Source organism: Microbacterium sp. NFH-22A-Y (assembly GCF_021401375.1).
In the GTDB taxonomy this organism is placed as follows: Bacteria; Actinomycetota; Actinomycetes; order Actinomycetales; family Microbacteriaceae; genus Microbacterium; species Microbacterium hominis.
This window is the reverse complement of record NZ_JACBGF010000003.1, coordinates 453,630-680,846: the sequence shown is the minus strand read 5'-3', so window position 1 is coordinate 680,846 and position 227,217 is coordinate 453,630. Positions and strand designations below refer to the sequence as shown.

General features: G+C 70.8%; 220 protein-coding genes and 2 tRNA genes (2 of these 222 running past the window's edge). 110 read left to right on the top strand and 112 right to left on the bottom strand.

All coding sequences use genetic code 11. The features are described from left to right. Positions 1-946, bottom strand: partial view of a LysM domain-containing protein gene (locus tag L0965_RS14295; protein ID WP_232783910.1) — the 5' portion only. 20 nt of this gene lie to the left of the window's left edge; only the first 946 of its 966 coding nucleotides appear in the window; it begins with the start codon at positions 944-946; its stop codon lies off the left edge, out of view. 142 nt (positions 947-1,088) lie between these two features. Here L0965_RS14295 and L0965_RS14290 point away from each other — a divergent pair, with 142 nt between their 5' ends. Continuing rightward, positions 1,089-1,436 (top strand): Rv2175c family DNA-binding protein, encoded by a 348-nt coding sequence (locus L0965_RS14290; protein ID WP_060958762.1) that lies wholly within the window; start codon positions 1,089-1,091, stop codon positions 1,434-1,436. Between the two features lie 37 nt (positions 1,437-1,473). Here L0965_RS14290 and L0965_RS14285 read toward each other — a convergent pair whose 3' ends face one another. Then, positions 1,474-2,562: a polyprenyl synthetase family protein gene (locus L0965_RS14285; RefSeq protein WP_101306488.1), complete on the bottom strand. Its 1,089-nt coding sequence runs from the start codon at positions 2,560-2,562 to the stop codon at positions 1,474-1,476. Between the two features lie 79 nt (positions 2,563-2,641). On the opposite strand from L0965_RS14285, the gene L0965_RS14280 reads away from it, so the two are divergent. The 10 genes from L0965_RS14280 to L0965_RS14235 all read left to right on the top strand — a co-directional run bounded on the left by L0965_RS14280 (position 2,642) and on the right by L0965_RS14235 (position 13,624). Beyond that, positions 2,642-3,022 carry a DUF3040 domain-containing protein gene (locus tag L0965_RS14280; protein WP_060958760.1) on the top strand — a complete coding sequence of 127 codons (381 nt, stop codon included), beginning with the start codon at positions 2,642-2,644 and terminating at the stop codon, positions 3,020-3,022. A 216-nt stretch (positions 3,023-3,238) separates the two neighbouring features. Next, on the top strand, positions 3,239-3,670 hold the full coding sequence (mraZ, locus tag L0965_RS14275) for a division/cell wall cluster transcriptional repressor MraZ (RefSeq protein WP_060958759.1): 432 nt from the start codon (positions 3,239-3,241) through the stop codon (positions 3,668-3,670). Between the two features lie 99 nt (positions 3,671-3,769). Next, positions 3,770-4,729: a 16S rRNA (cytosine(1402)-N(4))-methyltransferase RsmH gene (rsmH, locus tag L0965_RS14270; RefSeq protein WP_101306487.1), complete on the top strand. Its 960-nt coding sequence runs from the start codon at positions 3,770-3,772 to the stop codon at positions 4,727-4,729. Then, complete coding sequence (locus L0965_RS14265; protein ID WP_101306486.1) at positions 4,726-5,328, top strand: hypothetical protein; 603 nt, start codon at positions 4,726-4,728, stop codon at positions 5,326-5,328. The genes rsmH and L0965_RS14265 overlap by 4 nt, the downstream gene beginning before the upstream one ends. A 4-nt stretch (positions 5,329-5,332) precedes the next feature. Continuing rightward, on the top strand, positions 5,333-7,144 hold the full coding sequence (locus L0965_RS14260; RefSeq protein WP_060958756.1) for a penicillin-binding protein 2: 1,812 nt from the start codon (positions 5,333-5,335) through the stop codon (positions 7,142-7,144). A gap of 40 nt (positions 7,145-7,184) precedes the next feature. Continuing rightward, a complete protein-coding gene (gene murF, locus L0965_RS14255; protein ID WP_101306485.1) occupies positions 7,185-8,597 on the top strand; it encodes a UDP-N-acetylmuramoyl-tripeptide--D-alanyl-D-alanine ligase in 1,413 nt (470 codons plus the stop codon). Next, positions 8,594-9,703 carry a phospho-N-acetylmuramoyl-pentapeptide-transferase gene (gene mraY, locus L0965_RS14250; protein WP_101306484.1) on the top strand — a complete coding sequence of 370 codons (1,110 nt, stop codon included), beginning with the start codon at positions 8,594-8,596 and terminating at the stop codon, positions 9,701-9,703. The genes murF and mraY overlap by 4 nt, the downstream gene beginning before the upstream one ends. Next, the gene (murD, locus tag L0965_RS14245) at positions 9,685-11,289 is read left to right on the top strand and encodes a UDP-N-acetylmuramoyl-L-alanine--D-glutamate ligase (protein WP_101306483.1); all 1,605 of its coding nucleotides are present in this window, start codon (positions 9,685-9,687) and stop codon (positions 11,287-11,289) included. The genes mraY and murD overlap by 19 nt, the downstream gene beginning before the upstream one ends. Then, positions 11,252-12,502 (top strand): putative lipid II flippase FtsW, encoded by a 1,251-nt coding sequence (gene ftsW, locus L0965_RS14240; RefSeq protein ID WP_101306482.1) that lies wholly within the window; start codon positions 11,252-11,254, stop codon positions 12,500-12,502. The genes murD and ftsW overlap by 38 nt, the downstream gene beginning before the upstream one ends. Before the next feature lie 27 nt (positions 12,503-12,529). Further along, entirely contained in the window at positions 12,530-13,624 is a 1,095-nt protein-coding gene (locus L0965_RS14235) for a glycosyltransferase (protein WP_101306481.1), read from the top strand. 71 nt (positions 13,625-13,695) lie between these two features. Here the strand turns inward: L0965_RS14235 and L0965_RS14230 are convergent, their stop codons facing one another. Further along, positions 13,696-14,067, bottom strand: a complete 372-nt coding sequence (locus tag L0965_RS14230) for a GntR family transcriptional regulator (protein ID WP_101306480.1) — start codon at positions 14,065-14,067, stop codon at positions 13,696-13,698. Between the two features lie 104 nt (positions 14,068-14,171). On the opposite strand from L0965_RS14230, the gene murC reads away from it, so the two are divergent. From murC to L0965_RS14180, 10 genes are all read left to right on the top strand, one after another. Next, a complete protein-coding gene (gene murC / locus L0965_RS14225; RefSeq protein ID WP_060958749.1) occupies positions 14,172-15,578 on the top strand; it encodes a UDP-N-acetylmuramate--L-alanine ligase in 1,407 nt (468 codons plus the stop codon). 3 nt (positions 15,579-15,581) lie between these two features. Next, entirely contained in the window at positions 15,582-16,613 is a 1,032-nt protein-coding gene (locus L0965_RS14220; RefSeq protein ID WP_101306479.1) for an FtsQ-type POTRA domain-containing protein, read from the top strand. Positions 16,614-16,778: 165 nt separating this feature from the next. After that, positions 16,779-17,930: a cell division protein FtsZ gene (gene ftsZ, locus L0965_RS14215; protein ID WP_060958862.1), complete on the top strand. Its 1,152-nt coding sequence runs from the start codon at positions 16,779-16,781 to the stop codon at positions 17,928-17,930. Then, positions 17,927-18,619: a YggS family pyridoxal phosphate-dependent enzyme gene (locus L0965_RS14210; RefSeq protein ID WP_101306478.1), complete on the top strand. Its 693-nt coding sequence runs from the start codon at positions 17,927-17,929 to the stop codon at positions 18,617-18,619. The genes ftsZ and L0965_RS14210 overlap by 4 nt, the downstream gene beginning before the upstream one ends. A gap of 32 nt (positions 18,620-18,651) precedes the next feature. Beyond that, entirely contained in the window at positions 18,652-19,119 is a 468-nt protein-coding gene (locus tag L0965_RS14205; protein WP_060958746.1) for a cell division protein SepF, read from the top strand. Between the two features lie 2 nt (positions 19,120-19,121). Beyond that, entirely contained in the window at positions 19,122-19,424 is a 303-nt protein-coding gene (locus tag L0965_RS14200) for a YggT family protein (RefSeq protein ID WP_060958745.1), read from the top strand. A gap of 107 nt (positions 19,425-19,531) precedes the next feature. Further along, positions 19,532-20,128: a DivIVA domain-containing protein gene (locus L0965_RS14195; protein WP_060958744.1), complete on the top strand. Its 597-nt coding sequence runs from the start codon at positions 19,532-19,534 to the stop codon at positions 20,126-20,128. A 5-nt stretch (positions 20,129-20,133) separates the two neighbouring features. Beyond that, on the top strand, positions 20,134-20,739 hold the full coding sequence (locus L0965_RS14190; RefSeq protein WP_198553623.1) for a signal peptidase II: 606 nt from the start codon (positions 20,134-20,136) through the stop codon (positions 20,737-20,739). Continuing rightward, positions 20,739-21,656 (top strand): RluA family pseudouridine synthase, encoded by a 918-nt coding sequence (locus L0965_RS14185; RefSeq protein ID WP_061781712.1) that lies wholly within the window; start codon positions 20,739-20,741, stop codon positions 21,654-21,656. The genes L0965_RS14190 and L0965_RS14185 overlap by 1 nt, the downstream gene beginning before the upstream one ends. Positions 21,657-21,717: 61 nt before the next feature. Then, positions 21,718-23,415, top strand: coding sequence for a long-chain-fatty-acid--CoA ligase (locus L0965_RS14180; protein ID WP_101306476.1), 1,698 nt, complete (start codon positions 21,718-21,720; stop codon positions 23,413-23,415). A gap of 3 nt (positions 23,416-23,418) precedes the next feature. On the opposite strand, the gene L0965_RS14175 is transcribed toward L0965_RS14180, so the two are convergent. Further along, positions 23,419-23,892 (bottom strand): NUDIX domain-containing protein, encoded by a 474-nt coding sequence (locus L0965_RS14175; protein ID WP_060958740.1) that lies wholly within the window; start codon positions 23,890-23,892, stop codon positions 23,419-23,421. A 152-nt stretch (positions 23,893-24,044) separates the two neighbouring features. Here L0965_RS14175 and dnaE point away from each other — a divergent pair, with 152 nt between their 5' ends. The 5 genes from dnaE to L0965_RS14150 are packed head-to-tail and all read left to right on the top strand — an operon-like array spanning position 24,045 to position 31,566. Then, positions 24,045-27,515 carry a DNA polymerase III subunit alpha gene (gene dnaE / locus L0965_RS14170; RefSeq protein ID WP_231734929.1) on the top strand — a complete coding sequence of 1,157 codons (3,471 nt, stop codon included), beginning with the start codon at positions 24,045-24,047 and terminating at the stop codon, positions 27,513-27,515. A gap of 57 nt (positions 27,516-27,572) precedes the next feature. Further along, positions 27,573-28,688, top strand: coding sequence for a hypothetical protein (locus L0965_RS14165; RefSeq protein ID WP_101307244.1), 1,116 nt, complete (start codon positions 27,573-27,575; stop codon positions 28,686-28,688). A 9-nt stretch (positions 28,689-28,697) separates the two neighbouring features. Next, on the top strand, positions 28,698-30,014 hold the full coding sequence (gene hisD, locus L0965_RS14160) for a histidinol dehydrogenase (protein ID WP_060958738.1): 1,317 nt from the start codon (positions 28,698-28,700) through the stop codon (positions 30,012-30,014). A 3-nt stretch (positions 30,015-30,017) separates the two neighbouring features. Next, complete coding sequence (gene nrdR / locus L0965_RS14155; protein ID WP_101306475.1) at positions 30,018-30,482, top strand: transcriptional regulator NrdR; 465 nt, start codon at positions 30,018-30,020, stop codon at positions 30,480-30,482. A 52-nt stretch (positions 30,483-30,534) separates the two neighbouring features. After that, the gene (locus tag L0965_RS14150; RefSeq protein WP_101306474.1) at positions 30,535-31,566 is read left to right on the top strand and encodes a quinone-dependent dihydroorotate dehydrogenase; all 1,032 of its coding nucleotides are present in this window, start codon (positions 30,535-30,537) and stop codon (positions 31,564-31,566) included. Here L0965_RS14150 and L0965_RS14145 read toward each other — a convergent pair. Together L0965_RS14145 and L0965_RS14140 are read right to left on the bottom strand one after the other, a co-directional pair. Then, positions 31,532-32,557 (bottom strand): hypothetical protein, encoded by a 1,026-nt coding sequence (locus tag L0965_RS14145; protein WP_198553622.1) that lies wholly within the window; start codon positions 32,555-32,557, stop codon positions 31,532-31,534. The two genes, L0965_RS14150 and L0965_RS14145, sit on opposite strands and share 35 nt — an antisense overlap. A 1-nt stretch (position 32,558) precedes the next feature. Continuing rightward, positions 32,559-33,119, bottom strand: coding sequence for a DUF3043 domain-containing protein (locus L0965_RS14140; RefSeq protein ID WP_060958735.1), 561 nt, complete (start codon positions 33,117-33,119; stop codon positions 32,559-32,561). A 77-nt stretch (positions 33,120-33,196) separates the two neighbouring features. Between L0965_RS14140 and L0965_RS14135 the strand changes: the two genes are divergently transcribed. From L0965_RS14135 to L0965_RS14110, 6 genes are all read left to right on the top strand, one after another. Then, on the top strand, positions 33,197-34,600 hold the full coding sequence (locus L0965_RS14135; RefSeq protein ID WP_101306473.1) for a dipeptidase: 1,404 nt from the start codon (positions 33,197-33,199) through the stop codon (positions 34,598-34,600). Positions 34,601-34,693: 93 nt separating this feature from the next. Continuing rightward, positions 34,694-35,065, top strand: coding sequence for an iron-sulfur cluster insertion protein ErpA (erpA, locus tag L0965_RS14130; RefSeq protein ID WP_060958733.1), 372 nt, complete (start codon positions 34,694-34,696; stop codon positions 35,063-35,065). A gap of 136 nt (positions 35,066-35,201) precedes the next feature. Further along, on the top strand, positions 35,202-36,107 hold the full coding sequence (gene coxB, locus L0965_RS14125) for a cytochrome c oxidase subunit II (protein ID WP_060958732.1): 906 nt from the start codon (positions 35,202-35,204) through the stop codon (positions 36,105-36,107). Continuing rightward, positions 36,107-37,870 (top strand): cytochrome c oxidase subunit I, encoded by a 1,764-nt coding sequence (ctaD, locus tag L0965_RS14120; protein WP_060958731.1) that lies wholly within the window; start codon positions 36,107-36,109, stop codon positions 37,868-37,870. The genes coxB and ctaD overlap by 1 nt, the downstream gene beginning before the upstream one ends. Next, on the top strand, positions 37,871-38,305 hold the full coding sequence (locus tag L0965_RS14115) for a cytochrome c oxidase subunit 4 (RefSeq protein ID WP_060958730.1): 435 nt from the start codon (positions 37,871-37,873) through the stop codon (positions 38,303-38,305). A 20-nt stretch (positions 38,306-38,325) separates the two neighbouring features. Beyond that, positions 38,326-39,123 carry a PP2C family serine/threonine-protein phosphatase gene (locus L0965_RS14110; protein WP_101306472.1) on the top strand — a complete coding sequence of 266 codons (798 nt, stop codon included), beginning with the start codon at positions 38,326-38,328 and terminating at the stop codon, positions 39,121-39,123. 16 nt (positions 39,124-39,139) lie between these two features. On the opposite strand, the gene L0965_RS14105 is transcribed toward L0965_RS14110, so the two are convergent. The 5 genes from L0965_RS14105 to L0965_RS14085 all read right to left on the bottom strand — a co-directional run bounded on the left by L0965_RS14105 (position 39,140) and on the right by L0965_RS14085 (position 44,057). Next, positions 39,140-39,559 (bottom strand): rhodanese-like domain-containing protein, encoded by a 420-nt coding sequence (locus L0965_RS14105; RefSeq protein ID WP_060958728.1) that lies wholly within the window; start codon positions 39,557-39,559, stop codon positions 39,140-39,142. A gap of 86 nt (positions 39,560-39,645) precedes the next feature. After that, a complete protein-coding gene (locus L0965_RS14100) occupies positions 39,646-41,469 on the bottom strand; it encodes a ubiquinol-cytochrome c reductase cytochrome b subunit (protein ID WP_101306471.1) in 1,824 nt (607 codons plus the stop codon). Continuing rightward, positions 41,466-42,545: a ubiquinol-cytochrome c reductase iron-sulfur subunit gene (locus L0965_RS14095; protein WP_060958726.1), complete on the bottom strand. Its 1,080-nt coding sequence runs from the start codon at positions 42,543-42,545 to the stop codon at positions 41,466-41,468. The genes L0965_RS14100 and L0965_RS14095 overlap by 4 nt, the downstream gene beginning before the upstream one ends. Before the next feature lie 46 nt (positions 42,546-42,591). Continuing rightward, positions 42,592-43,392, bottom strand: a complete 801-nt coding sequence (locus L0965_RS14090) for a cytochrome c (protein WP_101306470.1) — start codon at positions 43,390-43,392, stop codon at positions 42,592-42,594. A gap of 20 nt (positions 43,393-43,412) precedes the next feature. Beyond that, positions 43,413-44,057, bottom strand: a complete 645-nt coding sequence (locus L0965_RS14085) for a heme-copper oxidase subunit III (protein WP_060958724.1) — start codon at positions 44,055-44,057, stop codon at positions 43,413-43,415. Positions 44,058-44,178: 121 nt separating this feature from the next. On the opposite strand from L0965_RS14085, the gene trpD reads away from it, so the two are divergent. From trpD to L0965_RS14070, 3 genes are all read left to right on the top strand, one after another. Continuing rightward, entirely contained in the window at positions 44,179-45,240 is a 1,062-nt protein-coding gene (gene trpD, locus L0965_RS14080) for an anthranilate phosphoribosyltransferase (protein ID WP_101306469.1), read from the top strand. Between the two features lie 95 nt (positions 45,241-45,335). Beyond that, entirely contained in the window at positions 45,336-45,827 is a 492-nt protein-coding gene (locus L0965_RS14075) for a hypothetical protein (RefSeq protein ID WP_060958722.1), read from the top strand. Positions 45,828-45,898: 71 nt separating this feature from the next. Further along, on the top strand, positions 45,899-46,885 hold the full coding sequence (locus L0965_RS14070) for a PHP domain-containing protein (protein ID WP_101306468.1): 987 nt from the start codon (positions 45,899-45,901) through the stop codon (positions 46,883-46,885). A gap of 470 nt (positions 46,886-47,355) precedes the next feature. Here L0965_RS14070 and L0965_RS14065 read toward each other — a convergent pair whose 3' ends face one another. The 3 genes from L0965_RS14065 to L0965_RS14055 form a co-directional block, all read right to left on the bottom strand. Then, positions 47,356-48,273, bottom strand: a complete 918-nt coding sequence (locus tag L0965_RS14065; protein WP_101306467.1) for a 5'-3' exonuclease — start codon at positions 48,271-48,273, stop codon at positions 47,356-47,358. 37 nt (positions 48,274-48,310) lie between these two features. Continuing rightward, positions 48,311-48,796 (bottom strand): hypothetical protein, encoded by a 486-nt coding sequence (locus L0965_RS14060; RefSeq protein ID WP_232783909.1) that lies wholly within the window; start codon positions 48,794-48,796, stop codon positions 48,311-48,313. Positions 48,797-49,047: 251 nt separating this feature from the next. Beyond that, positions 49,048-49,584 (bottom strand): hypothetical protein, encoded by a 537-nt coding sequence (locus tag L0965_RS14055; RefSeq protein ID WP_157831617.1) that lies wholly within the window; start codon positions 49,582-49,584, stop codon positions 49,048-49,050. 68 nt (positions 49,585-49,652) lie between these two features. On the opposite strand from L0965_RS14055, the gene L0965_RS14050 reads away from it, so the two are divergent. The 6 genes from L0965_RS14050 to coaE all read left to right on the top strand — a co-directional run bounded on the left by L0965_RS14050 (position 49,653) and on the right by coaE (position 56,349). Then, a complete protein-coding gene (locus tag L0965_RS14050) occupies positions 49,653-50,093 on the top strand; it encodes a YchJ family protein (protein ID WP_101306465.1) in 441 nt (146 codons plus the stop codon). A gap of 2 nt (positions 50,094-50,095) precedes the next feature. Next, positions 50,096-51,109, top strand: a complete 1,014-nt coding sequence (locus tag L0965_RS14045) for a cation diffusion facilitator family transporter (protein ID WP_060958719.1) — start codon at positions 50,096-50,098, stop codon at positions 51,107-51,109. A 194-nt stretch (positions 51,110-51,303) separates the two neighbouring features. Further along, positions 51,304-52,755, top strand: a complete 1,452-nt coding sequence (rpsA, locus tag L0965_RS14040; RefSeq protein WP_060958718.1) for a 30S ribosomal protein S1 — start codon at positions 51,304-51,306, stop codon at positions 52,753-52,755. Between the two features lie 104 nt (positions 52,756-52,859). Then, positions 52,860-54,545 carry a cell wall metabolism sensor histidine kinase WalK gene (locus L0965_RS14035; protein ID WP_101306464.1) on the top strand — a complete coding sequence of 562 codons (1,686 nt, stop codon included), beginning with the start codon at positions 52,860-52,862 and terminating at the stop codon, positions 54,543-54,545. Continuing rightward, the gene (locus tag L0965_RS14030) at positions 54,542-55,732 is read left to right on the top strand and encodes a diguanylate cyclase (protein ID WP_101306463.1); all 1,191 of its coding nucleotides are present in this window, start codon (positions 54,542-54,544) and stop codon (positions 55,730-55,732) included. Before L0965_RS14035 ends, L0965_RS14030 begins: the two co-directional genes overlap by 4 nt. A gap of 2 nt (positions 55,733-55,734) precedes the next feature. Further along, positions 55,735-56,349, top strand: coding sequence for a dephospho-CoA kinase (gene coaE / locus L0965_RS14025; RefSeq protein WP_101306462.1), 615 nt, complete (start codon positions 55,735-55,737; stop codon positions 56,347-56,349). Between the two features lie 10 nt (positions 56,350-56,359). Here coaE and L0965_RS14020 read toward each other — a convergent pair whose 3' ends face one another. Then, the gene (locus L0965_RS14020) at positions 56,360-56,974 is read right to left on the bottom strand and encodes a DUF4126 domain-containing protein (RefSeq protein WP_101306461.1); all 615 of its coding nucleotides are present in this window, start codon (positions 56,972-56,974) and stop codon (positions 56,360-56,362) included. A gap of 91 nt (positions 56,975-57,065) precedes the next feature. On the opposite strand from L0965_RS14020, the gene uvrB reads away from it, so the two are divergent. Then, the gene (gene uvrB / locus L0965_RS14015; RefSeq protein WP_060958714.1) at positions 57,066-59,135 is read left to right on the top strand and encodes an excinuclease ABC subunit UvrB; all 2,070 of its coding nucleotides are present in this window, start codon (positions 57,066-57,068) and stop codon (positions 59,133-59,135) included. Between the two features lie 67 nt (positions 59,136-59,202). Continuing rightward, positions 59,203-60,813 (top strand): UDP-N-acetylmuramoyl-L-alanyl-D-glutamate--2,6-diaminopimelate ligase, encoded by a 1,611-nt coding sequence (locus L0965_RS14010; protein WP_101306460.1) that lies wholly within the window; start codon positions 59,203-59,205, stop codon positions 60,811-60,813. Positions 60,814-60,847: 34 nt separating this feature from the next. On the opposite strand, the gene L0965_RS14005 is transcribed toward L0965_RS14010, so the two are convergent. Beyond that, the gene (locus L0965_RS14005) at positions 60,848-61,084 is read right to left on the bottom strand and encodes a hypothetical protein (RefSeq protein WP_060958713.1); all 237 of its coding nucleotides are present in this window, start codon (positions 61,082-61,084) and stop codon (positions 60,848-60,850) included. Positions 61,085-61,122: 38 nt separating this feature from the next. Here L0965_RS14005 and L0965_RS14000 point away from each other — a divergent pair, with 38 nt between their 5' ends. The 11 genes from L0965_RS14000 to L0965_RS13950 all read left to right on the top strand — a co-directional run bounded on the left by L0965_RS14000 (position 61,123) and on the right by L0965_RS13950 (position 73,108). Then, entirely contained in the window at positions 61,123-61,560 is a 438-nt protein-coding gene (locus L0965_RS14000) for a MarR family winged helix-turn-helix transcriptional regulator (RefSeq protein ID WP_101306459.1), read from the top strand. A 61-nt stretch (positions 61,561-61,621) separates the two neighbouring features. Continuing rightward, positions 61,622-64,540 carry an excinuclease ABC subunit UvrA gene (uvrA, locus tag L0965_RS13995; RefSeq protein WP_101306458.1) on the top strand — a complete coding sequence of 973 codons (2,919 nt, stop codon included), beginning with the start codon at positions 61,622-61,624 and terminating at the stop codon, positions 64,538-64,540. Position 64,541: 1 nt separating this feature from the next. Continuing rightward, positions 64,542-66,461: an excinuclease ABC subunit UvrC gene (uvrC, locus tag L0965_RS13990; RefSeq protein WP_060958710.1), complete on the top strand. Its 1,920-nt coding sequence runs from the start codon at positions 64,542-64,544 to the stop codon at positions 66,459-66,461. A gap of 46 nt (positions 66,462-66,507) precedes the next feature. After that, a complete protein-coding gene (gene rapZ, locus L0965_RS13985; protein WP_060958858.1) occupies positions 66,508-67,383 on the top strand; it encodes an RNase adapter RapZ in 876 nt (291 codons plus the stop codon). Between the two features lie 39 nt (positions 67,384-67,422). Further along, positions 67,423-68,400 (top strand): DNA-binding protein WhiA, encoded by a 978-nt coding sequence (gene whiA, locus L0965_RS13980; RefSeq protein ID WP_060958709.1) that lies wholly within the window; start codon positions 67,423-67,425, stop codon positions 68,398-68,400. A 144-nt stretch (positions 68,401-68,544) separates the two neighbouring features. Then, on the top strand, positions 68,545-69,174 hold the full coding sequence (locus L0965_RS13975) for a superoxide dismutase (protein ID WP_060958708.1): 630 nt from the start codon (positions 68,545-68,547) through the stop codon (positions 69,172-69,174). Positions 69,175-69,313: 139 nt separating this feature from the next. After that, the gene (gene gap / locus L0965_RS13970; protein WP_060958707.1) at positions 69,314-70,324 is read left to right on the top strand and encodes a type I glyceraldehyde-3-phosphate dehydrogenase; all 1,011 of its coding nucleotides are present in this window, start codon (positions 69,314-69,316) and stop codon (positions 70,322-70,324) included. A 9-nt stretch (positions 70,325-70,333) separates the two neighbouring features. Then, a complete protein-coding gene (pgk, locus tag L0965_RS13965; protein ID WP_101306457.1) occupies positions 70,334-71,551 on the top strand; it encodes a phosphoglycerate kinase in 1,218 nt (405 codons plus the stop codon). Continuing rightward, positions 71,551-72,333, top strand: a complete 783-nt coding sequence (tpiA, locus tag L0965_RS13960) for a triose-phosphate isomerase (RefSeq protein WP_232783908.1) — start codon at positions 71,551-71,553, stop codon at positions 72,331-72,333. Before pgk ends, tpiA begins: the two co-directional genes overlap by 1 nt. 170 nt (positions 72,334-72,503) lie before the next feature. Beyond that, positions 72,504-72,752, top strand: a complete 249-nt coding sequence (gene secG / locus L0965_RS13955) for a preprotein translocase subunit SecG (RefSeq protein WP_060958704.1) — start codon at positions 72,504-72,506, stop codon at positions 72,750-72,752. After that, positions 72,752-73,108: an RNA polymerase-binding protein RbpA gene (locus tag L0965_RS13950; RefSeq protein WP_060958703.1), complete on the top strand. Its 357-nt coding sequence runs from the start codon at positions 72,752-72,754 to the stop codon at positions 73,106-73,108. The genes secG and L0965_RS13950 overlap by 1 nt, the downstream gene beginning before the upstream one ends. A gap of 46 nt (positions 73,109-73,154) precedes the next feature. Here L0965_RS13950 and pgl read toward each other — a convergent pair whose 3' ends face one another. Genes pgl through tkt form a run of 6 tightly spaced genes read right to left on the bottom strand, consistent with a single transcriptional unit; the run spans position 73,155 to position 81,280 of the window. Beyond that, the gene (gene pgl, locus L0965_RS13945) at positions 73,155-73,934 is read right to left on the bottom strand and encodes a 6-phosphogluconolactonase (RefSeq protein ID WP_060958702.1); all 780 of its coding nucleotides are present in this window, start codon (positions 73,932-73,934) and stop codon (positions 73,155-73,157) included. 8 nt (positions 73,935-73,942) lie between these two features. Further along, positions 73,943-74,884: a glucose-6-phosphate dehydrogenase assembly protein OpcA gene (locus L0965_RS13940; protein WP_060958701.1), complete on the bottom strand. Its 942-nt coding sequence runs from the start codon at positions 74,882-74,884 to the stop codon at positions 73,943-73,945. Beyond that, entirely contained in the window at positions 74,881-76,431 is a 1,551-nt protein-coding gene (zwf, locus tag L0965_RS13935) for a glucose-6-phosphate dehydrogenase (RefSeq protein ID WP_060958700.1), read from the bottom strand. Before zwf ends, L0965_RS13940 begins: the two co-directional genes overlap by 4 nt. Positions 76,432-76,458: 27 nt before the next feature. Beyond that, on the bottom strand, positions 76,459-78,078 hold the full coding sequence (locus L0965_RS13930) for a hypothetical protein (protein WP_101306455.1): 1,620 nt from the start codon (positions 78,076-78,078) through the stop codon (positions 76,459-76,461). Next, positions 78,075-79,205 carry a transaldolase gene (gene tal / locus L0965_RS13925; RefSeq protein WP_101306454.1) on the bottom strand — a complete coding sequence of 377 codons (1,131 nt, stop codon included), beginning with the start codon at positions 79,203-79,205 and terminating at the stop codon, positions 78,075-78,077. The genes L0965_RS13930 and tal overlap by 4 nt, the downstream gene beginning before the upstream one ends. Beyond that, complete coding sequence (gene tkt, locus L0965_RS13920; RefSeq protein ID WP_101306453.1) at positions 79,202-81,280, bottom strand: transketolase; 2,079 nt, start codon at positions 81,278-81,280, stop codon at positions 79,202-79,204. Before tkt ends, tal begins: the two co-directional genes overlap by 4 nt. A gap of 261 nt (positions 81,281-81,541) precedes the next feature. Between tkt and L0965_RS13915 the strand changes: the two genes are divergently transcribed. Then, the gene (locus tag L0965_RS13915) at positions 81,542-82,468 is read left to right on the top strand and encodes a heme o synthase (protein ID WP_060958696.1); all 927 of its coding nucleotides are present in this window, start codon (positions 81,542-81,544) and stop codon (positions 82,466-82,468) included. Positions 82,469-82,571: 103 nt separating this feature from the next. Here L0965_RS13915 and L0965_RS13910 read toward each other — a convergent pair whose 3' ends face one another. Beyond that, positions 82,572-82,967, bottom strand: coding sequence for a dinucleotide-utilizing enzyme (locus L0965_RS13910; protein ID WP_101306452.1), 396 nt, complete (start codon positions 82,965-82,967; stop codon positions 82,572-82,574). Positions 82,968-83,051: 84 nt separating this feature from the next. Continuing rightward, positions 83,052-84,047, bottom strand: coding sequence for a heme A synthase (locus L0965_RS13905; protein WP_060958857.1), 996 nt, complete (start codon positions 84,045-84,047; stop codon positions 83,052-83,054). Positions 84,048-84,338: 291 nt separating this feature from the next. Here L0965_RS13905 and sufB point away from each other — a divergent pair, with 291 nt between their 5' ends. Genes sufB through L0965_RS13850 form a run of 11 tightly spaced genes read left to right on the top strand, consistent with a single transcriptional unit; the run spans position 84,339 to position 94,539 of the window. Then, complete coding sequence (gene sufB / locus L0965_RS13900) at positions 84,339-85,757, top strand: Fe-S cluster assembly protein SufB (protein ID WP_060958694.1); 1,419 nt, start codon at positions 84,339-84,341, stop codon at positions 85,755-85,757. Continuing rightward, on the top strand, positions 85,757-86,977 hold the full coding sequence (sufD, locus tag L0965_RS13895) for a Fe-S cluster assembly protein SufD (RefSeq protein WP_101306451.1): 1,221 nt from the start codon (positions 85,757-85,759) through the stop codon (positions 86,975-86,977). The genes sufB and sufD overlap by 1 nt, the downstream gene beginning before the upstream one ends. Next, a complete protein-coding gene (locus tag L0965_RS13890; RefSeq protein ID WP_060958692.1) occupies positions 86,974-87,303 on the top strand; it encodes a non-heme iron oxygenase ferredoxin subunit in 330 nt (109 codons plus the stop codon). The genes sufD and L0965_RS13890 overlap by 4 nt, the downstream gene beginning before the upstream one ends. Before the next feature lie 14 nt (positions 87,304-87,317). Further along, entirely contained in the window at positions 87,318-88,088 is a 771-nt protein-coding gene (gene sufC / locus L0965_RS13885; protein WP_101306450.1) for a Fe-S cluster assembly ATPase SufC, read from the top strand. Positions 88,089-88,098: 10 nt separating this feature from the next. Next, complete coding sequence (locus tag L0965_RS13880; protein WP_060958690.1) at positions 88,099-88,428, top strand: metal-sulfur cluster assembly factor; 330 nt, start codon at positions 88,099-88,101, stop codon at positions 88,426-88,428. 58 nt (positions 88,429-88,486) lie between these two features. After that, positions 88,487-89,647 (top strand): MalY/PatB family protein, encoded by a 1,161-nt coding sequence (locus L0965_RS13875; protein WP_101306449.1) that lies wholly within the window; start codon positions 88,487-88,489, stop codon positions 89,645-89,647. A 46-nt stretch (positions 89,648-89,693) separates the two neighbouring features. Beyond that, positions 89,694-90,635, top strand: a complete 942-nt coding sequence (locus L0965_RS16780; protein ID WP_101306448.1) for a siderophore-interacting protein — start codon at positions 89,694-89,696, stop codon at positions 90,633-90,635. Next, positions 90,632-91,645, top strand: coding sequence for an iron ABC transporter permease (locus L0965_RS13865; RefSeq protein ID WP_060958687.1), 1,014 nt, complete (start codon positions 90,632-90,634; stop codon positions 91,643-91,645). Before L0965_RS16780 ends, L0965_RS13865 begins: the two co-directional genes overlap by 4 nt. Then, entirely contained in the window at positions 91,642-92,658 is a 1,017-nt protein-coding gene (locus L0965_RS13860) for an iron chelate uptake ABC transporter family permease subunit (RefSeq protein ID WP_101306447.1), read from the top strand. The genes L0965_RS13865 and L0965_RS13860 overlap by 4 nt, the downstream gene beginning before the upstream one ends. Then, on the top strand, positions 92,655-93,500 hold the full coding sequence (locus L0965_RS13855) for an ABC transporter ATP-binding protein (protein ID WP_101306446.1): 846 nt from the start codon (positions 92,655-92,657) through the stop codon (positions 93,498-93,500). Before L0965_RS13860 ends, L0965_RS13855 begins: the two co-directional genes overlap by 4 nt. Positions 93,501-93,513: 13 nt before the next feature. Then, a complete protein-coding gene (locus tag L0965_RS13850; RefSeq protein ID WP_101306445.1) occupies positions 93,514-94,539 on the top strand; it encodes an ABC transporter substrate-binding protein in 1,026 nt (341 codons plus the stop codon). A gap of 67 nt (positions 94,540-94,606) precedes the next feature. On the opposite strand, the gene L0965_RS13845 is transcribed toward L0965_RS13850, so the two are convergent. Continuing rightward, positions 94,607-95,239: a biotin transporter BioY gene (locus L0965_RS13845; RefSeq protein WP_101306444.1), complete on the bottom strand. Its 633-nt coding sequence runs from the start codon at positions 95,237-95,239 to the stop codon at positions 94,607-94,609. 128 nt (positions 95,240-95,367) lie between these two features. Further along, on the bottom strand, positions 95,368-96,213 hold the full coding sequence (locus L0965_RS13840; protein WP_101306443.1) for a GNAT family N-acetyltransferase: 846 nt from the start codon (positions 96,211-96,213) through the stop codon (positions 95,368-95,370). A 140-nt stretch (positions 96,214-96,353) separates the two neighbouring features. Here L0965_RS13840 and L0965_RS13835 point away from each other — a divergent pair, with 140 nt between their 5' ends. Then, the gene (locus L0965_RS13835; protein WP_060958682.1) at positions 96,354-97,952 is read left to right on the top strand and encodes an ABC-F family ATP-binding cassette domain-containing protein; all 1,599 of its coding nucleotides are present in this window, start codon (positions 96,354-96,356) and stop codon (positions 97,950-97,952) included. Between the two features lie 22 nt (positions 97,953-97,974). Here L0965_RS13835 and L0965_RS13830 read toward each other — a convergent pair whose 3' ends face one another. The 4 genes from L0965_RS13830 to L0965_RS13815 are packed head-to-tail and all read right to left on the bottom strand — an operon-like array spanning position 97,975 to position 100,083. Next, positions 97,975-98,925, bottom strand: coding sequence for an SURF1 family protein (locus L0965_RS13830; protein ID WP_101306442.1), 951 nt, complete (start codon positions 98,923-98,925; stop codon positions 97,975-97,977). Next, positions 98,922-99,125 carry a hypothetical protein gene (locus L0965_RS13825; RefSeq protein WP_060958680.1) on the bottom strand — a complete coding sequence of 68 codons (204 nt, stop codon included), beginning with the start codon at positions 99,123-99,125 and terminating at the stop codon, positions 98,922-98,924. The genes L0965_RS13830 and L0965_RS13825 overlap by 4 nt, the downstream gene beginning before the upstream one ends. Next, a complete protein-coding gene (locus L0965_RS13820; protein ID WP_101306441.1) occupies positions 99,122-99,493 on the bottom strand; it encodes a DUF3099 domain-containing protein in 372 nt (123 codons plus the stop codon). The genes L0965_RS13825 and L0965_RS13820 overlap by 4 nt, the downstream gene beginning before the upstream one ends. Before the next feature lie 41 nt (positions 99,494-99,534). Continuing rightward, the gene (locus tag L0965_RS13815; protein WP_061781724.1) at positions 99,535-100,083 is read right to left on the bottom strand and encodes a DUF4190 domain-containing protein; all 549 of its coding nucleotides are present in this window, start codon (positions 100,081-100,083) and stop codon (positions 99,535-99,537) included. A 110-nt stretch (positions 100,084-100,193) separates the two neighbouring features. On the opposite strand from L0965_RS13815, the gene L0965_RS13810 reads away from it, so the two are divergent. Further along, positions 100,194-100,904, top strand: a complete 711-nt coding sequence (locus L0965_RS13810) for a beta-ketoacyl-ACP reductase (RefSeq protein ID WP_101306440.1) — start codon at positions 100,194-100,196, stop codon at positions 100,902-100,904. A gap of 55 nt (positions 100,905-100,959) precedes the next feature. Here L0965_RS13810 and L0965_RS13805 read toward each other — a convergent pair whose 3' ends face one another. Genes L0965_RS13805 through glgC form a run of 3 tightly spaced genes read right to left on the bottom strand, consistent with a single transcriptional unit; the run spans position 100,960 to position 103,615 of the window. Beyond that, entirely contained in the window at positions 100,960-101,655 is a 696-nt protein-coding gene (locus L0965_RS13805) for an alpha/beta fold hydrolase (RefSeq protein ID WP_061781725.1), read from the bottom strand. A gap of 59 nt (positions 101,656-101,714) precedes the next feature. Beyond that, positions 101,715-102,350 carry a phosphoserine phosphatase SerB gene (serB, locus tag L0965_RS13800; RefSeq protein ID WP_101306439.1) on the bottom strand — a complete coding sequence of 212 codons (636 nt, stop codon included), beginning with the start codon at positions 102,348-102,350 and terminating at the stop codon, positions 101,715-101,717. A gap of 20 nt (positions 102,351-102,370) precedes the next feature. After that, a complete protein-coding gene (gene glgC, locus L0965_RS13795) occupies positions 102,371-103,615 on the bottom strand; it encodes a glucose-1-phosphate adenylyltransferase (RefSeq protein WP_060958675.1) in 1,245 nt (414 codons plus the stop codon). 46 nt (positions 103,616-103,661) lie between these two features. Here glgC and glgA point away from each other — a divergent pair, with 46 nt between their 5' ends. From glgA to L0965_RS13780, 3 genes are all read left to right on the top strand, one after another. Further along, the gene (glgA, locus tag L0965_RS13790) at positions 103,662-104,855 is read left to right on the top strand and encodes a glycogen synthase (RefSeq protein WP_060958674.1); all 1,194 of its coding nucleotides are present in this window, start codon (positions 103,662-103,664) and stop codon (positions 104,853-104,855) included. A gap of 58 nt (positions 104,856-104,913) precedes the next feature. Continuing rightward, on the top strand, positions 104,914-105,705 hold the full coding sequence (locus L0965_RS13785) for an ABC transporter ATP-binding protein (protein WP_060958673.1): 792 nt from the start codon (positions 104,914-104,916) through the stop codon (positions 105,703-105,705). A gap of 112 nt (positions 105,706-105,817) precedes the next feature. Beyond that, positions 105,818-106,075 (top strand): type B 50S ribosomal protein L31, encoded by a 258-nt coding sequence (locus L0965_RS13780; RefSeq protein WP_060958672.1) that lies wholly within the window; start codon positions 105,818-105,820, stop codon positions 106,073-106,075. Positions 106,076-106,144: 69 nt separating this feature from the next. Here the strand turns inward: L0965_RS13780 and L0965_RS13775 are convergent, their stop codons facing one another. Continuing rightward, positions 106,145-106,900 carry an exonuclease domain-containing protein gene (locus L0965_RS13775; protein WP_198553621.1) on the bottom strand — a complete coding sequence of 252 codons (756 nt, stop codon included), beginning with the start codon at positions 106,898-106,900 and terminating at the stop codon, positions 106,145-106,147. Between the two features lie 99 nt (positions 106,901-106,999). Between L0965_RS13775 and L0965_RS13770 the strand changes: the two genes are divergently transcribed. Next, positions 107,000-107,899: an alpha/beta fold hydrolase gene (locus tag L0965_RS13770; protein ID WP_101306437.1), complete on the top strand. Its 900-nt coding sequence runs from the start codon at positions 107,000-107,002 to the stop codon at positions 107,897-107,899. On the opposite strand, the gene L0965_RS13765 is transcribed toward L0965_RS13770, so the two are convergent. Further along, the gene (locus tag L0965_RS13765) at positions 107,859-108,419 is read right to left on the bottom strand and encodes a CGNR zinc finger domain-containing protein (protein WP_101306436.1); all 561 of its coding nucleotides are present in this window, start codon (positions 108,417-108,419) and stop codon (positions 107,859-107,861) included. The two genes, L0965_RS13770 and L0965_RS13765, sit on opposite strands and share 41 nt — an antisense overlap. 90 nt (positions 108,420-108,509) lie before the next feature. Between L0965_RS13765 and L0965_RS13760 the strand changes: the two genes are divergently transcribed. After that, positions 108,510-109,601 carry a DMT family transporter gene (locus L0965_RS13760; RefSeq protein WP_060958668.1) on the top strand — a complete coding sequence of 364 codons (1,092 nt, stop codon included), beginning with the start codon at positions 108,510-108,512 and terminating at the stop codon, positions 109,599-109,601. Here L0965_RS13760 and L0965_RS13755 read toward each other — a convergent pair. After that, positions 109,543-110,022 carry an Lrp/AsnC family transcriptional regulator gene (locus L0965_RS13755; RefSeq protein ID WP_060958667.1) on the bottom strand — a complete coding sequence of 160 codons (480 nt, stop codon included), beginning with the start codon at positions 110,020-110,022 and terminating at the stop codon, positions 109,543-109,545. The genes L0965_RS13760 and L0965_RS13755 overlap by 59 nt on opposite strands. Before the next feature lie 177 nt (positions 110,023-110,199). Here L0965_RS13755 and pdhA point away from each other — a divergent pair, with 177 nt between their 5' ends. Genes pdhA through L0965_RS13740 form a run of 3 tightly spaced genes read left to right on the top strand, consistent with a single transcriptional unit; the run spans position 110,200 to position 113,761 of the window. After that, on the top strand, positions 110,200-111,324 hold the full coding sequence (gene pdhA / locus L0965_RS13750; protein WP_082734086.1) for a pyruvate dehydrogenase (acetyl-transferring) E1 component subunit alpha: 1,125 nt from the start codon (positions 110,200-110,202) through the stop codon (positions 111,322-111,324). Then, entirely contained in the window at positions 111,321-112,331 is a 1,011-nt protein-coding gene (locus tag L0965_RS13745) for an alpha-ketoacid dehydrogenase subunit beta (RefSeq protein WP_101306435.1), read from the top strand. Before pdhA ends, L0965_RS13745 begins: the two co-directional genes overlap by 4 nt. Next, positions 112,328-113,761 (top strand): dihydrolipoamide acetyltransferase family protein, encoded by a 1,434-nt coding sequence (locus L0965_RS13740; RefSeq protein ID WP_101306434.1) that lies wholly within the window; start codon positions 112,328-112,330, stop codon positions 113,759-113,761. The genes L0965_RS13745 and L0965_RS13740 overlap by 4 nt, the downstream gene beginning before the upstream one ends. Before the next feature lie 13 nt (positions 113,762-113,774). On the opposite strand, the gene L0965_RS13735 is transcribed toward L0965_RS13740, so the two are convergent. Further along, the gene (locus tag L0965_RS13735) at positions 113,775-114,398 is read right to left on the bottom strand and encodes a TetR/AcrR family transcriptional regulator (RefSeq protein ID WP_101306433.1); all 624 of its coding nucleotides are present in this window, start codon (positions 114,396-114,398) and stop codon (positions 113,775-113,777) included. A gap of 117 nt (positions 114,399-114,515) precedes the next feature. Here L0965_RS13735 and L0965_RS13730 point away from each other — a divergent pair, with 117 nt between their 5' ends. Together L0965_RS13730 and L0965_RS13725 are read left to right on the top strand one after the other, a co-directional pair. Beyond that, on the top strand, positions 114,516-115,715 hold the full coding sequence (locus L0965_RS13730; protein WP_198553620.1) for an acyl-CoA dehydrogenase family protein: 1,200 nt from the start codon (positions 114,516-114,518) through the stop codon (positions 115,713-115,715). Positions 115,716-115,719: 4 nt separating this feature from the next. Next, entirely contained in the window at positions 115,720-116,532 is an 813-nt protein-coding gene (locus L0965_RS13725) for a CoA ester lyase (RefSeq protein ID WP_061781729.1), read from the top strand. Between the two features lie 15 nt (positions 116,533-116,547). Here L0965_RS13725 and L0965_RS13720 read toward each other — a convergent pair whose 3' ends face one another. Both L0965_RS13720 and L0965_RS13715 read right to left on the bottom strand, forming a co-directional pair. Continuing rightward, positions 116,548-117,156: a histidine phosphatase family protein gene (locus tag L0965_RS13720; RefSeq protein WP_101306432.1), complete on the bottom strand. Its 609-nt coding sequence runs from the start codon at positions 117,154-117,156 to the stop codon at positions 116,548-116,550. 28 nt (positions 117,157-117,184) lie between these two features. After that, a complete protein-coding gene (locus tag L0965_RS13715) occupies positions 117,185-118,060 on the bottom strand; it encodes a Sir2 family NAD-dependent protein deacetylase (RefSeq protein WP_101306431.1) in 876 nt (291 codons plus the stop codon). 113 nt (positions 118,061-118,173) lie between these two features. On the opposite strand from L0965_RS13715, the gene L0965_RS13710 reads away from it, so the two are divergent. Then, positions 118,174-118,980, top strand: coding sequence for an RNA methyltransferase (locus L0965_RS13710; RefSeq protein ID WP_101306430.1), 807 nt, complete (start codon positions 118,174-118,176; stop codon positions 118,978-118,980). A 24-nt stretch (positions 118,981-119,004) separates the two neighbouring features. On the opposite strand, the gene L0965_RS13705 is transcribed toward L0965_RS13710, so the two are convergent. After that, the gene (locus L0965_RS13705) at positions 119,005-119,877 is read right to left on the bottom strand and encodes an SGNH/GDSL hydrolase family protein (RefSeq protein ID WP_061781732.1); all 873 of its coding nucleotides are present in this window, start codon (positions 119,875-119,877) and stop codon (positions 119,005-119,007) included. 95 nt (positions 119,878-119,972) lie between these two features. Here L0965_RS13705 and L0965_RS13700 point away from each other — a divergent pair, with 95 nt between their 5' ends. From L0965_RS13700 to L0965_RS13675, 6 genes are all read left to right on the top strand, one after another. Then, positions 119,973-121,814 (top strand): DEAD/DEAH box helicase, encoded by a 1,842-nt coding sequence (locus L0965_RS13700; RefSeq protein WP_060958659.1) that lies wholly within the window; start codon positions 119,973-119,975, stop codon positions 121,812-121,814. A gap of 41 nt (positions 121,815-121,855) precedes the next feature. Continuing rightward, complete coding sequence (locus L0965_RS13695) at positions 121,856-122,401, top strand: hypothetical protein (RefSeq protein WP_198553619.1); 546 nt, start codon at positions 121,856-121,858, stop codon at positions 122,399-122,401. Further along, positions 122,398-123,486: a VIT1/CCC1 transporter family protein gene (locus L0965_RS13690; protein WP_060958657.1), complete on the top strand. Its 1,089-nt coding sequence runs from the start codon at positions 122,398-122,400 to the stop codon at positions 123,484-123,486. Before L0965_RS13695 ends, L0965_RS13690 begins: the two co-directional genes overlap by 4 nt. A gap of 73 nt (positions 123,487-123,559) precedes the next feature. Beyond that, positions 123,560-123,644 (top strand) — tRNA-Leu (locus L0965_RS13685). 123 nt (positions 123,645-123,767) lie between these two features. Beyond that, entirely contained in the window at positions 123,768-125,078 is a 1,311-nt protein-coding gene (locus L0965_RS13680) for a M20/M25/M40 family metallo-hydrolase (protein ID WP_198553618.1), read from the top strand. A gap of 10 nt (positions 125,079-125,088) precedes the next feature. Then, on the top strand, positions 125,089-125,922 hold the full coding sequence (locus L0965_RS13675) for an undecaprenyl-diphosphate phosphatase (RefSeq protein WP_101306429.1): 834 nt from the start codon (positions 125,089-125,091) through the stop codon (positions 125,920-125,922). Here the strand turns inward: L0965_RS13675 and L0965_RS13670 are convergent, their stop codons facing one another. Beyond that, positions 125,923-126,795 carry a PAC2 family protein gene (locus tag L0965_RS13670; RefSeq protein WP_101306428.1) on the bottom strand — a complete coding sequence of 291 codons (873 nt, stop codon included), beginning with the start codon at positions 126,793-126,795 and terminating at the stop codon, positions 125,923-125,925. Between the two features lie 125 nt (positions 126,796-126,920). Here L0965_RS13670 and L0965_RS13665 point away from each other — a divergent pair, with 125 nt between their 5' ends. From L0965_RS13665 to lnt, 9 genes are all read left to right on the top strand, one after another. Next, positions 126,921-127,598: an HAD family phosphatase gene (locus tag L0965_RS13665; protein WP_101306427.1), complete on the top strand. Its 678-nt coding sequence runs from the start codon at positions 126,921-126,923 to the stop codon at positions 127,596-127,598. Beyond that, complete coding sequence (locus L0965_RS13660; RefSeq protein ID WP_060958654.1) at positions 127,595-128,659, top strand: tRNA (adenine-N1)-methyltransferase; 1,065 nt, start codon at positions 127,595-127,597, stop codon at positions 128,657-128,659. Before L0965_RS13665 ends, L0965_RS13660 begins: the two co-directional genes overlap by 4 nt. 4 nt (positions 128,660-128,663) lie before the next feature. Beyond that, positions 128,664-129,614: an FKBP-type peptidyl-prolyl cis-trans isomerase gene (locus L0965_RS13655; RefSeq protein ID WP_101306426.1), complete on the top strand. Its 951-nt coding sequence runs from the start codon at positions 128,664-128,666 to the stop codon at positions 129,612-129,614. A gap of 56 nt (positions 129,615-129,670) precedes the next feature. Beyond that, positions 129,671-130,690: a YafY family protein gene (locus tag L0965_RS13650; RefSeq protein WP_101306425.1), complete on the top strand. Its 1,020-nt coding sequence runs from the start codon at positions 129,671-129,673 to the stop codon at positions 130,688-130,690. Next, positions 130,687-131,655, top strand: a complete 969-nt coding sequence (locus L0965_RS13645; protein WP_061781735.1) for a YafY family protein — start codon at positions 130,687-130,689, stop codon at positions 131,653-131,655. The genes L0965_RS13650 and L0965_RS13645 overlap by 4 nt, the downstream gene beginning before the upstream one ends. Before the next feature lie 59 nt (positions 131,656-131,714). After that, complete coding sequence (locus tag L0965_RS13640; RefSeq protein ID WP_060958650.1) at positions 131,715-131,945, top strand: twin-arginine translocase TatA/TatE family subunit; 231 nt, start codon at positions 131,715-131,717, stop codon at positions 131,943-131,945. 65 nt (positions 131,946-132,010) lie between these two features. Beyond that, on the top strand, positions 132,011-132,763 hold the full coding sequence (gene tatC, locus L0965_RS13635; RefSeq protein ID WP_060958853.1) for a twin-arginine translocase subunit TatC: 753 nt from the start codon (positions 132,011-132,013) through the stop codon (positions 132,761-132,763). Beyond that, positions 132,760-135,270, top strand: coding sequence for an RNA helicase (locus L0965_RS13630; protein ID WP_101306424.1), 2,511 nt, complete (start codon positions 132,760-132,762; stop codon positions 135,268-135,270). The genes tatC and L0965_RS13630 overlap by 4 nt, the downstream gene beginning before the upstream one ends. 23 nt (positions 135,271-135,293) lie before the next feature. Continuing rightward, on the top strand, positions 135,294-136,886 hold the full coding sequence (gene lnt, locus L0965_RS13625) for an apolipoprotein N-acyltransferase (RefSeq protein ID WP_101306423.1): 1,593 nt from the start codon (positions 135,294-135,296) through the stop codon (positions 136,884-136,886). 3 nt (positions 136,887-136,889) lie between these two features. Here lnt and L0965_RS13620 read toward each other — a convergent pair whose 3' ends face one another. The 4 genes from L0965_RS13620 to L0965_RS13605 all read right to left on the bottom strand — a co-directional run bounded on the left by L0965_RS13620 (position 136,890) and on the right by L0965_RS13605 (position 139,631). Further along, positions 136,890-137,264 (bottom strand): RNA polymerase-binding protein RbpA, encoded by a 375-nt coding sequence (locus tag L0965_RS13620; protein ID WP_060958647.1) that lies wholly within the window; start codon positions 137,262-137,264, stop codon positions 136,890-136,892. 101 nt (positions 137,265-137,365) lie between these two features. Then, positions 137,366-138,139, bottom strand: a complete 774-nt coding sequence (locus tag L0965_RS13615) for a glycerophosphodiester phosphodiesterase family protein (RefSeq protein WP_101306422.1) — start codon at positions 138,137-138,139, stop codon at positions 137,366-137,368. Continuing rightward, positions 138,136-139,116 (bottom strand): SPFH domain-containing protein, encoded by a 981-nt coding sequence (locus L0965_RS13610; RefSeq protein ID WP_232783907.1) that lies wholly within the window; start codon positions 139,114-139,116, stop codon positions 138,136-138,138. The genes L0965_RS13615 and L0965_RS13610 overlap by 4 nt, the downstream gene beginning before the upstream one ends. Beyond that, positions 139,116-139,631, bottom strand: a complete 516-nt coding sequence (locus L0965_RS13605; protein ID WP_060958644.1) for an NfeD family protein — start codon at positions 139,629-139,631, stop codon at positions 139,116-139,118. The genes L0965_RS13610 and L0965_RS13605 overlap by 1 nt, the downstream gene beginning before the upstream one ends. A 149-nt stretch (positions 139,632-139,780) precedes the next feature. Here L0965_RS13605 and L0965_RS13600 point away from each other — a divergent pair, with 149 nt between their 5' ends. Both L0965_RS13600 and L0965_RS13595 read left to right on the top strand, forming a co-directional pair. Beyond that, on the top strand, positions 139,781-140,545 hold the full coding sequence (locus tag L0965_RS13600; RefSeq protein ID WP_060958643.1) for an SDR family oxidoreductase: 765 nt from the start codon (positions 139,781-139,783) through the stop codon (positions 140,543-140,545). Positions 140,546-140,547: 2 nt separating this feature from the next. After that, positions 140,548-142,536, top strand: coding sequence for a S9 family peptidase (locus L0965_RS13595; protein ID WP_101306421.1), 1,989 nt, complete (start codon positions 140,548-140,550; stop codon positions 142,534-142,536). A gap of 66 nt (positions 142,537-142,602) precedes the next feature. Here the strand turns inward: L0965_RS13595 and L0965_RS13590 are convergent, their stop codons facing one another. Both L0965_RS13590 and L0965_RS13585 read right to left on the bottom strand, forming a co-directional pair. Next, positions 142,603-143,154 carry an HdeD family acid-resistance protein gene (locus L0965_RS13590; RefSeq protein WP_060958641.1) on the bottom strand — a complete coding sequence of 184 codons (552 nt, stop codon included), beginning with the start codon at positions 143,152-143,154 and terminating at the stop codon, positions 142,603-142,605. A 122-nt stretch (positions 143,155-143,276) separates the two neighbouring features. After that, on the bottom strand, positions 143,277-143,474 hold the full coding sequence (locus L0965_RS13585) for a hypothetical protein (RefSeq protein WP_101306420.1): 198 nt from the start codon (positions 143,472-143,474) through the stop codon (positions 143,277-143,279). A 126-nt stretch (positions 143,475-143,600) separates the two neighbouring features. On the opposite strand from L0965_RS13585, the gene deoC reads away from it, so the two are divergent. The 3 genes from deoC to L0965_RS13570 all read left to right on the top strand — a co-directional run bounded on the left by deoC (position 143,601) and on the right by L0965_RS13570 (position 146,332). Continuing rightward, a complete protein-coding gene (gene deoC / locus L0965_RS13580) occupies positions 143,601-144,311 on the top strand; it encodes a deoxyribose-phosphate aldolase (RefSeq protein ID WP_101306419.1) in 711 nt (236 codons plus the stop codon). A gap of 188 nt (positions 144,312-144,499) precedes the next feature. Then, positions 144,500-144,982, top strand: coding sequence for a DUF2087 domain-containing protein (locus tag L0965_RS13575; RefSeq protein ID WP_101306418.1), 483 nt, complete (start codon positions 144,500-144,502; stop codon positions 144,980-144,982). A 9-nt stretch (positions 144,983-144,991) separates the two neighbouring features. Beyond that, complete coding sequence (locus L0965_RS13570) at positions 144,992-146,332, top strand: nitrate/nitrite transporter (protein WP_101306417.1); 1,341 nt, start codon at positions 144,992-144,994, stop codon at positions 146,330-146,332. A gap of 21 nt (positions 146,333-146,353) precedes the next feature. On the opposite strand, the gene L0965_RS13565 is transcribed toward L0965_RS13570, so the two are convergent. From L0965_RS13565 to polA, 6 genes are all read right to left on the bottom strand, one after another. Further along, complete coding sequence (locus tag L0965_RS13565; protein ID WP_060958637.1) at positions 146,354-146,611, bottom strand: DUF6458 family protein; 258 nt, start codon at positions 146,609-146,611, stop codon at positions 146,354-146,356. 103 nt (positions 146,612-146,714) lie between these two features. Then, positions 146,715-147,476: an SGNH/GDSL hydrolase family protein gene (locus tag L0965_RS13560; RefSeq protein WP_174524648.1), complete on the bottom strand. Its 762-nt coding sequence runs from the start codon at positions 147,474-147,476 to the stop codon at positions 146,715-146,717. A 112-nt stretch (positions 147,477-147,588) separates the two neighbouring features. Then, positions 147,589-148,953 (bottom strand): MFS transporter, encoded by a 1,365-nt coding sequence (locus L0965_RS13555; RefSeq protein ID WP_101306416.1) that lies wholly within the window; start codon positions 148,951-148,953, stop codon positions 147,589-147,591. Between the two features lie 13 nt (positions 148,954-148,966). Then, complete coding sequence (locus L0965_RS13550) at positions 148,967-150,001, bottom strand: LLM class flavin-dependent oxidoreductase (RefSeq protein WP_101306415.1); 1,035 nt, start codon at positions 149,999-150,001, stop codon at positions 148,967-148,969. Positions 150,002-150,039: 38 nt separating this feature from the next. Then, positions 150,040-151,716: a DUF885 domain-containing protein gene (locus L0965_RS13545; RefSeq protein ID WP_101306414.1), complete on the bottom strand. Its 1,677-nt coding sequence runs from the start codon at positions 151,714-151,716 to the stop codon at positions 150,040-150,042. Positions 151,717-151,801: 85 nt separating this feature from the next. Further along, complete coding sequence (gene polA / locus L0965_RS13540) at positions 151,802-154,474, bottom strand: DNA polymerase I (RefSeq protein ID WP_101306413.1); 2,673 nt, start codon at positions 154,472-154,474, stop codon at positions 151,802-151,804. 65 nt (positions 154,475-154,539) lie between these two features. Between polA and L0965_RS13535 the strand changes: the two genes are divergently transcribed. Continuing rightward, positions 154,540-154,974: a hotdog fold thioesterase gene (locus L0965_RS13535; protein ID WP_060958850.1), complete on the top strand. Its 435-nt coding sequence runs from the start codon at positions 154,540-154,542 to the stop codon at positions 154,972-154,974. Positions 154,975-155,017: 43 nt separating this feature from the next. On the opposite strand, the gene L0965_RS13530 is transcribed toward L0965_RS13535, so the two are convergent. Further along, a complete protein-coding gene (locus tag L0965_RS13530; protein ID WP_060958632.1) occupies positions 155,018-155,638 on the bottom strand; it encodes an ANTAR domain-containing response regulator in 621 nt (206 codons plus the stop codon). A gap of 56 nt (positions 155,639-155,694) precedes the next feature. Between L0965_RS13530 and L0965_RS13525 the strand changes: the two genes are divergently transcribed. Further along, positions 155,695-155,775 (top strand) — tRNA-Leu (locus L0965_RS13525). A gap of 72 nt (positions 155,776-155,847) precedes the next feature. Here L0965_RS13525 and pyk read toward each other — a convergent pair. From pyk to L0965_RS13385, 28 genes are all read right to left on the bottom strand, one after another. After that, the gene (pyk, locus tag L0965_RS13520; protein ID WP_060958631.1) at positions 155,848-157,296 is read right to left on the bottom strand and encodes a pyruvate kinase; all 1,449 of its coding nucleotides are present in this window, start codon (positions 157,294-157,296) and stop codon (positions 155,848-155,850) included. Positions 157,297-157,341: 45 nt separating this feature from the next. After that, positions 157,342-158,811 carry a glutamate synthase subunit beta gene (locus tag L0965_RS13515; protein WP_101306412.1) on the bottom strand — a complete coding sequence of 490 codons (1,470 nt, stop codon included), beginning with the start codon at positions 158,809-158,811 and terminating at the stop codon, positions 157,342-157,344. Beyond that, complete coding sequence (gene gltB, locus L0965_RS13510; RefSeq protein ID WP_061781741.1) at positions 158,804-163,405, bottom strand: glutamate synthase large subunit; 4,602 nt, start codon at positions 163,403-163,405, stop codon at positions 158,804-158,806. Before gltB ends, L0965_RS13515 begins: the two co-directional genes overlap by 8 nt. 119 nt (positions 163,406-163,524) lie before the next feature. Continuing rightward, the gene (gene lgt / locus L0965_RS13505) at positions 163,525-164,505 is read right to left on the bottom strand and encodes a prolipoprotein diacylglyceryl transferase (RefSeq protein WP_060958628.1); all 981 of its coding nucleotides are present in this window, start codon (positions 164,503-164,505) and stop codon (positions 163,525-163,527) included. A 51-nt stretch (positions 164,506-164,556) separates the two neighbouring features. Further along, positions 164,557-165,342 carry a tryptophan synthase subunit alpha gene (gene trpA / locus L0965_RS13500; protein ID WP_101306411.1) on the bottom strand — a complete coding sequence of 262 codons (786 nt, stop codon included), beginning with the start codon at positions 165,340-165,342 and terminating at the stop codon, positions 164,557-164,559. Beyond that, on the bottom strand, positions 165,339-166,547 hold the full coding sequence (gene trpB, locus L0965_RS13495) for a tryptophan synthase subunit beta (RefSeq protein ID WP_060958626.1): 1,209 nt from the start codon (positions 166,545-166,547) through the stop codon (positions 165,339-165,341). Before trpB ends, trpA begins: the two co-directional genes overlap by 4 nt. Further along, positions 166,544-167,320, bottom strand: coding sequence for an indole-3-glycerol phosphate synthase TrpC (gene trpC, locus L0965_RS13490; protein WP_101306410.1), 777 nt, complete (start codon positions 167,318-167,320; stop codon positions 166,544-166,546). The genes trpB and trpC overlap by 4 nt, the downstream gene beginning before the upstream one ends. Position 167,321: 1 nt before the next feature. Continuing rightward, entirely contained in the window at positions 167,322-167,552 is a 231-nt protein-coding gene (locus tag L0965_RS13485) for a DUF6704 family protein (protein ID WP_060958624.1), read from the bottom strand. Positions 167,553-167,589: 37 nt separating this feature from the next. Beyond that, positions 167,590-168,201 carry a Trp biosynthesis-associated membrane protein gene (locus tag L0965_RS13480; RefSeq protein ID WP_101306409.1) on the bottom strand — a complete coding sequence of 204 codons (612 nt, stop codon included), beginning with the start codon at positions 168,199-168,201 and terminating at the stop codon, positions 167,590-167,592. Continuing rightward, positions 168,198-168,581, bottom strand: coding sequence for a phosphoribosyl-AMP cyclohydrolase (hisI, locus tag L0965_RS13475; protein WP_060958622.1), 384 nt, complete (start codon positions 168,579-168,581; stop codon positions 168,198-168,200). The genes L0965_RS13480 and hisI overlap by 4 nt, the downstream gene beginning before the upstream one ends. Beyond that, positions 168,578-169,342 carry an imidazole glycerol phosphate synthase subunit HisF gene (gene hisF, locus L0965_RS13470; protein WP_060958621.1) on the bottom strand — a complete coding sequence of 255 codons (765 nt, stop codon included), beginning with the start codon at positions 169,340-169,342 and terminating at the stop codon, positions 168,578-168,580. The genes hisI and hisF overlap by 4 nt, the downstream gene beginning before the upstream one ends. A 1-nt stretch (position 169,343) precedes the next feature. Beyond that, positions 169,344-170,186: an ATP phosphoribosyltransferase gene (gene hisG / locus L0965_RS13465; RefSeq protein ID WP_061781743.1), complete on the bottom strand. Its 843-nt coding sequence runs from the start codon at positions 170,184-170,186 to the stop codon at positions 169,344-169,346. A gap of 46 nt (positions 170,187-170,232) precedes the next feature. Then, the gene (locus L0965_RS13460; protein ID WP_060958619.1) at positions 170,233-170,496 is read right to left on the bottom strand and encodes a phosphoribosyl-ATP diphosphatase; all 264 of its coding nucleotides are present in this window, start codon (positions 170,494-170,496) and stop codon (positions 170,233-170,235) included. A 59-nt stretch (positions 170,497-170,555) separates the two neighbouring features. Next, entirely contained in the window at positions 170,556-171,227 is a 672-nt protein-coding gene (gene rpe / locus L0965_RS13455; RefSeq protein WP_061781744.1) for a ribulose-phosphate 3-epimerase, read from the bottom strand. A gap of 40 nt (positions 171,228-171,267) precedes the next feature. Further along, positions 171,268-172,626 (bottom strand): RsmB/NOP family class I SAM-dependent RNA methyltransferase, encoded by a 1,359-nt coding sequence (locus L0965_RS13450; protein ID WP_101306408.1) that lies wholly within the window; start codon positions 172,624-172,626, stop codon positions 171,268-171,270. Beyond that, positions 172,623-173,567: a methionyl-tRNA formyltransferase gene (fmt, locus tag L0965_RS13445; protein ID WP_101306407.1), complete on the bottom strand. Its 945-nt coding sequence runs from the start codon at positions 173,565-173,567 to the stop codon at positions 172,623-172,625. Before fmt ends, L0965_RS13450 begins: the two co-directional genes overlap by 4 nt. 47 nt (positions 173,568-173,614) lie before the next feature. Next, complete coding sequence (locus L0965_RS13440; protein ID WP_101306406.1) at positions 173,615-175,606, bottom strand: hypothetical protein; 1,992 nt, start codon at positions 175,604-175,606, stop codon at positions 173,615-173,617. 8 nt (positions 175,607-175,614) lie between these two features. Continuing rightward, positions 175,615-176,808: a methionine adenosyltransferase gene (metK, locus tag L0965_RS13435; RefSeq protein ID WP_101306405.1), complete on the bottom strand. Its 1,194-nt coding sequence runs from the start codon at positions 176,806-176,808 to the stop codon at positions 175,615-175,617. Between the two features lie 119 nt (positions 176,809-176,927). Further along, on the bottom strand, positions 176,928-177,182 hold the full coding sequence (gene rpoZ, locus L0965_RS13430) for a DNA-directed RNA polymerase subunit omega (RefSeq protein WP_060958614.1): 255 nt from the start codon (positions 177,180-177,182) through the stop codon (positions 176,928-176,930). A gap of 189 nt (positions 177,183-177,371) precedes the next feature. Beyond that, positions 177,372-178,268: a guanylate kinase gene (gmk, locus tag L0965_RS13425; RefSeq protein WP_101306404.1), complete on the bottom strand. Its 897-nt coding sequence runs from the start codon at positions 178,266-178,268 to the stop codon at positions 177,372-177,374. Next, the gene (pyrF, locus tag L0965_RS13420) at positions 178,261-179,094 is read right to left on the bottom strand and encodes an orotidine-5'-phosphate decarboxylase (RefSeq protein WP_101306403.1); all 834 of its coding nucleotides are present in this window, start codon (positions 179,092-179,094) and stop codon (positions 178,261-178,263) included. The genes gmk and pyrF overlap by 8 nt, the downstream gene beginning before the upstream one ends. Further along, on the bottom strand, positions 179,091-182,405 hold the full coding sequence (gene carB, locus L0965_RS13415) for a carbamoyl-phosphate synthase large subunit (protein ID WP_060958611.1): 3,315 nt from the start codon (positions 182,403-182,405) through the stop codon (positions 179,091-179,093). The genes pyrF and carB overlap by 4 nt, the downstream gene beginning before the upstream one ends. After that, positions 182,405-183,556: a glutamine-hydrolyzing carbamoyl-phosphate synthase small subunit gene (gene carA / locus L0965_RS13410; RefSeq protein ID WP_101306402.1), complete on the bottom strand. Its 1,152-nt coding sequence runs from the start codon at positions 183,554-183,556 to the stop codon at positions 182,405-182,407. The genes carB and carA overlap by 1 nt, the downstream gene beginning before the upstream one ends. Further along, positions 183,553-184,107, bottom strand: coding sequence for a hypothetical protein (locus L0965_RS13405; protein WP_101306401.1), 555 nt, complete (start codon positions 184,105-184,107; stop codon positions 183,553-183,555). The genes carA and L0965_RS13405 overlap by 4 nt, the downstream gene beginning before the upstream one ends. After that, complete coding sequence (locus L0965_RS13400; protein ID WP_223848936.1) at positions 184,104-185,435, bottom strand: dihydroorotase; 1,332 nt, start codon at positions 185,433-185,435, stop codon at positions 184,104-184,106. Before L0965_RS13400 ends, L0965_RS13405 begins: the two co-directional genes overlap by 4 nt. Further along, the gene (locus tag L0965_RS13395; protein ID WP_060958608.1) at positions 185,432-186,412 is read right to left on the bottom strand and encodes an aspartate carbamoyltransferase catalytic subunit; all 981 of its coding nucleotides are present in this window, start codon (positions 186,410-186,412) and stop codon (positions 185,432-185,434) included. Before L0965_RS13395 ends, L0965_RS13400 begins: the two co-directional genes overlap by 4 nt. Beyond that, positions 186,409-186,948, bottom strand: a complete 540-nt coding sequence (gene pyrR / locus L0965_RS13390) for a bifunctional pyr operon transcriptional regulator/uracil phosphoribosyltransferase PyrR (RefSeq protein WP_101306400.1) — start codon at positions 186,946-186,948, stop codon at positions 186,409-186,411. Before pyrR ends, L0965_RS13395 begins: the two co-directional genes overlap by 4 nt. Positions 186,949-187,031: 83 nt before the next feature. Continuing rightward, complete coding sequence (locus L0965_RS13385; RefSeq protein WP_101306399.1) at positions 187,032-187,433, bottom strand: hypothetical protein; 402 nt, start codon at positions 187,431-187,433, stop codon at positions 187,032-187,034. A gap of 679 nt (positions 187,434-188,112) precedes the next feature. Between L0965_RS13385 and L0965_RS13380 the strand changes: the two genes are divergently transcribed. Next, entirely contained in the window at positions 188,113-189,000 is an 888-nt protein-coding gene (locus tag L0965_RS13380) for a DUF222 domain-containing protein (protein ID WP_308192940.1), read from the top strand. A 21-nt stretch (positions 189,001-189,021) separates the two neighbouring features. On the opposite strand, the gene L0965_RS13375 is transcribed toward L0965_RS13380, so the two are convergent. The 5 genes from L0965_RS13375 to L0965_RS13355 all read right to left on the bottom strand — a co-directional run bounded on the left by L0965_RS13375 (position 189,022) and on the right by L0965_RS13355 (position 194,209). After that, positions 189,022-190,587 carry a Rieske 2Fe-2S domain-containing protein gene (locus tag L0965_RS13375; protein ID WP_101306398.1) on the bottom strand — a complete coding sequence of 522 codons (1,566 nt, stop codon included), beginning with the start codon at positions 190,585-190,587 and terminating at the stop codon, positions 189,022-189,024. A gap of 233 nt (positions 190,588-190,820) precedes the next feature. After that, complete coding sequence (nusB, locus tag L0965_RS13370; RefSeq protein ID WP_101306397.1) at positions 190,821-191,231, bottom strand: transcription antitermination factor NusB; 411 nt, start codon at positions 191,229-191,231, stop codon at positions 190,821-190,823. 18 nt (positions 191,232-191,249) lie between these two features. Then, positions 191,250-191,810, bottom strand: a complete 561-nt coding sequence (gene efp, locus L0965_RS13365; RefSeq protein WP_060958603.1) for an elongation factor P — start codon at positions 191,808-191,810, stop codon at positions 191,250-191,252. Between the two features lie 96 nt (positions 191,811-191,906). Then, positions 191,907-192,365, bottom strand: coding sequence for a type II 3-dehydroquinate dehydratase (gene aroQ / locus L0965_RS13360; protein WP_060958602.1), 459 nt, complete (start codon positions 192,363-192,365; stop codon positions 191,907-191,909). Between the two features lie 26 nt (positions 192,366-192,391). After that, the gene (locus tag L0965_RS13355; protein ID WP_101306396.1) at positions 192,392-194,209 is read right to left on the bottom strand and encodes a sugar phosphate isomerase/epimerase and 4-hydroxyphenylpyruvate domain-containing protein; all 1,818 of its coding nucleotides are present in this window, start codon (positions 194,207-194,209) and stop codon (positions 192,392-192,394) included. Positions 194,210-194,291: 82 nt separating this feature from the next. Between L0965_RS13355 and L0965_RS13350 the strand changes: the two genes are divergently transcribed. The 3 genes from L0965_RS13350 (at position 194,292) to L0965_RS13340 (ending at position 197,294) form a co-directional block, all read left to right on the top strand. Next, on the top strand, positions 194,292-194,912 hold the full coding sequence (locus L0965_RS13350) for a TetR/AcrR family transcriptional regulator (protein ID WP_060958600.1): 621 nt from the start codon (positions 194,292-194,294) through the stop codon (positions 194,910-194,912). A gap of 114 nt (positions 194,913-195,026) precedes the next feature. Then, the gene (locus tag L0965_RS13345) at positions 195,027-195,923 is read left to right on the top strand and encodes a shikimate dehydrogenase (protein ID WP_101306395.1); all 897 of its coding nucleotides are present in this window, start codon (positions 195,027-195,029) and stop codon (positions 195,921-195,923) included. A 42-nt stretch (positions 195,924-195,965) separates the two neighbouring features. Further along, on the top strand, positions 195,966-197,294 hold the full coding sequence (locus tag L0965_RS13340; RefSeq protein WP_060958598.1) for an MFS transporter: 1,329 nt from the start codon (positions 195,966-195,968) through the stop codon (positions 197,292-197,294). A gap of 62 nt (positions 197,295-197,356) precedes the next feature. Here the strand turns inward: L0965_RS13340 and L0965_RS13335 are convergent, their stop codons facing one another. The 13 genes from L0965_RS13335 to L0965_RS13275 all read right to left on the bottom strand — a co-directional run bounded on the left by L0965_RS13335 (position 197,357) and on the right by L0965_RS13275 (position 211,137). Beyond that, positions 197,357-197,893, bottom strand: coding sequence for a GNAT family N-acetyltransferase (locus tag L0965_RS13335; protein ID WP_101306394.1), 537 nt, complete (start codon positions 197,891-197,893; stop codon positions 197,357-197,359). Beyond that, positions 197,890-198,969, bottom strand: a complete 1,080-nt coding sequence (gene aroB / locus L0965_RS13330) for a 3-dehydroquinate synthase (RefSeq protein WP_101306393.1) — start codon at positions 198,967-198,969, stop codon at positions 197,890-197,892. Before aroB ends, L0965_RS13335 begins: the two co-directional genes overlap by 4 nt. Then, complete coding sequence (locus tag L0965_RS13325) at positions 198,966-199,490, bottom strand: shikimate kinase (protein ID WP_060958595.1); 525 nt, start codon at positions 199,488-199,490, stop codon at positions 198,966-198,968. The genes aroB and L0965_RS13325 overlap by 4 nt, the downstream gene beginning before the upstream one ends. Beyond that, positions 199,487-200,704, bottom strand: a complete 1,218-nt coding sequence (gene aroC, locus L0965_RS13320; protein ID WP_060958594.1) for a chorismate synthase — start codon at positions 200,702-200,704, stop codon at positions 199,487-199,489. Before aroC ends, L0965_RS13325 begins: the two co-directional genes overlap by 4 nt. A gap of 4 nt (positions 200,705-200,708) precedes the next feature. Next, positions 200,709-201,581 (bottom strand): shikimate dehydrogenase, encoded by an 873-nt coding sequence (locus tag L0965_RS13315; RefSeq protein WP_232783905.1) that lies wholly within the window; start codon positions 201,579-201,581, stop codon positions 200,709-200,711. Continuing rightward, positions 201,568-203,106: an endolytic transglycosylase MltG gene (gene mltG / locus L0965_RS13310; protein WP_101306391.1), complete on the bottom strand. Its 1,539-nt coding sequence runs from the start codon at positions 203,104-203,106 to the stop codon at positions 201,568-201,570. Before mltG ends, L0965_RS13315 begins: the two co-directional genes overlap by 14 nt. Beyond that, a complete protein-coding gene (gene ruvX / locus L0965_RS13305) occupies positions 203,106-203,579 on the bottom strand; it encodes a Holliday junction resolvase RuvX (protein ID WP_234057992.1) in 474 nt (157 codons plus the stop codon). Before ruvX ends, mltG begins: the two co-directional genes overlap by 1 nt. Next, positions 203,576-206,239, bottom strand: coding sequence for an alanine--tRNA ligase (gene alaS / locus L0965_RS13300; protein ID WP_101306389.1), 2,664 nt, complete (start codon positions 206,237-206,239; stop codon positions 203,576-203,578). Before alaS ends, ruvX begins: the two co-directional genes overlap by 4 nt. 70 nt (positions 206,240-206,309) lie before the next feature. Continuing rightward, positions 206,310-206,591 carry an ATPase gene (locus L0965_RS13295; RefSeq protein ID WP_231735085.1) on the bottom strand — a complete coding sequence of 94 codons (282 nt, stop codon included), beginning with the start codon at positions 206,589-206,591 and terminating at the stop codon, positions 206,310-206,312. 123 nt (positions 206,592-206,714) lie between these two features. Then, entirely contained in the window at positions 206,715-207,344 is a 630-nt protein-coding gene (gene rpsD / locus L0965_RS13290) for a 30S ribosomal protein S4 (RefSeq protein ID WP_060959594.1), read from the bottom strand. A 153-nt stretch (positions 207,345-207,497) separates the two neighbouring features. Beyond that, positions 207,498-208,232, bottom strand: coding sequence for a DUF1361 domain-containing protein (locus tag L0965_RS13285; protein WP_101306388.1), 735 nt, complete (start codon positions 208,230-208,232; stop codon positions 207,498-207,500). 44 nt (positions 208,233-208,276) lie between these two features. Continuing rightward, positions 208,277-209,815 carry a tetratricopeptide repeat protein gene (locus L0965_RS13280; protein WP_101307239.1) on the bottom strand — a complete coding sequence of 513 codons (1,539 nt, stop codon included), beginning with the start codon at positions 209,813-209,815 and terminating at the stop codon, positions 208,277-208,279. A 29-nt stretch (positions 209,816-209,844) separates the two neighbouring features. Then, positions 209,845-211,137: a replication-associated recombination protein A gene (locus L0965_RS13275; RefSeq protein ID WP_061781829.1), complete on the bottom strand. Its 1,293-nt coding sequence runs from the start codon at positions 211,135-211,137 to the stop codon at positions 209,845-209,847. 192 nt (positions 211,138-211,329) lie between these two features. Here L0965_RS13275 and L0965_RS13270 point away from each other — a divergent pair, with 192 nt between their 5' ends. The 3 genes from L0965_RS13270 (at position 211,330) to L0965_RS13260 (ending at position 213,980) form a co-directional block, all read left to right on the top strand. Then, on the top strand, positions 211,330-211,623 hold the full coding sequence (locus L0965_RS13270; protein ID WP_101306387.1) for a dioxygenase: 294 nt from the start codon (positions 211,330-211,332) through the stop codon (positions 211,621-211,623). Positions 211,624-211,740: 117 nt separating this feature from the next. Beyond that, the gene (locus tag L0965_RS13265; RefSeq protein WP_101306386.1) at positions 211,741-213,258 is read left to right on the top strand and encodes a DUF349 domain-containing protein; all 1,518 of its coding nucleotides are present in this window, start codon (positions 211,741-211,743) and stop codon (positions 213,256-213,258) included. Between the two features lie 149 nt (positions 213,259-213,407). Further along, complete coding sequence (locus L0965_RS13260) at positions 213,408-213,980, top strand: SAM-dependent methyltransferase (RefSeq protein ID WP_101306385.1); 573 nt, start codon at positions 213,408-213,410, stop codon at positions 213,978-213,980. On the opposite strand, the gene L0965_RS13255 is transcribed toward L0965_RS13260, so the two are convergent. From L0965_RS13255 to pdxS, 12 genes are all read right to left on the bottom strand, one after another. Next, positions 213,959-216,238, bottom strand: coding sequence for a bifunctional (p)ppGpp synthetase/guanosine-3',5'-bis(diphosphate) 3'-pyrophosphohydrolase (locus tag L0965_RS13255; RefSeq protein ID WP_060959590.1), 2,280 nt, complete (start codon positions 216,236-216,238; stop codon positions 213,959-213,961). The two genes, L0965_RS13260 and L0965_RS13255, sit on opposite strands and share 22 nt — an antisense overlap. A 59-nt stretch (positions 216,239-216,297) precedes the next feature. Beyond that, positions 216,298-217,287 carry a protein translocase subunit SecF gene (gene secF, locus L0965_RS13250; RefSeq protein ID WP_060959589.1) on the bottom strand — a complete coding sequence of 330 codons (990 nt, stop codon included), beginning with the start codon at positions 217,285-217,287 and terminating at the stop codon, positions 216,298-216,300. Continuing rightward, positions 217,287-219,026 (bottom strand): protein translocase subunit SecD, encoded by a 1,740-nt coding sequence (secD, locus tag L0965_RS13245; protein WP_101306384.1) that lies wholly within the window; start codon positions 219,024-219,026, stop codon positions 217,287-217,289. The genes secF and secD overlap by 1 nt, the downstream gene beginning before the upstream one ends. 38 nt (positions 219,027-219,064) lie before the next feature. Continuing rightward, positions 219,065-219,505 (bottom strand): preprotein translocase subunit YajC, encoded by a 441-nt coding sequence (yajC, locus tag L0965_RS13240; protein ID WP_060959587.1) that lies wholly within the window; start codon positions 219,503-219,505, stop codon positions 219,065-219,067. A gap of 63 nt (positions 219,506-219,568) precedes the next feature. Next, a complete protein-coding gene (gene ruvB, locus L0965_RS13235) occupies positions 219,569-220,600 on the bottom strand; it encodes a Holliday junction branch migration DNA helicase RuvB (protein ID WP_101307238.1) in 1,032 nt (343 codons plus the stop codon). Continuing rightward, positions 220,593-221,216, bottom strand: coding sequence for a Holliday junction branch migration protein RuvA (ruvA, locus tag L0965_RS13230; RefSeq protein WP_101306383.1), 624 nt, complete (start codon positions 221,214-221,216; stop codon positions 220,593-220,595). Before ruvA ends, ruvB begins: the two co-directional genes overlap by 8 nt. A 58-nt stretch (positions 221,217-221,274) precedes the next feature. Further along, the gene (ruvC, locus tag L0965_RS13225) at positions 221,275-221,841 is read right to left on the bottom strand and encodes a crossover junction endodeoxyribonuclease RuvC (protein WP_060959585.1); all 567 of its coding nucleotides are present in this window, start codon (positions 221,839-221,841) and stop codon (positions 221,275-221,277) included. Positions 221,842-222,027: 186 nt separating this feature from the next. Further along, a complete protein-coding gene (locus L0965_RS13220) occupies positions 222,028-222,786 on the bottom strand; it encodes a YebC/PmpR family DNA-binding transcriptional regulator (protein WP_060959584.1) in 759 nt (252 codons plus the stop codon). A 34-nt stretch (positions 222,787-222,820) separates the two neighbouring features. Further along, complete coding sequence (locus L0965_RS13215; protein WP_101306382.1) at positions 222,821-223,354, bottom strand: DUF1697 domain-containing protein; 534 nt, start codon at positions 223,352-223,354, stop codon at positions 222,821-222,823. Between the two features lie 46 nt (positions 223,355-223,400). Then, positions 223,401-224,165: a hypothetical protein gene (locus tag L0965_RS13210; RefSeq protein ID WP_232783903.1), complete on the bottom strand. Its 765-nt coding sequence runs from the start codon at positions 224,163-224,165 to the stop codon at positions 223,401-223,403. An 86-nt stretch (positions 224,166-224,251) separates the two neighbouring features. Then, positions 224,252-224,854 carry a pyridoxal 5'-phosphate synthase glutaminase subunit PdxT gene (gene pdxT / locus L0965_RS13205; protein ID WP_101306381.1) on the bottom strand — a complete coding sequence of 201 codons (603 nt, stop codon included), beginning with the start codon at positions 224,852-224,854 and terminating at the stop codon, positions 224,252-224,254. Then, positions 224,848-225,738 (bottom strand): pyridoxal 5'-phosphate synthase lyase subunit PdxS, encoded by an 891-nt coding sequence (pdxS, locus tag L0965_RS13200; RefSeq protein ID WP_101306380.1) that lies wholly within the window; start codon positions 225,736-225,738, stop codon positions 224,848-224,850. Before pdxS ends, pdxT begins: the two co-directional genes overlap by 7 nt. Positions 225,739-225,821: 83 nt before the next feature. On the opposite strand from pdxS, the gene L0965_RS13195 reads away from it, so the two are divergent. Together L0965_RS13195 and pdxY are read left to right on the top strand one after the other, a co-directional pair. Further along, complete coding sequence (locus tag L0965_RS13195; RefSeq protein WP_101306379.1) at positions 225,822-227,180, top strand: aminotransferase class I/II-fold pyridoxal phosphate-dependent enzyme; 1,359 nt, start codon at positions 225,822-225,824, stop codon at positions 227,178-227,180. A gap of 7 nt (positions 227,181-227,187) precedes the next feature. After that, a protein-coding gene (gene pdxY, locus L0965_RS13190; RefSeq protein ID WP_101306378.1) for a pyridoxal kinase PdxY crosses the window boundary here: on the top strand, positions 227,188-227,217 show its start. Its footprint extends 822 nt past the window's final position; the window shows 30 of its 852 coding nt (coding positions 1-30); it begins with the start codon at positions 227,188-227,190; its stop codon lies beyond the right edge, outside the window.

Below are 227,217 nucleotides of genomic sequence, written 5' to 3'. Positions count from 1 at the left end.
AGGCGTAGGCGTCCTGCTCCCACGGGCCGTAGCGCTCGGGGTACGCCGACACCTGCACGGCCTGGGCGGCCGCGCCGAAGTCCATCGACTCCCATCCCGGGACGTCGAGGAGTCCGCGCGTCAGCATGCCGTCGGGGCCGGAGACCCCGGTGAAGAACGCCTCGGCGGAACGGTGCGGGTCGCGCACCTCGTCGGGAGTGCCCCAGCCCGTGCTCGGACGCTGCTGGAACAGGCCGAGCGAGTCGCGGTCGCCCCAGTCGAGATTGCGGATCCAGGACTCGACCATCGCGGTGGCCAGCGCGATCGCGATGCCGCGGTCGGGCACGCCGAGCGATCGGCCCACCTCGATGATGATGCGGGCGTTTTCGGTCTGCTCGGCATCGAGGCCGGTGACCGCCGACGTGGCCGGTGCGGGCGCCTCGACGGCGGCGAGCGTCGCGACCAGCTCAGCCGCCGGCAGCGAGAGCACCTGGCCCGGGTAGATGATGGCGTCGCGCGTGAGGCCGTTGGCGCCGAGGAGGGCGTCGAGCGTGAGTCCGTGCGCCTCGGCGATCGCCCAGAGGGTGTCGCCGGCGCCGACCTCGTACGCCGCGGCGGGCGCGGGCGCGGGTGCGGCGGGAGCCGCGGGGGCCGCGGTGGCGGACGCGGCGCCCTCGGAGGGCAGCACCAGCACGAGTCCCGCGTGGATCAGCGAGGAGTCCTGCAGCCCGTTCGCCGCGCGCAGGCTCCCGAGATCGACGCCGTGCGTGCGGGCGATGTCCCAGAGGGTGTCGCCGTCCTGCACGGTGTAGGTGTCGGGTGACGGCGCGGCGGTGCGTGCGCGGAGGTCGACGACGGGATGGCGCTCGGCGGCGGCGCGGTTCTCGGCCGCGGCCGCGGGCGTCGTGCTCAGTGCGAGCGCGAGCGTGCCGAGCGTGCCGAGGAAGCCGGCGGAAGCGGTGTGCACGTGTGTTCTCACCCACGTCACCGTGTCACGGAAGGCAAGTCGTGTCAACTGGTGCTATAAGGAGTGGCTGCTGTGACGTTTGTGACCAGTGTGATTCGCACAGGGGGCCGACGTCGGGCGCGGGGGATGCGATAGTGGAGGGGTGACCGACGACATCGTCCCCGCGTCCACCGGCTGGCTCACTCTCCCCGAACTCGTCGAGGTCCTCGGCGAACCGCTCGGTCGTGTTCGCCGCCTCCTCGACGAGAAGCACCTCGTCGGCTCTCGCCGCGGCGGTGCGTTCGCGGTGCCGGAGATCTTCATCGCCGAGGGCCGACCCCTCTCCGCCCTCCGCGGCACGATCATCGTGCTGCAGGATGCGGGGTTCAGCGACGACGAGGTGATCGACTGGCTGCTCGCCGAGGAGGAGTCGATCGGACAGGCTCCCATCTCCGCGCTTCGTCAGGGGCGCAAGAGCGAGGTGCGTCGGGTCGCTCAGACGCTCGCCTGACGCCGCCGTCGCCGCCCGGTGCGCCGGGCGACGCGCGTCACGAGGAACGGGCGATCGCCGCCTGGGCGAGATCGCGGAGCGCTCCGACCGCCGGCGTCGACAGGGGGGCGCCGCGCAGTGCACGGTCGGCCTCCGCCGCGTAGTGGGAGATCGCCGTCTCGACGCGATCGAGGGCGCCGGTGTCGATGATCGTCTGCTGCAACGATGCGATCTGCGCGGCGTCGAGCCCCGGATCGCCGATGAGCTCGTCGACGAGTCGCTTCGTCGGGCGGTCGAGCCGTTCGCGGGCGTAGGCGATCAGCAGCGTGCGCTTGCCCTCGCGCAGGTCGTCGCCCGACGGCTTGCCCGTGACGGCGCTGTCGCCGAACACGCCCAGCACGTCGTCGCGCAGTTGGAAGGCGAGACCGAGCGGGTGACCGAAGGCCGCGAGCGCCGCCGTCTGCGCCGCGTCGCCGCCGGCGAGCGCAGCCCCGAGCAGAAGCGGATGCTGGATGCTGTAGCGGGCCGACTTGAGCGAGGCGACCCGCAACGCCCGCTCGGCGTGCTCCGCATCGGGTGCGGTCGTGAAGGCGGCCTCCTCCGCGATGTCGAGGAACTGCCCGACGGTGACCTCGCGACGCATCAGGGCGTAGACCTCGCGAGCGGATGCCGCGTGTTCGGCCGCCCGCAGCCCCTGCTCGAGCAGGTCGTCGCTCCATGCCACGAGGAGGTCTCCGAGCAGGACGGCGGCCGAGCGGCCGAAGGCCGCGGCGTCGCCCGCCCAGCCCGCGCGGGCATGGGCGGCTTCCAGTCCGCGATGCGCCGCCGGCTGGCCGCGGCGCGTGTCGGAGTTGTCGATGATGTCGTCGTGGACGAGCGCGGCCGCATGGAAGATCTCCAGGGCGGCGGCGGCGTCGAGGACGCTGTCGGGGGCGGCGGCGACGGGACCCCTCGCCTCGGCGACGGCCTGCCATCCCGTCACGCAGAAGCGCGCGCGCAGCCGCTTGCCGCCCTCCAGAGTGCGGGCCGCGGCGTCCAGGAACAGCTGCGTCTCACGGCCCGCATCGGCCCATGACGACCGCTGCGCCTCGACGAACCTTCCCAGTCGCTGAGAAACCGGCTCTATCGGGTCGAGGGAAGCGTCCACGGGCCTAGCCTAGTTCTCGACTGCACGCGTACAATCGACCGCACACGATGCCGGTCCGAAACGGCGAGGAGGGGGCAGCATGCCGCTGTCAGAGCAGGAGCAGCGTCTGCTCGATGAGATGGAGCGCCATCTCATGAACAAGGACGCAGATGTGGTCAGCGCGTCTCGAGACGGCCGTTCCCTCAGCTATCGCAACATCGTCTACGGCACCGTCCTGGTGCTCGTCGGTCTCGGGGGGCTGATCGCCGGCGTCTCGTCCGGGATCATCGCCATCGGCGTCGTCGCCTTCCTCGTGATGGTCGCCGGCGTGGTCCTCGCGGCGACCCCGGCCAAGGGCATCGCCGCGGTGCGCCCGGCGGGAGAGCCCAAGGGTCAGCGCAAGACGTCCGGCGCAGCATCCTCGTCCTCCTTCATGGATCGCATGAACGATCGTTGGGACCGCCGCCAAGACGGCGCCTGACCCCTAGCTGACGTCGCTTCGGCGACGAGAAGAAAGCACCGGCCCATCGGGCCGGTGCTTTCTTGTTTTCGCGGCCCGCTGCGCGACGCTCCCCGCCGTCAGAGGACGCCGGGGAGCGCCGGGGGAGCGCTGCGCCCACGAAACCATAGTCAGGTGGAGGAAAGTGGAGTAAAGTGGTGCGCACCTGGATCGGGCCGGAGGAAGGGGGAGTGGTCGATGCTGTTGGGCACCTACACCCCCAAGCTGGACGAGAAGGGCCGCGTCATCCTGCCGGCCAAGTTCCGCACCGACCTGGGCGACGGTGTCGTGGTCACCCGCGGTCAGGAGCGCTGCCTCTACGTGTTCAGCACGAAGGAGTTCGAGCGGGTCTACGAGAAGATCCGCGAGGCACCGCTGACGAACAAGCAGTCGCGTGACTTCCAGCGCATGTTCCTCTCGGGCGCGAGCGACGAGAAGCCCGACAGCCAGAGCCGCATCACCATCCCGCCGCACCTGCGCGCCTACGCCAACCTCGGCCGCGAACTGATCGTCACCGGTGTGGGCGCCCACGCGGAGATCTGGGACGCGGAGGCGTGGAACGCCTACGCCGACAGCAACGAGGACAGCTACTCGGACATGGAGCAGGAGGTGATCCCGGGCCTCTTCTGAGCCGTGGCCGTGACTCCCAGCCGCACGCCCTGACGCACTTCCCCGGTGTCAGGTCAGGCGGATGGGGATCACGACTCCGGACCACCGACCCGAAGAATCATGAGCTACTCCGAGATCCACACCCCCGTCCTGCTCGAGCGCTGCGTCGAGCTGCTCGCCCCGGCGCTGCAGCGGCCCGATGCCGTGCTGGTCGACGCGACCGAGGGCATGGGCGGCCACTCCGAGGCCCTGCTGGAGCGCTTCCCCGACGTCCGACTGATCGGCCTCGACCGCGACACCGACGCCCTGCGCATCGCGGGGGAGCGGCTCGCGCGCTTCGGCGACCGTGTGACGCTCGTGCACACGGTGTACGACGGGATCGCCGCGGCGGTGCGCGGAGCCGGCGTCGACCGCGTCGACGGCATCCTCTTCGACCTCGGCGTCTCCTCGCTGCAGCTCGACGAGGCCGACCGCGGGTTCGCGTACTCCCAGGACGCCCCCCTCGACATGCGGATGGACCAGACCTCCGGGACGACCGCCGCCGACATCGTCGCGACCTACGGGGAGGGCGATCTCCGGCGCATCTTCGAGCGCTACGGGGAGGAGAAGCTCGCGGGCCGCTACGCGCGCGCGATCATCGCGGCGCGCGGCGTCGCTCCCATCGAGCGCTCCGGCCAGCTCGTCGACGTGCTCGTCGCCGCGACGCCGGTGGCGGTGCAGCGCGAGGGGCGCGGGCATCCCGCCAAGCGGGTCTTCCAGGCGCTTCGCATCGAGGTGAACGCCGAGCTGTCGGTGCTCGAGCGCGCCCTGCCGGCCGGTCTCGACCTCCTCCGCGTCGGGGGTCGCATCGTGGTCATGAGCTATCAGTCGCTCGAGGACCGGCTCGTCAAGCGCGTGTTCGCGGATGCCACGGCATCCACCGCGCCCGCCGGACTTCCCGTCGAGCTGCCCGAGCACGCCCCGCGCTTCCGACTGGTCGTGAAGGGAGCGGAGCTCGCCTCCGACGACGAAAGGGCGCGCAACCCGCGTGCCACCCCCGTGCGCCTGCGCGCGGCCGAACGCATCCGGGAGGCGGCATGAGCATGTCCGCAGAGAGCACACTCGACCCCTTCGCGGGGCTGCCCGCCCTGCCGTCCGCGCCGCGTCGCGAACCCGCGCGTCGGCTGCAGGCGCTGGAGCAGCCGCAGCCGCGCCGCCGTCCGCGTCTGGTCTACGGCATCATCGCGGTGACCGGCGCCCTGCTGATCGGAGGCGCCCAGATGGGCTTGTCGATCCTGACGACCCAGTCGTCGTACGAGCTGTCGACGCTGAGCGACCAGCAGCGCGACCTCGACTGGCAGAAGCAGATGCTGCAGGACAGCCTCGCGGGTCTCAGCTCGCCGCAGTACCTCGCCGCGAATGCGGAGGCCCTCGGCATGGTCACCGGCCAGGCACCGACCTATCTGCGTCTGAGTGACAACGCGATCATCGGCACCGCCGCCGGTCTCACCGGCGCCAGCGCCGTCAACGCCCTCAGCAAAGCGGCCGTGGGCAACGCCCTCGTCAGCGGTCAGCCGCTCGTGGGCGATCCGGCCGCCACCCTCGGCGGCGGCACGACCTCCGTCGTCGACAAGGCGATCGTCGATACACCGACACCCCCTGCCATCGCCGACGGTCTGCCGACCCCCGCCACACACTGATCTCATGACGACACGAGCCACCCGCAGTCCTCGTCGGCGCACCGTCGTCGCCCTCGCCGTCGTCCTGGCGGTGCTCTGCGCCTTCGTCGTGCGCCTCGTCGACATCCAGGTCGTCAACGCGCGCGAGCACATCGACGACTCGCAGGCGTACGCGACCGGAGCCAAGAGCACCCTCTACGGCGCGCGCGGCGAGATCGTCGACGACAACGGCGTCGTCCTCGCCAGCAGCACGACGCTGTACGACGTGCAGATCGATCCGCTCCTCGCCGCGCAGGGCGTCGCCACGGTCGACGCCGACGGCAGGACGATCAAGGACGACGACGGCAAGAACGTCATGACCCCGTGGAGCGAGGTGGCGCCCAAGATCGCGGCGATCACGGGCCAGTCCGCCGCCGACGTGGAGAAGATCGTCGCGGACGCGCTCGCTGCCGACGCGGGCTCCCGGTTCGCCTACGTGAAGCGGTACGTCTCCACCGAGGAGTACCGGGCGCTCGCCGAGCTGAAGCTGCCGTTCCTCACCTTCCCGCTCCACCCCGCCCGCACCTACCCCGACGGCGCCGTCGCCGGAAACCTCATCGGGTTCGTCGGCTCGGACGGCACCCCCCTGGAAGGGCTCGAGTCGTTGCAGGACTCGTGTCTGCAGGCCACCAACGGCACCCTCACGTATCAGCGCGGGGCCGACGGGGTCATCATCCCCGGCACCGAGGTCGAGGACCCCGCGGTCAACGGCGGCACGCTGAAGCTGACGATCGACAGCGACCTGCAGTGGTTCATGCAGCAGCTGATCTCCGAGGAGACGGCGCGCTACCAGGCCGACTGGGGCGGCATCATCGTCATGGAGGCCAAGACCGGCAAGATCCGCGCGCTCGCGGAGACCAACACCGTGGACCCCAACGACCCCGGCGCCTCCGACCCCGACAACCGCGGGTCGCGCCTGCTGCGCGTGTCGTACGAGCCCGGGTCGACGTTCAAGCCCGTCACGGCCGCGACCGCGATCGAGCAGGCCGGCCTGAGCCCGACATCCACCGTCGAGACGCCCGATCGGATCCGGTTCCCCAACGGTGCCGTGATCAACGACTCGGAGAGCCACCCGACGCAGAACCTCACGCTGACCGGCGGGCTGGTGGAGTCGTCCAACGTGGCGATGTCGCAGTTCGGCTCGCTCGTGAGCCCCGAGGTCCGCTACGACTACCTGAAGAAGTTCGGCGTCGGCGGCGGCACCGCGCTCGACTGGTCGGCGGAGCCGAGCGGCGAGATCCGCGACCCGTCGACGTGGGACAACCAGACCTATTACACGACGACGTTCGGTCAGGCCTTCACGGTCACCCCGACCCAGGTCACGAGCCTCTTCCAGACGATCGCGAACGGCGGCGTGCGGATGCCGGCCCAGCTCGTGGAGTCGTGCACCAAGCCCGACGGCACGGTCGTGACACCGGATCTGCCCGACCCCGTCCAGGTCATCAAGCCGGAGACCGCCGCCGAGGTCTCGCAGATGCTCGAGAACGTCTACGCACAGGGGACGCTCGCCGACGACATCCGCATCCCCGGCTACCGGCTCGCGGTCAAGACCGGTACCGCGCAGGTGCCCGACGGCAACGGCGGCTACAAGGACAACCTCTACATGACGTCCCTGGCCGGTTACGCCCCGGCGGACGATCCGCAGTACGTTGTCTTGACCCTGTTCAACGAGCCGAAGACCAACACCATGTCCTCGGCCAACCGCTCCGTCTTCAAGAAGGCCATGACGCAGGTGCTCACGCACTACCGCGTCATGCCCTCGGGCTCGGACACCCCTCTGCTGCCCGTGACACAATGACGAGACCGCGACGCGCCACCGCGCGTGAGGAACCAACCCTATGATCCGGATGACGCTGGCCGAGGTGGCCGCCGCCGTGACGGGAACTCTGCACCCGGCACACCACGACACTCCCGAGACGTTCGTCGACGGCGACGTCGACACCGACTCCCGCATGATCGGGGCGGGTGACATCTTCGTCGCGAAACCCGGCGAGGTCACCGACGGCCACCACTTCGTCGAGGCCGCCGTCGAGGCCGGTGCGGTGCTGGCGATCGTGGAGCGACGCGTCGACGCGCCCGTCAGCCAGATCGTCGTCCCGGATGCCGTCGCGGCCCTCTCCGACCTCGCGAGGGTGGTCGTGGCCTCCGTCCGCGCGGGCGGGGAGCTGCGGATCGTCGGCATCACCGGCTCGAACGGCAAGACCACCACCAAGAACATGCTGGCGCGCATCCTGCAGGACGAGGGCGACACCGTCGCGCCGCGCGGCTCGTTCAACAACGAGGTCGGCGCGCCGCTGACGATGCTGCGCGTCCGCGCGCAGACCCGCTTCCTCGTCAGCGAGTTCGGCGCCTCCGGACCCGGCGAGATCGCGCGTCTGGCCGGTCTGGTCTCCCCGGACGTGGGTGTCGTGCTGATGGTGGGCCTGGCCCACGCGGGCGGCTTCGGCGGCGTCGAGGAGACACTGAAGGCGAAGACCGAGCTGGTCGAGGCGGTCCGCCCCGGCGGTGTCGCGGTGCTGAACGCGGACGACGCTCGCGTCGTCACGATGGCGGCCGTCGCCGCGTCGCGCGACGTCGAGGTCCGCTGGTTCGGTCGCGGCGCCGCCGCGGAGATCCGGGCCGAGGACGTCGAGGTCACGGCCGCCGGCACGACGTGCACGATCGTGGCCGGGGACGAGCGCTTCCCGCTCCGGCTCCGCGTGCTCGGCGAGCACCACGTCATGAACGCGCTGGCCGCGCTGACGGCCGCCCGCGAGCTCGGCGTGCCGCTGCCGTCCGCCATCGCGCGGTTGGAGACGCTCGAGATCGCGGAGCGCTGGCGGATGCAGCCGCTCGGCTCCGACCGCGTGCGCATCATCAACGACGCCTACAACGCGAGCCCCGACTCGATGGCGGCCGCGCTGCGCACGCTCGCGCAGATCGCGGGCCCGGGCGAGCGGAAGGTCGCCGTCCTCGGTGCCATGAGCGAGCTCGGCGAGTTCGCCGGCGAGGAGCACGACCGCGTCGGTCTGCTCGCCGTGCGGCTGCGCATCGAGCGCATCGTCGTGGTGGGGCGCGACGCGCGCCGCCTCTTCCTCGCCGCCGTCGGCGAGGGGTCGTGGGACGGGGAGGCCGTCTTCTTCGAGACCGCCGACGAGGCGTTCGACTACCTCCTCCACGAGCTGCGCGACGGCGATCGCGTGCTGGTGAAGTCGTCGAACTCCGCCGGGCTCCGGCACCTCGGCGATCGTCTGGGAGAATCGTTCTCGTGAGATCCCTGCTGGCGGCTGCGACGATCTCCCTGGCGTTCACGCTCTTTCTCACACCGCTGTTCATCCGGCTGTTCGAGAAGCTCGGCTGGGGTCAGGTCATCCGCACGCCGGAGAACGTGAACAACCCGAGCCATCAGACCAAGCGCGGCACGCCCACGATGGGCGGGATCGTGTTCATCGTCGGCTCGATCGTGGGCTACTTCGTCGGCACGCTGACCGGCGGAGCGCCGCCGTCGATCTCCGGTCTGCTGGTCATCTGGATGATGGTCGGCTTCGGCGTGGTCGGCTTCATCGACGATTTCATGAAGGTCCGTCAGCAGCGCAGCCTCGGTCTGTCCGGGTGGCGCAAGATCGTCGGCCAGGTGCTGGTCGCGGTGCCGTTCGGCATCATGGCGCTGAACTTTCCCGACGCCCGCGGGGAGACGCCCGCCTCGCCCTACATCTCCTTCTTCCGCGACATCCCGATGCTGTCCTTCCTCGCGCTCGGCGCCGTCGTCGGATGGATCGCCTACCTCGTGTGGATCACCTTCATCTCGGTGGCCTGGTCGAACTCGACCAACCTGACCGACGGCCTGGACGGCCTCGCGACCGGATCCGGGATCTTCACGGTGTCGGCCCTCAGCCTCGTCACGTTCTGGCAGTTCCAGCAGCGGTGCGCGAGCGGGGCGCTCGTCACGGCGTATGTCAACGGCTGCTACCCGACGCCCGACCCGATGGATCTCACGATCATCGCGGCATCCTTCGTGGGTGCTCTCGTGGGCTTCCTGTGGTGGAACGCGCCGAAGGCGAAGATCTTCATGGGCGACGTGGGCTCGATGGCGATCGGCGGCGTGATCGCCGCGATGGCGATCCTCTCGCGCACCGAGCTGCTGTCGGTCATCATCGCCGGCGTCTTCATCATCGGCCCGGGCTCGGTCATCCTGCAGCGCATCTACTTCAAGGCCACGGGCGGCAAACGCCTCTTCCTGATGAGTCCGTTCCACCACCACCTCGAGATGCGCGGCTGGCCCGAGATCACGATCGTCGTGCGGATGTGGATCATCGCCGGCATGCTCGCCGTCACCGGCGTCGCGCTCTTCTACGTCGAATGGCTCTCGGCGCTGTGAGCGGGGTGCGCGACCTGGATGCGCTGCGCAGCTGGCACGCGGACTGGCGCGGGCTGCGTGTCGCCGTGCTCGGCCTGTCGGTGACCGGTTTCTCCGTCGCCGACACGCTCGCCGAGCTCGGCGCCGACGTGCTCGTGCTGAGCGAGACCGCCGCGGAGGAGTACGCACGGCTGCTGCCCGTCATCGGCGCACGCATGCACCTCGGATCGCTGGGCTCCGTGCCGGATGCCCTCGTCGAGTTCGCACCCGAGGTCGTCATCGCCTCGCCCGGCTTCGCGCCCCACCACCCGATCGTCGCGTGGACCCGCGCGAACGGCATCGCGCTGTGGGGCGACATCGAGCTGGCCTGGCGCGTGCGCGACAAGGTCGTGCGGCCCGACGGCACCCCCGCCGAGTGGCTGCTCATCACGGGGACCAACGGCAAGACGACGACCACGCAGCTCACGGCATCGATGCTCGTCGCGGGAGGGCTGCGCGCCGCCCCGTGCGGCAACATCGGCGTCCCGATCCTCGATGCGGTGCGCGATCCCGGCGGGTTCGACGCGCTGGTCGTCGAGCTGTCGAGCCACCAGCTCTGGTACCTCTCGCTGCAGGAGGGCACGCAGCCCGTCTCCCCGCACGCGAGCGTGTGCCTCAACCTCGCCGACGACCACCTGCAGTGGCACGGGTCGTTCGCCGCGTACCGCGACGCGAAGGCGGTCGTCTACCAGCACACGCGCGTGGCCTGCGTCTACAACAAGTCCGACGTCGCGACCCGCGTCATGGTGGAGGAGGCCGACGTCGTCGACGGATGCCGCGCCATCGGTTTCGACCTCGGTGTGCCCGGCCCGAGCGATCTGGGCATCGTCGACGGCATCCTGGTCGACCGCGCGTTCCTCGACGACCGTCGCACGAGCGCGCTGGAGCTGACCACGGTCGGCGAACTCGCCGCGCACGGGCTGGCGGCGCCGCACGTCGTCGCCAACATCCTGGCCGCGGCGGCGCTCGCGCGGTCGCTCGACGTCGCCCCCGCGGACATCGCCTCCGCTCTGCGCGCCTTCCGCCTGGACGCGCACCGCATCGAAGTGGTCGCGACGGTCGGCGGCATCACCTGGATCGACGACTCGAAGGCGACCAACCCCCACGCCGCCGCGTCGTCGCTCGCGGCGTTCCCCGGCGCCGTGTGGATCGTCGGCGGCGACCTGAAGGGCGTCGACATCGGCGAGCTGATCGCGGCGCGCGGCCCGGGCGTGAAGGCGGTCATCGTGATCGGGGTCGAGCGGTCGCCGATCACCGAGGCGTTCGCGCGACACGCGCCGACCATTCCCGTCTTCGAAGTGGACCACGCACAGACTGAAGACGTCATGGCGGACGTCGTCGCAGCGGCGGCGGAGATCGCCCGTGACGGAGACGTGGTCCTCCTCGCCCCCGCCGCGGCATCCTTCGACCAATTCGACTCGTACGCCGACCGTGGACACCGGTTCGCCCGCGCCGTACAGGCCTGGACGCCACCCGACGCGGCGACGCAGACACCGACCGAGACCGGCACGACAGACGCAGGGGGAGCCGATGACCACGACGACCCCGCCGACCCGTCCAGCCGCTGACGGCGCCGACGACGCGGCCTCCACCGGGTTCGCCGCGCGCGTCTCGTTGGGGAGGGTCTTCGCGCCCGTCCCCAGCGAGTTCCTGCTGATCGCTTCGACGGCGCTGCTGCTGACCGGATTCGGCCTGACGATGGTCCTCTCCGCGACGATGGCGACCGCCTTGGCCGGCGGCCAGAGCCCGTTCGAGGTCGTGATGAAGCAGGCGGTGTTCGCCGTCATCGGCATCCCGCTGATGTTCGTCGCGAGCCGGCTGCCGGTGACCTTCTGGAAACGGGTCGCCTGGCCGGGGCTCATCCTCGCGACCCTGTTCCAGCTGCTCGTGTTCGTTCCGGGACTCGGCGTGGCCAACGACGGAAACCAGAACTGGATCCAGATCGCGGGCTTCCAGGCGCAGCCGTCCGAGTTCCTCAAGGTGACCCTCGCGCTGTGGCTGGGGTACGTCCTCTATCGCAAGCAGACGCTCCTGGGCCTGTGGCGGCACGTCTTCATCCCGGTGGTGCCGGTCGGCGCCCTCGTGATCGGGACGGTCATGGCCGGCCACGACCTCGGCACGGCGATGATCCTCATGGTGATCCTCCTCGCGTGTCTGTTCTTCTCCGGCGTCAAGCTCCGGATCTTCCTGATCCCGCTGATCCTCGTCGTGGGGGCGGCCGGCGTGTTCGCCGTGACCAGCCCGAACCGCATGGCGCGGATCATGAGCTTCCTCGACGTCGACACGCTCTCCTGCTACGACACCACGTGCTACCAGCCGCTGCACGGCGTGTGGGGCCTCGCCAACGGGGGGATCTTCGGGCTCGGACTCGGCAACTCCCGCGAGAAGTACGGGTGGCTGCCGGCCCAGTCCAACGACTACATCTTCGCGATCCTCGGCGAAGAGCTGGGGCTCATCGGATGCCTCGTCGTGCTCGCCCTGTTCACCCTCTTCGCCGTCGGCGCGTTCCACATCATCCGCAAGACGCACGATCCGTTCATCCGCATCGTCGCCGGCGGCATCACGGTCTGGATCGTCGGCCAGGCGCTGCTGAACATCGCGGTGGTGCTGCGGCTGGCGCCCGTGCTCGGCGTGCCGCTTCCGTTCATGTCGCAGGGCGGAACGTCGCTGCTGTCCGTCCTGATCGGATGCGGCGTGCTGCTCTCGTTCGCCCGGACGCTCCCGGTCGCTCCGGCGCCCTCGGTCGCGCTGCCCGCCGAGCGCCGCCCCGGCCGCCGCTGACAGGGGCTCGACGGTAGGCTCGATCGGGTGACGACCGCCCCGGAATCGACGACGTACCTGCTCGCCGGCGGGGGCACCGCCGGCCACGTCAACCCGCTCCTGGCCGTCGCCGACGGCCTGCGCGAGCGCGACCCCGCGGCCCGTGTCCTCGTCCTCGGCACGAGGGAGGGGCTGGAGGCCCGCCTCGTGCCCCAGCGCGGCTACGAGCTGCTGTTCGTCGACAAGGTGCCCTTCCCGCGCCGTCCCGACCTCGCCGCCGTGCGCTTCCCCGCCGCGTGGACGCGCGCCGTCCGCCAGGTGCGCGCGCGCCTGCGGACGCGACGGGTCGATGTCGTCGCGGGCTTCGGCGGGTACGCGTCGGCGCCGGCGTACGTGGCGGCGCGGCGGGAGGGCATCCCGTACGTGGTCCACGAGGCGAACGCCCGCCCCGGCCTCGCCAACATCCTCGGCGCCCGGCGCGCCGCCGCGGTGGGCGCCGTCTTCCCCGGGACGCCGCTGCGCGGCGCGCAGACGGTGGGGATGCCGTTGCGGCGCGAGATCGTCGAGCTCGATCGTGCCGCGGCACGGGCGGAGGCCGCCGCGGCCTTCGGGCTCGACCCGGCGCGGCCCGTGCTCCTCGTCTTCGGCGGCTCGCTCGGCGCCCGCCGACTCAACCAGGCCTTCGCCCAGGCGTGGTCCTCGATCGTCGACGCGGGCTGGCAGCTGCTGCACGCGGCGGGGGAGCGCGACGAGATCGTCGACCCGCGGCATCCCGACTACCGCGTCGTCCCGTACCTGGACCGGATGGATCTGGCGCTCGCGCTGGCCGATCTCGTCGTGTCGCGCGCCGGTGCCGCGACGGTCAGCGAGCTGTCGGCGCTCGGTGTTCCCGCCGTATACGTGCCCTACGCGGTCGGCAACGGCGAGCAGGCGCTCAACGCCGCCGACGCGGTGGCGGCGGGCGCCGCACGGATCATCCCGGATGCCGAGTTCACCGCCGACCGGGTGCGCACCGAGATCGTGCCCCTGCTGGGCGACGGGGCCGCGCTCGGCGCGATGCGCACGGCGGCCGCCTCACGCTCCGCGGCGGCGCGGGCGGGCACGGCCAACGTCATCGCGATGCTCGACAGCGCGCTGCGCTGACCGCCGCTCATCCGTCCCCTCGTGCCGGTATCGCGTCGGCGATGCGGCAGGACGGGACGGACGAACGCGTGTCAGGAGGTCGACGGCGCGTCGCGGAGGGCGGCGCGGGCGAGGGCGAGGGCCTGCTCGGGATTGAGGCGGAGCGCGCGGATCTGCGCGGCGAACGCGGATGCCGCGCGTTGCGCCTCCTTCAGCGCCGCATCGCCCTGCGGAGCGACGAACGTGCCGTTGCGCCCCCGGGTCTCGATCACATCGGCGGCCTCCAGCTCACGGTAGGCGCGTGCCACGGTGCCGGGCGCCAGGCCGAGGTCCTCCGCCAGCCGTCGCACCGTGGGCAGTCGGGCCCCGGGAGCGAGCTCGCCCGTGTCGATCGCGTCGATGAGCCGGCGGCGCAGCTGCTCGAAGGGCGGGACGGGGGATGCCGGGTCGATGACCATCTGCATCCCGCTTTTGTATCATGCAATGTATCAATAAGTCAAGGCCCCGGACCGCCGCGCAGCGCGCCGCAGCATCCCCCCAGGGAGAGCCGACCTAGACTTGTCGAGCCATGATTCGACCCGATCTCAGCCTGCCCATTCCCGAGGACATCTCCGCCGCGCACTTCATCGGCATCGGCGGATCGGGCATGTCCGGGCTCGCCGGCATGTTCCTCGACCGCGGCATACGCGTGTCGGGCTCGGACCGCGCCGACGGCGCCGCCCTGCGCGCCCTCGCGGCGCGCGGTGCCGACGTGCACGTCGGCCACGACGCGGCGCACCTGCCCGACGATGCCGACACCGTCATCCACACCGGGGCGATCTGGCCCGAGAACCCGGAGTTCCTGCTCGCGAAGGAGCGCGGCCTCCACGTCATCCACCGCTCGCAGGCCCTGCACTGGCTCATCGGCGGCCGCCGCCTCGTGAGCGTCGCGGGCGCGCACGGGAAGACGACGTCCACGGGCATGATCGTCACCGCGCTGCGTGCGCTCGGCACGGCGCCGACGTTCGTCAACGGGGGAGTGATCGCCGACCTCGGCGTGTCCAGTGCGACGGGATCCGACGAGCTGTTCGTCATCGAGGCCGACGAGTCGGACGGCACGTTCCTCCTCTACGACACCTCCGTCGCCCTCATCACCAACGTCGACCCCGATCACCTCGACCACTGGGAGTCGCGCGACGCGTTCTACGACGGCTTCGTGCGCTTCGGCGACGCGGCCCGCGAGGCGGTCGTCATCTCCGCCGACGACGCCGGCGCCCGCCGCGTGGCGGCCGCGCTCGATCACCCCACGGTGGTGACGTTCGGCGAGGATGCCGCGGCCCACGTGCGCGTCAGCGACATCGTGACCGACGGCCCGGTCTCGTTCACCCTCACGCACGACGGCGTCAGCGTTCCGGGCCGGCTGGCGGTGCCGGGCGCCCACAACGCCATCAACGCGGCGGGCGCGGTCGCCGTGCTCCTCACGCTCGGATACGCCCTCGAGCCGGCGCTGCGCGCGGTGGAGGGATTCGGCGGTACCGTCCGGAGGTTCGAGCTGCACGGCGTGGAGCGCGGGGTGAGCGTCTACGACGACTACGCCCACCATCCGACCGAGGTCGCCGCGGCGCTCGCGGCCGCGCGCACCGTCGTCGGCGAGGGGCGCATCATCGCGATCCAGCAGCCGCACACGTATTCGCGCACGCAGGAGATGTATCGCGAGTTCGCCGAGGTCCTCGAGCAGTACGCCGATCACACGGTCATGCTCGATGTGTACGGTGCCCGTGAGGACCCCGTGCCCGGCGTGACCGGCGAGCTCGTCAGCGGCGCGTTCCGCGACCCCGCGAAGGTGCACTTCGTCCCCGACTGGCAGGCGGCGGCCGACTACACCGCGACGGTGGCGCGCGCCGGCGACTACGTCATCACCCTCGGCTGCGGCAACGTGTACCAGATCATCCCTCAGGTGCTCGGGGCGCTGTCCGCGACGAAGGCCGAGGCATAGCCGATGCGCCGGCCGACGCCGCTGCCGGCGCCGGAGCAGGACCCGGCCGCCGCGAAGGCGACCGCGGATGAGGTCGACGCGTCGACCGTGCGCCGTGTCGATCCGCCGCGTCGGGGCGAGGACGCCGGTGCCGCTGCCGACCCCGTGGAGGACGCCGATGCGACGGCCCCGCTGACCCCGCTGTGGGTGGGATCGTCCGAGCGTGCGCCGATGTCGACGGTGACCGAGGCGACGCCCGGGTCGACACCCGAGGCCGCCGAGGATGCCGATGCGATCGGCGTCCGCGACGTGTGGTCGGCGGCACGCGCCCGGCGGCGCGCCCTGCGCGCGGAGGTGCGGCGCTTCACGGCGCGTCAGCGCCGCCGTCGGATGATCTGGCTCGGGGTCGGCGCCGCCGTCCTCCTGCTGGTGCTCGGCACGCTGGGCGCCGCATACAGCCCGCTCTTCGCGGTCGAGAAGGTGAGCGTCGTGGGCGCCTCGACCCTCGACGCCGGAGCCGTCGAGCAGGCGCTGGCCGGCCAGATCGGCACGCCTCTGCCCCTCGTCGACTCCTCGGCCGTCAAAGCGGCGCTCGTGACCTTCCCCCTCGTCGAGTCCTACACGCTCGAGGCCCGGCCGCCGCACGAGCTCGTCGTCCGCATCGTCGAGCGCACGCCGATCGGCTCGATCCCGTCGTCGGCCGGCTACACCCTCGTCGACGCCGCCGGGGTGGCGCTCTCCACGACCCCGCAACCTGCCGCCGGTCATCCCGTGCTCTCGGTGGAGGGAGGGCTCTCCTCGCCCGCCTTCACCGCCGTGGGGACCGTCTTCCGTACGCTGCCCACCGACATCCGCGACCAGGTCACCGCGATGAGTGCGACCTCGGCGAACGACGTCACGCTCACCCTGGGCGGCACCGGCACGACCGTCGTCTGGGGCAACGCCGACGACTCCGTGTTGAAGGCCAAGAGCCTCGCGGCGATCATGGCCGCCCGGCCGCCGTCCGAGGTGTCGAGCTACGACGTCTCGTCGGCCACGGCCGTCGTCGTGCGCTGACACGCGGTCCCGACGCGTTTCTGCGCGACACGCCCCGTGCCTGGCGGGCGCGGGCCTCGCTGCCGCATACCTTCAATCAAGGAATTGCATACTGAGCAATTCTTTAAACCTCAACTAGAGGTTCAAGGTTTAGCAGTCAGGGTTCGGGACACAATGGAGGCCGGCATGAGCCAGAACCAGAACTACCTCGCGGTGATCAAGGTCGTGGGTGTGGGCGGCGGCGGCGTGAACGCCGTCAATCGGATGATCGAGCTCGGGCTGCGGGGTGTCGAGTTCATCGCGGTGAACACCGACGCCCAGGCGCTGCTGATGAGTGACGCCGACGTCAAGCTCGACGTGGGCCGCGAGCTCACGCGCGGGCTCGGCGCCGGGGCCGACCCCGAGGTCGGCCGCCGCGCCGCCGAGGATCACGCCGAGGAGATCGAGGAGGCTCTCGCGGGAGCCGACATGGTCTTCGTGACGGCCGGCGAGGGCGGTGGGACGGGAACCGGCGGTGCCCCCGTGGTCGCCCGCATCGCCAAGTCGATCGGCGCGCTGACGATCGGTGTCGTCACCAAGCCGTTCAGCTTCGAGGGTCGGCGCCGCCAGAGCCAGGCCGAGGCCGGCGTCGCGAAGCTCAAGGAAGAGGTCGACACCCTCATCGTCGTGCCGAACGACCGTCTGCTGGAGATCAGCGACCGCGGCATCTCGATGATCGAGGCGTTCGCCACCGCCGACCAGGTGCTCCTCGCCGGTGTGCAGGGCATCACCGACCTCATCACGACGCCGGGTCTGATCAACCTCGACTTCGCCGACGTCAAGAGCGTCATGCAGGGCGCCGGCTCCGCTCTCATGGGCATCGGCTCCGCGCGCGGAGCCGACCGGGCGATCAAGGCCGCCGAGCTGGCCGTCGAATCGCCTCTGCTGGAGGCGTCGATCGAGGGTGCGCACGGTGTGCTGCTCTCGATCCAGGGTGGGTCGAACCTCGGCATCTTCGAGATCAACGACGCGGCCCAGCTGGTCAAGGAAGCCGCCCACCCCGAGGCGAACATCATCTTCGGCACGGTCATCGACGACACGCTCGGCGACGAGGTCCGGGTCACGGTCATCGCCGCCGGTTTCGACGGGGGCGAACCGCAGACGCGCATCGAGCCGATCACGGCGGCGCGCCCGGCGGCCGCGGCGCCCGTGCTGCCGTCCGTGCCCGCGGAGGATGCCGCGCGCGAGATCGCCGCCGTCGAGGAGAAGCAGCCGGTCACGGTGTCGGCACCCGTCGCCGAGTCGTACGACTCGGTCTACGGCGACGATGACCTGGACATCCCCGACTTCCTGAAGTGACCTCTCTCGCCGAACGCCTGACCGCCCTGGACGCCCGCCTCGCGGACGCGGCCAGGGCGGTCGGGCGCGACCCCGGCGAGATCAGGCGGATCGTCGTCACGAAGTTCCACCCGGCGCGCCTCGTGACCGATCTCGCCGCGCTCGGCGTGCGCGACGTGGGGGAGAACCGCCAGCAGGAGCTCACCGCGAAGCGCGCAGAACTCGAGGGCTCCGCGCTGGACGGGCTGCGCTGGCATTTCATCGGGCAGCTGCAGACCAAGAAGGCCCGCGCGGTGCGCGTGGCCTCCGACTGCGTCCACTCCGTCGACCGCGACCGCGTCGCGGACGCGCTGCACGCCGCCGATCCCGAGGGGGCGCCGCTCGACGTGTTCCTCCAGGTCAACCTCACTTCCGACCCCGGCCGCGGAGGCGTGTCGCCGTCGGAGGTCGAGTCCCTCGCCGCGCACACCGCCGATCGCTGTCCGTCGCTGCGCGTGCGCGGCGTCATGGGCGTCGCACCCCTCGACGAGGCGCCGGGCGCGGCGTTCGCGCGTCTCGCGGCGGCGGGCGAGACCGTACGACGCGTCGTCCCGGACGCGTCGTGGATGTCCGCCGGGATGTCGGGCGACTTCGCCGATGCGATCGCCGCCGGCGCGACACACCTGCGGATCGGCACGGCAATCACGGGACCGCGACCGGACCGCGGCTAGCCTCAGACCAGACGAGCAAACGGAGGAATGCGATGTCGAACCCGCTCAAGAAGACCATGGTGTACCTGGGCCTCGCCGACGAGGAAGAGGTCTACGAAGAGCCCGCCGCCGAGACGCCTGCGCGCCGTGAGCGCACGAGCGACCGCCCGATCGAGAAGGCGGCTCCCGTGACGCCCCTGCACCGTCCCGCCGTCGTCCGCCAGCCGACCGCCGGCACCGTCAGCGAGATCCTCACGGTGCACCCCAAGCAGTACCGCGACGCGCAGATCATCGCGGAGAACTTCCGCGACGGCATCCCGGTGATCATCAACCTGTCGCAGATGAGCGACGCCGACGCGCGTCGACTGATCGACTTCGCGAGCGGACTCTCCCTCGGCCTGTACGGGCGTATCGAGCGCGTGACCAGCAAGGTCTTCCTGCTGTCGCCCGAGAACGTCGCGATCTCCGGTGACGGGTCGGTGGCGAACGCCGACCCCGAGTCCGCACCCTTCTCGCAGTAGTCGTGGAGATCGTGCGCCTGGCGGCCTTCGTCGTCGACGTCCTTCTCCTCATCTACATCCTCGTGCTGTTGGCGAGGCTGGTTCTCGAGTACATCCCGATGTTCAACCGTCAGTGGCGGCCGCGGGGCTTCGGGCTCGTTCTCGCCGAGGCCGTCTTCACGCTGACCGATCCGCCGCTGCGGTTCTTCCGTCGGCTGATCCCTCCGCTGCGGCTCGGACCCATCGCTCTCGACCTCGGATTCCCGGTGACGATGCTCAGCTGCTTCGTGCTGCTCACGATCGTCCGGGTGATCGAGCGCCTGTAGCCCCCGTCGCACGCCCCACGAGCGCCGACTATGCTTGATCAGTACGGTTCGCCGATGGCGGGCCGACCGAATCGGCCCGCGTCGTGAGCCCCGAAAGAGGAAACACCATGGCTTTGACCCCGGAAGACGTCGTCACCAAGCAGTTCCAGCACGTGCGGTTCAAGGAGGGCTTCGACCCCGACGAGGTGGATGACTTCCTCGACGAGATCGTCGTCGAGTGGCGCAAGACCATCGCCGAGAACGAAGAGCTGAAGACCAAGCTCGCCGCGTACGAGTCCGGTGAAGCCGCTCCCGCCGAGGTCGTCGAGGCTGCGGTCGTCGAGGAGCCGGCTCCCGCCGTCGTGGAGGCCGTGCCCGCTGCGGAGGCTCCCGCCGCCGGTGGCGTCGCGGCATCCGCCGGCATCATCGAGCTCGCTCAGCGCCTGCACGACGAGCACGTCGCCGAGGGCCAGGCCCAGCGCGACAAGCTCATCTCCGAGGCCCAGTCCAAGGCCGCGTCGATCCTGGCCGAGGCCGAGGCCAAGGGCCGCGACGAGATGGCCCGCCTCGAGGCGGAGCGCGTCACGCTGGAGAGCCGCATCAGCGAGCTGCGCCAGTTCGAGCGCGACTACCGCTCGCAGCTGCGCGGCTTCATCGAGGACAAGCTGCGCGACCTCGACGTCGCCGGCACCACCTCGGGCGCCTCGCCGGTCTCGGCTTCCTGAGCCCGGTGACGGACCCGTCCCCTCAGCACAAGACCCTGAACAGGGCGGCGGCCGGTGCCCTCGTCGCGATCCTCGCGGCGCTGGTGCTGGCCGCCGACCAGTTCACCAAGCATCTGGCTCTCACGTCGCTGCCGTATCAGGAACCGGTGGCGGTGTGGGGCGATGTCCTGCAGTTCTATCTGACGAGGAATCCGGGCGCCGCGTTCTCGCTCCTCGAGGGTCAGACGTGGATCTTCACCGTCGTGATGACCGTCGCCGCGCTGGTCATCGTCTCGCTCACGGTGATGCGCGTGCGCTCCCGTGTCTGGGCGATCGTCCTCGGCCTGCTGCTCGGCGGCATCCTGGGCAACCTCACCGATCGCGTGCTGCGCGACCCGGGGTTCCTGGTCGGTCACGTCGTCGACTTCATCAACACGCCCTGGATGTGGCTCGGCATGAACCCGGCCATCTACAACGTGGCCGACATGTTCATCGTGACGATGATGATCGGTGTCGCCCTGCTCGTGGTCGTCGGCGTGCGCCTCGACGGCACGCGTGAGCGCCGCGGCGACGCGACCGCGCCGGCGGCGTCCGACGCCGATGACGCGCCCACCGGGCTGCGCGAGGACTGATGCCGTCACGCACCCTTCCCATCCCCGACGGTCTCGACGGCGTCCGGGTGGATGCCGCCCTCGCCAAGATGCTGGGGTTCTCGCGCACCTTCGCGGCCGAGGTCGCCGAAGCCGGCGGCGTGCGGATGGACGGGCGCCCGCTCGGTAAATCGGATCGTCTGCGCGCCGGGGGATGGCTCGAGCTCGAGTGGGAAGACCGCCGCGAGCCGGAGATCGTCCCCCTCGCGGTGCCCGACCTCGGGATCGTCTACGACGACGACGAGATCGTGGTCGTCGACAAGCCCGCGGGCGTCGCGGCGCATCCGTCGCTCGGCTGGGAGGGACCCACGGTCCTGGGCGCGCTGGCCGCGGCGGGCTTCCGGGTCGCCACGACGGGCGCCGCCGAACGCCAGGGTGTGGTGCATCGCCTCGACGTCGGTACGAGCGGCCTCATGGTCGTCGCCAAGACGGAGCGCGCGTACACCGCGCTCAAGCGGGCCTTCAAGGAGCGCGAGGTCGACAAGATCTACCACGCCGTCGTCCAGGGCCACCCCGACCCCCTCGCGGGCACGATCGATGCGCCGATCGGCCGCCATCCCTCCCACTCGTGGAAGTTCGCCGTGACCCCCGACGGCAAGGACTCGATCACCCACTACGAGACGCTCGAGGCGTTCCCGTCGGCCGCGCTGCTGGAGATCCACCTCGAGACGGGACGCACCCACCAGATCCGCGTGCACATGGCGGCGCACCGGCATCCCTGCGTCGGCGATCCGCTGTACGGGGCCGACCCCACCCTCTCGGCGCGGCTCGGCCTGTCGCGGCAGTGGCTGCACGCGCACGAGCTGTCGTTCTCGCACCCCGCCACGACGGAGTGGGTCACGTTCTCGAGCGACTACCCGGCCGACCTGGCCCACGCGCTCGACGTGCTGCGCGGCTGACGCGGGGTCGGACGCCGGTCCCATGCCGACCGGCGTACATGCCGGTGCCTAGGCTGGGGGAGTGACTCTCTCCGAACGTCCCTGGTTGTCCTCCTATACGCCGGGGGTGCCGTCGGAGATCGAGCCCGTCACACAGACCCTTCCGGACATGCTCGACGAGGCGGTCCGCACGCATCCGGGCCGGCCCGCGCTCGAGTTCTTCGGGGCCGTGACGACGTACCGCGACCTGGGGCGTGAGGTCGCGCGTGCGGCGGAGGGCCTGCGCAGACTCGGCGTGGTCGCCGGCGACCGCGTGGCGCTGATCCTGCCCAACTGCCCCCAGCACATCGTCGCGTTCTACGCGGTGCAGCGCCTCGGGGCGATCGTCGTCGAGCACAATCCGCGCTACACGGCACCGGAGCTGCGGCACCAGTTCGAGGTGCACCACGCGCGCGTGGCGGTCGTGTGGGATGCCGTGGCGGACACCGTCGCCGACTTCCCCGCGGACATCCGTCCGAACCACATCGTCGCCGTGCGCATGATCGACGCGATGCCGCGCCGCACCCGCCTGGCGCTGCGGCTGCCGGTGAAGAAGGCGCGCGACGCGCGGAACGCACTCTCGGCGCGTCCCCGGGCGAAGGGGGTGCGCGCGTGGGCGGAGCTCGCCTCGTCGCGTCCGCTCGCGCGGCGACACCCCCGTCCCGCCGTGGACGACGTCGCCGCGCTCCAGTTCACCAGCGGCACCACGGGGACTCCGAAGGCCGCGATCCTCACCCACCGCAATCTGCGCTCGAACGCGGCGCAGTCCGCCGCGTGGGTGCCCGACCTCGTGCCGGGGCGCGAGGTGTTCTACGCGGTCCTCCCGCTCTTCCACGCCTACGGGCTCACGCTGTGCCTCACGACGGCGCTGTCGGTCGGCGCCCGCATCGTGCTGTTCCCGACCTTCGATGTGGGGATGACGCTGGACGCGATCCGGCGGACGCCGCCGACCTTCCTCGCCGCCGTCCCGCCGATCTACGACGCCCTCGCCCGGGCGACGGCGCGCGAGGGCGTCGACCTCTCGAGTCTGCGCAACGCGATCTCGGGGGCGATGTCGCTGCCGCCGTCCACGGTGCTGCGGTGGGAGGAGGCCACGGGCGGTCTCATCGTCGAGGGCTACGGGATGACGGAGTCGTCGCCGATCAGTCTCGGCAACCCGATGGGGCCGCGGCGTCGGCCCGGAACGGTCGGCGTCCCGTTCCCGAGCACCGAGATCCGCGTGGTCGACCCCGCCGATCCGGCACGCGACCTCCAGGTCGGTGAGGAGGGGGAGCTGCTCGTGCGCGGTCCGCAGGTGTTCCAGGGGTACTGGAACCAGCCCGGCGAGACGGCGACCGCGCTCCTGGCGGGCGGATGGCTGCGCACCGGTGACATCGTGGCCGTGGATGCCGACGGATTCGTGACCGTCGTCGACCGGCTCAAGGAGCTGATCATCAGCGGTGGCTTCAACATCAGCCCGAGCGAGGTGGAGAACGCGCTGCTGCTGCATCCGGATGTGGCGGACGCGGCCGCCGTGGGGATCCCCCGTTCGGACGGCTCGGAGACGGTCACGGCGGCCGTCGTGATGCGGGAGGGGTCGGTGTTCGACGCCGACGAGATCCGCGCGTTCACGCGGGCGCATCTGGCGGCGTACAAGGTGCCGCGGGCGGTCGTGGAGTTCGACGCACTGCCGCGCTCGCTCGTCGGCAAGGTGATCCGCCGCGAGGTGCGCGAGGAGGTCCTCCGGCGCCGGCGGCCGTGACGGTCAGCGGCCGCCCGCGAAGGCGGCCGGATCGTCCTCGGCCAGGGCGAGTGCGATCTTGCGGACGTGGGCCTGCTCCACGTCGGTGAGCTCGCCCAGCCCGTACCATCCGACCTCGGTGAGCTCCCCGTCGGCGGGATGGGGCTCGCCCGAGACCCAGTCGCAGCGGAACACGAGGTCGAGGTAGTCGACCTGGTCGCCGTTGGCGTACGTGATGCGGGGCAGCTGCTGCACGAGCGCGAGCCGCGTCGCGCGCACCGTGACACCGGCCTCTTCGCGGCACTCCCGGACGGCGGCGTCCGCGGGCTCCTCGCCGGGGTCGACGATGCCCGAGACGCTCTGCCAGGCACCGTTGTCGGCGCGTCTTCCGAGCAGCACCTTCTCGTCCTTGAAGACGACGGCCGTCACTCCCACCAGCGGCAGCGGGGCGCCGCCGATCTTCTCACGGAGGGACAGGACGAACTCGGGGGTGGCCATACGCTCAGCCTAGGTCTCTCACCCTCAGGTTGAGGGTGAGGTGAGCTGACGCGCAGCCCCGAGCGTCCCGCCGGCGATGTCGGCGGTGTTCGTAGACTCGATGGGTGGCCACCGACTCCTTCGTTCATCTGCACGTGCACAGCGAATACTCGATGCTCGACGGGGCGGCGAAGATCGGCGCCATGACCCAGGCGGCGGCCGAGTACGGGATGCCGGCGATCGCGGTGACCGACCACGGCAACACCTTCGCCGCGTTCGAGTTCTACAACGCGGCCAAGGCGGCGGGGGTCAAGCCCATCATCGGCCTGGAGGCCTACGTCACGCCCGGCACGCACCGCAGCGACAAGTCGCGCGTCGCGTGGGGCTCGCCCGACCAGAAGAGCGATGACGTGTCGGGATCGGGCGCCTACACGCACATGACGATGTGGAGCCAGAGCACGGAGGGCATGCACAACCTCTTCCGGCTCAGCTCGCTCTCGAGCATGGAGGGCTACTACTTCAAGCCGCGGATGGACCGCGAGCTGCTCCAGACCTACGGCAAGGGGCTCATCGCCACGACGGGGTGCCCCTCCGGCGAGGTGCAGACCCGGCTGCGACTCGGGCAGTACGACGCCGCGCGCGCGGCGGCGGCGGAGTTCCAGGACATCTTCGGCAAGGAGAACTACTTCGCCGAGATCATGGACCACGGCCTCTCGATCGAGCGTCGCGTGATGACCGACCTCATCCGGCTGGCGAAGGACCTCGACATCCCGCTCGTCGCGACGAACGACTCGCACTACACGCACCAGCACGAGGCCGACGCGCACGAGGCCCTGCTCTGCGTCCAGTCCGGCTCGACGCTCGACGACCCGAACCGGTTCAAGTTCGACGGCGACGGCTACTACATCAAGACCGCCGCCGAGATGCGACAGCTGTTCCGCGATCACCCCGAGGCGTGCGACAACACGCTCCTGATCGCCGAGCGCTGCGAGGTCGAGTTCAACACCTCTGCCAACTACATGCCGCGCTTCCCGGTTCCCGCCGGGGAGACCGAGGACAGCTGGCTCATCAAGGAGGTCGAGGCGGGGCTGCACTACCGCTATCCCGGCGGCATCCCCGACAAGGTGCGCAAACAGGCCGAGTACGAGACCGGCATCATCCTGCAGATGGGCTTCCCGGGCTACTTCCTCGTCGTCGCCGACTTCATCAACTGGGCCAAGGACAACGGCATCCGCGTGGGTCCGGGGCGCGGCTCGGGCGCCGGGTCGATGGTCGCGTACGCCATGCGCATCACCGACCTCGACCCGCTCGAGCACGGCCTCATCTTCGAGCGCTTCCTCAACCCCGACCGCGTCTCCATGCCCGACTTCGACGTCGACTTCGACGACCGTCGCCGCGGCGAGGTGATCGACTACGTGACCGCGAAGTACGGCTCCGAACGCGTCGCGCAGATCGTCACCTACGGCACCATCAAGTCGAAGCAGGCCCTCAAGGATGCCGGCCGCGTGCTCGGCTTCCCGTTCAGCATGGGGGAGCGGCTGACCAAGGCCATGCCTCCGGCGGTGATGGGCAAGGACATGCCGCTGTCGGGCATGTACGACAGCGCCCACCCGCGCTTCAAGGAGGCGAGCGAGTTCCGCTCGCTCATCGACACCGACCCCGAGGCCAAGACGGTGTTCGATCGCGCGCTGGGTCTGGAGGGTCTGAAACGTCAGTGGGGCGTGCACGCGGCGGGCGTTATCATGTCCAGCGAGCCGCTGCTGGACATCATCCCGATCATGCGCCGCGAGCAGGACGGCCAGATCGTCACCCAGTTCGACTATCCGTCGTGCGAGGCCCTCGGGCTGATCAAGATGGACTTCCTGGGCCTTCGCAACCTGACGATCATCTCCGACGCGCTCGACAACATCCGCCTGAACCGCGGGGAGGAGCTCGACCTCGAGCACCTGACTCTGGACGACCGCGACGCCTACGATCTGCTCACCCGCGGTGACACGCTCGGCGTCTTCCAGCTCGACGGCGGACCGATGCGGGCGCTGCTGCGGCTGATGAAGCCCGACAACTTCGAGGACATCTCGGCCGTCATCGCGCTGTACCGCCCCGGTCCCATGGGCGCGAACTCGCACACCAACTACGCGCTGCGCAAGAACGGTCAGCAGCCCATCACTCCGATCCACCCGGAGCTCGAGGAGCCGCTGCGCGACATCCTCGACACCACCTACGGCCTGATCATCTATCAGGAGCAGGTCATGGCGATCGCGCAGAAGGTGGCGGGGTTCTCGCTCGGACAGGCCGACATCCTGCGTCGCGCCATGGGCAAGAAGAAGAAGTCCGAGCTCGACAAGCAGTACGAGGGCTTCTCCGGAGGCATGAAGGAGCGCGGGTACGGCGAGGCGGCCGTCCAGGCGCTGTGGGACATCCTCCTGCCGTTCTCCGACTACGCGTTCAACAAGGCGCACTCCGCGGCCTACGGACTCGTCTCGTACTGGACGGCGTATCTCAAGGCCCACTACCCGGCCGAGTACATGGCCGCCCTGCTGACCAGCGTCGGCGACTCCAAGGACAAGATGGCGGTGTACCTCAACGAGTGCCGCCGCATGGGCATCCGGGTGCTCCCGCCCGACGTGAGCGAGTCGATCCGCTACTTCGCGGCCGTCGGCGAGGACATCCGCTTCGGCCTCGGTGCCGTCCGCAACGTCGGCGCCAACGTCGTCGACGGCATCGTCGAGGCGCGCGGTGAGGAGGGCTTCTCGAGCTTCCACCACTTCCTCGACACGGTGCCGATGCACGTCGCCAACAAGCGCACCGTCGAGTCGCTCATCAAGGCGGGCGCCTTCGACTCGATGGGCGACACGCGTCGCGCGCTGCTCGAGGTGCACGAGGATGCCGTCGAGGCCGCCGTCGACCGCAAGCGCAACGAGGCCCAGGGCGCCATCGGGTTCGACTTCGACAGTCTCTACGACGCCGCCGAGGAAGTCGTCCCGCCGAAGGTGCCGCCGCGGCCCGAGTGGACGAAGAAGGACAAGCTGGCCTTCGAGCGCGAGATGCTCGGCCTGTACGTCTCCGATCACCCGCTGGCCGGCCTGGAGATCCCGCTCGCGAAGCACGCGTCGCTCTCGATCCACGATCTGCTCTCCTCCGACGACATCAACGACGGCGACATCGTGACGGTGGCCGGGCTCGTGACGAGCGTGCAGCACCGCGTCGCGAAGCAGAGCGGCAACCCGTACGGCATGATCACCGTCGAGGACTTCGACGGTGAGGTCACCGTGATGTTCATGGGGAAGACCTACACGGAGTTCCAGTCGATGCTCGTGGCGGACAGCATCCTCGTCGTGCGGGGGCGCGTGTCGCGGCGCGACGACGGCCTCAACCTGCACGGTCAGTCCGCGTTCTCGCCCGACCTCGGCTCCGTGGACGCCACCGGCTCGCTCGTGCTCCTCATGCCGGAACATCGCGCCACCGAGCGGATCGTCACCGAACTGGCCCAGGTGTTCTCGCGGCATCCGGGCGACACCGAGGTGACGCTCAAACTCCACAAGAGCGGCGTGGCGAAGGTGTTCGAGGTGCCCGCCCAGGTGCGCGTGACCGTCGATCTCTACGGTGAGCTGAAGGGCCTTCTCGGACCGCAATGTCTCGGCTGACGCCGCGACGGTCCGAGTAGGATCGCAGTCGAGTTCTGATCCGGAAGGATGCGTCACGTGACCGACGAGAAGCCCACCCCCGACCCCGCCGACGACAGCGCGACGGAGGACGCCACCGTCTCCGTCCCTGCGGCGGCCGGCCCGGACGACGAGCCGACGGCCGCGCACGCGGAGCAGCCGGCCACGGAGCCCGCAGAGCAGCCCGCCGCGCAGTCCGACGAGCAGCCCGCTGCCCGGCCCGCGGCATCGGACGACGACCCCGACGTGTCTTACGCGACCTTCTCCGAGGCGTTCCAGGCGGTCACCGACGGGCCCGACGGCGTCGACGAGGCCGCGTCGCCGCAGTACGGCGTCGGTCCCTTCTCGGTGCGGGAGGTCTCGCTGGGCGCGATCTGGCTGGTGGCGTTCGTCGTCTCGTTCTTCCCGATCTACAGCTACGGCAACCGCGGCTGGGGCCCCTCGGTCTGGACGGGCATCGACTGGGTGCTGACGATCGGCGTGCCCACCGTGGCCGTCTTCCTGATCGGTCTGCGCCGGCTCTCGCCGCAGGGCATCCGTCGCGTCGGCTCGCTCGGCATCGACCAGTTCGCCTCGGTGGCCTTCACCGTCTCGTCCGTCGTCTGGCTCGGCATCCTGTGGAGCTCGTTCGTCTCGCTCGGCGGCGGAAGCGTCTTCCTGGCCACCTGGGTCGTCTGGGTGGAGTTCATCCTCATGCTCGCCGGCGTCGTACTCACCGTGTTCGCGCCGTTGCTGCCCACGGTCGGGGAGGACTTCCGTTACCGGACCGAGGTTCCGGCCCACCGCTACGCGCGCCCGGCGCGTCCCGTCGTCGCGCGGCCCGCGGCCGCCCGTCCCGCCGTCGCCGCCGCACCGACCGCCGCCGTGGCGACCGGCGCCGACGCGGCGGCGGGCACCGCCACCGGTGTCGTCGAGCCCGTCACCGAGACGACCGTCGTCGACGAGACCGTCATCGCCCCCGCCGCGTCGCAGGCGTTCTGGGCTCTCGCCCCCGTCGAGCGCGACGTCGTCGATGAGAACGGCGCCCCGCTGTTCCGCATCGGACCGACGGCGTGGGCGCTCGTCATCGAGGATCGCGGCGACACGTACGTCGTGCGCCACGAAGACGGACGCATCGGCTACCTCACCGACGTCTCCGGCGTCACACGCGGGTAGCCTGGACGGATGCTCCGCACCATCGATCTGCGCGGTCGTGACCTGACCACCGCGCAGCTGCTCTCGGCCGTGCCGCGTGCACAGGCCGCCCGCGCCGAGGCGCTGCAGGCCGCCTCCGACATCGTCGCGGACGTGCGCGAGCGCGGGGAGGCGTCGCTGCGCGACCAGGCCGCCCGCTTCGACCGCGTCACCGACCACGACATCCGGGTGCCCGCCGCGCACCTCGACGAGGCGCTCGAGCACCTCGACCCGACCGTCCGGCGTGCGCTCGAGGAGGCCATCCGCCGCGTGCGCATCGCCTCCGCCGCGCAGGTGCCGCCCCCCACGACGACGGATCTGGGGCCGGGAGCACGCGTCGAGCAGCGCTGGCAACCGGTGCGGCGCGCCGGCGTGTACGTGCCCGGCGGGAAGGCGGTCTACCCGTCGAGCGTCGTGATGAACGTCGTCCCGGCGCAGGTGGCCGGCGTGGGCGAGGTGGCGCTGGCGTCGCCGCCGCAGGCCGAGTTCGGCGGGCGGGTGCACCCCGACATCCTGGCGGCGGCACGGCTGCTGGGCGTCACGGAGGTGTACGCGATCGGCGGTGCCGGGGCCGTCGGGGCCTACGCGTACGGCGTGGAGAGCATCGGACTCGATCCCGTGGATGTCGTGACGGGCCCGGGCAACAACTTCGTCGCCGCCGCGAAGCGCGCCGTCGGCGGCCTGGTCGGCACCGACTCCGAGGCCGGCGCGACGGAGATCCTCATCGTCGCGGACGAGTCGGCGGATGCCGCGCTCGTCGCCGTCGACCTGATCAGCCAGGCCGAGCACGACGAGCAGGCGTCCGCGGTGCTCGTGACCTGGTCGCCCGAGCTCGCCGAGAGCGTGCGGGCGCAGGTCGCCGAGCGCGTCGAGCGCACGCGCAACGGAGCCCGCGCGCGCGTGGCGCTGAACGGCCCCCAGTCCGCCGTCGTCCTCGTCGACGACCTCGCGGTGGCGACCGCGTTCAGCAACGCCTACGCCCCCGAGCACCTCGAGCTGCACCTGCGCGCCCCGCGGCCCGAGGACTTCGTCAACGCGGGAGCCGTCTTCGTCGGCGAGAACTCGCCGGTGAGCCTCGGCGACTATCTCGCGGGCAGTAACCACGTCCTTCCCACCGGTGGTCAGGCGCGGTACGCCGCCGGGCTGTCGGCATCCACGTTCCTGCGGCCGCAGCAGGTGATCGCGTACGACCGTGAGGCCCTGCGCGCCGTGCACGACGGGATCGTGGCCCTCGCGGTCGCCGAGGAGCTGCCGGCGCACGGCGAAGCCGTGACGGCCCGATTCGCCGACGTGCGGGCGGGGGAGTAGCTCGTGCACTGTCCCTTCTGCCGACACGCCGACTCGCGCGTCATCGACTCCCGCACGAGCGACGACGGACTCAGCATCCGCCGACGCCGGCAGTGCCCGCAATGCGGCGGCCGGTTCACGACCATCGAGACCGCGAGCCTCAACGTCATCAAGCGCTCCGGGGTCATCGAGCCGTTCAGTCGCGAGAAGGTCATGTCGGGCGTGCGCAAGGCCTGCCAGGGTCGCCCCGTGACCGAGGCCGACCTCGCGGTGCTCGCTCAGGCCGTCGAGGAGGCGGTTCGCCAGACCGGCGCGTCGCAGATCGACACGAACGAGATCGGGCTGACCATCCTCGGTCCCCTCCGCGATCTCGACGAGGTCGCCTACCTGCGATTCGCCAGCGTCTACCAGGCGTTCGACTCGCTGGAGGACTTCGAAGCCTCGATCGCCCAGCTGCGCGCCGACCACGCGCGCGACGCCGCCGACTAGACACGGCGCCCGCGCGCGGCACGTCGGGACGCGAGCCCTAGGCTGGGAGCCGATGTACCCCTTCATCTTCCGCACCGTGTTCGCCCACATGGATCCCGAGCGTGCCCACCACCTCGTGATCCCCGTCATCCGCGCGTTCGGCGTGTGGCCGTTGCGGCCGATCGTCCGGGCGCTGACGGCGCCCGACCCCGTGCTGCGGACGCCCGCGCTGGGGCGCGTCTTCGATTCGCCGTTCGGTGTCGCGGCCGGCTTCGACAAGAACGCCGTCATGAGCGAGGGGCTCTACGCGCTCGGCTTCGGGCACGTCGAGGTGGGCACCGTCACGACGGTCCCGCAGGCCGGCAACCCGCGCCCGCGACTGTTCCGCCTCATCCCCGACCGCGCGCTGATCAACCGCATGGGCTTCAACAACGCCGGGGCCGCGGCGGCCGCCGCGCGTCTGGAGCGTTCGCGGCGCCGGGCTCGGCGCACCGTCCTCGGCGCCAACATCGGCAAGAGCCGCATCGTCGACGTCGAGCACGCCACCGCCGACTACGTCACCAGCACGAAGCTCGTCGCGGGGGAGGCGGACTACCTCGTGGTCAACGTGTCGTCGCCGAACACGCCGGGTCTGCGCGGCCTACAGGCCGTCGAGACGCTCCGCCCGCTGCTCGAGGCGGTGCGGGATGCCGCGGGCTCCACGCCGCTGCTGGTGAAGATCGCGCCCGACCTCGAGGACGACGAGGTCGCCGCCGTGGCCCGTCTCGCGGTCGATCTCGGCCTGGCGGGACTGGTCGCCACGAACACGACCATCGCGCGGGACGGACTGACCGTGGATGCCCGCACCGTCGCGGCGATGGGCGCCGGAGGACTGTCCGGGGCCCCGCTGCGCCGCCGATCCCTCGAGGTGCTGCGGATCGTCCGTGCCGCGGTGCCCGACGATTTCTGCATCATCGCGGCGGGCGGCGTCGAGACCGCGGACGACGTGCAGGAGCGACTGGATGCCGGTGCGAACCTCGTGCAGGGCTACACGGGCTTCATCTATCGCGGGCCGCTCTGGGCGCGTCAGATCAACCGGGGGTTGGCTGCGCGTCGGCGACGCTGACGCTCGGCCGGCCTTCGGGCGCCCGATCGAAGCGCGCCGTGTCCCGCCGGGTACGCGGGCGCAGTCCCGCGTGCTCGAGCGCACGGGTCATGCGGTGCTGCAGCGGCGGCAGCTCGGACGCCGCACCGGCATCCTGGCGCACCATCCCGACGAGGAAGGTCTCGCTCCGGCTCGCCGTGTGAATCTCGAGCCGCGCCATGTCGCCGCGTGCGCACCACACGAGCCGTCGGATCATCGCGAACGGGACCATCCAGGGCGGTCCGGCGGCCGTGTGCACCTCGATCGCGCCCGTGCTCCAGCGGACGGTCAGGCGTGAGCGGCGGCGGTTGACGAGGGCGCGCACCGCGGCGTAGAGGGGGAGGGCGATGAGCCCGCCGAACAGGACGACCAGCATCAGCGGCGGCAGGCGCAGCACCCACCGCTCGGCGAGGATCACGATCGTCAGCGCGAGCGCGCCGCCCAGCGCGACAGCCCCCACGATGAGGGCGGTCAGTCGCCGCGGGGAGAGGCGGGATGCCGTGACCGTGAGCTCCGGACGGCTGTCGGCTCCGCCCCAGGCGGGCGTCGCCATCGCCCGCGCCCGACGGGATGCGCTGCGGTCGATCTGACTCGACACCCGTCCCAGCAGCGTCACGAGCACCCAGCCGGCGGCCGGGGGGACGCCGAGCGCCGCCTGGAAGAGCGGACGACGCCACGGCTCGGGAAGGCCTCGGATCGCGTCGAGCACGGCCATGCTCGTGGGCAGCAGCGCGATCGCGCACACGGCCAGGATCACGTGCAGCGTCCACTGCCGGCGAGGGGGGAGTGCGCTCAGGGAGTTGACGGCGGCGAAGGCGAGCGCCCATCCGCCGACGATGACGCTGAGGTAGGCCGGGAAGCCGTCGGCATCCCGCGCGGCCAGCGTCATGCCGACGATGACGAGCGCGAGCCCGGCCAGCGCCGGAGCGACGACGAACCAGCGACGCCAGCTGCGGTCCGGGCGCACCGGCACGTCAGGCGGGACGGCCGCCGCGCTTGACCTGCGGCTTCGGCAGACGCATGAAGCGCATCTGGATGGTGCGCATCGCCGCGTACCAGCCGAGGCCCTTCTCGATGCGGTCGCCGAACTTCGCGCGCGCGAGCTTCTTCACCCGGATGCTGGTGATCACCATGTCGATGACGACGAAGAGGATGTAGAGCCACAGGGCCGCGAACCCGTAGTACACGATCGCCGTGTTCGGGATGAGACTGAGCAGGATCACGATGAGCATCAGGGGCATCAGCAGCTCGCCCGCGTGCCAGCCGCCGTCCACGACGTCGCGGACGAACCGGCGCTGCGGGCCCTTGTCGCGGGCCGGGAGATAGCGGTCCTCCCCGTTGGCCATGCCGATCCGCGCCTTCTCCCGCTGCGTGGCGAGCTCGGCCTTCGCACGGGCGCGCGCTTCCTTCGTGTCGGCGACGAGAGGGCGCTTGCGGGCCGCCTCCCGCTCGGCGCGCGACGGCGTCGGGCGGTTCTTGCCGGGACCGGTGGGGACGTCTGCGGCGGCGTCGGGGGCGGCGGGGTTCTTGGCCACGATGTGGATCCTCGTTGTCTTCACGGGTGGTGCGCACGCACGTGGATGCGCGAGAGCTGCCCCCTAAGATTACCCGCATGAGTTCGGACCTGTCCCGCCGTCACGCCGTCCGCGACGCCGCCGAAGCGGCCGTCCCCGCCGCCCTCGCCGATCTGGGGCGCCTCGTGCGGATCCCCTCCGTCGCCTTCCCGGGTTTCGATCGTGCGGAGGTGGCGCGCAGCGCGGAGGCCGTCAAGGAGCTCCTCGACGACCTGGGCATCTTCGACCGCGTCGAGGTCAAGACCGCCGTGGTCCCCGAGACGGGCATCGAGGGGATGCCGGCCGTGCTCGCCTCCCGCGCGGCGCGCAACGGCCGCCCCACGATCCTGCTCTACGCCCACCACGACGTGCAGCCCGTGGGCGACGAGACGCTGTGGGAGACGGCGCCGTTCGAGCCGACGGTGCGCGGCGGACGCCTCTACGGGCGCGGCGCCGCCGACGACAAGGCCGGGATCATGGCCCACGTCGGTGCGCTCCGTGCGCTCGTGGAGGTCCTGGGCGATGACGTCGACCTCGGCGTCAACCTGTTCATCGAAGGCGAGGAGGAGGCCGGCTCCGCGTCGTTCGCGGCGTTCCTCCGCGAGAACGCCGACGCGCTGCGCGCCGACGTCATCGTCGTCGCCGATTCCGGCAACTGGGACGCCGTCACACCGGCGCTCACCGTCTCGTTGCGCGGCAACGCCCGCTTCACCCTCACGGTGCGCACCCTCGAGCACGCCTCGCACTCGGGCATGTTCGGCGGAGCCGTGCCCGATGCGATGCTCGCCACGATCACGCTGCTGTCGACCCTCTGGGACGGCGACGGCGCCGTCGCCGTGGCGGGCCTGGGGGAGAGGGATGCCGCGACGCCGGAGTACACGGAGGAGACGCTCCGCGACGAGGCCGGCCTGCCCGACGGCGTGAGCCCGATCGGGCGGGGGACGATCCTCAGCCGGATCTGGAACAAGCCGTCCATCACGGTGACCGGCATCGACGCGCCGAGCGTGAAGAACGCGTCGAACACGCTGGCGCCGGAGGTTTCGGTGGTCATCAGCATGCGCGTCGCCCCCGGCCAGCCCGCACGGGAGGCGTACGCCGCGCTGGAGGCCCATCTGCGCGCGCACGCGCCGTTCGGTGCGGAGCTGACGTTCCGCGACGTCGACTGCGGCGACGCCTTCCTCGTCGACACGAGCGGCTCCGCGGTCACCGCGGCGCGCACCGCCCTGCGCGAGGGCTACGGCGTCGAGCCGGTCGACATCGGCATCGGCGGGTCGATCCCGTTCATCGCCGACCTGGTGCGCGAGTTCCCCGGCGCCGAGATCCTGGTGACCGGCGTCGAGGACCCCCACGCGCGTGCGCACAGCCCCAATGAGTCGCTGCACCTGGACACGTTCCGCCACGCGCTCGTCTCGGAGGCGCTGCTGCTGGAGGAACTGGACGGCCGGACGGCAGCGGAGGGCTGAGCCGGACCGGGCCCCGGTCGGCTCCCGCGGCGTAGAATCGAGCAGACCCGCCGTCTCATCACGGCTTCGATCACCGAGGTTCCGGAGAGTGCCATGACCGACATCGCCACGAACGCCCCCGCCACCGCCACCGAGGCCGCCCACGGCGTGCTGCTCACGGATGCCGCGGCCGACAAGGTCAAGAGCCTCCTGCAGCAGGAGGGCCGCGACGACCTGCGTCTGCGTGTCGCCGTGCAGCCCGGCGGCTGCTCCGGCCTCATCTACCAGCTCTACTTCGACGAGCGCTTCCTCGACGGCGACCAGGCCGTCGACTTCGACGGCGTCGAGGTCATCGTTGACGACATGTCGGTGCCGTATCTCGACGGCGCGACGATCGACTTCAAGGACACCATCTCGGAGCAGGGTTTCACGATCGACAACCCCAACGCGGCCGGCAGCTGCGCGTGCGGTGACAGCTTCCACTGAGTCCTGACGTCGGCGCAGATCAGGCCGGGAAAACCCCTCCGATAGTGGCAGACATCCTGGGCGGATGGCCTGAATCGTGTGGGAGGTTGCCCTAGACTGAACGGTGTTCGACCTTCATGACCCCGAAAGGTGCACCGTGCGCGTCAAACGCCGACTCCGGCTCGCCGTCATCCCGATCGGGATCGCCTCGGCGATCGCCCTCGCGGGATGCACTCCCACCGAGCTGAACGGCTTCCTGCCGGGTTTCACCGACGATGGAACGCAGGCCACGAACCACACCGAGATGGTGTCGGGGCTGTGGGTCAACTCGTGGATCGTCCTCCTCGCCGTCGGTGTGATCACCTGGGCCCTCATGGGATGGGCGGCCATCGCGTACCGTCGCCGTCGCGGCCAGCGGGGTCTGCCGGTGCAGCTGCGCTACAACATGCCGGTCGAGATCTTCTACACGGTCGTCCCGCTGATCCTCGTGCTCGGCTTCTTCGCCTTCACCGCCCGTGACCAGGCGATCCTGGAGACCCAGTACGACAACCCCGACGTGTGCGTCACCGCGATCGGCAAGCAGTGGGCGTGGGACTTCCAGTACAACGACGACACGGCCGACTGCCAGGCCGGCGACGACGCCGTCTGGACCATGGGCGTCCAGGCGCAGACCGACGCCAAGGGCGACATCACCAGCGAACTGCCGACCCTCGTCCTCCCGGTCAACGAGACGGTCAAGCTCAAGCTGACCTCGCGCGACGTGATCCACTCGTTCTGGATCATCGACTTCCTGTACAAGAAGGACATGTACATCGGGAAGGACAACTACTGGTCCTTCACGCCGACGCGTGTCGGCGAGTACGACGGCAAGTGCGCCGAGCTCTGCGGCCAGTACCACTCGATGATGCTCTTCAAGGTGAAGGTCGTCGAGCCGGCCGAGTACCAGGAGTACCTGGCGGGTCTGCGCGCTGCCGGCCAGACCGGTGACATCAACAAGGCCTACGACCGGCTCCAGAACTTCCCGGGTACGGGCGCCTCCACCGAAGCCGAGGGAGAACACTGATGGCGACGACGCTTCCTCTCCAGGGTGAGACCTCCTCTCGCCCGACCACGCTGCCCCCGCGTCAGGCCGCGCTCATGAGCTCGACCCGCGTGGAGCAGAAGGGCAACATCATCGTCAAGTGGATCACCTCCACTGACCACAAGACGATCGGGTACATGTACCTCATCGCCTCGGTGATCTTCTTCCTCCTCGGCGGCGTGATGGCCCTCATCATCCGCGCGGAGCTGTTCGAGCCGGGCATGCAGATCCTTCCCACGAAGGAGCAGTACAACCAGCTCTTCACGATGCACGGCACGATCATGCTGCTGATGTTCGCGACGCCCCTGTTCGCGGGCTTCGCCAACGCGATCCTGCCGCTGCAGATCGGTGCCCCCGACGTGGCCTTCCCGCGTCTGAACGCCTTCGCGCTGTGGCTGTTCATCTTCGGTTCGGTCATCGCCGTCGCGGGCTTCCTCACGCCGCAGGGCGCCGCCGCCTTCGGATGGTTCGCCTACCAGCCGCTCGCCGGCGCGACGTTCTCCCCGGGTGCCGGAGGAAACCTCTGGATGCTGGGGCTCGGCATGTCCGGCTTCGGCACGATCCTCGGCGCCGTGAACTTCATCACGACGATCATCACGATGCGCGCGCCCGGCATGACGATGTGGCGTCTGCCGATCTTCTCGTGGAACACGCTGGTCACCAGCATCCTGATCCTGATGGCCTTCCCGGTGCTCGCCGCGGCGATCCTGGCGGCCGCGGCCGACCGCGTGCTCGGTGCGCACATCTACGACCCGGCCAACGGCGGCGTGCTCCTCTGGCAGCACCTCTTCTGGTTCTTCGGCCACCCCGAGGTGTACATCATCGCCCTGCCGTTCTTCGGCATCGTCTCCGAGATCTTCCCGGTGTTCAGCCGCAAGCCGATCTTCGGATACAAGACCCTGGTCTACGCGACGATCGCGATCGCGGCCCTGTCGGTGTCGGTGTGGGCCCACCACATGTACGTCACGGGTTCCGTGCTCCTGCCCTTCTTCGCGCTGATGACGATGCTGATCGCTGTTCCCACCGGCGTGAAGATCTTCAACTGGATCGGCACGCTCTGGCGCGGCTCGGTCACGTTCGAGACGCCCATGGTGTTCTCGCTCGGCTTCCTCGTCTCGTTCGTCTTCGGTGGCCTCACCGGCGTCATCCTCGCCTCGCCGCCGCTGGACTTCCACCTCTCCGACTCGTACTTCGTCGTCGCCCACTTCCACTACGTCGTCTTCGGCACGGTCGTGTTCGCGATGTTCGCCGGCTTCTACTTCTGGTGGCCGAAGTGGACGGGTCGCATGCTCAACGAGCGGCTCGGCATGGTGCACTTCTGGATGCTGTTCATCGGCTTCCACATGACCTTCCTCATCCAGCACTGGCTGGGCGTCGACGGCATGGTCCGCCGCTACGCCGACTACTCGGCCGCCGACGGCTGGACGTGGCAGAACCAGGTGTCCACCATCGGCGCCATGATCCTCGGTGCGTCGATGATCCCGTTCTTCCTCAACGTGTGGCTGACCTCCCGCAAGGCGCCGCGCGTGACCGTGAACGACCCGTGGGGCTACGGCGGCTCGCTCGAGTGGGCCACCAGCTGCCCGCCGCCGCGTCACAACTTCACGTCGATCCCGCGGATCCGCAGCGAGCGTCCCGCGTTCGACCTCAACCACCCCGAGGCCGCGTTGCCCGTGGGCGTGGGACCGGCGAAGGACGCACCCGATGCGCCCGTCGTCGACGTGGCCGAGGGGAAGGTCAAGTAAGTGAAGACCAACGTCAACCTCTGGTGGATCCTCTCCGGGTTCTTCCTGCTCTGCTTCGCCCTCTACACGGGGTGGAACATCATCGAGCACTCCGATCGTCCGTGGTTCCACGCGATCGAGTGGGTCGGCAGCGTCGCGCTGCTGTTCACGGTCTTCATGGCGGCGATGATCGGCTTCTACGTCGACCGGGTGCACCGCGCCCAGGGCGGCGAGCTTCCCGAGGATTCGCTGACGGCCGACATCGACGACGGCGACCCCGAGATGGGTGAGTTCAGCCCGTGGTCGTGGTGGCCGCTCGTGCTCGCCTTCTCGGCAGCCCTCGGCATCCTCGGCCTCGCGGTGGGCACGTTCCTCCTTCCCATCGGTCTCGGTGTCTTCGTCATCGCGATCGTGGGCTGGGTGTTCGAGTACTACCGCGGGTACTTCGCGCGCTGAGCGGCGACGCCACGTCGGCCGTGACGGCTCTCTCCCTGCGGGCCGGCGTCTCCAGCGACGTCGGCGGATACCGCGACGCCAATCAGGACGCCGCCTTCGTCGCCTCCTGGGGCGTGGGCGTCGCGGACGGCGTGGGCGGGGGCCCGGCGGGCGATCTCGCCTCCGCCGCGTTCCTGCACCGGCTCGTGGCGGGCGGGGCGATCCTCGAGGATGCCGACGAGCTCACGGCTCGCGTGCGGATCGCGAACTGGGACCTCGGTGCACATGTGCGGCGCGATCCCTCGCTGGCCGGGATGGCGACCACCTTCACGGGTCTGTGGTTCGGCCGCGGCGGGGCGCTGCTGCTCGCGCACACGGGCGACTCCCGCGGCTACCTGCTCCGCGAGGGGCACCTCATCCGTCAGACACGCGACGACTCCTTCGTCCAGGTGCTGGTGGACCAGGGGATCGTGCGCGAAGAGGATGCGATGACGCACCCGCGCCGCAACATCATCACGGCATCCCTGCGCGGTGAGCCCTCCGATCTCGTCCGTGTCAGTGAGCGCATCGCCGTGCGAGGAGATCGCTGGCTGCTGTGCAGTGACGGCGTCAGCGACTATCTCCCGGACGATGCGATCGCCGACATCCTCCGCACCGTGACGCGTCCTCAGACGGCCGCCGAGACGGTGGTCGCGGCATCCCTTCAGGCCGGCTCCCGCGACAACGTCACGGCCGTCGTCGCCGACGTCGCGAAGGGCGCACCCCGCGGCGAGCGTCCGAGCTTCGCGGGCGCCGCCGCCGATCGGTTCGCGGAGGGCATCGACACCCTCGCCGGGTGAGCGCCGTCGTCCCGGGTCAGTCGGAGGCGGGGCGCACCACCATGACCTGGGCGTCGAACACGCGGGGGAGCGGGCCCTGGGCGCCCTGGGCGGGCAGTCCTTCGCGCACCCAGTACTCGTAGCCGCCGATCATCTCGCGCACCTGGTATCCGAGGCGCGCGAACGCGACCGCGCCTTTGGCGCCGGCGTTGCACCCCGGGCTCCAGCAGTAGACCACGACGGGGGTGTCGAGCGGGATCTCGCGGGGCGCACGCGCTTCGATCTCCCGGTAGGGCATGTGCAGCGCGCCGACCGCGTGACCCTGCTCCCAGGCTTCTGCTCCGCGCACGTCGACGAGCACGAACTGCTCGCCGGCCTTCTGCGCGGCGTAGACGTCGGAGGGGTCGGTCTCGTGGGCGAGCTTCGCCGAGAAGTAGGCGAGGGTGTCATCGGTCATGGCGTCGACGCTACGGCAACGACGAAGCGGCGAGGAGGACCGGAACGGTCACTCCTCGCCGCTTGACTGCCAGCGTGCGGCGGACGTCAGTCCTTCGCGTCCTTCGCCTCGTCATCGGGGACGATCACGTTCGAGGGGCGCACGGCCGTCTCGCTGTTGTGGCCGTCGTCGATCGGGTGGTGCGGCGCGTCGGGCACTCCGGCACGCTCGTGCATGCCCTGGATCTCCGCGTCCTCTTCGGTGGCGATGTGGTCCAGCGTGTGGTGCTGGTGCGCGCGCGCCGCCTCGAGCTCACTCTGGGTGACGGGGGAGAGGCGGTCCTCGAAGAACCACCGCGACAGCGAGGCGCGGAAGTTCTCGTGCCACGGGATGCGTCCCTGGTCATTGGGACGCACGACGAGCGGCTCGTTCGTCTCGAAGTCGACGAGCTTGACGACCTCGTACTGGTCGACGGGCTGGTGCACCTCGATGTACTCGCCGCCCGGAAGGCGCACGATGCGTCCGGACTCGTACCCGTGGAGCGCGATCTCGCGGTCCTTCTTCTGCAGCGCGATGCAGATGCGCTTGGTGATGAAGTACGCGAGGACGGGCCCGACGAACAGCAGCGCCTGGAGGGTGTGGATGACGCCCTCCATCGTGAGCCAGAAGTGGGTCGCGATGATGTCCGAGGATGCCGCGGCCCACAGCACCGCGTAGAACGTCACACCGGCGGCGCCGATCGCCGTGCGGGTGGCCGCGTTGCGCGGACGCTGTGCGATGTGGTGCTCGCGCTTGTCGCCCGTGATCCACGCCTCGATGAAGGGGTAGATCGCGACGAGCACGATGAACAGGCCGAGGGTGACCAGCGGGATCAGGATGTTGAACGACCAGGTGCGGTCCCAGAACACGGCCTCGAGGTGCGGGGGCACCAGACGCAGCGCGCCGTCGGCGAAGCCGATGTACCAGTCGGGCTGGGTGCCGGCGGAGACCGGTGACGGGTCGTACGGGCCGTAGTTCCAGATCGGGTTGATCGTGAACAGCGACGCGATCAGGACGATCACACCGAACGTGATGAAGAAGAAGCCGCCCATCTTGGACATGTACACCGGCATCATCGGGTAGCCGACGACGTTGCTGTTCGTACGGCCGGGGCCGGCGAACTGGGTGTGCTTGTTCACGATCATGAGCATGAGGTGCACCGCCAGCAGGGCGACCAGGATGGCCGGCAGGAGCAGGATGTGCAGCGTGTACAGGCGGCCGACGATCTGCGTGCCGGGGAACTCGCCGCCGAAGAGCAGGAACGAGGTCCACGTGCCGATGACGGGGATGCCCTTGACCATGCCGTCGATGATGCGCAGGCCGTTGCCCGAGAGCAGGTCGTCCGGCAGCGAGTACCCGGTGAAGCCCTCGGCCATCGCGAGGATGAAGAGGACGAAACCGATGAGCCAGTTCAGCTCGCGCGGCTTGCGGAAGGCGCCGGTGAAGAACACGCGCAGCATGTGCACGCCGATGCCCGCCACGAACACCAGGGCCGCCCAGTGGTGGATCTGGCGCACCAGCAGGCCACCGCGGATGTCGAACGACAGGCGCAGCGTCGAATCCAGCGCCGCCGACATCTCGACGCCGCGCAGCGGCAGGAAGGCGCCGTTGTAGTGGGTCTCGACCATCGAGGCCTGGAAGAAGAACGTCAGGAACGTGCCGGACAGCAGCACGACGACGAAGCTCCACAGCGCGATCTCGCCGAGCATGAACGACCAGTGGTCGGGGAAGATCTTGCGGCCGAGCTCCTTGACGAGACCCGAGATGCTCGTGCGCTCGTCGATGTAGTTCGCCGCGCCGGCCACGAAACGACCGCCCAGCGGCTTCTCGTCGCGGGTCGCCTGGGGCTGGCTGGTGTCAGGGCCTGTCTCGGTGACAGTCGCGGTGCTCAATGGCGCTCCCAGAAGCTCGGGCCGACGGGTTCGGTGAAGTCGCTCTGCGCGACGAGGTAGCCCTCCGCATCCACGGCGATGGGCAGCTGCGGCAGCGGGCGGGCCGCCGGGCCGAAGATGACCGCGGCACCGTGCGTCACATCGAACTGCGACTGGTGGCACGGGCAGAGGAGGTGGTGGGTCTGCTGCTCGTAGAGGGCCACGGGGCAGCCGACGTGCGTGCAGACCTTGGAGTACGCGACGATGCCGTTGTACGACCAGTCCTTGCGGTCCTCGGCCTCGACGAGCTGCTCGGGCAGCAGACGCATGAGCAGGACGATCGCCTTGGCCTTCTGCTCGAGGTAGCCGTCGTGGTGGCTCAGGTCTGCGAGCGACTGCGGGATCACGTGCACGGCGGAGCCCAGCGTCAGGTCGGCGGCGCGGATCGGCTCACCCGTCGGGTCGTGAGCGAGGCGCTCGCCCTTCTTCCACATGGTGTGGCTCAGCAGGGCCACCGGGTCACCGGCATCCGGGTGCGCCGTGCTGGACTCGGGAGCCAGGCCGCGGAAGAGCGTGATGCCGGGGAGCACGGAGGCCACGAGGGCGGCGATCAGCGAACCGCGGATGGCGGTGCGACGCCCGAAGCCGGACTCCTCGTTCGCCTCGCGGAACGCCTGGACGGCGCCTTCGCGGGTGACGTCGCGGCCGCGCGTCGCGTGGCGAGGCTCGATGTACTCCTTGTCGCTCATCACGGCCTTGGACCAGTGGATCGCGCCGATGCCGATGGCCAGCAGCGCGAGCGCGATGCCCAGACCGATGAAGAGGTTGTTGTGGCGGATGTCGATGATCCGGCCGCTCTCGATCGGGAACAGCATGTAGGCGGCGACCGCCCAGATGCTCCCCGCGAGCGAGAGGTAGAACAGGGTGTAGACCGTGCGGACGGCGCGCTGCATCGCGGCCGGATCCTTGTCGGTGATGCGCTCCCGGTGAGGCGGGAGGCCCGGGTTCTGCACGGGGTCGGGGACGGCGACGGCGAGCCCGGGGGAGGGCTTCCATGAAGCCCTCTCGTGCTCGAGTGCGTCTTCCTCGTGTGCCATGTCTCGTCCGTTCCCTACGTCAGTGCCGTTGTCCACGTATGCCCGATCAGTTCGACTTCGCCGTGATCCACACGGTGATGCCGATGAGGGCGCCGATGCCGAAGATCCAGATGAACAGACCCTCCGAGACCGGGCCGAGCGAGCCGAGGCTGAAGCCACCGGCCGACTCGTTCTCCTGCAGGTACATCAGCGAGGAGATGATGTCGCGCTTCTCGTCGTCGGTGATGGTCATGTTGTTGAAGACCGGCATGTTCTGCGGGCCGGTGACCATCGCGGCGTAGATGTGCAGCGGGCTGGTCTTGGTGAGGGCCGGGGCGTACTTGCCCTCGGTGAGCGCACCGCCGGCCGCGGCGACGTTGTGGCACATCGCGCAGTTGATGCGGAACAGCTCGGCGCCGTTGGCGACGTCGCCCTGACCGTCGAGGATCCGCTCGTCGGGATAGGTCGGGCCGGGAGCGACCGACTGGACCCACGCGGCGATCGCGCGGATCTGGTCCTCGGTGAACTGGGCCGGCTTCTGCGGCGCCTGGGGGCCCTGCATCTGCAGGGGCATGCGACCGGTCGACATCTGGAACTCGACGGCGAGCTCACCGACGCCGTAGAGCGACGGGCCGTCGGCCGTCCCCTCCATGTTCAGGCCGTGGCACGTGGCGCAGTTGGCCTGGAACAGCTTCTTGCCGTCGTCGACCGTCAGCGTCGTGGATGCCGACGCCGGCTCGGTCGAGGCCATCGCCGCGGAGGCGCCGGCATAGACGCCGCCGGTGACGAGCAGGCCGATGCCGATGAGCGCGGCGGCAGCCCACTTGCTGCGACGACCGGTCTTCGGGCGGGTGGTCTTGGATGCCATGGAGGAACTCAGCTCCGCTCTCACTTGACGACGTAGATGACGAAGAACAGGACGATCCACACCACGTCGACGAAGTGCCAGTAGTAGGAGACGACGATCGCGGACGTCATCTCCTTGCGTCCGAAGTTCTTGACGGCGTAGGCGCGCCCGATGACGAGGAGGAAGGCCAGCAGACCGCCCGTCACGTGCAGCGCGTGGAAACCGGTGGTGATGTAGAAGGCCGACGCGTACGAGTTCGCGCTGATCGGCAGACCCTCGGCGACGAGCGTCGCGTACTCCCAGACCTGGCCGGAGACGAACACGGCTCCCATGAGGAAGGTGAGGAAGAACCACTCGACCATGCCCCACTGACGGAACTGCCAGAACGAGCCGCGGCGGTAGGGCTGGAAGCGCTCGGCGGCGAACACGCCGGCCTGGGCGGTGAACGACGACAGCACCAGGATCCCCGTGTTCACGGCCGCGAACGGCACGTTGAGGTCTCCGGTGCTCTCGGCCCACAGGTCGGGGGAGGCGTTGCGCAGCGTGAAGTAGATCGCGAACAGACCCGCGAAGAACATGACCTCGCTGCCGAGCCACACGATGGTGCCGACGGCGACCGGATCCGGCCGCTTGACGGAACGCAAGGCTTGGGAATAGGTCGCTGGAGTGGTCGTCACGCTCCCCATTATGGCTGATTCCGGGCCGGGTTTTCGCATCACTGAAGGTGCGTTCGACTTTCGGAGGGATCGGAGGGCGCTTCGCGCGCGCCGGGAGTTCCCTGACAGAGTGCCGATAGGATCGGGGCTCATGGTGGAGCTCTATTCCTGGCCCGAGATCCTCACGGCCGTTCTCGACCGGCGCGACCTCAGTGTGTCGGAATCGACGTGGGCCATGCGGCAGGTGATGCAGGGCTCCGCGACCCCCTCCCAGCTGGGCGGATTCCTCCTCGCGCTGCGGGCGAAGGGCGAGACGGTCGACGAGATCGTCGGGTTCCGCGACGCCATCCTCGAGGCGGCACTGCCGCTTCCGGTGCCGGCGGACGTCCTCGACATCGTGGGAACGGGCGGCGACCGATTCGGCACGGTGAACGTGTCGACGATGTCGGCCATCGTCGCCGCAGCCACCGGCATCCCCGTCGTCAAGCACGGCAATCGCGCCGCCAGCTCGGCATCCGGATCCTCCGATGTGCTGGCCGCGCTCGGGATCGACCTGACGCTGCCACCGGAGCGGGTGGCGGACGTGCTGGCCGAGGCCGGCATCACGTTCGCGTTCGCGTCGGCCTTCCACCCGGGGTTCCGCCACGCGGGCCCGACGCGCGCCGAGCTCGGTGTCCCCACCGTGTTCAACTTCCTCGGGCCCCTCTGCAACCCCGCCCGCGCCGAGGCGAACGCCGTCGGCGTGGCGGCGCTGGACCGCGTGCCGCTCATCACCGGCGTGTTCCAGACGCGCGGCGCGACGGCTCTCGTCTTCCGCGGCGACGACGGGCTGGACGAGCTGACGACGACCGGGCACAGCCGGGTGTGGGAGATCAGCCGCGGCGACATCCACGAGCACGACCTCGACCCGCGCGACCTCGGCATCCCGCTCGCCGAGATCTCCGACCTCCTGGGCGGCGACGCGCACCACAACGCCGAGGTCGTCCGCCGTGTGCTCGACGGGCAGAAGGGTCCCGTGCGCGACATCGTCCTGCTGAACGCGGCCGCGGGCATCGTCTCGTACGAGCTGTTCCGCGATGCCACGCAGGTGCAGTACCCGATCGTCGAGCGCCTCGCTGCGGCGTGCGCGCGGGCCGCCGCCGCGATCGACGAGGGTGCCGCGGCCGGGGTCCTGGCGCGGTGGGTCGAGGCGACCACGCGCACTGTGGACTGACCACAGGGTTTTCTCTGGCTCGTCCTCTGGTTGCCGCGCCGATGTGAGCGATACCGTGAGGCAACGGCCCGGCACCAAAGAGAGGACCCCCAACCATGTCAGAGAACACCGCCACCGCCGACACCCTCGAACCTCCGCAGAAGAAGGTCGGATTCGTCAAGATCGCCGGAATCCTCGGCATCCTCGGCGGAATCGCGCTGATCGTCGTCGGTCTCGTCGTGTGGGTCACGGTCTCGAGCCAGCTGCGCGCCGAGAACATCACCGTCCCCGATGACGCGATCGCCTTCCAGGGCCAGACCGTCCAGGGCCCGTTCACCGCGTACGTGCAGGCCGACATCATCCAGCACCACGCGCTGACGGCCTCCGGCGGCAAGACCTACGCCGAGCTCGACAAGGACGACCCGGTGCGCGCCACGATGATGAACGCGTCGTTCCTGCGGGCGTCGCTGTTCACGTCCGTCGTGTCCTTCGGCGTCGCCGCGTTCGCGATGGGAGTCGGCATCCTGTCGATCCTCTTCGGCGCCGCGCTCACGAGGCTGGCCTCCGTGCCCGTCGTCGTCCGCCGCTCGGCGGTCACGAGAGCCTGATCGATCGTTGTCTCCCTCGGAACGGGCCCGCGCAGCGCGCGGGCCCGTTCCGCTGTCATGATGTCGTGCACATGGAGCCCATCGATGCCCTGAGGGAGATCGCGAGCCTGCTCGAGCGCGAGCGGGCCTCGCGCTACCGCTCCGCTGCCTTCCGTGCGGCGGCGGCGGCGATCTCCGATCTCCGCGCGGACGAGCTGGCCGACACCGCCGCCCTGCGCCGCCGGAAGGGGATCGGCGACTCGTCGTTCCGCGTCATCCAGCAGGCGCTGGCCGGGCAGGTGCCCGACTATCTCGCCGAACTGCGGGAACGATTCGCCCCGGCGCGGTCAGCGCTGCGCGCGACACTCCGCGGCGACCTGCACTGCCACTCCGACTGGTCGGACGGCACGACGCCGATCGGCGACATGGTCGACGCGGCGCGGGCCCTCGGTCACGAATACCTCGCGCTGACCGACCACTCGCCACGACTGCGGGTCGCGAACGGACTGACCGCCGAACGCCTTCGTGCGCAGCTGGCGCAGCTGCCGGCGTACAGCGACGACGACTTCACGCTGCTCAGCGGCATCGAGGTCGACATCCTCGACGACGGGCGGCTCGACCAGGAGCGCATCCTGTTGCGCAGGCTCGACGTCGTCGTCGCATCGGTGCACTCCGCCCTGCGGATGGAGGCCCCGGCGATGACCCGACGGATGGTGAACGCCGTCTCCAGCGGTGACGTCCACGTGCTCGGTCACGTCACCGGGCGTCTGGTGCGCGGTGACCGCGGCACCCGTCCGCCGTCGGCGTTCGACGCGCGCGCGGTGTTCGCCGCGTGCGCCGCGCACGACGTGGCGGTGGAGATCAACTCCCGGCCCGAGCGCGAGGATCCGCCGGACGGCCTCATCGCGCTCGCGCTGAGCGAGGGGTGCCTGTTCTCCATCGACTCCGACGCGCATGCTCCCGGCCAGCTCGGACTGCTGGACGAGGGCGCGGCGCGCGCCGAGCGTACCGGCGTGCCGCCCGAGCGGATCGTCACGACCTGGCCCCTCCCGCGCCTGCGCGACTGGCTCGACCGCTGAGGGCGGCGCCGCCGGCGGCGCCCGCCGGCGGCGGCCGTGCCTGCCGGGGGCTGCTGTGCCTGCCGGGGGCTGCTGTGCCCGCCGGAGGTGGACGTACCCCGTCTGCGGGCGGACGTGGCCCGTCTGGGGGCTGCTGTGCCCCCGAGGCGGCCGTGACGACCGTCGGATTCGCCGATTGTGCCTGCCGGCCGTGGGGGCCTCGGGGGTCGGACCGCCGCAGAAAGTCCGACGAACGTCACCGACGTGCGGGGGTGCGGTCGCGGCGTCGTGTGGTGGCGGCGGCTGCCATGCCCTGCGGAGGCGGCCGTGACGACCGTCGGAATTCCCGGTCGTCACCGCGAGCCGTGGGTGCCCAGGGGTGGGACCGTGGCGGAAAGTCCGACGAACGTCACCGGCGTGCGGTGGTGCGGCGGTGCGGTGGCGCGGTCGCGTCGTCGTGTCGTGGCGGCTGCTGCCACGCAGGGCCGACGTCAGGCGCGCGCGGCGACCGCGCTCACCGCGCGCGCGAGGGGCGTGCCCAGGTTCCACGCGGCATCCACACGCGCCACCTCCGCCGCATCGGGGGTGCGGAGCCGCGCGTCGACGTCGGGCAGGTCGAGCGTGCGCACCACCTCCACGACGCGCGGGGCGACGGCGACGTAGTCGGCCGCGGCGAGCAGCTTGGCGCGGATGCCGGCGGTGACGCCCTCGCCGGATGCGGCCGCCGCCAGGATGCCGGCAAGGTCGCCGTGGGTGGCGAGGAGGGTGGCGGCGGTCTTCTCTCCGATGCCGGCGACCCCGGGCAACCCGTCCGAGGCGTCGCCGCGCAGCACCGCGAAGTCGGCGTACTGCTCGGCGAGCACCCCGTACTTCGCTGCCACGGCGGCGCCGTCGAGCACTTCGAGCTTGCTCATGCCGCGTCCGGTGTAGATGACCCGCACGTCCTTGTCGTCGTCGACGAGCTGGAAGAGGTCGCGGTCTCCGGTCACGACGTCGACGGGCCTCGTCGACTGGGTCGCGTAGCTCGCGATGACGTCGTCCGCTTCGTGATGGGCGTGACCGACGATCGGGATGCCCAGAGCGTCGAGCTCGTCGCGGATCGCGGGGATCTGGATCGTGAGGGGGTCGGGCACCTCCTCGACGTCCGTGCCGCTCTCGACGACCTCGGCGACGCGGTGCGTCTTGTAGGTCGGGATGAGGTCGACTCGCCACTGGGGGCGCCAGTCGTCGTCCCAGCAGGCGATGAGATGCGTGGGCTCGTAGGTCGTCACGAGCTTCGCGATCATGTCGAGGAGCCCGCGCGCGGCGTTGACGGGGCGGCCGTCCGGCGCCTTCACCGTGTCGGGCACGCCGTAGAACGCACGGAAGTAGAGGGACGCGGTGTCGAGGAGCATCAGGCGATCGGCCACGCGCTCATCCTGTCACGCGGTCGCGTCGGCGTCGCGGTCAGCATCCCGGGCCGGTGGGGTTCTCCCCGCAGGTCCGCTCGACCAGGGCGGTCCGCACCTCCACGATCTGCAGTGTCGTGGCGCCGGCCGGGATCTCGAGAAGGCCCGGGACATCCGTCCAGCCCCCGCCGAAGTCCACCTGGGCCGCGTACCGCACGGTCGCGGCGACCGTATAGGTGCCGCGGGTCGAGTAGGCGTGGCTCGTGTCGGTGGCGCTGAACTGCGCGCGGCCCAGCTGCGCCCACGTGCGGCCGCCCGTGACGGTCTCGCGCACGGTGCCGTCGCCGTGGACGAAGACGTATGACGTCGGTGTGAAACGCACGGTGACGGGCAGGTCGAACAGCACCCCGGTCTGTTCGTGGGCGCCGGCGGAGACCACGAAGTTGACGGGCATGCCGACGATCCCGACGCCGTCGGGCTCGTCGACGAGGGGCGCGGATGCCGGGGCGAACGACGCCACGTCGGCGAGAGTCGGCCGCAGCACGGCGACGGAGTAGTTGCCGCGGCACAGGTTGTCGGTGCACGCCGGCGGGGGAGAAGCCGTGCCGCCGGAGCTCCCGCCGTCACCGCGCGAACCGTCGGGCGAGCCGTGGGGGCCCTCCGACCCGCCCGGACGAGTTGCGCCGACCTCGACGGTAGACCCCGTGTTCGAGATCGAGCACGCTGACGTCGTGTAGTCGCACGGTGTCTGGGTGGGTAGCGCTGCCGCCTGTACGAAAATCAGTGCAGCGAACGCTAGGACCTGCATGTGTCCGACTCCGTGTCCCCTTGAACTGACGAAACGCGAAGCGGCTCACCCTCGACTGTGGCGCGAAGACTCTGCAAGTCCGGACGGTCGGGCGAGACGATTGACTTTCCTGATCCGTCGAGAACGTCGACTGAAGACACATCGAGACAGACACCGAGTACTACATAGTTCCTATGGCGTTCCACGGAAGCTGCAACCACCGTCACGACTCTTGTGGTCCCTGACAACTTGTATCCCTCGTCTTTGTACTTCGCGAGGCGGTCACCGTCGAAAGTTCGTTGTTCGTCCGTCGACAGTGACAGAAACTCGTCGATACTCGTTTGATCGTTGAGGTCCAGAACGTTCGACTTCTCGATGTACTGGCGCAAGGTCGCCTCGGCGGCGGCGAAGGCCTCCTCGTCCGACGCGAAGCCCGTCGCGGAGGCGCTCGGCACGGGTGCGGGCTGAGGCGTGCAGCCGCTCATCGCCAGGCCCCAGACGACGGCGAGGGCGATCGCCGCCCCCGCCTGCCGCCGCGTCACCATGCCACCACGCTAGTCACGGCACCGGCCGCCCATCCCGGTTATCCACAGCCGCGCCGTAGAGTCGAGGCATGTCCTTCGGCGCCGTCTCTCCGTCGCGCGGGCGCCGCCCGGCTCCGGGATCGCGGTGCGTGTGCGGCAGCGGCGACGCCTTCGCCGCGTGCTGCGGGCCCGTTCTCGATGGCGAGGCCGCGCCGACCGCCGAGGCACTGATGCGTTCGCGCTACAGCGCGTTCGCGCTCGGCGACGCCGCGCACCTACTGGCCTCCTGGCATCCGGCGACGAGGCCCGATCGGCTCGAGCTCGACGCGCAGACCGACTGGCGCGGGCTGGAGATCCTCTCCACGGAGCAGGGGCGTGCGGGCGACACCCGGGGTGTCGTGTCGTTCCGCGCCCGGTGGGCCGATCGGAGCAGCGGCGATCGCGGCGTCCTCGCCGAGACGAGCCGGTTCCGCCTCGTCGACGGACGCTGGACGTACCTCGACGGGGTGGTCGACCGGCGTAGCGTGTGAGCATGACCCCCGCCCGTCCGCCCGGCGCCCGTCCCGCATCGACGGATGCCGGCGCGCCGGAGGGACAGAGCGCGTCGCTGCTCACCGTGCTGATCGCCCTCGGCGCCAACCTCCTCATCGCGATCGCCAAGACCATCGCGGCGATGCTGACCGGCGCGGCGAGCATGCTCGCCGAGGCGGCGCACTCGTGGGCCGACACCGGCAACGAGATCTTCCTGTACGTCGCGGCGCGGAGGTCGGTGCGCCCGCGCGACGCGCGGCATCCCACGGGTTACGGACGCGAGGCGTACGTCTGGTCGCTGTTCGCCGCGTTCGGACTGTTCGCGGTCGGTGCGGGCGTGTCGATCATGCACGGCGTGCAGGAGCTGTTCTCCCCGGAGCCGGCCGGTCTGTTCGGTGTGTCGTACGCCGTGCTGGCCGTCGCCTTCGTCCTCGAGGGGATCTCGTTCCTGCAGGCGCTGCGTCAGTCGCGGCGGCATGCGAAGGAGAGCTCGCAGGACGTCCTCGACTACGTGATGGGAACGTCCGATCCCACGCTGCGGGCGGTGTTCTTCGAGGATGCCGCGGCGCTGATCGGTCTGGTGATCGCCTTCGGCGGCATCCTGCTGCATCAGCTCACCGGGTCGGCGGTCCCCGACGCGATCGGCTCGATCCTCGTCGGCGTCCTGCTGGCGGTCGTCGCGGTCGTGCTGATCCGCCAGAACCGTCGGTTCCTGGTCGGTGTCGCGGTCGATCCACGGGTGCGGGCGGCCGCTCTCCAGCGCCTGCTCGCCCAGCCGGAGATCGCCCAGATCACCTACCTCCACATCGAGTACGTCGGCCCCGGGCGCGTCTTCGTCGTCGCCGCGGTCGATCTGGTCGGCGACATCCCCGAGCACGTCGTGGCGGAGCAGCTCAACGCCATCGAAGACCGGCTCGCCGCCAGCCCGCGCGTCGCGTGGGCCGTGCTGACACTGTCGCGTCCCGGGGCGCCCGCCCTCGATCCCGACCACCCCGCCGACCCGCTGCGCGGCTGAGGCCCGCGACCCGGCGGGAACCCGGTGACTCTGATACCCTGGAGTGTCATTCGTGTGGCCCTGCCGCATGTTCCTGACACGCAATCCCTGACCGACCGCTCCGGCGGCGGCATCCGTTCGTCTTCGTGCGGATGCCGCGATGCGATCTTCCGCGTCGGAGCCCGACATCCAACCCAACAAGGACAACCCACTACATGACTACCGCAACGACCGCCCCGGCCACCAAGCAGGTCGCCATCAACGACATCGGATCTGCTGAGGACTTCCTGGCCGCGGTCGAGAAGACCCTGAAGTTCTTCAACGACGGCGACCTCATCGAAGGCACCGTGGTGAAGATCGACCGCGACGAGGTCCTCCTCGACGTCGGGTACAAGACCGAGGGCGTCATCCCCTCGCGCGAGCTCTCGATCAAGCACGACGTCGACCCCAACGAGGTCGTCAAGGTCGGCGACGAGGTCGAAGCCCTCGTTCTCCAGAAGGAGGACAAGGAAGGCCGCCTCATCCTGTCCAAGAAGCGCGCGCAGTACGAGCGTGCGTGGGGCGACGTCGAGAAGATCAAGGAGAACGACGGTGTCGTCACCGGCTCCGTGATCGAGGTCGTCAAGGGTGGTCTGATCGTCGACATCGGCCTGCGCGGCTTCCTGCCCGCGTCGCTCATCGAGCTGCGCCGCGTCCGCGACCTCACGCCGTACCTCGGCCAGGAGATCGAGGCCAAGATCCTCGAGCTCGACAAGAACCGCAACAACGTCGTGCTCTCGCGCCGTGCCCTGCTCGAGCAGACGCAGTCCGAGTCGCGCACCACGTTCCTCAACAACCTGCACAAGGGTCAGGTCCGCAAGGGTGTCGTCTCGTCGATCGTCAACTTCGGTGCGTTCGTCGACCTCGGCGGCGTCGACGGTCTCGTCCACGTCTCCGAGCTGTCCTGGAAGCACATCGAGCACGCCTCCGAGGTCGTCGAGGTGGGCCAGGAGGTCACCGTCGAGATCCTCGAGGTCGACCTCGACCGCGAGCGCGTCTCGCTGTCGCTGAAGGCGACGCAGGAGGACCCGTGGCAGGTCTTCGCCCGTACCCACGCGATCGGTCAGGTCGCTCCGGGCAAGGTCACCAAGCTGGTCCCGTTCGGTGCGTTCGTCCGCGTCGCCGACGGCATCGAGGGCCTCGTGCACATTTCCGAGCTGTCGGGCAAGCACGTCGAGCTCGCCGAGCAGGTCGTCTCCGTCGGTGAAGAGGTCTTCGTCAAGATCATCGACATCGACCTGGAGCGTCGCCGCATCTCGCTGTCGCTCAAGCAGGCCAACGAGTCGGTCGACCCCAACGGCACCGAGTTCGACCCGGCGCTGTACGGCATGGCCACCGAGTACGACGAGAACGGCGAGTACAAGTACCCCGAGGGCTTCGACCCCGAGTCGGGTGCCTGGCTCGAGGGCTTCGACGCCCAGCGCGAGAAGTGGGAGCAGGAGTACGCCGCTGCCCAGGCTCGCTGGGAGGCGCACAAGCTCGCCGTCGCCAAGACGCTCGAGGCCGAGGCCGCCGCTCCCATCGAGTCCGGCTCGTCGTCGTTCTCGTCCGACTCCTCGAACGGCGGCGGCACGCTCGCCGACGACGAGGCTCTCGCGGCTCTCCGCGAGAAGCTGTCGGGTCGCTGAACCGCACCGCATCCGCACAGGGCCGTCGCACCGGAATCGTCCGGGCGGCGGCCCTGCGCCGTCCCCTCCCACCTGACCGCCTCGCTCGGCGGTAACGTCGTCCCATGGCGAACCCCCCTCGCTCCGCCGACGGCCGTATCGGCGGCGAACTGCGCGACCGCGTCGCAGCGAACAACCAGCTGGTGCTCTGCGCCGTCGTCGGCGTGCTGTTCGTCGTCGGCATCGCGACCGGATCCCTGGCCGACGGCGGTCTGTTCGGCATCGCCGTGCTGCTCGTGGTGCTCGGAGGCGTCGCCGCGCTCGCGGTGCCCTGGTCCCGCCTCCCGCCCGCCGCGGTCGCCGTCATCCCCGTCGTCGACATCGTCGCGATCACGCTGCTGCGCATCTCCGACCCCGCGGCGGCGTTCGGGCTGCTCTGGGTCTTCCCGGCGATGTGGCTGTCGACCCTCGGCAGGCTCGGCTTCGCGGTCGCGGCCCTCGGCATCCCCGCCGTGTACTGGGTGGTGCTCGCGACCGGCTCCTCGTCCAGCGGCACGTACGCGGTCGTGCTCCTGCCGATCGTCGTCATCGCCGTCAGCGCGGCCAGCTACGCGTCTGCGCGCCGATACAGCGCGCAGCGAAGCCTGCTCGACCGCCAGGCCGTCCGCGTGTCCGCGGCCCACCGGGAGGCGCTTCGCCAGGAGCAGCTCGTCAGCGAAGTGCTCGACACCGTCGACTTCGGTGTGATCCGCCTCGCGGAGAGCGGGGAGGTGGTGCTGGAGAACGATGCGCTCATCCGCTTCGGTCACATCCCCGGCTTCCTGCCCGCCGGCGCCGACGCCGCCGAGGTCCTGGACGAGAAGCTCGCGCCGCTCGTGGCGGAGCAGCATCCGCTGGTGCGACTGCAGCGCCGGGAGTCGTTCGACGACATCGTGCTCTGGTTCGCCCTCGCCGACGGCAGCCGCCGCGCGATCGCGTTCTCCGGACGCCATCTGACCGACCACAACGGTGCGTCGGCGGGGGCCGTGCTGATCGCCCGCGACGTCACCGCCGAGCGCGACGCCCAGCGGGTGCGCGACGATCTCGTGGCGTCGATCTCACACGAGCTGCGCACTCCGCTGACCTCGATCCTCGGCTACCTGGAGCTCGCGCTCGACGGCGGGGGACTGTCGGAGGAGGCGCGGCGGCAGGTGGAGACCGCGTACCGCAACAGTGAGCGCCTGCTCGGCATCGTCACCGACATCCTCTCGGCCTCGTCGCGCTCGGGCTCGTCGATCGACACGCGGCTGCGTCCGCGCGCCCTCGACATGGCGGACGTCGTCCGCGCGGCGGCGGCCGGGCTGGAGCCCGTCGCGGCCGACCGGTTCGTCACCATCCGCGTCGATCAGGCCGGCTGGGCGGAGGCCTACGCGGATGCGGCCCGCATCCGCCAGGTGGTCGACAACCTCCTCGCCAACGCGATCAAGTTCAATCGCGACGGCGGCACGGTGACCGCGTCGACGTCCACCGACGGCGTGCACACCGTGATCCGTGTCGCCGACACCGGCATCGGCATGACTCCCGAGGCGACCTCCCGCGTCTTCGAGCGGTTCTTCCGCGCGACCCCGAGCGTGCCCGGCAACGGCCTCGGCCTCTCGATCACGCGCAATCTCGTCACGGCCCACGGCGGCACCATCACGGTCGAGTCGACGGCCGGCGAGGGCACCGTGTTCACCGTGGTGCTGCCGGCCACCCGGGACGTCTACGAGCGCGAGGTCGCGGCTCTCGGACTGGCCGGTCAGGACGATTCCGCCGTGGGGGAGCCGCGATGAGCCTCGACCTGTTCAGCGTGACCGTGATGACCGCGATCGTCGCGTCGGTCGCGGGCCTGACCTTCATCCTCGACACCCTCCTGCGCCGTGACACGGGTCCCGGGCGCCTGTGGGCGGTCGCCTTCTTCTGCGGGCTCGCGACGACGGTCGCCTACATGGCGTGGTCGGCGGGGGTGGGCGCCGCGGTGTCGGTCGCCGTCGGCAACACGCTGTTCGTCTGCGTCCCGGGGTTCATGCTGCTCGGCAGCCGGCGGTTCAACGACCGTCCGCTGACCGCGGTGTCGGTGGCGGTCGGGGTGCTGGCGGCGGTGACGTTCGTCGCCGTGCTGATCGAGTACCCCAGCCGTGGCAGCTGGGGCGGCTGGTGGGCGATGGCCGCCGCGCTCGTCGTGCTGTTCGGATGCGGTGCGGCGGAGTCTCTGCGAACGCCCATGCGGGGTCTGCGCAGCGCGTGGGCCCTCTCGGTCGTCCTGGGCCTCGCGGGCGTGTTCTACGCCGTGCGGCTGGTGGTCTTCCTCGCGGCGGGGCCGTACAGCGAGATCTTCTCGCGCTGGCTCGGCTCCATCAGCGCGAACATCGTGACGGTCATCCTCACGATGGTGGCGGCGATCGTGACGTCGGTGCTGCGGTCGCATCGCACCACGCTGCAGCGCTACGAGTGGCTGACGTCGAACGGTGTCGCCGCCGACGGCGTGATGCTGCCACGCACCTTCGCGGGGGCTCTCGCCGACATCGTCGAGCGGGCGTCGTGGCGCCGCGAGGGCATCGCGGCGATCGTGATGCGCGCCGACGGGGTCGACGAGATCGGCGACGCATTCGGCGGCGACGTCGTCGACACGATCTCCGCCGCCTGCCGCCACGCAGCGCGCTCCTACGCGCCGGCCGCGGCCCTGGTCGGCGAGGACGGCGACGGGCAGCTCGTCATCTGCGCACTGGCCGAGTCGACCGCCGACGCGCGCCGCATCGGCGGCGCGCTCTTCCGCGGGCTGATCGACGAGCTCAAGGCGCTCGACCACGGGCGCCTCGCGTCGGTCGGCGTCGGGGTCGCGCTGACCCAGGTGCTGGGGCACGATCCCGAGGTGCTCATGACCGCCGCGCGTGAGGCCGCCCTGCGCGCGGCGCAGATCGCCGAGGCGTCGGTGATCGTCGCGGGCGCCGCATCGCCGTCCGGCATGGCATCCTCGTAGTCATGCCTCTCATCGCGCTCACCGGCGGCATCGCGTCGGGCAAATCGACGATCGCCCGCCGGCTCGCCGGCCGCGGCGCCGTCGTCGTGGACGCCGACGCCATCGTGCGCGAGGTGCAGCAGCCCGGATCGGCGGTCCTCGCCGACATCGCGGAGGCGTTCGGTGCGGGCGTGATCGCGGGCGACGGCACGCTGGATCGGCCCGCGCTCGGCGCGATCGTGTTCTCCGACCCCGCGGCGCGCGAGCGGCTGAACGCGATCGTCCACCCGGCCGTCAAGGCCGAGTCCGGCCGTCGCTTCGCCGCGGCCCTCGCCGCCAACCCGGCCGCCGTGGTCGTGTACGACGTGCCGCTTCTCGTCGAGGCCCGCGCGGACGATCCCTGGGACCTCGTCGTGGTGGCGCACGCCCCGGCATCCCTGCGGGCGGAGCGCCTGGTGGCCCTGCGCGAGCTCCGTCCCGACGAGGCGCGGGCGCGCATCGCGGCGCAGGTCGACGACGAGGCGCGTCTCGCGGTCGCGGACGTCGTCATCGACACGTCGGGGACACTCGAACAGACGCACGCGCAGACCGACGCGCTGTGGGATCGGCTGACCGAGGGGGTCCGCGCGGAGCGCTGACCCCGCGGCCTCACCCGGATGACGCGGGCGCCGCGGCGGCCCGCGGAGTGCGACGGCGTCGTCGCCGGCGGAGCACGACGATGGCGGTCGCCACGATGCCCACGATCAGCGCCCCGGCGAGCAGCGGCGCGAAGATCGCCGCGAGGATGAGCCCCACCGCGGACACGTCCTCTCCGGCCGAGAGCGCCGGCGCGGCGAGGCCGAAGGTCGCGGCGTTCGCGATCGGCCGTATCGAGGCTTTGAGCGCATGGATCGCGAGGGCGATCGCGACACCCACCACGACGGGCACCCAGGCCGTTCCGGCGAACAGCGCGGGGTCGTCCACGCGGACGGTCTCGGCGCTCGCGCCGGCTCCGAAGACGATCCCGCCGGATGCCGGGCGCACGACGGTCTGCAGCACGTCGTTGACGGAGTCGACCGCCGGTACCTTGTCGGCGACGATCTCGACGACCAGCAGGATGCCGGTGATCCAGAGCGCGACATCGCTCGACAGCCACGCCCACGCGGGCGGCAGCTGGAGGATCGACGGGAGGAACCGGTCGATCAGACCCAGGGCGAACAGCGGCATCCACGCGTTCAGGCCCGCCGCCGCGGCGAGGCCCGATCCGACGAGGAACTCCAGCATGGATCCAGGGTACGCGGCGCCGCCGACGCCGACGCCGACGCCGACGGCGAACGGCGGGCCCGATGTCGGAGGCCGACCGTACGCTGGAGGAATGCAGACCACGCGATCCGTCCGGCCGTTCGAGGTCGTCAGCGAGTACGCGCCCAGCGGCGATCAGCCTCAGGCCATCGCCGACCTGGCCGCGCGCATCAACGCGGGAGAGACCGACGTCGTGCTGCTCGGCGCGACGGGAACCGGCAAGTCGGCGACGACCGCCTGGCTCGTCGAACAGGTGCAGCGGCCGACGCTCGTGCTCGCCCACAACAAGACGCTCGCCGCGCAGCTGGCCAACGAGTTTCGTGAGCTCATGCCGCACAACGCGGTGGAGTACTTCGTCAGCTACTACGACTACTACCAGCCCGAGGCCTACGTCCCGCAGACGGACACGTTCATCGAGAAGGACTCGTCGGTCAACGCCGAGGTGGAGCGGCTGCGCCACTCGACGACGAACGCCCTGCTGAGCCGACGCGACGTCATCGTCGTCAGCACGGTCTCGTGCATCTACGGCCTCGGGGCGCCCGAGGAGTATCTGCGCGCCATGGTGGCCCTGCAGGTGGGGGAGCGGTACGACCGCGACGCCCTCATCCGCAAGTTCATCGCGATGCAGTACAACCGCAACGACGTCGACTTCTCCCGCGGCAACTTCCGCGTGCGCGGCGACACGATCGAGATCATCCCCGTATACGAGGAGTACGCCGTCCGCATCGAGCTCTTCGGGGACGAGATCGAGGCGCTGTACATGCTGCACCCGCTGACGGGCGATGTCGTGCAGAAGCTCGACAGCGTGCCGATCTTCCCCGCGTCGCACTACGTCGCCGGCACCGAGACCGTCCACCGGGCGATCGGCACCATCGAATCGGAGCTGGCCGAGCGGCTGGCCGAGCTGGAGGGGCAGGGGAAGCTGCTGGAGGCGCAGCGGCTGCGGATGCGGACCACCTTCGACCTCGAGATGCTGCAGCAGCTCGGCTTCTGCTCGGGCATCGAGAACTACTCGCGCCACATGGACGGTCGCGAGCCGGGCGAGCCGCCCCACACCCTCCTCGACTTCTTCCCCGACGACTTCCTGCTCGTCATCGACGAGTCGCACGTGACGGTGCCGCAGATCGGTGCGATGTACGAGGGGGATGCCTCGCGCAAGCGCACGCTCGTCGATCACGGCTTCCGTCTGCCGAGCGCCCTGGACAACCGGCCGTTGCGCTTCGACGAGTTCAAGAACCGTGTCGGACAGACGGTCTACCTCTCGGCGACTCCCGGGCGGTACGAGATGGGCATCGCGGACGGCGTGGTCGAGCAGATCATCCGCCCCACCGGTCTGGTCGATCCGCAGATCATCGTGAAGCCCTCCAAGGGACAGATCGACGATCTCCTGGAGGAGATCCGCCGGCGCGTCGAACGCGACGAACGCGTCCTGGTCACGACGTTGACCAAGAAGATGGCGGAGGAGCTGACCGACTTCCTGGGTGAGCACGGGGTCCGCGTGCGGTACCTGCACTCCGACGTCGACACGTTGCGACGCGTCGAGCTGCTCACGGAGCTGCGGCAGGGCGTGTACGACGTGCTGGTCGGCATCAACCTGCTGCGCGAGGGCCTGGATCTGCCCGAGGTCTCGCTCGTCGCGATCCTCGACGCCGACAAGGAGGGCTTCCTTCGCAGTGGCACGTCGCTCATCCAGACGATCGGACGTGCGGCCCGCAACGTGTCGGGCGAGGTGCACATGTACGCGGACAACATGACCGACTCGATGCGGTTGGCGATCGACGAGACCGAGCGCCGGCGCGAGAAGCAGATCGCCTACAACACGGCCCACGGCATCGACCCGCAGCCGCTGCGCAAGAAGATCGCCGACATCACGGATGTGCTGGCCCGCGAGGCCTCTGACACGAGGGAGATGCTCGCTCGCAAGGGCGGTGGCGGTCGCGCCGGCTCTCCGACGCCGCGCCTGCGGCGCGAAGGCATCGCGGCGGAGGGGGCGATGCAGTTGGAGGCGACCATCGAGGATCTGTCCAACCAGATGCTGGCGGCCGCGGGCGAGCTGAAGTTCGAGCTCGCCGCCCGGTTGCGCGACGAGGTGCAGGACCTCAAGAAGGAGCTGCGCGCGATGGAGCGCGCCGGACACGCCTGAGCGGCACGCCCAGGAACGCACGGCGCGCGTTCATGGGAGGTGGCTATCGGTTTGCTATCGTCACCGAGTGAGTATCGAGCAGTCCTGCGCGCCGGAACCGTCGGACGCGGGAACGAGCAGTACGGCGGGGGCCGTCGCGGCCGTCGTCAACCGACCCGACCACGTGACGCCGCGCACCCTGGATGAGGTTGCGGCCCGGCTTCCGAGCGCACGTGTGACGGGGTCGGCGACCGTGACGGGGATCTCGCTGACGACCGCGTCGACTCGTGCGGGCGACCTCTTCCTCGCCCAGCCGGGAGCGCGCACCCACGGCGCACGCTTCGTGGCGGACGCGGTCGCCGCCGGCGCCGCCGCGGTGCTCACGGATGCCGAGGGAGCCGCGATCATCGCGGAGACACCCGGCCTGGACCAGCTCGCCCGCATCGTCGTCGACGAGCACCCGCGCCGGTTCCTCGGTGCGCTCGCCGCCTGGTTCTACGGGTATCCCGCGCAGGCGCTGAAGACCATCGGCATCACCGGCACGCAGGGGAAGACCTCGACGACCTATCTCGTGGACGCCGCGCGCGGCTCGGTCCGCAGCGGCGTGATCGGGTCGATGGGGACCCGCATCGACGGCGTCGCGGTGCCCTCCACGCTGACGACCCCGGAAGCTCCGCAGATGCAGGCCCTCTTGGCTCTCATGCGCGAGCGCGGGGTCGAGGTGGTGTCGTCGGAGGTGTCCAGCCACGCCATCACGATGAATCGGGTCGCCGGGCTCCACTTCGACGTCGGCGTGTTCCTCAACCTCGGTCACGACCACCGCGACTTCCACGGCACGCAGGAGGCCTACCTCCTGGCCAAGCGCGAGCTGCTGACGAGCGCGATGTCGGGTGTCGGCCTGGTGAACGTCGACGACCGCGCCGGCCGTCGCCTGCACGCCGATCCCGAGCTGCACACGCAGTCGTATTCGGTCACCGGCCGAGAGGCGGACTGGCGGGCGGTCGATGTCGAGCTCGGCCTGCACGGATCCTCCTTCACGGTCGTGGGGCCCGAGGGGCAGTCGGCCCGCTTCACGACGCCGATGGTCGGCGAGTTCAGCGTCAGCAACATCGTCGCCGCCGTGGCGGCGCTCGACATCGTCGGGCATCCGCTGTCGGCGTCGGTCGCGGGCATCGCGACGTTCACCGGCGTCGAGGGCCGTGTACAGTTCGTGCCGGTCGACGCGCCCTTCCAGGTCGTCATCGACGCCGGTCACAAGCCCGAGGCGATCAACGCCCTCCTGCGCGCCATGCGCCCGCTCACTCCGGCACGGATCATCACGGTGATCGGCTCCAACGGCAACCGCGACATGCACAAGCGGCCTCTCATGGGCCGGTTCGCGGCGATGGCCTCGGACATCGTGATCGTCACCGACGACAACCCGGCCGACGAGGATCCCGCGACGATCCGCCGTGCGGTGGTCGCGGGCACCCGGGGCTCGCGCGCACAGGTCTTCGACGTCGCGGGACGCGCCGAGGCGATCCACAAGGCGGTCGAGCTGGCGGAGGAGGGGGACCTGATCGCGATCGTCGGCAAGGGCGACGAGCGTCACCAGATCGTGCGCGACGGCGTGATCGTTCCGCACAGCGACCCCGACGAGGTCGAGTGGGCCCTGCAGCGGCGGCGTGCCGCCGCGGCGGCCGCGGCATCCGAGGGCTGACCGTCCGGCGGTCGTCCGGCGTCGGGGGAGTGCCTCAGGGGCAGTGCATGAGGGGCTTCGGGCCGCTGCGGTCGAACGTGTGCTGCGACATCGGCGCTCCGCACAGCGGGCACGCGCGCTCGGCGCGGGCGGGCTCCGGCTCGACGTCGTAGGGGCCCACCGAGGCCGGTCCCGCGAAACGGATCAGGCGCGTGTTGAGGTACGTGTACCAGCCGCCGGCCTCGCGGACCCGCTCGCGCAGCGGAGGGCGATCCGGATCGTTTCGTGTCATGAAGATTAGTGTACTAACGATTCGACTAGACTGGCGGCGTGGATTCTCGCGACGACCTCCTGAAGCTGGAGAACCAGCTCTGCTTCGCGCTCGTGACGGCGGCCCGCAACGTCGTCTCGATCTATCGGCCCGTGCTCGAACCCCTCGGCCTGACGCATCCCCAGTACCTCGTGATGCTCGCGCTGTGGGAGAGCTCACCGCGCTCGCTGAGCGCGCTGGCCGACGAGCTCGCGATGGAGCCCGCGACGCTCTCGCCGCTCGTCAAGCGTCTGGAGGCGCAGGGCAGGGTCTCGCGCACGCGCCGGGCGGATGACGAGCGCGTCCTCGAGATCGCGCTCACGGCCGAGGGGCGTGCCCTGCGCACCGAGGCCCTCGACGTTCCCGGGCAGATCATGGCACGGGTGGGGGTCGACGCCACCGAGCTCGCGGCGCTCCGCGACGGTCTCGCGCCGTTCGCGGGGCGTCGGATCGACTGAGCCGGCTACGCCGACAGCGCACGTCGGATCCGGTGTCGGAGGCCCCACCTAGACTTGTGCGGTGCCCATCGTCCCTGTCGCCTCGTCGAAACTCAGCGTCCGCGGAGCCCGCGTCCACAACCTCAAGAACGTCGATCTGGACATCCCTCGGGACGCCCTCGTCGTCTTCACCGGGCTGTCCGGTTCGGGCAAATCGAGCCTCGCGTTCGACACGATCTTCGCGGAGGGTCAGCGCCGCTACGTCGAGTCGCTCAGCGCGTACGCGCGTCAGTTCCTCGGCCAGGTCGACCGTCCCGACGTCGATTTCATCGAGGGCTTGAGCCCCGCCGTCTCCATCGACCAGAAGTCGACCAACCGCAACCCCCGCTCGACCGTGGGCACGATCACGGAGATCCACGACTACATGCGCCTGCTCTGGGCGCGCATCGGCATCCCGCACTGTCCCGAGTGCGGCGCGCAGATCCAGCGGCAGACGGTGCAGCAGATCGCCGATCAGCTGATGGAGCTGCCGGAGCGCACGCGCTACCAGATCGTGGCGCCCGTCGTCTCGCAGAAGAAGGGCGAGTTCGTCGACCTCTTCAAGGAGCTGTCGGCCAAGGGCTACGCGCGCGCCGTCGTCGACGGCGACCTCATCCAGCTCGCCGAGCCGCCCACCCTCAAGAAGAGCTACAAGCACGACATCGCGGTCGTCGTCGACCGCCTCGTCGCGAGCCCCGACATCCTGGGCCGCATCACCGACTCGGTCGAGACGGCCCTCGGGCTGGCCGGCGGCATCGTCCAGGTCAACTTCGTCGACGAGGAGGGCGATGACGCCTGGGTGAGCTTCAGCGAGAAGCTCGCCTGTCCGAACGGCCACCCCCTGCAGCTCACGGAGATCGAACCGCGCACGTTCTCCTTCAACGCGCCCTTCGGCGCCTGCCCGGCGTGCTCCGGGCTCGGCACCCGGATGTCGGTCGACGTCGAGCTCATGCTCGGTGACGAGGACCTCTCGATCAACGAGGGCGTCATCATCCCGTGGACCACGCAGGGCAAGGGCCTCTACCAGTACTACGAGCGACTGCTCGTGGGTCTCGCCGACGACCTCGACTTCTCCCTCGACACCCCCTGGCGCGACCTCTCCACCGACGTGCAGGACGCGATCCTGCGCGGCGAGAACTACAAGGTCACCGTGAAGTGGCGCAACCGCTACGGCCGCGAGATGCGCTATTCCTCGGGCTTCGAGGGCGTGGTGCCGTACATCGAGCGGCAGTACACCCAGGCCGAGACCGACACGCAGCGTCAGCGATGGGCGGAGTACCTGCGCGAGGTGCCCTGCCCCGTCTGCCACGGCGACCGGCTCAAGCCCGAGGTGCTCGCCGTGCTCGTGCACGACCGCTCGATCGCCGACGCCTCGCGGATGAGCCTCGCGGAGGCGCAGGACTACTTCGCGCAGCTCGAGCTGACCGATCGTGAGGCCAAGATCGCCGCGGCCGTGCTGCGGGAGATCCGCGCCCGGCTGGACTTCCTGGTCCAGGTCGGACTGAACTACCTGAGCCTGGGCCGATCGGCCGGGTCGCTGTCGGGCGGCGAGGCGCAGCGCATCCGTCTCGCCACCCAGATCGGGTCGGGGCTGACCGGCGTCCTGTACGTCCTCGACGAGCCGTCGATCGGTCTGCACCAGCGCGACAACCGGCGCCTGATCGAGACCCTGGTCCGCCTGAAAGACCTGGGCAACACGCTGATCGTCGTCGAGCACGACGAGGAGACGGTCCACGCCTCGGACTGGGTCGTCGACATCGGACCGCGCGCCGGTGTGGACGGCGGCGAGGTCGTGCACTCCGGCCCCCTGGCCTCCCTGCTCGAGGAGGAACGATCCCTCACCGGCGCCTACCTGAGCGGCCGTCGGGCGATCGCGACCCCCAAGAAGCGCCGCAAGATCGACAAGAAGCGGATGCTGACCGTCGTCGGCGCGCGCGAGAACAACCTCCAGAACGTGACCGCGGAGTTCCCGCTCGGCGTCCTCACGGCGGTCACGGGCGTCAGCGGCTCCGGCAAGTCGACGCTGGTCAACGGCATCCTCTACGAGGTGCTCGCCACCAAGCTCAACGGCGCGCGTCGCGTGGCGGGCAAGCACACCCGCGTGACCGGGCTCGACAACCTCGACAAGGTCGTGCACGTCGACCAGGCGCCGATCGGCCGCACCCCGCGCTCGAACCCGGCGACCTACACGGGCGTCTTCGACCGCATCCGGACGCTGTTCAGCGAGACCCCCGAGGCGAAGGCCCGGGGCTACCAGCCGGGCCGGTTCAGCTTCAACGTCAAGGGCGGACGCTGCGAGGCGTGCTCCGGCGACGGCACGATCAAGATCGAGATGAACTTCCTGCCCGACGTCTACGTCGACTGCGAGGTCTGCCACGGCAAGCGGTACAACCGCGACACGCTCGCCGTGCACTACAAGGGCAAGAACATCGCCGAGGTGCTGGAGATGCCCATCTCCGAGGCCGCGGAGTTCTTCGAACCCATCCAGGCCATCCACCGCTTCCTGAAGACCCTCGTCGACGTCGGCCTCGGATACGTACGGCTGGGGCAGTCGGCCACCACCCTCTCCGGGGGTGAGGCGCAGCGGGTCAAGCTCGCCACCGAGCTCCAGCGGCGCTCGAACGGCCGCAGCATCTACGTGCTCGACGAGCCCACGACCGGACTGCACTTCGAGGACGTGTCGCGCCTGCTGCAGGTGCTCGGCGGGCTTGTCGACAAGGGCAACACGGTCGTCGTCATCGAGCACAACCTCGACGTGATCAAGTCGGCCGACTGGATCATCGACCTGGGGCCCGAGGGCGGATCGGGGGGCGGTCGCATCGTCGCCACGGGCACGCCCGAGCAGGTGGCCGACGTCGAGGAGAGCCACACCGGCGCCTTCCTCGCGGAGATCCTGGCATCCGAGCGCGAGCGGGCCGGCGCCGCGGCGAAGGCTCGGGGGCCGGTGCGGAAGGCGGGCTGAGGTGGCGTCCGACCTGCCGTACAAGCCGCGGCCGGGAGAGATCCCGACCCAGCCCGGCGTGTACCGGTTCCGCGACGCCGACGGCCGCGTGCTGTACGTCGGCAAGGCGAAGAACCTCCGGGCGCGGCTGTCGAACTACTTCGCCCCGCTGCACACCCTCCACGAGCGCACACGCCGGATGGTGCTGACCGCGGCATCCGTGGAGTGGACCGTCGTCGCCAGCGACGTCGAGTCGTTGCAGCTCGAGTACATGTGGATCCAGGAGTTCTCGCCTCCGTTCAACGTGCGCTACAAGGACGACAAGTCCTACCCGTACATGGCGATCACGCTGGCCGACGAGGCGCCCCGCGTCATCGTGACCCGCAATCGGCGCATCCCCGGAGCGCGCTACTTCGGGCCGTATCCGAAGGTGTGGGCGGTGCACGACACCATCGATCTGATGATCAAGGTGTTCCCGATCCGCACCTGCTCCGACGCCTCGTACAAGAAGGCGATGGCCACCGGGCGGCCGTGCTTCCCCGGGCAGATCGGCCGGTGCGGGGGCCCCTGCTCGATGAAGGTGACGATCGAGGAGCACCGGGCGATCGTCGACGACTTCGTCGCGTTCATGTCCGGCGGAGACCAGCGGTTCGCGCGCGAGCTGACCGCCCGCATGCGCGAGGCCTCGGCGGAGATGGACTACGAGTCCGCGGCGCTCTACCGCGATCGTCTCCAGGCGATCGACGCCGTCCTCAGCCGCAGCTCGCTCGTGCTCGCGGAGGACACGGACGCCGACCTGTTCGGCATCGCCGAAGACGAGTTGTCGGCGGCCGTGCAGCACTTCGTCGTGCGCGGCGGCCGGGTGCGGGGTGTGCGCGCCACGACGATCGACAAGGAGCTCGACATCTCGGGCGCCGACCTCGTCGACCAGGTGGTGCAGCGCACCTACGGCTCCGCGACGGCGGCGGACATCCCGCGGCAGGTGCTGGTGCCGACGCTGCCCGATGACGCCGCCGACCTCGAGCAGTGGCTGCAGGAGCGTCGGGGCAAGCGGGTCACCCTCCAGGTCGCGCAGCGCGGTCGCAAGGCCGATCTCATGCGGACGGCGACGCTCAACGCGCAGCAGGCGCTCCTGCTGCACAAGACCCGCCGCACGTCCGACTACACGGCGCGCACGAAGGCCCTCACCGATCTGCAGATCGCGCTCGGGATGGACGAGGCGCCGCTGCGCATCGAATGCTACGACGTGTCGCACCTGTCCGGCACGAACGTGGTCGCCTCCATGGTCGTCTTCGAGGACGGTCTGCCGAGGAAGGACCAATACCGATCGTTCGGCGTTCCCGAGACCACGGACGACACCGACTCGCTCTACCAGGTGCTGACCCGTCGGCTCGCCCACATCGACCGTGACGAGGCGCTGCCGGATGCCGCCACGGTCGCCGTGGAGGGCGACCCGGACGCCGATCCGGACGCCCCCGTCGTCACGGAGCGCAAGCGTCCGCGCTTCGCCTACCGCCCGCAGCTGCTCGTGGTCGACGGCGGCGCGCCGCAGGTCGCGGCGGCGGCGCGGGCGCTCGAGGATGCCGGGCACACCGAGATCGCCCTGTGCGGCATCGCGAAGCGGCTCGAGGAGATCTGGCTGCCGGGGGAGGACTACCCCGTGATCCTGCCGCGCACCTCCGAGGCGCTCTACCTCCTGCAGCGCCTGCGAGACGAGGCCCATCGCTTCGCGATCACGCACCAGCGCAAGCGTCGCAAGCGCGACATCTCGACCGTGCTCGGCGAGGTGCCGGGACTCGGCGACGCGCGCATCAAGGCCCTGCTGCGTCACTTCGGCTCCGTGACCGCGCTGAGCGCCGCGACGGCCGACGAGATGACCGCCCTACCCGGCATCGGGCCGAAGCTCGCGGCGGCGATCGAGCAGCGCCTCGCGAATCGATAGGCTGTTCGTATCCGGATCGGCATGCGATCAGTCCTGGGGAGTGCACGTGGCAGATGACCAGCCCGCCGGCGAGGTGCTGATCGTCACGGGCATGTCCGGTGCCGGTCGCACGACCGCGGCCAACGCCCTCGAAGACCTCGACTGGTACGTCGTCGACAACCTCCCGCCCCAGATGCTGGGGCCGCTGCTCGAACTCACCGAGATGGCCGGCGGGGCGCTGCCGAAGCTCGCGGCGGTCGTCGATGTGCGCGGCCGCGACCTCTTCCAGGCGTTGCCGGCGGTCACCAGCGCCCTGCGCGCGGGTCGTCAGCTGCGCGTGCTATTCCTCGACGCGGGCGACGACGTGCTCGTGCGCCGATTCGAGTCGGTCCGGCGCCCGCATCCGCTGCAGGGCGACGGCACGATCCTCGACGGCATCCAGCGCGAGCGCGAGCGGCTGGCGGTCATCCGCGAGAGCGCCGACGTCATCATCGACACGAGCGCGATGAACATCCACCAGCTGGCGAACCGCGTCGTCGACCTCTTCAGCGAGGAGGGCGCGGCGCGGCACACGATCACCGTCATGAGCTTCGGTTTCAAGTACGGCCTCCCCACCGACGTCGACCTCGTCGCCGACATGCGTTTTCTGCCGAACCCGTTCTGGATCCCGGAGCTGAAGGGGCACACCGGCGAGGAGGAGCCCGTGCGCGACTACGTGCTCGCGCAGGAGGGCGCGCGCGAGTTCATCGACGCGTACGCGACGGCCCTGCGCCCCGTCCTCGCGGGCTACCAGCGCGAGAACAAGCGCCACTCCGTTCTCGCCGTCGGGTGCACGGGCGGCAAGCACCGCTCGGTCGTGACGGCGATCGAGCTGGCCGACCGCCTGTCGCAGGTGCCGGGTGTGGCCGTACGGGTGAAGCATCGCGACCTCGGTCGCGAGTAGGCTGGATGTTTGTCCCCGCCCCCCGAACGAAGGATCGCCGTGTCGCCGACCGTTGACGTGAAGTCCGAGCTGGCCGCGGTCCGCGACCCTCGTCCCACGGCGCGGGTGGCCGAACTCACCGCGATCCTGCGCTTCTCCGGCGGCCTGCACTCGATCGCGGGACGCGTGGCCGTGGAGGCCGAGCTCGAGACGGATCCGCTCGCCCGACGCGTCGCGCGAGACATCATGGAGCTGTACGGCGTGCGCCCCGAGCTGCACCGCGTGCAGGCCTCAGGCGGACGCGCCGGCGGGCACTTCGCCGTGCGCGTCATCGAGGGCGGCGAGACCCTCGCCCGACAGACGGGATTGCTCGACGCGCGCCGGCGCCCGGTGCGCGGCCTGCCCAACAAGCTCACCACGGGGGCGCGCCACGACCTCGCGGCGGTCTGGCGCGGGGCGTTCCTGGCCAGCGGCACCCTCTCCGACCCCGGACGCTCGGCGGCGCTCGAGATCGCCTGCCCCTCGGGCGAGGCGGCCATGGCGCTCGTCGGCGCCGGCCATCGCATCGGCATCGCGGCGAAGGCCCGCGAGGTCCGCGGCGTTCCCCGGGTCGTCGTCCGCGACGGAGAGGCGATCCGTATCGCCCTGGCCGAGATGGGTGCCGTGCGCACCGCCCAGGCCTGGGAGGAGATGCGTCAGCGCCGCGAGGTGCGCGCCGGCGTCAACCGTCTGGTCAACTTCGACGATGCCAACCTGCGTCGGTCCGCGCAGGCGGCCGTCGCCGCCTGTGCCCGCGTCGAGCGCGCACTGGAGATCCTGGGAGACGACGTCCCCGAGCATCTGCGCGAGGCGGGGGAGCTGCGGCTGTCCCACCGCGACGCGAGCCTCGACGAGCTCGGCCACCACGCCGACCCCCCGCTGACGAAGGATGCCGTCGCCGGCCGGATCCGGCGTCTGCTCGCGATGGCCGACAAGAAGGCCGTGAGCACCGGCATCCCCGGTACGGACTCCGCCGTGCCCGAGGGCCTCGAGGACTGACCCCCGCGTCACGGGGCGCGTGCGCGGCGGTACACGTCGGTCGCGGTGGGAACAACCCCCTGCCGGCAGCGTTGCACCTCAATAGGATGGCAATGTCCCATCGCCGCAGCGCAGTTGCGGCGCCGACGACAGGAAGAAGAGAACATGGCGATCTACACGCTGCCCGACCTCCCCTACGACTTCGCAGCCCTCGAACCGCACATCAGCGGCAAGATCATGCAGCTCCACCACGACAAGCACCACCAGGCGTACGTCACGGGAGCCAACACGGCGCTCGAGCAGCTGGCGGAGGCCCGCGAGAGCGGCAACCTGGCCAACGTGAACAAGCTCGAGAAGGACCTCGCGTTCAACCTCGGAGGCCACGTCAACCACTCGATCTTCTGGACCAACCTGGCGCCCGCGAACGACGGCGGCGGCGGACAGCCGGAGGGCGAGCTGAAGGCCGCGATCGAGGAGTTCTTCGGCGGCTTCGAGAAGTTCCAGGCGCACTTCACGGCCGCCGCGACCGGCATCCAGGGCTCCGGCTGGGCGGTGCTGAGCTGGGACCCGATCGGCGAGCAGCTGATCATCCAGCAGCTCTTCGACCAGCAGTCCAACACGGCGCAGGGCACCGTCCCGATCTTCCAGCTCGACATGTGGGAGCACGCCTTCTACCTCGACTACCTCAACGTCAAGGCGGACTACGTCAAGGCCGTGTGGAACATCGCGAACTGGGGCAACGTCGCAGAGCGCTTTTCGACGGCGCGCGAGAAGACGGCCGGACTGCTCAAGTAGTAGTCTCATGACCAGGTGAGGATGCCGGGTCCCTCCCGGCGACGGGCAGGTGACCCGGCATCCTTTTTCCTTCACACACCAAGTTCGCGAGTGGCGCGTCGAAACGCCGTCGCCGTCGCGACATGAACCGGGAGACAACGTGTCTGTCAAGATCGGAATCAACGGCTTCGGCCGTATCGGCCGCAACTTCCTCCGTGCCGCGCTCGAGCAGGGGGCTGACCTCGACATCGTGGCGGTGAACGACCTCACCGACAACAAGACCCTCGCCCACCTGCTGAAGTACGACTCCGTCGGCGGCCGCCTCGACGCGGAGGTCTCGTACGACGCCGACTCCATCACCGTCAACGGCAAGGCCATCAAGGTCTTCGAAGAGCGCGACCCGGCGAACCTCCCCTGGGGCGAGCTCGGTGTCGACATCGTCATCGAGTCGACCGGCCGCTTCACCAAGGCCGCCGACGCCAAGAAGCACCTCGACGGCGGCGCCAAGAAGGTCATCATCTCGGCTCCCGGCACGGATGTCGACGGCACCTTCGTCATGGGCGTCAACGACGGCGAGTACGACTCGGCGACGATGAACATCATCTCCAACGCGTCGTGCACCACGAACTGCCTCGCGCCGCTGGCCAAGGTCTTCAACGACAACTTCGGCATCGAGCGCGGCTTCATGATGACCGCGCACGCCTACACGGCCGACCAGAACCTGCAGGACGGCCCGCACAGCGACCTGCACCGTGCGCGCGCCGCCGCGATCAACATCGTCCCGGCCTCGACGGGTGCCGCCAAGGCCATCGGCCTCGTGCTGCCCGAGCTCAACGGCAAGCTGAGCGGCTCGTCGTACCGCGTGCCGGTTCCCACCGGCTCGATCGTCGACCTCACGATCATCACGCCCACCGAGGGCCTGACCGCCGAGGTCATCAACGCGGCCTACAAGAAGGCCGCCGCGGAGGGCGAGCTCGTCGGCTACCTCAAGTACAACGAGGACGCCATCGTCTCCAGCGACATCCAGCTCGACCCGCACTCGTCGGTGTTCGACGCGGGCCAGACGAACGTCTCGGGCAACCTCGTCAAGGTCTCGTCGTGGTACGACAACGAGTGGGGCTACTCGAACCGCCTCGTCGACCTCACCGAGCTCGTCGCCGACAAGCTCTGAGGCTTCGCCATGGCTTTGCGCACCCTTGCATCCCTCGGGTCGCTGGCCGGTAAGCGCGTCATCGTCCGTGTTGACTTCAACGTCCCTCTGAAGGACGGCGTCATCACGGACGATGGCCGTATCCGGGCGGCTCTTCCGACCCTCAACGAGCTCATCAACCAGGGGGCGCGGGTCATCGCGTGCTCCCACCTCGGACGCCCCGACGGCGCGCCCGACGCCAAGTACAGCCTCGAGCCGGTCGCCCAGCGCCTGTCGGAGCTGCTCGGAAAGCCGGTCGTGTTCGCGCGCGACACGGTGGGCACCTCCGCACAGGAGGCCGTCGCGGCCCTCGAGGACGGCGATGTCACCGTCATCGAGAACCTGCGGTTCAACCCGGGGGAGACGGCGAAGGACGACGCCGAGCGTCGTGCGTTCGCGGAGGAGCTCGCCGCTCTGGGCGACGCCCTCGTCTCCGACGGCTTCGGAGTCGTCCACCGCAAGCAGGCGTCGGTCTACGACCTCGCCGAGCTGCTGCCCTCCGCGGCCGGGTACCTCATCGAGAAGGAGGTCGACGTCCTCGACCGCCTGACCGAGAACCCCGAGCGTCCCTACGCCGTCGTGCTCGGCGGCTCCAAGGTGAGCGACAAGCTGGGTGTCATCGCGCACCTCCTCCCGCGCGCGGACAAGATCCTCGTCGGCGGCGGCATGCTCTTCACCTTCCTCGCGGCCCAGGGGCACAAGGTCGGCAAGAGCCTGCTCGAGACCGACCAGATCGAGACCGTGAAGGGCTACATCGCGGATGCCGCCGCGCGCGGCGTCGAGCTGATCCTCCCGGTCGACGCGGTCATGGCGTCGGGCTTCGCGGCCGACGCCGACCACGTGGTCGCTGCCGCCGACGCGCTGGAGGACACCGCCTTCGGCGCCGACGGCATGGGCCTGGACATCGGTCCGCGCACGGCGGAGATCTTCGCCGACGCGATCCGCAGCGCGAAGACCGTGTTCTGGAACGGCCCGATGGGCGTGTTCGAGATGCCGGCGTTCGCTGCCGGTACCAAGACGGTCGCCCAGGCGCTCACCGAGGTCGACGGCCTGTCCGTCGTCGGCGGTGGCGACTCGGCCGCGGCCGTGCGTCAGCTCGGTTTCGCGGACGACCAGTTCGGTCACATCTCGACCGGCGGCGGCGCGAGCCTGGAGTTCCTGGAGGGCAAGAAGCTCCCCGGGCTGGAGATCCTCGGATGGGAGAGCTGATGGCGCGCACACCGCTCATCGCCGGCAACTGGAAGATGAACCTCGACCACCTGCAGGCGGTCGCGTTCGTGCAGAAGCTGCACTGGACGTTGAAGGACGCCGGACACGAGGACGGCTCGGTGGAGGCCGCGGTCTTCCCGCCCTTCACCGACATCCGCACCGTGCAGACGCTGCTGGACGCCGACAAGATCCCGTTCGCGCTCGGCGCGCAGGACCTGTCGACGCACGACTCCGGCGCCTACACCGGAGAGGTGTCCGGCGCGTTCCTGAGCAAGCTGGCCTGCCGCTACGTCATCATCGGGCACTCCGAGCGTCGCGAGTACCACCACGAGAGCGACGCCATCGTCGCCGCCAAGGTGCAGGCTGCGCTCAAGCACGGCCTGGTCCCCGTGATCTGCGTGGGCGAGACGCTCGAGCAGCGCGAGGAGTCGGGGCCGACGGCCGTGTCCGTCGCTCAGCTGCGGGCCGCGCTGGAGGGCGTGCCGGCCGATGCCGACATCGTCGTGGCGTACGAGCCCGTGTGGGCCATCGGCACCGGACAGGTGGCGTCTCCCGAGCAGGCTCAGGAGGTGTGCGTCGCGCTGCGCGGCGTGCTCGCCGAGGTGCTCGGCGCGGATGCCGCCGCTCGCACGCGCGTGCTGTACGGCGGGTCGGTGAAGTCGGGCAACATCGCCAGCTTCATGCGCGAGCCCGACGTCGACGGCGCGCTGGTGGGCGGTGCGAGCCTCGTCGCGGACGAGTTCGCGGCCATCATCCGCTACCAGAAGCACGTCGGCGTCTGACGCCGTCCGACGCGCTGCGCTCTGCGTTTCGACTCGCTTCGCTCGCTCAACGACCGGTGGGGGCGACCCCCCGGTCGTTGGGCGGGTACCGCGGGGTGCGAGCCGAAACGCAGGTATACTCGACCCTTGTGCGCCCGACGACGCGGGCGCCGCGAAAGGCTTCATCGACTGTGGACATCCTCGAGTTCGTGCTGCAGGTGCTGCTGGGCATCACCAGCCTCCTGCTGACCCTCCTGATCCTGCTGCACAAGGGACGCGGCGGCGGTCTGTCGGACATGTTCGGCGGCGGCATGAGCTCTGCTCTCGGGTCGTCCGGTCTCGCTGAGCGCAACCTGAACCGCTTCACGGTCGTGCTCGCACTCGTCTGGTTCGTCGCGATCGTCGCGCTCGGACTCATCACCAAGTTCCAGGGGCTCTGATGGCAACGGGCGGAAACGCTATTCGCGGCACTCGTGTGGGTGCCGGTCCGATGGGTGAGCAGGACCACGGTCACCACGCCGACCGTATCGCCGTGTCGTATTGGGACGCGCTCGGCAACGAGACCGTGCGCTACTTCGCCGCGGGCATCGCCGAGGAGGAGATCCCCGAGGTCATCGACTCCCCGCACTCCGGGCTTCCCGCGGGCCGCGACAAGGAGAATCCTCCGGCGCTCGCGAAGACCGAGCCCTACAAGACGCATCTCGCGTACGTGAAGGAGCGTCGCACCGAGGAAGAGGCCGACGCCCTCCTCGACGACGCCCTCCAGCAGCTGCGCGAGCGCCGCGGCCAGGCCTGATCGCGGCGGCAGCCGCCGCTGACGCGTCCGTGAGGACGGCGTCCGCTCAGAAGTCCTGGTCGATCAGTTCGGCGGGCACGTTCGCAGCGGCGGCGTCGTCGACGAAGAACACCGTCTTCTTGCGCCCCTTCGCCCCGGCGGCGGGCACCGTCTCATAGCTGGCGCCGGCGAGGGCGAGGCCCAGGGCCGCCGCCTTGTCTGTGCCCGAGACGACCAGCCACACGCAGCGTGCCGAGTTGATCACCGGTCGCGTCATCGTGACACGCACCGCCGGCGGCTTCGGCGCGTCGCGCACGGCCACCGCGGTGCGGTCGGTCACCTGGATCTCGCCGCGGTCGGGGAACAGCGAGGCGATGTGACCGTCGGACCCGACCCCGAGGAAGCACACATAGAACTCTGGCCACGCGTGCTCGTCGGTGCCGAAGCGCGCGAGCTCGTCGGCGTATGCGGATGCCGCGGCATCCGCGTCGGGAGCGTCGCCGCTCGCCGCGATCGCGTGGACGTTCGCCGCGGGGACGTCGATGCGCGCGAGGAGCGCCTCGCGCGCCGCGCGCTCGTGGCGCTCGGGATCGTCGGCCGCCGCGAAGACCTCATCGCCCCACCAGACGTGCACGTGCGACCAGTCCACGTCCGCCCGTCGGGGGCTCGCGCCGGCCGCGCGCAGCACGGCGGTGCCGATCTGACCGCCGGCCAGGGCGATGTGGGTGGTCTTGCCGGCCGCCGAGCGGCGCGCCAGGCGCGCCAGCAGGCGGTCGGCGACGGCGGCGGCGAGCGTCGGAGCGTCCGGACTGATCACGACCCGTTTCTCGGTCCACATCTGCGCCATCGGAACTCCTAGGACTCGGTCGTGGTCGGGGGCCCCAGCAGCTCCCAGCCCTCCGTGATCACTCGACCATACAGGAGGTCGGGATCGAGCCGACGCAGCTCCTCGGCGAGGCATTCGCGGAGCGTGCGGCGCGGCAGGACGATGTCGTGCGAGGGCTGTCCGGGTTGCGTCAGCGTCGCGTCGATGTCGTTCGTCCGCTCGAGGACGATGTCTCCCGTCGCGCGCACGAGACGCACCTTCTGGATGCCGTGCTCCCACTCCTCGGGGGCCGAATAGCGCCACTGCACGGGGACGTCGAGCTTCAGCCGCAGCCACGCGGCGAGCAGCCCCGTCGACGGCGAGCTGCCGGCGCCGACGACCTCCACGGCCGTCACCGGCTCGTAGGGCGGCTGGTCGAGCACGGCGGCGAGCTGCTCGCGCCAGTGCGTGAGCCGGGTCCAGGCGAGGTCCGTGTCTCCGGGGGCGTACGAGGGCCCGAGACGCGAGAGACGATCCTTCGCGTAGGGCTTGGTCGACGCATCCGTGATGCGCCGCTGCGCCATCCGGCCGATGTCGGACGCCGCAGGCTCGGCGGGCGGGAAGTCGGGCCACCAGGCGACGACCGGGGCGTCGGGCAGCAGCAGACCCGTGACGAGTCCCTCCTGGTTGGTCGCGACGTCGCCGCGGGCGCGCAGCACGACCACCTCGCTGGCCCCGGCATCCCCGCCGACGCGGATCTGCGCGTCGAGCTTGGCGTCGCCCTCGGGGTCGGCGATGAGCACGATGACGCGCATCGGGTGCTCACGGGAGGCGTCGTTCGCGGCCTCGATGGCCTCCTCGTGCAGGCCGTGGGTCGTCACGATCACGAGCGTCAGCACGCGGCCGAGCGCGACCGCGCCACCCTCCTCCCGCACGCTCACGAGCGAGCGGGCGATCTTCGACACGGTGGTGTCGGGCAGGTCGACGATCACGGGCGCCTCCAGACGCGGCCATCACGGGCCAGGAGTTCATCGGCGGACGGGGGCCCCCACGAACCGGGGGAGTACTGCTCGAGAGGTCCGCCCTGCTGGGTCCAGTACTCCTCGACCGGGTCGAGGATCTTCCAGGAGAGCTCGACCTCCTCGTGGCGCGGGAACAGCGGCGGGTCGCCGAGCAGGACGTCGAGGATGAGGCGCTCGTACGCCTCCGGGCTCGACTCGGTGAACGCGTGGCCGTAGCCGAAGTCCATCGTGACGTCGCGCACCTCGTTGCCCGCGCCCGGCACCTTCGATCCGAACCGGATCGTCACGCCCTCGTCGGGCTGCACCCGGATGACGAGCGCGTTCTGGCCGAGCTCGAGCGTCTGGTTGCGCTGGAAGAGCAGCTGCGGAGCGCGTTTGAAGACGACGGCGATCTCCGTGACGCGGCGCCCGAGGCGCTTGCCCGTGCGCAGGTAGAACGGCACTCCCGCCCAGCGGCGCGTGCCGATCTCGAGCTTGATGGCGGCGTAGGTCTCGGTGGTCGAGGCGGGGTTCATGCCGTCCTCCTCGAGGAAGGCGGTGACCTTCTCGCCGCCCTGCCAGCCGCCGCCGTACTGCCCGCGGGCGGTGGCGGTCGACAGGTCCTCCGGCAGCCGGACGGCGGCCAGCACCTTCTCCTTCTCGGCGCGCAGGTCCTTCGCGTCCATGGAGATCGGCTCCTCCATGGCGGTCAGCGCCAGCAGCTGCAGGAGGTGGTTCTGGATGACGTCGCGTGCCGCGCCGATGCCGTCGTAGTAGCCCGCGCGGCCGCCGACGCCGATGTCCTCGGCCATCGTGATCTGCACGTGGTCGACGTAGTTGGCGTTCCAGATCGGCTCGTACAGCTCGTTGGCGAAGCGCAGCGCGAGGATGTTCTGCACCGTCTCCTTGCCGAGGTAGTGGTCGATGCGGAAGATCGAGTCGGCCGGGAAGGCGACCTCGAGTGCGGCGTTCAGCTCACGCGCCGTCTGCAGGTCGCTGCCGAACGGCTTCTCGATGACGACGCGACGCCACGCGTCGGGGTTGTTGGACCGGTCGTCGACCAGTCCGGAGTCCTTCAGCTGCTTCGCGACGATGGGGAAGTCGCGCGGCGGGATCGAGAGGTAGAACGCGTGGTTGCCCATGGTGCCGCGTTCGACGTCGAGCTTCTCGACCGTCTCGCGCAGCCGGCGGAACGCGTCGTCGTCGCCGAACTCGCCGGAGACGAAGCGGATGCCCTGCAGCAGCTGCTTCCACGTCTCCTCACGGAACGGCGTGCGCGCGTGCTGGCGGACGGCGTCGTGGACGACGTTCGCGAAGTCCTGGTCCTCCCAGTCGCGGCGCGCGAAGCCGACGAGGGCGAACCCCGGCGGCAGGAGCCCGCGATTGGCGAGGTCGTAGACGGCGGGCATGAGCTTCTTGCGCGACAGGTCGCCCGTCACGCCGAAGATCACGAGCGCGCTCGGTCCGGCGATGCGATTGAGGCGTCGGTCATCGGGGTCGCGGAGCGGGTTGTGCTCGCGCGAGATCTCGGCAGTCATCGGGAAAAGACTCCTCCTGGGCCGCGGCTACTGCGCGGCCTCGAACAGCGAAAGCACCTCGACCTGCGGGTCGGTCAGGGTGAGGGTGACCACCGGTCGTCCGTGCGCGACGAGCACGTCGGCGTCGCCGGCCGCCTGAGCGGCGATCAACTGACCGAACGTGAAGGGGCGGCCCGGTATTTCCAGATCCACCTCTCCGGCGCCGATGATCTGCAGGAACACGCCGTTCGCCGGCCCGCCCTTGTGATACTGACCCGTGGAGTGCAGGAACCGGGGACCCCAGCCGAAGGTCGTCGGACGCCCGCTGTCGGCGGCGATGAGCTCGCGGATTCCGGCGAGCTGCGGAACCGCGGTGCGGTCCGCGTACGCCTGGATCGCGACATAGCCGTCGGCGCCGAGCCGCGCCCACAGCGCGTCGAGGACGCCGGCGAGCGTGCCGGAGGCGGCGAGGGCGGGGTCGGACACGCGCACCTCGACGCCGTCGACGGTGAACGCGGGTGCGCCGATCTCGGGCCGCGTCTCGAGCAGACCGCGCGCGGCCGCCTTCGCCGACTCGACATCGGGCTGATCGAACGGATCGATGCCCAGCATGCGGCCCGCGATCGCGGTCGCGTACTCCCAGACGACGAACTGCGCGCCGAGCGAACCGCTGACGAGCACCTCGTCGGGGTGCTGCTCGATGAGGCGGAAGTGCACCGCGTCGTCGACGAGGCGCACGATCTGCAGATCGGCGGGCGTGCGGTCGACCTCGGGCGACACCGGCAGCAGGACGACCGGCAGGATGCCGGTTCCGTTCTTGCCGGTGGACTCGGCGACGAGCTGCTCGATCCAGTCGGGCAGCCCCACGATGTGCGTGCCGTCGCTGACGAGCCCCATCTTGTCGCGGCGCGGATCGCCGCCGGCGATCGCCGCGGCGAGGGTGAGCGCCGGGTTGCGCGGGTCGTCGATGGCGACCTCGAGCAGGGTGGCCTCGGCCTCGTCGAGCAGTTCGGCGATGTCGGCGCCGGCCAGTCCCGACGGCACGAGGCCGAACGCGGTGAGGGCGGAGTATCGACCGCCCACGTTCGGGTCGGCCGTGAACACGCGGTAGCCCGATGTGCGCGCGGACTGCTCGAGCGGGGAACCCGGGTCCGTCACGACGACGATCCGCTCGGCGGGGTCGATCCCGAGATCGGACCAGGCGGCCTCGAACGCGCGTCGCGCCGAGTCGGTCTCGATCGTGGAACCCGACTTGGAGGCCACGACCAGCACGGTCTGCTCCAGGCCGCCGCTCTCGGCGTCGCCGTCGATCGCGGCGAGCACCTGGGCGGGATCGGTCGAATCGAGGATCACGAGGGGCACACCGGCCGTCCGCGTGATGACCTCGGGGGCCAGCGAGGATCCGCCCATCCCGGCGAGGACGATGCGCGTGAGCCCGCGGGCGACGAAGTCCTCCCGCAGGGCGGCGATCTCGGGCAGCAGCGGCCGCGAGACGCTCACGGCCTCGACCCAGCCGAGACGCACGGCGGCTTCGGCTGCGGCATCCGGACCCCAGAGATCGGGGTCCCCCGCGGTGATCCCGCTCGCGACCAGGCTGTCGACCAGACCCGGCAGCGTCTGCGCGACGACGTCCTTGACGTGTCCCGAGACGTGGATCTCGAAACTCACCGGCTGGTCTCCGGGGCCTCGGCCAGCGCCTCGGCGACCGTCTTCTTCAGGTCCTGCCACGAGGCGATGAACTTGGCGACGCCCTCGTCCTCGAGCGTCTGGGTGACATCGGTGATGTCGACGCCGAGGTCGGCCAGCTGCGCGAAGACGAGATGCGCGTCCTCGTAGGCGCCCGTGACGGTGTCGCCCGTGACGACGCCGTGGTCGAAGGTCGCCTCGAGGGTCTTCTCCGGCATCGTGTTGACGGTGCCCGGGGCCACGAGCTCCGTGACGTAGAGCGTGTCGGGCAGCGCCGGGTCCTTGACGCCCGTCGAGGCCCACAGCGGGCGCTGGACGGTGGCGCCGGCGGAGACCAGCTCCTGCGCGCGCGAAGCAGAGAACTTCTTCTCGAACAGCTCGTAGGCGAGGCGGGCGTTGGCCAGGCCGGCGCGGCTCTTGAGCGCCTCGGCGTCTTCGCTCTCGAACGCCGACAGACGCTTGTCGACCTCGGTGTCCACGCGGGACACGAAGAAGGAGGCGACCGAGTGGATGCCGGACAGGTCGTGACCGTTCGCCGCGGCCTGCTCCAGGCCGGCCAGGTAGGCGTCGATGACCTCTTCGTACCGTTCGAGCGAGAAGATCAGCGTCACGTTGACGGAGATGCCCTCGGCGATCACCGCGGTGATGGCGGGCAGGCCCGCCTTCGTCGCGGGGATCTTGATGAGCGCGTTGGGCCGATCGACCTTGGCCCAGAGCTTCTTGGCCTCGGCGATCGTGCCGTCGGTGTCGTGGGCGAGATCGGGGGAGACCTCGATCGACACGCGCCCGTCGACGCCGCCCGTGGCGTCGTAGACACCGCGGAAGATGTCGGCCGCGTCGCGGACGTCGGTCGTGGTCAGCTCGAAGATCGCGGTGTCCACGTCGGCGCCCGAGGAAGCGAGCGCGGCCAGCGGGGCGTCGTACGAGTCGTCGTCCTGGTTGCCGATGGCCGCCTGGAAGATCGAGGGGTTCGTCGTCACGCCGGAGACGTTGCGCGTGTCGATCAGCTGGGCGAGGTTGCCCGAGTCGATGCGCGCGCGGGAGAGGTCGTCGAGCCAGATGCTGACGCCGGCGTCGACGAGCTGCTGGGTCGGGGTCGGGGTGCTCATGCGTTCTCCTTGACGGTTGCGCGGGCCGCTTCCACGACCGCGTCGGCGGTGATGCCGAACTTCTCGAACAGGGTCTTGTAGTCGGCGGAGGCGCCGAAGTGGTCGATGCCGACCGTGCGGCCGGTGTCGCCGACGATGCTGCGCCACAGCGGCGTGGATCCGGCCTCGACGGAGACGCGCGCCTTCACGGCGCTCGGCAGCACGGACTCGCGGTAGGCGGCATCCTGCTCGGCGAACCACTCCAGCGACGGAGCCGAGACGACGCGGGCGCGGATGCCGTCGGCGGCGAGCGTCTCGCGCGCCGCGACGGCCAGCTGCACCTCGGAACCGGTCGCGATGAGGATCACGTCGGGCTCGCCGCCCTCGGCGTCGATCAGCACGTAGGCGCCCTTGGCGACGCCGTCGGTCGTGGCGAAGCCCGCCTCGCCGCGCGGGAACACCGGGATGTTCTGTCGCGTCAGGGCGATGCCCACCGGACCGCCGCTGGTGCGGCGCACGATCTCGTGCCAGGCCGCGGACGTCTCATTGGCGTCGGCGGGGCGCACCACCGTGAAGTTCGGGATGAGGCGCAGCGTCGACAGCTGCTCGATCGGCTGGTGCGTCGGGCCGTCCTCGCCGAGGGCGACGGAGTCGTGGGTCCAGACGAAGATCGACGGGAGGTCCATCAGCGCGGCCAGGCGCACCGGGGGGCGCATGTAGTCGCTGAAGATCAGGAACGTGCCGCCGAAGGGACGCGTGGGTCCGTGCAGCTTGATGCCGTTGACGATTGCGCCCATCGCGTGCTCGCGGATGCCGAAGTGCAGCACGCGGCCGTAGGGGTCGCCCGACCACTCGTGCGTGGACCACTCGGCGGGGATGAACGACTTCGCGTCCTTGATGGTCGTGAGGTTCGACTCCGCGAGGTCGGCGGAACCGCCCCACAGCTCGGGCAGCTGCGCCGCGAGGGCGTTGATGACCTGACCCGACGCCGCGCGGGTGGACACCTCCTTGCCCGATTCGAAGCTCGGCACCGAGAGGTCGGCGGGCAGCTCGCCCGCCTCGAGGCGGTCCAGCAGCGCCTTGCGCTCGGGGTTGGCGGCGGCCCAGGCGTCGAAGTCGGCCTGCCAGGCGGCGCGCGCCTCGGCGGCGCGGTCGCGCAGGGCGCGGGTGTGCGCGATGACGTCGTCGGCGACGACGAAGGACTTCTCGGGGTCGAAGCCCAGCACCTTCTTCGTCGCGGCGAGCTCGTCGGCGCCGAGGGCGGAGCCGTGGATCTTGCCCGTGTTCTGCTTGCCGGGCGACGGCCAGCCGATGATGGTCTTCAGGATGACGAGCGACGGCTTGTCGGTCTCGCCCTTGGCCGCCTCGATGGCGGCGTACAGCTCGGCGACGTCCTCGACGTACTCACCGGTCTTCTTCCAGTCGACGGTCTGCACGTGCCAGCCGTAGGCCTCGTAGCGGGCCGCGACGTCCTCGGTGAAGGCGACGTTGGTGTCGTCCTCGATCGAGATCTGGTTGGAGTCGTAGATCGCGATCAGGTTGCCGAGGTTCTGGTGGCCGGCGAGGCTCGAGGCCTCGCTGGTCACGCCCTCCTGCAGGTCGCCGTCGCCGGCGATCACGTACACGAAGTGGTCGAAGGGGCTCGTGCCCGCTGCGGCCTCGGGGTCGAACAGGCCGCGCTCGTAGCGGGCCGCGTAGGCGAAGCCGACGGCGGAGGACAGGCCCTGGCCGAGCGGGCCGGTCGTGATCTCCACGCCCTTCGTGTGTCCGTACTCGGGGTGGCCCGGGGTCAGCGATCCCCACGTGCGCAGCGCCTCGAGGTCGGAGAGCTCGAGGCCGAAGCCGCCGAGGTAGAGCTGCACGTACTGCGTGAGCGAGGAGTGACCGGCGGAGAGGATGAAGCGGTCCCTGCCCAGCCAGTGGGTGTCGGAGGGATCGTGGCGCAGGACGCGCTGATAGAGCAGGTACGCGGCCGGCGCAAGGCTCATCGCCGTGCCGGGGTGGCCGTTGCCCACCTTCTCGACCGCATCCGCGGCCAGCACGCGAGCGGTGTCCACCGCGCGCCGATCGATCTCATCCCAAGCCAGTTCCGACACGTGGTGCCCTTTCGAAAAGAGGGGGAGTGCGTCCGACACTCGAACCGGCCTCGGCGACGTCGGTCGCACCCTGCCGGCGCTCGGCGACGCCTGTGATTTCAGCTTAGCGAAGAGGCATGGGCCCGAAGCCCCGTATGTCATCCGTGACAATCCCGACCTGACCTCATTGTTCAACATAGTGAATCATGTCCAGTGGAATGGATGCAAGGGCGGGGAGAGCGTGACCTAGACTGGGTTCTACCGAGAAAGGGGATCCGGGGCATGGTGCAGTCGAGCGTGTCCGCCGTGAGCGACCCCATCGCGCGGCAGGCCGTCGGTCGGAAGATCCGCGCCTACGTCACCCTCACGAAGCCTCGCGTGCTCGAGCTGCTGCTCGTGACGACCGTGCCGGTCATGATCCTCGCCCAGGGCGGGATGCCGGACCTCTGGCTCGTCCTCGCCACCGTCGTCGGCGGCGCGATGAGCGCGGGGTCGGCGGCGACCTTCAACATGTACCTGGATCGCGACATCGACGCCCACATGCGACGCACCGAGAACCGGCCGCTCGTCACCGGCGAGGTGTCTCCGCGCGGAGCGCTGATCTTCGCCTGGACGCTGGCCGTCGCCTCCACGGTGTGGCTGCTGGTCACGACGAACGCGCTCGCGGCCGCGCTCAGCGCCGTCGCCATCTTCTTCTACGTGGTCATCTACACGATCCTGCTCAAGCGGCGCACCGAGCAGAACATCGTCTGGGGCGGGATCGCGGGCTGCTTCCCGGTGCTCATCGGATGGTCGGCCGTCACGGGCTCGCTGACCTGGACGCCCTTCATCCTCTTCCTGCTGGTGTTCCTGTGGACGCCTCCGCACTACTGGCCGCTCTCGATGAAGTACAAGGGCGACTACCAGGAGGCGGACGTGCCGATGCTGGGCGCGACCCGCGACGGCCTCCAGGTGGGCCTGCAGGTCATCCTCTATGCCTGGGCGACGGTGGCCTCCTCGCTGCTGCTCATCCCCGTCGCGGGGATGGGGCTCGTCTACACGGCGTCCGCGCTCGTGTTCGGCGGCTGGTTCATCGTCGAGTCCCACGTGCTGTACAACCGCGCCGTCCGGGGCGAGCAGATCCGTCCGATGCGCGTCTTCCACGCGTCGATCACGTATCTCACGCTGCTGTTCGTCGCGATCGCGATCGATCCGCTGCTGCCGTTCTGATCCCCGACGGCGCGGGCGGCGCCGGCACGTGTGCGAGCACACGCGAGAAGGCGCCGGCCCCCGTGGGGTGCCGGCGCCTTCTCGATGACGCGGTGCGGGCGGATCAGACCGCGGGGCGGTCGGTACCGGCGTCGACGGTCTCGGCGGGCGCGGAGGCGACCGTCTCCGTCGCGGGGACGGAATCGACGACCTCGACGACCTCGATCTCCTCGGCGACGACGGGCTCGATCTCGGTGCGACGCACGAGAGCGCCGAGCGTGCCGAGCGTGAGGGCCAGCGCGAGTCCGATGAGTCCGGCGCCGATGAGGATCGCGCCGAGCACGGCCCAGATCTGACCGGCGTAGACCTCGACGCCGGTGGCGGTGCCGTCGGTGAGGGTGTTCGCCATGATCGTGAGCTTGTCGACGAGCAGGTACACGCCGCCGCCGATGGCGACGACCGAACCGCCCACGAGCACCCAGAACGGGATGCTGCGGTTCACACGGGCGGTGTTGGGCATGGGAAAGCTCCTTCTGTCACGTCACCGCACGCGCGGCGACAGATCGACTATCTGCGAACCACCAGGGGAGGAGTGATGCGCGGGCTATGAGGTCGCTGTGGACCGCACGCCGTCAGCCAGCATGGCACGGGGAGCCTTCAGGTGCAGCACCACGGCCGTCATCGCCGCCACGAGGCAGACGGCGAGCACCATGTGGATGTTGACCAGCACGATCGGCAGACCCGTGCGGGCCTGCCAGAGCCCGATCGCGATCTGCACGAGCTCCACGCCCAGCAGCAGCCCCGTCCACAGCGGCAGGCGCAGGGCGCCCGGCATCCGGAAGGACCAGGCGAAGAGCACGATCGTCAGGGCGAACAGGGTGTAGGCGGGCCAGCTGTGCACGTGCTGCCAGAAGATCGGGTCCAGACCGTTGCGGGCGGCCGCGTCGTCGCCCGCGTGCGGTCCCGAGCCGGTCAAGAGGATGCCGATCACGACCGTGATCAGCACGACCGCGCTGGTGACGTGGGTGAGGATCGCGTAGCCCCGGGCGACCGCGCGCTCCCGCGGCCCGGGTGTCGCGTACACGCGGACCACGTACGCGGCCGCGATCGCCACCAGGGCCGCCGACAGCAGGTAGTGCAGGCCCACGATGCTCGGGTGCAGGTGCAGCCACACGGTGATGCCGCCGATGACGGCCTGCAGGATGATGCCGATGCCGATGGCGAGCGTGAGGCGGGGCAGCTCGGGACGGGTGCGCCACAGGCGCACGACGGAGAGGAAGGCGAGGAGGGCCACGATCACCAGCACGCCGGTGAGGGTGCGGTTGCCGAACTCGATGAGGCCGTGGATGCCGAGCTCCTGGGTCGGCACCAGCGACTCGGGGGTGCAGTACGGCCACGTCTCGCATCCCATCCCCGAGCCGGTGAGCCGCACGAGGCCACCGGTGCCGACGATGACGACGTTGCTGACGAGGACGAGCCAGGCCAGGACACGGGTGCTGCGTCCGACACGCGCGGGAAGGCGCGAGGCCAGCGAGCGGCCGGAGCCCGAACCGCTCGCGGTCGTCGGGGCGTCAGGAGCGGAGGTCTGCGGTGCGGACATGGTGGGGTCGCCTCCCGGATGCGTGCCCGAACGGGCGCCGGCCACGCCCGTGTCGGGGTGTTGCCTGTAGACTGAAGGGGTGGGAACAGCGGCGCGCGAAGCGCGTCACGCCCCCTACAGTCTAGGCGCGCGAGGTGCGGGCCCCGACGCAGACCACGTCGGAGAAAACGACACGAAAACGGCCCTGAAAGCGGCATCCGACCTTCGCCCACGACACTCCGATCGTGAGACAGGCGCAGGCGCAGGAATGCCGGAGCGGATGACACCGCCGGGCACGAAGGAGGCAAACCCATGTCGGATGTGCTCATCGACCGCCCCGAACTCGAGGGGCTCGGCGTCTACGAGTTCGGCTGGCACGACACCGACGCCGCGGGCGCCGTCGCGCAGCGCGGCATCAACGAGGACGTGGTCCGGGGGATCTCGGCCCTCAAGGACGAGCCGGAGTGGATGCTGAAGACCCGTCTGAAGGGGTATCAGCTCTTCGGCCGCAAACCGATGCCCACCTGGGGTGCCGACCTGTCGGACATCGACTTCGACAACATCAAGTACTTCGTGCGCTCCACCGAGAAGCAGGCGCAGTCCTGGGAAGACCTCCCCGCGGAGATCCGTGAGACGTACGAGAAGCTCGGCATCCCCGAGGCGGAGCGCCAGCGACTGGTCGCCGGCGTCGCCGCGCAGTACGAGTCCGAGGTCGTGTACCACCAGATCCGTGAGGACCTCGAGGCCCAGGGCGTCATCTTCATGGACACCGACACGGCCCTGCGCGAGCACCCGGAGTTCTTCCAGGAGTACTTCGGCACCGTGATCCCCGCCGGCGACAACAAGTTCGCCGCCCTCAACACGGCCGTGTGGTCGGGGGGATCGTTCGTGTACGTGCCGAAGGGCGTGCACGTGGAGATCCCGCTGCAGGCGTACTTCCGCATCAACACCGAGAACATGGGCCAGTTCGAGCGGACGCTCATCATCGCCGACGAGGACAGCTACGTCCACTACATCGAAGGCTGCACCGCGCCGATCTACAAGAGCGACTCGCTGCACTCGGCGGTCGTCGAGATCATCGTGAAGAAGAACGCGCGGGTGCGCTACACCACGATCCAGAACTGGTCGAACAACGTCTACAACCTCGTCACCAAGCGGGCCATCGCCCACGAGGGCGCGACGATGGAGTGGATCGACGGCAACATCGGCTCCAAGGTGACGATGAAGTATCCGTCGATCTACCTCATGGGCGAGCACGCCAAGGGCGAGACCCTGTCGGTCGCCTTCGCGGGCCCCGGTCAGCACCAGGACGCCGGCGCCAAGATGATCCACATGGCGCCGTACACGCAGTCTTCGATCGTCTCGAAGTCGATCGCGCGCGGCGGCGGCCGCGCCGGCTACCGCGGCGAGGTGCGGGTGTCGCCGGAGGCGCACCACTCCGCCAACACCGTGCGCTGCGACGCGCTCCTGGTCGACACGATCTCCCGCTCCGACACGTACCCCGCCATCGACATCCGCGTGGACGACGTCCAGCTCGGTCACGAGGCGACCGTGTCGAAGGTGAGCGAGGAGCAGCTGTTCTACCTGATGAGCCGCGGCATGCCCGAGGATGAGGCGATGGCGATGATCGTGCGCGGGTTCATCGAGCCGATCGCGCGTGAGCTGCCCATGGAGTACGCCCTCGAGCTGAACAAGCTCATCGAGATGGGCATGGAAGGATCCGTCGGCTGATGACGACAGTGACGCAGACCCCCGCCGATGCGAGCACCCGGGCGGAGGGTCACATCGACCCTGCGGCCTCGCTGGTCTCCAAGGTGGTGCCGGTGCAGACCCGGTCGGAGCGACCGACCTCGTTCGACCCCGCCGACTTCGGCATGCCGACGGGACGCGAGGTGAACTGGAAGCACACGCCGGTGGCCCTCCTGGGCGACCTGCTGCGCGACGAGCCCGCCCCGCACGACGTCATCGGCGTCGAGGTGAGCGCGCCCGACGCCGTCCACCAGTCGCGTCTCGCGATCGGTGAGGCTCCGCGCGGCGAGGTGTTCCGTCCCGAGGATCGCGTGAGCGCGATCGCCTGGACGCAGGAGGCCGACGCGCCTCTCATCCGCATCCCCGCGGGCGTCGAGCTCGACGAGCCGGTGCTCGTGCGACTCACCGGCCGCGGCGGCGTCGCCCACGCGCACGTCGTCATCGAAGCGCAGGCCCAGTCGCGCGCCACCGTCGTGCTGCGTCACGAGGGCAGCGCCCAGCAGGCCCAGAACGTCGAGATCATCGTCCGTGACGGCGCCGCGCTGACCGTCGTGTCCGTGCAGCGCTGGGACGACGATGCGATCCATCTCGCGTCGCACCAGGCGCGCGTCGACCGCGACGCCACGCTCACGCACGTCGTGGTGAGCCTCGGCGGACGCGTGGTCCGCGTGAACCCCTCGGTCGAGCTCGCGGGTGCGGGCGCCGAGGGCAAGCTGTACGGCCTCGCGTTCTCCGACGCGGGCCAGCACCTCGAGAGCCAGGTCTACCTGCACCACAAGGGCCCGCAGACCGTGGGCGACGTGCTGTACAAGGGTGCGCTGCAGGGCGAGTCCGCGCGCAGCGTCTGGATCGGCGACGTGCTCATCGGGCCGGATGCCGTGGGCACCGACTCCTACGAGGCGAACCGCAACCTCGTGCTCACCGACGGGGCGCGCGCCGACTCGATCCCGAACCTCGAGATCGAGACGGGCGACATCCGCGGCGCCGGTCACGCGAGCGCCACCGGGCGGTTCGACGACGAGCAGCTGTTCTACCTGCAGGCCCGCGGCATCGCCGAGGAGGAGGCGCGGCGTCTGGTCGTGCTCGGCTTCCTCGCCGAGATCGTCCAGAAGATCGACGTCGCCGACCTGCAGGACGAGCTGATCGCCGCCATCGAGGACGAGCTCGCCCTCGCATCGGACGCCGAGGGAGCGGCCGAGTGACCGCGCAGAAAGTGCTGAACCTGAGCGACCTCGAGCAGGACACGGCCGTGCGCGTCGAGATCGACGGTGTGCCGATGGCGGTCGTCCTCGACTCCAACGGCGAGGTGCACGCCATCGGCGACACCTGCACGCACGGCGACATCTCGCTGTCGGACGGCTTCGTCGAGGGCGACACGCTCGAGTGCTGGGCCCACGGCTCGGCGTTTTCCCTGCGCACCGGCCGGCCCCTGAACCTCCCGGCCTACGAGCCGGTGCCCGTCTATGCGGTCACGATCGACGGGGACGACGTCCTCATCGATCCCACCGTCCTCAAAGAAGTGAACTGAAGAAGGTAATTGACATGGCTGTTCTCGAGATCCGCGACCTCCACGTGACGGTCGAGACCGACGCGGGCCAGACCCCGATCCTCAACGGCGTCGACCTCACGGTCCGCACCGGCGAGACCCACGCGATCATGGGCCCCAACGGCTCGGGCAAGTCGACGCTGGCGTACACGATCGCCGGGCACCCGAAGTACACCGTCACGCAGGGCACGATCACCCTCGACGGCGAAGACGTCCTCGCGATGTCGGTCGACGAGCGCGCGCGTGCCGGCCTCTTCCTGGCGATGCAGTACCCGGTCGAGATCCCGGGCGTCACCGTCACGAACTTCCTGCGCACCGCCAAGACGGCGATCGACGGCGAGGCGCCGGCGATCCGCACGTGGACCAAGGACGTCAAGGCGGCGATGAAGAACCTCCGCATGGACCCGAAGTTCGCGGCGCGCAACGTCAACGAGGGCTTCTCGGGCGGCGAGAAGAAGCGTCACGAGATCCTCCAGCTCGAGCTGCTCAAGCCCGCCATCGCGGTGCTCGACGAGACCGACTCGGGCCTCGACGTCGACGCGCTCAAGATCGTCTCGGAGGGCGTGAACCGCGCCAAGGAGGCGACCGACCTGGGCGTTCTGCTGATCACGCACTACACCCGCATCCTCCGCTACATCACGCCGGACTACGTGCACGTGCTCGTCAAGGGCCGCGTCGCGGAGGAGGGTGGCCCCGAGCTCGCCGAGCGTCTCGAGGACGAGGGCTACGACCGCTACCTCGAGCCCTCCGACGTCGTCGAGGCCTAGGATCGAAGGCATGACCGCGACGCTCAACCCCGAGAAGTACGACGAGGTCACCGAGGCCCTCAAGGACGTGATGGATCCCGAGCTCGGGATCAACGTCGTCGACCTCGGACTCATCTACGACCTCAGCTGGGACGAGGAGAACGACGCGCTCGTCATCCACATGACGCTGACCTCGGCCGGCTGTCCGCTCACCGACGTGCTCGAGGAGCAGACCGCGCAGGCCCTGGACGAGGTCGTCGAACGGTTCCGCATCAACTGGGTGTGGATGCCGCCGTGGGGCCCCGAGCGGATCACGGACGACGGCCGCGACATGATGCGGGCCCTCGGCTTCGCGATCTGAGCGTCATGTCGTGACGTCGGGCACCGGCCGCGGCGCCGCGCCTCGATAGGCTCGACGGGTGAGCACCCTTCCCCTCGAGGCCCTGCCGTTGGAGACGTTGCGACGCCGGTCCAGCACGAAATGGCGCACCTTCGGCGCCGATGTGCTGCCGCTCTTCGTCGCGGAGACGGACTTCCCGCTCGCCGCCCCGATCACGCGGGCCCTGGCGACGGCCGTGGAACTCGGCGACACCGGGTACACGCCGCCCGACCTCGGTCTGCGGGATGCGTTCGCGGCGTTCGCGCGGCGGCGGTTCGGCTGGGACGTGGACCCCGCCCGCGTGCGCTCCACCGGCGACGTCATGATGGGCGTGGTCGAGATCATCCGCGCCGTCACGTCTCCGGGCGATGCGGTGGTGATCACGCCGCCGGTCTACCCGCCGTTCGCGATGTGCGTCGAAGAGGCGGGATGCCGCGTCGAGGCGGTGCCGCTGACCGACACGGGGGCCGGGTGGGAGCTCGACCTCGACGGGATCGAGGCGGCCCTCGCCGCCGGTGCCCGCGCCGTGCTGCTGTGCAACCCGCACAATCCGACGGGGACCGTTCACCGCGCCGCCGACCTCGCGGCGCTCGCGGAGGTCGTCGCCCGTCACGACGCCGTGGTGATCAGCGACGAGATCCACGCGCCGCTGACCTACGACGAGGTGCCCTACACGCCGTTCCTCGCCGCGTCGGAGACGGCGGCGGCGGTCGGCTACACGGTCACGAGCTCGTCCAAGGCGTTCAACCTCGCCGGCCTCAAGTGCGCGCTGATGATCACGGCGGACGCGCGGACCGCGGCCGTGGTCGCCGGCCTGCCCGCCGAGGTCGAGTGGCGCACGGGCCTGTTCGGCGCGATCGCGAGCATCGCCGCGTTCGACGCGGCATCCGACGGCTGGCTGGACGGCCTGCGCACGCGGCTGGACCTCAACCGCCGCCTTCTCGCCGACCTGCTGGCCCAGCAGCTGCCGGCCGCGCGCTACCGGGTGCCGGAGGCGGGATACCTCGCGTGGGTCGATCTCGGCGCCTACGGGTGGGGCGAGGATCCCGCGGCGCGCATCTTGGCGGAGGCGCGAGTCGCGCTCCATCACGGCCCGCAGTTCGGGCGCCAGGGGGACGGGTGGGTGCGCATCAACTTCGGCTGCGCGCCCGAGGTGCTCACCGCCGCCGTCGAGCGGATCGGTGCCCTGACGACGCGCTGACCCGGGCCGGTGTGACAACGCCGGAAGGTAAGGCTACCCTTAGAGGGTGTCTGCCGCCCCGACCGCCGTTCGCCCTGCGTACCGCCCGTATTCCGTCCGCGTGCAGGCCGTCCGCAGACTCGCCCCGCACTACGTGCGCGTGACATTCACGAGTCCGCAGCTCGAATGGTTCGGCACCGCCGGACTCGACCAGCGCATCAAGATCGTGCTGCCGCTCCCCGGCATCCCGGGTGGCTTCGCCGACCTGGGCCAGGACGAGGAGGCGGGGGACTGGTACGACCGGTGGCGCGCGCTGCCCGCCGATCAGCGCAATCCGTTCCGTACCTACACCGTGCGCCGTGTGGATGCCGCGGCGCGGGAGCTGGACGTCGACTTCGTCATCCACCACGATGCCGGCCCGGCCGGGGCCTGGGCGGACGGTGCTCGCATCGGCGACGAGCTGATCATCGTCGGTCCGGACGAGCGCAGTCCCCAGTCACGGGTCGGCATCGACTGGCACCCCGGATCGGCGCGCCGGCTCCTTCTCGCCGGCGACGAGACCGCGGCGCCGGCCATCTGCGGCATCCTGGAGTCGCTCGACCCGCGCTGCGAGGTCGACGCGTTCATCGAGGTGCCCACGGCGGAGGACGCCCTGCGCCCCGCGCTGCCGGCGACCTCAGCGACGCGGCTGAGCTGGATCGCCCGCGGCGACCGCGCCCACGGTCTCGCGCTCATCGATGCGATCACGACCTGGACCGCCGCGCACGGCGACGTGCTGGCGCGCGCCGCCTCGCCGCGGCCGCAGGTGCTCGACGACATCGATGTGGATCGCGATCTGCTCTGGGACAGCCCGGAAGACGGCGACGGCGAGTTCTACTCCTGGATCGCGGGCGAGGCGGGCACGGTCAAGACGCTGCGCCGGCTGCTCGTCTCCGGCTGCGGCGTCGACCGCAAGCGGGTCGCCTTCATGGGCTACTGGCGCCTCGGCCAGGCCGAGCGCGTCGAATGACCGCGCCGCGACGACCGCGACGCACCCTCGTCGTCGCGGTGATCGGTGCCGCCCTGCTGGCCGTGCTCGTGATCCTCTCATTGACGGTGGGCGCCCGTCCGATCGCGCCTGCCGCGGTGTGGCAGGCCCTCGTCGGGGGAGGCACCGCCGACGCCGATCAGGTCGTGGTCCTCACGCAGCGGGTCCCGCGCACGATCATCGGCGTCTGCGCCGGCGCCGCGCTGGCGCTCGCGGGCACCGTGATGCAGGGGCTCACCCGCAACCCCTTCGCCGACCCCGGTCTGCTCGGCATCAACGCCGGGGCCTCGGTCGCGGTCCTCGGTGCGATCACGCTGTTCGGGCTGTCGCGTCCGGACGGGTTCGTCTGGTTCGCGTTCGTCGGGGCCGCTCTGGCCGCCCTGGTGGTCACCGCGATCGGCGGCCGCGGGCCGGATGCGTCGAGCCCGGCGAGGCTCGCGCTGACCGGCGCCGCCGTCACGGCCGGACTCACCGCCGTGACCTTCCTCATCCTCAACACGAACGTCTACGCGCTCGACGTCTACCGCTACTGGTCGGTGGGTGGTCTGACCGCCCGCGGGCTCGACGCCGTGCTCCTGGTCCTCCCGGCGATCCTGGTCGGGGCCGTCCTCGCCCTCGCTGCGGCGCGCGGCCTCGACCTCATCGCTCTCGGCCCGGAAGCGGCGGCGGGCCTCGGACACGACGTCACCCGCAGCCGTGCCCTCGGCATCCTGGCGACCGTGCTGCTGTGCGGGGGAGCGACCGCCATCGCCGGTCCGATCGTGTTCCTCGGGCTGCTCGTCCCGCATGCGCTGCGCCCGCTCGTCGGCGGCAGCTACGGCCGCCTGCTCGCCCTCGCGATCCCGTACGGCGCGGCCATCCTGCTCCTGGCCGACATCGTCGGACGCGTCGTCGCGCTGCCGGGCGAGGTGCAAGCCGGCATCGTGGTGGCCGTCATCGGCGCTCCGCTGCTCATCGCACTCGTCCTCCAGCCCCGCCGGAGCGCCCTGTGAGCGCGTCGCTCGCCGTGCGCCGCACCGTCGCCCGACGGCGGATGCGGGTCGTCGGTGTCCTCGCGCTCGTCGCGGTCGTCGTCATCGCCGTCGCCCTGTCGGTGGGCGACTACCCGCTGGCCCCCGACCGGCTGTGGCAGACGCTGACCGGCTCCGGAACGCGCATCGAGCAGTACGTCGTGTTCCAGGTGCGCGCGCCGCGCGCCGCCATGGCGGTCGTCGCCGGCGCGGCGCTCGGGGTCGCGGGGGCCCTCCTGCAGACCTACCTCGGCAATCCGCTCGCCAGCCCTGACCTGCTCGGCATCTCCGGCGGCAGCGGCGTGGCCGCGGTCACCGCGATCCTCGTCTTCGGCACCACCGGTCCCGTGCTGGTCGCGTTCGCGTTCGCGGGCGGGATCGCGGTCGCCGCGCTCCTCCTCGTCGCGGGACGCACCCTCCGCGACGGAGGATTCCGCCTGATCCTGGCCGGTATCGGCATCTCGTTCCTCTCGGCCGCCCTCATCAACCTGATGATGGTGCGCGCGAAGGTCGAGGAGGCGCGGCTCGCCCTGCTGTGGCTGACCGGCAGCCTGGCCTCCACGCCCTGGTGGCAGGTGGCGACGGTGGGCGCCATCCTGATCCTGCTCGTCCCCGCGCTCGTGGTCGCGGGCCGGTGGCTTCCGATCACGCAGCTCGGACACGAGACCGCGAACGGCCTCGGCGTCCCCAGCGGGGCCGTCCGCATTGTCGTGGTGGCTGCAGCGGTGCTGCTGACGGCCGCGACCTCCGCCTTCGTCGGTCCGATCTCGTTCATCGCGCTGTGCGCCCCGGCGATCGCGCGCGCCCTGTTGCGTCACGGCGCGGTCGGCGTGGTCACCAGCGGTGTGGTCGGCGCCGTGCTGCTGCTGGCGGCGGACCTCGTCGCGCAGTTCGCGATCCCCGGCATGTCGCTCCCCGTCGGCATCGTGACCGGTGCGGTCGGCGCCCTCTTCCTCCTCTGGCTCCTCGCCACCTCGAAAGGACGGCAGCTGTGATCCCGGCATCCGCCTCTCCCCGCCTCGCCGCTCGCGGCCTCGCCGCCGGATACCCCGGTCGGCGCGTGATCGACGGCCTCGACCTCGAGATCGCTCCCGGTCGGATCACGATGATCATCGGGGCGAACGCGTCGGGCAAGTCGACCCTCCTCGGAACCCTGGCCCGTCTCCACACGCCGCTCGCCGGTCGGGTCGAGGTGGACGACGTCGACGTGCGCTCCGTGCCTCGTCGCCGGTTCGCGCAGACGGTCGGACTCCTTCCGCAGCATCCGACCGCTCCGGACGGTGTGACGGTGTCGGAGCTCGTCGGTCGCGGACGCCACCCGCATCGCGGACTGCTCGCGCGGTGGAGCGCCGAGGACTCCGCCCGCGTCGACGAGGCGATGGCGTGGACGGGGGTGACCGACCTCGCGGCGCGACCGGTCGGAGACCTCTCCGGCGGTCAGCGCCAGCGTGTGTGGATCGCGATGGCGCTCGCGCAGGACCCCCGCATCCTCCTCCTGGACGAGCCGACCACGTTCCTCGACCTCAGCCACCAGCTCGACGTGCTCGACCTGCTCCGGGAGCTCAACCGCAGCCGCGGCACGACCGTCGTGGCCGTCCTGCACGATCTCAACCTCGCCGCACGCTACGCCGACGAGCTCGTCGTGATGCACGACGGCGCGGTGGTCGCGCACGGCACCCCCGCGGACGTGCTGACCGCGGAGGTCGTGCAGACCGCCTTCGGCCTGCGCGCGCTCGTGATGCCCGACCCGCTCACCGCCACCCCGCTCATCATCCCCGTCCCCGCGGCCTCCGGCGCACCCGTCGCCGCGGATGCCGCACCGTCAGAACGTCCCTGAGAGAGGAACCCCCATGAGAAGACTGCGCACGGCCCTCGGCCTTGCCACGATCGTCACCGCGACAGCGCTCCTGCTGTCGGGCTGCGCCGCCGGAACGGCGAGCGCTCCGACAGACTCCGCCGCCGCGAGCGACGGATTCCCCGTCACCATCGACTCCGCGCTGGGATCCACGACGATCGAGAAGAAGCCGGAACGCATCGCGACGTGGGGATGGGGTGCCACCGACGCGGTGCTCGCCCTCGGCATCCAGCCGGTCGCGATCCCGGCGGACACCTACTCCGGCGGCGACGACAAGATGCCGCCGTGGATCGCCGAGGCCGTCGACAAGCTCGGCGGCACCAAGCCCGAGATCCTCGACGCGAGCGCGAACGAGATCCCGGTCGAGGCGCTCCTGAAGACGAACCCCGACGTCCTGCTCGCCCCGTACTCCGGGCTCACGCAGAAGGAGTACGACGCCGTGACGGCCGCCGGCATCCCCGTCGTCGCCTATCCGGACGCGCCGTGGACCACCCCCTGGCGCGATGTCGTCACGATCACGGGCAAGGCCCTCGGGATGAGCACCGAGGCGAGCGCGCTGCTGGCGAGCCTCGATGCCCAGGTCGCGGATGCCGCGGCGGCCCACCCCGAGTTCGCGGGCACGACCATCGCCTACGTGGACGACGACGTCGACACGTTCTACCTCTATCTGCCCTCCGATCCGCGGGTGGAGATCCTCGAGGACCTGGGCTTCGTCTCGCCGCCCAGCGTGTCGGCTCTCGACACGGGCGAGGGCACGTTCTACACGACCGTGAGCCAGGAGAACCTCGACAAGATCGACTCCCAGGTGCTGTTCACCCAGGCCGAGGACCAGGCCACTCTCGACGAGTTCCTCGGCTCGTCGCGGGCGTCGCTCATTCCGGCGGTGCAGAAGGGCGCCGTCGCGGCGATGGTGGGCGCGGAGAACGTGGCGGCCGTGTCGCCGACCGCGCTGACCCTGCCCTGGGCGCTGCCGACGCTGACCGAGAAACTCGCCGCGGCCGTCGCCACGGCCAAGGGCTGAGCTCGTCGCCTGAAACAGAGGAAGGCCCCGACCGGCATGGTCGGGGCCTTCTTCGTTCGCACGGATGTCAGCGTCGCGCGTTGCGCTCGATCGCTCGCACGCCGGCCCAGGCGGCGGGGATCAGCAGGGCCGCGAGCGCGGCTTTGACGATGCCGCCGACGATGAACGGCGTGACGCCGGCCGCAAGGATCTCCTGCACGCCGAGGTCCATCCCGAGCACCGTGTTCAGGATGAACGCCATGTACGGCACGCCGAACAGGAAGGGGACGATGCTGGCGGCGACGAAGCCGACGAAAGCGAGCACGGGCTTGCGGTCCCACGCGCGCTCGGCGAACCAGCCCGCGACGTAGGCGGCGAACACGAAGCCGATGATGAAGCCGAAGCTCGGCTTGGCGACGGCGGCGATCGTCCCCGTGAAGCCGGCGAAGACGGGAAGGCCGGCCAGTCCCGCCACCACGTAGGTCGCGAGGGCGGCGGCGCCGCGGCGCGCGCCCAGTGCGGCGCCGACGACGACCACGGCGAGGGTCTGACCGGTGATCGGCACGGGCCAGAGCGGAACCTCGACCTGCGCCAGGATCGCGACGAAGGCCGCGCCGGCGAGCACGAGGGCGGCGTCGAGGGCGACGGCGCGCGCGCGATCGGTCGGGCGTGCGATGAGGTCGGCGAGGACGGGGCGGCGGCCGGCGGCGGCGAGGGACATGCGGTCTCCTTCGAGAGGCGGACGGGTCACGGCTCAGCCTAGGGCGTCACCATCACCGGCACCTGGCCGACATCGATGGAAGAGGCGCGGTTTCGTTGTCGCTGAGGGACAACAGCAGGCGAGCCGAGTCAGCCACCACCGCCGGCGGGAGGAATCTCCACCAACCGGAACCATCGTCCGGCCGGAGCGAGCCGGGCCCACACGGGGAGGAAGTGCGGGTCGGTGACGTGTCCGTCGAACGTGACGAGGTCGATGCCGCGACCCGCGAGGACGTCCAGCGAGCGTCGGACGCTCGCTTCGACCAGCCTCTCGCCGTCCGACGCGGCCCGGGACGTCGTCTCCGCGGTGAGGATCGGGGGAGTGGAGTCGCGATACACGAGCGAGAGGGCGACGATGTCGCCGTCGACGATGGCGGCGCTGCTGGCCTCGAGGTCGAGCTCGTCCTCGAGGTCTTCCGAGAGCGCGGCGGCGAAGTCAGACGCGACCGGTGACCACTCGGCGTGGGTCCACGCGTAGGTCGCCGCGTTGGCGTGGAGAATCCTCTCCCACGCGATCTCGTGCACCGGCTGCACCGCCGGGTGCGGTCGCAGCGCGGTGCGCGCCGCCGGAGAGACGTCGGCCGGCGGCACGACCTGGATCGTGTGCGCGCCGAGCGCATCGGCGAACCGCAGGGCGTCCTCGTCGACGTAGCCGCGGGCCATGAAGGCGAGGGGTGCCGCCCGCAGCGCCGACAGGTGCGTGAAGAGTGCCGTTCCGTAGCCGCGGCGTCTCGATGCCGGATCGACGACGATCGTCACCCAATACCGGTCGCCGTGCACGCGCGACGTCCACATGATGCCGGCGCCTACGGGCCGTCCGTCGATCTCCAGCACCGCCGAGCGCGTGTGTGCGTCGCGCCACCGATCGGCGCGGAAAGGGATCGTGCCGAGGAAGGGCAGCGACAGGTCGTCATCGGCGAACGGGCGCACACGCATGCGATCGAGTCTGGCACCGTACCGGGTCGTCGGAGACGGGATGGAGACACCGCCGGGCGGAGAGTACCCGTCGCGACGGTAGACTGGGAGGCTGGCCCGCCTCCGGGTCGCTCTCCCTCACTGAAGAATGGACGTCTGCTGTGCTGGCCGTGCACGATCTCGAGATCCGCGTGGGCGCTCGAACGCTCATGTCGGAGGTGTCGTTCCGCGTGTCGGACGGCGACAAGATCGGTCTGGTCGGTCGCAACGGCGCCGGCAAGACGACGCTGACGAAGGTGCTCGCGGGCGACCTCCTCCCGGCCGACGGCAGCGTCGAACGCTCCGGCGAGCTCGGCTACCTGCCTCAGGACCCGCGCTCCGGCGACCCCGAGATGCTCGCGCGAACCCGCATCCTGGACGCCCGCGGTCTCGGGACGCTCGCCCTGCAGATGCAGGAGTCGTCCCTGCAGATGGGGGATGCCGACGAGAAGGTGGCCGCCAAGGCGATGCGTCGCTACGGCAACCTCATGGAGCGCTTCGAAGCTCTGGGTGGCTACGCGGCCGAGTCCGAGGCGGCATCCATCGCCCACAACCTGTCGCTTCCCGACCGCATCCTCGACCAGCCGCTCAAGACGCTGTCCGGCGGTCAGCGCCGCCGCATCGAGCTCGCCCGCATCCTGTTCTCCGACGCGCAGACGATGATCCTCGACGAGCCCACCAACCACCTCGACGCCGACAGTGTCGTATGGCTGCGCGAGTTCCTCAAGAACTACAAGGGCGGCCTGATCGTCATCAGCCACGACGTCGAGCTCGTGGGGGAGACGGTCAACCGCGTCTTCTACCTCGACGCCATGCGCCAGGTCATCGACGTCTACAACATGAACTGGAAGAACTACCTGCGCCAGCGGGTGGCCGACGAGGAGCGCCGCAAGAAGGAGCGCGCCAACATCGAGAAGAAGGCCACGGCGCTGCAGCTGCAGGCCGCGCGCTTCGGTGCGAAGGCGTCGAAGGCCGCCGCGGCGCACCAGATGGTCGCCCGTGCGGAGAAGATGCTGTCCGGCCTCGAGGAGGCCCGCCAGGAGGACCGCGTCGCGAAGCTGCGCTTCCCGAAGCCCGCGCCCTGCGGCAAGACGCCGCTCATGGCGAAGAACCTGTCGAAGTCGTACGGCTCGCTGGAGATCTTCACCGATGTCGACCTCGCGATCGACCGCGGATCCAAGGTGGTGGTGCTGGGGCTGAACGGTGCCGGCAAGACCACCCTGCTGCGCATCCTCGCCGGCGTCGACAAGGCGGACACGGGTGTCATCGAACCGGGCCACGGCTTGAAGATCGGGTACTACGCGCAGGAGCACGAGAACCTCGACGTCGACCGCTCCGTGCTGGACAACATGATGTCCGCCGCGCCCGACATCAACGCGACCGAGGCCCGCAAGGTGCTGGGATCGTTCCTGTTCACGGGAGACGACGTGCTCAAGCCCGCCGGAGTCCTCTCCGGTGGAGAGAAGACGCGGCTGTCGCTGGCGACGCTCGTGGTCTCCTCCGCGAACATGCTGCTGCTCGACGAGCCGACGAACAACCTCGATCCCGCCTCACGCGAGGAGATCCTCGGTGCGCTGGCGCATTACGAGGGCGCCGTGGTGCTGGTCTCGCACGACGAGGGTGCGGTGCAGGCGCTCAACCCCGAGCGCGTCCTCATCCTCCCCGACGGTGTCGAGGACATCTGGGGCCGCGACTACGTCGACCTGATCACCCTCGCCTGACGCCCGCCGCGCGCGGGACGCGTCAGCGGGAGGTGAGCTCGTCGAGGAGGGCGTCCTCTTCCTGCATGTCGCGGTCGCGCGGACGCTGCTCCCGGCGCCGCCGACGGCGTGCCGCAGCGGACTCCGCGGGCGCGGGGGCGCGAGGCGCGTCCGGCCCGTCGGGGCCACCGCTCCCATCCGCCCCACCCGTGCCGTTCGCCTCGTCGGCCGCGGCATCCTCGGCGTCCTCACGGCGGTGGCGGATCTCGGTGCGGATCATGTACCAGATGAACACGAAGCCCATCACGGCGAAGAGGATCCACTGGATCGCGTACGACAGGTAGGGTCCGGGATCGTCGGAGGGCGATTCGAGCGCGTTGGGCACGTCGGCGACGGACGGCTCTTCGGACACGAGGAGGCCGTACGCGCTCGTGACCAGTCCCGCCTGCCCCGTCGTCTCGGCCACCAGCGGCAGGTTGATCGTCGGCACCTGGCCGTCCGGGGCCGACCGTCCCGAGTTCGGCAGCGCTTCGCCCGGCTTGAGGCGCACGACCACCTCCACCTGACCGGACGGCGGTGCGGGGATGGCGTCGGGCTCCGGCTGCGCGGATCCCGGGGCCAGCCAGCCGCGATCGACGAGGAAGACGTCGCCGTCGACGGTGCGGAAGGGCACGAGCACCTCGAACGCGCTCGTACCGCCGTGTGCCCGGTTGCGGGCCAGCAGCGTCTGGTCGGTGAGGTATTCGCCGGTGAGCGACACCGGATGCCACTGATCGTCCGGATCGAACGCGCCGTCGGGGCCGATGAGTTCGCGCAACGGCACCGGGGCGGCGTCGTAGTTCGCGGCCACGAGCGCGAGCTGGCGGCTGCGGTCGGCGTTGCGCGTGAACTGCCAGTTCGACAGGAAGGCGCACACGATCGCGAACACCATCGCGATCGCGACGTAGCCTGCCCAGCGCAGCGCGGTGGACTGTCGTGCGGTGCGCGGGCTCATGCGGTGGTCTCCGTCTCCCAGGCGATCACGTCAACGGGGAAGTCGCGGGCGGCGAGGTAGTCGCGCAGGTAGGTGACGTGCTCGTCGCACGCGGCCCACGTCTTGCGCCGGTCGGCGGTGTGGATGCGGGGATTGCGCCACACCACCTGCCAGCGGGCGTCGGAGCGGCAGCCCGCGCGCGAGCAGATCGCGGCGCTCACGTCGGATCCGTCGATGTCGTCGGAGGTGCGGGCGACTCGGTGATGCGGATGACGGTCGGCGCGGCCGGAGATGTCGGCTGCGCCGAGGCGGGCGGCGGGGCGGGCGACTCGATCGCGCGCTCGGGCGGGATCGCCCGCTCGGCGGGACCGGCGGCCACGTTCGCGATCACGACGGCGAAGTAGGGCAAGAACATCGCGCCCGCGCCGAAGAGCCAGGTGTACCACCCGTAGGGGGTGACGGCGACCATCAGCACGAAGCACGCGACACGGATCACCATCATCGTGAAGTACTTCGTCATCCGCGCGCTCGCGTCGTCGCGCGGAGCGCGCGGCAACGAGGTGGCGGACTGGGGACGAGAGCTTTTCACGGTCCCCTCAGCCTACGCCGATCGGCGGCGCGCGGCCCTCGTCAGTACGAGCTGTAGCGCGTGCCCGCGGTCGCCCCGAGGATCACGAAGAAGAGGAAGAAGGCGATGCCGATGACGGCGATCGCCACCCCGATCCACCCCACGATCACGCCGGCCAGGGCCATGCCGCGACCGCCCTCGCCCGTCTTCTTGATCTGGTTGAGGGAGATGTGCCCCATGATGGCGCCGCCGAGGGAGCCGATGAAGGGCAGGATCCAGACGAAGCCGAGGATCGCGGCGATCATCGAGATGATCGCGAGCACGTTGGTCTTCGGTGCGGGGGCGCCGTAGTAGGGCGCGGCGGCGCCGTAGACGGGCGGGGCGCCGGGAGCCGGCTGCATCGGAGCGCCGGTGGTCGCGCCGTAGGCGGGCGGTGCGGCCGGGTAGGTCGGGGGCTGGTAGGCGGGCGGCTGATAGCTCGGCGCCGGAGCCGCCGCGGGCGGAGGCGTGTACGGGGCCGCCGGCTGCGCGGAGGCGGGAGCGGGCGTGGGCGGCGTCACCGGCGGGGTGGCCGCGGCATCCGGGGACTGAGGGTTCGTCGCATCGGTCATGATCTCTCCTGTCTCGCGATGTCAGCCTATCGGGAGCCGTCGCCGCGGGGGAGGAGCGGGCGTGCGCCGACTAGGCTGAGGCGGTCACATCCCCAGCGAACGGAGCCCCCATGTCGCACGACCGCGTCGTCCTCGTCACCGGTGGAAACCGCGGCATCGGCCGCGCGATCGCCGCCCGCTTCGTCGCCGAGGGCTACCGCACGGCGGTCACGGCGCGCTCCGGGGAAGGCCCCGAGGGCACGCTGACGGTGCGCGCCGACGTCACCGACGCCGCCTCCCTCGACGCCGCCTTCGTGGAGGTCGAGCGGGAGCTGGGCCCGGTGGAGATCGTCGTCGCGAACGCGGGCATCACCAAGGACACCCTCCTGCTGCGCATGACCGAGGACGACTTCGACTCGGTCGTCGCGACCAACCTGGGCGGCACCTTCCGCGTCGTCAAGCGCGCCTCCAAGGGGATGCTGCGGGCCAAGTGGGGACGCGTCATCCTCATCTCCAGCGTCGTGGGGCTCTACGGCTCGCCCGGACAGATCAACTACTCGTCGTCGAAGGCGGCGCTGGTCGGCTTCGCGCGCTCGCTGACGCGCGAGCTCGGCGGCCGCGGCATCACGGCCAACGTGGTCGCCCCGGGCTTCATCGAGACCGACATGACCGCCGAACTGCCCGAGGACACGCAGGCCGAGTACAAGCGGAACATCCCCGCGGGCCGGTTCGCGACGCCGGAGGAGGTCGCCGGTGTGGTGACGTGGCTCGCCTCGGAGGATGCCGGCTACATCTCCGGTGCGGTGATCCCCGTCGACGGCGGCCTGGGCATGGGCCACTGACCGGGAGCGCGTTTCGACTCGCGGGGGCGCCGTCCGCTCGAGGGTCGGTGGAGCCTCAGCGCGAGATGGCGGCGACGATCGCCTCGCCGAGGTGCTGCGGCTGGGAGAACTGTGGCCAGTGACCACTGCCCAGGCGCACGATCTCGGTGTCGTCGATGGCCGAGAACTCGTCGGCGTACCGGCCCCACTGCGCCAGAAAACCGCGGAACTCCTCGTCGCCGAGTGAACCGGACAGCACGGTGACGGGAACGCGGTAGCGACGCTCGTCGTGCAGCGCGATGGCGTCGGTGGGAACCCGCGCCGGCACGTCGTGGGTGAGGGGAGCGGTCCGCGCCCGCGTCTGCTCATCGAGATCGGCGACGTCGTCGGCGTCGAAGAAGTCCCAGCCGGGGAACGGCACGACGCCGTCGACGAGGTCGAACTCGGAGATCATGCCCCCGTCGTAGGGCACCGCGGTGTCGACCAGCACGACGCGCGCCACCCGGTCGGGACGTGCGTCGGCCGCGCCCCACGCGACGTTGCCGCCGCCGCTGTGGCCGACCACGACGACGGGCCCCTCGGCCGCGTCGATCGCCTCGACGGTCGCGGCCACCCAGTCGGCGATGCCGATGTCGGCGCTCTCGGCGGCGGGGGCTCCGAGTCCGGGCATGGTCAGAGGTCGTGGGGTCAGCCCCGCGGCGCGCAGCGGCGGCAGCACGTCGTCCCACGACGACGCGTCGAGCCAGAGACCGGGAATCATGATGACGTCCATGCGGTCACGCTACGCCCGGTCCCCGACATCCGTGCGGGCGTGGCCGACGCCGCGGTGCGTCAGGGCAGCAGGGGGATGAGCTCGCGCAGATCGACGGGCCCGACGACGAGGTCGGCCTGGCGCCGCACGGCGGGCTTCGCGTTGAACGCGACGCCGAGGCCCGCCGCCGCCATCATCTGCAGGTCGTTCGCGCCGTCGCCGACGGCGATCGTGCGGTGGAGGGCGACACCGGATGCCGCGGCCCACTCGCGCAGCGCGGACGCCTTGCCGGCGGCATCCACGATCTCGCCGTCGACCAGCCCGGAAAGGGCCCCGCCGTCGACCGCGAGGCGATTGGCGCGCCAGACGTCGATCCCCAACGCCGGGGCGACGGTGTCGAGGATCTCGTGGAATCCGCCGGACACGACCGCGGCCCGCCCGCCGCGCCGGTGGATCGCCGTGACCAGCTCGGCGGCCCCCGCCGTCGGCTCGACCCGGGCCCGCACCCGATCGAAGGCGCTCAGCGGCACGCCGCGCAACGCCTGCACACGCGAGCGCAGGCTCGTCGCGAAGTCGACCTCGCCGCGCATCGCCGCATCGGTCGCGGCAGCCACCTCGGCGCCGCGGCCCGCCTCGTCGGCGATGAGCTCGATGACCTCGTTGCGCAGCAGGGTGGAATCGGCGTCGAACACGACGAGGAAACGGGCGTCAGGCACCCGTCCAACCTAGCGGTCCGTCAGCGGGCGACGTATGCGTTCTTGCCCACCACCGTGATGCCGCTGTCGGTCACCGTGAAGCCGCGCGAGAGGTCGAACGCACGGTCGACACCGACCGTCGCGCCCGGCTCGAGCACGACGTTCTTGTCGAGGATAGCGCGATGCACGCGCGCCCCCGCCCCGACCTGGACGTGATCGAACAGCACCGAGTCGGTGATGGTCGATCCCCCTCCCGACAGCGTCCACGGACCCACGACGGAGCGTTCCAGGTGCGTCCCCGAGAGCACGGAGCCGAGCGAGACGATCGAGTCGATCGCGTTGCCCATGCGGCCGACGCCGTCGCGGACGAACTTGGCGGGCGGTGAGTTCACGGACTGCGAGTGGATCGGCCAGTCGACGTTGTAGAGGTTGAAGATCGGCAGCGTCGAGATGAGATCCATGTGGGCGTCGAAGAACGAGTCGATCGTGCCCACGTCGCGCCAGTAGTCGCGATCGCGATCAGTCGAGCCGGGGACGTCGTTGCGCTTGAAGTCGTACACGGCGGCCTCACCGCGCCCCACGAAGTAGGGGATGATGTCGCCGCCCATGTCGTGGTTCGACCCGGGCAGCTCGCCGTCCGCCTCGACGGCCGCGATGAGCGCGTCGGCGTCGAAGATGTAGTTGCCCATCGACGCGAGCACCTCGTGGGGGGCGTCGGAGAGCCCCGTGGGGTTCTGGGGCTTCTCCAGGAAGTCACGGATCGTGATGTTGTCCGTCGGGTCGAGGTCGATGACGCCGAACTGGTTGGCAAGCCCGATCGGCTGACGGATGCCGGCGACCGTCGCCTTGGCGCCGGACTCGATGTGGGCCGCGAGCATCTGCTCGAAATCCATCCGGTACACGTGGTCGGCGCCGATGACCACGACGATGTCGGGCTTCTCGTCGTGGATGAGGTTCAGCGACTGCAGGATGGCGTCGGCCGAGCCGGAGAACCAGCGCTTGCCGAGGCGCTGCTGGGCCGGCACCGAGGCCACGTACGAGTTGAGCAGCGCCGACATGCGCCAGGTCTGGGAGACGTGGCGGTCGAGGCTGTGCGACTTGTACTGCGTGAGCACGACGATCTGTCGCAGACCCGAGTTGATGAGGTTCGAGATGGCGAAGTCGATCAGGCGGTACTGGCCGCCGAAGGGCACCGCGGGTTTGGCTCTGTCCTCCGTGAGAGGCATGAGGCGCTTTCCCTCGCCCCCGGCGAGGATGATTCCGAAGACCTTCGGCGCTGCAGGCATGCCACCACACTAGGCCCCCGTTCGCCCTTGTACTAGCGTTCGTGACATGCGCGTCGACATCGTCACCAAGGAGTACCCGCCGGAGATCTACGGGGGAGCCGGGGTCCACGTCACCGAGCTGGTCAAGGCCCTGCGCGTAGGGGTCGAGGTGCAGGTGCGGGCGTTCGGCGCCGACCGCGACGAAGCGGACACGACGGCCTACGGCGTGCCCGCCGAGCTGGCCGCGGCCAACCCCGCGGTGCAGACGCTCGGAACCGACCTGGAGATCGTCGGCGACGTCGCCGGGGCGGACGTCGTCCACTCCCACACCTGGTACGCCAACTTCGCGGGACACATCGCCTCGCTGCTGCACGGCATCCCGCACGTCATCACGGCGCACTCCCTCGAGCCGCTGCGTCCCTGGAAGGCGGAGCAGCTGGGCGGGGGCTACGCGGTGTCGAGCTACGTCGAGAAGACCGCCTACGAGAACGCCGCCGCCGTGGTCGCCGTCAGCGACGGCATGCGTCGCGACATCCTGCGCAGCTACCCGGCGCTGGACCCCGCCAAGGTGCGCGTCATCTACAACGGCATCGACGTGGAGGCCTGGCATCCGCAGCAGGACGACGCCCTCCTCGAGCGCTACGGCATCGACCCGAATCGGCCCTCGGTCGTGTTCGTCGGCCGCATCACGCGCCAGAAGGGCCTGCCGTACTTCCTGCGCGCCGCCACGCGCCTGCCCGCCGACGTGCAGATCGTCCTCTGCGCGGGAGCGCCCGACACCCCGCAGATCATGGCCGAGGTCGAGGGCCTCGTCCGCGAGCTGCAGGCCCAGCGCGACGGCGTCGTGTGGATCGACGAGTTCCTGCAGCGCGATCAGCTCTGCGCGATCCTCACGTCGGCCACGACCTTCGTCTGCCCGAGCGTGTACGAGCCGCTGGGCATCGTCAATCTGGAGGCGATGGCGTGCGGAGCCGCCGTGGTCGGCACCGCGACCGGCGGCATCCCGGAGGTCGTGGTGGACGGTGTCACAGGCCGTCTCGTGCCGATCGAGCAGGTGCAGGACGGGACGGGCACACCGGTGGATCCCGAGCGCTTCGTGGCCGACCTCGCGGACGTGCTCACCGAGGTCGTCTCGGACCCCGAGCGTGCCCGCGCGTACGGGGCGGCTGGGCGCGAGCGTGCCGCCAGCGCCTTCAGCTGGCAGGCGATCGCCGAGGCGACCGAGGCCCTGTACCGGGAGGTGTCGGGGCGCGTCGGCTGAGGCGAAGACCCGGCGCGTGCCGCCCGGCGCGCGAGGGCACTCCCGATAGGCTGGGAGCATGCCCCAGGTGCTCGAGTTCCTCGATGTCGTCGTCCGCCGCAACGCCCGCAACATCATCGATCACATCGACTGGGCGGTCTCGGACGACCAGCGCTGGGTGGTGCTCGGGCCCAACGGAGCCGGCAAGACGACCATCCTGCAGCTCGCGGCGACGCTGATCCACCCCACCTCGGGCGAGGTGACCATCCTCGACGAGCGCCTGGGCCGCACCGATGTGTTCGACCTGCGCCCGCGCATCGGCTTCGCCTCGTCGGCGATGGCGCGTCGCGTGCCGCCCGAGGAGACCGTGCTGGATGTCGTGCTGACCGCGGCGTTCTCGGTGCTGGGCCGCTGGAACGAGACGTACGAGACCATCGACGAGCGCCGCGCGCGTCGCGTGCTGGCGGAGTGGAAGCTCGAGCATCTCGCCGAGCGCACGTTCGGCACGCTCTCCGACGGAGAGCAGAAGCGCGTGCAGATCGCCCGCGCGGTCATGACCGATCCGGAGCTGCTGCTGCTCGACGAGCCGACGGCGAGCCTCGATCTCGGGGCCCGGGAGGAGCTGCTCGGGCTGCTCAGCGGCTACGCCCTGGCGCCCACGACGCCCGCGATGGTCATGGTCACCCACCACGTCGAGGAGATCCCCGTCGGGTTCACGCACGTGCTGCTGCTGCGCGAGGGGACCGCGGTCGCCGCCGGCCCGCTGGCGGAGACGCTCACCGAGGAGAACCTGTCGGCGACCTTCGGCATGCCGATCGCCCTCACGTCGGAGGCCGGACGCTTCGCCGCGCGGGCCACCGGCGGCGCCTGAGACATCCCCGTTCCCTCCGGGTGCGGGCTGCTGGTATGATCGATCCTTGGTGCATTCGCACCGCAGACTTCCCTCGCCCTGGCAAAATCCAGGGCACCACGTAAGGAAACCCATGAAGACTGACATCCACCCCGAGTACAAGGCGGTCGTTTTCCGCGACCTCGGCTCCGGCGAGACCTTCCTCACCCGTTCGACGGTGTCGAGCGACAAGACGATCGAGCTCGACGGCGAGACCTATCCCGTCATCGACGTCGAGATCTCCTCCGCCTCACACCCGTTCTACACGGGCAAGCAGCGCATCATGGACTCGGCCGGTCGCGTCGAGAAGTTCAACCAGCGCTTCAAGAACTTCGGCGGCTCGAGCAAGTAAGCCCGGGCCCGCGAGACAGCCCCGCTTCGGCGGGGCTGTCGTCGTTTCGGCGCGACCTTGCCGCTGCCGTCAGCGGATCGGCCAGCTGCCGTCGACGCGGTCCTCGGGGTCGAGCCGTCCGATGCGGATGAAGTACTCCGTGAGGCTGTCGGCCTGAGCGCGTGCCCACCCGATCTGTCGGGTGTGCAGCTCGTCGAGCGCGGCGTCGATCGCATAGCGCCGCGCGAGCGCCTGAGCGACCCGCCCGGCGGCGATCGCGTCTGCGGACGCGTCGTGGGCGCCGACCAGGGGAACCGCGTAGTGGGCCGCGACGGCCTCGAGCGTGCGCTTGCCCTTGCGGAAGCGATCGTGCGCTTTGTCGAGCACGAGCGGATCGATCACGGGCGAGGGGTCGAGGATGGGCGGGATGCCGTGGCGCAGCGCCTCGTACTTCAGCAGCGAGAAGTCGAACGGCGCGTTGTAGGCCACGACCGGGATGCCCGCGTCCAGCAGTTCCCGCAGCGCGGCGACGACCGCGGCGACGACCTGCGCCGCCGGAGCACCGTGCTCCTGGGCGTGCGCGGTCGTGATGCCGTGCACCGCCGTCGCCCCGTCGGGGATCGGCACTCCCGGATCGGCCAGCCACGACTGCGCCCGGACCGCCGCGCCGTCGGCGTCGAGCAGGCCGACGTGGGCCGTGACGATGCGGTCGGTCGTGACGTCGATGCCGGTCGTCTCCAGATCGAACACGCCGACGGCATCCACCCATCTCGGCGGTCGCACGGGGGTGGTCTCGACGGTGGAGACGTCGTCCTCCCAGAGCGGGACGGCCTGCCACTGTTCCATGCCTCCGACGGTATGCGCCGGTTCCGACACCGGCGCGCAGGCACGCGGAGGAGGACGGTCGCGGCGTCGGTCGCGGGTCGCCCCTCCTAGACTTCAAGGGTGACCGTCGACTCTCCCTACGCCGAGGCCCTCGCCGCCGTGCCCGTGTCGCGGCGCGCGATCGAGATCGACGGCGCCGTGACCGCGTACTGGGAGTACGGACCCGCCGACGCCCCGGTCACGATGGTGGCCGTCCACGGCTACCGCGGCGACCACCATGGCCTGGAGCCCGTCGTCGCCTTCCTCCCGGGCGTCCGGGTGATCTCTCCCGACCTTCCGGGGTTCGGGGAGAGCGTGCCGGTCCCCGGTGCGGTGCACACCCTCGACACGTATGCCCGATGGCTGCGCGCGTTCGTCGCCGCGGTGGCGCCCGGGGCCGTGATCCTCGGGCACTCGTTTGGTTCCATCGTCGTGGCCGCCGCCGTGGCGGCAGGGCTCCCGACGCCGCGCGTGATCCTGGTCAACCCGATCGGCGCGCCCGCGCTGGAGGGCCCGCGCGGCATCCTCACCCGCCTGGCGGTGTTCTACTACTGGGCCGGGGCCCGCCTGCCGAAGCGTCTCGGCGACGCACTGCTGCGCAACCGCGTCATCGTGCGGGTCATGAGCGTGTCGATGGCGAAGACGCGTGAGCCCGCGCTGCGCCGCTTCATCCACGACCAGCACGACACGTACTTCTCGCTCTTCCACGACCGCGACGTGCTGCACGACGGCTTCGTCGCGTCGGTGTCCGACGACGTGCGTCGTTTCGCACCGGCCATCGCGCAACCCACGCTCCTGATCGCGGCGGAGAAGGACGACATCACGCCCATCGAGGCGGAACGCCACCTGCAGACGCTCTTCCCGGATGCCCGGCTCGTGGAGATCCCCGCCGTCGGCCACCTCATCCACTATGAGACGCCGCGCGAGGCGGCGGCGGCGATCACGCGCTTTCTCGGGCCTTCCGGCGACGGTACGCGTTGACGTTCATGCGGTTCCCGCAGTTGCCGGTGTCGCAGTAGAGCTTGGAGCCGTTCTTCGAGAAGTCGACGTAGACCGAGTCGCAGTCGTCCGCCGCGCACACCCGCACCCGCTTCCACTCGTCCGAGCGGATGACGTCGACGAACGCCATCGCCGACTCGACCAGCATGCGCATCGCCAGGGGGGCGTCGGGCTCGGTGGCGTGGATGTGCCAGTCGAACTCGTCGTGGATCACGAGCTGCGGAAGCGCCCGCCCGTCGCGGAGCATCGCGTTGACGAGGGGCACCGCGCCGTCGCGGTCGGCGGCCCAGAGCGCGCGCAGACGCCGCCGGTTCGCGCGCACGGCGTCGAGCTCGGCGTCGTCGCGTCGGAAGCTGCCCGTGTAGGAGAACTCCGACAGGTAGGCGTCGAGATCCTCCTGCGTCCGCAGGCGGTCGAGGCCTGCACCGTCGGTTTCGGGGAGGGTGTTGACGAGGGCCGCCGCGGCGCGCAGCGACATCTCGGTGTCATGGATGAAGACCACGTTGACTCCTGACCTCGGCGGGCACTAGTGTCACCAGTGTAATTGCTGTTGAGTCCTGACAGCCCTCCTGCTCGATCCGAAGGAACGCCGGTGTCACGCACCGCTCCACCCGCCCGCACCGCGGGCATCGTCATGGCCGTCTTCTCCGCGCTGGCGTTCTCGTCGAGCGGCCCTCTGGTCAAGCCGCTCCTCGAGGCGGGCTGGTCGCTGTCGGCGGCGCTCATCGTGCGCATGGGGCTCGCCGGCCTCATCCTGTCGCCCGCGCTCGTGCGCGCGATGCGCCGCGAGCGCGGCTTCGTCCGCCGCCACGGGCTCTCCCTCCTGGCGTTCGGCCTGATCCCGGTGCTGGGCTGCCAGCTGCTGTTCTTCTCGGCGATGCAGCGGATGCCGGTGGCCGTCGCGCTGCTGATCCAATACCTCGCACCCGTTCTGCTCGTCGGCTTCGTGTGGCTGCGCACGCGCCGGGCCCCCTCGCGGCTCGTCATGATCGGTTCGGTGGTCGCGATCGTCGGTCTCGTGCTCGTGGTCGACATCGCCGGCGCGCGTTTCGACCTGCTCGGCACGCTCCTCGCGCTCGGAGCGGCGGTGTGCGTGTGCGTGTACTTCGTCATGAGCGAGCGCACCGGCGACGGCCTGCCGCCGCTGGCCCTCGCCGCCGGAGGGCTGCTCGTCGGCGCCGTGGTGATGGCGCTGTTGGGCGCCACGGGGGCCATGCCGTTCGCCGCGCCACCGGTGTCGGTGACCTTCCGCGGCGTCGAGGTGCCCGGCATCCTGGCCCTGCTGTGGGTCGGGGCGGTGGGGACGACGCTCGGCTACGCGCTGGGCGTCATGGCGGTGCCGCGCGTGGGCTCGCGGCTGGCCTCGTTCATCGGTCTCAGCGAAGTGCTCTTCGCGCTCGGCTTCGCCTGGCTCCTGCTCGGGGAGGCTCCCTCCGCGGTGCAGATCTTCGGCGGCGCGCTGCTGCTGGCGGGAGTCGTCCTGGTGCGGATGGATGCGCGCGAGGCCGATGCCGTCGGCGTCGCCGCCGACGCCGTGCTGCCCGTGCCCGTGGTGCCGCTGCCGGCGGACGCCCTCCGTCCCGACGTCGTGCCGGTGGACGCGTCGCCGGTGGACGCGAGCGCGCTCAGCGCGTCGCGTCGTCGCGAGCCGATTCCAGGAGCGGCCGGATCCGATAGCCGATGACCTCGCCCATGACGAGGGAGGTCTCGGTGCGCTCCACCCCGTCGATCTCGAGGATGCGCGCGTCGACGTCGAACAGGTGCTGGGTGTCGCGCGCCGCGACCCGCACGAGCAGATCGACCTGACCGCTCATGCCGTAGGCCTGCACGACCTCCGGGATGCTCGCGATCGCATGGGTGATCCGCGGCAGTTCCGCCTGCCGCACGGTGACGCTCACCATGGCCTCGATGGGCAGGCCCAGGGCGACCGGGGGGATCGCGCGTTCGAAGGACTGGAAGACGCCGCCGCGCTCCAGGCGGGCCAAGCGCGCCTGGACGGTGTTGCGGGACAGACCCAGGCGTTCGGCGAGGGCCACCACGGTGGCGCGATGGTCATCGGCGAGCGCATTCAGGAGGTCGAGGTCGACGCGGTCCAGAGGTCCCATAGTGCCCAACTCTACCAGGGGCCTTCGGGTCGGTCTGCGCAACATGCTCAGGCCACGGGTGAATGCTTGAGCTAGGTGCCAGACGGACGTAGCCTTCCAGGCAACCGGCGACGAGGCCGGCCCGGGCGGCGGTCGCTCTCCACGAGAGAGCGGCACGGCCAGAGAGGGATGACGACGATGTACACCCTGACCACAGACGAAGCGATGACGGCGCTGGACGACACGGCGCGACTTCTCACCCCCGAGGGGCGACGCGTCGCCGACCCCCGCCTCGACCCGTGGGTGCAAGATCTGGACGCCGCGGCGCTGCGCGCCCTGTACCGCGACATGGCGATCGTCCGTCGGATGGATGCCGAAGGCGTCGCCCTCCAGCGCCAGGGTCATCTGGGACTCTGGGCTCCGGCACAGGGCCAGGAGGCGATCCAGGTCGGCACGGCACGCGCCTGCCGGGAGGACGACTTCCTGTTCCCGAGCTACCGCGAGGTGGGCGTGACGATCGTGCGCGGCGGCGCGCCGGCCGATCTCGTGCTCGCGTGGCGAGGTGAGGTGCATTCGACCTACGACCCCTTCGAGCTGAACCTTGCGACGCCGCAGATCATCATCGGCGCGCAGACCCTGCACGCCGTGGGGTACGCGATGGGGGTGCAGCGCGACGGCGGCGACCAGGTCGCCGTGGCCTATTTCGGCGACGGTGCGACCAGCCAGGGCGATGTGAACGAGGCGATGGTCTTCGCATCGTCCTTCGGCGCGCCGGTCGTCTTCGTCTGCTCGAACAACCAGTGGGCGATCTCCGAGCCGGTGACGGTGCAGTCGCGGTTCCCGATCGCCGGACGCGCACCCGGCTTCGGCATCCCGAGCATGCGGGTCGACGGCAACGACGTGATCGCCTGCACGGCCGCCATGCGGTGGGCCCTCGACCACGCCCGCCGGGGGGAGGGCCCGGTGTTCCTGGAGGCCGTGACCTACCGGATGGGCCCCCACACGACCTCGGACGACCCGACCCGCTACCGCGAACGCGACGAGGTGGAGCGGTGGCGCGCCCGTGATCCGCTGACCCGGTTGGAAGCGCTGCTGCGCAGCACCGGCGACCTCGACGACGCGGCGCTCGCCGCCATCTCGCAGGAGGCGGACGCGCTGACGGGAGCCATGCGGGAGGCCGTGCTGACGGCGGTCACCCGCCCGCCGCTGGCCGTCCTCGACGACGTCTACGCGGAACCGCACAGCGGGCTGTCACGTCAGCGCCAGCGCTTCGCGGCCTACCTCGACTCGTTCGCCGACGGCGATGCGGAGGTGTCCCGATGACGCAGCTGACGATGGGCAAGGCGCTGACCGCGGGGCTGCACCGCGCCATGACGGACGATGACCGTGTGATCGTGATGGGGGAGGACATCGGTCGCCTCGGCGGCGTGTTCCGCATCACCGACGGCCTCCTCGGCGAGTTCGGGCCGAAGCGCGTGATCGACACCCCGCTCGCCGAGTCCGGGATCGTCGGCACCGCCGTCGGCCTGGCCATGCGCGGCTTCCGCCCGGTCGTGGAGATCCAATTCGACGGCTTCGTCTACCCCGCGTTCGACCAGATCGTGTGCCAGGTCGCGAAGCTGCACTACCGCACGCGCGGCCGCGTGAAGATGCCCCTGACGATCCGCATCCCCTGGGCGGGCGGTGTCGGTGCGGCGGAGCACCACTCCGAGTCGCCCGAGGCGTACTTCGTCCACACGGCGGGCCTCCGCGTCGTGGCCGTCTCGAATCCGCAGGACGCGTACACCGTCCTGCAGCAGGCCATCGCGTGCGACGATCCGGTCGTCTTCTTCGAGCCCAAGCGCCTCTACCACTCCAAGGGCGAGGTCGACCTGGACGCCGACGTCGCCGACGCGGCGCCGATGGGGCTGGCCCGCGTCGTCCGCGATGGCACCGACGTCACGATCGTGACCTACGGGTCGCAGGTCGCCACGGCGATGGATGCCGCCGTCGCGGCCGAGGACGAGGGCATCTCGATCGAGGTGATCGATCTGCGGTCGCTGTCGCCGGTCGACTACCGCACGGTGGGAGCGTCGGTGCGCAAGACGGGACGGCTCGTCGTGACCCACGAGGCCGGCGGGGAGGCCGGGGTGGGCGCCGAGATCGTGGCGAGCGTCACGGAGCAGTGCTTCCACTACCTGGAGGCGCCGCCGCAGCGGGTGACGGGTCATGACATCCCGTATCCGCCCGCGAAGCTGGAGAAGCATCACATCCCCGACCTCGACCGCATCCTCGATGCCGTCGACCGCGTCCTCGACCGCCCCCACAGCCTGACGGGGGTGGAGCTGTGATCGCGGAGTTCCGTCTGCCCGACCTCGGGGAAGGGCTTCCCGAGGCGGAGATCGTGCAGTGGCTCGTCGCTCAGGGCGACGAGGTGGCGCTCAACCAGCCGATCGCCGAGGTCGAGACCGCGAAGGCCATCGTCGAGCTGCCGTCGCCGTTCGCGGGCACGGTCAGCACCCTCCATGCCGAAGCGGGAGACGTCGTCGAGGTCGGAGCGCCGCTGATCGCCTTCCAGGTGGCGGGGGCGGAATCCTCGGAGGATGCTGTCGCCAGCGCCGCACCCGCCGCACCCGCCGCACCCGGCGGGACGTCCGCGGCCGCCGGCGCGCAGGACCCGTCCGAGGCGCCGGCCGAGGCCGCCGTGCCGAACCTCGTGGGCTACGGCGCAGCGCCCCGGGGTACCGCGCGCCCGCAACGCCGCCGGCGCATCGGCGGCGGTGCGCCCTCGAGCGCCCGCTCGACCGCCGCGACGGCGGCCGAGCGCGTCCTCACGGATGCCCCGCACGATGTCGTCGCCCCCGCGGCGCAGGAGCTGCGGCCGGAACGACCGCGCTCGACGCCCCCGGTGCGCGCGTATGCGCGAGAGCTCGGCATCGACCTCGCCCTCGTCGAGGCCTCCGGCGTCACCGACATCATCCGCCGCGAGGACGTCGACAGATTCGCCGCAACGCTGGACGATCGCGCGCCCGGTGCGCACGAGGCTCCGGCCGACACCGCCGCGGCGAGCGGCGACGCCCCGCGGGAGACGCGGATCCCCATCCGCGGGGTGCGTAAGCACACGGCGGCCGCGATGGTGCGCAGCGCCTTCACCGCTCCGCACGTGACGACCTTCCTGGAGGTCGACGTCACGGAGACCACCCGGTTCGTGCAGAGCCTCCGGTCCGATCGTCGTCTGGAGGGTCACCGCATCGGGATCATGGCGGTGGCGGCGAAGGCCGTGTGCCTCGCGCTGCGCGCCGAGCCGACGCTCAACTCGTCGTGGGACGAGGCCGCCGGGGAGATCGTCCAGTACGGCTACGTCCACCTGGGGATCGCCGCGGCGACCGAGCGCGGCCTCGTCGTGCCGCACGTGCCCGACGCGGACCGGCTCTCGCTCGTCGACCTCGCGGACGAGATCGGCCGCCTCGCCGAGACCGCGCGCGCCGGCCGGACGACACCGGCCGCGCTGAGCGGCGGGACGTTCTCTATTACGAACTTCGGCGTCTTCGGCATCGATGCGGGCACGCCGATCCTCAATCCCGGTGAGGCGGGCATCCTGGGGCTCGGTTCGGTGCGGCGGCGACCGTGGGAGCACGAGGGGGCGATCGTGCTGCGCGACCTCATGACCCTGAGCCTGTCGTTCGATCACCGGTTGGTCGACGGGGAGCAGGCGTCGCGGTTCCTGACGATCGTCGGCGACGTCCTCCGCGAGCCCGCCCGCGCCATGCTGCTGGGCTGACGCGGGGGAGAGGTCACCGGGCGGCGAGTGCGGCGTAGGCCATGTCGGCCAGCACGTCGCGCAGCATCCCGTCGTCGCCGGCATCCACCGCCGCGTCGCGCCGGGTGCGCACGGCGTAGGGCGTCGAGTTGATGAGACCGAACCCCGCGTGCGCGCGGACGCGGAGCTCCGGCTCGGTGAGGTCGGGGTGGACGGCGTGCAGCACGCCGACCCACAGCTCGACGTACTCTCGCTGGAGCCGGCGCACCTCGTGGCGGTCCTCCTCGCTGAGGCGGGCGAGATCGCGGTCGTGCACGCGGATGACGTCGGCGCCGCGGACGGCGAACTGGACATGGAAGTCGACGAGGTCGCGCAGCGACCGGTCGGGTCCGTGTCCGGCGTCGATGACGCGGCGCCCGCCCGTGAGCAGATCGTCGCTGGCGCGCAGGAGGATGGCGCCGAGCAGGGCGCGCTTGCTGTCGAAGTGGCGGTAGACGGCGGGACCGGTGATGCCGACGGCGGTGCCGAGGTCTTCCAGGCTCACACCGTCGAAACCGTGCTCGGCGAAGAGGCGGGCGGCGGCTTGCAGCAGGGAGTCGGCGCGCTGGGCCTTGGCTCGCTCACGCGAGGTGCGCGATGCCGCAGAACGCGTTGTCATTCCAGTTAATCCTCGCTAACCTGGACCTGTGGGTTAGTGCACACTAACCCACCCGCTCGCCCGCGCGCCACGAGATTGCGGGAGGCGTTATGCGACCGCGACATCGAAGGGGATGCCATGGCGATTCTGGATCCGTACGACCACGGACTGACCGACGAGGAGCGCGAGCTCGCGCGGATGGTGCGCGCCTTCGCCGATGAACGGGTCGCCCCGCAGGCCTACGAGGCCGACCGCACCAAGACCCTCCCGCTCGGGATCGTCGCCGAGATGGGGGAGATGGGACTGTTCGGTCTGCCGTTTCCGGAAGAGGTCGGCGGTCAGGGCGGCACCTACCTCGCGCTGGGGCTCGCGATCGAGGCGCTGGGGCGGGTGGACCAGTCGATCGCCATCACGCTCGAGGCCGGCGTGAGCCTCGGCGCGATGCCGATCCACCGCTTCGGCACCGACGCCCAGCGCGCCGAACTGCTTCCCGACCTGCTCGCCGGTCGCGCGCTGGCGGGGTTCGGCCTGACCGAGCCCGAGGCGGGATCGGATGCCGGGGCCACCCGCACGACCGCGCGGCGCGACGGTGACGAATGGGTCATCGACGGGGCGAAGCAGTTCATCACGAACTCGGGCACCGCGATCACCCGCTTCGTCACGGTCACCGCCGTCACAGGCGTCGAGGACGGGCGCAAGGAGATCTCGACGATCATCGTCCCCTCCGGCACGCCCGGCTTCACCGTGGGTCCCGCCTACGACAAGGTCGGGTGGCATGCCTCCGACACCCACCCGCTCAGCTTCGACGGCGCGCGGGTGCCCGCCGAGAACCTCCTCGGCGAGCGGGGACGCGGGTTCGCGAACTTCCTCAGCATCCTCGACGAGGGCCGGATCGCGATCGCCGCTCTCGCCACCGGAGCCGCGGAAGGATGCCTGGAGGCGGCCCTCGACTACGCCGGCAGTCGCATCGTGTTCGGCGAACGGCTGGGGACGCGCCAGTCGATCCAGTTCACGCTGGCGAGGATGCAGCAGCGCGTGCACCTGTCGCGGCTGGCCTGGCTGCACGCCGCACGGCTGCGCGACGCGGGGCGCCCGTTCGCGTCGGCGGCGGCGCTCGCGAAGCTGACCGCCGGCGACGCGGCGATGGACAATGCGCGCGACGCGACGCAGATCTTCGGCGGCAACGGGTTCATGAACGAGTACCCGGTGGCGCGTCACTACCGCGACGCGAAGATCCTCGAGATCGGGGAGGGGACGACGGAGGTGCAGCTGCTCGTGATCGCCCGCGCGCTGGGACTGACCGCGCTGCCGCCGGTCGCGGCCGGCCCGGTAGCGTGAACGCATGACCGCCGCTTTCGACCTCGGACCTGCGCTGCTGTTCTGCCCGGCCGACCGCCCGGAGCGCCACGCGAAGGCCCTCGAGCGCGCCGACGCGGTGATCCTCGACCTCGAGGACGCCGTTGCTCCGGCGGACAAGGTCGCCGCGCGGGTGGCGCTCATCGACTCACATCTCGACCCCGACCGCGTCATCGTCCGCGTCAACCCGCTGGACTCGCGCGAGATCGCCTCCGACCTCGCGACGCTGTCGCAGACCGACTACCGGCGCGTGATGGTCGCAAAGGCGGAGTCCGCGCCAGCGATCGCACGTCTGGATCCGCGGTTCGAGGTCATCGCCCTGTGCGAGACGGCCCGTGGTGTCGCCGCCGTCGAGCAGATCGCGGCGCAGGACCGGGTCGTCGCGGTGATGTGGGGCGCGGAGGATCTCGTCGCGTCACTCGGCGGCACGTCCAGTCGCACGCCGAAGGGCAAGTACCGCGACGTCGCCCGCGTCGCTCGGGCACGGGTGCTGCTCGCCGCCGGCGCGGCCGGCATCGCCGCGATCGACGCGGTGCATCTCGACATCGCCGACGAGAAGGGACTGTCACGCGAGGCGAGGGATGCCGCGGCCAGCGGCTTCGCCGCGACGGCGTGCATCCATCCCGCGCAGGTCGAGACGATCCGGGCGGCCTACCGGCCCGACGACGACGCGCTCGCCTGGGCGCGCGGCGTGCTGGCGGCCGCCGAGGGCGAAGGCGGGGTGTTCCGCTACCGCGGACGCATGATCGATGAGCCCGTGCTCCGCCATGCGCGCACGGTCGTCGCCCGCGGCGCCTGAGCCCGCGGCATCCGCTCAGCCGAGCGGGACGGCCGCGTAGGAGCGGACGCTGAGGCGGTCGCGCTCGAGCAGGAACGTGTGCGTCGAGGCGTTGGCCAGACGCTCGCCCTCGTGCGGGAAGGCGCCCGCCGACGCGTGACGGATCACCTCGCGGATGAGGGCGCCGTGCGAGACCATGACGAGCGTCGGTCCGAGCGGCGCGGTCGCCCGGCGGGCGTCGCGGACGGCCCGCTGCAGACCGGCGAGCGCGCGCTGGCGCACCTGGGCCCAACTTTCGGCGTCGGGAACCTCCGCCTGCGCCCACTCGCCCCAACGCTCACGGAACTCGTCGACGCCCGCACCCTCGGCGACGCCGTACGAGCGCTCGCGGAGCTGCCGGTAGGCGCGCGGTGCGGCGACGCCGAGCGTCGAGGCGATGATCTGCGCGGTCTCGGCCGCGCGGGACAGATCGCTGGACGCGACCACGACGGGTCCGACGCCCTCGAGCTCCTCCCGGAGCCGCTCGGCGACCTCGCGCGCCTGGGCGCGCCCCGTGTCGTTGAGCGGGATGTCGGTCGATCCCTGGATGCGGCGCGCCGCGTTCCAGTCGGTCTCGCCGTGGCGCACGAGGATGAGAGTCGTCACCCATCGAGCCTATGCGAGCGGGGAAGCCTCAGCGCACGTCGGGCAGGGCGCGCGCGAGCGCCCGGAGCACCTCGGAGGTGCCGGCGTCGATCTTGACGCTCGCGTGCACGTCGCCGCGCGTCTGCCCGCGATTGACGATCACGACGGGGAGCCGCCGGCGCCGGGCGCGCTCCAGCAGGCGTATGCCGGAGTTGACGACGAGTGACGACCCGGCGACGACGAGCGCCTCGCTGGTCTGGACCAGCTGCTCGGCCTCCGAGAACTTCACGAGCGGGATGTACTCGCCGAAGAAGACGACGTCGGGCTTGAGCATGCCTCCGCAGACGCTGCAGTCGGGGACGACGAAGCCATCGCTCGTGGACGGCAGCACGTCGCCGTCGGGCCCCAGCTCGACCGCGTCGGGAACCGTGATCCATGGGTTGTCCGCCTCGACCCGCGCCGCGAGGTCGCGGCGGTCGAACACCTGACCGCAGTGGGTGCACAGCACGCGTCGCATCGTCCCGTGCAACTCGACGACCCGGCGGCTGCCGGCGCGCACGTGCAGGCCGTCGACGTTCTGCGTGATGACGCCGTTCGCGACGCCGCGCTCCTCCAGATCGGCGAGGGCGCGGTGGCCGGCATTGGGCTGTGCGGCGGCGAATGCGCGCCACCCGAGGTGACTGCCCACCCAGTACCGGCGTCGCGACGCGTCGCTCGAGAGGAACTGCTGGGCGGTCATGGGGGTGCGCGTGGGAGCCCCCTTGCCGCGGTAGTCGGGGATGCCCGAATCGGTGGAGACCCCGGCGCCGGTGAGCACGGCGATGCGACGGCCGGCCAGCGCGTCCACGGCGCGGCGGACCGCCGCGGTGGTCTCGGGGTCGAGCTCGGGAGCAGCCCCGGACGTGCGATCGAGAACCGTCGACATGGCGTCCTCCCTCCCTCAGACCTACCCCGAGCCTACGCGCCCCGCTTTTCGCGGAGGTTACAGCGGGGTGGGGGAGTGCGCGCGGGCGCGGTCGGGCGTGACAGCATGGGCGGATGCCTGTCGTTCGTATCGACGACCCCGCCGATGACCGTCTCGCCGACTACCGCGACCTCACGGACGTCGCACTGCGTCGTGTGCTGGAGCCGGCCGGAGGGCTCTACATCGCCGAGTCGGCGAAGGTGATCGCGCGCGCCGTCGCCGCGGGACATCGTCCGCGGTCCGTCCTCGTGCAGCAGAAGTGGCTCGATGACGCGGTGCCGCTCGCCGGCGAGGCCCCCGTGTACCTGGTCGACGACGACGTGGCGGAGCGGCTGACCGGGTACACGGTGCACCGCGGTGCGCTCGCGGCGATGCACCGGCCCGCGCTGCCGAGCGTGGCCGAGGTGGTCGCCGGCGCGCGCCTCGTGCTGGTGCTGGAGGACATCGTCGATCACACCAACGTCGGCGCCGCGTTCCGCGCGGCGGCCGGGCTCGGCGCGGATGCCGTGCTGGTGACGCCGCGCTGCGCGGATCCGCTCTATCGGCGCAGCGTCCGGGTGAGCATGGGCACGGTGTTCCAGGTGCCGTGGACGCGGCTTCCGGACGAGGCGGACGGCGGGTGGACGGCCGGGCGTGCCCTCCTGCACGACGCCGGACTGCACCTCGCAGCTCTCGCGCTCGCCGACGACGCGGTCGGGCTCGACGCGTTCGTCGCCTCCCGCCCGCCGCAGGTCGCGCTGCTCATGGGCGCCGAAGGAGACGGCCTGTCGCGGCGTGCGCTCGCCGCGGCCGACACCGTCGTCACGATCCCGATGGCCGGCGGCGTCGACTCGCTCAATGTCGCATCCGCCGCCGCCGTCGCCCTGTGGGCGCTGCGGTAGAACGCCGGCGAGCGGCCGCTCGGATCAGACCTGCTCGCCCGGTGCTGCGGTGCGGTCGCGCCCGGGGGCTTCGACGGTCACCGGCAGGGGCTCGGGGCGCTTGGCGGTGATGTTGTCGCCCGACGACTGGTGGCGCAGGCGCCGCAGCACCCACGGCACGAAGTGCGTGCGCGCCCAGACGAGGTCGTTCGTCCGGGCGGCGCGCCAGGTCAGACGCGGCAGCGGGTCGGGCTGCATGGGCTGCAGGTCGTTGGGCACGTTGAGGGCGCGCAGCACCATCCGGGCGATCTCGTGGTGGCCGAGCGCGTTGTAGTGCAGGCGGTCGTCGTCGAAGAAGCGCATGTCCTGCACCTCTTTGAGCGCCCACTGGTCGGCGACGATGCAGTCGTAGCGGTCGGCGATCGCGCGGATGTTCTCGTTGTAGATCGCCACTCGTCCGCGGATGCCGCGGAACACCGGTGTGAACTCCGTGTCGACCCCCGTGAAGACGACGAGCGTCGCGCCCTGCGAGCTCAGGCGCGCCACGGCGTCCTCGAACTGCTGCGCCACGGCATCCGGATCGCCGCCCGGGCGGATCACGTCGTTGCCGCCCGCGGAGAACGTGATCAGGTCGGGGCTGAGCGCGAGCGCCGGCTCGACCTGGTCGGCGATGATCTGGGCGATCAGCTTTCCCCGCACCGCGAGGTTCGCGTACGCGAAATCGTCGACCTGCGCGGCGAGGACCTCCGCGACCCGGTCCGCCCAGCCGCGGTGGCCGTCGACCGTGCCCGGGATGGGGTCGCCGATGCCCTCGGTGAACGAGTCGCCGATCGACACCATCCGGCGCCACGGGTGCGCGCTCTCGTTGGGGACGTACGGTGAGCGGTGGTCGTCGGGGGTGGGCTCGTTCCTGCGCATGACTCTCCTGACTCGTGGTCTTCTCCGAGGCTACCGGGGTCGGAGGTCACTGCCGAGGGCGGGCGTGGGGGAGGCGTCGTTTAGGGTGGTCAGTCGTGGACGGGACGGACGAGCGAGGACAGGAGCACTTCGGCAGCTTTGCCGCAGAGCACCTTTCGCCCGCCTTCCCCCAGCGTGCCCCGTGGGGGACGGCCCAGAACCTGCGCGCCTGGCAGGCCGAGGCCCTCGAGGCCTATTTCGCTCAGGACGGCCCCGACGGCGTGGGCGGTGGACCGCGTGACTTCCTCGCCGCCGCGACACCCGGCGCCGGAAAGACGACCTTCGCCCTGCGCCTGGCGAGCGAGCTGCTGCGCCGCGGGATCGTGAACCGCCTGGTCGTCGTCGCGCCCACCGAGCACTTGAAGACGCAGTGGGCGGATGCCGCTGCCCGCGTCGGCATCCGTCTCGATCCCCGCTTCACCAACCGCCAGAGCGCCCCGGCGCGCCACTACCACGGCGTGGCGGTGACCTACGCGCAGGTCGCCGTCAAGGCGTCGGTGCACCAGCGGCTGACGATGGATGCCCGCACCCTCGTGATCCTCGACGAGGTGCACCACGGCGGCGACGCGCTGAGCTGGGGCGACGCGCTTCGCGAGGCGTACGGGCGCGCCACGCGCCGGCTCCTGCTGTCGGGCACCCCGTTCCGCAGCGACACGGCTCCCATCCCGTTCGTGGAGTATCACCCGAACGAGAAGGGCATCCGCCTCTCCCGCACGGACTACAACTACGGCTACGGGCGGGCGCTCGCCGACGGCGTGGTGCGCCCGGTGCTCTTCCACGTCTACGCGGGGCAGATGAAGTGGCGGACGAAGGCGGGCGACGAGTACGAGGCCCACCTCGGTCAGGACAACACGAAGGACATCAACGCGCAGGCCTGGCGGACGGCGCTCAACCCCGAGGGCGAGTGGATCTCCGCCGTCCTGCGCTCCGCCGATCGGCGACTCACCGAGGTGCGACAGGACGTGCCGGATGCCGGGGGGCTGGTCATCGCGACCGATCAGACGGCGGCGCGCGCCTACGCGGCGATCCTCCGCGACATCACGGGCGAGCCGACGACCGTCGTGCTGTCCGACGACAAGGCGGCGTCGGGGCGGATCGAGACCTTCGCGACCTCGACGTCGCGGTGGATGGTGGCCGTCCGCATGGTGTCGGAAGGCGTCGACGTTCCGCGGCTCGCCGTCGGCGTCTACGCGACGAGCGCCTCGACACCGCTCTTCTTCGCCCAGGCGATCGGTCGTTTCGTACGTGCCCGCCGGCGGGGTGAAGCGGCATCCGTGTTCTTGCCGAACGTGCCGCCGCTGCTCGCCCTGGCGAACGAGATGGAGCGTGAGCGCGACCACGCCCTCGACCGCGAGGAATCGGACGACGACGGTCTCGAGGACACCCTGCTCGAGGAGGCCGAACGAGAGGACAAGGCCTCGGACGCGCTGATCGAGGAGGGCAGCTATCAGGCCCTCGGCTCGGTGGCGCACTTCGACCGGGTGCTCTACGACGGCAAGGAGTTCGGGCAGCTCGCGGTACCGGGCACCCTCGAGGAGGAGGAGTTCCTGGGCCTTCCGGGCCTGCTCGAACCCGAGCACGTCCACGAGCTGCTGATGCAGCGGCAGTCCCGCCAGAGTCGTCACCGTCGCGCCCGTGAGGCGAAGGAGGGCGCGGTCGCCACCGACAGCACGGATGCGGGCGAGGCGTCCCTTCCGCCCGCCCTCCACCGCACGCTGCGCGAACAGCGCCAGCTGCTGAACAGTCTCGTCGGCCTCTACGCCCGCCAGAGCGGCGAGCCGCACGGCGCCGTGCACGCCGAGCTGCGACGGGTGTGCGGGGGACCGGAGGTGGCCCGCGCCACCGTCGCGCAGCTGCAGGCCCGCATCGAGGTCCTCCGCGCCCGCGTCCGGTCCTGACATCGCACCACGCCGACACCGGCGCGCGTACACTCGCGCCCATGCGCCGCGGCTACGACTTCACGTCGCGATGGGTGGTCCCGGCATCCGTCGAGCGGTGCTGGGCGCTGTGCGAGCAGAGTCTCGTCTCGGGCGAGGTGCCGTGGTGGCCTTCCGTGCGGATCGTGCCCGGGGCGCGCGCTCCCGCCGTCGGAGACGTGCGGCATCTGGAGGTGCGCAGTCCCTGGGGCTACCGTCTGCGGGTCGCCCTGACGGTCACGGAGGTGCGACCCCCGCACCTGCTGGCCGCGACCAGCACGGGCGATCTGGTCGGCATCGGGCGGCTTGCCATCGCGGCGCGGCCGGGACCGCCCGCAGACGGCGCCGCGCTCACCTGGATCTGGCGGGTCGAGCTCACGCGGCGATGGATGCGCCTCGCCGCTCCCGTGCTGCGCCCCGCGTTCGCCGCCGCGCACCGTCTGGTCATGCGCCGCGGTGAGCGGGGGCTGAGGGCTGCGCTCGCCGGTGCTTCGGAGATCCGAAATCCTGACAATACCGGCGTGAGCGGTCGGCGCCGCCGCCGTCGACGGTACCGTGAAGCCCCGTGAGCCCGACCCCGAAACCCACGCAGAGAGACCGGCGCCGCTGGGCGCGCTATCTCGCCGACGAGCGTGCCGAGGCGCAGGTCTATCGCGCCTTGGCCGCACGGCGCGAGGGGGAGGAGCGTGAGATCCTGCTCGCGCTCGCCGAGGCGGAAGGACGACACGAGGCGCACTGGCTCGAGCTGCTGGGCGGGGAGCCCGTCCGCCTTCCCGCACCCGGGTTCGGCTCGCGCGTGCTCGGCTGGATGGCCCGCCGGTTCGGGTCGATCTTCGTGCTCGCCCTCGCCCAGAACGCGGAGGGACGATCGCCCTACGACAGCGAGCCGTTCGCCACCGCGCGGATGGTCGCCGACGAGAAGATCCACCGCGAGGTGGTCCGTGGGCTCGCGGCGCGCGGGCGACGCCGGCTGTCCGGCACCTTCCGCGCCGCCGTCTTCGGCGCCAACGACGGACTGGTCTCGAACCTCGCCCTCGTGATGGGCATCGGGGCGACCGGCGTCGGCGCGCAGTTCGTGCTGTTCAGCGGGATCGCGGGACTTCTCGCGGGCGCGCTGTCGATGGGCGCCGGCGAGTACGTCTCGGTGCGCTCGCAACGCGAGCTGCTCGACGCGACCGAGCCCAGCGGATACGCCGATCACGTGCTCCCCGATCTCGACCTCGACGCCAACGAGCTCGCTCTCGTCTATCGCACCCGCGGCATGGACGAGCAGGAGGCGCACGATCTCGCACGCCGCGTCGTCGAGACGGCGCACGCCGCGGACCGCGGCGAGCCCTACCGTCTGCCGCGGGCCGCCGGTGCCGACCACGAGGTCGTGGGCAGTGCGCTCGGCGCGGCCGGGTCGAGCTTCCTCTTCTTCGCGTCCGGTGCGATCATCCCCGTGCTGCCGTGGATCTTCGGGTTGAGCGGCCTGCCCGCGGTCGCCGTCGCGCTGCTGCTGGTCGGCACGGCGCTCACCGCGACGGGCGCGATGGTCGGGCTGCTGTCGGGCGCGCCGCCGCTGCGTCGCGGGCTCCGCCAGCTCGCGATCGGGTTCGGAGCGGCCGCCGTGACCTACCTGCTCGGTCTGCTGTTCGGCGTGTCGGCGGGCTGAGCGCGACCTCGATTCCACGTCTGGCGTCGGATCTGGTACTGTCGATCTTCGGTTGCGAAACCGAAAACCACCTGCGCGGGTGGCGGAATAGGTAGACGCGCTAGCTTGAGGTGCTAGTGCCCGTATAGGGCGTGGGGGTTCAAGTCCCCCCTCGCGCACAGAGAGAAGAAGGTCCCGTCAGGGGCCTTTTTCTTTTGTCCCTGTGGATGCCGGGGCGAGGTCCCGTGTCGTCGTGTGTCACCGCGCGGAGGCCCCCTCCCGATCGCAGTACCGTGGTGAGCATGTCCGCATCCGAGCTGTCTGAGACCGAGCTGCCCGAGGTCGTCGCCGTCGCGCGCGATCTGATCCGCTTCGACACCACCAACTTCGGCGAGGGGCGCTCGCACGGCGAACGCGAGGCCGCGGAGTACGTCGGGGCCTACCTCGAAGGTCTCGGTCTCCGCCCGGAGTACTACGAGCCCATCCCGCGCCGCACCAACCTCAGCGTGCGGGTGCCGGGACGCAATCGCGACAAGCCCGCCCTCGTCCTGCACGGCCACCTCGACGTGGTCCCCGCCGTCGCCGACGACTGGAGCGTCGACCCGTTCGGCGGCGTGATCAGGGACGGGATGCTGTGGGGGCGCGGTGCCGTCGACATGAAGGACATGGACGCGATGATCCTCACCTCTGTCGCCGAGCTCCTGAGAGCGGGGGAGCAGCCGGAGCGCGACCTGATCCTCACGTTCTTCGCCGACGAGGAGAACGGCGGGGTGGAGGGCTCGCAGCTGGTCGTGCGGGATCGGCCGCACTGGTTCGACGGCGCCACAGAGGCCATCAGCGAGGTCGGCGGCTACTCGATCCCGGTGGGCGAGCAGCGCGCCTATCTGCTGCAGGTGGGGGAGAAGGCCCTCGTGTGGCTCCGGCTGCGCGCTCGCGGCACCGCCGGCCACGGCAGCCGCTTCCACCCGGACAACGCCGTGACGAGGCTGTCCGAGGCCGTCGCCGCCCTCGGCCGGTCGGTCTGGCCGCTCGAGCTCACCGCCACCACGCGCCAGACCGTCGACGGTCTCGCGGCCCTGTGTGGCGTCGACCCCGCCGATCCGGATGCCGTGGCGGACGCGACCGGCGCGGCATCCGGTTTCCTGCGTTCCACCTTCCGCACGACGACCAACCCCACCGGTCTCGTCGCGGGGTACAAGCACAACGTCATCCCGGATGCCGCGGTCGCCACGATCGACGTGCGCACGCTCCCGGGCCAGGAAGAGCGGGTGCTCGCGGAGATCCAGCGCATCGTGGGCGACGACATCGAGGTCGAGATCTCGCATCGCGACATCGGGCTCGAGGTGCCCTTCCGCGGAGAGCTCGTGGAGGCGATGGTCGGGGGGCTCGAGCGGCACGATCCGGGGGTTCCGGTGCTGCCCTACCTGATGGGCGGCGGCACCGACAACAAGGCGCTCGCCGAGCTCGGCATCGCCGGATACGGGTTCGCGCCGCTGCGGCTTCCCACGGATCTCGATTTCACCGGTATGTTCCACGGTGTGGACGAACGCGTCCCCATCGACGCGTTGGTCTTCGGGCAGCGCGTGCTCACCGATCTGATCCGCACGTACTGAAAGGGCCCCCATGCACCTGTTCGAGGCGATCATCCTGGGCCTGGTCCAGGGACTCACCGAGTTTCTCCCCGTCTCCTCCAGTGCCCACCTGCGCATCATGGGCGAGTTCCTCCCGTCCGCCGAAGACCCCGGCGCGACCTTCACCGCCATCACCCAGATCGGCACCGAGCTCGCGGTGCTCGTCTACTTCTGGGGCAAGATCGTGCGGATCATCTCCCAGTGGGCGAAGTCGCTGACCGGCCGCGTGCCGCGCAACGACCCCGACGCCCGCATGGGGTGGATCGTCATCATCGGCACGATCCCGATCGGCATCGCCGGATACCTGTTCCAGGAGTCCATCCGCAACACGTTCCGCAACCTCTGGCTGGTCGCGATCGTGCTGATCGTCTTCGGTCTCCTGCTCGGCGCCGCCGACGCGTTGGGGCGCCGCACCCGCACCGAGAAGGACCTGACCTACGGGCACGGCCTCGCTCTGGGCCTGGCCCAGATGCTCGCCCTCGTCCCGGGTGTCTCGCGCTCCGGTGCGACGACGACGATGGGCCTGGCCCTGGGCTACACCCGTCCGGCCGCGGCGGAGGTCGCGTTCCTGCTCGCGGTGCCGGCCGTGTTCGGCAGCGGCCTCTACGAGCTGGTGCAGGCCATCAAGGACCCGGGCGACCAGGTGTACAACATGTTCGAGACGGGCGTCGCCACGGTCGTCGCGTTCGGTGTGGGCCTCGCGGTGATCGCGTTCCTGATGCGCTACCTCAAGCGCGGCAGCTTCCTGCCGTTCGTGCTCTACCGCCTGGCGCTCGGACTCGTGCTGATCGTGCTGCTGAGCTTCGGAGTGCTGCAGGCGTACTGATCAGGAGCGGCGGGGGTCGTCGCGACCGGGTTTGCCGGGGCCCTCGCCGCTTCCGCCGCGGCGCAGATAGCGCTCGAACTCCTGCGCGATGGCGTCTCCGGACGCTTCGGGGGAGTCCCAGGTGTCGCGGGTCTGCTCCAGCTGGTGGATGTACTCGGTCATCTCCTCGTCGTCCGCCGCCGCGGCATCGATCGACGCCTCCCAGGCGAGGGCCTCGGCGGGCAGCTCGCCGCGGGCGACCACCGCTCCGGTCAGCGCCATGACGCGATCGAGCAGCGCGAGCGTGGCCTTCGGCGAGGGCGTGTGGCCGGCGACGTAGTGGGGGACGCTCGCCCACAGGGCCGCGGTCGGGATGCCGGCCGCCTCGGCAGCCGCGGAGAGCACGGTGAGGATGCCGGCCGGCCCCTCGTACGTCGGCTTCTCCAGTCCCAGCGCGGCGCGCAGCTTCTCGTTGTCGCTTCCCGCGAACACCGAGATCGGGCGGGTGTGGGGCACATCCGACATCATCGAGCCGAGCGCCACGATGCCCGTGATGTCCTCGCTGAGGGCGGCGTCGATCAGCTCGGCCGCGAACGACTGCCAGGCGCGGGCGGGCTCGACGCCGGAGAGCACCCACAGCCGTGTGCCCTCGGCGGGATGCAGCGGCCGCCACACGGTCGCGTCGGGCCAGCTGAGGGTGCGCGAGCCGTCGGCTTCCACCTTGAGCTGCGGTCGCGTGTACTGGTAGTCGAAGTAGAGCTCCGGGTCGACCGAGAAGACCTCGCGGTAGGCGCCCGACTCGCGGATGTGCGCCGCGGCGGCGGAAGCGGCCTCGCCCGCGTCGTTCCATCCGTCGAAGGCCACGACCAATACGCGGTTTCCGAGTTCGTCCACTCCGCCCCTCTCGCACGGTGAATCGATCCCTCAACGATACGCGTCGCGACCGGCGACAGGGCGGCGCCCGCGCGCGACGCGCGGTGCCGGCGGGACGCCGCGGAGCGCGTCGGTAGCATGGTCCGGTGAGCCCCGCCCTTCCCGTCGCCGTCCTGTGGGACATGGACGGCACCCTCGTCGACACCGAGCCGTACTGGATGGAGGCGGAGACCGCGCTCGTCGAGAGCTTCGGCGGCACCTGGACCCACGAGCAGGCGCTGACGCTGGTGGGGCAGGGCCTCGAGACGTCGGGAGCGATCCTGCAGGAGGCCGGCGTGCGGATGTCGGTCCGCGACATCGTCGACCACCTCACCGCCGAGGTCACCCGGATGCTGGCCGAGCGCGGCAACCCCCTGCGGCCGGGCGCGGCCGACCTGCTGAGCGCTCTGCGGTCGGCCGGGGTGCGGTGCGCCCTCGTGACGATGTCACTGCGGTCGATGGCGGAGCAGGTGGTGGCGCCCTTCGGCGACACCTTCGAGCTGATCGTCGCCGGCGACGACGTCACCCGCCCCAAGCCCTACCCCGACGCCTACCTGCAGGCCTGCCGGGCTCTCGGCGTCGATCCGTCGGAGGTCGTGGCGATCGAGGACTCGCCGACGGGGGTGCGCGCCGCGGTCGGCGCCGGGGTCACCACCATCGGGGTCCCGCTGATGGTCTCGCTGGTGGGTGCCGGCGCCCACACCCTCTGGTCGACGCTCGCCGAGCGCACGCCCGATGACATCGCCGCCGTGTACGCGGCACACCGCACAGGAGATCGCACATGACAACGCCCACCCCCCTCGTCGACCTCCGACCGAGCGGGCCGTTCCGGCTGGGCGACCGGGTGCAGCTGACCGGCCCGAAGGGGCGTCTGCACACCGTGACGCTCCGCGAGGGCGGCGAGCTGCACACGCATCACGGCGTCCTCAAGCACGCGCAGCTGATCGGCCAGCCCGACGGATCGGTCGTGACCAACTCGGGCGGCCACGAGTACCTGGCGCTGCGCCCGCTGCTGCGCGACTTCGTCATGTCCATGCCGCGCGGAGCGGCGATCGTCTATCCGAAGGATGCGGCGCAGATCCTCGCCTCCGCCGACATCTTCCCGGGCGCCACCGTCGTGGAGGCGGGCGTCGGCTCGGGCGCGCTGTCGATGTGGCTCCTGCGCACGATCGGATCGGCCGGCCGCCTGGTCTCCTTCGAGCGTCGCGAGGAGTTCGCCGAGGTGGCCCGCGCCAACGTCGAGACCTTCTTCGGCCACGCGCCCGAGGCCTGGGAGGTCGTGGTCGGCGACCTCGTCGCGGAGCTGCCCGGCGCGGTGGACGCGGCATCCGTCGACCGTGTCGTCCTCGACATGCTGGCGCCCTGGGAGTGCATCGACGCGGTCGCCGATGCCCTCACGCCCGGCGGTGTCGTGCTGTGCTACGTGGCCACCGCGACCCAGCTCAGCCGCGTCGCCGAGTACATCCGCGGCACGGGCCTGTTCACCGACCCCGAGGCCACCGAGACGATGGTGCGCGGCTGGCACGTGGAAGGTCTCGCCGTGCGCCCCGACCATCGGATGGTGGCGCACACCGGCTTCCTCATCACGGCGCGCCGTCTGGCTCCCGGAGCGATGCCGCCCGACGTGCGCAAGCGTGCGCTCAAGAAGCCGAGCTATGCCGACGCGGATGTCGAGGCGTGGACCCCCGGTGCGGTCGGCGACCGCGAGATCACCGACAAGAACCTCCGCAAGCGGGTGCGCGAGGCGCAGCGCGCCGCCGACGGGGCGCGACAGGCCACCGCCGGCGCCGACGCGGACACCGGCCCCGACGGCGCGGGGGAGCGGGCCGCGGACGACGTAGACTGATCCGGTGCGCCGGATCCCTGCTGCCCTCGCCGTCGTCGGCCTCTCCGTCCTGACCCTGGTCGGGTGCGCGTCCGCATCCCCATCGGCAGCCGCGTGCGACCGTGGGGCCGACTCGTCCGGCGTGCTCGACACCGTGAGCGTCTCCGGCGCCGAAGGCACCCCCGAGGTGACCCTGAGCGCTCCCGTCTACGTCGATCACACCGTCGCCGTCGACGAGACCGTGGGCTCGGGCCAGCGCGTGACCTCCGACATGCAGGACGTGCAGTTCGCCATCACGATCATGAGCGGCTCGACCGGGCAGAAGATCCTGACCTCCGGCACGCAGGTCACCCCGCTGTCGAAGTGGCGCGAGCAGTACGCCGGCTTCGCGGACATGATGATGTGCGCGACGGAGGGCTCGCGGATCGTCGGGGCCGTGCCGGCCAGTGACCTGTCCGACGCTGCGGCTCAGGGCTGGGGCCTCAGCGGCAGTGATGCGATCGTCGTCGCGATCGACCTCCAGAAGGTGTACCTCGCCGCCGCCGACGGTGTCCCGCAGTACAACGACCGCCGCGGCATGCCGTCGGTCGTGCTCGCGCCCGACGGCACACCCGGCGTCATCATCCCCGACACGGCCCCGCCCACCGATCTCGCGGTCGAGGTGCTGAAGAAGGGCGACGGCCCGGCCGTCGGCGGAACCGACAGCATCCGCATCAACTACACCGGCGTCACGTGGGCCGATCGCAAGGTCTTCGACTCGACGTGGGAGAACGGCGCCTCGGCGGCCGTCACCCTCGACGCGGTGGTGCCCGGCTTCGCTCAGGCGCTCGACGGCCAGACGGTCGGGTCGCAGATCCTCGTCGTGATCCCGCCGGCGCTCGGATACGGCGACACGGCGAGCGGCTCGATCCCCGCAGGATCGACGCTCGTGTTCGTCATCGACATCCTCGGCGTCGACACGCCCGCGACGAGCTGACGACCGCGACCGCGCGGCAGCGCCGCCGGCGCACAGGCGACGCCTAAGATTGTCGGGTGCCCACCGAGACCGTCCGCAGCGCGCCCGAGGAGCGTCTGGTCAACCTCGTCGTCGCCCTCATGGCGACCGAGCAGGGGCTCACGAAAGACACCATCCTCGCCTCCGTCGCGGGCTACCGCGAGCAGAGCAGCGCCGGCGCGTCCAAGGATGCGCTCGAGAAGATGTTCGAGCGCGACAAGGAGAACCTGCGCTCGCTCGGCATCCCGGTCGAGACGATCGGCGACTACGCCGACCCGGACGACCTCCGCGAGGCGCGCTACCGCATCCCGACGGCCGAGTACGAGCTGCCCGCCGACATCGAGTTCACCCCCGCCGAGCTCGCCGTCCTGAACCTCGCCGGCGGCGTGTGGAGCGAGAGCTCCATGTCGGCCGATGCGCGCAGCGGTCTGCGCAAGATCCGCGCGCTCGGCATCGAGGTCGACGCGCCGATCATCGGATACTCGCCGCGCGTCAACCTGCGGGAGGCCTCGTTCGGGCCGCTGCAGAGGGCGATCGAGCAGGGGCGCGTCGTCGAGTTCGCCTACCTCAAGGCCGGCGACGAGACCGCACGGGTGCGCCGCGTGCAGCCGTACGCCCTCGTCGAGTACGAGGCGCGCTGGCACGTGTACGGGTTCGACCTCGCCCAGGACGACGTGCGCACCTTCCTGCTGTCGCGCATCGTGTCGGATGTCGCGATCACCCGCGCCGGCTTCGATCTCGCGCTGCGCGAGGGCGCCGGTGAGCGCGCGCTGGCCGGCCTCGAGGCCCTCGCGGCCCGTCAGCAGGCGCTGCTCGAGATCGCTCCGGGCACCGAGGCGGCGCTGCGTCTGACCCGCCGCGCGACGGATGCCGAACAGGGGATCCGGGTGCCGTACGTCGACGTGCACATCCTCGCCGACGAGCTCGCCTCCTACGGCCCGGAGGTGCGCGTGGTCGAGCCGGCCGCGCTGCGCGATCAGGTCATCGCCCGACTCGAGCGCACGCTCCGGCTGCACGCCGGCCCGGACGCCGCGACCGACGAGGGGGCGGGGTCATGAGCCGTCGTCGCAAGCCGCTGCTGGCGACCGATCGTGCGGCGCTCATCCTGCAGCTCGTGCCCTACCTGATCGGGAAGGGCGAGGTGTCGCTCACCGAGGCCGCCGACGAGTTCGACGTGACCGTCGAGCAGATGCGCGGGATGGTCGAGAAGCTCACCGTGATCGGCCTGCCCGGCGACGGCGGCTTCTGGCAGATGGCGAACGACCTGTTCGACATCGACTGGGACCTCCTGGACGAACAGGACCTCATCGTGATCACGAACACGGTGGGTCTGGAGCGCACGCCGCGGCTGACCGCACCGGAGGCGGCCGCGCTGCTGGCCGGGCTGCGTGTCGCGGCGACCCTGCCCGGCGTCGGCGACAGCGGCGTCGTCCAGGGCCTGCTCGCCAAGCTCGCACGGGGTGCGTCGGGCGTGCCGGCCGATGTCATCGTCGCCCCCGATACGGTGGACGACGTGCGCCTGACGGTCGCGCAGGCTCTCCGCGAGCACGTCGCCGTGGCCTTCTCGTACCAGGCGCCCGATGCCGCACCCACGACCCGCACGGTCGACCCGGTCAAGGTGCACATCGCGGGAGGACAGTGGTACCTGCAGGGATGGTGTCATCTGCGGCAGGCGATGCGCACCTTCCATCTCGACCGCGTCTCCGACGTGCGTCTGACCGACATCGCGAGCACCCACGGCGAAGACTCGGTGCCCGCGCTGTTCGAGGGCGCCGCGGGAGACGTCGAGGTCGAGGTCCGCTATCGCGCGTCGGCGGCGCCGTTGCTGGCCGACTACGTCGTGCTGGACGACCCGGCCACGATCGACGCGGAGATCCGGTCGGCCCGCGTTCGGGTGGGCGACGCGCGGAGCCTCAAGCGCGTCGCGACGCGGCTCGGCGGCGACCTCGAGGTCGTCTCTCCGGATGCCGCACGCCGCGCGACCGCCGCGTGGGCCGAAGCGGGGCTCGCCCAGTACCGCTGAACCCATCCGTCGGGGCGGCAGGTAGACTGGCCAGCAACCCCACACCCGAGGAGACCCTCATGCTCGGAGGCTTGACCGGCTGGCACCTGCTGGCCCTCGTCATCATCATCCTGCTCCTGTTCGGGGCGGCGAAGCTCCCGGCTCTGGCCAAGAGCGTCGGACAGTCCGCTCGTGTCTTCAAGGGCGAGATGAAGGCGATGAAGGAAGAGGACGCGCCCGCCGCGCCGACCGCACCCAACGGCACCAGCCCCGCCCCGACGGCGGAACCCGGTACCGACACCAAGCCCTGACACTCGTGGCCACGGTCGACTCCGCGCGCATCGCCGAAGAAGAGGGTCCGCGCCGTGACCGGCGGATGTCGCTGGGCGAGCACCTCAAGGAACTGCGCCGTCGGTTCATCATCGGGATCATCGCGCTCGTCGTGGGGATGGTCGTCGCGTGGATCTTCACCGATGCGATCATCTGGGCGATGACCGAGCCGATCCGCGTCGTCGCAGAGCAGCGCGGCGACGCCGACGTCGTCACGCTCATGTACCAGAGCATCACGGGCCCGTTCGACATGCGGCTGCGGATCTCGCTGGCCGTCGGCGTCATCATCTCGGCCCCCGTGTGGCTGTGGCAGGTGTGGGCGTTCCTGGTCCCCGGCCTCACGCGCAAGGAGGTCCGCTACACGATCGGCTTCGTCTCCGCGGCGATCCCGTTGTTCGCCGCGGGAGTGTTCGTCGGGTGGCTGATCATGCCCCACATCGTCGAGCTGATGGCGTCCTTCACGCCCGAAGGCGCCTCGAACATCTATGACTCGAAGTACTACTACGACTTCGTCTTCAAGCTCCTGCTCGTCGTCGGCGTCTCGTTCGTCCTGCCGGTGTTCCTCGTCGCGCTGAACCTCGCGGGCGTCATGAGCGGCATGGCGATCCTGAAGGGCTGGCGCGTGGCCATCCTCGTCGCCTCGGTCTTCGCGGCGCTCGCGACACCGGCCGCCGACATCGTGAGCATGCTGATGCTGGCCGGCATCCTCACCGTCCTCTTCTTCGCGGCCGCCGGTCTGTCCGTCCTGTTCGACCGTCGACGCGCCAAGCGCGAGAAGGCCCTCGGTCTCGAGCTGTGACGGATCCCGCCACCCGCTACGCACAGGCGCAGGCGCGTCAGGCCCACCCTCTCACCGCCGCCTTCGCCGACGAGCAGAGGTTCGAGCTCGACCCGTTCCAGATCGCCGGATGCCACGCCCTGGAAGAGGGGCGCAGCGTGCTCGTCGCCGCACCCACCGGGGCGGGCAAGACGATCGTCGGAGAGTTCGCCGTGCACCTCGCCATGCGCGAGCCGGGCGACAAGGCCTTCTACACGACCCCGATGAAGGCGCTGTCCAACCAGAAGTTCCGCGAGCTGCAGCAGGTCTACGGCGAGGACGAGGTCGGACTTCTCACCGGCGACACCAACATCAACGGGAACGCGCGCGTCGTCGTGATGACCACCGAGGTGCTGCGCAACATGCTCTACGCCGACTCGCCGGCGCTGCGCGGCTTGCGGTACGTCGTGATGGACGAGGTCCACTACCTCGCCGACCGCTTCCGCGGCGCCGTGTGGGAAGAGGTCATCATCCACCTGCCCGCGCGGGTGCGGCTGGTGTCGCTGTCGGCGACCGTCTCGAATGCCGAGGAGTTCGGCGACTGGCTCGACACCGTGCGGGGGGACACCGCCGTCATCGTGTCCGAGACGCGACCGGTGCCCTTGGAACAGCACGTTCTCGTGCGCGGCGACCTGCTGCCCCTGTTCGACGACCGCGCCGGCATCGCGACCGCGCAGGTGAACCAGGAGCTGATGCGCCTGAGGTCCGTGCGCGGCTCGTCGTTCGAGAGCAACCGGCGCGCGCAGGAGCACCGCTCGCAGGAGCACCGTTCGCAGGGACACCGCGCTCACGGTCAGCGGTCCGCAGGCGACCGTGCGCCGGGACAGCGACCGTCCTCCGGCGGGCGGCGCCCCATGCGCGCGGCGAACGCCCAGCGCATCGAGCGCATCGATCGCCCGCAGGTCGTCGAGCTGCTCGCGCGCGCCAACCTGCTGCCCGCGATCTTCTTCATCTTCAGCCGCGCCGGGTGCGAAGGCGCCGTGCAGCAGGTCCGACGTGCCGGCGTGCGCCTCACCGATCGAGACGAACGCGACGAGATCCGGCGCATCGTCGACGAGCGCACGGCCGCGCTTCCCGACGAGGACTTGGCCGTGCTCGGCTTCTGGGAATGGCGCGAGAACCTGGAGCGCGGCATCGCCGCCCACCACGCCGGTCTGCTGCCCGCCTTCAAGGAGATCGTCGAGGAGCTCTTCCAGCACAAGCTCGTCAAGGTCGTCTTCGCGACCGAGACCCTCGCCCTCGGCATCAACATGCCCGCGCGCACGGTCGTGCTCGAGAAGCTCGAGAAGTTCAACGGCGAGGCGCGGGTCGCGATCACCTCGGGGGAGTACACCCAGCTCACCGGACGCGCGGGACGCCGTGGCATCGACGTCGAGGGTCACGCCGTGATCCAGTGGACCGAGAGCCTCGATCCGCAGGCGGTGGCCGCGCTCGCCTCGCGGCGCACCTATCCGCTCAACTCCAGCTTCCGCCCGACCTACAACATGGCCGTGAACCTCATCGACCAGTTCGGGCGCGCCCGCGCGCGGGAGATCCTCGAATCCTCCTTCGCCCAGTTCCAGGCCGACCGCGCGGTCGTCGGCCTGGCGCGCGAGGTGAAGGAGGCCGAGGACTCGCTCGCCGGGTACGCGGCGGCGATGACGTGCGATCGCGGCGATTTCGCCGAGTTCGCGCGGATGCGGCGTGAGCTCACGGATCTGGAGCGCAAGGGCGACCGGTCCAGCTCACCGAAGCTCCGCCAGCAGCGGCAGGAGCAGCTGGAGTCGCTGCGACGGCGTCTGAAGCGGCATCCGTGCCAGACCTGTCCCGATCGCGAGAAGCACGCCCGGTGGGCGGAGCGGTTCTGGAAGCTGCGGCGGCACACCGACAAGCTGCGCCAGCAGATCGATGCGCGCACCGGCACCGTCGCGCGCATCTTCGATCGCGTCGTCGACGTGCTCGCGGCGCTCGACTACGTCGCGGTGGACGCCGACGGCGTGACCACGCTCACCGCGGCCGGCGCGACGATGAAGCGCATCTACGGCGAGCGCGATCTCCTCGTGGCCGAGTCGCTGCGCACCGGCATCTGGGCAGACCTGGATGCCGCGGGGCTCGCCGCGCTGGCCTGCAGCCTCGTCTACGAGCCGCGTCGCGACGAGAGCGGCCCGGGGGAGCGCGGGCTGCCGCGGGGCGCGTTCCGCGACGCGCTGGCGGCCACCCAAGAGCTCTGGGCGCGACTGGACGACCTCGAGCAGGACCACCGCCTTCCCGGGTCCGCGCCCGTCGCCACCGGCCTCGCCCCGGCGATGCACGCCTGGGCGCGGGGCGCGAGCCTCGACCGGGTGCTGCAGGAGGCCGACCTCGCCGCGGGCGATTTCGTGCGCTGGACGAAGCAGACCATCGATCTGCTCGATCAGCTGTCGATGGTCGCCGACCCGCCGATCGCGACCACGGCGCGCTCGGCGCTCGACGCCGTTCGTCGCGGCATCGTCGCTTACGGCTCGTTCTGATTCCGCTCGCTTAGGCTCGTTCCGTGCCCCGACGCCCGCGACCGTCCTCGCCGCCCCCGAGGCCGCTTCTGCCGCTGTGGGCCGCGGCGGCGACCTCGGCCGCGGCGGGGCTGCTGCTGACGCTCGCCTTCCCCGCCCTCTCGTGGTGGCCGGTGGTGTTCGTGGCCGTGCCCCTCGCGCTGGTCGGGCTCATCGGACGCAGCGTGCGCGGCGCGCTCCTGGTCGGGCTGCTGTTCGGAGCCGGGCTGTTCTTCGTGAACTTCTCCTTCACGGCGCGCTATCTCGGTCCGGTGCCGTGGATCGCGCTCGCGAGCCTCGAGTCCGTCCTCACCGCCGTGATGGCGGTGCCGATCGCCCTGGCCTACCGCTGGCTTCCGCGATGGGCGCCGGGAACGGCGGGTCGTCTGGTGGCGCTTCCGGCACTCGTCGCGGGACTGTGGGTGTCGCGGGAGGAGCTGCAGGGGACATTCCCCTACGGAGGGTTCCCCTGGACGCGGATCGCCGTCACCCAGGCCGACTCTCCCCTGGTCGACGTGACATCGTGGACGGGGATGAGCGGGCTGTCCTTCCTGATCGTCTTCGCCTGCGCCGCCGCGGTCGAGGCCGTGCGTCTGGGGCGCCTGCGCGATCTGCGCACCGCGCTGCCGGCGGCGCTCACGGTGCTCGTGATGTTCCTGCTGCCGGCCTTCCCCACGACGGATGCCGGCAGCATCCGCGTGGGCGCGGTGCAGGGCAACGGGCCCGCCGGCTACTTCGACCAGCGGGCGGCCTACGACGTGCTGCGGGCTCAGCTGGCGGCGACGGCGCCGATCGAGGATGAGGACATCGACGTGCTGCTGTGGCCGGAGGGCGGCATCGACGCCGACGCCCTGTCGAACACGTCGGTGCGTGCCGCGCTCGACGCGCTCGCGGGCCGCATCGGCGCGCCGCTGCTCGTGAGCGGCGTGACCCAGCGGGGCGATCAGTACTTCAACTCGTCGATGCTCTGGAAGGACGGAGCCGACAACCCCGTCGCCCTGTACGACAAACGGCATCCCGTGCCCTTCGGGGAGTACGTGCCCGATCGCTGGTTCTACGACATGCTGGCCCCGGATCTCATCGGGCTCATCCAGCGGGAGTACACGCCGGGCACGTCGACGCCGATGTTCGACGTCGACGGTGTGGGCGTCGGTCTCGCCATCTGCTTCGACGTCATCTACGACGACGTGATCCGCGAGGGCGCTCTGGCCGGTGCTCAGGTCTTCATGTTCCAGACCAACAACGCCGACTTCCGGGGCACCGACGAGAACCTGCAGCAGCTCGCGTTCGCGCGGATCAGGGCCGTGGAGTCCGGTCGGGCGGTCGTGAACCTCTCCACCGTGGGAACCAGTCAGGTCATCGGTCCGGACGGGCGCACGATCGACGCCCTGCCCGCCGACGAGCCGGGGGCGATGGTCACCGACGTGCCGCTGCGCACCGGTCTGACGCCCGGCATCCTGCTCGGCGAGGCTCTGCAGACCCTGCTCGGGTGGGGGAGCGTCCTCGCTCTGGCGGTGGTCGGCCTCGTCGCGCGGCGCCGCGCGCGCACGCCGAAGACGCCGACCCCCGAAGGGGCCGGCGTCATCACGGGGGAGTGAGCGTCAGGCGCTGAGGCGAGCGTCGCCCGTGGCGCCGCGGCGGGCGCGCAGCAGAGCCAGGCGCTCCTCGAGCAGCTCCTCCAGCTCGGGCACCGTGCGACGCTCCAGGAGCATGTCCCAGTGCGTGCGGGGAGCCTTGTCGCCGGAGTGGTCGATCTCGACGACCGAGTCGCCGACGCGGAGCACGGCCTCGGCGCCGCAGGTGCGGCACTCCCAGGCCTCGGGAAGCTCGGCGTCCGCCGCGAAGGTCATCACGGTCTCGCGTCCGCACTGCGTGCAGACATACGTGTGGTTGGCGCGCTCATGGAACACGACGCCTTCCTCGCTCTGTAGGCTGGAGGCGCCGAGTCGGATGCCGCGCAGGCTGCGATCTGCCATTGTGTGGTCCTCTCGTCGTGTCAGGTATAACGCGCGCACCTGTGTGCATCATCCGAACGGGCGTCCGGCCACCCCCTTTCACAGGGGATGCTCAGCCCGGGTCAGTGCCGCGCGGCGACCGCCTGAAGTGCGAGGTCCGCACGGTCGGTGACGAGGCCGTCCACCCCCAGATCGAGCAGCCTGTCCATGTCGTCGCGGTCGTTGACCGTCCACACGTGGACCTCGACGCCCGCCGCATGCGCGGCGTGGAGCACGCGCGGGGTGACGATGCGCACCGCACCCTGGCGCTCCGGGACCTGGAGCGCGTCGACGTCGCGCAGCGCGCGGGCGACAAGGGCCGCCGAACCGGTGGACACCGCCGCCAGGACACGCGCGATGGTGGCCCGGCCGGCGGACGTGGCGGGCTCGCCGCCGAGGTGGCGCGCCGCGTCCAGCGCGTCACGGCGACGCGCGTCGGAGAAGCTCGTCAGCAGCACGCGATCCGCGTGGGGGACGACGAGGCGTCCCACGGGCCGCGCGGCCGCCGCCGCCTTCACGTCGAGGTTGAAGCGCAGCGTCGGGAACGCCGAGAGGGTGTCCGCCGCGGTGGCGAGCCCACCCCGATCGGCCATGATGCGTTCGAGCTCCGCGTGGTGCACCGCCGCGATCGCGCGCGGGTCGCCGGTCACGCGTCGCAGGTCGTCGTCGTGGAAGAAGACCACCACGCCGTCGGCCGTGAGGTGGCAGTCCGACTCGACGTAGACCGCTCCGGCGGCATGGGCCGCCGCGAACGCGGCGACGCTGTTCTCCACGATGCCCTCGGCATCAGGGGGAACGAACCCGCGGTGGGCGAGCACCCGCGGCGACGACGTCCCCGTGAACCAGGGGTGGGTCACGACGGGTCGACGGGAGGCGTGTGCGGTGCGGGCGCGGCGCTCGGCGGCGGGGTCGGCCCGGATGCACCCGCGGCCGCGTCGGTGCGTGCGGCGAACGCGCCGCCCAGGCCCTTCATCGCTTCGGTGAACTCGCTCGGGATGATCCAGAGCTTGCTCGATGCGCTGTTGCTGATCTTCGGCAGCGTCTGGAGGTACTGGTACGCCAACAGCTTGTCGTCGGGGCGTCCGGCGTGGATCGCGGAGAACACGTTCTGGATGGCGGCCGCTTCACCTTCGGCCCGCAGGATCGCCGCCTGCTTGTCGCCCTCCGCCCCGAGGATGGCGGCCTGACGGCGTCCCTCCGCCTCGAGGATCTGAGACTGCTTCGAGCCCTCGGCGGTCAGGATCGTCGCGCGGCGCTCCCGCTCGGCGCGCATCTGCTTCTCCATCGAGTCCTGGATCGAGTGGGGCGGGTCGATGGCCTTGAGCTCGACGCGCGACACCCGCAGACCCCACTTCCCGGTCGCCTCGTCGAGCACGACGCGCAACTGGCCGTTGATGTTGTCACGGCTGGTGAGGGCCTGCTCGAGGTTCAGCCCGCCGACGACGTTGCGCAGTGTCGTCGTGGTGAGCTGCTCCACCGCCGACAGGTAGTTGGCGATCTCGTAGGTGGCCGCGCGTGCGTCGGTGACCTGGAAGTAGACGACCGTGTCGATCGAGACCACGAGGTTGTCCTCGGTGATGACCGGCTGCGGCGGGAACGAGACGACCTGCTCGCGCATGTCCACGAGCGGGCGCAGGCGGTCGATGAACGGGACGAGCAGGTTCAGGCCGGGGGAGAGGGTGCGCTGGTAGCGGCCGAGGCGCTCCACGACACCGGAGTAGGCCTGGGGGATGATGCGGATGGACCGGAAGAGGACCACGATCACGAAGATCGCGACGACGACCAGGAGGACGATCACGAAGATCTGTCCGACGAATGCTCCGACGTCGACCATCAGTCGGTGCTCCTTTCGGGGGAGTCGGATGCCGCGGGGGACCCCGGGGCGGGAAGCGGGGCAGCGGGCGCGACTTCGACGGTCGCCCCGCGCACGGCGGTGACCACGGCGCGGTCGCCCGGGCCGAGCGGCGCGGCGGACGGCGCGAGCTCGGCGGTCCACTGCTCTCCGTTGTCGAGGCGGACGTATCCGCGCCCGTCGACGAAGGCGGCGCTGACGCGCGCACCCATCCCGTAGAGCGCGTCGACGTTCGTCGGGTGCGGCTGGCTGGAGCGGTGCAGTGCGCGCAGCAGGAGCGGGCGGATAGTGAACAGGAGCAGGGCCGACACGGCGGCGGCGATGAGCACCTGCAGCCACCAGGGGCCGCCGAGGAGGTTCACGCCGAGGCCGCCGATGAGCGAGCCCGCGGCCAGCATGAGGAAGGTGAACTCGAGGGTCAGCAGCTCGATGATCACGAAGATCACGGCCAGCACGAGCCAGGCGATCCACAGATACTGCGTCAGATCGGGCAGCATGCGAGCTCCCTTCGAGGTCTTGTTCGAACCCTAACACCCGGTCTCTCCGTTGCGGTGGCCGCTCGCCGGTCGGCGCGAGGCCCCGGTTGATAGTGTCGAGAAGGCCACGGCGAACTCCGCCCGGCATCCGTCATTTCGCAGGAGCAATCATGTCCCAGCCCATTCCCGCCGGTTCGCTCGCCGGAAGGACGGCGCTCGTCACCGGGTCCTCGCGCGGCATCGGCGCCGACACGGTCCGTTACCTCGCCGAAGGCGGCGCGAACGTCGTCATCAACTTCCGCAACAAGGCGCCGCGCGCGGAGAAGCTCGCCGCGCAGCTGCGCGAACTGGGCGTCGAGGTGCTCGTCGTGGGGGCCGACCTCACCGACCCGGGTTCCGTCGAGGCGATGATGACCGCCGTGCAGGAGACCTTCGGGCAGCTCGATCTGCTCGTCCTCAACGCCTCCGGCGGGATGGAGAGCGGCATGGGCGAGGACTACGCGCTCGTGCTCAACCGCGATGCGCAGCTGAACGTGCTCGATGCGGCCCTGCCGCTGCTGCACGACGGTTCCCGCGTCGTCTTCGTGACCAGCCACCAGGCCCACTTCATCCGCACGACGCCGACCATGCCCGAGTACGAGCCGGTCGCCCTGTCCAAGCGCGCCGGCGAGGATGCGCTGCGTGAGCGGATTCCGGCTCTCGCCGAGCGCGGCATCGACTTCGTGGTCGTCTCCGGCGACATGATCGAGGGCACGATCACCGCGACGCTGCTCGAGCGCGCCAACCCGGGGGCCATCGCCGACCGTCGCGAGTCGGCGGGCAAGCTCTACAACGTGTCCGAGTTCGCCGCGGAGGTCGCTCTGGCCGCCGTCGAACCCGTTCCCGCCGACAACACGAGGCTCGTCGGAGACGTGAGCTCGTTCGGCGGGGAGTGAGCATGCGCGCCGTCGACATCACCTCCCTGACCACGGTCGGTCGCCCGAGCATCGCCCCCGACGGCGCGTTCTCGGTCTTCGCGACCTCGCGCCCCGACCTCGACGCCGACCGCAACGTCGGCCAGATCTGGCGGATCGACCTGCCCGACGGCGCGCCGCGTCGACTGACGCGCGGCACGGCCGACGCCGAGCCGCAGGTGTCACCGGACGGCGGACGCATCGCCTTCGTCCGCGGCGACGCCGACGGCACTCCACAGGTGTTCGTCATCCCCGCGACCGGCGGCGAGCCGGTGCAGGCGACCGACGCCCGCGGCGGTGTCGGCTCGTACGCCTGGTCTCCCGACGGCACGCGCATCGCCTTCACCGCCCGCGTGCCCGAGCAGGGCCGCTACGGCACCGTCGAGGGCCGCTCCGCCGATGCGGAGTCGCCGCGGCGCATCACCGGGGTGCGCTGGCACGCGAACGGTCTCGGCTACATCGGCGACCGTCCGTCGCACGTCTTCGTCGTCGATGCGCCGGATGCCGGTGCGGAGCCGTTCTACACGCCCGCGCCGACCGCGGACGGCGAGAACGCGGGCGCCAAGGCGAAGCGGGTCGCAGCGGATGCCGTCGCCCTGACCTCGGGGGCGGCATCGCACCATGGCGTCGTCTTCACCGCCGACGGTTCCCACGTGCTCACGGTGGTCGACGAGATCGAGCACGACCGCCGCGACCTGCGCACCCCCCTCATCGCGGTCGCCGTCGACGGCTCGGGCAGCGTCGAGGTGATCGCGCGCGAGGCCGGCTATTCCGTCGACGAGGTCGCCGTCGCGGCGGACGGCACGATCGCGATGCTGGCATCGCGGCCGGGTGCGTCGGGCATCGACTTCATCGCCCCCGACGTCGCGCTGTACGTCCTCGACGGTCCGGTGTCGGCGGTCGTCCCGCGTCGACTCACCGATCCCGAGGCGACCGACCTCGGCGAGGTCGGTTCGCACATCACGCCCATCGGTGCCGATTTCCTCGTGCAGAACCGCACGCGCGGCCGTGTCGAGTTGCTTCGTGTCACCCGTGACGGCGACGTCTCGGTGCTCGTCGACGGCGACGTCGAGGTCGGTGGACACGCGGCGGCGGGGGAGCGGATCGTCTACGCCCACGCGACCCCACGAAGCCTCGGCGAGCTCTCGCTGGTCGGCGAGGGTGCCCTCACCGCGTTCGGAGACGCGACGGAGCGCTCCATCGTGGTGCGTCCGGAGGAGCGGGAGATCGTCGGTCGCGACGGCTATCCCGTGCACGGCTGGGTCGCCGTCCCGGCGGGTGAGGGGCCTTTTCCCGTCATCCTGCAGATCCACGGAGGACCGTATGCGTCCTACGGCATACACGTCTTCGATGAGACCCAGGTGCTCGTCGATGCCGGCTACGCGGTCGTGTACTGCAATCCGCGGGGGAGTGCGGGCTACGGCCGCGTGCACGGACGCAGCATCCGTGGCGCGATGGGCACGCTCGACCTGGCCGATGTCCTCGACTTCCTCGACGGCGTGGTCGACGGCGACGACCGTCTGGACGGTGCCCGTCTCGGTATCCAGGGCGGCTCGTACGGCGGCTACCTGACCGCGTGGACGATCGCTCACGATCACCGGTTCGCGGCGGCGATCGTCGAGCGCGGGTTCCTCGATCCGGTCAGCTTCCAGGGAACGAGCGACATCGGCTCGTTCTTCGGCGACGAGTACGTCGGCACCGACCCGGAGGACATGGCGCGGCAGAGTCCAATGGCCGTCGTCGGTGCGGTGCGCACGCCCACGCTGGTGATGCACTCGGAGCTCGACTTCCGGTGCCCGCTGGAGCAGGCGACGCGCTACTACACCGCCCTGAAGCGGCAGGGCACCGAGGCGGAGATGCTGATCTTCCCCGGCGAGAACCACGAGCTCACCCGGTCGGGTCGACCGCGACACCGCGTCGAGCGCTTCGATGCGGTGCTCGACTGGTGGGCGCGCCATCTGCCGGCCGGCTGACCGACGGCATCCGCGACGCAGAAGCGCCCCGCGACCTCTCGGTCGGCGGGGCGCTTCTGCGTCGGATCACTTGCCGAACGAGAAGGCACGTCCGATCTGGATGACACCCATCACGACGGCCGAGATGCCCAGCAGCCACCACAGCACCACGGCGCCCCAGAGCGGCGAGAACAGCAGGGTGACGCCGGCGATGATCGAGATGATCGCGTAGAAGATCGTCCAGCCGCGCGACGGGGCCAGGTCGAGGGTCGACAAGGCGACGACGCCCTCGATGATCCACATGATGCCGACGAGGATGCCGAGGAACGCGGCGAGGGTGACGGCGGTCGCACCGAGGTTGGTGAACGCGACGATACCGGCGACGACGAACAGGACACCGAGCAGCACGTGTCCGATCCGCGACCAGCCGCCCTTTCCGGCGGCGAAGATGCCCAGGCCCGCGTAGACGAGACCGGCGATGATCGCGTAGACCGCGATGAGCGCGGTGACGACCATCGCGGTCTTGCCGGGCCAGACGAGGATGACGATGCCGAGGATGACCGACAACACACCACCCAGACCCAGTGCGGTCCGGATGCCGTTCGTTGCCGTCTTCTCGAGGGACGGTTCAGCAGTCATGGCGAAGCCCTTTCTGAAAATCTCCTGTGAGCGGAGATGTTCTCAGGGTAGCGCTGTTGCGCGGACGGTGCGGAAAGTGACGCGCGGAGTACGCGACGGTTTCGCCGACGGGGGAGAGGGGGTCAGGGCCTCGCGGAGCCGGAATCCTTCTCGGGATCGCGGCGGCGCTCGATCGCCCCGAGGGCGAACGGAAGGCCGACGGCGAGGGAGGTCAGCAGGAGGCCTCCGATGAAGACGAGCCCTTCGTACTCGGTGACGTTGAAAGCGAACCCCATGAGGTACATGCCGCCGAGGAACAGGACGAGGTAGAGGACGAACACGGGGGAGTCTCCTTCGGAGGGAAGCGATCACACGCAGGTGATTCGTGTGCGTACTATTAGTGTACTAACTAATGATCTGCGCGGGTGTCATCACGACCCCGCCGGCGACCCCCAGCCGAGATGAGCATGACCGACCAGACTCTCCCTCCCTCCGCAGACTCCGATCTGCGGGGGATGATCGACCACACGCTGTTGACGCCGGAGGCCACCGCCGCCCAGGTCGACGCGCATCTGCGCGAGGCGCTCGACCTCGGTGTCGGCGCGGTGTGCATCCGTCCGACGCTGATTCCCGCCGATGCGTACGGGCTCCGCGTGGTCACGGTGTGCGGGTTCCCGTCGGGTGCCCACGATCCGCGGGTGAAGGCGCTCGAGGCCGAGCTGGCGCTGGCGCGGGGTGCGGACGACATCGACATGGTCGTCGACCTCGGCGCGGTGGCTTCGCACGACTGGGCTGCCGTTCGTCGTGACATCGATGCCGTCCGCGCGGTCGTGCCGAGCGAGAAGACGCTGAAGGTGATCATCGAGTCCGCGGCGCTCTCGGAGGACGAGATCATCCGCTGCAGCGAGATCGGTGCCGAGGCGGGTGTCGACTACATCAAGACGTCGACGGGCTATCATCCCGCCGGCGGGGCCTCGGTATCCGACGTCGCCCTGATCGCACGGATCGTCGGGCCCCACGTCGGGGTGAAGGCGTCGGGCGGCATTCGCACCCGGGCGCAGGCGATGGCGCTCGTGAACGCGGGAGCCTCCCGCCTCGGCGTCTCGTCGACACGCGCGTTGCTCGTCGACGAAGCAACGGATGCCGCAACGGTCGGCGGGGGTGCCGCGTCGTACTGACGCGCCCGGGGGTCGCGCACGGGGCGCTCGGTGGCACCTGTCGCGTTCCCTCTCGGCCTTCTCTTGTAACGCCGATAATGCACATTATGTCAACTCGAAGAGAGCATCCGATGGTCGAGTGGTGTGCGGCGACGGTCGATGGTCGGTGCGGGAGCGGCTTCCGCTGTCAGCCTCGCTACCCTGAACGGATGACGGACTCCCCTGAGACGTGGCGCGCGATCATCGCGGCGTTGCGCGACGACGACGTCCGTGCGGTCCTCGCGGAGACGGCGTCCCCGCCGCGAACGCCACGAGCGCGCGAGCGAGCCCTCGACCGCCTCACGGCTCTCGGCCTGGTGGTGCGCGGCGGCGACGGCATCCGCTTCGACGATGCCCCGCTGCGGGCTCTTCTGGTGGCGCCGCCTCGCCCGCGCGGGCCCGAGCGCTTCCTCGACCACGACGGTCGCATCGACCGGTATCCCTCGCAGCAGGGTGAGCGTGTCGCGCTGCTCCGTCTCGTCACGGAGCGCGCCTTCTCCCCCGGCGTCGTCATGAGCGAGCGCGACGTCAACGAGCGGCTCGAGCCGTACGCGCCGAGCGGCGATGTCGCCGTGCTCCGACGTCACCTGGTCGATCACGGACTCCTCGTCCGCACGCCGTCCGGGTCCGAATACACGCTCGCACGCGAGTAGCGTTGAGGGGTGAGCTCGCCCCGCCTCTCCCCCGCGTCCGTCGGGCCGGATGCCAGAGCCTGGCTCATCTGGGGCGTGGGCGTCGCGGCCTACATGCTCGCCGTGATCAACCGCTCCTCGCTGTCGGCGGTGGGCGTCGACACCGCGCAGCGATTCGGGGCGGATGCCGCGACGCTCTCGATGTTCGCCGTCGTCCAGCTCGCCGTCTACGGCGGCATGCAGATTCCGATCGGCCTCCTGCTCGACCGTTACGGCGCCCGCCCGATCATGACGGCGGGGATGCTGCTCATGGCGGCGGGACAGCTGACTCTCGCCTTCTCCCCCAGCGTCGGCGTCGCGATCTTCGCCCGGATGCTGCTCGGCGCCGGCGATGCGGCGATCTTCCCGGGGGTGCTGCGCCTCGTCGCCGTGTGGTTCCCGGCGCAGCGCGGTCCGCTGATGGGTCAGCTCACCGGACTCGTCGGACAAGCGGGACAGCTCCTGGCCCTCGCCCCGCTCGCCGTGATGCTCCATGCCACGAGCTGGGAGATCGTGTTCGGCGGCATCGCCGGTCTGTGCGTGCTGTTCGGCATCCTGGTGTGGGCCGTCATCCGCAATCATCCGCCCGCGCTGCGCGCCGATGTCTCGGTCGACACCAGCACCGGGGCGATCAGGGTGGTGCGCTCGTCCATGGACACCGGCGTCGGCATCCGCGCCGCCTGGGCGCACCCCGGCACCCGCCTCGCGTTCTGGTCGCACTTCACGGCTCCCTTCGCCGGCACGGCGTTCGTGCTGCTGTGGGGAACGCCCTTCCTGACGGCCGGTGAGGGGCTCAGCGCCGCCCAGTCGGCGGGCGTGCTGTCCACGTACGTCGTCGTGGGCATGGCGCTCGGCCCGATCATGGGCGACATCTCCCGCCGTATCCCGCATCTGCGCTCGCGCGCCCTCGTGCTGCCGGCGGTGGCGACCCAGTTCAGCGTGTGGATGGTGGTCGTCGCCTGGCCCGGACCTGCGCCGCTCTGGCTGCTGTACGCACTGGCGGTCGCTCTCGCGATGGGCGGTCCGGCCTCGATGATCGCCTTCGACCATGCGCGCACGCACAACCCGGCGCACCGGTTGAGCACGGCGACGGGTATCACCAACGTCGGCGGCTTCCTCGCCGCGCTGATCGCGATCTTCGCGATCGGTCTGGCCCTCGACCTGCAGGGCGCGGGTACGCCCGACACCTACCGGCTGGACGCGTTCCGTATCGCCTTCCTGGCCCAGGTGCCGCTGTGGGCGCTCGGATGGACCTTCATCGTCATCGAACGGCGCAAGACCCGGGTTCTTCTGGGCATGGACCCGCCGCGCCGCCCGCGCGCGAAGGGCTGAACGGGGCGAGGGTGAGCGCGCTCAGACGGTGCCGTCGCCGGAGGTGCGCGACTCGGTCTGGGTGATCCGCTCCCCCACCCCGGGCTCGACGGTGCGCGTCACCTGCTGCGTCGAGCGACGACGAAGCAGGAGGACGAGCCCGATGATGAAGACGAGCACACCGGCGCCCATCAGGATGTAGCCGATCATGTCGAGGTCCACGTACGGGACGTCGACGTTCACCGCGAAGACCAGGATGGCTCCGATGACGAACAGCGCGATGCCGGCTCCGATGCTCATGGCGTGCTCCTTGGGTGGCGTTCGGGTGGCGGGATGGGACGTCCCCATCGTGGCCGACCCGTGATCGCGTGCCCATGCCCTTGACAGTCACGGGAGCGCGACGCTAGCGCGGGGCGATCTCCACCCATCCGCCGCCGAACTTCGGCTCGCGTCCATCCCCCGACGACGTTCCGGTCAGCCGCCGGCGCACCCAGGGGCCCAGGTGCTCGCGGACGTAGTCGCGCTGAGCGAGCCGCACGGCATCGGGGATGGCCGGCATGCTCCACCATCCGTCGGGCACTGCCTCGCCCAGGGCGTCGAGCACGCGGGCGGCGACCCGATGGTGGCCGCGGCTGTTCATGTGGAGGCGATCCTCGGACCAGTAGGACGGGTCGGACAGTTCGGCATCGGGCCAGTTGAGGGCGCGGACGACGTCATCACGGTCGCCGACACGGTCGATGACGGCATCCGACATCAGATCGCCCCGCCGCTGGATCAGGCGGCCCATCGGTAGTTGCGCCGACGGGTTCGCGCCCGAGAGGAGGACGAGCGTGACGCCCTCCTCGTCGCAGCGGCGCAGCACCTGGCTGAAGGCGTCGGCGATGTGCGCGATGGACGTCCGCGGGCGCAGCATGTCGTTGCCGCCGCCGTTGAAGGACAGATGCGTCGGCTTCAGCGCCAGTGCCGCCTCCAGCTGCTGGCGCACGATCGGCCAGATCAGCTTCCCGCGGATCGCGAGGTTCGCGTACTGAAGGGGTTCCCCACGCGAGTCGGCCCACCCCTGCGCCGCGAGATCCGCCCAGCCGCGGACCCGGCCGTCGGGAAGCTCGTCGCCGACACCCTCCGTGAACGAGTCCCCGATCGCCACGAAACGCACGTCTGTCACCCGCTCAGCCTACGCCGCGCGTCACCCGACACGTCTCCTTCATTCGTCCCCTGTGGTCGCATCCCTGTGCGCAGAGCGACCACAGGGGACGGATGAAGCGGATGCCGGGGCGTCAGCGGTCGTCGAGGGCGGCGCCGCGGTGGTCGGCCGACCCCCATGCCGCAGCGGCGGCGAGGACGAAGAACGCAGCGAACACCACGAACAGCAGCGGGGCTCCGCCGCCCGCGAGCAGCGGCGGCACGCTCAGCGGTGCGACGATCGACGCGATGCGTCCGACGCCGGCCGCCCATCCGGCTCCGGTCGCGCGCAGCGACGTCGGATAGTTCTCGGGCGTGACCGCGTACAGCGCCCCCCACGCGCCCAGGTTGAAGAACGACAGGGCCATCCCCGCGCCGATGATCATGCCCTCGGTCGATGCGGTTCCGAAGACGACGGCGGCCGCGGCGGATCCGGCGAGGAACACCGAGAGCGTGAGGCGGCGACCCCAGACCTCGATCAACCAGGCCGCCACCGCGTAGCCCGGCAGCTGTGCGAGGGTGATGATCAGCGTGAACCCGAACGACTTCACGAGGCCATAGCCCTGCGCGAAGAGGATCGTCGGCATCCAGATGAAAGCGCCGTAGTAGGCGAAATTGACGCAGAACCAGACGGTCCACAGCGCCGCGGTCCGCACACGGAACTCGCTCGACCAGAGCGCGCGGACGCCTCCCGTGGCGAGTGCGGGGCCGTCCGCCGACCCCGCCGGCGCGTGGCGGCGGTGCCCCCCGCCGAGCACGGGCGACGACTCGAAGCCGGCCGTGATCGCCTCCGCCTGCGCGACGCGCCCGCGGCGCACGAGCCAGCGCGGCGACTCCGGCAGGCCCCAGCGCACCACGAGCGCGTACACGGCCGGAACCGCACCCAGCGCGAACGCCCAGCGCCAGCCGTCGGCGGATGCCGGGACTACGAAGAAGCCGATGAGGGCCGCCGCCGTCCACCCGACGGCCCAGAACGCCTCGAGGATCACGATGAGCCGTCCGCGCATCCGCGCCGGGGCGATCTCGCTCACGTAGGTGCTCGCCACGGGGAGCTCCGCGCCGAGTCCCAGCCCGACCAGCACCCGCAGGGCGATCAGGGCGGCCAGCCCGCCGGCGAGGGCGCTCGCGCCCGTCGCGACGCCGTAGACGAGCAGTGTGATCGCGAACACCGACCGACGGCCGAACCGATCGGCGAGCAGGCCGCCGAGACTCGCCCCGATCGCCATGCCGACGAAGCCCGCCGAGGCGATCCACGACGCCTGCTCCCCCGTCAGCGACCATTGCGCGATGAGCGCCGTCAAGACGAAGGAGACCAGGCCGACATCCATCGCATCCAGTGCCCACCCGAGGCCGCAACCGGTGAGCACCTTCAGGTGCCGACGGGTGAACGGCAGCGCGTCCAGCCTCTCGCCCACGTCGGCGCGCGCCGAGACGCGGGGGGCCGCCGCAGCATCCGTCATGACTGAACCCTTCTCAGGATGCCGCGAGCATCTCGCTCACGAGCGGTGCGACCCGGGTGCCGTACAGCTCGATGGAGTGCATCAGCTTCGCGTGCGACAGGGTGCCGTTCGCGTACTTCAAGTCGAAACGCGTGGCGCCGAGGGTCTTCATCGTGGCCGCGATCTTGCGGGCCACGGTCTCGGGCGAGCCTGCGTAGACGGAGCCCTCGGGCCCGATGTCGTGCTGGAACTGCAGCCGGCTGTATGGCGGCCAGCCGCGCTCGGCGCCGATCGCATTGCGGTTGATCTCCATCGCCGGGTACAACTCGTCCCAGGCCTGGGCGTCGGTGTCGGCGATGTGGCCCGGCGAGTGCACGCCCACCGGCATCGGGGCGGTGTGACCGAACGAGGCGAGCGAGCGGTGGTAGAGATCGACGTAGGGACGGAAGCGGTCCGCGGACCCGCCGATGATCGCGAGCATGAGGCCGTACCCGTACCGCGCGGTGCGCACCACCGACTCCGGCGAGCCGCCGACACCGACCCAGGCGCGGAGACCGTTCTCCGTCTTCGGGTAGACGTCCGCGGCGGTGAGCGACGCGCGTGTCGTCCCCTGCCACGTCACGGGCTTCTCGGTCAGCAGCTGCGAGAAGAGGTCGAGCTTCTCCTCGAACAGCACCTCGTAGTCGCTGAGGTCGTAGCCGAACAGTGGGAACGACTCGATGAACGAGCCCCGTCCGAGGATCACCTCGGCGCGACCGGACGACAGCGCGTCGAGGGTCGCGAAGCGCTCGTAGACACGCACCGGATCGTCGCTGGAGAGCACGGTGACGGCCGTACCGAGATGGATCTTCTCGGTACGGGCCGCCGCCGCGGCGAGCACGAGTTCGGGGCTCGACACCGCGAACTCGTGCCGGTGGTGCTCCCCCACGCCGAAGAACGACAGGCCGACCTGATCGGCCAGCACCGCCTGATCCACGATGTCGCGGATCGTCTGCGCGTCGCTCAGGCGCGTGCCGTCGTCGCCGACCGTGACGTCGCCGAAGGTGTCCAGTCCCAACTCTGCATTCATGTGAATGAGAACCTTCCGCGCGTCGGCCGCATTCCCCGTCAGCCCTGCGCGAGGGCCATCCGCAGGGTGTCGAGACCGACACCGCCCAGTCGCAGCGCCCGCATGTGGAAGCGCTTGATGTCGAAGTCGTCGCCCTCGCGTTCGGCGGTCTCGTCGCGGATCTGCTCCCAGATACGCTGTCCGACCTTGTAGGAGGGCGCCTGACCCGGCCAGCCGAGGTAGCGGTTCACCTCGAACTGGATGAACTCGTCCGACATGTTGACGTTGCGGCGCATGAACTCGAGCGCGAAGTCGGCATCCCAGATGCCCTCGCCGTCGGGGCGCGGCTTGCCCAGGTGCACGCCGATGTCGAGGACGACGCGGGCGGCGCGCATGCGCTGACCGTCGAGCATGCCGAGACGGTCGGCGGGGTCGTCGAGGTAGCCCAGCTGCTCCATGAGGCGCTCCGCGTACAGGGCCCAGCCCTCCGCGTGACCGCTGGAGCCCGCGAGGAGGCGGCGCCAGGAGTTGAGCTCGGCACGGTTGTAGACGGCCTGCGCGATCTGCAGGTGATGACCGGGAACGCCCTCGTGGTAGACCGTCGTCAGCTCGCGCCAGGTGTCGAAGGAGTCGACGCCCTCGGGCACCGACCACCACATGCGACCGGGACGGGAGAAGTCGTCCGTGGGGCCCGTGTAGTAGATGCCGCCCTCGTTGGTGGGCGCGATCATGCACTCCAGGCGACGGATCTGCTCCGGGATGTCGAAGTGGGTCTTGCCGAGCTCCTCGACCGCGCGGTCGCTCGTCGCCTGCATCCACTCCTGCAGCGCGACGGTGCCGCGAAGCTTGCGGGCCTCGTCGTTCTCCAGGAACGCGACGGCCTCCTCGACGCTGGCTCCCGGAAGGATCTCGTTCGCGATGGCCTCCTGCTCGGCGACCATGCGGGCGAGCTCTTCCAGACCCCACTCGTAGGTCTCATCCAGGTCGATGACCGCGCCGAGGAAGCTCCGGGAGTGCAGTGCGTACAGCTCACGACCGACGCCGTCCACCTCGGAGGCCGCGGGAGCGAGCTCGGTGCGCAGGAAGTTCGCGAGCTCGTCGTACGCGACCCGCGCCGCACCGGCATGACCGGACAGCGTCTTGGCGAGCGAGGCGGGCAGCTGCCCCTCGGCGGGGGCGGCATCGGCGGCGAAGGTCGCGAAGAAGCCGTTGTCGGACGTGTACCGCGCGATCTGACCGATGACCTCGGTGACCTGGCGGCGGGCCGGCACGACCCCGGTCGCGATCCCTTCGCGGAGGGTCTCGATGTAGCCGCCGATCGCCTCGGGGATGGCGGACAGCCGCGTGGCGATGACCGACCAGTCGTCGATCGTGTCGGTGGGCATGAGGTCGAAGACGCTGCGCAGCTCCTGAGCGGGCGAGGCGATGACGTTGACGTCGCGCAGGTGGGCGCCCGCCTCGTACAGCGCGATCGAGAGTTCCAGGTCTCCGCTCAGGTCGGCCTTGGTGACGACGTCGACGTCGTCGACCGGCTCGGCGGCCTGCAGGGCGGCGAGGGCGGCGCGCGCGGCGTCCACGCGCGCGGCGGCGCCGGCCAGCGAGTAGTCGTCGAGTCGACCGTTGTGCTCGAAGCGTCCGATGTAGGTGGCCAATCCCGGGGAAAGCTCGGCACAGGTGTCGACCCATGCCTCAGCGATCGCGTCGATCGGCGTGGGGGTACGGGGGGAATCAGTCATTCTTCGAGCCTAATCCCGACACGGCCTCGACGTGGGGCGGGATGCCGACGACCGCGGAACCGGATGCCACCGCGACCGCGCCCTCTCAGTGCCCCGCGATGTCCCAGTTCTCGCCCCGGCCGATCTGGACGTCGAGCGGCACCGACAGCTCCGCGGCGTCGCCCATGCGGTCGTGGACGATCTTCTCGACCGTGTCCCACTCCCCCGGTGCCACCTCCACCACGAGCTCGTCGTGGATCTGGAGCAGGACCCGCGACGCGACGCCCTGCGCGCGGAACTCGTCGTGGATGCGGAACAGCGCGATCTTCATGATGTCCGCGGCGCTGCCCTGGATCGGGGCGTTCAACGCGGCGCGCTCCGCGTTCTCGCGCAGCACACGGTTGGGGCTCGCGAGATCGGGGAAGGGGCGGCGGCGCCCGAAGATCGTCTCCGTGTAGCCGTCGATGCGCGCCTGCTCGACCGAGGAGCGCAGGTAGTCGCGCACCGCGCCGAAGCGGGCGAAGTACTCGGTCATCAGCAGCTTCGCCTCGGACTGCTCGATGCGCAGCTGCTTCGACAGGCCGAACGCGCTCAGGCCGTACACCAGGCCATAGCTCATCGCCTTGACCTTGGTGCGCATGGCGGACGTCACGTCGGCCGGCTCGACGCCGAACACCCGTGCCCCGACGAACCGGTGCAGGTCCTCGCCCGAGTTGAACGCCTCGATCAGACCGGCGTCGCCCGAGAGGTGCGCCATGATGCGCATCTCGATCTGCGAGTAGTCCGCCGTCAGCAGGGTCTCGTAGCCCTCGCCGACCTCGAACGCGGCGCGGATGCGCCGAGACTCCTCGGTGCGGATGGGGATGTTCTGCAGGTTCGGGTCGGTGCTCGACAGACGCCCCGTCTGGCTGCCCGTCTGCACGTACGTCGTGTGGATGCGGCCGTCGGAGCCCGCGGCGCGATCGTTGCCGATCGACGAGTCGAGCGACTCGATGATCTGCCGGAGCTTGGTGGCTTCGCGGTGCTGCAGGAGCAGATCGAGGAACGGATGCGGGTGCGACTCCTGCAGGTCGGCGAGCACCGCGGCATCCGTCGAGTACCCGGTCTTCGTCTTGCGCGTCTTGGGCAGCTCGAGCTGCTCGAACAGCACGTCCTGCAGCTGCTTGGGCGAGCCGAGGTTGACCTCCCGCCCGATCTCCGCGTAGGCGAGCTGGGCCACGGCGTCGGCCCGCGCGCCGAGCTCCGTGGAGAACGCCGAGAGCTTCTCGTGCGAGACGGCGACGCCGGCCAGCTCCATGTCGGCGAGCGTGTCGAGGGTGGGCAGCTCGATCTCGGTCATGACGCGGGCGACGGATGCCGGGATCTGCGCACGCATCTCGTCGGCGACCCGCAGCGCGTACCACGAGAGCTGGCCAGGGGTCGCGCCCTCGGTCTCGGGCACGAGCTGGGTGGGATCCGCCTCGGGGAGCTTCTCGTCGAGGTAACGGTCGACGAGGTCGGACAGCCCCTTGTCGGGGAAGCTCGGACGCAGCAGCCAGCCGGCGAGGATCGGGTCGAAGACGAGCCCCTGCAGGCGCACGCCCGCGCGGCGCAGGGCCTTCACCTGGGGCTTCGCGTCGGCGATGACCTTGGGCGCCGCGCTCTCCAGCCACGGCCGGAGCACGGCCGCCGTGTCGGGCGACCACGTCGTCTCGACGGCGCTGTCGGCCAGGGCGAGTCCGACGCGGGCGGGAAGGCCGGCGTCGGTCGTCACCGTCACGGCGACGTCGGCGGCATCCGGGGTGAGATCGCGGGCGCCGATCCAGGCGGCCAGCGCGGCGGCATCCGCTTCTGCGGGCTTCGGGGCGGCGACCGCGGCCGCGGCGTCGTGGGCGCCCTCGTCGGGGTCGGCGCCGACGGCCTCGAACACGCGCGGGAGGAGGGTGCGGAACTCGAGCCGCGCGAAGATGTCGCGAACGGCCTGCGCGTCGATGGGCTGCACCACGAGGTCGGACGGCTCGACGCCGAGCTCCACGTCGCGAAGGAGCGCGTTGAGTGACCGATTGCGGCGCACGTCGTCGAGATGGTCGCGGAGGTTTCCTCCGACGACACCGGTGATCTTGTCGGCGTTCTCGATGAGCGCATCCAGCGTGCCCCACTGCGTGAGCCACTTCACGGCGGTCTTCTCCCCCACCTTCGGCACGCCGGGCAGGTTGTCGCTCGTCTCGCCGACGAGGGCGGCGATGTCGGGGTAGTTGACCGGCGGGAGGCCGTACTTCTCGACGACCGCGGCGGGCGTGTAGCGCTTGAGCTGCGAGACGCCCTGCACGCTCGGGTAGAGCAGCGTGACGTCGTCGGTGACGAGCTGGATCGTGTCGCGGTCGCCCGAGCACACGAGCACGTCGAAGCCCTCCGCGGCTCCCTGTGTCGCGAGCGTCGCGAGGATGTCGTCGGCCTCGATGCCCTCCTTGGTGAGCACCGGGACGTTCATCGCGGCGAGGCAGTCCTGCAGCAGCGGGATCTGGCCCTTGAACTCCGCCGGCGACTCGGACCGGTTCGCCTTGTACTCCGGATACACGTCGGTGCGGAACGAGTGGCGCGAGGTGTCGAAGGCCACCGCGAGGTGGGTGGGCTGCTCCGCCTTGACGAGGTTGACGAACATCGACAGGAAGCCGTAGATGCCGTTCGTGTGCTGCCCGTCACGGGTCGTGAAGTTGTCGACCGGGAGGGCGAAGAACGCACGGTAGGCGAGCGAATGGCCGTCCACGACGAGAAGGGTAGGCTTTGCGGAGTCCGTCACCCTGCAACTCTAGACGGGGGCATGGACACCGCAGCCTCCGATCCGATCGCTTCCGAAGGTGGATGATGACCGCTGAGAACACCCCCGCCGACCTCGACGGTATGGCCTGGGCGCGGCAGCGCGGGATGGGCGCGCTGGCCGAAAAGATGGGCATCGAGTTCGTCGAGTTCACGATCGAGCGCTCCGTCGCGACCATGCCCGTGGCGGGCAACACGCAGCCCGTCGGCCTGATGCACGGCGGTGCCTACGTCGTGCTCGGCGAGTCGCTGGGCTCGATGGCCGCGAACCTCCACGCCGGGCCGACGCGCCTGGCCGTCGGCGTCGACATCAACGCGACGCACACGCGGTCGGCGACCAGCGGCATCGTGACGGGGGTGTGCACGCCGGTGCACCTCGGACGCAGCATCACGGTGCACGAGATCGTCGTGACCGACGAACAGGGACGGCGATGCTCCACGATCCGGATCACCAACATGATCACGGATCGCCCGGCGGTCTGACCCCCTCAGCGGGGCGCCGAGCCGCGGGAGACCGCGCGCGGCGTCAGGACTTCTTCGGCGAGAGCTGCTCGATGATGGCCTTGGCGACGTCTTGCATCGTCAGGCGACGGTCCATCGACGCCTTCTGGATCCAGCGGAACGCCTCCGGCTCGCTGAGGCCCATCTTCTCGTTGAGCAGCCCCTTGGCGCGGTCGACGAGCTTGCGGGTCTCGAAACGCTCGACCATGTCGGCGACCTCGGCCTCGAGCGTGATGATCTGCTCGTAGCGCGCGAGGGCGATCTCGATCGCGGGCAGCAGGTCGTTCGGCGTGAACGGCTTCACCACGTAGGCCAGGGCGCCGGCCTCGCTGGCGCGCTCGACGAGCTCCTTCTGGCTGAACGCCGTCAGCAGCACGACGGGGGCCACGTGGTTCTTGCTGAGCTTCTCGGCGGCGCTGATGCCGTCGAGCACGGGCATCTTGACGTCCATGATGACGAGGTCGGGGCGCAGCTCGGTGGCGAGCTGGACCGCGGTCTCACCGTCGCCGGCCTCGCCGACGACATCGAAGCCGTTGTCCCGGAGGATCTCGACGATGTCGAGGCGGATCAGCGATTCGTCCTCCGCGACGACGACGCGTCGGGGGGCGGATGCCGTGGGAGTCGTGCTCGGTTCCTGCTCAGTCACCTTTGAATCCTACGGTATGGTCAATCCCGGACGCGCGCCGACGAGCGTCCGCGTGCGCCGGTGTGGCGGAATGGCAGACGCGACCGACTCAAACTCGGTTGTCTTCGGACGTGTGGGTTCGACTCCCACCACCGGCACGGAAGATGCGCAACGCGAAAGGGCGGATGCCGGCAATCCCGGCATCCGCCCTTCGTCGTTCGTGCTGCGACCTACTTCTCCGTCTGGTAGATCGGCGCCTTGCCGTGGACGGCGTCGCCGATCCGGTGCACCCGGATGTCGTTGGTCGAGCCGATGATTCCGGGAGGGGAACCGGAGATCACGACGACCTTGTCCCCTTCCTGGGCGAGGCCCTGGCCGAGGAAGAACTCGTCGACCTGGAGGAACATCATGTCGGTGTGGGCGACGTGCTCGACGAGCGTCGACTGCACGCCCCACGTCAGCGCCATGCGGCGGCGGATCGCCGGGTCGACGGCGAAGGCCATCATCGGGATGCCGGGGCGCAGGCGCGACATACGACGCGCCGTGTCACCGGACTCCGTGAAGATCGCGATGTACTTCGCCTCGATGAACTCGGCGACCTCGTTCGCGGCCAGGGTCAGGATGCCGCCCTGCGTGCGGGGCTTGGCGCTGAACGGACGGATCCGCTCCAGGCCGTGCTCCTCGGTCGACTCCACGATGCGGGCCATCGTCTGCACGGTGACGACCGGATAGTCGCCGACGCTCGTCTCACCCGACAGCATGACCGCGTCGGCGCCGTCGAGCACCGCGTTGGCGACGTCGGACGCCTCGGCGCGGGTGGGGACGGGGGCGTGGGTCATCGACTCGAGCATCTGCGTCGCGACGATGACGGGCTTGGCCATCCGGCGGCACATCTCGACGGCGCGCTTCTGGACGACCGGCACGGCCTCCAGCGGCAGCTCGACGGCGAGGTCGCCGCGGGCGACCATGATGCCGTCGAACGCGTCGATGATCTCCTCGAGGTTGTCCACCGCCTGCGGCTTCTCGATCTTGGCGATCACGGGGACCTTGCGGCCCTCCTCCGCCATGATCTCGTGCACGCGGGTGATGTCGGCCGCGTCGCGGACGAAGGACAGCGCGATCAGGTCGGCACCCGCCTTCAGCCCCCAGCGGAGGTCGGCCTCGTCCTTCTCGGAGAGCGCGGGGACGCTCACGGCGACGCCCGGGAGGTTGATGCCCTTGTTGTTGGACACGGTTCCCGCGACGATGACCTTGGTCGTGACGACCGGACCGTCGACGCTCTCGACCTGGACGCGCACCTTGCCGTCGTCGATGAGGAGGAAGTCGCCGGGCTTGACGTCGCCGGCGAGACCCTTGAAGGTCGTGCCGACGAGATCGCGGGTACCCACGACGTCATCGGTGGTGATGCGGAAGGTCTCCCCGACGGCGAGGTCGTGCGGTCCATCGCTGAACTTGCCGAGACGGATCTTGGGGCCCTGCAGGTCGACGAGGATGGCGACGGCGCGTCCCGCGTCGTCGGCGGCCTTGCGCACGTTGGCGAAGCGGACTTCGTGCTCGGCGTACGAGCCGTGGCTCAGGTTCATTCGGGTGACGTCCACGCCCGCCTCGATGATCGCGCGGATCATCTCGTACGATTCGGTGGCCGGTCCCAGGGTTGCGACGATCTTCGCGCGTCTCACTGAAGACTCTCCGGTCTCTATGGGTTGTTCGGGGTTGATTTCAGCCTACGCGGGCTGAAGGCCGATCGCGACGTCCGTCGGGCGCACCGGTGACGGCAGGCTCGTGCGGCCCATCAGGTACTCGTCGACGGCGGCGGCCGCCGCGCGCCCTTCCGCGATCGCCCAGACGATCAGGGACTGGCCACGGCCGGCGTCTCCGGCGACGAACACGCCGGGCGCGGTCGTCTGGTAGTCATCGCCGCGCTCGACGTTGCCGCGGCCCGTGAACACGGTACCCAGCTGCGACTCGAGCTCGGCGCGCTCGGGGCCGGTAAAACCCATCGCGATGAGGATGAGGTCGGCGGGGATCTCGCGCTCGGTGCCGCTGCGGGGCACACGGCGCCCGTCGGGGAGGTACTCCGTCTCGGCGACGCGGAGCGCGCGCACCTCGCCGGCCTCGTTGCCGAGGAACTCGACGGTGGAGGCCAAGAAGCTGCGCTCCCCGCCCTCCTCGTGCGCCGAGGAGACCTCGAACACCGTCGGCGTCATCGGCCACGGCTGGTGGTCCGGGCGGCCCGCCGGGGGCTGCTTGCCGATCGCCAGGTTGGTCACGCTGAGGGCGCCCTGACGGTGCGCCGTGCCGATGCAGTCGGCACCGGTGTCGCCGCCGCCGATGACGATGACGTGCTTGCCCTCGGCGTGGATCTGGTGGGGCACCTGGTCGCCGGCGACAGCCTTGTTGGACTCGACGAGGTACTCCATCGCGAAGTGCACGCCCGCGAGGTCGCGGCCCGGGATCGCGAGTTCGCGAGGCAGCGTGGAGCCGGTCGCGATGACCACCGCGTCGTAGCGGGCCCGCAGCTCGCTCCAGGTGATGTCGGTGCCGATCTCCACACCGGCGCGGAACCGCGTGCCCTCGTCCTGCATCTGACGCAGGCGCGACTCCAGGTGGCGCTTCTCCATCTTGAAGTCGGGGATGCCGTAGCGCAGCAGGCCGCCGATGCGGTCGTCCCGCTCGTAGACCGCGACGGTGTGACCGGCCCGGGTCAGCTGCTGCGCCGCCGCGAGTCCCGCGGGGCCCGAGCCGACGACGGCGACGGTCTTGCCGGTGAGCCGCGCGGGCGGCTCCGGCTCGACCCAGCCGTTCGCGAACGCCTCGTCGATGACGGAGACCTCGACCTGCTTGATCGTGACCGCGGGCTGGTTGATCCCGAGGACGCAGGCGCTCTCGCACGGCGCCGGGCACAGCCGCCCGGTGAACTCCGGGAAGTTGTTCGTCGCGTGCAGACGCTCGATCGCGGAGCGGCCCTCGCCGCGCCACGTCAGGTCGTTCCACTCCGGGATCAGGTTGCCCAGCGGGCAGCCCTGGTGACAGAACGGGATGCCGCAGTCCATGCAGCGGCCGGCCTGACGACGCAGCACGGCGGAGTCGCCGGGCTCGTAGACCTCTTTCCAGTCCATGATGCGCACGGGAACCGGCCGGCGCGCCGGGAGCTCGCGCTCGGTGGTCTTCAGGAAGCCCTTCGGGTCAGCCACCGGTCACCTCCAGGATGCGGGTCCAGACGACGTCGCCGTCGGGGTCGAGCCCCTCGGCGGCCGCCTCCTGGCGGGTCTGCAGCACCGCGGCGTAGTCGCGCGGCAGGACACGGACGAAGTTCGCGGCCTCGGCCTCGAGATCGTCCAGAAGTGCGGCGCCGAGCGCCGAGTCGGTCTCGGCGACGTGACGCTCGAGCAGGTCGCGGAGGATCTCCACGTCACCGGAGCCCATGTCGAGCAGCTCGAGCTCGCCGGTGGCGAGCGCCTCGCGGTTGACGAGGTCGCGGTCCAGCTTGTAGATGTATGCCGTCCCACCCGACATCCCGGCGCCGAGGTTGCGCCCCGTCGGACCGAGGATGACGGCCAGACCGCCCGTCATGTACTCGAGCGCGTGGTCGCCCACGCCCTCGACGACGGCGGTGGCGCCCGAGTTGCGCACCAGGAAGCGCTCCCCGACCACGCCGCGCAGGAAGAGCGTGCCCTGCGTGGCGCCGTAGCCGATGACGTTGCCCGCGATGACGTTCTGGGCGGCGTCGAAGCTCGCGCCGCGCGGCGGGCGCACGACGATCTCGCCACCGGACAGCCCCTTGCCGACGTAGTCGTTCGAGTCGCCCTCCAGCCGCAGGGTGATGCCCGACGGCAGGAACGCGCCGAAGGACTGGCCCGCGGAGCCCGTCAGGTTGATCTCGATGGTGCCGGACGGCAGGCCGTGCTCGCCGTGGGCGAGCGTCACGCGGTTGCCGAGCATCGTGCCGACCGCGCGCTCCGTGTTGCGGATCGGCAGGTCGATCGAGAAGTGACCGCCGTGGACGATGACGTCCTGTGCGCGCTCGATGAGCTGCACGTCGAAGTGCTCGTCCAGTTCGTGGTCCTGGTCGCGGAGGTGGCGACGGGGCACGTCGGGCGCGAACGCCGGGCCCTCGAGGATGGGCGCGAGGTCGAGTCCGCTGGCCTTCCAGTGGTCGATCGCGCCGTTCATGTCCAGCACCTCGGTGCGCCCGACCGCCTCGTCGATGGAGCGGAAGCCGAGCTCCGCGAGGTACTCGCGCACCTCCTGGGCCAGGAACTCCATGAAGTTGACGACGAACTCGGGCTTGCCCGAGAAGCGGCTGCGCAGCACCGGGTTCTGCGTCGCGACGCCGACCGGGCAGGTATCCAGGTGGCACACCCGCATCATGATGCAGCCCTCGACGACCAGGGCGGTCGTCGCGAAGCCGAACTCCTCGGCGCCCAGCAGCGCCGCGATCACGACGTCGCGGCCGGTCTTGAGCTGACCGTCGGCCTGCACCACGACACGGTCGCGCATGTCGTTGAGCATGAGCGTCTGCTGCGTCTCGGCGAGCCCCAGCTCCCACGGGGTTCCCGCGTGCTTGAGCGAGTTCAACGGGCTCGCGCCCGTGCCGCCGTCGTGCCCCGAGACGAGGATGACGTCGGCGAGGGCCTTGGCGGTGCCGGCGGCGACCGCGCCGATGCCGGACTGGCTCACGAGCTTCACGTGCACGCGGGCCTTGGGGTTCGCGCGCTTGACGTCGAAGATGAGCTGCTTGAGGTCTTCGATCGAGTAGATGTCGTGGTGCGGCGGCGGCGAGATGAGCCCGACGCCGGGCGTCCCTCCGCGGGTGCGGGCGATCCAGGGGTACACCTTGCCCGGGGGCAGCTGCCCGCCCTCGCCGGGCTTCGCGCCCTGGGCGAGCTTGATCTGGATGTCGTCCGCGTGCGTGAGGTACATGCTCGTCACGCCGAACCGGCCCGACGCCACCTGCTTGATGGCGCTACGGCGCTCGGGGTCCAGCAGACGGTCGACGTCCTCGCCGCCCTCCCCCGTGTTCGACTTGGCGCCGATCGAGTTCATCGCGATCGCGAGCGTCTCGTGCGCCTCCTTCGAGATCGACCCGTAGCTCATCGCGCCGGTGGAGAACCGCTTCACGATGGAGGAGACCGGCTCGACCTCGTCGATCGGCACGGGCGGGCGCACGCCGGTCTTCAGCTTGAACATCCCGCGCAGGGTCTTCAGCTCGGCCGCCTGGTCGTCGACGAGCTTCGTGTACTCGCGGAAGATGTCGTACCGACGGGTCCTGGTCGCGTGCTGCAGCCGGAACACCGTGTCGGGGGTGAACAGGTGGGGCGCGCCGTCCCGGCGCCACTGGTACTCACCGCCGGTCCAGAGGCGCTCGTGCGCGCGGACCGCGCCGTCCTCGGGGTAGGCGTAGTCGTGGCGAGCCTGGTTCTCGGCGGCGATCTCGCGGACGCCGACGCCGCCGAGCTTGGTCTCGGTGCCGGTGAAGTACTTCTCGATGAGCTCCTCCGACAGGCCGACGGCCTCGAAGACCTGCGAGCCCGCGTAGGACGAGACGGTCGAGATGCCCATCTTCGACATGATCTTCAGCACGCCCTTGCCGAGCGCGTAGATGAGGTTCTTGACGGCCTTCTCGGGCGTGATGCCGGTGATGAAGCCGGCGCGGACGAGATACTCGACCGTCTCCATCGCGAGGTAGGGGTTCACCGCCGAGGCCCCATAGCCGATGAGGGTGGCGACGTGGTGCACCTCGCGGACGTCGCCGGCCTCCACGACGAGGCCGACCTTCATCCGGTTCTCCTTGCGGATGAGGTGGTGGTGCACGGCCGACAGCATGAGCAGTGACGGGATCGGCACGAGGTCCTTGTTCGAGTCGCGGTCGCTCAGGATGATGAACTCGGCACCGTCGGCGATCGCGGCATCCACTTCGGCGGAGATCTCGTCGAGGCGACGCTCGAGGGCGTCCTCGCCGTGCTCGAGGTGGTAGAGGCCGCGGATCGTCACGGAGCGCCGTCCGGGCAGGGCCTTGTCGATGTTCTGGAGCTTCGCCAGCTCGTCGTTGTCGATCACCGGGAAGTCGAGCGTGATCGTCCGCGTGTGCTCGGGACCCCACTCGAGGAGGTTGCGCTCGGGGCCCAGGCCCAGGGCGAGCGAGGTGACGACCTCTTCGCGGATCGAGTCCAGCGGCGGGTTGGTGACCTGCGCGAACTGCTGCACGAAGTAGTCGAACAGCAGACGAGGCCGCTTGCTGAGCACGGCGATCGGGGTGTCCGAGCCCATGGCGCCCAGCGGCTCCGCACCGTTCTGGCCCATCGGGGTCAGGAGGATGCGGACCTCCTCCTCCGTGTAGCCGAAGGTGCGCTGGCGGCGCGTGATGGAGGCGATCGGATGCACGATGTGCTCCCGCTCCGGCAGTTCCTTCAGGCGCACGCGGCCGGCGTCCAGCCACTCCTGCCACGGCTGCAGAGCCGCCAGCTCGGCCTTCACCTCGTCGTCCTCGATGATGCGACCCTGCGCGGTGTCCACGACGAACATGCGGCCCGGGCGCAGGCGTCCGCGGCGCTTGATGCGCTCGGGCGCGAAGTCGAGCACACCGGTCTCGCTGCCGATGACGACCAGTCCGTCGGTCGTCTCGGTCCAGCGGCCGGGGCGCAGGCCGTTGCGGTCGAGCGTCGCGCCGACGAGCGTGCCGTCGGTGAAGATGAGCGCGGCCGGGCCGTCCCACGGCTCCATCTGCATGGAGTGGTACTCGTAGAACGCACGCAGATCCGGTGCGATGTCGGCCTGCTTCTCGTAGGCCTCCGGCACCATCATCATGATCGCGTGCGGCAGGCTGCGTCCCGTCAGGGTGAGCAGTTCGAGCACCTCGTCGAAGGATGCCGAGTCGCTCGCGCCCTCGGTGCAGATCGGAAGCAGCGGGCGGATGTCGCCGATCAGCTCGGACTCGAGCTGCGACTGACGTGCGCGCATCCAGTTGCGGTTGGCGCCGACGGTGTTGATCTCGCCGTTGTGGGCCAGCATGCGCAGCGGCTGCGCGAGGGGCCACGACGGGAACGTGTTGGTCGAGTAGCGCGAGTGCACGACCGCCAGCTCGCTCTGGAAGCGCTCGTCCTGCAGGTCGGGGTAGAACGGCTCGAGCTGGAGCGTCGTGACCATGCCCTTGTAGCCGAGCGTGCGCGCGCTGAGCGACACGAAGTAGGCGTCGTGCTCGCGACGGGCCCGCTTGCGCAGGCGGTAGACGCGCCGGTCGAGCTCGATCCCGCTGAGCGCGGGGGCGTCGCCCACGGCGGGGCGCGACACGAAGAGCTGCTCGAAGTGGGGACGGGCCTCGTAGGCCAGCTTGCCGAGGTGCTCCTGCTCGGTCGGGACGTCGCGCCAGCCGAGCACCGTCAGGCCCTCGGTCTCGGCGATGCGCTCGACGCCCGCCTTGATGTCGGCGCGGGCCGCCTCGTCGAGCGGGAGGAACGCCATGCCGGCGGCGTACTCCCCCACCGGCGGCAGGTCGAAGTCGACGACGGCGCGCAGGAACGCGTCGGGCATCTGCGTGAGGATGCCGGCGCCGTCGCCCGTGCCGGCGTCGGAGCCGATCGCGCCGCGGTGCTCGAGGTTGCGCAGCGCCGTCAGCGCCAGCTCGACGATGTCGTGGCCCGGCTCGCCGCGGAGCGTGGCGACCATCGCGAGGCCGCAGGCATCCTTCTCGAAGGCCGGGTTGTACATCCCCTGCTTGGCGGGGAAGCCGGATGCGGGGCGCATCACGGGCTGTTCGTGGGTCTCTTCACGACGGGGGCTCGAAGCCATGGCAACCGTCCTCATGGTCAAACTGATCGGGGACGACGTCGGCCCTGGGCATTCAGCGGAGGTGTGTTCAGCGGAGGAGAAATCGAAGCGTGGCGGGCACCGGGGAGGTGACTGCGGTGCTACTTCGATGCGACGGTGCTTGTGGCTGCGTCCGCGATGGAGCCGGGCGTCGGGGGTGCGCTGACGTCCACGAATTCATCGGTGTTCTGCGATTGTACAGCCCCGCCCCGCTCGCGGCCGCGCATGTACGGCGACGGCTCGAAGCCGGGGTGACGACGCGTCTGCACCACGAAGATGGCCAGACCCACGATGACCCCGAAGATGGCCGCCCACACGTTGGTGCGCAGGCCGAAGAACACCTCGCTCGGGTCGATGCGGATGCTCTCCCAGACGATGCGACCGGCGCTGTACCAGACGAGGTAGATCGCGAACAGACGGCCCCACTGCAGCCGGAAGCGGTGGCCGGCCCACAGGAGGACGAAGACACCCATCGTGTTCCAGATGACCTCGTAGAGGAACGTCGGGTGGAACAGCGTGCCCGCGGGCAGGCCGACCGGCCAGGCCGCGTTCGGGTAGTCGATCTGCAGGCCCCACGGGAGGTCGGTGGGCAGGCCGTACAGCTCCTGGTTGAACCAGTTGCCGAAGCGTCCCATCGCCTGCGCGAGCAGCAGCCCCGGGGCCAGGGCGTCGGCGAAGGTCCAGAAGCGGATGCCGGTCCACTTACAGCCCAGCCACGCACCGATGGCGCCGCCGATGAGAGCGCCGAAGATCGCGATGCCCCCGTCCCAGACGTTCCAGATCGCGTCGCGGACGAAGGGGTTCCACCAGTCGCGGCCCTGCTCGAAGTAGAAACCCCAGTGGGTGACGACGTGGAAGGCGCGCGCCCCGACGATCGCCAGGGGCACGGCCAGCAGGCAGATGTCGATGACGACCCAGGCCTCGGCTCCGCGCTTGGTCAGCCGGTGGTTGGTCATGAACGCCGCGACGACGATCCCCGCGAGGATGCACAGGGCGTAGAAGTGGATCGTCAGCGGGCCGATCTGGAAGGAGCTGATCGACGGGCTCGGGATGCTGGCGACGACGGAGGCGGAGGAAAGCACGAGGGGCAGTCTACTTCGCCGCTGGGATCGTCACGTGTCGCCGCGGTGGGCTCAGGAGCCGGTGCCGCCCGTGAGCGCGCGGGTCTCGGCGGCGAGGGCCGCCACGCCGCCGTCGCGGAGGGCACGGACCAGAGCCGTCCCGACGATGGCGCCGTCGGCGTACTCCAGCACTCCGGCGACCTGTTCGGCGGTCGAGATGCCGATTCCGACGCAGGCGTGCTCGACGCCGAAACCGCGGAGGCGGGCCACGAGGGTGCGGGCGGCGGCATCCAGTTCTGCGCGCTCCCCCGTGATGCCCATCGTGGAGACGGTGTAGACGAAGCCGGTGGAGGCGTCCGCGATCATCCGCAACCGCTCGTCGGTGGAGGTCGGTGCGGCGAGGAAGACGCGGTCCAATCCGGTGCGCTCCGAGGCAGCGATCCAGTCGGGTGCGGCGTCGGGGGTGATGTCGGGGGTGATCAGGCCGGCTCCCCCCGCCGCGACGAGCTCGTCGGCGAACCGGTCCACGCCGTACTGCAGCACCGGGTTCCAGTAGGTCATCACGAGGATGGGCACGTCGACGCGCGCGGCGATGGCGCGGACGGCCGTGAAGGTGTCCCGCAGCCGGAAACCGCCGGCGAGGGCCGCCTGCGTGGCCTCCTGGATGATGAGCCCGTCCATCACGGGGTCGGAGTAGGGCGGCCCCAGCTCGAGGATGTCGGCGCCGTTGTCGGCCAGGGCGACGGCGGCGTCGATGCTCGTCTGGAGGTCGGGGAACCCGAGCGGCAGGTAACCGACGAACGCCCCCCGCCCTTCGGCCTTCGCGGCGTCGATCGCCGCGGCCACGCGCGAGGTCACTGCGCGGCCCCCTCGTCGTAGAGCCCGAACCAGCGGGCGGCGGTGTCCATGTCCTTGTCGCCGCGGCCGGAGAGGCTGACGGCGATGATGGCGTCCGGGCCCAGCTCGCGGCCCAGGCGCAACGCGCCCGCGAGGGCGTGGGCGGACTCGATCGCCGGGATGATGCCCTCGGTGCGCGAGAGCAGGCGCAAGGCGTCCATGGCCTCGGCATCCGTGGCGGGGATGTACTCGGCGCGGCCGATGTCGGCGAGCCACGCGTGCTCCGGCCCGACACCCGGATAGTCCAGGCCCGCCGAGATCGAGTGCGACTCGACGGTCTGGCCGTCCTCGTCCTGCAGCACGTAGGTCTTCGCGCCGTGGAGCACACCGGGCCGTCCGCGCTCGATGGATGCCGCGTGCTTCGGGGTGTCGACGCCGTCGCCGGCCGCCTCGACGCCGTACAGCTTCACCTTCTCGTCGTCGAGGAACGCGTCGAACATCCCGATCGCGTTCGAGCCGCCGCCGACGCAGGCGACGACGGCGTCGGGCAGCCGCCCGGTCTCGTCGAGGAGCTGGGCGCGCGCCTCCTCGGAGATGATCTTCTGGAAGTCCCGCACCATGGCCGGGAACGGGTGGGGCCCCGCCGCGGTGCCGAAGATGTAGTTGGTCGTCTCGACCGATGCCACCCAGTCGCGGTATGCCTCGTTGATCGCGTCCTTGAGCGTGCGCGACCCGGTCGTGACGGGGATGACCTCGGCGCCGAGAAGACGCATGCGGGCCACGTTCAGTGCCTGGCGCTCGGTGTCGACCTCGCCCATGTACACCGTGCACTCGAAGCCGAACAGCGCGGCGGCCGTCGCGGTCGCGACACCGTGCTGGCCGGCGCCGGTCTCGGCGATGACGCGCTTCTTGCCGAGCCGTTTCGTCAGCAGAGCCTGCCCGATGACGTTGTTGATCTTGTGTGAGCCGGTGTGGTTGAGATCCTCGCGCTTGAGGAAGATCCGCGCGCCGCCCGCGTGCTCGGCGAAACGGGGCACCTCGGTCAGCGCCGACGGGCGCCCCGCGTACGAGTGCAGCAGGCTCTCGAACTCCGCCTGGAACGCGGGGTCGGCCTTGGCCGACTCGTACTCCGCGGTCAGCTCGTCGATCGCGGCGATGAGCGATTCGGGCATGAATCGACCGCCGAAGTCGCCGAAGAACGGTCCGTGCTGGTCACGCAGGCTCATGATCCGGCCTCCAGGAAGGCATGCAGGGTGGTGACGGGGTCGTTCGTGACGAGCGCCTCCCCCACCAGGACGACGTCGGCGCCGCCGGCGCGGTAGTGCGCGACGTCGGCGGGGGCGAGCACCGCGGACTCGGCGATCTTCACGGCATCCGCCGGGAAGTGCTCGGCGAGCGAGCCGAACAGGTCGCGGTCCAGCTCGAAGGTGGACAGGTTGCGGGCGTTCACGCCGATGAGCTTCGCGCCCAGGTCGGCCGCGCGCTCCAGCTCCTCGCGGGAATGCGTCTCGACGAGCGGCGTCATGCCGAGCTGGAGCACCAGCTCGTGCAGTCGGCTCAGCAGCGGCTGCTCGAGGGCGGCGACGATCAGCAGCACCAGGTCGGCGCCGGACGCACGTGCCTCCAGCACCTGGTACGGCGTCGCGATGAAGTCCTTGCGCAGGACGGGCACGCTGACGCGTCCCTTCACCGCCTCGAGGTCGGCGAGGGAGCCCTTGAATCTGCGCGCCTCGGTCAGCACGGAGATCGCCGAGGCTCCGCCCTCCTCGTACAGCGCGGCCTGGAGGGCGGGATCGGGGATCGCCGCGAGATCGCCGCGGGACGGGCTCGCGCGTTTGACCTCGGCGATGATCTTCACCCGGTCGGCGGGGGCGAGGGCGGCGAGGGCGTCGAGCGCGGGGGCCTGTGCGAGGGCGTCACGCTCGACATCGCGAAGAGGACGTGCGTCCTCCCGCGACCGGGCATCTTCCACCGCACCGGCCGTCAGGCCATCGAGCATGTCAGTGCTGCTTCGGGGCGTACTTCGGGCCCTTGGCGCCGTAGCCGGCCTTCGCCATGCCCCAGCCGACGAGCGCGCCGACGATGAGCAGGCCCACCGAGGCCCAGACCAGGATCGGCATGTCGAACCAGTAGAAGACCGTGCCGAGCGTCACGGCGAGCAGCATGATGACCACAGCCGTCCAGGCGGCGGGCGAGTGTCCGTGGCCGGGGTCGTCGATGCTGTTGCTCATGATGCTCCTCGGAGTGATTCGGGGGTTCTCCGCCAGTCTAGCGGGCGGTGGGATCGTCGCCGTGCGACAGGTCGTCCCAGGAGTCGATCGCGTCGTAGGGCCGGGACGCCGCCGCGGACGGCGCGGCGGCTCCCGCGCCGGTCCCGCCGTCGGTGCGGTAGCGCCGGCCGCTGCGGCGCCAGAGGTGCGCCGTCGCGATCGTCAGCGCGCCCCCGGCCACGATGAGCACCCCCGCCACGACGGTCAGCCAGGGCCACGGCGTGGCGGTGACGGACGTCACGAGGCCGGCGATCGCGGCCGTACCCGACAGGCCCGTCGACGTCGTGACCGCGGCGGCGACCGCATCCAGCGGCTGCTCGATCGCGATGCGGGCGGCGGCGATGGTCAGCGTCCCGCCGATGAGGAGGGCGAGCGCGCCGAACGCATACCGCAGCGCGCGGCCCACCACCGTCAGCGCGAGTCCCAGCGCGAGGGCCGCCAGACTCAGCGGTGCCAGCATCGTGAACGCCTTCGCCCCCGCCACCTGCAGGGCCGCGGTCGCGCCCGCGTCGAGGGTCACGTCGAGCCAGGTCTGGGTCGACGAGATGATCGCCAGCGCTCCGCCGGCGATGATCGCCAGCACCGCAGAGCTGCGCGCACGTGCCGTCACGACGCGTCGCCGCCGGAATCGAGGGGCGCCCAGGCGACGACGGGCGACAGGTCGTCGGCGTCGAAACAGGTGTGGTCACCGGTGTGGCAGGCCGCGCCGATCTGCTCGACGGCGATCAGCAGGGTGTCGCCGTCGCAGTCCAGCCGCGCGCCGCGGACGTACTGCGCGTGTCCGGAGGTGTCGCCCTTGCGCCAGTACTCCTGGCGGGACCGCGACCAGAACGTCACGCGGCCCTCCGTCAGCGTGCGGCGCAGCGCCTCGGCATCCATCCACCCGAGCATGAGCACCTCTCCGGTGTCGTGCTGCTGGATGATCGCCGGGACGAGCCCGTCGTCGTTGAAGGCGACGCGGCCGATGCGGGGATCGTCGACGGCGGTCATCGGCGCACCTCGATGCCGTCCGCGCTCAGCGCGTCCTTGACCTCGCCGATCGTCAGCTGGCCGGAGTGGAACACGGATGCCGCGAGCACGGCATCGGCTCCGGCGTGCACGGCCGGGGCGAAGTGGTCGACGCTGCCGGCGCCGCCGGAGGCGATCACCGGCACCGACGACAGCTCGCGCATGAGCCCGACCAGCTCGAGGTCGAAGCCGTCCTTGGTGCCGTCGGCGTCGATCGAGTTGACGAGCAGCTCGCCGGCGCCGCGGTCGATGGCCTCACGGGCCCAGTCGAGGGCGTCGAGGCTCGTGGCCGTGCGTCCGCCGTGGGTCGTCACGACGAACCCGGAGCGGGTGCCGGGTGCGCGCTTCACATCGAGCGAGAGCACGAGCACCTGGGCGCCGAAGCGGTCGGCGATCTCGCCGACGAGGTCGGGGCGCGCGATGGCCGCGGAGTTCACGCCGACCTTGTCGGCACCGACGGCGAGCAGGCGCGCGACGTCGTCGGCGCTGCGAACGCCCCCACCCACGGTGAGCGGGATGAAGACCTCTTCGGCCGTGCGCCGCACGACGTCGTACGTCGTCGCGCGGTCGTCCACCGTCGCGGTCACGTCGAGGAACGTCAGCTCGTCGGCGCCCTGGGCGAAGTAGAGCGCGGCCAGCTCGACCGGGTCGCCCATGTCGCGCAGGTTCTCGAAGTTCACGCCCTTCACGACGCGGCCGGCGGCCACGTCGAGGCACGGGATCACCCGTCGTGCGAGCGACATGTCAGAGCCTCGCGTTGTGGATCGGCGTCACCAGGATGGCGCGGGCGCCGATGGCGTAGAGCGCGTCCATGACCTGATTGACCGTCGTGCGCGGGCTCATCACGCGCACCGCCACCCACTCCGGGTCGCGCAGCGGCGAGATGGTGGGCGACTCGATGCCGGGTGCGATCGCCACCGCGTCGTCGACCAGCGACGCCGGCAGGTCGTAGTCGATGAGCACGTAGCGGCGCGCGACCATGACGCCGCGCAGGCGCCGCAGCAGGGTCTCGGTGCCCTCGGCCTCGGTGGGAGCCCCGATGAGCACGGCCTCCGACTGCAGGAGCACCGGTCCGAAGATCTCCAGGCCCGCCTGCTTCAGCGTCGTGCCGGTGGAGACCACGTCAGCGACGGCATCCGCCACGCCGAGCTGCACCGCCGACTCGACCGCACCGTCCAGCGGCACGAGGTCGACGGCGACGCCCTGCTCGTCGAGGAAGCCGTCGACGAGGCCCGGGTAGGCCGTCGCGACCCGCAGGCCCTCGAGGTCGGTCACCGCGGTGAAGCGTCCGGGAGGGCCGGCGAAGCGGAACGTCGAGCCGCCGAAGCCGAGCTGCTCGATCTCACGTGCCCCCGGCATCCGGGCGTCGAGGAGCAGGTCGCGGCCGGTGATGCCGACATCGAGGGCGCCGGAGCCGACGTAGGTCGCGATGTCCTTCGGACGCAGGTAGAAGAACTCGACCTCGTTGATCGGGTCGATGACATGGAGATCCTTGGGGTCGCGACGGCCGGTGTATCCGGCCTCCGCGAGCATCTCGGCGGCGGTGTCGGCGAGCGACCCCTTGTTCGGCACGGCGATGCGCAGCATGGGTGAAGGGCTTTCGGTAGCGGGACGAGCAGAGGCGGGAGCGCGCTCAGAGATGTCGGTACACGTCGTCGAGGGTGAGGCCCTTGGCCAGCATGAGCACCTGCAGGTGGTACAGCAGCTGGGAGATCTCCTCGGCCGTCTCGTCGTCGGACTGGTACTCCGCGGCCATCCACACCTCGGCGGCCTCTTCGACGATCTTCTTCCCGATGGCGTGCACGCCGCGGTCGAGCTGCGCGACCGTGCCGGAACCCTCGGGACGGGTCTCGGCGGTCGTCGTCAGCTCCGCGAACAGGGCGTCGAACGTCTTCACCCTGACAGGCTACCGGTCCGCGCCGGGGGCGAGCGCCGTCCGGGCGGCCGGCGGGCGGGTCAGTGCCGGTGGTGATCGGCGGCGAGGCGACGCAGGGCGGCGATCGCGCGGTCCGGCTCCCCCGCGCCGAAGACGGCCGAGCCGGCGACGAACGTGTCGGCGCCGGCCTCGGCGGCCTGGGCGATCGTCGACTCCGAGATGCCCCCGTCGACCTGCAGCCACACCTGCGAGCCGCGCCGACGGGCCTCGTCGTGCAGTCGCGCCAGCTTGGGCATCTGGTCGGCCATGAACGACTGTCCGCCGAAGCCGGGCTCCACGGTCATGACGAGGATCTGGTCGAACTCGTCGAGCACGTCGAAGAGCCCCTCGACCGCTGTCGCGGGCTTCACCGCCACCCCGGCGCGGGCACCGATCGCGCGCAGGCGGCGCGCGAGGGCCACGGGATCGGTCGCGGCCTCGAGGTGGAAGGTGACCGATGCCGCACCCAGCTCGGCATAGCCGGGAGCCCAGCGGTCGACGTCCGAGATCATGAGGTGCACGTCCAGCGGCACCGGGCTCGTCGCCTGGATGCGCTCGACCATCTGCGGCCCGAACGTCAGGTTCGGCACGAAGTGGTTGTCCATCACGTCGACGTGGACGAAGTCGGCGGTCCCGATACGGGCCAGCTCCGACTGCATGTTCACGAAGTCGGCGGCCAGGATGCTGGGGTTGATGCGGATGTCGCCGGTCACGGCACCACCCTAGCCGCCGCCGACGGGCCCGCCGGGCCGCTCAGCGCTTGCGCAGCAGCGAGATGGACATGGCATCGGTGCCGTGACGGTGCGGCCACAGCTGCGCGCGCCCGGACCCGTCCGCGGGTGGGGCGAGATCGATCGGTGCGTCGGAGATCCCCGCGACGACCGCACGCGCATCGATCTCCTCGATGGTGTCGCCGTGGGTGCGCAGGGCGTCGGCGACGACCGCGGCGGTCTCGGCCAGGTGCGGCGAGCACGTGACGTAGGCGACGATGCCGCCCGGGCGCAGTGCCGCGATCGCGGCATCCAGCAGTTCGGTCTGGAGCGCGGCGAGCTCGGGGACGTCGGCGGGCTGCTTGCGCCAGCGCGCCTCGGGACGACGGCGCAGGGCGCCCAGGCCGGTGCAGGGGGCATCGACGAGGATGCGGTCGTAGCGCCCGCGGGCGGCCCGTGTGCGACCGTCCTCCTCCGACACCGGAACCTCCAGCGGTACTGCCGCGACCGAGTCGCGCACGAGCGGCGCGCGAGCCGGCGACAGCTCGTTCGCCTCCAGCTCCGCGCCGTGGGCGAGCGCCTCCGCCGCGAGCACCGCCGTCTTGCCCCCCGGCGCGGCGCACAGGTCCAGCCAGCGCTCGCCGGGTGCCACCGGGAGGGCGCGGGAGAGGGCGAGCGCCGCCAGTTGGGATCCCTCGTCCTGCACGCGGACGAGGCCCCCGGATGCCGCGACCAGCGCACCGGGATCGCCCCCGGCGGAGCGGAACCCGAGCGGCGAATACGGCGTCGGCGCGGCGTCGGCGGGCCGGTGCGCCAGTCCGGGGAGAGCGGCGAGGGTGACCACCGGCGCTGCATTGTCGGCGGCGAGGAGCGCTTCGAGCTCGTCGGCGCGGCTTTCCGCGGCCAGGGCGCGGCGGAAGGCGCGGATCACCCACACCGGATGCGCGTAGCGGAGGGCGAGGCGCTCGTCGTCCGACCGCGCCCCCGCCGCGAGACGCTCGTCCCACTCGTCCGGCGTCCGCTCGCTGACGCGACGCAGCACCGCGTTCGCGAAGCCCGCCGCCGACGCGCCGACGGCTTTGCGCACCTGGCGGACGGTCTCGTTGACGGCCGCGTGCGCGGGCGTGCGCATCGCCAGCAGCTGATGGACCCCCAGCAGCAGGGCGTCGCGCACGGCGGGGTCGATGTCGGCGACCGGGCGACGTGCGGCATCCGCGATGATCGCGTCGTAGGTGCCCTCGCGGCGCAGCGTGCCGTAGGTCAGCTCGGTGGCCAGTCCGGCGTCGGGGCCGGTGAGCCCGGCCCGCGTGATCGCACGCGGCAGCAGGAGGTTGGCGTACGCGTCGGAGTCGTGCACGGCGCGCAGTACGTCGTAGGCCACCCAGCGCGGCGACCCGCTCACGAGGCCGCCTCCCCCGACGACGGCAGCTCGATGCGCGGGTCGTCGACCCGCACGCCGCGCCACCAGTCCCCCGCCGCCATCGCGCTCTTGCCGGCCGGCTGGACGGTCTTCAGGACCACGCTGGTGCCGCCGCCGGCACCGAGCAGGATGTCGCGGCCCGAGGCGCTCACCACGCCCGGCTCCAGCCCCGCATCCGGCCCGCGGTGCGCCGCGAGGATCTTCAGCCGCGCGCCGTCGAAGCTCACATGCGCCCCGGGCTCGGGCGTCGTGCCGCGGAAACGGTCCAGCACGACGTCGGCGGGAGCCGTGAGATCGAGGGCGCCATCGGCGATGGACAGCTTCGGAGCGAGCGTGGCCGTCCCCGTCTGCGGCGTCGCGCGCGCGGTTCCCGCCGCGATCTCGTCGACGACGCGCACGAGCAGCTCGGCGCCGGCGTCGGCCAGCTCGGTGAGCACCTCCCCCGCGGTCGCGCCGCGGGGGACGTCGTAGCGCACCTCTGCGAACACGTCACCCGCATCCAGGGCGGCGACGAGCTGGAACACGCTCGCGCCCGTGCTCCGGTCCCCCGCGATGAGCGCGTGCTGCACCGGGGCTGCGCCCCGCCAGCGCGGCAGGAGGGAGAAGTGCAGGTTGATCCACCCGTGCTTCGGCATCGACAGCAGCGGTTCCCGCACGAGGCCGCCGTAGGCCACGATGACGCCGAGATCGGGCGCGAGGGCGTCGATCGCGGCGCTCGCCGCGGCGTCGAGGCGGTCGGCCTTGACGATCGGCACCCCCAGGTCCGCTGCCGCCGCGGCCACCGCGGACGGCGTCAGCACCCGCTTGCGACCGAGGGGCGCGTCGCTGCGGGTGACGACCCCGACGAGATCGTGAGCGGATGCCGCGACCGCCCGCAGGGACGGGACGGCGGGCGCCGGTGTGCCGGCGAAGACGATGCGCATGGGATACCTCGGTTGATGACGACGATCACGGCGGCGAGCCCGCCGGATCAGAGATCGAGTTCGGGGACGTCGAGCCGCACCCGCAGTGTAGTGCGCGCGCCGCTGTTCGCCCCGCGCGCCGGTCCGCGACGGGCCGCGCGACGCCCCCGCAGGGCCTCGGCGACGACGGCCGCGCGCAGCGTCTCGGCGACCGCCTTGCCGTGGGCGTAGTCGAAGCGCACGAGGGCGCGGACCACCCCCTCCTCAAGGGGGACGGGACCCAGGATCGCGCCCGCGGGGGCGGCGAGCGTGGGAACGGCGTCGCGGACCGCGCTGAGCGCCCCCTCGACGGCGGTCACGCTGCCCTCGACCGCCGCGACGCGGATCACCGGTGGCATCGCGAGCGGCGCGCGGTCGGCGAGCTCCGCGCGCGCGTAGGCCGGCTGCGTCCAGGTCGCGAGGGCGCGTGCGACCGGTCCCGCGACACCCACGAGGTGCACGGGGGCCGTCGGGGCCGCGAGCGCGGCCGCGTTCGACCACCAGCGCAGCGCGGACTCCCCGATGCGCAGCTGCTCGGCCAGCAGCATCCGGTCGCCGTCGAGCAGGATCACCGCCCGATAGCCGCCGCGCGCGAACGGCTCGGCGCCGCGGGTCGCGATGACGAGCGCCGGCCGCTCGTCGACGTGGGTCACGGGATGCGCGCCGTCGGCGACGATGACGCGGGTGTGGGGGAAGGCGCGTCCGAGCTCGTCCGCCGTGCGCTCGCTGCCCGACGACGCCATGCGCAGCTTCACCGAGCCGCAGTTCGCGCACGTCCAGGCGGGGGCGGAACGGCCGCACCACCCGCAGTCGGGGGTCGCTCCGGGGCGGCGCGCCCGCAGCGGGCCCGTGCAATGGCGGCAGCGGGCGGGCGTGCGGCAGTCGGCGCACACCAGCACCGGCGAGTAGCCCGGGCGGGCGACCTGCACGAGGACCGGTCCCTCGTGCAGGGCGTCGCGGGCGGCGGCGAACGCGCTCGACGGCACGCGGGCTCCCCGCGACTCGCCCTCGCGTGTGGCCGACAGCACGACCGTCGGGCTCGGCCGCCGGGCCGCCGGCAGGTCGCGCACCCAGCCGAGCTGCACCAGCCGCTCCACGTCGGTCGTGCGCGTGTGCCCGGCGAACACGAGCGCCGAGCCCTCCAGCTCCTGGCGGAGGAGGGCCGCGTCGCGCGCGTGGACGCCGGGACTGAGCGGCTCGGCCAGCAGGGGGTCGCCGTCGTCCCACACGACGACGCAGGCCGTGTCGTGCGCGGGGGCGTAGACCGTCGACCGGTTGCCGACCACGATGCACGGCGACGGCGTCAGCAGCCGCAGGTAGGTGGCGTAGCGCTCGGGGCCGGAGCGGCGCGCGTCGTCGCGCACCACGGTGTCGTCGGGTGCGCGCCCCGCGAGCGCGGTCAGGAGCTGGTCCTGGTCGCGGTGATCGGGCACCACCAGCACGGTGCTGCGCCCGTCCGCCAGCGTGCGAACGGCGATCGCGGCGACCAGGTCGGCCCACGCGCCGACCGGGCGATCGGGCGCGGGGCGCGGCGGCGCGTCGAGGGCGAGCCGCTCCCCCGCCGCGACGGCCCCGGACAGCCCCGGATAGGCCGCGAGCACGCCGTCGGCCCAGGCCGCGGCATCCGTCGACACCTCGGCGGCGGAGGCGTCCGCATCGCCGGCGGCGAGCCACGCCTTCTCCGCGCGCACCATCCGCTTCGGGATCACCAGCCTCAGGATGTCGCTCGCCGAGCCGGCGGCGCGGTCGGCCGCGCGTCGGGCGAGCGCGTACAGCGCCGGGGTCAGCACGGGCACCGACGAGACGACCGCGTCGAGCTCGGAGAGCGGCCGCTCGGGCGCCTCCGCCGTGTGCACCTCGACGAGGTAGCCGTCCACGACGCGCCCCGCCGTCCGCAGCGGCACGCGCACCCGGACTCCCGGCACGGCGTCGGCGACGAGCGATGCCGGGACCTCGTAGTCGAAGAGCCGGTCCAGCTGCGGCAGGGGCGAGTCGATGAGGACCCGGGCGACGACGATCACGGCGTCGGTCAGAGACCCGCGGCGGCGCGCAGCTCCTCGACGCGGTCGGTGCGCTCCCAGGTGAACTCGGGAAGCTCCCGGCCGAAGTGGCCGTAGGCGGCCGTCTGCGCGTAGATGGGCCGCAGCAGGTCGAGGTCGTCGATGATCGCCTTCGGACGCAGGTCGAAGACCTCTCGGATCGCCCGGGTGATCTTCTCATCGGACACGTGCGCGGTGCCGAACGTCTCGACGTAGAGCCCGACGGGCTCCGCGCGACCGATCGCGTACGCGACCTGCACCTCGAGGCGGTCGGCGAGACCGGCCGCGACGGCGTTCTTGGCGACCCAGCGCATCGCGTAGGCGGCGGAGCGGTCGACCTTGGACGGGTCCTTGCCGCTGAACGCGCCGCCGCCGTGGCGGGACGCGCCGCCGTAGGTGTCGATGATGATCTTGCGGCCGGTGAGACCGGCGTCGCCCTTCGGGCCGCCGGTGACGAACGGGCCCGCGGGGTTGATGACGTAGCGGACGTTCGACACGTCGAGGCCGGTGGCGGCGAGGATGGGGTCGATGACCTCGGCCTGCACCGCGGCGCGCAGGGCGGGCAGCGAGATGTCGGGGTTGTGCTGGGTGGAGAGCACGACGGTGTCGACGGTGCGCGGCACCGGACCGTCGTAGCCGAGGGTCACCTGGGTCTTGCCGTCGGGACGCAGGAACCCGAGCGCGCCGGAGCGGCGGGCATCCGTGAGACGCTCGGCCAGCCGGTGGGCGGTCCAGATCGCCATCGGCATGAGCTGCGGTGTCTCGGTCGTCGCGTAGCCGAACATGATGCCCTGGTCGCCCGCGCCGAGCGCGTCGACGGGGTCGACCGAACCGCCCTCGCGGTGCTCGATCGCGTTGTCGACGCCGGCCGCGATGTCGCCGGACTGCTCGCCGATCGACACCGTGACGCCGCAGGAGTCGCCGTCGAAGCCGGTCTCGCTCGAGGTGTAGCCGATGCGGTTCACGACCCGGCGGACGATGCCGGGGATGTCGACGTACCCGTCGGTGCGGACCTCACCCGCCACGTGCACGAGGCCCGTGGTCACGAGGGTCTCCACCGCGACACGGCTGCACGCGTCGACCGTCAGCAGGGCGTCGAGGATCGAGTCGGAGATCTGGTCGCAGATCTTGTCCGGGTGCCCCTCGGTGACGGATTCGGACGTGAACAGACGCAGCGCGCTCATCGGTGCTCCAGACGACAACGGGTACTCGACAATCATGCCCGCGATCTCCGACACGACGTCGTCGTAGCGGGGATCACGGGCATGGCGACGCCATACGGCGTCATGAAGTCAGCGGAGGATCACTCGGCCGCGCGCAGGCGCAGCTTGTCCTCGTGGATCTCGTGCAGCGCGATCGTGAGGGGCTTGTCCTCGACGCTCGAGTCGACGAGCGGACCGACGTTGTCGAAGAGGTTCCCCTCGTGCAGGTCGGAGTAGTAGTCGTTGATCTGGCGCGCGCGCTTGGCCGCGTAGATCACGAGCTGGTACTTGGAGTCGACCTTGTCGAGCAGTGCGTCGATGGGCGGGTCGATGATGCCCTTGTCACGTCCGGCCATGATGAACCTCCAGGATCGAATGGCGGTGGGAAAACTCGCGGGGACACGCCCACGCGGGAGAACTCGTGGCCGCAGGATGCCGCGGCATCCGTTCATTCTATCAGCGCCGACTCGGCGATCGCTTTCATCCGTCCCGCGACGTCGCTTCTGCGGGTGCGATCCGACCTCGCGGGACGGATGAAGCGGCGCTCAGCGGGCGAGGGCCGCGATCTCGGCGGCGGCGCGGGCGACGTCGTCGTTGACGACGCGGTAGTCGAACTCGCCCTGGGCGGCGAGTTCCACCTTGGCCGTCTTGAGGCGTCGGGTCCGCTCCTCGGCTCCCTCGGTCCCGCGCCCCACGAGGCGGTTGACGAGCTCGTCCCAGCTGGGCGGGGTGAGGAACACCAGCGTCGCGTCGGGCGCGGCGGCGCGCACCTGGCGCGCGCCCTGGAGATCGATCTCCAACAGCACCGTGCGGCCCGCGGCCAGCGCCTCGTCGATCGGCCCGCGCGGTGTCCCGTAGCGGAACGCGTTGTGCACCGTGGCGTGCTCCAGCAGGGCGCCGTCGGCGATGAGCCGGTCGAAGCCGGCGTCGTCGACGAAGAAGTAGTGCTCACCGTCGACCTCGCCCGGTCGCGGCGCACGGGTGGTGGCCGAGACGGACAGCAGGATCTCGGGGTGGTGCTCCTTGATGTGGGCGGCGACGGTGCCCTTGCCGACGGCGGTGGGCCCCGCGAGCACGATCAGCCGGCTGCGGCCGCCGCGGGGCTGCAGCGGCGGGAACCGGGTGTCGAGCCAGTCCTTCAGCGCGACGCGTTGGCGGGCGCCCAGGCCGCCGAGCCGCTTGACGGGGGCGATCTCTAGGTCCGCGAGGATGCGGTCGCGCTTGCCCTCGCCGATGGCCGGCAGCGCCGTCAGGAACTCGGTGATCCGCATCGCGCCGGCGGGGCTCTCCGGTGCGTCGAGCGCGCGCTGCAACAGCTCCTGCGGCGTGATGACCCGCATCGCGACGTCGTGCTTGAGGGCCGCGCGTTCGCGGCGTGCGGCGACGGCGCGACGGGATGCCGCGACACGGTCGACCTCGGGAGGGGTGCGGGAGTCAGCCATGGGATCCTCCACGGTACAGGGCGGCGCGTTCGGCGATCCGCGCGGCGAGCCGGTCGGGTCCGGCGGACAGGATGCTGCGGCTCTCGCTCGCGATCACGCCGTGGGCGAGGCCGCCGAACACGCGCGTCAGGTCGGCGGGCTCGGCGCCCTGGGCTCCGAAGCCGGGGGCGAGGATCGGCACGGTCCGCCCGAACGGTCGCAGGCCGCGGTCCGCGAGGTCGACCGTCGCGCCCACCACGAGGCCGAGCGAGGCCCAGTCGCCCGTGGAGGAGTCGGCGGCGACCACCTCGGCGGCCACGGCGGCGGCGACCGGGGCGCCGGTGTCCACGTGCGCCGTCTGCAGCTGCGCCGCCTCGGGGTTGCTCGTCGCGGCGAGGACGAAGGCGCCCTTCCCGTGGGTCAGCGCGGAGGCCAGGGTCGAGGCGAGCGCGCCGACGCCGAGGTACGGGCTCAGGGTGAGGGCGTCCGCCTCCAGCGGCGCCCCGGGCGGCAGCCACGCGGCCGCGTACGCGTCCATCGTCGTGCCGATGTCGCCGCGCTTGGCGTCGGCGATCACGATCAGCCCCGCGGCGCGGGCGGCCGCCATGACCTCTTCGAGGGCGGCGAACCCGGCGGATCCGAACCGCTCGAAGAACGACACCTGCGGCTTGACGATCCCCACGGTGGATGCCGCGGCATCCACCGTGCGCAGCCCGAACTCGCGCACGCCCTGCGCGTCGACACCGAGCCCCCACTCCCGCAGGAGCGTCTCATGGGGGTCGATGCCGACGCACAGGCGTCCGCGCGTGGCGACGGCCCTCTGCAGTCGCGAGCCGAACGAGCTCACACCGCGGCCCGCTGCTCGGCGGCCTGGAGAGCCTCGGCGCGGTCGACGGCGTACTCCTGGAGGCTGCGCACGGCGAAGCCTTCCCGCAGCACCGGCAGCGCGCTGACCGCGGCGCCGAGGACGGCCATCGTGGTGAACAGCGCCTTGTCGGCGGCCACGGCCGCCGCGCGGATCTCGTACCCGTCGGCGCGGGCGATGCCGCCGGAGGGGGTGTTCACGACGATGTCGATCTCGCCCGCGTTGATGAGGTCGACGACGTTGCGCTCCCCCGACTCCTGCGTGTCGGAGTACTTGTTCACGACGTCCACGCGGATGCCGTTGCGCGCGAGGATCTCGGCGGTGCCCGACGTCGCGACGAGGCGGAAGCCGAGCTCCTGCAGGCGGTGCGCCGGCAGGATGACGGCGCGCTTGTCGTCGTCGGCCACCGACAGGAACACCGTGCCCGAGGTCGGCATGCCGCCGTAGGCCGCCGCCTGGCTCTTGGCGAACGCGGTCGGGAAGTCGCGGTCGATGCCCATGACCTCGCCGGTGGAGCGCATCTCCGGGCCGAGCACGGAGTCGACGGTGTGGCCGTCGGCGGTGCGGAACCGCTTGAACGGGAGCACGGCCTCCTTGACGGCGACGGGAGCGTCCAGCGGCACGCGCGAGCCGTCCTCGACGGGCAGCAGGCCCTCCGCCTTGAGCTCGGCGATGGTGGAGCCGGCCATGATGCGCGACGCCGCCTTGGCCAGCGGGATGCCGAGCGCCTTCGACACGAACGGCACGGTGCGCGAGGCGCGCGGGTTCGCCTCGATCACGTAGAGCACGCCCGCCGAGACGGCGAACTGCACGTTGAGCAGACCCCGCACGCCGACGCCTTCCGCGATCGCCTGCGTGGCGGTGCGGACGCGGTCGATCTCGGTGCGACCGAGCGAGATGGGCGGGAGGGTGCACGACGAGTCGCCGGAGTGGATGCCGGCCTCCTCGAGGTGCTCCATGACGCCGCCGATGTACAGCTCGTGGCCGTCGTAGAGCGCGTCGACGTCGAGCTCGATCGCGTCGTCGAGGAAGCGGTCGACCAGCAGCGGCTTGCCCTCCTCGATGACGACCTCACCGGCGGTGCGCACGAAGTAGTCGCGCAGGCTCTCGGTGTCGTAGACGATCTCCATGCCGCGGCCGCCGAGCACGAAGCTCGGGCGCACGAGCACGGGGTAGCCGATCTCCTCGGCGATCGCGACGGCGCCCGCCTCGTCGACGGCCGTGTCGTGGCGCGGGGCCACGAGTCCGGCGCGGTCGAGCAGCTGCGAGAACAGCTCGCGCTCCTCGGCGATGTCGATGGCGGCGGGAGAGGTGCCGAGGATCGTGTAGCCGGCCTCCTCGATGCCCTTCGCGAGTCCCAGCGGCGTCTGACCGCCGAGCTGGCAGACCACGCCGAGGATCGTGCCCGACGCGCTCTCGGCGTGCAGGACCTCCAGGACGTCTTCGAGCGTGAGCGGCTCGAAGTACAGCCGGTCGCTCGTGTCGTAGTCGGTCGAGACGGTCTCCGGGTTGCAGTTGACCATGATCGTCTCGTAGCCGGCGTCCGACAGGGCGAACGAGGCGTGCACGCACGAGTAGTCGAACTCGACGCCCTGGCCGATGCGGTTCGGGCCCGACCCGATGATGACGACCTTGGTGCGATCGCTCGGCGTGACCTCGGTCTCGTAGTCGTAGCTGGAGTAGTGATACGGCGTCAGGGCGGGGAACTCCCCCGCGCACGTGTCGACCGTCTTGTACACCGGGCGGATGCCGAGGCCGTAGCGGACGCCGCGGATCTCGGCCTCGGTCACGCCCCGCAGCTGCGCGAGCTGCGCATCGCTGAAGCCGTGCTCCTTGGCCAGACGCAGGGTCGCGGCATCCAGCTCGGCGGCGGCCTGCACGAAGGCGGCGACCTCGTTGATCAGTGCCATCTGGTCCAGGAACCACGGGTCGATCTTCGTGGCCTCGAACGCCTGCGCGACCGTGGCGCCCTTGCGCATCGCCTGCTGCAGCGTCACGATGCGCCCGTCGGTGGGGACCTTCGCGATCTCCAGCAGCTCCTCCACCGAGCGGGGCTCTTCGCCCCAGTGGAAGCTCGATCCGCGCTTCTCGAGCGAGCGCAGCGCCTTCTGCAGCGCCGTCGTGTAGTTGCGGCCGATCGCCATCGCCTCGCCGACCGACTTCATGGTGGTCGTGAGCGTCGCGTCGGCGTTCGGGAACTTCTCGAAGTTGAAGCGCGGCACCTTGACGACGACGTAGTCGAGCGTCGGCTCGAAGCTCGCCGGCGTCGCCTGGGTGATGTCGTTCGGGACCTCGTCGAGGCGGTAGCCGATCGCGAGCTTCGCGGCGAGCTTCGCGATCGGGAAGCCCGTCGCCTTGGAGGCGAGGGCCGACGAGCGCGAGACGCGCGGGTTCATCTCGATGACGATGATGCGCCCGGATGCCGGGTCGACGGCGAACTGGATGTTGCAGCCGCCGGTGTCCACGCCGACTGCGCGGATGATGTCGATGCCGATGTCGCGGAGCTTCTGGTACTCGCGGTCGGTCAGGGTCAGCGCGGGGGCCACCGTGATCGAGTCGCCGGTGTGCACGCCGACCGGGTCGACGTTCTCGATGGAGCAGACGACGACCGTGTTGTCGGCCATGTCGCGCATGAGCTCGAGCTCGTACTCCTTCCAGCCGAGGATCGACTCCTCCAGGAGCACCTCGGTGGTCGGCGAGTCGCGCAGGCCCGCACCGCCGATGCGACGCAGATCCTCCTCGTCGTAGGCGAAGCCGGAGCCCAGGCCGCCCATCGTGAACGAGGGGCGCACGACCAGCGGATAGCCGAGCTCGGCGGCGCCGGAGATCAGATCGTCCATCGTGTGGCAGATGACGCTGCGGGCCACGTCGGCCCCGGCATCCAGCACGAGCTGCTTGAAGATCTGACGGTCCTCGCCCTTGCGGATGGCGTCGACCTTGGCGCCGATGAGCTCGACGCCGTACTTGTCGAGGATGCCCTGCTCGTGCAGCGCCATGGCGGCGTTGAGCGCGGTCTGGCCGCCCAGGGTCGGCAGGATCGCGTCGGGCTTCTCCTTCTGGATGATCGTCTCGATCACGGCGGGCGTGATCGGCTCGATGTAGGTCGCGTCCGCGAAGTCGGGGTCGGTCATGATCGTCGCCGGGTTCGAGTTGACGAGGATGACGCGCACGCCCTCCTCGCGCAGCACGCGGCAGGCCTGGGTTCCCGAGTAGTCGAACTCGCAGGCCTGGCCGATGACGATCGGGCCGGAGCCGATGACGAGGACGCTCGTGATGTCGTCGCGCTTGGGCATCAGTTCTTGTTCTCCAGAGAGGTGCGCACCATGTCGGCGAAGCGGTCGAAGAGGTAGTTGGCGTCGTGCGGGCCGCCGGCGGCCTCGGGGTGGTACTGCACGCTGAACGCCGGGATGTCGAGGGCGCGCAGGCCCTCCACGACGTTGTCGTTGAGGCCGATGTGGCTCACCTCGACGCGGCCGTAGCCGTTCGGGCTGAGGGTCTCGCCGTCCAGCGGAGCGTCCACGGCGAACCCGTGGTTGTGCGCCGTGATCTCCACGCGCCCGGTCTGCTTGTCGAGCACCGGCTGGTTGATGCCGCGGTGGCCGAAGGGCAGCTTGTACGTGCCGAAGCCGAGCGCACGGCCGAGCAGCTGGTTGCCGAAGCAGATGCCGAAGAAGGGCAGGCCGTCGTCGAGCACGTTGCGCAGGAGCGTGACGTGGTCGTCGGATGCCGCGGGGTCGCCCGGGCCGTTGGAGTAGAAGACGGCCACGGGGTCGATCGCGCGGACCTCGTCGATCGTCGCCGACTGCGGCAGCACGTGCACGTCGAACCCGCGGGCGGCGAGGTTGAGCACGGTCGCGCGCTTCACGCCGAGGTCGAGCACGGCCAGGGCGCCCAGCCTCTGCACGTCGGCGGCGGCGGGCGTGACCTCGACCTCGCTGACCGAGACGGCTGCGGAGAGGTTCTGGCCGGCCATCTCGGGCGCTTCGCGCACGATGCGCAGCTGCTCCTCGGGGTCGAGGGCCGCGGCCGCGCCGGAGAACACGCCGCCGCGCATCGAGCCCGACGAGCGGAGCACGCGGGTGACGGCGCGGGTGTCGATGCCGGCGATGCCGACGATCCCGTCGCGCACGAGGGCGTCGTCGAGCGACTCGTCGGCACGCCAGTTGGAGACCACGCGCGAGGGGTCGCGCACGATGTAGCCGGCGACCCAGATGCGGCGTGACTCGGGGTCTTCGCCGTTCATCCCGGTGTTGCCGATGTGCGGCGCGGTCTGCAGGACGATCTGTCCCGCGTAGGAGGGATCGGTGAGCGTCTCCTGGTAGCCGGTCATGCCGGTGGAGAAGACGACTTCGCCGAGGGTCGTGCCCCGTGCGCCATAGGCGCGGCCGGGGTGGCGGGAGCCGTCTTCGAGGACGAGGACGGCGGGGTCGAGCAAGAAGGTCATGCGGCGTTTCCCGTCGAGGTGGTGGAGGTCTGGTCTGTCGCGGTCGGGGTCGAAGGCGGCAGGAGGGCGGAGATCGCAGCGGCGAGGGCGGAGGCCGACTCGTCCTGCGGGCGGAGGTAGCTGTCGACGATCTCGGTGGAGCCGTCCGAGCGGTTCGCGAGCCAGGCGATGCGCACGAGCCCGCCCGCCTCGACCACACGGTCGATGGCCGTGTTGGCGAGGTCGACGCCGGAGATCCGCTCGAGAGCGAGGAACATGCGCGGCTGGCCCACGAGGTCGAGGGCGACGCCCCGATCGGTGACCGTCACGTCGAGGCGCGAACGGAAGCCGAGCCCGCGGATCGCGAGGCGTTCCAGGGCGTCGTCGTGCCGGGTCGTCGCGACGTAGAAGCCCGAGCTGCGAACCTGCTCGCGGGCGTCCGTCGGCGCCTCGCCGAACGGTGCGGCGAGCCCGCCGTCCCGCCGGGATCGTCGTCGCCACGCGACCACACCGAGCGCCAGGAGCCCGACGGCCACGGCGATCATGACGAGCAGTGCCCCTTCACGGGTCATGACGTGACCTCCTTCATGGCGGTGGCCACGACGCCGTCGGCGACCGTCGGAGCGCCGCGGAAGAACGTCCACCGCACCTCGCCCGGCAGTTCGCGGCCCAGGTAGGGAGAGTTGACGCTGCGTCCGCGCAGGTCGTCGCGGCCGAACGTCCGCACCGGCGCCGGGTCGTACAGCGTGAGCGAGGCCGGTGCTCCCACGGTGAGCGGTGTGCCGGCGTCGGCGAGGCGGCCGATGCGGGCCGGTGCGGCCGACATCACGCGGGCGACGTCGTCCCACGACAGCATCCCGGTCTGCACCATCGCCTGGTGGACGACCCGCAGCGCGGACTCCAGCCCCACCATGCCGTTGGCGGCCGCCTGCCACTCGCACGACTTGGCCTCCGCCGGGTGCGGGGCGTGGTCGGTGGCGACGATGTCGATCGTGCCGTCGGCGAGGCCTTCGCGCACGGCCTGCACGTCTTCGTCGCGGCGCAGCGGCGGGTTCACCTTGTAGCGGGCGTCGTAGCCGCGCACGAGATCCTCGGTGAGGAGCAGGTGGTGCGGCGTGACCTCGGCGGTGACGTTCACGCCCCGCTTCTTCGCCCAGCGGATGATGTCGACCGACCCGGCCGTCGAGAGGTGGCACACGTGCAGGCGGGAGCCGACGTGCTCGGCCAGCAGCACATCGCGGGCGATGATCGACTCCTCGGCCACCGCGGGCCAGCCGGCGAGGCCGAGCTCGGCCGAGACCGTGCCCTCGTTCATCTGGGCGCCCTCGGTCAGCCGCGGATCCTGTGCGTGCTGCGCGACGACGCCGTCGAACGCCTTCACGTACTCCAGCGCGCGGCGCATGATGAGCGGGTCGAAGACGCAGAAGCCGTCATCGCTGAAGACGCGCACGCGGGCGCGGGAGGATGCCATCGCGCCCAGCTCGGCGAGGCGTTCGCCCTTCTGCCCCACCGTCACGGCGCCGATCGGCTGCACGTGCACGTAACCGGCCGCCTCGCCCAGCGCGAGCTCCTGCTCGACGACACCGGCCGTGTCGGCGACCGGCGAGGTGTTCGGCATCGCGAACACCGTCGTGAACCCGCCCGCCGCGGCGGCGCGCGAACCTGTCAGCACCGTCTCCGACGCCTCGTAGCCGGGCTCGCGCAGATGCACGTGCAGGTCGACCAGGCCGGGCAGGGCGATCAGCCCGTCGGCATCCACCACATCGGCGCCGGCGCGGGTGAGCCCGGTGCCGATCTCGGCGATGCGGCCGCCTTCGAGCACCACGTCGGCGGCCTCTGCCCCGTTCAGGCGGGCGCCGCGGATGATCGTCGGGCGCTCCGGGGTGTGTGGAACCGTCACGGGGCGTGCTCCTCTGCGTTCGTGTCGCGCTCACCGGGTCGTTCGCCGGCCAGCACCAGGTACAGCACCGCCATCCGCACCGAGACGCCGTTCGCGACCTGCTCCAGCACGGTCGAGCGCGGGGAATCGGCGGCGTCGGCGGAGATCTCCAGGCCCCGGTTCATGGGGCCCGGGTGCATCACCATGCTACCGTCCGGCAGAGCGGCCAGACGCTCGGCATCCAGTCCCCATCGACGCGAATACTCCCGTTCAGTGGGGAAATACGCCGCGTTCATGCGTTCCAGCTGAATCCGCAGCATCATGATCGCGTCCGGTGCGCCCGCGATGGCCTCGTCGAGGTCGTAGACGATGCGCGCCGGCCACGCCGAGACATCCTGAGGGATCAGCGTCGGAGGAGCGACGAGAGTGACCTCCGCGCCGAGCGTGTGCAGCAGCCAGACGTTCGAGCGCGCGACGCGCGAGTGCAGGATGTCGCCGACGATCGCGACCCGCACGCCCGCGAGGTCTCGACCGCGGCTGTCGTCGCCGAAGCGGCGCTTGCGGATCGTGAAGGCGTCGAGCAGCGCCTGGGTGGGGTGCTCGTGCGTGCCGTCGCCGGCGTTGACGACGCCCGCGGTGATCCAACCGCTCGTGGCGAGGGTGTGCGGTGCTCCGGACGCGCCGTGACGGATGACCACGGCATCCGCGCCCATCGCCTGCAGCGTCTGGGCGGTGTCCTGCAGCGACTCCCCCTTGCTGACGCTGGAACCCTTGGCGGAGAAGTTGATGACGTCGGCCGACAGTCGTTTCGCGGCCGCTTCGAAGGAGATGCGCGTGCGCGTCGAGTCCTCGAAGAAGAGGTTGACGATCGTCTTGCCGCGTAGCGTCGGCAGCTTCTTGATCTCCCGCGACTGGGTGTCGCGCATGTCCTCGGCGACGTCGAGGATGCGCAGGGCCTGCTCGCGTGCGAGCGTGCGGGTGTCGAGCAGGTGCCTCATGATGCGATCGTCACCTCTTCGACGCCGTCGACTTCCGCGAGGTGCACGTTGACGCGCTCGCTGCGGGCGCTCGGCAGGTTCTTGCCGACGAAATCGGGGCGGATCGGCAGCTCACGATGGCCGCGGTCCACGAGGATGGCGAGCCGCACCGCGGCGGGGCGGCCGATGTCGCCGATCGCGTCCAGGGCGGCCCGGATGCTGCGTCCCGAGAACAGCACGTCGTCCACGAGGACGACGGTCTTGCCGTCGATCCCCCCGGCCGGGATCTGCGTCGGGCGCGGCGTGCGGGTGGGATTGCGGTGCAGGTCGTCGCGGTACATCGTGACGTCGAGGGCGCCGACGGGGACGCGCGAGCCGGAGATCTCGCCGAGGAGGCCGCCGATGCGCTCCGCGAGGGTCACCCCCCGGGTCGGGATGCCGAGGAGGACGAGGCCGTCCGCCCCTTTGTTGGACTCCAGGATCTCGTGGGAGATCCGAGTCAGTGCGCGGGCGATGTCGGCTGTCTGCATCACGGTACGCGTGTTACCGGTGCTCATCCGTCGCTCCCTTCTCCGCCTCACGGGACGGTGTTAAAGGTTGCTGTGGTACGTCACCCACTCTACCCGACCCGGGCGGCGCTTCAGGTGGTGGATCGCCCCGGCGCGATCGCGCGTCGTACCCCGGCGCGGGCGGCCGTGAGACCGAGCACGAGCAGCGTCACCGACCAGAAGCCCCCGAGGGAGACGGCGTCGCCGAAGAGCAGGTCCTCGAGCCACAGCACGACGAACTTGCTGCCGGGCAGGATCAGCACCAGCATCACGATCGAGGTGACACGTCGCGCCGCCGTCGACGCCGCGCGCAGCCGTGCCACGACCCGCTTCTTGATCCGCAGCACCAGCTCGAGGACGAGCTTGAGCATGACCGCCGTCGCGAGCGAGACGGCGAAGCTCTCGGTGATGACGCCCGGGACGAACTCGGCGGTCAGGTTGAGGATCACGAGGTAGACGAGGACGTCCACGAGGTGCAGCGGGTCGATCTTCATGCCAAGGTCCTCCCTCGCGGACCCCCGGTGTAGTGGTCGCGCTCACTCTAGGGCAGGCCGTTGAAGCGCATGAGAACACTCTCACGCGGCGTGTGATGTTTCCTATCTCGATCTGGACTTTTCCACCGTATGGTGTCGGAGGCCCTCGGCAGAATGGGGGTATGGACCTCCTCGCACCGCACCTCGACGACCTGCGTTCGCAGGTCGTGGACGTGCTGCGCGCGGCGGCCCCGAACCGTGTCTTCGAGCGGGGCACCGACGGCGAGCTCGCTCGGCAGATCGCCGCGATCGCCGAGATCGGCCGCTTCGTCGAGGCGCTCCTGATCGACGCGACCGGCGAGGTCATGCGCCGGTCGGAGAACCCCGTGCGCGACGAGCGGATGACCTCGCACCTCGGATGCCGCGACGTCACCGATCTGCTGCAGACGCTCACCCGGCTCGAACCGCGGTCGGCGGGCCGGCTGCAGCGGGCGGCGACGGCTGTCCGCCGCGCCGCGTCGCCCACGACCGGTGAGGCGCTCGACCCGCCGTTCCCGTCGGTGCGGGCCGCGATGGTCGACGGGGTGGTCGGTACCGACGGCATCCTCGCGATCACCGGACCCCTCCAGCAGACCGCGCCGCGCGTCTCCACGGCCGCGCGGAGGGACGCCGCCGACGTCGTCGTCGCCGAGGCGCGGGGCTGGATGCCGCGCCGCCCGCATGCGCCGAGCTGCTGCGCATCCACGCGCAGACGTGGGCGCTCGCGCTCGATCAGGACGGCGCCGAGCCGCGCGAGCGGGTGGCCGAGCGGAAGCGCTCGCTCGTGCTCGGTGTCGCCACCGCGGCCGGAGTGCCCGTCCGAGGAACCCTGCTGCCCGAGGTGGCGGCGCAGCTGCAGACCATCTTCGATGCCCACCTCTCCCCCGCGGTCGCCTTCGACGACCCGTTCACCGCCCTTGACGACGACCCGCTCGTCGCCCGGGATGAGCGCACCCGCCCGCAGAAGCAGCACGATGCGCTCGCGGCGGCACTCGGTGTCGCGGCATCCAGCGGGCTCCTGCCCACGGTCGGCGCCCACGCGCCCACCCTGGTGGTCTCCGTCGAGGCCGACGATCTCATCGCGGGCACGGGTTTCGCCCACGCGCAGGGCTGCGATCAGCCCGTCAGCACCATGGTCGCCCGCCACGTCGCCTGCGCCGGCGCGATCCAACGCGTCGCCACCCGCCCAGGCGGACGCATCGTCGCGATCGGTACCGAGGAACGGGTGTTCAACCGGCATCAGCGTCGTGCCATCGCCCTGCGTGACGGCGGGTGCATCATTCCCGGCTGCGGCGTTCCCGCCGGCTGGTGTGAGATCCACCATGTCACCGAACATGCCCAAGGCGGCCCGACGCACACCGACAACGGCGTGCTGCTGTGCTGGTACCACCACCGCTTCCTCGACCGCATCGGCTGGAAGCTGCGCATGAACAGCGGCGTGCCCGAGGTCACGGCACCGCCGTGGCACGGCACGGATCATCGGTGGCGGCCGGTGACGACGTCGCCCGTGCGACTCACGAAGCGCGCGAGGCGAATCCTGACGACGTGAATCCCGTGCGTCAGAGCCGGGTCACGACGTCTGCGCGGAGGCCGTCTCGCTGACGCGCGCCGCGCGGATCGGATGCCCCGGTGCGGTGAGGCACTGTCCGCTCGCCAGGTCCCACTTCCAGTCGTGGAGGGCGCACGTGAGCACGCCGTCCTCGATCTTGCCGGTCTTGGTGAGGTCGGCGCGCAGGTGCGGACAGCGCCGCTGCACGTTCCAGCCGTCGATCTCGGCATCCTCGGTCTGATCCGACTGCTCGGCGTACCAGTTCTCGACGTACTCGATGCGGTCGCGCGACAGGCACTTCAGGAACGTGGTGAGGAACTCGTTGAACTTGCCGCTGCGGCCCACCTCGAACTGCATCGACAGGAAGATCGAGTTCGACCAGTCGATCTCGTGGTCGCGGATGTTCGTCGAGACGAGATCGGCGGGGATCGTGTACCAGTAGATGCACTCCTCCCCCGCGTACGCGCGCACCTTGGCCTTCGGGAAGTCGACGACCATGTCGAGCTCGCCGATGCGGAAGCGGACGTTGCCGCCCACCCCGGTGCGGATCGTGCGAGCGCGGCGCAGCAGCGGCTCCCACCACTCCTGCAGTGCCGCGAGCATCTCGTCGGGTGCCATTGGCTCGGCGCGGGTGGCGATCTCGGCGATGACCTCTCCCTGACGGCTGTCGCGCTGTTCGGCGAGGTAGGCCCACTTCTCGTCGAAGACGCGGTCGATCTCCTCCGCCGAGTAGAGGGTCTGGGTGATCTCGATCGCCCCGCCGTCGAGGTCGACCTGCGTGCCGGGCACGAACTCGTAGCCCTTCTGGTCGGGACGCTCGTCGCGCATGTGCGCGAGGAACTGACGCTGATCGGTGAAGATCGAGTCGTCCTCCAGGCCCCACCCGTTGAAACGGAACAGGTCCTCACGCAGGAACATGGGCGGACCCGCCATCGGGAAGACGTGCTCGGCATCCACCTTCTCGATGTAGTACATCGCGCGCTTGTTCTGCGCGTCGCGCTTGAGCTTCGCGAAGTGCTGCTTGGAGTCCTGCGGCAGGTCGTAGACCATGGGCCACCAGATCGCCCCCGACACCTGCGTGAAGTACGCGTCGGGCTTCGAGAACGAGAGCAGCCGGTCGAGGTCGAGCGGATGCGAGTCGTTCTGGTTCAGGATGCTGGCGGTGCCGTCGTCCACGCTCAGCGAGGAGTCGCCGATCGGGCCGTCACTGGGCGCGCGCAGCGGCGTGACCATGATCTTCAGCCCGCCGGGGTACTCGATCGTCCGGCCCGCCTGGGTGTAGACGATGTTGTCGTAGCCGAGGCGGCGGAGGTCCACCTCGAGGTCGTCGGTCGGGTACTCCGGCAGCAGGACGCGGATGTCCTTCGGCACGTACCGCTCCAGCAGCGTGGGGTCGAAGTGGTCGCGGTGACGGTGGGAGATGTAGAGGAAGTCCGCCTTCCCGAAGCGCTCCCAGTCCAGGCCGCGGTTGTCGGGGAAGGGGAACCACGAACCGAAGAAACTCGGCCCCATCACGGGGTCGCACAGGATGCTGCCGCCCGTCGTCTCGATGAACATTCCGGCGTGGCCGAGGCCTGTGATCCGCATGGGTCCTCCTGGTCGAACAGCTCCCGAGTCTACGCGCGAGAGGCTGTGCGCCCGCTCAGGCGAGGCGGGAGTCAGGGTGCCGAGAGACCGAGGCGCGGGTACAGGCGGGCGAAGCCCTCGGCCAGACCGCCCTCCAGGGCTTCGACGACATGGCCGGCCCCGGGCACCACGTGGCGGTCGGCCTGTCGGCCTGCCGCCGAGAGGAGATTCCCCCCAGCCATACGGATGTGACGTCAGGCGGTGCGGGCGATACGTCCGAGCACGCCGTGCACGAACGAGCCGGAGTCGTCGGTGGAGAACTCCTTCGCGAGCTCCACGGCCTCGTCGATGGCGACCGCGGAGGGCACCTCGTCGTTGAACATGAGCTCCCAGACGGCCAGGCGCAGGATGGCACGGTCGACCGCCGGCATCCGCTCGAGCTTCCAGTCGCGCGCGTGCGTGACGATCTGCTCGTCGATCTCGTCGCGGTTGTCGATGACGCCGTCGACGATCTCGCGTGCGTACAGCCAGGACGCCTCGCGGGCGGGCTCGTTCGCCGCGCGCTTGGCCTCGGCCGCGAGCGTCACGGCGAGGTCGTCACCGCGGACGTCGGACTGGTAGAGGATGTCGAGGGCGCGCTTTCGCGCCTTGGAGCGTGCGCTCATGTGATCGGATGCCGCGCGTCAGTTGACGCGGCCGAGGTAGTCGCCCGTCCGGGTGTCGACCTTCACCTTGGTGCCGGTCTCGAGGAACAGCGGGACCTGGATCTCATAGCCGGTCTCGACGGTCGCGGGCTTCGTGCCCGCCGACGAGCGGTCGCCCTGAAGACCGGGCTCGGTGTAGGTGATCTCCAACACGACGGAGGCCGGGAGCTCGATGTAGAGCGGGTTGCCGTTGTTGAGCGCGATCTGCACCTGCTGGTTCTCGAGCAGGAAGTTCGCGGAATCGCCGACCGTCGCGGCGCCGACCGTGATCTGGTCGTAGTCGGCGACGTCCATGAAGACGTAGCCCTCGCCGTCGTTGTAGAGGTAGGTGAAGTCGCGGCGGTCGACGTTCTCGATCTCCACCTTCGCGCCGGCGTTGAACGTCTTGTCGACGACCTTGCCGGTCATGACGTTCTTGAGCTTGGTGCGGACGAAGGCGCCGCCCTTGCCGGGCTTCACGTGCTGGAACTCCACGACGCTCCAGAGCTGTCCGTCGATGCTGAGGACGACGCCGTTCTTGATGTCTGCGGTCGATGCCATGAGTGTGGAGTTTCCGTTCGTGAGTTCGAGGTGGCGCACGCGGTGGCGCGCGGCCGACAGTCGATCTTAGCCCACGCTCCTCCGCGGGCCCGGGCGTCAGCCCTCCGCCGCACCCGTGATGACGTCGATGAGCAGAGCGACCGCGCGCGCGTAGCCCGAGACGCCCTCGCCGATGACGTGGACGGCGGCGACGTCCGCGACGTAGGAGTGGTGCCGGAAGGCCTCGCGTTCGAGGATGTTGGAGATGTGCACCTCGGCGACCGGCAGCGAGACGCCCGCGAGCGCGTCGCGGAGCACGACGGACGTGTGCGTCAGGCCCCCCGGATTGATCACGATCCCGGCGCAGTCGGTGCGCGCCTCGTGGATCGCGTCGAGGAGCACGCCCTCGTGATTGCTCTGCACGGCCCGCACCTCGAAGCCGCGCTCCGCGGCGGCATCCCGGGTGAGGCGTTCGACGTCCGCGAGGGTGTCGCGACCGTAGATCTCGGGCTGGCGGGTGCCGAGGAGGTTGAGGTTGGGGCCGTTGACCAGCAGCAGTCGTCGCGTCTCGCTCATCGTCGGCACACTATCAGCGCGGCCGCTCACCGGGCGGCGTCGCCTTGCGCGGTGAGGCGGATGGGGGCGTTTCCGGCGCCGAAGCCGGCGTAGCCGTCGCGGCGCTCCACGAACTCCCAGAAGATCTGCCCGACGGTGCGGGTGTAGACGTGCAGGTACTCACCGTCGGCGTCGCGGTCGTACGCGATGTCGAGCGCGCGCAGCTCGCTGATGACTTCGGTCGGCAGGTCGAAGCGGGCCGCGAGGTCGTCGTAGTAGTTCTGCGGCATGCGCAGCAGCTGCATCCCCCGCGCGCGGGACGCGCGGGCCAGCGCGCGGACGTCGTCGCACGCGAACGCGACGTGCTGCGCCAGACCCGTGGCGCTGCCCTGTTCGGCCACGATCGGGGGCGCAACGTTCAGCGGCAGTCGCACGCCGTCCTCGCCGGGCCCGGCGAGGACCCGGCTGCGCACCAGCCCCTGCGGGCCCGGCACGTCGGTGCTGCTGGCGACGTGGAGGCCGAAGGCCGCCGTGTAGAACAGCGTCGTCTCGTCGATCTCCTGCCACGGCTGCGTCATGCTGACATGGTCGAAGCCCGTCACGGCGCTCGCGGCGGCGACCTCGCCGTGCTCGAACTCGCGGGTCCAGGAGGGTTCGCCGGCGTCGGCGGCCTGCGTCCAGAACACCGCCATCCCGCCGGGGGCCACGGCGGCGTCGAGCTGCTGCTCGCGGGCGTAGGTGCGTCGGTAGGCCCGGGGCGTCTGCAGGGCGTCGACGCGGCGCGACACGGCCTCCGCGTCGTCGACCTCGAACCCGACGGCGGCCAGGTGAGGCGCCATGTCGCGCGCGTGCTGCTCGTTGAGTACGACCCGCGCCCGCCCGGCCGACCACAACGTCACCGGCTTGGAGCGGTGGCGTCCGCGGGAGGTGAATCCCGCCTGCGAGAGCAGCGCTTCGACCGGAGAAGTGTCCTCGGCGCGGATCTCGACGAAGTCGATGCCGGAGGGCGCTGCGGAGTCGGGCAGCATCTCCAGGTCGGGCAGATCGGGATACCGACGCGCCACGGCGTCCTCGAGCCACTTCAGGGACCGGTGCGCGTGCAGCGCCGTGCGCGCGGAGTCCGTCTGTCGGAAGGTGTCGTTGAAGACCTCGAGCGACCACGGCCCCGAGTAGCCGGCGTGCAGCACCTGACCCATGAAGCCGACGAGATCGAAGCTGCCCTCCCCCGGGAACAGGCGGTGATGCCGGCTCCACGACAGCACGTCCATCGACAGTCGCGGCGCGTCGGACAGCTGCAGGAAGAAGATGCGCTCGCCCGGGATGTCGCGGATCGCGGACGGGTCGTGGCCGCGCGAGAGGATGTGGAACGAGTCGAGGCACAGCCCCACGGCCGGGTGGTCGGCGAGCTGCACGACCCGCCACGCCCGGCGGTAGTCGTCGATGAAGCGTCCCCAGGCGAGCGCTTCGAACGCGATGCGCACACCGTGCCGCGCGGCGACATCGCCGAGGCGGCGCAGCTGCACCGCGCTCACCTCGTCGTCGTCGACCGTCGCCGTCGCCACGTTGCTGCAGCACAGCACGAGGCCGATGCCCAAGCGCGCGGCGAGGGCGAACTTCGCCTCGGCGCGGTGCAGCACCCGGGCGAACTCCGCCTCGTCGACGCCTTCGACGTCGCGCAGCGGCTGGAAGAGATCGAGCGTCAGGCCGAGGCGGTCGGCGACGGCGCGGATCTCCTCCGGGCTCTCGGGCGCCGCGACCAGGTCGGGCTCGAAGACCTCGACGCCGTCGAAGCCGGCCTCGGCGCAGGCGTGCACCTTGTCGACGAGAGTGCCGCTGACGCACACGGTCGCGATCGAGGTTCTCATGCCGGGAAATGTACCATCCGGTACATACGTGCGGTAGGCCTCGCCTGCGAGGTTCGGTCTCGCCCGTCGATATCCTGAGCGGATGGTGGTCCAGCAGCGCGACGCGGAACGCACCCGGGCGGAGCTGCTCGCGGTGGCGACGGAGGTGTTCGCGCAGGACGGCTACTCGGGTGCGCGTGTCGACGACATCGCGGAGCGCACCCGCACGACGAAGCGGATGATCTACTACTACTTCGGCAGCAAGGAGGGCCTGTATCTCGCGGTGCTCGAGAACGCGTATCGCGGCATCCGTGATGCGGAGCGCGGGATCGACCTGGCCCACACCGATCCCCTCGCGGCGATCCGGGAGCTGGCGGAGCTGACGTTCGACTATCACGTCACCCACGACGACTTCATCCGTCTGGTCTCGATCGAGAACATCCATCGTGGAGCGTTCATCCGCCGCATCGAGGCGCTGCGCTCCCTCTCCCAGCCGGCCAAGACGCTGCTCGACGACATCTTGGAGCGCGGGCGCGCCGACGGCGTCCTGCGGTCCGATGTCGACGCGATCGACGTGCACCTGGTCATCAGCGCCTACTGCGTGTTCCAGGTGGCCAACCGTCACACCTTCGGCTACCTGTTCGACATGGACTTCGACGACCGCAGTGCGCACCTGCGCGCGCTCATCGGCGACGTCGTCGTCTCCTGGCTCGCCGCGCGCTGAGCGCGAGGATGGCCGGGGTTTTTCCCGGCCGATCCTTGACGTCGTGGATTTGCCGTGGTTCACTCTGAACGTACCGGTTAGTACATAGACCGGAGCGTACGAAGGAGTACACCCGTGATCGTCACCCACACCGCTCGGCGTCCCTATCTCGTGGGACTCGTCGGCAGCGGGGTCACGCCCTCGCTCACGCCGCCGATGCACATGGCGGCCGCACGCGAGCTTGGTCTCGAGTACGTCTACCGCCCTCTCGACATCACGGCGCTCGGCCTGTCCCCCACCGCAATCGGCGACATCCTCACGTGGGCGGAGCGCCTCGGCTACGACGCCCTCAACATCACGCATCCGTGCAAGCGGCTCGTCCTGGACCACCTCGACCACCTCGACCCGCTGGCCGCGGCGCTCGGCGCCGTCAACACCGTGCTGTTCACGCCGGAGGGCCGTATCGGCCACAACACCGACACGACCGGCTTCGCCGCCGGGTTCGTGTCCGGCCTCCCCGGCGTCGCGACCGACCGCGTCGTGCAGCTCGGTGCCGGAGGTGCGGGGTCGGCGGTCGCCGATGCGCTCCTGCGCGGTGGCGTCGGTCGACTGATCGTGGTCGACATCGACGGCCGTCGCGCGGCGGAACTGGTCGACGATCTGCGGTCGCGCCACGGAGTCGAGCGCGTCGCCGTCGGTGCCGCCGACGAGCTGGCCGTCCTGCTGGCCGCGGCGGACGGACTGGTCCACTGCACGCCCACGGGGATGGCCGAACACCCCGGGATGCCCGTCGACGCGGTGCTCCTGCGGCCGACCCTCTGGGTCGCCGACATCGTCTACCGCCCCTATGAGACGGCGCTGCTGCGGGCCGCGCGCGCTCTCGGGGCTCCGACGCTCGACGGCGGACGGATGGCCGTGTTCCAGGCCGTCGACGCCTTCGAGCTGATCACCGGCATCCGGCCCGACGCCGATCGGATGTCCGCCCACTTCCACGCTCTCGTGGCCGCCGACCACGACGTGCTCACCCGCTGACCCGAGTCCGGCGCTCACGTCCCCTTCGAAGGAGAACCACCGATGTCCGAATCCGCAATGGCGCGGAAGACCCCTGTCAGAGCCGCCGTGGCCTCTTTCATGGGCAGCGCCGTCGAGTACTACGACTTCTTCCTGTTCGGCTCCGCCGCCGCGCTGATCTTCCCCACCGTGTTCTTCCCCAGCGGTGACCAGGCCGCGCTGGTGATGTCGTTCGCCACGTTCGGGTTCGCCTACATCGCGCGTCCGTTCGGCGCGGTCATCCTCGGCCACTTCGGCGACCGCATCGGTCGTCAGAAGGTGCTGATGTTCACCCTCATCCTCATGGGGGCATCGACGTTCATCATCGGCTGCCTCCCCGGCTTCGCACAGATCGGCTGGGCCGCCCCGGCGCTGCTCGTGCTGTGCCGGCTCCTGCAGGGACTGTCCGCCGCCGGCGAGCAGGCCGGCGCGTCGTCGCTGACCCTCGAGCACGCACCCGACGACCGACGCTCGTTCTTCACCTCCTGGACGCTGACCGGCACACAGGGCGGGCAGATCCTCGCGGCGCTGATCTTCATCCCGGTGGTCGCCATGCCCGACGAGCTCAAGTTCAGCTGGGGCTGGCGCATCCCCTTCTGGCTGAGCGCCGTCGTCGTCGTGGTCGCCTACGTCATCCGCCGCTCCCTTCACGAGACCCCCGAGTTCGAGGACGCGAAGGCGGAGGGCAAGATCGCCCGTCTGCCCCTGATCCCGTTGCTGCGCGATCACTGGCGCGACGTCCTGCGCGTGATCTTCTGCGCCTTCATCGCCGCCGTCTCGACGGTCTTCGGCAACCTCGCCCTGGCCTACGGCAAGCAGGTGGGACTGGCGGAGAGCCTGACCCTCTGGCTCGTCGTCATCGCCAACGTCGTCGCGCTCGGCACGCAGCCCTTCTTCGGTACCCTCGCCGACCGCTACGGACGCAAGCCCGTCTTCATCTATGGCGCGGCCGCGTCGGCGGCGCTGATGCCCTTCTACATGCTCTCGATGAGCAGCGGCAACACGTTCCTCACCCTCGTGCTCGCCGTGCTGACCTTCTCGTTCGGCTACGCGGCGGCCAACGCGGTGTGGCCGTCGTTCTACGGCGAGATGTTCTCGACGCGGGTGCGCTTCTCCGGAATGGCGATCGGCACGCAGCTCGGCTTCCTCATGGCCGGATTCGCTCCCTCGATCGTCACCGCGCTGGGCGGCGTCGCCCCCGGCGGGTGGGTCGTCATCAGCATCTTCACCGCCGTGATCGCCCTCATCGCCATCGTCAGCGCGGCGACGGCGCGCGAGACCCGCAGCGTCCCGACCGCGCAGCTGGGCCTCCCGCGCACGACCGTGCGGACGAGGGAGAGCGTCTCGGCGTGACGCGCCGGGACGGCCGTACGCCGCGTCCCCTCGCCGGGGCGCGGCGTGCGGCCGTGTGCCGCTCAGGGGCGGGGGCGCCGCATCACGATCTCGGCGCCGATCGCGCTCGAGAACGTCTCCCCCGTCGGCACGAAGCCGAGCCGGCGGTAAGCGGCCTGCGCGCGGGCGTTGTCGACGTGCACGTCGAGGGTCAGCGCCTCGGCACCGCGGTCGCGGGCCCAGTCGTGGGCGGCGTCGACGAGTCGCCCGAGCAGCCCCGTCCCCCGGTGCGAGGGCGCGACGTAGACGCCCACGAGGTCCGCTCGCGACGCCGTCACGGCGCGATCGAGATGATCCGATGCTCCGGGCTCCCGCAGGAGCACCGTGACCGTTCCGACCCACCGGCCGCCGTCGTCGGCGATGAACTGCGCCGCATCCGCGCCGATCGCGGCGCCCGCCGCCCGCTCACGCCAGAAGGATTCGTCGCGCGCTCGCTCCTGCTCGGTGGTGGTCAGGAACGCGATGGATGCCGCGGGATCGCCGACGGCCTCGATCCGCAGGTCGCGCACTTGGCGCCATTCCGGCATCCGCACGCGGCGGACGTCCGGCTCGTCCGTCACTCCGCGACGTCCTGATAGGCGGCGAAGAGCAGCGACTCGTCCGGTGCCTGGAGGACCGTCGGCTTGGCGATGTCGTCGAGCACGATGAAACGGAGCATCGCGCCCCGCGTCTTCTTGTCGCGCTGCATCGTCGCCAGCAGCTGCTTCCATGCTCCCGAGCGGTAGGAGGTGGGCAGGCCCAGCAGCTCGAGGATGCGGCGGTGCCGGGCGGCGGCGTCGTCCGAGAGACGCCCCGCCAGCCGCGACAGCTCGGCGGCGAACAGCATCCCCACCGAGATGGCGGCGCCGTGGCGCCATTGGTACCGCTCGGCGTGCTCGATCGCGTGACCCAGCGTGTGCCCGTAGTTGAGCACCTCCCGAAGCCCCGCCTCGCGCAGGTCCTCCCCCACGACGCGAGCCTTCATCTCGATGGCCAGCTCGATGCAGCGGCGGAAGGCGGGCGACTGCGGGTCGACGGCGGCGTCGGGGTCGGCCTCGATCAGGTCGAGGATCTCCGGGTACCAGATGAACCCCGCCTTGACGACCTCGGCGAAACCGGCCACCCGCTCGTTGCGGCTCAGCGAGTCGAGCATCGCCAGATCGCAGACGACGGCGCACGGCGGCCAGAACGCTCCGACGAGGTTCTTGCCCTCCGCGGTGTTGATCCCGGTCTTGCCGCCCACGGCGGCGTCGACCATGCCGAGCACGGTGGTGGGCACCTGGACGACCGCCACGCCGCGCAGCCAGGTGGCGGCCACGAACCCGGCGAGATCGGTGACCGCGCCGCCGCCGAAGCCGACGACGGCGTCGGTGCGGGTGAAGTCGGCCTGTCCCATCACCTGCCAGCAGAAGGCCGCGACCTCGACCCGCTTGCCGGACTCGGCATCGGGGATCTCGGCCAGGAGCACCTGACGCTCGGTCGTCATCAGCAGCTCTCGCAGCTGCGCCGCCTGCGCCGCCAGGGTCGGCGGGTGGATCACGAGCACCTTGCGGGCCGTCTCGGGCAGCGCCGAGCCGACGAGGGGAAGGATGTCGCGGCCGATCGTGATGTCGTAGGGCTGATCTCCCGCGACAGTGATGACGGTGTTCTCGCTCATGAGTCCTCCTGACGCCGGGCGTCTGCGTGCACCCAGTCGACGATGCCGGCCACGACATCGGCGAGGGGTCCGGTCGAGGTGTCGAAGGTGATGTCGGCGACCTGCTCGTACACGGGGCGCCGTTCATCGAAGATGCGGGTCCAGCGCGCCACGGGGTCTTCGCCGGCCAGGAGCGGGCGCGCACCGCCCCCGATGCGCGAGGCGATGATGTGCGGTTGGACGGTCAGCAGCACGACGTCGTGCCGTCGGAGGTCATCGCGGGTGGCGGGGTCGAGGACCGACCCGCCGCCGAGGGCGACCACCCCGCCGACGGCGAGGGCCTCCTGCACCGCGAGGCGCTCGACGGAGCGGAAGTGCGCCTCGCCGTGCGTGGTGAACAGGTCGGCGATCGCCCCGTGATCGCGGACGACGATCTTGTCGGTGTCGGTGAACGGTCGATCCAGGGCCCTCGCGACGCGGCGGCCGACGCTCGTCTTGCCGGCTCCCATCGGCCCGATCAGGACGAGTGCGCGCCCCGTCATCCGAGCGACAGGGCGTCGTCGCTGTCCGACGCCGTCTGCAGGGTGCCCGGGATGGCGGCGAGGTAGCCCTCGAGGTTCCGCCGCGTCTCGGCGACGCTGTCGCCGCCGAACTTCTCCAGCACCGCCTCCGCGAGCACGATCGCCACCATCGCCTCGGCGACCACGCCGGCCGCGGGCACCGCGCACACGTCGGAGCGCTGGTGGTGGGCCGTCGCGGCCTCGCCGGTCGCGACGTCGATCGTGCGCAGCGCGTGCGGGACGGTCGCGATCGGTTTCATCCCGGCGCGCACGCGCAGGACGGTGCCGGTGGACATGCCACCCTCGGTGCCGCCCGCCTTGTCGGAGGCGCGCGTGATGCCCTCCGACGCCGCGAACAGCTCGTCGTGGGCGGCCGACCCGCGCCGGCGCGTGGTCTCGAAGCCGTCGCCCACCTCGACGCCCTTGATGGCCTGGATGCTCATGAGGGCCTGCGCGAGCCGGCCGTCGAGGCGGCGGTCCCACTGCACGTGCGAACCGAGGCCGGGCGGCAGCCCGTACGCGAGCACCTCCACGATGCCGCCGAGCGTGTCGCCGTCCTTCTTCGCGGCATCCACCTCGGCCACCATCCGCGCCGACGTCGCGGGGTCGAAGCACCGCAGCGGATCGGCGTCGAGCGCCTCGACGTCGTCGGGGGTCGGCAGCGCCGCGTCGGAGGGCACCTGCACGGGACCGATCGAGAGGGTGTGACTCACGAGACGGATGCCGAGCTCGCCGAGGAAACCCCGGGCGATCGCACCGAGGGCGACGCGCGCCGCGGTCTCGCGGGCGCTGGCGCGCTCCAGGATCGGGCGGGCTTCGTCGAAACCGTACTTCTGCATGCCGACGAGGTCGGCGTGTCCGGGGCGCGGCCGGGTGAGAGCGGCCCCGCGGCCGCGGGACTTCTCCGTCAGCTCGACGGGCTCCGCGCTCATGACCTCGGTCCACTTCGGCCACTCGGTGTTGCCGATGCGCAGGGCGATCGGGCTTCCCATGCTGAAGCCGTGTCGGACGCCGGACGAGATGGTGAGTTCGTCCTCTTCGAACTTCATCCGCGAGCCGCGGCCGTAGCCGAGCTTGCGGCGCGCGAGATCGGCCTGGATGGCGGCGCGCGAGACGGGGACGCCGGCGGGCAGTCCCTCCATGAAGGCGACGAGTTCGGGGCCGTGCGATTCGCCGGCCGTGAGCACGCGGAGCATTCGCCTAGTCTCCCACGAGCGCGCGGGCCATGACGTCCACGACGGCAACCTCGTCGGCGAGCGGCACTTCCGGATCCCCCGTCAGGAACGCCCGGATCTGCAGCACCGCCTGGTGCAGCAGCATCCCGCGCCCGTCGACGGCGGGAGCGCCGGCGTCCTCCCACGCCCGGGCGAGATCGGTGGGCCAGTGCCCGTAGACGACGTCGTAGAGGAGCCCGCCGCCGGCGGCCAGGCGGCGGCAGGTCTCGTCGGCGAGGGTGGTGCCGCCCGGCAGCGTCGAGACGGTGAGATCCACGGATGCCGGGGCCTCGGCATCCGTCGGGGCCGTCGTCACCCGCACCGACAGGCGCGCGCCCAGCTCGAGGAGGGCGGCGGCCGCCTCGGGGCGCCGCGCGACGACCTCGACCGTCTGCGCGCCCAGCTGGGCCAAGGCGACGAGGGCGGATGTCGCCGTCGCGCCGGCGCCGACGATGCGCGCCCGTTCCACGCCGTCGACGCCCTGCGCGCGCACGTCCGCGACGATGCCGCCGACGTCGGTGTTGAACCCGACCCGGTCCCTTTCGGTGAGCACGAGCGTGTTGACGGCACCGGTGAGCGTCGCGGTGCGGTCGCGGCGGGTGGCCGCGGCGAACGCCTCGGCCTTCAGCGGGAAGGTCAGCGACAGTCCGCGGAAAGCGGGCGGCAGGCCGTCCAGAACGGTGCGGAGGTCGGCCGCGGCCACGCGCCGCCGACCGTAGGTCCAGTCGAGGCCGAGCCGCGCGTACGCGGCGCGATGCAGCCGCGGCGACAGGCTGTGGTCGATGGGGTCGCCCCACACCTCCAGAGCGGTGCCCGAGGGCAGCACCGCGGAGGCGGTCGAGGCGTCAGCAGTCGTCACTGGCGTTGGCGGCGCACCACTGCTGCCACTGGGCGACGGCCTTCTCATGCTCGGCGTAGGTCGTGCTGAACACGGTCTCGCCCGTCTCGAGGTTGACGGTCACGAAGTACAGCCAGGGGCCGTCGGCGGGGTGCATGGCGGCGTCGATCGCGAGGTCGCCCGGGTTCGCGATGGGCCCCACCGGCAGTCCCGGGTGGAGGTAGGTGTTCCACGGGTTGTCGTTGGCGAGGGCCTCGGCCGAGGAGCTGGCCGTGCCCTTGTTGATCTCGTTGTAGCCGTACTGCGCGGTGGAGTCCATCTGCAGGAGGCCGTGGGTCTCCTCGTTGTCCGGGTCCAGGCGGTTCTCGATGACGCGCGACACCTTGTAGAAGTCGGCGGTGAACCGCGCTTCGCGCTGGATGATCGAGGCGACCGTCAGGATGCGCTCACGCTGGTCGACGGGAACGCCGGCGGCATCCAGCGACGAGACCGTGCGGTCCACGAGGGTCTTGATCACCTGCTGCGCACTCGTGCCGGGGTCGAAGGTGTAGGTCGCCGGGAACAGCCAGCCCTCCAGCGTCGTCGCCGCGACGCCGTACTGCGACGGGTCGGCGGCGGCGGCCTGCAGATCGGCGAGGGGGATGCCGGTGCCGTCGGCGAGCCGCGTGAGGGTCGACTCCATGGTGAGGCCTTCGGGCAGCTGCGCCGTGTTCTCCCGACGACTGGCCGGATCCTCCAGGGCCTTCAGGGCCGCCGCGGACGACATCTTCTGCTTCAGCGCGTAGACGCCGGGCTGGAAGGTCGGGTTCTGGCCGGTCTTGATGAGGTAGTCGTAGAACGCGCCGTCGGTCTTCGTGACCCCGGCCTGGAAGAGCGTCGTGGAGATCGTCGAGCCGGTGTCGCCGCTGACGATGGTCACCGTCGCGTCGCCCTCCGCGATGCCGTCCTCGTAGTCCTTCGGCTCCTCCCAGCCCATGAACGAGCGGATCTTGTCCTCGTACGTGTTCCACACGTAGAAGCCGCCACCGGCGATCCCGCCGACGATGGCGAGGATCACGCCGAAGATCACCCAGCCGGCGATGCGGCTCTTGCGGCGGTCCCGGTCGTGCTGCTTCACACGCTCGCGTTCGGCGTGCTCTTCGGCCTGGAACAGCGCGGCGAGCTGGTGGTGCTCCGACGGCGGCTCCTCGCGGCGCTCCGGTGCGTCGACGGCGCCCGCGCCGGCGGCATCGGCTGCGGCGACGGGGCCGGCCGGCTCCCCCCTGCGCGCCGACACGGGCGGCGCGCTCGCGGCGAGGTCGGCGGGCGGCTCGGCCGCGGCGGCGGGCACGTTCGCGACCGGGGAGGTCGCGGCGCCCGCCGCGGCCGCTTCCCGGGCGGCGCGGCGCGACGGCGGGACGGCCGGCGGCTCCTCGGCGCGGGGTCGGTCGCTCGCACGGGTCTCGGAGCCCCAGGGAGCACCGGACGACGGCGCCGCGCTCCGCGGCGTCGGGAGTTTGCTGAACAGGTCCGCGAACTCATCGTCGTTCGGCGGGGTTTCGGGCATCAGACGGGCTCCTGCAGATCGGGCACGGCGGCGCCGGCGGGGGCACCGGTGCTCTTCTCGACATCGATCGCCTGCTGCAGCAGGACCACCGCGGCGACTTGGTCGACAATCCTACGAGACGAACGCTGAGAGCGCCCGGCGCTGCGCAGGGCCGCGTGGGCGGTCACCGTGCTGAGCCGCTCGTCCACCAGTCGCACGTCGATCCCGGATGCCGCGCGCAGCGCCGCCGCGAACTCCCGCGCGTCCGCGGTGGACGCGGTGTCCCCGCCCGCGAGGCTGATCGGCAGGCCCACCAGCAGCTCCATGGCGGAGTACTCCCCGGCGAGCTCCACGATGCGCGCGACGGCGGCGTCGGTGCGCGCCACCGTCTCGACCGGGACGGCCAGCAGGCCGTCGCGGTCGCACCGCGCCACCCCGACGCGCGCTTTCCCGACGTCGATGCCGAGGCGCACGCCCGGGCGGAATCCGCTCACGCGCCCGGGGTCTCCAGCGCGCGGGTGAGGGCGGTGAGCGCGCTCGGAAGGGCGCTCACATCCGTCCCGCCGCCCTGGGCGACGTCATCGCGGCCTCCCCCGCCGCCGCCGAGCACGCCGGCGGCGGTCTTGGCGAGCACGCCGGCCTTCGCACCGGCGCCGCGGGCCGCATCGTCGGTCGCGACGATCACGATCGGCCGCCCGCCGACGTCGGCGCCGAGCGCCACGACGGCTCCGGCCCCGACCCGTTCGCGGATCTGCAGCGCGAGCGTACGCACATCGTCGGCGGATGCCGCCGTGCCGAGCGTCTGCGCGACGACACGGTAGGCCCCGATCTGCTGCGCCGTCGCCGCCAACTCGGGCAGGCGGCTCTCCAGCGCCTTCGCCTCGAACTGGGCGATGCGCTTCTCGGCGGCCTTGAGGCTCGCGGCGAGATCCGCGACGCGGGCGGCGAGCTGATCCTTCGGCGTCTTCAGCGAGCTGGTCAGCTGCGACACGATGGCGCGCTCGGCCGCCAGCTCGCGGAAGGCGTCCAGCCCGACCAGGGCCTCGACGCGGCGCGTCGACGCCCCCACCGAGGACTCCCCCACGAGGTTGATCAGACCGATCTCGGCGCTGGACGCGACGTGCGTGCCGCCGCACAGCTCACGCGACCACGGGCCGCCGATGTCCACCATGCGCACGGTGTCGCCGTACTTCTCGCCGAACAGCGCCATCGCGCCGGCGGCCTTCGCCTCGTCGAGGGGAAGCACGCGCGTGGTCACCTGCAGGTTGTCCCGCACGGCGTTGTTCGCGATCTCCTCGATCTCCGTCTTCGTCGCCTCCGACAGGGTCTGGCCCCACGAGAAGTCGAAGCGCATGTAACCGGCGCGGTTCAGCGATCCGGCCTGCGTCGCGGACCTGCCGAGGGTGTCGCGCAGGGCCGCGTGCACGAGGTGGGTCGCCGAGTGGGCCTGCTGCGCGGCGCGACGGTTGACGGCGTCCACGACGCTCGTCGCCGGCTGCCCGACGCCGACCTCGCCGGAGGTGACCTCGACCGTGTGGCTCACCAGACCCGGGACGGGACGCTGCACGTCGAGCACCTCGAGCTCGTAGCCCGGGCCGACGATGACGCCCTTGTCGGCGACCTGGCCGCCGCTCTCGGCGTACAGCGAGGTCTCGGCGAGGATCACCTCGGCGATCTGGCCCTGCAGCGCGCGCTGGGCGGGGGCGCCGTCGACGAGCAGGCCGAGCACGGTCGACGGGGTCTCCCACTCCGTGTAGCCGGTGAAGACCGTCTCGCCGTGCGCGCGGAAGTCGCGGTACACGCTCGTGTCGGCGAGCTGACGCTTGCGCGAGCGGGCGTCGGCCTTCGCGCGGGCGCGCTGCTCGTGCATCAGCGAGTCGAACGCGTCGCGGTCGACGGACAGGCCCGCCTCCTCCACGATCTCCATCGTCAGATCGATTGGGAACCCGTACGTGTCGTGCAGGAGGAACGCCTCCGCGCCGCCGATCGCGGTGGCGCCGGCATCCTTGGCCGCGGCGATCGAGGCGTCGAGGTTCTCGGAGCCCGCCGCGAGCGTGCGCAGGAACGTCGCCTCCTCGGCGAGGGCGTAGGCGACGAGACGGTCGTAGTCGATGCCCACGACCGGGTACGCCTCCTTCATCGCGTCGCGCGACGCGGCGAAGAGGATCTCGAAGGTCGGGCCGTCCACGCCCAGCAGCCGCATCGAGCGGATGACGCGGCGCATGAGGCGACGCAGGATGTAGCCGCGGCCCTCGTTGGCGGGCGTGACCCCGTCGCTCAGCAGCATCAGCGACGAGCGCACGTGGTCGGCGACGACGCGGAAGCGCACGTCGTCCTCGTGCTTCGCGCCGTACGCCTTTCCGGAGAGGGCGACCGCGGCGTCGAGCACCGGGCGCACCTGATCGGTCTCGTACATGTTGTCGACGCCCTGCTTGAGGAACGCGATGCGCTCGAGCCCCATGCCGGTGTCGATGTTCTTGTTCGGCAGCTCGCCGACGATCGTGAAGTCGTACTTGCTGCGCACGTCGGTGATCTCGTACTGCATGAACACGAGGTTCCAGATCTCGACGTAGCGGTCGTCGTCGGTGGCCGGGCCCCCGTCGATGCCGTAGGCGGGACCGCGGTCGAAGAAGATCTCCGAGCACGGACCGGCGGGGCCGGGAAGACCGGTCGACCAGTAGTTCGTGTCCTTACCGAGGCGCTGGATGCGCTCCTCGGGCAGGTCGGTGAGGCGCAGCCACAGGTCGTGCGCCTCGTCGTCCTCCTCGTAGACGGTGACCCAGAGGTCCTTCGGGTCGAAGCCGAGGCCGCCCTCCTCCTCCGCCGTGGTCAGCAGCTCCCACGCGTAGCGGATCGCGCCTTCCTTGAAGTAGTCGCCGAACGACCAGTTGCCGAGCATCTGGAAGAACGTGCCGTGGCGCGGCGTCTTGCCGACCTCTTCGATGTCGTTCGTGCGGATGCACTTCTGGTTGTCGGCCGCGCGCGCGTAGGGCGCCGGCACGTCGCCGGACAGGTACGGGATGAACGGCACCATGCCGGCCACGGTGAACAGCAGCGCCGGGTCGTCGGTGACCAGGGATGCCGAGGGCACGATCGTGTGCCCGTTCTTCTCGAAGTAGTCCAGGTAGCGCTGGGCGATCTCGGCGGTCTTCATCTGTGGGTTCCTCGGCAGAGCACGGGCGTGCGGGATCGGGCGGTCCCGGACGGGGACGGTGCGGGGTGGGTCAGTCGGCGTTCTTGACGGCGTCGGCCGCGGCGTCGACGGCGCTGGAGGCGGCATCCTTCGCGGCCTCCACGGCGTGGGCTGCGGCATCCTTGACGTTCTCGGCGATGCCGTCGATCTTCGCCTCCTGGGCGCGATAGGCCTCGCCGATGCGATCGGTGAACTCGGTGATGCGGGCATCGACCTCCGCGAGCACCTCGTGGCCGCGCGGATCCTTGTTCACCAGGTGGGCGGCGACGAAGCCCCCCGCGAGTCCGACGACGAACCACAGCACGCTCTTCATGGGTTCCATGTTAGGTGCACGGGTGATCCGGATGGGCGCGGGGACGACGAAGGGCGCCGGGGGAACCCCGACGCCCTTCGGGCGGCATCCGATCGCTGAGCGGATGCCGCGAGTCGAAACGGCTCAGCGCGCGGCGTAGTACTCGACGACGAGCTGCACGTCACCGGTCACGGGGACCTCGGCGCGCTTGGGGCGACGCACGAGACGCGCCTGGAGCTTGTCGAGCTCGACCTCGAGGTAGCCCGGAACGGGGGGCAGGACCTCGGCGTGGCCACCGAGCGCGGCGACCTGGAAGGGCTCCAGCGACTCGCTCTTCGGCTTGACGTGGATGAGCTGACCCGGCTTCACACGGAACGACGGGCGGTCGACGAGCTGGCCGTCCACGAGGATGTGGCGGTGCACGACGAGCTGACGGGCCTGCGCGGTGGTGCGGGCGAAGCCGGCACGCAGCACGAGGGCGTCGAGGCGCATCTCGAGCAGCTCGACCAGGTTCTCACCGGTCAGGCCGTCCTTGCGGCGGGCCTCGTTGAACGTGTTGCGCATCTGCTTCTCGCGGATGCCGTACTGCTCGCGCAGACGCTGCTTCTCGCGCAGACGGACGGCGAAGTCGCTGTCCTGCTTGCGCTTGGTGCGGCCGTGCTCGCCGGGGGCGTACGGGCGCTTCTCGAGGTACTTGGCTGCCTTGGGGGTCAGCGCGATGCCGAGGGCACGCGACAGACGCACCTTGCGGCGGTCCTGGGACTTCGTAGCCACGAAGTGTTCCTTTCGTTACGCGGACGCGACTGTCGCGCCTCGCGGACGTATCGCCTCTCCTCGCCCTGTCCGGACTGCACGCCGGGGCATGCCGGAAGGTCGGTCAAGAAGAGAGGGGATGCCCGAAAACCGGTTTCGAGCCCCTCAAGCCTATCAGAGCGCTCCCCCGCTGAGCGCGGACCAGCCCAGCGCGAACAGCGGCACGTACAGGAGCGCGATCAGCAGCGCGTGCGTCAGGACGAAACCGAAGGCCTCCAGCGCCTTCCCGCGCAGGCGGAGGTGCCCGGTGAGCTTGCGGATCATCGAGGTGGGATGGCGCACGTCCCAGCTGTTGAACCGCAGGTAGCGGCCGAGGTAGACCCCGACGGCGCCGAGCACGATCACGACCCCGGCGAACACCCAGCTCCCGCCGGGAATGCGCCGGTCCGCCGGATCGAGCAGCAGGACGACCATCGTCTGGACGACCGCCAGGCTGAGGACGGCGTTCGCGATGCCCGACAGTGTCAGCGCCAGCGTCTGGACGATGTCGTACCAGAGCGGGACGGGAGTCGCCCGCCCCCGGTGGCTGAAGTTCAGCTCCGTGATGAGGTAGACCGAGTTCGGGAAGAACAGTAGCCAGACGGCGGTCGCGATGACGAGGTACACCCAGATCGCGACCGTGCCGCCGCCGTCGACCACCTGCGCCGCGCGGCCGAACACGGGTGTCAGCAGCAGGAAGCCGACCCCGAAGACGATCGCCAACAGCACCGGCAGGAAGGACAGGCCGATGTTCACGAGCATCGGCCGGTACAGCCGCACGGCGTACACGCGGGCTCGCAGCACGACGAGCACGGCGGCGTAGACGTTGAGCAGCGCGACCGCCAGGACACCGAGAAGCAGAGCCGACACCCCGCCAGCCTGGCACATCGCCCGCGCGCGCCGGGGCGCGCGGGTCAGCCGAGCAGGTCGAGGATGCCGACGGGGTAGACGGGCCGTGTCGTGTCCCGCGCCGCGGCGGCGATGTCGTACCAGCCGACGCTCGTGTGGCTGTCGCGGACCGCGATCCGCCCGTCGACGGGGAGGGCGCTGAGCGTGCGCGAGCGCACCCGGAAGACGTGCACGATCTCGTGGCCGCGTCCGGCGGGGCCATCGAAGATGTTCTCGGTGACGCCGAGCGGCTCGACGTCGTCGAGTGGGGCGTCGAGCTCCTCCGCGAACTCGCGGGCGAGTGCCACCGCGGCCGGCTCGCCGAAGGCGATTCCGCCGCCCGGCGCCCGGAGGAACTCGCCGTGCCGGTCGTTCGCGGGGTACGACTCCAGCAGCACGCGACCGTCGTGCACGACGAGCCCGACGGCGATGGCGCGGACGCGATCGGGTGCGCTCAGCTCTGCCGCATACGCGCGGACCGCGCGCTGATAGCGCGGCAGTCGCGGAGCGAGGGTGGTGAGGGCGGTGGTCAGCGCGCGCGCCGGCTTCTCGTCGGAGAACAGCGCGAGCGAGAGGAAGGCGCGGGCGGCGTCGATGAGGGGGTCGTCGTCGGCGACGCCCCGCAGAAGGGCGATGGCGGCCGAGGACTCGCCGACGTTTCGCAGGGAGCTGGCCAGCTGGATGACCGCGCGTGTGCGGTGCGGGCTCGCCAGTCCCCGGCCGAGGGCGTCGCGATAGAGCGGGATCGCCTCCCGCTCCTCTCCGAGGGAATCGTGCAGAGAGGCGCGTTCGTAGCTCGCGCGGGCGTCGTCCTGCCCGCGGGCGGCCAGGATCGCGGCCAGCTCGGCGCGGGCCCGCTCCGGTCGCTCGAGGTCGACGTGCTCCCAGAAGCGGTCGAGGTCGTCCTCCGCCGCCGCCGGATCCGCCGCCGTCGCCGCCGCCGCACCGACCGCGGCGCCGTCGCGCCCCGTCCACGCCGAGCCGGCGACGCCCTGCAGGTCGCGGAGGGTCGGATCGTCGAGGTCGGATCGCAGGAAGACCTGCAGGCCCCGCACCGCCTCCCCCGCGTCGCTCAGGTCTCCCGACAACAGGTGGGCGATGAGGGCGTCGAGGGTGACGGTGAGGACGGTGCCCGTCTCGCCCGTCTCCCATCGGGGTTCGCCGACGCGGCGGCATCCGGCGGCGATCACGACGTGCTTGCGCCGCGTCGAGTTGGCGCCCGACCACTCCGAGCCGGCGTGGAACAGGGCCGCCGCGCGGTGGCCGGTCTCCTCCCGCAGCTCCCGCGCCGCTGCGGTGACCGGGTCCTCACCGGGATCGATGAGGCCGCCCGGCAGCTCCCGCACGGGCATGCGCGGGCCGACGCGGAACTGTTCGAACAGCAGCGCACGGCCCGCGTCCGTCACCGCGATCACCGCGACCGTGTCGCCCTGCACGAGGACGTCCCAGTCCGAGACGGAGCCGTCGGGAAGACGGTAGGTGTCACGGCGCACCGTGGTGTAGCCGTCGTAGACGGTCTCCTGGCCGAGGCGGACCCAGGGGGTTGCTGCGCTGTCGTCGTCCATCATCCGATCCTCGCACCGGGGCGGCCGCGTCAGTCGCCGAGGATCTTCCTGATCTTCTCGACGCGGGCCGCGATGTCGCGCTCGAGCCCGCGTCCCGTCGGCTCGTAGTAGTGACGGCCGCGGAGCTCGTCGGGCAGGTACTGCTGCGTCGCCACACCGACCTCGAGGTCGTGCGGATAGACGTACCCCTTGCCGTGGCCGAGGCGCTTGGCGCCCGGGTAGTGGGCATCGCGAAGGTGGGTGGGGACGCGGCCGAAGCCGCCCGCGCGGACGTCGGCGATCGCCTTGTCGATCGCCGTGTACGCGGCATTCGACTTCGCCGTCGTCGCGAGGTAGGCGGTCGCCTCCGCGAGCGGGATCCTGCCCTCGGGCATGCCGATGAACGCCACGGCGTCGGCGGCCGCGACGGCGATGACGAGCGCCTGAGGGTCGGCGAGCCCGATGTCCTCGGATGCCGAGATCACCAGGCGCCGCGCGATGAAGCGCGGGTCCTCACCGGCCTCGATCATGCGCGCGAGGTAGTGCATCGCGGCATCCACGTCGGATCCGCGGATGGACTTGATGAACGCGCTGATGACGTCGTAGTGCTCGTCGCCCTGCCGGTCGTAGCGCAGCAGGGCGCGATCGACGGCCTGGGCGACCTGAGCGGCGGTGACGGTCGGCGCCTCGACCTCGGACTCGTCTGCCGTCTCGTCGCCGTCGGCGACCATCGCGGCCGCCGCCTCCAGCGACGTCAGCGCCCGGCGGGCGTCGCCCGACGCGAGCTGGATGAGGGCCGTCCGCGCCTCCGCGTCGAGCCGGACGCGGCCGGCGAGCCCGCGCGCGTCGTCGACGGCGCGGTCCAGGAGCAGGCCCAGATCGTCGTCGGTCAGCGGCTGCAGCGTCAGCAGCAGCGAGCGCGACAGCAGCGGCGAGATGACCGAGAACGACGGGTTCTCGGTCGTGGCCGCGATGAGGATGACCCAGCCGTTCTCGACGCCGGGAAGCAGCGCGTCCTGCTGCGCCTTGGTGAACCGGTGGATCTCGTCGAGGAACAGGATCGTCGAGATCCCGTAGAGGTCGCGCTGGGTCATGGCCTCCTGCATGACCTCGCGCACGTCCTTCACGCCCGCCGTCACCGCCGACAGCTCGACGAAGCGGCGCCCCGAGGTGCGCGCGATGGCCTGCGCGAGCGTGGTCTTGCCCGTGCCCGGCGGTCCCCACAGGATCACTGAGACGGCGGTCTTGGCCGCGCCGGACGGATCCGCGAGCGCGACCAGGGGCGACCCCGGGCGCAGCAGGTGCGCCTGCCCGGCGACCTCGTCGAGCGACGTGGGGCGCATCCGAACGGCCAACGGGGTCTGACCCTGGAAGAGAGCGGATGCCGATGCCACGCACCCAGGCTATCCGCGCCCCCCGACGCCGGGGTCGCCGACGGGGACCCGACGGCGCCGTTTGTGGGCGGGAACGGCCGACACGTAGTCTTCGCGTAGTGTTTGTGCGCCCCCGGATCGCGGGGAACGAGGGAGGTCCGGGTGGCTGCGGCGACAGGGAAGAAGCAATCGCGCGTCGAGAAGGAGCGGGCGCGGGCCTACCGTGCGCGCCAGGAGTTCCATGAGGGCCTGATCGCACGTCGCCGCCGCGACAACCTCATCGCCGGAGTCGCCGGCGGTCTGCTGATCCTCGCCGTCGTCGGCGGCCAGGTCGCCTACTACACGACGGGACCGGGCGCCCCGACGCCGGTTCCCACCGATACCGGCACCCCCGCGCCGACCCCGATCGAGCTGCCCGGGTCGTCGCAGATCCCGACGCCGACCCCCACTCCCTGACGCGTCCGGCCTCGGGTCCGGCGGGTGCGTGCGCCCACCACGGACGACGGGGTCGCGCATATAGGCTGTAAGCCGACCGAACCCCCATGCGGCGTGCGCCGCGACGAGGTGCTATCCGTGACTGACGTCTCCCCTTCCCAGCCCGACCACGAGCCCGCAGAGCAGGCCGCCGTCGAGGAACCCGTGCTCGCCGACGACGGCGTGGACGCCGACGCTCCGACCGCGCCCGCGCCCGTCGACGAGGCGCCCTCCGACGAGGCGCCGGTGGAGTCGGCTCCCGTCGAAGAACCCGCCGCCGACACTGTGCCCGCCGCGGACGCCGGTGCGGCTCCCGTGCCGACGCCGCGAGCCGTTCCCGTGCCGCGCCCGCCGGCGCGTCGGGCGGCCGTCGCTCCCCTGCCGTCGGCGGTGCCCGACACGTTCGGCCGCGTGGACGACGACGGCACCGTCTCGGTGCGTGAGGGCGATGAGTGGCGCGTCGTGGGCCAGTACCCGGACGGTACGCCCGCGGAGGCGCTCGCCTACTTCGAGCGCAAGTACGTCGACCTCGCCGGCGAGGTCACCCTCCTCGAGGTGCGCCACCGCAACGGCGGCGCCTCGGCATCCGATCTGCGGGCGACCCTCGCGACCGTTCGCGAGCGTGTGACCGGCGCGGCCGCGGTGGGCGACCTCGCGGCGCTGGAAGAACGCCTCTCCGCCCTGGATGTCGCGCTCAGCGAGGCGTCCGCGGAAGAGGCCCAGGCCCAGCGCGAAGCGGTGGATGCCGCGATCGCCGAGCGGACCGCTCTCGTCGAGCGCATCGAGGCCATCGCCGCCCGCGATCCGAAGTCGATCCAGTGGAAGCAGACGACCGCCGAGGTGGGCGAGCTCTTCGCGCAGTGGCAGGCGCACCAGGCCACCGGGCCGCGCCTTCCCAAGAACACGGGCCAGCAGCTGTGGAAGCGATTCCGCGACGCGCGTGCGGTTCTCGACAAGCACCGTCGTGAGTTCTACGCCGGCATGGACGAGCAGCACCGCTCCGCGCGCGACGCCAAGGCGCGGCTCGTCGAGCGGGCCGAGGCCCTCGCCAGCAAGGGCGAGGACGGCATCGGCGCGTACCGCACGCTGCTGGACGAGTGGAAGAGCGCGGGCCGCGCGGGCAAGAAGGCGGACGACGCCCTGTGGGCCCGCTTCAAGGCGGCCGGTGACGCCCTCTACGCCGCGCGCAGCGACCGCGAGCAGGCCGACGCCGAAGCCTCGCGCGAGAAGATCGACGCCAAGCGCGAGCTGCTCGCCGAGGCGGCCGCGGTGCCGCAGGAGAAGGACCTGGTGAAGGCCCGCACGCTCCTGACGGGCATCCAGCGCCGCTGGGACGAGATCGGACGCGTGTTCCCCCGCGAGGCCGAGCGGGGCCTCGACGACGACCTCCGCAAGATCGAGCAGAGCCTCAAGGCGCGCGAAGACGCCGACTGGAAGTCGAACAACCCCGAGACGAAGGCGCGTCAGAACGACATGACGCAGCAGCTGCGCGACGCGATCGCGGGTCTCGAGGCCGATCTCGAGAAGGCGAAGGCGTCCAAGAACGCCGGGGCCATCGCCAAGGCCACCGAAGCGCTCGAAGCACGCAAGGGCTGGCTCAAGGCGCTCGGCGGCTGACATCCGGAGCCGGCGGTCTCTCCGCCGGCTCCTCTGCCCCCTGCTCCCTGCCTCTGCGGCTTCCTCCCCGGCGGGGGCGTCGCTCGCGATTGTCCACAGTTCGGTGCCTGTCGTGCCTGCGCGCACCCCGGGGGCGTGAGACTGCCGTCATGCCCTGGCCGTTCCTCTACTTCCCCGGCGACCGTCTGTCACGAACCGAGCTGTCGGCCGCGCGTCTCGACGGTCATGTCGTCGAGGTCGGCGAGGCGTACATGCCCGCCGACGCCGTCGAGACCCGGGAACTTCGCGCCGGATCGGCGCGGCCGTGGCTGTCGGCCGCGCTGGCGTTGACGCACGAGTCGGCGGCCTGGGTGCACGGCGCCCTCGCCGAGCCCCCGGTGCGCCAGCGGGTGCAGCGCGTGACGGCGCGCCGCATCCCGTCGGTGCTCGACGTGCGGCTCGTGTACCGGGATGTCGCGCTCCGGCCGGAGGACGTCGAGGTCATCTCGGGCGTCGCGGTGACCACACCGGAGAAGACCCTCGGCGATCTGGTCCGCGATCTCTGCGGCGGCATCGACACGCAGGGCGCCGTCGACGCCCTCCTGGCGTGGCGCCCCGGCCTCGCCCGGTCGACGGCGGATGCGGTGGCAGAGGGGCCGCCACTGCATCACAAACGCGCGGCGATCGTCTACCTCCGCGCGCGGGCGCAGGAGGTCCGGGCTCAGGAGGAGGTGACGCGGTAGACGTCGTAGACGGCGTCGATGCGGCGCACCGCGTTCAGCACGCGATCCAGGTGCACGATGTCGCCCATCTCGAAGACGTACCGGCTCAGCGCCAGGCGATCGTTCGTGGTCTGCACGGAGGCGGACAGGATGTTCACGTGGTGCTCGCTGAGAACGCGCGTGATGTCGCTGAGCAGCCCGGAACGGTCGAGGGCCTCGACCTGGATGTGCACGAGGAAGACGCTCTTGGTCGTCGGGGCCCACGAGACGTCGATCATCCGGTCGGGGTCGTCCTTGAGCGAGCGCACGTTCGTGCAGTCCGCGCGATGCACCGACACGCCGCTGCCGCGCGTGACGAACCCGACGATCTGGTCTCCGGGGACGGGCGTGCAGCATTTCGCGAGCTTGACGAGGATGTCGGGCGCCCCGCGCACCAGCACGCCGGAGTCTCCCCCGCGCGGAGCCTTCGAGCGCCCGATGTGCGGGATCTCGATCGGCCCGGTGGAGGTGTCCTCCTGCGAGCTGACGAGCGCCGTGACCTTCTCGAGCACCGACTGGGTGGACACGTGTCCTTCGCCGACGGCGGCGTAGAGCGCGGTGACGTCCTCGTAGCGGAGCTGATGGGCGACCTCGGTGAACGAGTCCTGGTTCATCAGCCGCTGCAGCGGCAGGTTCTGCCGTCGCATCGCGCGGGCGATGGCGTCCTTGCCCTGCTCGACGGCTTCCTCTCGGCGTTCCTTCGTGAACCACCCGCGGATCTTGTTGCGGGCACGGGTGCTCTTGACGAACCCCAGCCAGTCCTGGCTCGGGCCGGCATCCGGGTTCTTCGAGGTGAACACCTCGACGACGTCACCCGAGTGCAGTTCGGACTCGAGGGGAACGAGGCGCCCGTTGACCTTGGCGCCCATCGTCCGATGGCCGACCTCGGTGTGCACGGCATACGCGAAGTCCACCGGCGTGCCGCCGGCGGGAAGACCGATCACGCGTCCCTTGGGCGTGAAGACGTAGACCTCTTTCGCCCCGATCTCGAAGCGCAGCGAGTCGAGGAACTCGCCCGGATCGGCCGTCTCGGCCTGCCAGTCGGAGATATGGGCGATCCACGCCATGTCGGTGTCGACCGACTTGGCCTCGGACTTGCCGCCGGCCATCCGCTCCTTGTACTTCCAATGCGCCGCCACGCCGTACTCGGCCTGCTGGTGCATCTCGTTGGTGCGGATCTGGATCTCGACGGTGCGTCCGCCGGGACCGATCACCGTCGTGTGCAGCGACTGGTAGAGGTTGAACTTCGGGGTCGCGATGTAGTCCTTGAACCGGCCGGGGATCGGTGTCCACCGCGCGTGGATCGAGCCCAGCACCGCGTAGCAGTCGCGCACGGTGTTCACGAGCACGCGGATGCCGATGAGGTCGTAGATGTCGTCGAACTCGCGGCCGCGCACCACCATCTTCTGGTAGACGGAGTACAGCTGCTTGGGGCGCCCCATCACGCGACCGCGGATGCGCAGATCTCGGAGGTCCGCCTCGACCGCCTCGATCACCTTGTGCATGTACTCCTCGCGCTGCGGCGTGCGCTGCTTCACGAGGCTGTCGATCTCGGCGTAGAGCTTCGGGTGCAGCACGGCGAACGAGAGGTCTTCGAGCTCGCTCTTGACGGCCTGGATGCCGAGGCGATGCGCCAGCGGTGCGTAGATCTCGAGCGTCTCGGTCGCCTTCTTCGCCGCCTTCTCGGGCGGGACGAAGCCCCAGGTCCGTGCGTTGTGCAGGCGGTCGGCGAGCTTGATGATCAGCACCCGGATGTCCTTGGACATCGCGACGATCATCTTGCGGACGGTCTCGGCCTGCGCGGCATCCCCGTACTTGACCTTGTCGAGCTTGGTGACGCCGTCGACGAGCATCGCGACCTCGTCGCCGAACTCCGCGGCCAGCTCGTCGAGGCGGTAGTCGGTGTCTTCCACGGTGTCGTGCAGGAGGGCCGCGGCGATCGCGCGGGGACCGAGGCCCAGGTCGGCCAGGATCTGCGCGACCGCGAGCGGATGCGTGATGTAGGGCTCGCCGCTCTGACGCTTCTGCGCCGCGTGCGCCCGGGCGGCCACCTCGTAGGCGCGCTCGATGATGGCGACATCGCCCTTGGGGTGGTGCGTGCGCACCGTGCGGATCAGCTGCTCGAGGCCGTTGCGCGACGGCGCGCGGGAGAAGATGCGCGGCACGAGGCGGCGCAGGGAGGAGCTGGGCGGTGGCGCGACGTTTCCGGCACTGTTGGACGTGGGAACCGTCTCGGCCATCCGCTCACCTCCGCCTTGAATGATCCGTCAATCCTACGCCCGGGCCCACGGCGCCGCGTTCACGCCTCGACGCGTGCGCGTTCGCGTGCCGCGAGCACCCGGGTGTCGCGCGCCTTCAGCTCCGTCTCGTTCTCGCGCAGCAGCGAGTACAGGGGGGCGGCGACGAAGAGCGTCGAGTAGGCCGCGACGATCGTCCCGACGAAGATCGACAGCGAGATGTCGGTCAGCGTCTGCGCACCCAGCCAGAGCGCACCGATGAACAGGATCGCGCCGGTGGGCAGGGCCGCGACGACGGTCGTGTTGATCGAGCGGATCAGCGTCTGGTTGACGGCCAGGTTGACCGACTCGCCGAACGTCCGCCCCGACTTCTCGCCGTCCTCGCGCGTGTTCTCCCGCACCTTGTCGAAGACGACGGTGGTGTCGTACAGCGAGTAGGACAGGATCGTCAGGAAGCCGATGACGGCGGCCGGCGAGATCTCGAACCCGAACAGCGCGTAGACGCCGACCGTGATCACGAGGACGTCGACGAGGCCGATGATGGCCGCGACGGACATCTTCCACGTCCGGAAGTAGATCGCGAGGATGACGAAGGTCAGCGCGAGGAAGATCGCGAGACCCCACAGCGACTGGCGCGTCACGTCCTGACCCCAGCTGGGTCCGATGAACGACGAGCTGACGTCCGACTCCTGCACGCCGAACTCCTGCGCGAGCGCGGTCGTGACGGCCTGCGTCTGGGTGTTGGTCATCTGGTCGGTCTGGATGCGGAGCGCGTCCGAGCCGATCGTCGTGACCTTGGTGGTCGCCCCGGGGACGACGGACTGCACGGCGGCGGTCGCGGCGGTCTGGTCGGGGCTCGCGACCTGGTTGACGGTGAACTGCGACCCGCCGGTGAACTCGATCGAGAACTGGATGGGGCGGAACAGCGGGACGAGGGCCGCGCCGATGACCAGCACCGCGGCGATGATGAACCACAGGCGACGGCGTCCCACGAAGGGGAAGGAGGTCTTGCCGGTGTAGAGGTCGTTTCCGAACTCGTTCATGGAGCGCATCAGTCGTCTCCCTCCGTCGTCGAGCTCGGTCTGGTTCCGTTCTTGCCCGCCAGTTCCGCCTGCTTGCGTTCGGCGATCGTCTGTCGGCGCTCCGCCTCTCCGCGCGAGCGTGCGGCGCGTCGGGCTGCGGCACCCTTCGCGCCCTCCGACACCGGCGCACGGAACTGCGCGCGGCCCCGGTAGACGGCGCCGAGTGCTTCGGGGTCCAGGCCCGACAGGGGGTGACCCCCGCCGAAGAAGCGCGTGCGCGCCAGCAGCTGGAGCACGGGATGCGTGAAGAGGATGAAGATCAGGATGTCGATCAGTGTCGTGAGCCCGAGGGTGAAGGCGAAGCCCTTCACCGTCGCATCGGCGAGGATGTAGAGCACGACGGCGGCGAGGATGTTGATCGACTTCGAGATGTAGATCGTGCGCTTGGCACGACCCCACCCGTCCTCGACGGCGCCCGTGATCGACTTGCCGTCGCGCAGCTCGTCGCGGATGCGCTCGAAGTACACGATGAAGGAGTCCGCCGTGAACCCGATCGTGACGATCAGGCCCGCGACGCCGGCGAGCGACAGGCGGAAGCCCATCCGCCACGCGAGGATGCACAGGGTGATGTAGGTCAGCACGCCCATCACGCCGAGCGACGCGATGATCACGAAGCCGAGGGCGCGGTAGACGATCAGCGAGTACAGGGCGACGAGAGCGAGTCCGATCAGACCCGCGATGAGGCCGATCTGCAGCTGCTGCGAGCCGAGCGTCGCGGAGATCGCGTTGTCGCTGACGATGCCGAAGCTGAGCGGCAGGGCGCCGTACTTGAGCTGATCCGCGAGCGTCTTGGCGCTCTCCTGGTTGAACGAGCCGCTGATCTGCGGCTTGCCGTCGAGGATGACGCCGTTCATCGACGGAGCGGAGATGACCGCGCCGTCGAGCACGAAGGCGAACTGGTTCTGCGGGCTCTTGCCGGCCTGCGTGAACGCGTAGAGGCGCTGGCTCACCTCGCCGAAGGTCTTGGTGCCCTGCTCGTCGAACACGATGTTGACGACCCACTGGCCGTTCTGCGTGTTCATGCCGCTGGTCGCGTCGGTGATCGCCGATCCGTCGAGCTCGACGGGACCGAGGAGGTACTTCGCGGTGCCGGTGGGGTCACAGGCGATCAGCGGCTCGCCGGCGGGGCTGTTGGCGGGGTCGTTGTCGGCGGCGGCGCAGTCGTACGCCAGGAACTTCGCCTGCAGCGCGGGGGTGATCCAGTTCAGATCGCTCCCGTCGGTGGGCGACGCCGTCGGCGTCGAGGCCAGGCCCGGGTCGGGCGTGGGATACGGCGTGGAGTTGCCGTCCTCGCCGACGTAGGACGTGCTCGCGGCGGTCGTGGCCAGCACCGCGCGCAGCTGCATCTGCGCCGAGGACTCGATGCGCTTGCGCGTCTCCTCATCGGCCTGGCCGGGGATCTGCACGACGATCTGGTTGCCGGCCTGGGTCGTGATGTCGGCCTCACCCACGCCGGACGCGTCGACGCGCTGACGGATGATCGCGGCGGCCTGGTTCATCTGGTCGGTCGACGGCGTCGCACCGTCGGGCGTCTTCGCCTCGAGGATGATCTGCGTGCCGCCCTGCAGGTCGAGCGCGAGCTCGGGCGTCCAGGAGCTCTTACCGAAGACGTAGACGCCGAGCGCGTTCACGCCGAACAGCAGGGCTGTGATGACGAGGAGACCGGTCAGTGCGCGCCAGGCACGGCGCACCGGGGTGGGTGTGGCCACGGAGGGTCAGCTTTCTTCGGGAGCGATGCGCGTCTGGATCAGGCCTGGGGCTTCGCGTCGCCCGCGTCGGAGGCCTCGGTCGAGGTCTCGACCTTGCTCGCGGCGCGGTCGTCGCTCACCGAGGTGATCTCGCCGTCGGCGACATCCGCGGCGTACTCGGCCTGGTCGGACTCCGCCTCGATGAACTCGTCCTCGGTGACGGTCCCCTCCTCCTCGTCCACGACGCGCAGGATGGCCTGGCTGTGGACCTCGACCTCCATGCCGGGGGCGAGCTCGACGAACGCGGGCTTGGACAGGTCTTCCCCGTCGTACGCCACGAGCGTGCCGTAGAGGCCGCCCTGGAGGAGCACCTTGACGCCGGGGACCATCGCGCGGGCCTTGGCCTCCTGCTCCGCCTTCATGCGGGTGGCACGACGCCGCGAGCTCCAGAACATGAAGCCGAGCAGCGCCGCCATCGCGACGAGCAGAATCCAATCCATGCGGACACACCTTTCGGGAGCGCGCCGATCGACGCGAAGAAGGCGGCAGAAAGCCTTCAGTGATTATAGGTCATCGAATCTCAGCGCCTCGCCGGGCTGTGCGACGCGTAGATGCGCGTAGGCCTCGGGCGTCGCGATGCGCCCACGCGGTGTGCGCCCCAGGAAGCCGATGCGCACGAGGTAGGGCTCGACGACCGACTCGATCGTCTCCGCCTCCTCTCCCACCGTGACCGCGAGTGTGCTCAGGCCGACCGGACCCCCGCGGAAACGGCGGACCACGGCATCCAGCACCGCGCGATCGAGCCGGTCGAGGCCGATCGCGTCGACGTCGTACAGCTCCAGGGCCGCGGCCACGTGCGCGTCGGATGCGGTCCGGTCCGGCGTGCCGTGCACGATCACGTAGTCGCGCACGCGACGCAGCAGTCGGTTCGCGATGCGGGGTGTGCCTCGGGAGCGGCGGGCGATCTCCGCACGTGCCGACCGCGGCAGATCGACGCCGAGGACGGCGGCCGATCGCGAGACGACCTGCTCGAGCTCGTTCGGCTCGTAGTACTCCAGGTGCGCCGTGAACCCGAACCGGTCGCGCAGGGGGTTGGGCAGAAGGCCCGATCGCGTCGTCGCCCCCACGAGCGTGAACGGCGCGAGGTCCAGCGGGATGCTGGTGGCGCCGGCCCCCTTGCCGACCATGATGTCGATGCGGAAGTCCTCCATCGCCAGGTACAGCATCTCCTCCGCGGAGCGCGCCATGCGGTGGATCTCGTCGATGAAGAGCACCTCCCCCGGCACCAGGCTCGACAGCAGCGCGGCCAGGTCGCCGGCGTGCTGGATCGCCGGTCCGCTCGACAGGCGCAGCGGTCGGCTGCTCTCGTGGGCGACGATCATCGCGAGGGTCGTCTTGCCGAGCCCGGGCGGGCCGGACAGGAGGATGTGATCCGGAGGACGCTGCTGGATGCGCGCGGCATCGAGCAGCAGCTGGAGCTGTCCGCGCACCTTCTGCTGGCCGACGAACTCGGCGAGCGACCCCGGTCGCAGCGCCCCCTCGACCGCGAGCTCGGTCTCGTCCTCGGCGAGGCTCGGATCGCGCGGGTCAGACACCGGCACGCTCCGGACGGGCCGGCCCCAGCTGCGCCAGCGCGAGCTTGAGCAGCGAGGGCACGGATCGACGATCGGCGTCGCCCGCGGCATCCACCACGATCGCGACGGCCTCGACGCTGGTGCGCTCGTTCCAGCCCAAAGCGGTGAGGGCGGCGACCACCTGGCCGGCGATGTCGTTGCCCGCGGATGCCGCGGGCGTCGCCGTCGCGCCGACCCCCGCCGGCAGCTTGCCGGCGAGCTGCACCACGATGAGCTTCGCGGTCTTGGGACCGATGCCCGACACGCGGCGGAAGGGAGCGTCGTCCTCGGCGGCCACGGCGTCGGCGATCTGCGCCACGCTCAGGGAGGACAGCACGCCCAGAGCCGACTTCGGACCCACGCCGGACACGCTGAGCAGATGCTGGAATACGGTCAGCTCCTGCCGCTCGGCGAAGCCGAAGAGGGAGAGCGCATCCTCGCGGACGATGAGCGCGGTGTGCAGCATCGCGACGTCGCCGATGTGGAGGGCGCGGGCGACCTGGGCGGGCACGGCGACGCTGAAGCCGACGCCGCCGACCTCGAGGATCGCCGACTCGGAGTCGAGGTGCAGCACGCGGCCGCGCAGCGAGGAGATCATGCCACCACCCTAGACATCGGTTCGCAGATTTGTTCGATCGACACGCGCCCCGGCCGCCTCAGCGTCGGCTCGCGCGTTCGGCCTCCGCCCATGCGCGCTGGGCGGGCGTGAGGGTTTCGCCCGTGCCGCCCGCGACCGGCGTCCCCCGCCGCCATCCGTGGCAGAGGGCGATCGCGAGCGCATCGGCGGCATCGGCGGGCTGGGGCAGTGCGTCGAGGCGCAGCACGCGGGCCACCATGGTCTGCACCTGGAGCTTGTCGGCCGAGCCGTACCCGGTGATGGCCGCCTTCACCTCCGAGGGCGTGTGCGTCGCGGCGGGAAGTCCGTGCTCGGCCGCGAGCAGTAGCGCGATGCCGCTGGCCTGCGCCGTGCCCATCACCGTGCTGCGGTTCTGCTGCGCGAACACACGCTCCACGGCGACGACGTCGGGTCGGTGCGCCGCGAGCACCTCGCGTAGGCCCGCCGCGATGAGCGCGAGCCGCTCCGACACCGGAAGATCCGCGCCCGAGCGCACCACCCCGACGTGGACGAGGGTCGCGGAGCGGTCGGCCCGCACGTCGACCACGCCGACGCCGCAGCGGGTCAGGCCGGGGTCGATGCCGAGGATGCGGAGAGCGGATGCCACTCCCCCACGCTAAGCGTCGATGGCTGCAGACGGCGTTTCGACTCGCGGCTGCGCCGCTCGCTCAACGACCGGTTCTCCCGCTCCCCCCGGTCGTTGAGCGAGCGGAGCGAGTCGAAACGCGGTCGTTGAGCGAGCGGAGCGAATCGCCCCCGGTCGTTGAGCGAGCGGAGCGAGTCGAAACGTGGTCTACTCGTCGTTCTCGAGCTCGGCCTGCACCTCGGCGCTGAGGTCGAAGTTGCTGAAGACGTTCTGCACGTCGTCGCTGTCCTCGAGGGCGTCGATCAGGCGGAAGATCTTGCGCGCGGTCTCCGCGTCGATCTCGACCTTGAGGTTCGGCACGAACTCCACGTCGGCCGACTCGTACTCGATGCCGGCATCCGTCAGCGCGGAGCGCACCGCCACGAGGTCGGAGGCCTCGGTGATGACCTCGAAGCCCTGAGCGTGCGGCTCGATCTCCTCGGCGCCGGCCTCGAGGGCCGCGAGCATCACGTCGTCCTCGCTCGTGCCTTCCTCGGAGACCACGATGACGCCCTTGCGGGTGAAGTTGTAGGCGACCGAGCCGGGGTCGGCGAGCGTGCCGCCGTTGCGGCTGAGCGCGGTGCGCACCTCCGCGGCGGCGCGGTTCTTGTTGTCGGTCAGACACTCGATCATCAGCGCGACGCCGTTCGGGCCGTAGCCCTCGTACATGATCGAGGAGTACTCGACCGACTCGCCGCCGATGCCGGCGCCGCGCTTGATCGCGCGGTCGATGTTGTCCTTCGGAACGGACGTCTTCTTGGCTTTCAGGACCGCATCGAAGAGGGTCGGGTTGCCCTGGAGGTCCGGGCCGCCGAGCTTGGCGGCGACTTCGATGTTCTTGATGAGCTTCGCCCACGACTTGGCGCGGCGGGAGTCGATGACCGCCTTCTTGTGCTTGGTCGTGGCCCATTTGGAGTGTCCGGACATGATCTCCAGTTTACTCAGGCGACAACGCTGCTTCTCAGCGCAGGATCTTGACGAGTGTGCGCAGGTTGCGCGTCGTGGTCGTGGGCTTGTACTCGGACCGGCCGAGCAGCCTGCCGAACGGCGTGTCCAGCGTGCGTCCCTTCTCGGGGCTCCAGTAGACGACGCCGAATCCGGGCTGCGTGGGGTCTTCTGCAGGGTCGAGGGATGCCGCGGCATCCACCAGCGCATCGCGCACCGCCAGCTCGCTGCAGAAGACGACGTAGGGCTGTCGGCGCTCGTCGTCGGCGTCGAATGGGTACGTGGTCGTCGCGGCTTCCAGCTCGTCGAGCGTGATGAGTACGATCCACGCGTCGTAGTCGAACTGCTCCCGCAGAGCGGCCTCGATCCGCGCCTTGAGCTCGGCCCGTCCCGTGACGTCAACGTCGGTCGAGAAGCGGGCGTTGCCGCTGGCGAGCACCGTCTTCACGTCGTCGAATCCGAGCCGGCGCAGCAGCGCGGCCAGGTCCGCGCTGCGGATCGTGATGCCGTTGACGTTCACGCCGCGAAGCAGCGCCACCCAGGTCGTCATGCCGCCACGTTAGCCCGCCGCACCGACACCACATGCTCGAGGACGGTCAGTGGGGCGGGCGCAGGTCGCTGAGCGCGGTCGTTCCGCGGCAGCCGAGCTCGCCCGGCTGCAGGTACACGCGCGGCGCGTACACCCGCTCGGACACGCCATCCACGCGGCGCACGAGCACGCATCTGCTCTCGGTGCCCATCGAGGCTCCGAGCGCGCCGTCGGCGGTCCGCACGACCTCGAGCGGGGCGAGGTGCTCGTAGGGGCCGGTGGGCGGGGTGAGTCGGGCCAGGATCGCGCTCTCCAGCTCGCTCGTCGAGGCCGTCGCAGAAGCGTCGCCGACCACGGCGAGGATCGCGTCGGCCGCCTCCTCGGGGACCACGAACACCGGGGAGGTGTCGGGTGGCGCCGTCACGGCCGTCGCTCCGTCGGGGCAGTCGATCGTGCGGACCGGGCTGGGAGCGCCCCACGGCCGCTCGTGAGCGACGGCGCCGTACCTCGTGAAGTCGACGGCGTAGCACGACGTGCTCGACACGGTGTCGGTGGACCACATATCGGTGCTGCGTGCGGTCATCTCGACGCGGAAGGACAGCGTGCCGAGCGGGTCGATCGGCTCCGGCGCGGTCTGCGGCGTGATGCCGATGATGGTGATCGTGCTCCGGTCGCCGGTGGCCTCCGTGGCCAGCCGCGCCCATCCGTCGATGTCGGAGGCCTGCCGGGGTGAGATCTCCCCGACGAGCCATGCGACCGCATCGCGCGCGGCCGCGTCCGCCGGGTTCTCGGGGGGCCGCGCATCCCGCGAGGAGGACGACCGAGGCCGCACCCGCCACCGCGCTTCCGATCATCCGCGATGCGCGTCGTGCCATGGTGCGATCCTACGCAGCCGCCTCTGCGGGTCGCAGCATCCGCTCAGCGCGCGCGGGCGGCGACGAGGTCGAGCAACAGCGCGTGGAAGCGCGTCTCCCCCGACATCTCGGGATGGAAGGCGGTGCCGAGCAGCGCCCCCTGGCGCACGGCGACGACCGCCCCGTCCGGCAGCGAGGCCAGCACCTCGACGTCCGGTCCGGTCTCCACCACCCGCGGTGCGCGGATGAAGGTGGCCGAGACCGGCTCATCGAATCCCGCGACCGCGAGCTCCGTCTCGAAGGAGTCGACCTGCGACCCGAACGCGTTGCGCTGCACGGTGACGTCGAGTCCGCCGAAGGTTTCCTGTCCACGGATGCCGTCGGTGATGCGATCCGCCAGCAGGATGAGCCCTGCGCACGTGCCGTACACCGGCATCCCGTCCGCGATCGCGGCGCGGATCGGCTGCTGCAGGCCGAAGGTGCGCGCCAGCTTGTCGATCACGCTGGACTCGCCGCCCGGGATGACCAGCCCGGAGACGGCGGCCAGCTCGGCGGGTCGGCGCACCGCGACCACCTCCGCGCCCAGCGTCTCGAGGCTCCGGACGTGCTCGCGGACGTCGCCCTGGAGGGCGAGGACGCCGACTCGCGGCATCCCCGTCGTCACCATCCGCGCTCGGCGAGGCGGTGCGGCGCCGGGAGATCGGAGACGTTGATGCCGACCATCGCCTCGCCCAGGCCCCGGGACACGTCGGCGATGACGGCCGCGTCGTCGAAGAAGGTGGTCGCCTTCACGATCGCGGCGGCCCGGGCGGCCGGGTTGCCGCTCTTGAAGATGCCCGAGCCGACGAACACGCCGTCGGCGCCCAGCTGCATCATCATCGCGGCATCCGCGGGCGTGGCGACGCCGCCGGCGACGAACAGGACCACCGGGAGCGTCCCGGTCTCCGCGATCTCGGCGACCAGCTCGTAGGGGGCCTGCAGCTCCTTGGCGGCGACGTAGAGCTCGTCGCGCGACAGCGCCCCGAGCGCGGCGATCTCGCCGCGGATCTTGCGGATGTGCTTCATCGCCTCGGAGACGTCGCCGGTGCCGGCCTCGCCCTTGGAGCGGATCATCGCCGCACCCTCGGTGATGCGCCGGAGGGCCTCGCCGAGGTTGGTGGCGCCGCAGACGAAGGGGACGGTGAAGTCCCACTTGTCGATGTGGTTGACGTAGTCGGCGGGAGAGAGCACCTCGGACTCGTCGATGTAGTCGACGCCGAGCTCCTGGAGAACCTGCGCCTCCACGAAGTGGCCGATACGGGCCTTCGCCATGACCGGGATCGAGACCGCCTCGATGATGCCGTCGATCATGTCGGGGTCGCTCATCCGCGACACGCCGCCCTGGGCGCGGATGTCGGCGGGCACGCGCTCGAGTGCCATGACCGCGACGGCCCCGGCATCCTCGGCGATCTTCGCCTGATCGGGGGTGACGACGTCCATGATGACGCCGCCCTTGAGCATCTCGGCGAGTCCCCGCTTGACGCGGGACGATCCGGTGACGGGAGTGGACACGGCGGGCTCCTTCGGGAGGGTTCGGATGCCGGATATTGGCCTAGGCCAAAACGTAGCATGATCTGTCACATAGACTTCACGGTGTGACCAGCCCCCGCGGATCGATCACAGAGGTCCGCATCGTCGGCGCCACCGCCACCGAGATCGCCGACAGCGTGCGCCAGCACGTCGAGCGCGGCGTCCTCTCCCCCGGTGCGCCGCTGCCACCGGTGCGAGCGCTCGCCGATGAGCTCGGCGTCAACCGCAACACCGTGGTGGCGGCCTACCGCCTCCTCACCCAGGCGGGCCTGCTCGAAGCGCGCGGCCGCGCCGGCACGCGCGTCGCGGAACGCACCCCGGTCGCGCAGGAGGGCTTCGCGCGGGGCACCGTGCTCCGCGACCTCGCGGCGGGCAACCCCGACCCCGCGCTGATCCCCGACCTCCGCCCGGCTCTCGGGCGCATCGCCGGCCGGCCGGTGCTGTACGGAGAGCCCGTCATCGACCGCGATCTCGCCGCCTGGGCCGAGGCGTGGATGCGCGACGCCGTCGGCGACGACCGGGCCCTGCGGCTGACGATCACCGGCGGCGCCTCCGATGCGATCGAGCGCCTGCTCGCGCAGACGCTCACCCGCGACGACGCCGTCGCCCTCGAAGACCCCTGCTTCCTCGCGAGCCTGAACACCGTCCGTCTCGGCGGCTACCGCCCGGTCGCGGTTCCGGTCGACGACGAGGGCATGACCGTCGACGGCCTCCGCGCCGCGCTGGATGCCGGGGTGCGCGCCGTGCTGCTCACGCCGCGCGCCCAGAACCCGACCGGCGCCAGCCTAACGGCCGAGCGCGCCGCGGCCCTCCGCGCCCTGCTCGCAGACCACCCGTACGTGCTCGTGATCGAGGACGACCACTTCTCGCTGCTGTCCTCGCGGCCGTTCCACTCGGTGATCGCTCCCGGCCATCACCGCTGGGCGCTCATCCGCTCCGTCTCGAAGTTCCTGGGCCCCGACATGTGCCTCGCGGTCGTCGCCTCCGACCTCGACACCGCCGATCGGCTCGCGGAGCGTCTCAACCCGGGCGCCACGTGGGTCAGTCATCTGCTGCAGCGGCTCGCGCTGGAGCAGCTCACCGACGCGGATGCCGTCGCCGCGGTGGCCGCGGCATCCGCCCACTACGCGGCGCGCAACGCCGCCGCCGCGGCGGCGCTGACCGCGCACGGCGTGCCGGTGTCGGCCGGTGACGGGCTGAGCCTTTGGGTGCCGCTGCCGGTGCCGGCACGCGCGGCATCCGAGCAGCTCATGCGCCGCGGCTGGCTGGCGCGTCCGGGCGACGAGTTCGTGCTCGAGAACGCCCACGCCGCCCGCCATCTGCGCCTCACGGTGCACGACCTGTCCGACGCCGATCTCGCGCGTCTGGCCACCGACCTGGCCGCGGCGATCCCCGCCGCAGCCATGACTTCGAAAGCAGGATGATCGCCCGATGAAGATCCTCTCCATCCAGTCCGCCGTC

What these genes read in the sequence shown, in the direction of transcription:
- mltG (WP_101306391.1), bottom strand. Translation starts at nt 203,106, where the DNA reads ATGCCCGAAACCCCGCCGAACGACGATGAGTTCGCGGACCTGTTCAGC.
- L0965_RS13215 (WP_101306382.1), bottom strand. Translation starts at nt 223,354, where the DNA reads ATGACGACCTGGGTGGCGCTGCTTCGCGGCGTGAACGTCAACGGCATC.
- pgk (WP_101306457.1), top strand. Translation starts at nt 70,334, where the DNA reads ATGGCTTTGCGCACCCTTGCATCCCTCGGGTCGCTGGCCGGTAAGCGC.
- L0965_RS14105 (WP_060958728.1), bottom strand. Translation starts at nt 39,559, where the DNA reads ATGACCGATGACACCCTCGCCTACTTCTCGGCGAAGCTCGCCCACGAG.
- L0965_RS13910 (WP_101306452.1), bottom strand. Translation starts at nt 82,967, where the DNA reads ATGCCCAACACCGCCCGTGTGAACCGCAGCATCCCGTTCTGGGTGCTC.
- deoC (WP_101306419.1), top strand. Translation starts at nt 143,601, where the DNA reads ATGACCGACCAGACTCTCCCTCCCTCCGCAGACTCCGATCTGCGGGGG.
- L0965_RS13805 (WP_061781725.1), bottom strand. Translation starts at nt 101,655, where the DNA reads ATGGACGTCATCATGATTCCCGGTCTCTGGCTCGACGCGTCGTCGTGG.
- sufD (WP_101306451.1), top strand. Translation starts at nt 85,757, where the DNA reads ATGACGACAGTGACGCAGACCCCCGCCGATGCGAGCACCCGGGCGGAG.
- ctaD (WP_060958731.1), top strand. Translation starts at nt 36,107, where the DNA reads ATGGCGACGACGCTTCCTCTCCAGGGTGAGACCTCCTCTCGCCCGACC.
- alaS (WP_101306389.1), bottom strand. Translation starts at nt 206,239, where the DNA reads ATGAAGACCGCCGAGATCGCCCAGCGCTACCTGGACTACTTCGAGAAG.
- L0965_RS13785 (WP_060958673.1), top strand. Translation starts at nt 104,914, where the DNA reads ATGCCCCAGGTGCTCGAGTTCCTCGATGTCGTCGTCCGCCGCAACGCC.
- tatC (WP_060958853.1), top strand. Translation starts at nt 132,011, where the DNA reads ATGTCGCTGGGCGAGCACCTCAAGGAACTGCGCCGTCGGTTCATCATC.
- rpoZ (WP_060958614.1), bottom strand. Translation starts at nt 177,182, where the DNA reads ATGGCCGGACGTGACAAGGGCATCATCGACCCGCCCATCGACGCACTG.
- L0965_RS14090 (WP_101306470.1), bottom strand. Translation starts at nt 43,392, where the DNA reads ATGGCATCCAAGACCACCCGCCCGAAGACCGGTCGTCGCAGCAAGTGG.
- L0965_RS13295 (WP_231735085.1), bottom strand. Translation starts at nt 206,591, where the DNA reads ATGAAGAGCGTGCTGTGGTTCGTCGTCGGACTCGCGGGGGGCTTCGTC.
- L0965_RS13565 (WP_060958637.1), bottom strand. Translation starts at nt 146,611, where the DNA reads ATGAGCATCGGAGCCGGCATCGCGCTGTTCGTCATCGGAGCCATCCTG.
- L0965_RS13845 (WP_101306444.1), bottom strand. Translation starts at nt 95,239, where the DNA reads ATGTCCCTCGCCGCCGCCGGCCGCCGCCCCGTCCTCGCCGACCTCATC.
- aroQ (WP_060958602.1), bottom strand. Translation starts at nt 192,365, where the DNA reads ATGAGCGAGACGCGACGACTGCTGCTGGTCAACGGCCCCAACCTCAAC.
- L0965_RS13810 (WP_101306440.1), top strand. Translation starts at nt 100,194, where the DNA reads ATGTCGCACGACCGCGTCGTCCTCGTCACCGGTGGAAACCGCGGCATC.
- L0965_RS13350 (WP_060958600.1), top strand. Translation starts at nt 194,292, where the DNA reads ATGGTGGTCCAGCAGCGCGACGCGGAACGCACCCGGGCGGAGCTGCTC.
- L0965_RS13545 (WP_101306414.1), bottom strand. Translation starts at nt 151,716, where the DNA reads ATGACTGATTCCCCCCGTACCCCCACGCCGATCGACGCGATCGCTGAG.
- ftsW (WP_101306482.1), top strand. Translation starts at nt 11,252, where the DNA reads ATGACCACGACGACCCCGCCGACCCGTCCAGCCGCTGACGGCGCCGAC.
- L0965_RS13730 (WP_198553620.1), top strand. Translation starts at nt 114,516, where the DNA reads ATGGCGATTCTGGATCCGTACGACCACGGACTGACCGACGAGGAGCGC.
- rpsA (WP_060958718.1), top strand. Translation starts at nt 51,304, where the DNA reads ATGACTACCGCAACGACCGCCCCGGCCACCAAGCAGGTCGCCATCAAC.
- murD (WP_101306483.1), top strand. Translation starts at nt 9,685, where the DNA reads ATGGCTCTCGGCGCTGTGAGCGGGGTGCGCGACCTGGATGCGCTGCGC.
- yajC (WP_060959587.1), bottom strand. Translation starts at nt 219,505, where the DNA reads ATGGATTGGATTCTGCTCGTCGCGATGGCGGCGCTGCTCGGCTTCATG.
- trpD (WP_101306469.1), top strand. Translation starts at nt 44,179, where the DNA reads ATGGTGGAGCTCTATTCCTGGCCCGAGATCCTCACGGCCGTTCTCGAC.
- L0965_RS13610 (WP_232783907.1), bottom strand. Translation starts at nt 139,116, where the DNA reads ATGGTCGACGTCGGAGCATTCGTCGGACAGATCTTCGTGATCGTCCTC.
- hisI (WP_060958622.1), bottom strand. Translation starts at nt 168,581, where the DNA reads ATGACCGCCGTCGACGATCCCCGCATCGGCCGCGTCGCCTTCAACGAC.
- L0965_RS13275 (WP_061781829.1), bottom strand. Translation starts at nt 211,137, where the DNA reads ATGCGCCCCACGTCGCTCGACGAGGTCGCCGGGCAGGCGCACCTGCTG.
- L0965_RS13645 (WP_061781735.1), top strand. Translation starts at nt 130,687, where the DNA reads ATGAGCCGTCGTCGCAAGCCGCTGCTGGCGACCGATCGTGCGGCGCTC.
- L0965_RS13745 (WP_101306435.1), top strand. Translation starts at nt 111,321, where the DNA reads ATGACGCAGCTGACGATGGGCAAGGCGCTGACCGCGGGGCTGCACCGC.
- tpiA (WP_232783908.1), top strand. Translation starts at nt 71,551, where the DNA reads ATGGCGCGCACACCGCTCATCGCCGGCAACTGGAAGATGAACCTCGAC.
- L0965_RS13485 (WP_060958624.1), bottom strand. Translation starts at nt 167,552, where the DNA reads ATGAGCAACAGCATCGACGACCCCGGCCACGGACACTCGCCCGCCGCC.
- L0965_RS14135 (WP_101306473.1), top strand. Translation starts at nt 33,197, where the DNA reads ATGAGTTCGGACCTGTCCCGCCGTCACGCCGTCCGCGACGCCGCCGAA.
- efp (WP_060958603.1), bottom strand. Translation starts at nt 191,810, where the DNA reads ATGGCATCGACCGCAGACATCAAGAACGGCGTCGTCCTCAGCATCGAC.
- L0965_RS13865 (WP_060958687.1), top strand. Translation starts at nt 90,632, where the DNA reads ATGACCGCGCCGCGACGACCGCGACGCACCCTCGTCGTCGCGGTGATC.
- L0965_RS13600 (WP_060958643.1), top strand. Translation starts at nt 139,781, where the DNA reads ATGTCCCAGCCCATTCCCGCCGGTTCGCTCGCCGGAAGGACGGCGCTC.
- aroB (WP_101306393.1), bottom strand. Translation starts at nt 198,969, where the DNA reads ATGAGCGAGAACACCGTCATCACTGTCGCGGGAGATCAGCCCTACGAC.
- L0965_RS14220 (WP_101306479.1), top strand. Translation starts at nt 15,582, where the DNA reads ATGCGCCGGCCGACGCCGCTGCCGGCGCCGGAGCAGGACCCGGCCGCC.
- L0965_RS13660 (WP_060958654.1), top strand. Translation starts at nt 127,595, where the DNA reads ATGACAACGCCCACCCCCCTCGTCGACCTCCGACCGAGCGGGCCGTTC.
- L0965_RS14095 (WP_060958726.1), bottom strand. Translation starts at nt 42,545, where the DNA reads ATGGCACACGAGGAAGACGCACTCGAGCACGAGAGGGCTTCATGGAAG.
- L0965_RS13725 (WP_061781729.1), top strand. Translation starts at nt 115,720, where the DNA reads ATGACCGCCGCTTTCGACCTCGGACCTGCGCTGCTGTTCTGCCCGGCC.
- L0965_RS13550 (WP_101306415.1), bottom strand. Translation starts at nt 150,001, where the DNA reads ATGAATGCAGAGTTGGGACTGGACACCTTCGGCGACGTCACGGTCGGC.
- L0965_RS13605 (WP_060958644.1), bottom strand. Translation starts at nt 139,631, where the DNA reads ATGCTGCCCGATCTGACGCAGTATCTGTGGATCGCCTGGCTCGTGCTG.
- L0965_RS13975 (WP_060958708.1), top strand. Translation starts at nt 68,545, where the DNA reads ATGGCGATCTACACGCTGCCCGACCTCCCCTACGACTTCGCAGCCCTC.
- L0965_RS13340 (WP_060958598.1), top strand. Translation starts at nt 195,966, where the DNA reads ATGTCCGAATCCGCAATGGCGCGGAAGACCCCTGTCAGAGCCGCCGTG.
- L0965_RS13695 (WP_198553619.1), top strand. Translation starts at nt 121,856, where the DNA reads ATGCGCCGCGGCTACGACTTCACGTCGCGATGGGTGGTCCCGGCATCC.
- L0965_RS13710 (WP_101306430.1), top strand. Translation starts at nt 118,174, where the DNA reads ATGCCTGTCGTTCGTATCGACGACCCCGCCGATGACCGTCTCGCCGAC.
- hisG (WP_061781743.1), bottom strand. Translation starts at nt 170,186, where the DNA reads ATGCTGCGCATCGCCGTGCCGAACAAGGGGTCGCTCGCCGACACCGCC.
- L0965_RS14195 (WP_060958744.1), top strand. Translation starts at nt 19,532, where the DNA reads ATGGCTTTGACCCCGGAAGACGTCGTCACCAAGCAGTTCCAGCACGTG.
- L0965_RS13775 (WP_198553621.1), bottom strand. Translation starts at nt 106,900, where the DNA reads ATGGAACAGTGGCAGGCCGTCCCGCTCTGGGAGGACGACGTCTCCACC.
- L0965_RS13950 (WP_060958703.1), top strand. Translation starts at nt 72,752, where the DNA reads ATGGCAACGGGCGGAAACGCTATTCGCGGCACTCGTGTGGGTGCCGGT.
- murF (WP_101306485.1), top strand. Translation starts at nt 7,185, where the DNA reads ATGATCCGGATGACGCTGGCCGAGGTGGCCGCCGCCGTGACGGGAACT.
- erpA (WP_060958733.1), top strand. Translation starts at nt 34,694, where the DNA reads ATGACCGACATCGCCACGAACGCCCCCGCCACCGCCACCGAGGCCGCC.
- L0965_RS14175 (WP_060958740.1), bottom strand. Translation starts at nt 23,892, where the DNA reads ATGGCCACCCCCGAGTTCGTCCTGTCCCTCCGTGAGAAGATCGGCGGC.
- zwf (WP_060958700.1), bottom strand. Translation starts at nt 76,431, where the DNA reads ATGACTGCCGAGATCTCGCGCGAGCACAACCCGCTCCGCGACCCCGAT.
- L0965_RS13385 (WP_101306399.1), bottom strand. Translation starts at nt 187,433, where the DNA reads ATGAAGATCGACCCGCTGCACCTCGTGGACGTCCTCGTCTACCTCGTG.
- L0965_RS13535 (WP_060958850.1), top strand. Translation starts at nt 154,540, where the DNA reads ATGACCGCTGAGAACACCCCCGCCGACCTCGACGGTATGGCCTGGGCG.
- L0965_RS13735 (WP_101306433.1), bottom strand. Translation starts at nt 114,398, where the DNA reads ATGACAACGCGTTCTGCGGCATCGCGCACCTCGCGTGAGCGAGCCAAG.
- L0965_RS14150 (WP_101306474.1), top strand. Translation starts at nt 30,535, where the DNA reads ATGTACCCCTTCATCTTCCGCACCGTGTTCGCCCACATGGATCCCGAG.
- L0965_RS13590 (WP_060958641.1), bottom strand. Translation starts at nt 143,154, where the DNA reads ATGACTGCTGAACCGTCCCTCGAGAAGACGGCAACGAACGGCATCCGG.
- pdhA (WP_082734086.1), top strand. Translation starts at nt 110,200, where the DNA reads ATGTACACCCTGACCACAGACGAAGCGATGACGGCGCTGGACGACACG.
- coaE (WP_101306462.1), top strand. Translation starts at nt 55,735, where the DNA reads ATGCCTCTCATCGCGCTCACCGGCGGCATCGCGTCGGGCAAATCGACG.
- glgA (WP_060958674.1), top strand. Translation starts at nt 103,662, where the DNA reads ATGCGCGTCGACATCGTCACCAAGGAGTACCCGCCGGAGATCTACGGG.
- uvrB (WP_060958714.1), top strand. Translation starts at nt 57,066, where the DNA reads ATGCAGACCACGCGATCCGTCCGGCCGTTCGAGGTCGTCAGCGAGTAC.
- L0965_RS14070 (WP_101306468.1), top strand. Translation starts at nt 45,899, where the DNA reads ATGGAGCCCATCGATGCCCTGAGGGAGATCGCGAGCCTGCTCGAGCGC.
- L0965_RS14185 (WP_061781712.1), top strand. Translation starts at nt 20,739, where the DNA reads ATGCCGTCACGCACCCTTCCCATCCCCGACGGTCTCGACGGCGTCCGG.
- L0965_RS13680 (WP_198553618.1), top strand. Translation starts at nt 123,768, where the DNA reads ATGTCCGCATCCGAGCTGTCTGAGACCGAGCTGCCCGAGGTCGTCGCC.
- L0965_RS13220 (WP_060959584.1), bottom strand. Translation starts at nt 222,786, where the DNA reads ATGTCCGGACACTCCAAATGGGCCACGACCAAGCACAAGAAGGCGGTC.
- L0965_RS13620 (WP_060958647.1), bottom strand. Translation starts at nt 137,264, where the DNA reads ATGGCAGATCGCAGCCTGCGCGGCATCCGACTCGGCGCCTCCAGCCTA.
- nusB (WP_101306397.1), bottom strand. Translation starts at nt 191,231, where the DNA reads ATGAGCGCACGCTCCAAGGCGCGAAAGCGCGCCCTCGACATCCTCTAC.
- mraZ (WP_060958759.1), top strand. Translation starts at nt 3,239, where the DNA reads ATGCTGTTGGGCACCTACACCCCCAAGCTGGACGAGAAGGGCCGCGTC.
- L0965_RS13830 (WP_101306442.1), bottom strand. Translation starts at nt 98,925, where the DNA reads ATGAGCCCGCGCACCGCACGACAGTCCACCGCGCTGCGCTGGGCAGGC.
- L0965_RS14020 (WP_101306461.1), bottom strand. Translation starts at nt 56,974, where the DNA reads ATGCTGGAGTTCCTCGTCGGATCGGGCCTCGCCGCGGCGGCGGGCCTG.
- pdxT (WP_101306381.1), bottom strand. Translation starts at nt 224,854, where the DNA reads ATGGTGACGACGGGGATGCCGCGAGTCGGCGTCCTCGCCCTCCAGGGC.
- sufC (WP_101306450.1), top strand. Translation starts at nt 87,318, where the DNA reads ATGGCTGTTCTCGAGATCCGCGACCTCCACGTGACGGTCGAGACCGAC.
- L0965_RS13850 (WP_101306445.1), top strand. Translation starts at nt 93,514, where the DNA reads ATGAGAAGACTGCGCACGGCCCTCGGCCTTGCCACGATCGTCACCGCG.
- L0965_RS14050 (WP_101306465.1), top strand. Translation starts at nt 49,653, where the DNA reads ATGTCCTTCGGCGCCGTCTCTCCGTCGCGCGGGCGCCGCCCGGCTCCG.
- L0965_RS13325 (WP_060958595.1), bottom strand. Translation starts at nt 199,490, where the DNA reads ATGACGGGGCGCGCACTCGTCCTGATCGGGCCGATGGGAGCCGGCAAG.
- L0965_RS13840 (WP_101306443.1), bottom strand. Translation starts at nt 96,213, where the DNA reads ATGCGTGTGCGCCCGTTCGCCGATGACGACCTGTCGCTGCCCTTCCTC.
- L0965_RS13880 (WP_060958690.1), top strand. Translation starts at nt 88,099, where the DNA reads ATGACCGCGACGCTCAACCCCGAGAAGTACGACGAGGTCACCGAGGCC.
- L0965_RS13405 (WP_101306401.1), bottom strand. Translation starts at nt 184,107, where the DNA reads ATGACCCGTGAAGGGGCACTGCTCGTCATGATCGCCGTGGCCGTCGGG.
- L0965_RS13640 (WP_060958650.1), top strand. Translation starts at nt 131,715, where the DNA reads ATGCTCGGAGGCTTGACCGGCTGGCACCTGCTGGCCCTCGTCATCATC.
- L0965_RS14055 (WP_157831617.1), bottom strand. Translation starts at nt 49,584, where the DNA reads ATGGTGACGCGGCGGCAGGCGGGGGCGGCGATCGCCCTCGCCGTCGTC.
- murC (WP_060958749.1), top strand. Translation starts at nt 14,172, where the DNA reads ATGATTCGACCCGATCTCAGCCTGCCCATTCCCGAGGACATCTCCGCC.
- glgC (WP_060958675.1), bottom strand. Translation starts at nt 103,615, where the DNA reads ATGCCTGCAGCGCCGAAGGTCTTCGGAATCATCCTCGCCGGGGGCGAG.
- pyrR (WP_101306400.1), bottom strand. Translation starts at nt 186,948, where the DNA reads ATGAGCACCGGTAACACGCGTACCGTGATGCAGACAGCCGACATCGCC.
- rsmH (WP_101306487.1), top strand. Translation starts at nt 3,770, where the DNA reads ATGAGCTACTCCGAGATCCACACCCCCGTCCTGCTCGAGCGCTGCGTC.
- L0965_RS13575 (WP_101306418.1), top strand. Translation starts at nt 144,500, where the DNA reads ATGACGGACTCCCCTGAGACGTGGCGCGCGATCATCGCGGCGTTGCGC.
- L0965_RS13780 (WP_060958672.1), top strand. Translation starts at nt 105,818, where the DNA reads ATGAAGACTGACATCCACCCCGAGTACAAGGCGGTCGTTTTCCGCGAC.
- gltB (WP_061781741.1), bottom strand. Translation starts at nt 163,405, where the DNA reads ATGGCTTCGAGCCCCCGTCGTGAAGAGACCCACGAACAGCCCGTGATG.
- hisD (WP_060958738.1), top strand. Translation starts at nt 28,698, where the DNA reads ATGCTCCGCACCATCGATCTGCGCGGTCGTGACCTGACCACCGCGCAG.
- L0965_RS14260 (WP_060958756.1), top strand. Translation starts at nt 5,333, where the DNA reads ATGACGACACGAGCCACCCGCAGTCCTCGTCGGCGCACCGTCGTCGCC.
- dnaE (WP_231734929.1), top strand. Translation starts at nt 24,045, where the DNA reads ATGCTCGACGGGGCGGCGAAGATCGGCGCCATGACCCAGGCGGCGGCC.
- trpC (WP_101306410.1), bottom strand. Translation starts at nt 167,320, where the DNA reads ATGCTCGATGGCCTGACGGCCGGTGCGGTGGAAGATGCCCGGTCGCGG.
- L0965_RS13675 (WP_101306429.1), top strand. Translation starts at nt 125,089, where the DNA reads ATGCACCTGTTCGAGGCGATCATCCTGGGCCTGGTCCAGGGACTCACC.
- ruvA (WP_101306383.1), bottom strand. Translation starts at nt 221,216, where the DNA reads ATGATCTCCTCGCTGCGCGGCCGCGTGCTGCACCTCGACTCCGAGTCG.
- L0965_RS13395 (WP_060958608.1), bottom strand. Translation starts at nt 186,412, where the DNA reads ATGAGGCACCTGCTCGACACCCGCACGCTCGCACGCGAGCAGGCCCTG.
- L0965_RS13280 (WP_101307239.1), bottom strand. Translation starts at nt 209,815, where the DNA reads ATGGACGACGACAGCGCAGCAACCCCCTGGGTCCGCCTCGGCCAGGAG.
- ftsZ (WP_060958862.1), top strand. Translation starts at nt 16,779, where the DNA reads ATGAGCCAGAACCAGAACTACCTCGCGGTGATCAAGGTCGTGGGTGTG.
- gmk (WP_101306404.1), bottom strand. Translation starts at nt 178,268, where the DNA reads ATGGCTGACTCCCGCACCCCTCCCGAGGTCGACCGTGTCGCGGCATCC.
- aroC (WP_060958594.1), bottom strand. Translation starts at nt 200,704, where the DNA reads ATGCTCCGCGTGCTCACGGCCGGCGAATCGCACGGCCCCGAACTCGTC.
- L0965_RS13755 (WP_060958667.1), bottom strand. Translation starts at nt 110,022, where the DNA reads ATGGGACCTCTGGACCGCGTCGACCTCGACCTCCTGAATGCGCTCGCC.
- hisF (WP_060958621.1), bottom strand. Translation starts at nt 169,342, where the DNA reads ATGTCGCTCGCACGACGGGTGATCCCGTGCCTCGACGTGGCCGCCGGC.
- L0965_RS14280 (WP_060958760.1), top strand. Translation starts at nt 2,642, where the DNA reads ATGCCGCTGTCAGAGCAGGAGCAGCGTCTGCTCGATGAGATGGAGCGC.
- L0965_RS14230 (WP_101306480.1), bottom strand. Translation starts at nt 14,067, where the DNA reads ATGCAGATGGTCATCGACCCGGCATCCCCCGTCCCGCCCTTCGAGCAG.
- L0965_RS14075 (WP_060958722.1), top strand. Translation starts at nt 45,336, where the DNA reads ATGTCAGAGAACACCGCCACCGCCGACACCCTCGAACCTCCGCAGAAG.
- metK (WP_101306405.1), bottom strand. Translation starts at nt 176,808, where the DNA reads ATGAGCGCGCTGCGTCTGTTCACGTCCGAATCCGTCACCGAGGGGCAC.
- L0965_RS13260 (WP_101306385.1), top strand. Translation starts at nt 213,408, where the DNA reads ATGCCCTGGCCGTTCCTCTACTTCCCCGGCGACCGTCTGTCACGAACC.
- L0965_RS14265 (WP_101306486.1), top strand. Translation starts at nt 4,726, where the DNA reads ATGAGCATGTCCGCAGAGAGCACACTCGACCCCTTCGCGGGGCTGCCC.
- L0965_RS13355 (WP_101306396.1), bottom strand. Translation starts at nt 194,209, where the DNA reads ATGAGAACCTCGATCGCGACCGTGTGCGTCAGCGGCACTCTCGTCGAC.
- L0965_RS13595 (WP_101306421.1), top strand. Translation starts at nt 140,548, where the DNA reads ATGCGCGCCGTCGACATCACCTCCCTGACCACGGTCGGTCGCCCGAGC.
- trpB (WP_060958626.1), bottom strand. Translation starts at nt 166,547, where the DNA reads ATGAGCCTGCGTGACCAGCACGGACCGTTCTTCGGCGACTTCGGCGGT.
- secF (WP_060959589.1), bottom strand. Translation starts at nt 217,287, where the DNA reads ATGCGCTCCATGAACGAGTTCGGAAACGACCTCTACACCGGCAAGACC.
- pgl (WP_060958702.1), bottom strand. Translation starts at nt 73,934, where the DNA reads ATGGCGCAGATGTGGACCGAGAAACGGGTCGTGATCAGTCCGGACGCT.
- L0965_RS13705 (WP_061781732.1), bottom strand. Translation starts at nt 119,877, where the DNA reads ATGCGCAGGAACGAGCCCACCCCCGACGACCACCGCTCACCGTACGTC.
- sufB (WP_060958694.1), top strand. Translation starts at nt 84,339, where the DNA reads ATGTCGGATGTGCTCATCGACCGCCCCGAACTCGAGGGGCTCGGCGTC.
- L0965_RS14035 (WP_101306464.1), top strand. Translation starts at nt 52,860, where the DNA reads ATGGCGAACCCCCCTCGCTCCGCCGACGGCCGTATCGGCGGCGAACTG.
- carA (WP_101306402.1), bottom strand. Translation starts at nt 183,556, where the DNA reads ATGACCTTCTTGCTCGACCCCGCCGTCCTCGTCCTCGAAGACGGCTCC.
- L0965_RS14045 (WP_060958719.1), top strand. Translation starts at nt 50,096, where the DNA reads ATGACCCCCGCCCGTCCGCCCGGCGCCCGTCCCGCATCGACGGATGCC.
- L0965_RS14205 (WP_060958746.1), top strand. Translation starts at nt 18,652, where the DNA reads ATGTCGAACCCGCTCAAGAAGACCATGGTGTACCTGGGCCTCGCCGAC.
- L0965_RS13375 (WP_101306398.1), bottom strand. Translation starts at nt 190,587, where the DNA reads ATGCGGATCACAGGCCTCGGCCACGCCGGAATGTTCATCGAGACGACG.
- L0965_RS13715 (WP_101306431.1), bottom strand. Translation starts at nt 118,060, where the DNA reads ATGTCGACGGTTCTCGATCGCACGTCCGGGGCTGCTCCCGAGCTCGAC.
- L0965_RS14030 (WP_101306463.1), top strand. Translation starts at nt 54,542, where the DNA reads ATGAGCCTCGACCTGTTCAGCGTGACCGTGATGACCGCGATCGTCGCG.
- carB (WP_060958611.1), bottom strand. Translation starts at nt 182,405, where the DNA reads ATGCCCAAGCGCGACGACATCACGAGCGTCCTCGTCATCGGCTCCGGC.
- L0965_RS13915 (WP_060958696.1), top strand. Translation starts at nt 81,542, where the DNA reads ATGGTGCAGTCGAGCGTGTCCGCCGTGAGCGACCCCATCGCGCGGCAG.
- L0965_RS14085 (WP_060958724.1), bottom strand. Translation starts at nt 44,057, where the DNA reads ATGGGGAGCGTGACGACCACTCCAGCGACCTATTCCCAAGCCTTGCGT.
- L0965_RS13555 (WP_101306416.1), bottom strand. Translation starts at nt 148,953, where the DNA reads ATGACGGATGCTGCGGCGGCCCCCCGCGTCTCGGCGCGCGCCGACGTG.
- L0965_RS13905 (WP_060958857.1), bottom strand. Translation starts at nt 84,047, where the DNA reads ATGTCCGCACCGCAGACCTCCGCTCCTGACGCCCCGACGACCGCGAGC.
- L0965_RS13815 (WP_061781724.1), bottom strand. Translation starts at nt 100,083, where the DNA reads ATGACCGATGCGACGAACCCTCAGTCCCCGGATGCCGCGGCCACCCCG.
- fmt (WP_101306407.1), bottom strand. Translation starts at nt 173,567, where the DNA reads ATGCGCATCGTCTTCGCCGGCACACCGGCGCCCGCCGTCCCGTCCCTG.
- tal (WP_101306454.1), bottom strand. Translation starts at nt 79,205, where the DNA reads ATGAGCACCCCGACCCCGACCCAGCAGCTCGTCGACGCCGGCGTCAGC.
- L0965_RS14005 (WP_060958713.1), bottom strand. Translation starts at nt 61,084, where the DNA reads ATGACACGAAACGATCCGGATCGCCCTCCGCTGCGCGAGCGGGTCCGC.
- L0965_RS13255 (WP_060959590.1), bottom strand. Translation starts at nt 216,238, where the DNA reads ATGGCCGAGACGGTTCCCACGTCCAACAGTGCCGGAAACGTCGCGCCA.